General features: G+C 27.8%; 220 protein-coding genes and 1 tRNA gene (2 of these 221 only partly in view). 131 read left to right on the top strand and 90 right to left on the bottom strand.

The window, feature by feature from the left end; genetic code table 11:
• The 6 genes in view from ACNI3D_RS02700 to mgtE are tightly spaced (at most 1 nt apart) and all read left to right on the top strand, a layout consistent with a single transcriptional unit that may run on beyond the window.
• A protein-coding gene (locus ACNI3D_RS02700; protein WP_129100490.1) for an SPL family radical SAM protein crosses the window boundary here: on the top strand, window positions 1-1,035 show its 3' portion. It extends 207 nt beyond the left edge of the window; the window shows 1,035 of its 1,242 coding nt (coding positions 208-1,242); its start codon lies beyond the left edge, outside the window; its stop codon occupies window positions 1,033-1,035.
• A complete protein-coding gene (locus ACNI3D_RS02705) occupies window positions 1,036-1,794 on the top strand; it encodes a metal ABC transporter ATP-binding protein (protein WP_129100491.1) in 759 nt (252 codons plus the stop codon). It begins immediately after the preceding gene.
• A complete protein-coding gene (locus tag ACNI3D_RS02710) occupies window positions 1,788-2,597 on the top strand; it encodes a metal ABC transporter permease (protein WP_419768149.1) in 810 nt (269 codons plus the stop codon). The genes ACNI3D_RS02705 and ACNI3D_RS02710 overlap by 7 nt, the downstream gene beginning before the upstream one ends.
• On the top strand, window positions 2,597-3,205 hold the full coding sequence (locus ACNI3D_RS02715; RefSeq protein ID WP_419768150.1) for a DedA family protein: 609 nt from the start codon (window positions 2,597-2,599) through the stop codon (window positions 3,203-3,205). Before ACNI3D_RS02710 ends, ACNI3D_RS02715 begins: the two co-directional genes overlap by 1 nt.
• Window positions 3,202-3,837, top strand: coding sequence for an SDR family NAD(P)-dependent oxidoreductase (locus ACNI3D_RS02720; RefSeq protein WP_419768151.1), 636 nt, complete (start codon window positions 3,202-3,204; stop codon window positions 3,835-3,837). The genes ACNI3D_RS02715 and ACNI3D_RS02720 overlap by 4 nt, the downstream gene beginning before the upstream one ends.
• 1 nt (window position 3,838) lies before the next feature.
• On the top strand, window positions 3,839-5,212 hold the full coding sequence (mgtE, locus tag ACNI3D_RS02725) for a magnesium transporter (protein ID WP_419768152.1): 1,374 nt from the start codon (window positions 3,839-3,841) through the stop codon (window positions 5,210-5,212).
• On the opposite strand, the gene ACNI3D_RS02730 is transcribed toward mgtE, so the two are convergent.
• The 3 genes from ACNI3D_RS02730 to ACNI3D_RS02740 all read right to left on the bottom strand — a co-directional run bounded on the left by ACNI3D_RS02730 (window position 5,213) and on the right by ACNI3D_RS02740 (window position 7,500).
• Window positions 5,213-5,683: a threonine/serine exporter family protein gene (locus ACNI3D_RS02730; RefSeq protein ID WP_419768153.1), complete on the bottom strand. Its 471-nt coding sequence runs from the start codon at window positions 5,681-5,683 to the stop codon at window positions 5,213-5,215. It lies immediately after the preceding gene.
• Between the two features lies 1 nt (window position 5,684).
• Window positions 5,685-6,452 (bottom strand): threonine/serine exporter family protein, encoded by a 768-nt coding sequence (locus ACNI3D_RS02735; RefSeq protein WP_129100497.1) that lies wholly within the window; start codon window positions 6,450-6,452, stop codon window positions 5,685-5,687.
• Window positions 6,453-6,543: 91 nt separating this feature from the next.
• On the bottom strand, window positions 6,544-7,500 hold the full coding sequence (locus tag ACNI3D_RS02740; RefSeq protein ID WP_419768154.1) for a helix-turn-helix domain-containing protein: 957 nt from the start codon (window positions 7,498-7,500) through the stop codon (window positions 6,544-6,546).
• A 116-nt stretch (window positions 7,501-7,616) separates the two neighbouring features.
• Between ACNI3D_RS02740 and ACNI3D_RS02745 the strand changes: the two genes are divergently transcribed.
• On the top strand, window positions 7,617-9,704 hold the full coding sequence (locus tag ACNI3D_RS02745) for a TonB-dependent receptor (protein WP_419768155.1): 2,088 nt from the start codon (window positions 7,617-7,619) through the stop codon (window positions 9,702-9,704).
• Window positions 9,705-9,789: 85 nt separating this feature from the next.
• Here ACNI3D_RS02745 and ACNI3D_RS02750 read toward each other — a convergent pair whose 3' ends face one another.
• The 3 genes from ACNI3D_RS02750 to ACNI3D_RS02760 all read right to left on the bottom strand — a co-directional run bounded on the left by ACNI3D_RS02750 (window position 9,790) and on the right by ACNI3D_RS02760 (window position 12,168).
• Window positions 9,790-10,770, bottom strand: a complete 981-nt coding sequence (locus ACNI3D_RS02750; protein WP_419768156.1) for a cation diffusion facilitator family transporter — start codon at window positions 10,768-10,770, stop codon at window positions 9,790-9,792.
• A gap of 11 nt (window positions 10,771-10,781) precedes the next feature.
• Window positions 10,782-11,081: a metal/formaldehyde-sensitive transcriptional repressor gene (locus ACNI3D_RS02755; RefSeq protein ID WP_013134343.1), complete on the bottom strand. Its 300-nt coding sequence runs from the start codon at window positions 11,079-11,081 to the stop codon at window positions 10,782-10,784.
• A gap of 109 nt (window positions 11,082-11,190) precedes the next feature.
• Window positions 11,191-12,168, bottom strand: coding sequence for a helix-turn-helix domain-containing protein (locus ACNI3D_RS02760; RefSeq protein WP_013134344.1), 978 nt, complete (start codon window positions 12,166-12,168; stop codon window positions 11,191-11,193).
• Window positions 12,169-12,283: 115 nt separating this feature from the next.
• Between ACNI3D_RS02760 and ACNI3D_RS02765 the strand changes: the two genes are divergently transcribed.
• The 13 genes from ACNI3D_RS02765 to ACNI3D_RS02825 all read left to right on the top strand — a co-directional run bounded on the left by ACNI3D_RS02765 (window position 12,284) and on the right by ACNI3D_RS02825 (window position 25,396).
• Window positions 12,284-14,377: a TonB-dependent receptor gene (locus ACNI3D_RS02765; protein WP_419768157.1), complete on the top strand. Its 2,094-nt coding sequence runs from the start codon at window positions 12,284-12,286 to the stop codon at window positions 14,375-14,377.
• 98 nt (window positions 14,378-14,475) lie between these two features.
• Window positions 14,476-16,260, top strand: a complete 1,785-nt coding sequence (locus ACNI3D_RS02770) for an ABC transporter ATP-binding protein (protein WP_129100501.1) — start codon at window positions 14,476-14,478, stop codon at window positions 16,258-16,260.
• On the top strand, window positions 16,257-18,026 hold the full coding sequence (locus tag ACNI3D_RS02775) for an ABC transporter ATP-binding protein (RefSeq protein ID WP_419768158.1): 1,770 nt from the start codon (window positions 16,257-16,259) through the stop codon (window positions 18,024-18,026). Before ACNI3D_RS02770 ends, ACNI3D_RS02775 begins: the two co-directional genes overlap by 4 nt.
• Window positions 18,019-19,236, top strand: a complete 1,218-nt coding sequence (locus ACNI3D_RS02780; protein WP_419768159.1) for an MFS transporter — start codon at window positions 18,019-18,021, stop codon at window positions 19,234-19,236. The genes ACNI3D_RS02775 and ACNI3D_RS02780 overlap by 8 nt, the downstream gene beginning before the upstream one ends.
• A complete protein-coding gene (locus ACNI3D_RS02785) occupies window positions 19,223-20,398 on the top strand; it encodes an MFS transporter (RefSeq protein ID WP_419768160.1) in 1,176 nt (391 codons plus the stop codon). The genes ACNI3D_RS02780 and ACNI3D_RS02785 overlap by 14 nt, the downstream gene beginning before the upstream one ends.
• Complete coding sequence (locus ACNI3D_RS02790; RefSeq protein ID WP_013134350.1) at window positions 20,392-20,943, top strand: manganese efflux pump MntP; 552 nt, start codon at window positions 20,392-20,394, stop codon at window positions 20,941-20,943. The genes ACNI3D_RS02785 and ACNI3D_RS02790 overlap by 7 nt, the downstream gene beginning before the upstream one ends.
• A gap of 79 nt (window positions 20,944-21,022) precedes the next feature.
• Window positions 21,023-21,805 (top strand): amino acid ABC transporter substrate-binding protein, encoded by a 783-nt coding sequence (locus ACNI3D_RS02795; protein ID WP_419768161.1) that lies wholly within the window; start codon window positions 21,023-21,025, stop codon window positions 21,803-21,805.
• Window positions 21,805-22,479 carry an amino acid ABC transporter permease gene (locus ACNI3D_RS02800; protein ID WP_129100507.1) on the top strand — a complete coding sequence of 225 codons (675 nt, stop codon included), beginning with the start codon at window positions 21,805-21,807 and terminating at the stop codon, window positions 22,477-22,479. The genes ACNI3D_RS02795 and ACNI3D_RS02800 overlap by 1 nt, the downstream gene beginning before the upstream one ends.
• Window positions 22,480-22,558: 79 nt before the next feature.
• The gene (locus tag ACNI3D_RS02805; RefSeq protein ID WP_129100508.1) at window positions 22,559-22,891 is read left to right on the top strand and encodes a hypothetical protein; all 333 of its coding nucleotides are present in this window, start codon (window positions 22,559-22,561) and stop codon (window positions 22,889-22,891) included.
• Window positions 22,869-23,501 carry a type III pantothenate kinase gene (locus ACNI3D_RS02810; RefSeq protein WP_419768162.1) on the top strand — a complete coding sequence of 211 codons (633 nt, stop codon included), beginning with the start codon at window positions 22,869-22,871 and terminating at the stop codon, window positions 23,499-23,501. Before ACNI3D_RS02805 ends, ACNI3D_RS02810 begins: the two co-directional genes overlap by 23 nt.
• Window positions 23,479-24,087: an ATP phosphoribosyltransferase gene (hisG, locus tag ACNI3D_RS02815; RefSeq protein ID WP_129100509.1), complete on the top strand. Its 609-nt coding sequence runs from the start codon at window positions 23,479-23,481 to the stop codon at window positions 24,085-24,087. The genes ACNI3D_RS02810 and hisG overlap by 23 nt, the downstream gene beginning before the upstream one ends.
• A complete protein-coding gene (locus ACNI3D_RS02820; RefSeq protein ID WP_419768163.1) occupies window positions 24,087-24,785 on the top strand; it encodes a class I SAM-dependent DNA methyltransferase in 699 nt (232 codons plus the stop codon). The genes hisG and ACNI3D_RS02820 overlap by 1 nt, the downstream gene beginning before the upstream one ends.
• Before the next feature lie 11 nt (window positions 24,786-24,796).
• Window positions 24,797-25,396 carry an FmdE family protein gene (locus tag ACNI3D_RS02825; protein WP_419768164.1) on the top strand — a complete coding sequence of 200 codons (600 nt, stop codon included), beginning with the start codon at window positions 24,797-24,799 and terminating at the stop codon, window positions 25,394-25,396.
• 15 nt (window positions 25,397-25,411) lie between these two features.
• Here the strand turns inward: ACNI3D_RS02825 and trpS are convergent, their stop codons facing one another.
• The 9 genes from trpS to ACNI3D_RS02870 form a co-directional block, all read right to left on the bottom strand.
• On the bottom strand, window positions 25,412-26,374 hold the full coding sequence (gene trpS, locus ACNI3D_RS02830; RefSeq protein ID WP_419768165.1) for a tryptophan--tRNA ligase: 963 nt from the start codon (window positions 26,372-26,374) through the stop codon (window positions 25,412-25,414).
• A gap of 34 nt (window positions 26,375-26,408) precedes the next feature.
• Complete coding sequence (locus ACNI3D_RS02835) at window positions 26,409-27,701, bottom strand: TAXI family TRAP transporter solute-binding subunit (protein WP_129100513.1); 1,293 nt, start codon at window positions 27,699-27,701, stop codon at window positions 26,409-26,411.
• An 86-nt stretch (window positions 27,702-27,787) separates the two neighbouring features.
• On the bottom strand, window positions 27,788-28,273 hold the full coding sequence (locus ACNI3D_RS02840; RefSeq protein ID WP_419768166.1) for a hypothetical protein: 486 nt from the start codon (window positions 28,271-28,273) through the stop codon (window positions 27,788-27,790).
• Window positions 28,270-29,844, bottom strand: coding sequence for a PepSY domain-containing protein (locus tag ACNI3D_RS02845; RefSeq protein WP_419768167.1), 1,575 nt, complete (start codon window positions 29,842-29,844; stop codon window positions 28,270-28,272). The genes ACNI3D_RS02840 and ACNI3D_RS02845 overlap by 4 nt, the downstream gene beginning before the upstream one ends.
• Before the next feature lie 9 nt (window positions 29,845-29,853).
• Complete coding sequence (locus tag ACNI3D_RS02850) at window positions 29,854-30,156, bottom strand: hypothetical protein (RefSeq protein ID WP_419768168.1); 303 nt, start codon at window positions 30,154-30,156, stop codon at window positions 29,854-29,856.
• Window positions 30,157-30,167: 11 nt separating this feature from the next.
• Entirely contained in the window at window positions 30,168-32,258 is a 2,091-nt protein-coding gene (locus tag ACNI3D_RS02855) for a TonB-dependent siderophore receptor (protein ID WP_419768169.1), read from the bottom strand.
• 105 nt (window positions 32,259-32,363) lie between these two features.
• On the bottom strand, window positions 32,364-33,326 hold the full coding sequence (locus ACNI3D_RS02860; RefSeq protein ID WP_419768170.1) for a helix-turn-helix domain-containing protein: 963 nt from the start codon (window positions 33,324-33,326) through the stop codon (window positions 32,364-32,366).
• Between the two features lie 132 nt (window positions 33,327-33,458).
• A complete protein-coding gene (locus tag ACNI3D_RS02865) occupies window positions 33,459-35,531 on the bottom strand; it encodes a TonB-dependent siderophore receptor (RefSeq protein WP_419768171.1) in 2,073 nt (690 codons plus the stop codon).
• A 105-nt stretch (window positions 35,532-35,636) separates the two neighbouring features.
• Window positions 35,637-36,620, bottom strand: a complete 984-nt coding sequence (locus tag ACNI3D_RS02870; protein ID WP_419768172.1) for a helix-turn-helix domain-containing protein — start codon at window positions 36,618-36,620, stop codon at window positions 35,637-35,639.
• A gap of 147 nt (window positions 36,621-36,767) precedes the next feature.
• Between ACNI3D_RS02870 and ACNI3D_RS02875 the strand changes: the two genes are divergently transcribed.
• Window positions 36,768-37,451, top strand: a complete 684-nt coding sequence (locus ACNI3D_RS02875) for a response regulator transcription factor (RefSeq protein ID WP_419768173.1) — start codon at window positions 36,768-36,770, stop codon at window positions 37,449-37,451.
• Window positions 37,442-39,157, top strand: a complete 1,716-nt coding sequence (locus tag ACNI3D_RS02880) for a 7TM diverse intracellular signaling domain-containing protein (protein WP_419768174.1) — start codon at window positions 37,442-37,444, stop codon at window positions 39,155-39,157. The genes ACNI3D_RS02875 and ACNI3D_RS02880 overlap by 10 nt, the downstream gene beginning before the upstream one ends.
• Here ACNI3D_RS02880 and ACNI3D_RS02885 read toward each other — a convergent pair.
• The 14 genes from ACNI3D_RS02885 to ACNI3D_RS02950 all read right to left on the bottom strand — a co-directional run bounded on the left by ACNI3D_RS02885 (window position 39,115) and on the right by ACNI3D_RS02950 (window position 52,106).
• On the bottom strand, window positions 39,115-39,786 hold the full coding sequence (locus ACNI3D_RS02885; protein WP_419768175.1) for a hypothetical protein: 672 nt from the start codon (window positions 39,784-39,786) through the stop codon (window positions 39,115-39,117). The two genes, ACNI3D_RS02880 and ACNI3D_RS02885, sit on opposite strands and share 43 nt — an antisense overlap.
• A gap of 53 nt (window positions 39,787-39,839) precedes the next feature.
• Entirely contained in the window at window positions 39,840-39,995 is a 156-nt protein-coding gene (locus ACNI3D_RS02890; protein ID WP_375722767.1) for a hypothetical protein, read from the bottom strand.
• Window positions 39,992-40,294 (bottom strand): hypothetical protein, encoded by a 303-nt coding sequence (locus ACNI3D_RS02895; protein WP_419768176.1) that lies wholly within the window; start codon window positions 40,292-40,294, stop codon window positions 39,992-39,994. The genes ACNI3D_RS02890 and ACNI3D_RS02895 overlap by 4 nt, the downstream gene beginning before the upstream one ends.
• The gene (gene feoB, locus ACNI3D_RS02900) at window positions 40,287-42,728 is read right to left on the bottom strand and encodes a ferrous iron transport protein B (RefSeq protein WP_419768177.1); all 2,442 of its coding nucleotides are present in this window, start codon (window positions 42,726-42,728) and stop codon (window positions 40,287-40,289) included. Before feoB ends, ACNI3D_RS02895 begins: the two co-directional genes overlap by 8 nt.
• A complete protein-coding gene (locus ACNI3D_RS02905) occupies window positions 42,721-42,945 on the bottom strand; it encodes a FeoA family protein (protein WP_164969746.1) in 225 nt (74 codons plus the stop codon). The genes feoB and ACNI3D_RS02905 overlap by 8 nt, the downstream gene beginning before the upstream one ends.
• Window positions 42,946-43,031: 86 nt before the next feature.
• On the bottom strand, window positions 43,032-44,258 hold the full coding sequence (locus ACNI3D_RS02910; RefSeq protein WP_419768178.1) for a tetratricopeptide repeat protein: 1,227 nt from the start codon (window positions 44,256-44,258) through the stop codon (window positions 43,032-43,034).
• Window positions 44,255-44,779 carry an energy transducer TonB gene (locus ACNI3D_RS02915; protein WP_419768179.1) on the bottom strand — a complete coding sequence of 175 codons (525 nt, stop codon included), beginning with the start codon at window positions 44,777-44,779 and terminating at the stop codon, window positions 44,255-44,257. The genes ACNI3D_RS02910 and ACNI3D_RS02915 overlap by 4 nt, the downstream gene beginning before the upstream one ends.
• 70 nt (window positions 44,780-44,849) lie before the next feature.
• Window positions 44,850-45,257, bottom strand: a complete 408-nt coding sequence (locus ACNI3D_RS02920; protein ID WP_419768180.1) for an ExbD/TolR family protein — start codon at window positions 45,255-45,257, stop codon at window positions 44,850-44,852.
• A 1-nt stretch (window position 45,258) separates the two neighbouring features.
• A complete protein-coding gene (locus ACNI3D_RS02925; RefSeq protein WP_129100531.1) occupies window positions 45,259-45,777 on the bottom strand; it encodes a MotA/TolQ/ExbB proton channel family protein in 519 nt (172 codons plus the stop codon).
• A gap of 1 nt (window position 45,778) precedes the next feature.
• Window positions 45,779-47,092 (bottom strand): MotA/TolQ/ExbB proton channel family protein, encoded by a 1,314-nt coding sequence (locus ACNI3D_RS02930; RefSeq protein WP_419768181.1) that lies wholly within the window; start codon window positions 47,090-47,092, stop codon window positions 45,779-45,781.
• Entirely contained in the window at window positions 47,089-47,838 is a 750-nt protein-coding gene (locus tag ACNI3D_RS02935) for a DUF3450 domain-containing protein (RefSeq protein ID WP_419768182.1), read from the bottom strand. The genes ACNI3D_RS02930 and ACNI3D_RS02935 overlap by 4 nt, the downstream gene beginning before the upstream one ends.
• A gap of 84 nt (window positions 47,839-47,922) precedes the next feature.
• Window positions 47,923-49,482 carry a PepSY domain-containing protein gene (locus tag ACNI3D_RS02940; protein ID WP_419768183.1) on the bottom strand — a complete coding sequence of 520 codons (1,560 nt, stop codon included), beginning with the start codon at window positions 49,480-49,482 and terminating at the stop codon, window positions 47,923-47,925.
• 1 nt (window position 49,483) lies between these two features.
• The gene (locus tag ACNI3D_RS02945) at window positions 49,484-49,777 is read right to left on the bottom strand and encodes a hypothetical protein (protein ID WP_129100535.1); all 294 of its coding nucleotides are present in this window, start codon (window positions 49,775-49,777) and stop codon (window positions 49,484-49,486) included.
• Window positions 49,778-49,814: 37 nt separating this feature from the next.
• Window positions 49,815-52,106, bottom strand: coding sequence for a TonB-dependent siderophore receptor (locus tag ACNI3D_RS02950; protein ID WP_419768184.1), 2,292 nt, complete (start codon window positions 52,104-52,106; stop codon window positions 49,815-49,817).
• A 178-nt stretch (window positions 52,107-52,284) separates the two neighbouring features.
• On the opposite strand from ACNI3D_RS02950, the gene serS reads away from it, so the two are divergent.
• On the top strand, window positions 52,285-53,529 hold the full coding sequence (gene serS / locus ACNI3D_RS02955) for a serine--tRNA ligase (RefSeq protein ID WP_419768185.1): 1,245 nt from the start codon (window positions 52,285-52,287) through the stop codon (window positions 53,527-53,529).
• Window positions 53,530-53,554: 25 nt separating this feature from the next.
• Here the strand turns inward: serS and ACNI3D_RS02960 are convergent, their stop codons facing one another.
• Window positions 53,555-54,184 carry a helix-turn-helix domain-containing protein gene (locus tag ACNI3D_RS02960; RefSeq protein WP_419768186.1) on the bottom strand — a complete coding sequence of 210 codons (630 nt, stop codon included), beginning with the start codon at window positions 54,182-54,184 and terminating at the stop codon, window positions 53,555-53,557.
• A gap of 182 nt (window positions 54,185-54,366) precedes the next feature.
• On the opposite strand from ACNI3D_RS02960, the gene ACNI3D_RS02965 reads away from it, so the two are divergent.
• From ACNI3D_RS02965 to ACNI3D_RS02975, 3 genes are all read left to right on the top strand, one after another.
• Window positions 54,367-55,503, top strand: a complete 1,137-nt coding sequence (locus ACNI3D_RS02965; RefSeq protein WP_419768187.1) for an NAD(P)/FAD-dependent oxidoreductase — start codon at window positions 54,367-54,369, stop codon at window positions 55,501-55,503.
• A 12-nt stretch (window positions 55,504-55,515) separates the two neighbouring features.
• Window positions 55,516-56,622 (top strand): alanine dehydrogenase, encoded by a 1,107-nt coding sequence (ald, locus tag ACNI3D_RS02970; RefSeq protein ID WP_419768188.1) that lies wholly within the window; start codon window positions 55,516-55,518, stop codon window positions 56,620-56,622.
• Window positions 56,623-56,711: 89 nt separating this feature from the next.
• Window positions 56,712-57,341: a LysE family translocator gene (locus tag ACNI3D_RS02975; RefSeq protein WP_129100541.1), complete on the top strand. Its 630-nt coding sequence runs from the start codon at window positions 56,712-56,714 to the stop codon at window positions 57,339-57,341.
• Window positions 57,342-57,353: 12 nt separating this feature from the next.
• On the opposite strand, the gene ACNI3D_RS02980 is transcribed toward ACNI3D_RS02975, so the two are convergent.
• The 13 genes from ACNI3D_RS02980 to napA form a co-directional block, all read right to left on the bottom strand.
• Window positions 57,354-59,594, bottom strand: coding sequence for a methyl-accepting chemotaxis protein (locus ACNI3D_RS02980; protein ID WP_419768189.1), 2,241 nt, complete (start codon window positions 59,592-59,594; stop codon window positions 57,354-57,356).
• Between the two features lie 139 nt (window positions 59,595-59,733).
• Window positions 59,734-59,973 (bottom strand): hypothetical protein, encoded by a 240-nt coding sequence (locus tag ACNI3D_RS02985; RefSeq protein ID WP_419768190.1) that lies wholly within the window; start codon window positions 59,971-59,973, stop codon window positions 59,734-59,736.
• Window positions 59,974-59,989: 16 nt separating this feature from the next.
• Window positions 59,990-60,736 carry an amino acid ABC transporter ATP-binding protein gene (locus ACNI3D_RS02990; protein ID WP_129100544.1) on the bottom strand — a complete coding sequence of 249 codons (747 nt, stop codon included), beginning with the start codon at window positions 60,734-60,736 and terminating at the stop codon, window positions 59,990-59,992.
• A 15-nt stretch (window positions 60,737-60,751) separates the two neighbouring features.
• A complete protein-coding gene (locus ACNI3D_RS02995) occupies window positions 60,752-61,831 on the bottom strand; it encodes an amino acid ABC transporter permease (RefSeq protein WP_419768191.1) in 1,080 nt (359 codons plus the stop codon).
• The gene (locus tag ACNI3D_RS03000; RefSeq protein WP_419768192.1) at window positions 61,831-63,012 is read right to left on the bottom strand and encodes an amino acid ABC transporter permease; all 1,182 of its coding nucleotides are present in this window, start codon (window positions 63,010-63,012) and stop codon (window positions 61,831-61,833) included. The genes ACNI3D_RS02995 and ACNI3D_RS03000 overlap by 1 nt, the downstream gene beginning before the upstream one ends.
• A gap of 83 nt (window positions 63,013-63,095) precedes the next feature.
• Window positions 63,096-64,112 (bottom strand): amino acid ABC transporter substrate-binding protein, encoded by a 1,017-nt coding sequence (locus ACNI3D_RS03005; RefSeq protein WP_129100547.1) that lies wholly within the window; start codon window positions 64,110-64,112, stop codon window positions 63,096-63,098.
• A 208-nt stretch (window positions 64,113-64,320) separates the two neighbouring features.
• The gene (locus ACNI3D_RS03010) at window positions 64,321-64,704 is read right to left on the bottom strand and encodes a chaperone NapD (RefSeq protein ID WP_129100548.1); all 384 of its coding nucleotides are present in this window, start codon (window positions 64,702-64,704) and stop codon (window positions 64,321-64,323) included.
• Between the two features lies 1 nt (window position 64,705).
• On the bottom strand, window positions 64,706-65,656 hold the full coding sequence (locus ACNI3D_RS03015; RefSeq protein WP_419768193.1) for a WD40 repeat domain-containing protein: 951 nt from the start codon (window positions 65,654-65,656) through the stop codon (window positions 64,706-64,708).
• A 2-nt stretch (window positions 65,657-65,658) separates the two neighbouring features.
• On the bottom strand, window positions 65,659-66,135 hold the full coding sequence (locus ACNI3D_RS03020) for a ferredoxin-type protein NapF (protein WP_419768194.1): 477 nt from the start codon (window positions 66,133-66,135) through the stop codon (window positions 65,659-65,661).
• Window positions 66,136-66,138: 3 nt separating this feature from the next.
• On the bottom strand, window positions 66,139-66,747 hold the full coding sequence (locus ACNI3D_RS03025; RefSeq protein ID WP_129100551.1) for a nitrate reductase cytochrome c-type subunit: 609 nt from the start codon (window positions 66,745-66,747) through the stop codon (window positions 66,139-66,141).
• A gap of 9 nt (window positions 66,748-66,756) precedes the next feature.
• Window positions 66,757-67,572, bottom strand: a complete 816-nt coding sequence (gene napH / locus ACNI3D_RS03030) for a quinol dehydrogenase ferredoxin subunit NapH (RefSeq protein WP_419768195.1) — start codon at window positions 67,570-67,572, stop codon at window positions 66,757-66,759.
• Entirely contained in the window at window positions 67,565-68,347 is a 783-nt protein-coding gene (napG, locus tag ACNI3D_RS03035) for a ferredoxin-type protein NapG (RefSeq protein ID WP_419768196.1), read from the bottom strand. Before napG ends, napH begins: the two co-directional genes overlap by 8 nt.
• A gap of 11 nt (window positions 68,348-68,358) precedes the next feature.
• A complete protein-coding gene (gene napA, locus ACNI3D_RS03040; RefSeq protein ID WP_419768197.1) occupies window positions 68,359-71,181 on the bottom strand; it encodes a nitrate reductase catalytic subunit NapA in 2,823 nt (940 codons plus the stop codon).
• A gap of 187 nt (window positions 71,182-71,368) precedes the next feature.
• Between napA and ACNI3D_RS03045 the strand changes: the two genes are divergently transcribed.
• Window positions 71,369-72,262, top strand: a complete 894-nt coding sequence (locus tag ACNI3D_RS03045; protein ID WP_129100555.1) for a glycosyl transferase — start codon at window positions 71,369-71,371, stop codon at window positions 72,260-72,262.
• On the top strand, window positions 72,262-72,813 hold the full coding sequence (locus ACNI3D_RS03050) for a precorrin-2 dehydrogenase/sirohydrochlorin ferrochelatase family protein (protein ID WP_419768198.1): 552 nt from the start codon (window positions 72,262-72,264) through the stop codon (window positions 72,811-72,813). The genes ACNI3D_RS03045 and ACNI3D_RS03050 overlap by 1 nt, the downstream gene beginning before the upstream one ends.
• A 2-nt stretch (window positions 72,814-72,815) precedes the next feature.
• On the opposite strand, the gene cobA is transcribed toward ACNI3D_RS03050, so the two are convergent.
• The 3 genes from cobA to ACNI3D_RS03065 are packed head-to-tail and all read right to left on the bottom strand — an operon-like array spanning window position 72,816 to window position 75,230.
• Window positions 72,816-73,547 (bottom strand): uroporphyrinogen-III C-methyltransferase, encoded by a 732-nt coding sequence (gene cobA / locus ACNI3D_RS03055; RefSeq protein ID WP_419768199.1) that lies wholly within the window; start codon window positions 73,545-73,547, stop codon window positions 72,816-72,818.
• Between the two features lie 19 nt (window positions 73,548-73,566).
• A complete protein-coding gene (locus ACNI3D_RS03060; protein ID WP_419768200.1) occupies window positions 73,567-74,568 on the bottom strand; it encodes a type IV pili methyl-accepting chemotaxis transducer N-terminal domain-containing protein in 1,002 nt (333 codons plus the stop codon).
• On the bottom strand, window positions 74,565-75,230 hold the full coding sequence (locus ACNI3D_RS03065) for a Crp/Fnr family transcriptional regulator (protein WP_419768201.1): 666 nt from the start codon (window positions 75,228-75,230) through the stop codon (window positions 74,565-74,567). The genes ACNI3D_RS03060 and ACNI3D_RS03065 overlap by 4 nt, the downstream gene beginning before the upstream one ends.
• Window positions 75,231-75,326: 96 nt before the next feature.
• Between ACNI3D_RS03065 and moaA the strand changes: the two genes are divergently transcribed.
• Together moaA and ACNI3D_RS03075 are read left to right on the top strand one after the other, a co-directional pair.
• Entirely contained in the window at window positions 75,327-76,289 is a 963-nt protein-coding gene (gene moaA / locus ACNI3D_RS03070) for a GTP 3',8-cyclase MoaA (protein ID WP_419768202.1), read from the top strand.
• Window positions 76,290-76,432: 143 nt separating this feature from the next.
• Window positions 76,433-77,458 (top strand): SPM autocatalytic domain-containing protein, encoded by a 1,026-nt coding sequence (locus ACNI3D_RS03075; RefSeq protein ID WP_419768203.1) that lies wholly within the window; start codon window positions 76,433-76,435, stop codon window positions 77,456-77,458.
• A gap of 18 nt (window positions 77,459-77,476) precedes the next feature.
• Here the strand turns inward: ACNI3D_RS03075 and ACNI3D_RS03080 are convergent, their stop codons facing one another.
• Window positions 77,477-78,262: an ABC transporter ATP-binding protein gene (locus tag ACNI3D_RS03080; RefSeq protein WP_419768204.1), complete on the bottom strand. Its 786-nt coding sequence runs from the start codon at window positions 78,260-78,262 to the stop codon at window positions 77,477-77,479.
• A 120-nt stretch (window positions 78,263-78,382) separates the two neighbouring features.
• Here ACNI3D_RS03080 and ACNI3D_RS03085 point away from each other — a divergent pair, with 120 nt between their 5' ends.
• From ACNI3D_RS03085 to ACNI3D_RS03160, 16 genes are all read left to right on the top strand, one after another.
• Window positions 78,383-79,162 carry an ABC transporter permease gene (locus tag ACNI3D_RS03085; protein WP_419768205.1) on the top strand — a complete coding sequence of 260 codons (780 nt, stop codon included), beginning with the start codon at window positions 78,383-78,385 and terminating at the stop codon, window positions 79,160-79,162.
• Window positions 79,153-79,902 carry an ABC transporter ATP-binding protein gene (locus tag ACNI3D_RS03090; RefSeq protein ID WP_419768206.1) on the top strand — a complete coding sequence of 250 codons (750 nt, stop codon included), beginning with the start codon at window positions 79,153-79,155 and terminating at the stop codon, window positions 79,900-79,902. Before ACNI3D_RS03085 ends, ACNI3D_RS03090 begins: the two co-directional genes overlap by 10 nt.
• Window positions 79,899-81,140 carry an NnrS family protein gene (locus ACNI3D_RS03095; protein WP_419768207.1) on the top strand — a complete coding sequence of 414 codons (1,242 nt, stop codon included), beginning with the start codon at window positions 79,899-79,901 and terminating at the stop codon, window positions 81,138-81,140. Before ACNI3D_RS03090 ends, ACNI3D_RS03095 begins: the two co-directional genes overlap by 4 nt.
• A 30-nt stretch (window positions 81,141-81,170) precedes the next feature.
• The gene (locus ACNI3D_RS03100) at window positions 81,171-82,148 is read left to right on the top strand and encodes an ABC transporter substrate-binding protein (protein WP_419768208.1); all 978 of its coding nucleotides are present in this window, start codon (window positions 81,171-81,173) and stop codon (window positions 82,146-82,148) included.
• 10 nt (window positions 82,149-82,158) lie between these two features.
• Complete coding sequence (locus ACNI3D_RS03105) at window positions 82,159-84,213, top strand: TonB-dependent receptor plug domain-containing protein (RefSeq protein WP_419768209.1); 2,055 nt, start codon at window positions 82,159-82,161, stop codon at window positions 84,211-84,213.
• A gap of 105 nt (window positions 84,214-84,318) precedes the next feature.
• The gene (gene rpsO, locus ACNI3D_RS03110) at window positions 84,319-84,591 is read left to right on the top strand and encodes a 30S ribosomal protein S15 (RefSeq protein WP_013134407.1); all 273 of its coding nucleotides are present in this window, start codon (window positions 84,319-84,321) and stop codon (window positions 84,589-84,591) included.
• A gap of 145 nt (window positions 84,592-84,736) precedes the next feature.
• Window positions 84,737-85,138 carry an Rrf2 family transcriptional regulator gene (locus ACNI3D_RS03115; protein WP_129100568.1) on the top strand — a complete coding sequence of 134 codons (402 nt, stop codon included), beginning with the start codon at window positions 84,737-84,739 and terminating at the stop codon, window positions 85,136-85,138.
• Window positions 85,135-86,190, top strand: a complete 1,056-nt coding sequence (locus tag ACNI3D_RS03120) for a DHH family phosphoesterase (protein WP_129100569.1) — start codon at window positions 85,135-85,137, stop codon at window positions 86,188-86,190. The genes ACNI3D_RS03115 and ACNI3D_RS03120 overlap by 4 nt, the downstream gene beginning before the upstream one ends.
• 107 nt (window positions 86,191-86,297) lie before the next feature.
• The gene (locus tag ACNI3D_RS03125) at window positions 86,298-87,566 is read left to right on the top strand and encodes a response regulator (protein WP_419768210.1); all 1,269 of its coding nucleotides are present in this window, start codon (window positions 86,298-86,300) and stop codon (window positions 87,564-87,566) included.
• Window positions 87,563-88,729, top strand: coding sequence for a murein transglycosylase domain-containing protein (locus ACNI3D_RS03130; RefSeq protein WP_129100571.1), 1,167 nt, complete (start codon window positions 87,563-87,565; stop codon window positions 88,727-88,729). Before ACNI3D_RS03125 ends, ACNI3D_RS03130 begins: the two co-directional genes overlap by 4 nt.
• A gap of 128 nt (window positions 88,730-88,857) precedes the next feature.
• A complete protein-coding gene (locus ACNI3D_RS03135; RefSeq protein WP_419768211.1) occupies window positions 88,858-90,987 on the top strand; it encodes a methyl-accepting chemotaxis protein in 2,130 nt (709 codons plus the stop codon).
• A gap of 112 nt (window positions 90,988-91,099) precedes the next feature.
• On the top strand, window positions 91,100-91,408 hold the full coding sequence (locus ACNI3D_RS03140; protein WP_013134413.1) for an ArsR/SmtB family transcription factor: 309 nt from the start codon (window positions 91,100-91,102) through the stop codon (window positions 91,406-91,408).
• Window positions 91,405-92,658 carry an arsenic transporter gene (locus tag ACNI3D_RS03145; RefSeq protein ID WP_419768212.1) on the top strand — a complete coding sequence of 418 codons (1,254 nt, stop codon included), beginning with the start codon at window positions 91,405-91,407 and terminating at the stop codon, window positions 92,656-92,658. Before ACNI3D_RS03140 ends, ACNI3D_RS03145 begins: the two co-directional genes overlap by 4 nt.
• Window positions 92,659-92,669: 11 nt before the next feature.
• Window positions 92,670-93,071 carry an arsenate reductase ArsC gene (locus ACNI3D_RS03150; RefSeq protein WP_419768213.1) on the top strand — a complete coding sequence of 134 codons (402 nt, stop codon included), beginning with the start codon at window positions 92,670-92,672 and terminating at the stop codon, window positions 93,069-93,071.
• Complete coding sequence (locus tag ACNI3D_RS03155) at window positions 93,072-94,031, top strand: permease (RefSeq protein ID WP_419768214.1); 960 nt, start codon at window positions 93,072-93,074, stop codon at window positions 94,029-94,031.
• Between the two features lie 64 nt (window positions 94,032-94,095).
• Window positions 94,096-94,524: a CoA-binding protein gene (locus ACNI3D_RS03160; protein WP_129100601.1), complete on the top strand. Its 429-nt coding sequence runs from the start codon at window positions 94,096-94,098 to the stop codon at window positions 94,522-94,524.
• On the opposite strand, the gene ACNI3D_RS03165 is transcribed toward ACNI3D_RS03160, so the two are convergent.
• Together ACNI3D_RS03165 and hsrA are read right to left on the bottom strand one after the other, a co-directional pair.
• The gene (locus ACNI3D_RS03165; RefSeq protein ID WP_129100577.1) at window positions 94,496-95,821 is read right to left on the bottom strand and encodes a sensor histidine kinase; all 1,326 of its coding nucleotides are present in this window, start codon (window positions 95,819-95,821) and stop codon (window positions 94,496-94,498) included. The two genes, ACNI3D_RS03160 and ACNI3D_RS03165, sit on opposite strands and share 29 nt — an antisense overlap.
• A gap of 17 nt (window positions 95,822-95,838) precedes the next feature.
• Window positions 95,839-96,525: a homeostatic response regulator transcription factor HsrA gene (gene hsrA / locus ACNI3D_RS03170; protein WP_013134419.1), complete on the bottom strand. Its 687-nt coding sequence runs from the start codon at window positions 96,523-96,525 to the stop codon at window positions 95,839-95,841.
• Between the two features lie 199 nt (window positions 96,526-96,724).
• On the opposite strand from hsrA, the gene ACNI3D_RS03175 reads away from it, so the two are divergent.
• The 3 genes from ACNI3D_RS03175 (at window position 96,725) to ACNI3D_RS03185 (ending at window position 98,747) form a co-directional block, all read left to right on the top strand.
• A complete protein-coding gene (locus tag ACNI3D_RS03175) occupies window positions 96,725-97,534 on the top strand; it encodes a peptidylprolyl isomerase (protein WP_129100578.1) in 810 nt (269 codons plus the stop codon).
• A gap of 13 nt (window positions 97,535-97,547) precedes the next feature.
• Window positions 97,548-98,615 (top strand): class II fructose-bisphosphate aldolase, encoded by a 1,068-nt coding sequence (gene fbaA, locus ACNI3D_RS03180; protein WP_129100579.1) that lies wholly within the window; start codon window positions 97,548-97,550, stop codon window positions 98,613-98,615.
• 47 nt (window positions 98,616-98,662) lie between these two features.
• Window positions 98,663-98,747, top strand: a tRNA-Leu gene (locus tag ACNI3D_RS03185).
• A 151-nt stretch (window positions 98,748-98,898) separates the two neighbouring features.
• Here the strand turns inward: ACNI3D_RS03185 and ACNI3D_RS03190 are convergent.
• The 17 genes from ACNI3D_RS03190 to ACNI3D_RS03270 form a co-directional block, all read right to left on the bottom strand.
• Window positions 98,899-100,098, bottom strand: a complete 1,200-nt coding sequence (locus tag ACNI3D_RS03190; RefSeq protein WP_419768215.1) for a DNA cytosine methyltransferase — start codon at window positions 100,096-100,098, stop codon at window positions 98,899-98,901.
• The gene (locus ACNI3D_RS03195) at window positions 100,095-100,988 is read right to left on the bottom strand and encodes a type II toxin-antitoxin system RelE/ParE family toxin (RefSeq protein WP_419768216.1); all 894 of its coding nucleotides are present in this window, start codon (window positions 100,986-100,988) and stop codon (window positions 100,095-100,097) included. Before ACNI3D_RS03195 ends, ACNI3D_RS03190 begins: the two co-directional genes overlap by 4 nt.
• On the bottom strand, window positions 100,985-102,028 hold the full coding sequence (locus ACNI3D_RS03200) for an AAA family ATPase (RefSeq protein ID WP_419768217.1): 1,044 nt from the start codon (window positions 102,026-102,028) through the stop codon (window positions 100,985-100,987). Before ACNI3D_RS03200 ends, ACNI3D_RS03195 begins: the two co-directional genes overlap by 4 nt.
• Before the next feature lie 10 nt (window positions 102,029-102,038).
• Entirely contained in the window at window positions 102,039-104,132 is a 2,094-nt protein-coding gene (locus ACNI3D_RS03205; RefSeq protein ID WP_419768218.1) for a GmrSD restriction endonuclease domain-containing protein, read from the bottom strand.
• Entirely contained in the window at window positions 104,125-105,342 is a 1,218-nt protein-coding gene (locus ACNI3D_RS03210) for a DNA cytosine methyltransferase (protein ID WP_419768219.1), read from the bottom strand. Before ACNI3D_RS03210 ends, ACNI3D_RS03205 begins: the two co-directional genes overlap by 8 nt.
• Window positions 105,332-105,565, bottom strand: a complete 234-nt coding sequence (locus ACNI3D_RS03215) for a helix-turn-helix domain-containing protein (RefSeq protein ID WP_419768220.1) — start codon at window positions 105,563-105,565, stop codon at window positions 105,332-105,334. The genes ACNI3D_RS03210 and ACNI3D_RS03215 overlap by 11 nt, the downstream gene beginning before the upstream one ends.
• 711 nt (window positions 105,566-106,276) lie before the next feature.
• Window positions 106,277-106,588 (bottom strand): hypothetical protein, encoded by a 312-nt coding sequence (locus ACNI3D_RS03220; RefSeq protein ID WP_419768221.1) that lies wholly within the window; start codon window positions 106,586-106,588, stop codon window positions 106,277-106,279.
• Window positions 106,589-106,642: 54 nt separating this feature from the next.
• Window positions 106,643-107,935, bottom strand: coding sequence for a hypothetical protein (locus tag ACNI3D_RS03225; protein ID WP_419768222.1), 1,293 nt, complete (start codon window positions 107,933-107,935; stop codon window positions 106,643-106,645).
• Window positions 107,936-108,105: 170 nt separating this feature from the next.
• Entirely contained in the window at window positions 108,106-108,312 is a 207-nt protein-coding gene (locus tag ACNI3D_RS03230; RefSeq protein WP_419768223.1) for a hypothetical protein, read from the bottom strand.
• Window positions 108,290-108,571: a hypothetical protein gene (locus tag ACNI3D_RS03235; RefSeq protein WP_419768224.1), complete on the bottom strand. Its 282-nt coding sequence runs from the start codon at window positions 108,569-108,571 to the stop codon at window positions 108,290-108,292. Before ACNI3D_RS03235 ends, ACNI3D_RS03230 begins: the two co-directional genes overlap by 23 nt.
• An 11-nt stretch (window positions 108,572-108,582) precedes the next feature.
• Window positions 108,583-111,207: a hypothetical protein gene (locus ACNI3D_RS03240; RefSeq protein WP_419768225.1), complete on the bottom strand. Its 2,625-nt coding sequence runs from the start codon at window positions 111,205-111,207 to the stop codon at window positions 108,583-108,585.
• Window positions 111,197-111,835 (bottom strand): hypothetical protein, encoded by a 639-nt coding sequence (locus tag ACNI3D_RS03245; protein WP_419768226.1) that lies wholly within the window; start codon window positions 111,833-111,835, stop codon window positions 111,197-111,199. Before ACNI3D_RS03245 ends, ACNI3D_RS03240 begins: the two co-directional genes overlap by 11 nt.
• Window positions 111,836-111,985: 150 nt before the next feature.
• On the bottom strand, window positions 111,986-112,531 hold the full coding sequence (locus tag ACNI3D_RS03250) for a helix-turn-helix domain-containing protein (protein WP_419768227.1): 546 nt from the start codon (window positions 112,529-112,531) through the stop codon (window positions 111,986-111,988).
• A gap of 135 nt (window positions 112,532-112,666) precedes the next feature.
• A complete protein-coding gene (locus ACNI3D_RS03255) occupies window positions 112,667-113,038 on the bottom strand; it encodes a hypothetical protein (protein ID WP_419768228.1) in 372 nt (123 codons plus the stop codon).
• 10 nt (window positions 113,039-113,048) lie between these two features.
• Window positions 113,049-113,330: an excisionase family DNA-binding protein gene (locus tag ACNI3D_RS03260; RefSeq protein WP_419768229.1), complete on the bottom strand. Its 282-nt coding sequence runs from the start codon at window positions 113,328-113,330 to the stop codon at window positions 113,049-113,051.
• Between the two features lie 367 nt (window positions 113,331-113,697).
• On the bottom strand, window positions 113,698-115,011 hold the full coding sequence (locus ACNI3D_RS03265) for a tyrosine-type recombinase/integrase (protein WP_419768230.1): 1,314 nt from the start codon (window positions 115,009-115,011) through the stop codon (window positions 113,698-113,700).
• Window positions 115,012-115,394: 383 nt separating this feature from the next.
• Window positions 115,395-115,736, bottom strand: a complete 342-nt coding sequence (locus ACNI3D_RS03270; RefSeq protein ID WP_013134442.1) for a winged helix-turn-helix transcriptional regulator — start codon at window positions 115,734-115,736, stop codon at window positions 115,395-115,397.
• Window positions 115,737-115,856: 120 nt separating this feature from the next.
• On the opposite strand from ACNI3D_RS03270, the gene ACNI3D_RS03275 reads away from it, so the two are divergent.
• Genes ACNI3D_RS03275 through ACNI3D_RS03285 form a run of 3 tightly spaced genes read left to right on the top strand, consistent with a single transcriptional unit; the run spans window position 115,857 to window position 121,565 of the window.
• Window positions 115,857-117,020, top strand: a complete 1,164-nt coding sequence (locus tag ACNI3D_RS03275) for an efflux RND transporter periplasmic adaptor subunit (RefSeq protein ID WP_129100580.1) — start codon at window positions 115,857-115,859, stop codon at window positions 117,018-117,020.
• A 2-nt stretch (window positions 117,021-117,022) separates the two neighbouring features.
• Window positions 117,023-120,154, top strand: a complete 3,132-nt coding sequence (locus ACNI3D_RS03280; RefSeq protein ID WP_419768231.1) for an efflux RND transporter permease subunit — start codon at window positions 117,023-117,025, stop codon at window positions 120,152-120,154.
• Window positions 120,141-121,565 carry an efflux transporter outer membrane subunit gene (locus tag ACNI3D_RS03285; protein WP_419768232.1) on the top strand — a complete coding sequence of 475 codons (1,425 nt, stop codon included), beginning with the start codon at window positions 120,141-120,143 and terminating at the stop codon, window positions 121,563-121,565. The genes ACNI3D_RS03280 and ACNI3D_RS03285 overlap by 14 nt, the downstream gene beginning before the upstream one ends.
• A gap of 101 nt (window positions 121,566-121,666) precedes the next feature.
• Here the strand turns inward: ACNI3D_RS03285 and ACNI3D_RS03290 are convergent, their stop codons facing one another.
• From ACNI3D_RS03290 to ACNI3D_RS03305, 4 genes are all read right to left on the bottom strand, one after another.
• Entirely contained in the window at window positions 121,667-122,194 is a 528-nt protein-coding gene (locus ACNI3D_RS03290) for a DUF3124 domain-containing protein (RefSeq protein ID WP_419768233.1), read from the bottom strand.
• A gap of 104 nt (window positions 122,195-122,298) precedes the next feature.
• Window positions 122,299-123,726 (bottom strand): EAL domain-containing protein, encoded by a 1,428-nt coding sequence (locus tag ACNI3D_RS03295; protein WP_419768234.1) that lies wholly within the window; start codon window positions 123,724-123,726, stop codon window positions 122,299-122,301.
• A 96-nt stretch (window positions 123,727-123,822) separates the two neighbouring features.
• Complete coding sequence (locus ACNI3D_RS03300) at window positions 123,823-124,218, bottom strand: ExbD/TolR family protein (protein WP_129100584.1); 396 nt, start codon at window positions 124,216-124,218, stop codon at window positions 123,823-123,825.
• Window positions 124,215-124,691, bottom strand: a complete 477-nt coding sequence (locus ACNI3D_RS03305; protein ID WP_419768235.1) for a MotA/TolQ/ExbB proton channel family protein — start codon at window positions 124,689-124,691, stop codon at window positions 124,215-124,217. Before ACNI3D_RS03305 ends, ACNI3D_RS03300 begins: the two co-directional genes overlap by 4 nt.
• A gap of 43 nt (window positions 124,692-124,734) precedes the next feature.
• On the opposite strand from ACNI3D_RS03305, the gene ACNI3D_RS03310 reads away from it, so the two are divergent.
• Genes ACNI3D_RS03310 through ACNI3D_RS03355 form a run of 10 tightly spaced genes read left to right on the top strand, consistent with a single transcriptional unit; the run spans window position 124,735 to window position 136,811 of the window.
• Window positions 124,735-125,622 (top strand): 1-aminocyclopropane-1-carboxylate deaminase/D-cysteine desulfhydrase, encoded by an 888-nt coding sequence (locus ACNI3D_RS03310; protein ID WP_419768236.1) that lies wholly within the window; start codon window positions 124,735-124,737, stop codon window positions 125,620-125,622.
• Window positions 125,623-125,648: 26 nt separating this feature from the next.
• Window positions 125,649-128,561, top strand: a complete 2,913-nt coding sequence (locus ACNI3D_RS03315) for an ABC transporter substrate-binding protein (RefSeq protein WP_419768237.1) — start codon at window positions 125,649-125,651, stop codon at window positions 128,559-128,561.
• 33 nt (window positions 128,562-128,594) lie between these two features.
• On the top strand, window positions 128,595-129,107 hold the full coding sequence (locus ACNI3D_RS03320) for a shikimate kinase (RefSeq protein ID WP_258238659.1): 513 nt from the start codon (window positions 128,595-128,597) through the stop codon (window positions 129,105-129,107).
• A gap of 7 nt (window positions 129,108-129,114) precedes the next feature.
• Window positions 129,115-130,407: a histidinol dehydrogenase gene (gene hisD, locus ACNI3D_RS03325; RefSeq protein WP_129100588.1), complete on the top strand. Its 1,293-nt coding sequence runs from the start codon at window positions 129,115-129,117 to the stop codon at window positions 130,405-130,407.
• A gap of 1 nt (window position 130,408) precedes the next feature.
• Window positions 130,409-130,678 (top strand): DUF2018 family protein, encoded by a 270-nt coding sequence (locus ACNI3D_RS03330; RefSeq protein ID WP_129100589.1) that lies wholly within the window; start codon window positions 130,409-130,411, stop codon window positions 130,676-130,678.
• Between the two features lie 8 nt (window positions 130,679-130,686).
• A complete protein-coding gene (locus ACNI3D_RS03335; protein ID WP_419768238.1) occupies window positions 130,687-131,583 on the top strand; it encodes a polyprenyl synthetase family protein in 897 nt (298 codons plus the stop codon).
• Between the two features lie 3 nt (window positions 131,584-131,586).
• A complete protein-coding gene (hemA, locus tag ACNI3D_RS03340; protein ID WP_129100591.1) occupies window positions 131,587-132,882 on the top strand; it encodes a glutamyl-tRNA reductase in 1,296 nt (431 codons plus the stop codon).
• 10 nt (window positions 132,883-132,892) lie between these two features.
• The gene (locus tag ACNI3D_RS03345; protein ID WP_419768239.1) at window positions 132,893-134,611 is read left to right on the top strand and encodes a proline--tRNA ligase; all 1,719 of its coding nucleotides are present in this window, start codon (window positions 132,893-132,895) and stop codon (window positions 134,609-134,611) included.
• Window positions 134,612-134,620: 9 nt separating this feature from the next.
• A complete protein-coding gene (locus ACNI3D_RS03350; protein ID WP_419768240.1) occupies window positions 134,621-135,436 on the top strand; it encodes a mechanosensitive ion channel family protein in 816 nt (271 codons plus the stop codon).
• Window positions 135,408-136,811, top strand: a complete 1,404-nt coding sequence (locus ACNI3D_RS03355) for a CCA tRNA nucleotidyltransferase (protein WP_419768241.1) — start codon at window positions 135,408-135,410, stop codon at window positions 136,809-136,811. The genes ACNI3D_RS03350 and ACNI3D_RS03355 overlap by 29 nt, the downstream gene beginning before the upstream one ends.
• On the opposite strand, the gene ACNI3D_RS03360 is transcribed toward ACNI3D_RS03355, so the two are convergent.
• Window positions 136,801-138,030, bottom strand: coding sequence for an apolipoprotein N-acyltransferase (locus tag ACNI3D_RS03360; protein WP_419768242.1), 1,230 nt, complete (start codon window positions 138,028-138,030; stop codon window positions 136,801-136,803). The two genes, ACNI3D_RS03355 and ACNI3D_RS03360, sit on opposite strands and share 11 nt — an antisense overlap.
• 25 nt (window positions 138,031-138,055) lie before the next feature.
• Between ACNI3D_RS03360 and yajC the strand changes: the two genes are divergently transcribed.
• From yajC to ACNI3D_RS03435, 15 genes are all read left to right on the top strand, one after another.
• Window positions 138,056-138,325: a preprotein translocase subunit YajC gene (yajC, locus tag ACNI3D_RS03365; protein WP_129100596.1), complete on the top strand. Its 270-nt coding sequence runs from the start codon at window positions 138,056-138,058 to the stop codon at window positions 138,323-138,325.
• A gap of 74 nt (window positions 138,326-138,399) precedes the next feature.
• The gene (secD, locus tag ACNI3D_RS03370) at window positions 138,400-139,968 is read left to right on the top strand and encodes a protein translocase subunit SecD (RefSeq protein ID WP_129100597.1); all 1,569 of its coding nucleotides are present in this window, start codon (window positions 138,400-138,402) and stop codon (window positions 139,966-139,968) included.
• Window positions 139,968-140,939 carry a protein translocase subunit SecF gene (secF, locus tag ACNI3D_RS03375; protein ID WP_419768243.1) on the top strand — a complete coding sequence of 324 codons (972 nt, stop codon included), beginning with the start codon at window positions 139,968-139,970 and terminating at the stop codon, window positions 140,937-140,939. The genes secD and secF overlap by 1 nt, the downstream gene beginning before the upstream one ends.
• A 454-nt stretch (window positions 140,940-141,393) precedes the next feature.
• Complete coding sequence (locus tag ACNI3D_RS03380) at window positions 141,394-141,831, top strand: hypothetical protein (protein ID WP_419768244.1); 438 nt, start codon at window positions 141,394-141,396, stop codon at window positions 141,829-141,831.
• Between the two features lie 62 nt (window positions 141,832-141,893).
• Entirely contained in the window at window positions 141,894-142,145 is a 252-nt protein-coding gene (locus ACNI3D_RS03385; protein ID WP_419768977.1) for a pentapeptide repeat-containing protein, read from the top strand.
• A 2-nt stretch (window positions 142,146-142,147) separates the two neighbouring features.
• Window positions 142,148-142,627, top strand: coding sequence for a hypothetical protein (locus ACNI3D_RS03390; RefSeq protein WP_419768245.1), 480 nt, complete (start codon window positions 142,148-142,150; stop codon window positions 142,625-142,627).
• A gap of 119 nt (window positions 142,628-142,746) precedes the next feature.
• The gene (locus ACNI3D_RS03395) at window positions 142,747-143,205 is read left to right on the top strand and encodes a hypothetical protein (protein WP_419768246.1); all 459 of its coding nucleotides are present in this window, start codon (window positions 142,747-142,749) and stop codon (window positions 143,203-143,205) included.
• Window positions 143,206-143,297: 92 nt separating this feature from the next.
• A complete protein-coding gene (locus ACNI3D_RS03400) occupies window positions 143,298-143,642 on the top strand; it encodes a DUF6394 family protein (protein WP_013134466.1) in 345 nt (114 codons plus the stop codon).
• Window positions 143,642-146,107, top strand: coding sequence for a leucine--tRNA ligase (gene leuS / locus ACNI3D_RS03405; protein ID WP_419768247.1), 2,466 nt, complete (start codon window positions 143,642-143,644; stop codon window positions 146,105-146,107). The genes ACNI3D_RS03400 and leuS overlap by 1 nt, the downstream gene beginning before the upstream one ends.
• Window positions 146,108-146,109: 2 nt before the next feature.
• A complete protein-coding gene (lptE, locus tag ACNI3D_RS03410; RefSeq protein WP_419768248.1) occupies window positions 146,110-146,640 on the top strand; it encodes an LPS assembly lipoprotein LptE in 531 nt (176 codons plus the stop codon).
• Window positions 146,630-147,799, top strand: a complete 1,170-nt coding sequence (locus ACNI3D_RS03415; protein WP_419768249.1) for a bifunctional folylpolyglutamate synthase/dihydrofolate synthase — start codon at window positions 146,630-146,632, stop codon at window positions 147,797-147,799. The genes lptE and ACNI3D_RS03415 overlap by 11 nt, the downstream gene beginning before the upstream one ends.
• On the top strand, window positions 147,783-148,697 hold the full coding sequence (locus ACNI3D_RS03420) for a M23 family metallopeptidase (RefSeq protein WP_129101974.1): 915 nt from the start codon (window positions 147,783-147,785) through the stop codon (window positions 148,695-148,697). The genes ACNI3D_RS03415 and ACNI3D_RS03420 overlap by 17 nt, the downstream gene beginning before the upstream one ends.
• Window positions 148,643-149,101: a bactofilin family protein gene (locus tag ACNI3D_RS03425; protein ID WP_419768250.1), complete on the top strand. Its 459-nt coding sequence runs from the start codon at window positions 148,643-148,645 to the stop codon at window positions 149,099-149,101. Before ACNI3D_RS03420 ends, ACNI3D_RS03425 begins: the two co-directional genes overlap by 55 nt.
• Window positions 149,070-151,190: a TOTE conflict system archaeo-eukaryotic primase domain-containing protein gene (locus tag ACNI3D_RS03430; protein ID WP_419768251.1), complete on the top strand. Its 2,121-nt coding sequence runs from the start codon at window positions 149,070-149,072 to the stop codon at window positions 151,188-151,190. The genes ACNI3D_RS03425 and ACNI3D_RS03430 overlap by 32 nt, the downstream gene beginning before the upstream one ends.
• Before the next feature lie 7 nt (window positions 151,191-151,197).
• Window positions 151,198-152,826 (top strand): cation:proton antiporter, encoded by a 1,629-nt coding sequence (locus ACNI3D_RS03435; RefSeq protein ID WP_419768252.1) that lies wholly within the window; start codon window positions 151,198-151,200, stop codon window positions 152,824-152,826.
• A 17-nt stretch (window positions 152,827-152,843) separates the two neighbouring features.
• On the opposite strand, the gene olsF is transcribed toward ACNI3D_RS03435, so the two are convergent.
• Window positions 152,844-154,550: a bifunctional ornithine lipid synthase OlsF gene (gene olsF / locus ACNI3D_RS03440; protein WP_419768253.1), complete on the bottom strand. Its 1,707-nt coding sequence runs from the start codon at window positions 154,548-154,550 to the stop codon at window positions 152,844-152,846.
• A 120-nt stretch (window positions 154,551-154,670) separates the two neighbouring features.
• On the opposite strand from olsF, the gene ACNI3D_RS03445 reads away from it, so the two are divergent.
• Window positions 154,671-155,378 (top strand): DUF445 domain-containing protein, encoded by a 708-nt coding sequence (locus tag ACNI3D_RS03445; RefSeq protein ID WP_419768254.1) that lies wholly within the window; start codon window positions 154,671-154,673, stop codon window positions 155,376-155,378.
• Window positions 155,379-155,454: 76 nt separating this feature from the next.
• Here the strand turns inward: ACNI3D_RS03445 and ACNI3D_RS03450 are convergent, their stop codons facing one another.
• Entirely contained in the window at window positions 155,455-157,722 is a 2,268-nt protein-coding gene (locus ACNI3D_RS03450) for a methyl-accepting chemotaxis protein (RefSeq protein WP_419768255.1), read from the bottom strand.
• Between the two features lie 191 nt (window positions 157,723-157,913).
• Here ACNI3D_RS03450 and ACNI3D_RS03455 point away from each other — a divergent pair, with 191 nt between their 5' ends.
• On the top strand, window positions 157,914-158,210 hold the full coding sequence (locus ACNI3D_RS03455) for a hypothetical protein (RefSeq protein ID WP_129101967.1): 297 nt from the start codon (window positions 157,914-157,916) through the stop codon (window positions 158,208-158,210).
• A 2-nt stretch (window positions 158,211-158,212) separates the two neighbouring features.
• Window positions 158,213-161,182, top strand: coding sequence for a transcription-repair coupling factor (gene mfd / locus ACNI3D_RS03460; protein WP_419768256.1), 2,970 nt, complete (start codon window positions 158,213-158,215; stop codon window positions 161,180-161,182).
• A gap of 3 nt (window positions 161,183-161,185) precedes the next feature.
• Here mfd and ACNI3D_RS03465 read toward each other — a convergent pair whose 3' ends face one another.
• Window positions 161,186-163,300, bottom strand: a complete 2,115-nt coding sequence (locus ACNI3D_RS03465) for a cache domain-containing protein (RefSeq protein WP_419768257.1) — start codon at window positions 163,298-163,300, stop codon at window positions 161,186-161,188.
• Between the two features lie 208 nt (window positions 163,301-163,508).
• On the opposite strand from ACNI3D_RS03465, the gene ACNI3D_RS03470 reads away from it, so the two are divergent.
• From ACNI3D_RS03470 to ACNI3D_RS03485, 4 genes are all read left to right on the top strand, one after another.
• Window positions 163,509-163,718, top strand: coding sequence for a DUF4492 domain-containing protein (locus tag ACNI3D_RS03470; RefSeq protein ID WP_129101964.1), 210 nt, complete (start codon window positions 163,509-163,511; stop codon window positions 163,716-163,718).
• Window positions 163,719-163,720: 2 nt separating this feature from the next.
• On the top strand, window positions 163,721-165,247 hold the full coding sequence (locus ACNI3D_RS03475) for a cytochrome ubiquinol oxidase subunit I (protein WP_419768258.1): 1,527 nt from the start codon (window positions 163,721-163,723) through the stop codon (window positions 165,245-165,247).
• A gap of 1 nt (window position 165,248) precedes the next feature.
• Window positions 165,249-166,382, top strand: coding sequence for a cytochrome d ubiquinol oxidase subunit II (gene cydB, locus ACNI3D_RS03480; RefSeq protein ID WP_419768259.1), 1,134 nt, complete (start codon window positions 165,249-165,251; stop codon window positions 166,380-166,382).
• A gap of 140 nt (window positions 166,383-166,522) precedes the next feature.
• Window positions 166,523-166,978 carry a NifB/NifX family molybdenum-iron cluster-binding protein gene (locus ACNI3D_RS03485; RefSeq protein ID WP_419768260.1) on the top strand — a complete coding sequence of 152 codons (456 nt, stop codon included), beginning with the start codon at window positions 166,523-166,525 and terminating at the stop codon, window positions 166,976-166,978.
• A gap of 29 nt (window positions 166,979-167,007) precedes the next feature.
• Here the strand turns inward: ACNI3D_RS03485 and ACNI3D_RS03490 are convergent, their stop codons facing one another.
• Window positions 167,008-168,498, bottom strand: coding sequence for a fumarate hydratase (locus ACNI3D_RS03490; RefSeq protein ID WP_419768106.1), 1,491 nt, complete (start codon window positions 168,496-168,498; stop codon window positions 167,008-167,010).
• A gap of 196 nt (window positions 168,499-168,694) precedes the next feature.
• On the opposite strand from ACNI3D_RS03490, the gene ACNI3D_RS03495 reads away from it, so the two are divergent.
• The 4 genes from ACNI3D_RS03495 to ACNI3D_RS03510 are packed head-to-tail and all read left to right on the top strand — an operon-like array spanning window position 168,695 to window position 172,054.
• Window positions 168,695-168,985, top strand: a complete 291-nt coding sequence (locus tag ACNI3D_RS03495) for a hypothetical protein (protein ID WP_419768261.1) — start codon at window positions 168,695-168,697, stop codon at window positions 168,983-168,985.
• Window positions 168,986-168,996: 11 nt separating this feature from the next.
• Window positions 168,997-169,674 (top strand): response regulator transcription factor, encoded by a 678-nt coding sequence (locus tag ACNI3D_RS03500; protein WP_419768262.1) that lies wholly within the window; start codon window positions 168,997-168,999, stop codon window positions 169,672-169,674.
• Window positions 169,671-170,918, top strand: a complete 1,248-nt coding sequence (locus tag ACNI3D_RS03505) for an ArsS family sensor histidine kinase (RefSeq protein WP_419768263.1) — start codon at window positions 169,671-169,673, stop codon at window positions 170,916-170,918. The genes ACNI3D_RS03500 and ACNI3D_RS03505 overlap by 4 nt, the downstream gene beginning before the upstream one ends.
• A gap of 17 nt (window positions 170,919-170,935) precedes the next feature.
• Complete coding sequence (locus ACNI3D_RS03510; RefSeq protein ID WP_419768978.1) at window positions 170,936-172,054, top strand: BaiN/RdsA family NAD(P)/FAD-dependent oxidoreductase; 1,119 nt, start codon at window positions 170,936-170,938, stop codon at window positions 172,052-172,054.
• A 2-nt stretch (window positions 172,055-172,056) separates the two neighbouring features.
• Here the strand turns inward: ACNI3D_RS03510 and ACNI3D_RS03515 are convergent, their stop codons facing one another.
• Genes ACNI3D_RS03515 through ACNI3D_RS03525 form a run of 3 tightly spaced genes read right to left on the bottom strand, consistent with a single transcriptional unit; the run spans window position 172,057 to window position 174,484 of the window.
• On the bottom strand, window positions 172,057-172,866 hold the full coding sequence (locus tag ACNI3D_RS03515) for a metal ABC transporter permease (protein WP_419768264.1): 810 nt from the start codon (window positions 172,864-172,866) through the stop codon (window positions 172,057-172,059).
• 8 nt (window positions 172,867-172,874) lie between these two features.
• Window positions 172,875-173,624 carry a metal ABC transporter ATP-binding protein gene (locus ACNI3D_RS03520; RefSeq protein WP_419768265.1) on the bottom strand — a complete coding sequence of 250 codons (750 nt, stop codon included), beginning with the start codon at window positions 173,622-173,624 and terminating at the stop codon, window positions 172,875-172,877.
• On the bottom strand, window positions 173,615-174,484 hold the full coding sequence (locus ACNI3D_RS03525) for a metal ABC transporter substrate-binding protein (RefSeq protein ID WP_419768266.1): 870 nt from the start codon (window positions 174,482-174,484) through the stop codon (window positions 173,615-173,617). The genes ACNI3D_RS03520 and ACNI3D_RS03525 overlap by 10 nt, the downstream gene beginning before the upstream one ends.
• Before the next feature lie 160 nt (window positions 174,485-174,644).
• Here ACNI3D_RS03525 and ACNI3D_RS03530 point away from each other — a divergent pair, with 160 nt between their 5' ends.
• The 10 genes from ACNI3D_RS03530 to ACNI3D_RS03575 all read left to right on the top strand — a co-directional run bounded on the left by ACNI3D_RS03530 (window position 174,645) and on the right by ACNI3D_RS03575 (window position 181,608).
• Window positions 174,645-174,803: a hypothetical protein gene (locus ACNI3D_RS03530; protein ID WP_419768267.1), complete on the top strand. Its 159-nt coding sequence runs from the start codon at window positions 174,645-174,647 to the stop codon at window positions 174,801-174,803.
• A 46-nt stretch (window positions 174,804-174,849) separates the two neighbouring features.
• Window positions 174,850-175,662 (top strand): TIGR00282 family metallophosphoesterase, encoded by an 813-nt coding sequence (locus tag ACNI3D_RS03535; protein ID WP_419768268.1) that lies wholly within the window; start codon window positions 174,850-174,852, stop codon window positions 175,660-175,662.
• The gene (locus tag ACNI3D_RS03540) at window positions 175,655-176,296 is read left to right on the top strand and encodes a 3-methyladenine DNA glycosylase (protein WP_419768269.1); all 642 of its coding nucleotides are present in this window, start codon (window positions 175,655-175,657) and stop codon (window positions 176,294-176,296) included. The genes ACNI3D_RS03535 and ACNI3D_RS03540 overlap by 8 nt, the downstream gene beginning before the upstream one ends.
• A gap of 13 nt (window positions 176,297-176,309) precedes the next feature.
• Window positions 176,310-177,098, top strand: a complete 789-nt coding sequence (locus ACNI3D_RS03545; RefSeq protein WP_013134495.1) for an AAA family ATPase — start codon at window positions 176,310-176,312, stop codon at window positions 177,096-177,098.
• 10 nt (window positions 177,099-177,108) lie between these two features.
• On the top strand, window positions 177,109-177,351 hold the full coding sequence (locus ACNI3D_RS03550; protein WP_419768270.1) for a hypothetical protein: 243 nt from the start codon (window positions 177,109-177,111) through the stop codon (window positions 177,349-177,351).
• Between the two features lie 14 nt (window positions 177,352-177,365).
• The gene (gene ubiE, locus ACNI3D_RS03555) at window positions 177,366-178,076 is read left to right on the top strand and encodes a bifunctional demethylmenaquinone methyltransferase/2-methoxy-6-polyprenyl-1,4-benzoquinol methylase UbiE (protein WP_375722876.1); all 711 of its coding nucleotides are present in this window, start codon (window positions 177,366-177,368) and stop codon (window positions 178,074-178,076) included.
• Window positions 178,077-178,084: 8 nt separating this feature from the next.
• Window positions 178,085-179,272 (top strand): exodeoxyribonuclease VII large subunit, encoded by a 1,188-nt coding sequence (gene xseA / locus ACNI3D_RS03560; protein WP_419768271.1) that lies wholly within the window; start codon window positions 178,085-178,087, stop codon window positions 179,270-179,272.
• Between the two features lie 68 nt (window positions 179,273-179,340).
• Entirely contained in the window at window positions 179,341-179,823 is a 483-nt protein-coding gene (locus ACNI3D_RS03565) for a chemotaxis protein CheW (RefSeq protein ID WP_129100010.1), read from the top strand.
• Between the two features lie 12 nt (window positions 179,824-179,835).
• Window positions 179,836-180,240, top strand: coding sequence for a response regulator (locus ACNI3D_RS03570; RefSeq protein ID WP_129100011.1), 405 nt, complete (start codon window positions 179,836-179,838; stop codon window positions 180,238-180,240).
• Window positions 180,241-181,608: a response regulator gene (locus ACNI3D_RS03575; protein ID WP_419768272.1), complete on the top strand. Its 1,368-nt coding sequence runs from the start codon at window positions 180,241-180,243 to the stop codon at window positions 181,606-181,608.
• A gap of 4 nt (window positions 181,609-181,612) precedes the next feature.
• Here ACNI3D_RS03575 and ACNI3D_RS03580 read toward each other — a convergent pair whose 3' ends face one another.
• Window positions 181,613-182,140, bottom strand: a complete 528-nt coding sequence (locus ACNI3D_RS03580; RefSeq protein ID WP_419768273.1) for a peptidylprolyl isomerase — start codon at window positions 182,138-182,140, stop codon at window positions 181,613-181,615.
• A gap of 131 nt (window positions 182,141-182,271) precedes the next feature.
• Between ACNI3D_RS03580 and ACNI3D_RS03585 the strand changes: the two genes are divergently transcribed.
• The 6 genes from ACNI3D_RS03585 (at window position 182,272) to groL (ending at window position 186,241) form a co-directional block, all read left to right on the top strand.
• On the top strand, window positions 182,272-182,634 hold the full coding sequence (locus ACNI3D_RS03585; protein WP_419768274.1) for a (2Fe-2S) ferredoxin domain-containing protein: 363 nt from the start codon (window positions 182,272-182,274) through the stop codon (window positions 182,632-182,634).
• A 10-nt stretch (window positions 182,635-182,644) separates the two neighbouring features.
• Window positions 182,645-183,028 carry an aspartate 1-decarboxylase gene (gene panD / locus ACNI3D_RS03590; RefSeq protein WP_419768275.1) on the top strand — a complete coding sequence of 128 codons (384 nt, stop codon included), beginning with the start codon at window positions 182,645-182,647 and terminating at the stop codon, window positions 183,026-183,028.
• Window positions 183,021-183,344: a YbaB/EbfC family nucleoid-associated protein gene (locus ACNI3D_RS03595; protein WP_013134505.1), complete on the top strand. Its 324-nt coding sequence runs from the start codon at window positions 183,021-183,023 to the stop codon at window positions 183,342-183,344. The genes panD and ACNI3D_RS03595 overlap by 8 nt, the downstream gene beginning before the upstream one ends.
• On the top strand, window positions 183,344-184,204 hold the full coding sequence (locus tag ACNI3D_RS03600; protein ID WP_419768276.1) for a polyprenyl synthetase family protein: 861 nt from the start codon (window positions 183,344-183,346) through the stop codon (window positions 184,202-184,204). The genes ACNI3D_RS03595 and ACNI3D_RS03600 overlap by 1 nt, the downstream gene beginning before the upstream one ends.
• Before the next feature lie 136 nt (window positions 184,205-184,340).
• Complete coding sequence (gene groES / locus ACNI3D_RS03605) at window positions 184,341-184,598, top strand: co-chaperone GroES (RefSeq protein ID WP_419768277.1); 258 nt, start codon at window positions 184,341-184,343, stop codon at window positions 184,596-184,598.
• Window positions 184,598-186,241 carry a chaperonin GroEL gene (groL, locus tag ACNI3D_RS03610; protein ID WP_419768278.1) on the top strand — a complete coding sequence of 548 codons (1,644 nt, stop codon included), beginning with the start codon at window positions 184,598-184,600 and terminating at the stop codon, window positions 186,239-186,241. Before groES ends, groL begins: the two co-directional genes overlap by 1 nt.
• Before the next feature lie 299 nt (window positions 186,242-186,540).
• Here the strand turns inward: groL and ACNI3D_RS03615 are convergent, their stop codons facing one another.
• Complete coding sequence (locus ACNI3D_RS03615) at window positions 186,541-187,002, bottom strand: YkgJ family cysteine cluster protein (protein WP_419768279.1); 462 nt, start codon at window positions 187,000-187,002, stop codon at window positions 186,541-186,543.
• A 229-nt stretch (window positions 187,003-187,231) separates the two neighbouring features.
• Between ACNI3D_RS03615 and glmS the strand changes: the two genes are divergently transcribed.
• The 16 genes from glmS (at window position 187,232) to ACNI3D_RS03695 (ending at window position 205,933) form a co-directional block, all read left to right on the top strand.
• Window positions 187,232-189,031 (top strand): glutamine--fructose-6-phosphate transaminase (isomerizing), encoded by a 1,800-nt coding sequence (glmS, locus tag ACNI3D_RS03620; RefSeq protein ID WP_419768280.1) that lies wholly within the window; start codon window positions 187,232-187,234, stop codon window positions 189,029-189,031.
• Window positions 189,032-189,284: 253 nt separating this feature from the next.
• Window positions 189,285-190,502 carry a methionine adenosyltransferase gene (gene metK, locus ACNI3D_RS03625; protein WP_419768281.1) on the top strand — a complete coding sequence of 406 codons (1,218 nt, stop codon included), beginning with the start codon at window positions 189,285-189,287 and terminating at the stop codon, window positions 190,500-190,502.
• A gap of 19 nt (window positions 190,503-190,521) precedes the next feature.
• Window positions 190,522-191,391 (top strand): acetyl-CoA carboxylase, carboxyltransferase subunit beta, encoded by an 870-nt coding sequence (gene accD / locus ACNI3D_RS03630; RefSeq protein WP_129100020.1) that lies wholly within the window; start codon window positions 190,522-190,524, stop codon window positions 191,389-191,391.
• Window positions 191,391-192,002, top strand: coding sequence for a thiamine phosphate synthase (locus ACNI3D_RS03635; protein WP_419768282.1), 612 nt, complete (start codon window positions 191,391-191,393; stop codon window positions 192,000-192,002). Before accD ends, ACNI3D_RS03635 begins: the two co-directional genes overlap by 1 nt.
• A complete protein-coding gene (locus ACNI3D_RS03640) occupies window positions 191,998-192,456 on the top strand; it encodes a 23S rRNA (pseudouridine(1915)-N(3))-methyltransferase RlmH (protein ID WP_041660297.1) in 459 nt (152 codons plus the stop codon). The genes ACNI3D_RS03635 and ACNI3D_RS03640 overlap by 5 nt, the downstream gene beginning before the upstream one ends.
• A 50-nt stretch (window positions 192,457-192,506) precedes the next feature.
• Complete coding sequence (dksA, locus tag ACNI3D_RS03645) at window positions 192,507-192,863, top strand: RNA polymerase-binding protein DksA (RefSeq protein ID WP_129100023.1); 357 nt, start codon at window positions 192,507-192,509, stop codon at window positions 192,861-192,863.
• 16 nt (window positions 192,864-192,879) lie between these two features.
• Window positions 192,880-193,896 carry a hypothetical protein gene (locus tag ACNI3D_RS03650; protein WP_129100024.1) on the top strand — a complete coding sequence of 339 codons (1,017 nt, stop codon included), beginning with the start codon at window positions 192,880-192,882 and terminating at the stop codon, window positions 193,894-193,896.
• A gap of 1 nt (window position 193,897) precedes the next feature.
• The gene (locus tag ACNI3D_RS03655) at window positions 193,898-194,848 is read left to right on the top strand and encodes a tRNA dihydrouridine synthase (RefSeq protein ID WP_419768283.1); all 951 of its coding nucleotides are present in this window, start codon (window positions 193,898-193,900) and stop codon (window positions 194,846-194,848) included.
• Between the two features lie 24 nt (window positions 194,849-194,872).
• Window positions 194,873-195,685 (top strand): 50S ribosomal protein L11 methyltransferase, encoded by an 813-nt coding sequence (locus ACNI3D_RS03660; RefSeq protein ID WP_419768284.1) that lies wholly within the window; start codon window positions 194,873-194,875, stop codon window positions 195,683-195,685.
• Between the two features lies 1 nt (window position 195,686).
• A complete protein-coding gene (gene ftsH / locus ACNI3D_RS03665; RefSeq protein ID WP_419768285.1) occupies window positions 195,687-197,756 on the top strand; it encodes an ATP-dependent zinc metalloprotease FtsH in 2,070 nt (689 codons plus the stop codon).
• On the top strand, window positions 197,749-198,324 hold the full coding sequence (locus ACNI3D_RS03670) for a phosphatidylserine decarboxylase (protein ID WP_419768286.1): 576 nt from the start codon (window positions 197,749-197,751) through the stop codon (window positions 198,322-198,324). Before ftsH ends, ACNI3D_RS03670 begins: the two co-directional genes overlap by 8 nt.
• 230 nt (window positions 198,325-198,554) lie before the next feature.
• Entirely contained in the window at window positions 198,555-200,108 is a 1,554-nt protein-coding gene (locus ACNI3D_RS03675; RefSeq protein WP_419768287.1) for a 2-isopropylmalate synthase, read from the top strand.
• Window positions 200,109-200,224: 116 nt separating this feature from the next.
• On the top strand, window positions 200,225-202,234 hold the full coding sequence (locus ACNI3D_RS03680) for a DUF1538 family protein (protein WP_419768288.1): 2,010 nt from the start codon (window positions 200,225-200,227) through the stop codon (window positions 202,232-202,234).
• Entirely contained in the window at window positions 202,218-202,550 is a 333-nt protein-coding gene (locus tag ACNI3D_RS03685; RefSeq protein ID WP_129100031.1) for a thioredoxin family protein, read from the top strand. The genes ACNI3D_RS03680 and ACNI3D_RS03685 overlap by 17 nt, the downstream gene beginning before the upstream one ends.
• On the top strand, window positions 202,551-202,970 hold the full coding sequence (locus tag ACNI3D_RS03690) for a heme-binding domain-containing protein (protein WP_129100032.1): 420 nt from the start codon (window positions 202,551-202,553) through the stop codon (window positions 202,968-202,970).
• Window positions 202,970-205,933 carry a MutS-related protein gene (locus ACNI3D_RS03695; RefSeq protein WP_419768289.1) on the top strand — a complete coding sequence of 988 codons (2,964 nt, stop codon included), beginning with the start codon at window positions 202,970-202,972 and terminating at the stop codon, window positions 205,931-205,933. Before ACNI3D_RS03690 ends, ACNI3D_RS03695 begins: the two co-directional genes overlap by 1 nt.
• 35 nt (window positions 205,934-205,968) lie before the next feature.
• Here ACNI3D_RS03695 and eat read toward each other — a convergent pair whose 3' ends face one another.
• The 4 genes from eat to ACNI3D_RS03715 all read right to left on the bottom strand — a co-directional run bounded on the left by eat (window position 205,969) and on the right by ACNI3D_RS03715 (window position 211,763).
• Entirely contained in the window at window positions 205,969-207,390 is a 1,422-nt protein-coding gene (eat, locus tag ACNI3D_RS03700) for an ethanolamine permease (RefSeq protein WP_419768290.1), read from the bottom strand.
• 12 nt (window positions 207,391-207,402) lie between these two features.
• Entirely contained in the window at window positions 207,403-208,293 is an 891-nt protein-coding gene (eutC, locus tag ACNI3D_RS03705) for an ethanolamine ammonia-lyase subunit EutC (RefSeq protein WP_419768291.1), read from the bottom strand.
• 1 nt (window position 208,294) lies between these two features.
• Complete coding sequence (locus ACNI3D_RS03710; protein ID WP_419768292.1) at window positions 208,295-209,695, bottom strand: ethanolamine ammonia-lyase subunit EutB; 1,401 nt, start codon at window positions 209,693-209,695, stop codon at window positions 208,295-208,297.
• A 211-nt stretch (window positions 209,696-209,906) separates the two neighbouring features.
• The gene (locus ACNI3D_RS03715; RefSeq protein ID WP_419768293.1) at window positions 209,907-211,763 is read right to left on the bottom strand and encodes a GGDEF domain-containing protein; all 1,857 of its coding nucleotides are present in this window, start codon (window positions 211,761-211,763) and stop codon (window positions 209,907-209,909) included.
• Window positions 211,764-211,954: 191 nt separating this feature from the next.
• Here ACNI3D_RS03715 and ACNI3D_RS03720 point away from each other — a divergent pair, with 191 nt between their 5' ends.
• Window positions 211,955-212,341 (top strand): response regulator, encoded by a 387-nt coding sequence (locus tag ACNI3D_RS03720; protein ID WP_129100038.1) that lies wholly within the window; start codon window positions 211,955-211,957, stop codon window positions 212,339-212,341.
• Between the two features lie 23 nt (window positions 212,342-212,364).
• On the opposite strand, the gene ACNI3D_RS03725 is transcribed toward ACNI3D_RS03720, so the two are convergent.
• The 4 genes from ACNI3D_RS03725 to hisH are packed head-to-tail and all read right to left on the bottom strand — an operon-like array spanning window position 212,365 to window position 215,878.
• Window positions 212,365-213,684 carry an MFS transporter gene (locus ACNI3D_RS03725; protein ID WP_419768294.1) on the bottom strand — a complete coding sequence of 440 codons (1,320 nt, stop codon included), beginning with the start codon at window positions 213,682-213,684 and terminating at the stop codon, window positions 212,365-212,367.
• A 1-nt stretch (window position 213,685) separates the two neighbouring features.
• Complete coding sequence (hisA, locus tag ACNI3D_RS03730; RefSeq protein WP_419768295.1) at window positions 213,686-214,393, bottom strand: 1-(5-phosphoribosyl)-5-[(5-phosphoribosylamino)methylideneamino]imidazole-4-carboxamide isomerase; 708 nt, start codon at window positions 214,391-214,393, stop codon at window positions 213,686-213,688.
• 15 nt (window positions 214,394-214,408) lie between these two features.
• The gene (locus tag ACNI3D_RS03735; RefSeq protein WP_419768296.1) at window positions 214,409-215,260 is read right to left on the bottom strand and encodes a TIGR01777 family oxidoreductase; all 852 of its coding nucleotides are present in this window, start codon (window positions 215,258-215,260) and stop codon (window positions 214,409-214,411) included.
• A gap of 12 nt (window positions 215,261-215,272) precedes the next feature.
• Entirely contained in the window at window positions 215,273-215,878 is a 606-nt protein-coding gene (gene hisH, locus ACNI3D_RS03740) for an imidazole glycerol phosphate synthase subunit HisH (protein WP_419768297.1), read from the bottom strand.
• A 153-nt stretch (window positions 215,879-216,031) separates the two neighbouring features.
• Here hisH and ACNI3D_RS03745 point away from each other — a divergent pair, with 153 nt between their 5' ends.
• Entirely contained in the window at window positions 216,032-217,786 is a 1,755-nt protein-coding gene (locus tag ACNI3D_RS03745; RefSeq protein ID WP_419768298.1) for a Na/Pi cotransporter family protein, read from the top strand.
• On the top strand, window positions 217,776-218,000 hold the full coding sequence (locus ACNI3D_RS03750; protein ID WP_419768299.1) for a hypothetical protein: 225 nt from the start codon (window positions 217,776-217,778) through the stop codon (window positions 217,998-218,000). Before ACNI3D_RS03745 ends, ACNI3D_RS03750 begins: the two co-directional genes overlap by 11 nt.
• 18 nt (window positions 218,001-218,018) lie before the next feature.
• On the opposite strand, the gene ACNI3D_RS03755 is transcribed toward ACNI3D_RS03750, so the two are convergent.
• Window positions 218,019-218,567, bottom strand: a complete 549-nt coding sequence (locus ACNI3D_RS03755; RefSeq protein WP_419768300.1) for a ComF family protein — start codon at window positions 218,565-218,567, stop codon at window positions 218,019-218,021.
• Window positions 218,568-218,716: 149 nt separating this feature from the next.
• Between ACNI3D_RS03755 and ACNI3D_RS03760 the strand changes: the two genes are divergently transcribed.
• Together ACNI3D_RS03760 and ACNI3D_RS03765 are read left to right on the top strand one after the other, a co-directional pair.
• Window positions 218,717-220,978: a methyl-accepting chemotaxis protein gene (locus tag ACNI3D_RS03760; RefSeq protein ID WP_419768301.1), complete on the top strand. Its 2,262-nt coding sequence runs from the start codon at window positions 218,717-218,719 to the stop codon at window positions 220,976-220,978.
• 76 nt (window positions 220,979-221,054) lie between these two features.
• On the top strand, window positions 221,055-222,380 hold the full coding sequence (locus tag ACNI3D_RS03765) for an MATE family efflux transporter (protein ID WP_419768302.1): 1,326 nt from the start codon (window positions 221,055-221,057) through the stop codon (window positions 222,378-222,380).
• A 39-nt stretch (window positions 222,381-222,419) separates the two neighbouring features.
• On the opposite strand, the gene ACNI3D_RS03770 is transcribed toward ACNI3D_RS03765, so the two are convergent.
• Window positions 222,420-223,058 carry a Crp/Fnr family transcriptional regulator gene (locus ACNI3D_RS03770; protein ID WP_164969734.1) on the bottom strand — a complete coding sequence of 213 codons (639 nt, stop codon included), beginning with the start codon at window positions 223,056-223,058 and terminating at the stop codon, window positions 222,420-222,422.
• Window positions 223,059-223,612: 554 nt separating this feature from the next.
• On the opposite strand from ACNI3D_RS03770, the gene ACNI3D_RS03775 reads away from it, so the two are divergent.
• The 6 genes in view from ACNI3D_RS03775 to ACNI3D_RS03800 are tightly spaced (at most 11 nt apart) and all read left to right on the top strand, a layout consistent with a single transcriptional unit that may run on beyond the window.
• On the top strand, window positions 223,613-224,173 hold the full coding sequence (locus ACNI3D_RS03775; RefSeq protein WP_419768303.1) for a 4Fe-4S dicluster domain-containing protein: 561 nt from the start codon (window positions 223,613-223,615) through the stop codon (window positions 224,171-224,173).
• Window positions 224,174-224,183: 10 nt separating this feature from the next.
• On the top strand, window positions 224,184-226,145 hold the full coding sequence (locus tag ACNI3D_RS03780) for a proton-conducting transporter transmembrane domain-containing protein (RefSeq protein ID WP_419768304.1): 1,962 nt from the start codon (window positions 224,184-224,186) through the stop codon (window positions 226,143-226,145).
• A 10-nt stretch (window positions 226,146-226,155) separates the two neighbouring features.
• Window positions 226,156-227,079, top strand: a complete 924-nt coding sequence (locus tag ACNI3D_RS03785; protein ID WP_419768305.1) for a respiratory chain complex I subunit 1 family protein — start codon at window positions 226,156-226,158, stop codon at window positions 227,077-227,079.
• A gap of 1 nt (window position 227,080) precedes the next feature.
• Complete coding sequence (gene hyfE, locus ACNI3D_RS03790; RefSeq protein WP_129100050.1) at window positions 227,081-227,728, top strand: hydrogenase 4 membrane subunit; 648 nt, start codon at window positions 227,081-227,083, stop codon at window positions 227,726-227,728.
• A 3-nt stretch (window positions 227,729-227,731) separates the two neighbouring features.
• Window positions 227,732-229,216, top strand: coding sequence for a hydrogenase 4 subunit F (locus ACNI3D_RS03795; protein WP_419768306.1), 1,485 nt, complete (start codon window positions 227,732-227,734; stop codon window positions 229,214-229,216).
• Between the two features lie 11 nt (window positions 229,217-229,227).
• A protein-coding gene (locus ACNI3D_RS03800; RefSeq protein WP_419768307.1) for an NADH-quinone oxidoreductase subunit D-related protein crosses the window boundary here: on the top strand, window positions 229,228-230,686 show its 5' portion. 281 nt of this gene lie beyond the right edge of the window; 1,459 of the gene's 1,740 nt are visible here — the first part of the coding sequence; its start codon is at window positions 229,228-229,230; the stop codon falls past the right edge of the window.

Consider the following 230,686-nt stretch of genomic DNA (forward strand, 5'->3'; position numbering starts at 1 on the left):
AAAAATGCCTTTAATCATATAAGAAAGATTTGGGAAGAGTTAAAGTCATCTTCAAACTCATATAAAAGTTTTGATGAAAAAGCTTACGAAAAACCTAGAAGATTCTCTTTTAATGAGATAAAAAAAGAGAGTGTTGGTCTTGGTTCTTGTCCTGTTGCAAGTGAAAGTACTAGATGTTGTAATTTACTAACTTTAGATGCGGTTCAGTCTTGTGGTTTTGATTGCTCTTATTGTTCTATTCAATCCTTTTACAATCAAGATAAAATAGGCTTTGATGTAAATTTCAAAGATAATTTAAAAAAACTAAAACTTGATCCAAATTATACTTATCATATAGGAACAGGACAGAGTTCTGATTCTCTTATGTGGGGAAATAAAGATGGTCTTTTAGATGCACTATTTGATTTTGCAAGAAAAAACCAAAATGTTATTTTAGAGTTTAAAACAAAATCAAACAACATAAAATACTTTTTGGAAAATGATGTTCCAGCAAATATTATTTGTACTTGGTCCTTAAATACACCTACAATCATAAAAAATGAAGAACATCTAACAGCAACATTAGAGCAAAGAGTTGATGCTGCAAAAGCTTTAGCAAGTAAAGGTGTAATTGTAGGCTTTCACTTTCATCCAATTGTTCATTATGAAAACTATTTAGATGAGTATAAAGAGGTTTTTGATAAATTAATAGCTGAATTTAATCCAGATGATGTAGCTTTAGTATCCTTTGGAACACTTACCTTTATAAAACCAGTTATAAATAAAATAAAAAGTAGAGATTTTAAATCAAAAATCTTACAAATGCCCTTTGAAGAGATAAATAAAAAACAATCATATCCCTATGAAATAAAAAAAGAGATGTTTAAATTTGCCTATGACTCTTTTAAAGCATGGCACAATAAGGTATACTTCTATTTATGCATGGAAGACCACAAACTTTGGAAAGATTGTTTTGGTTATGAATATTTTTCTAACAATCAAATGGAAGATATGATGAAAATGTCGTATTTAAGCAAAATAAATAAAAGAAGATAAATGAATATACTTGAAATAGATAAATTAAGCTTTTCGTATGATAAACAAGTTATTCTTGAGGATATAAGTTTAACAATAAAAGAGAATGATTTTTTAGCAATTATTGGACCTAATGGTGGAGGAAAATCTACCTTATTAAAAGCAATTTTGGGAATAAACAAAGTTAAAAAAGGGAAAATTAAATTCCTAGGTTCTAAGGTTGAAAAAAATATTTCTACAATAGGGTATGTTCCTCAAAATACAAATGTAAATGTAAATTTTCCAATAAAAGTAATTGAAGTAGTAATGATGGGCCATGTTGGACATAAGCGACCATTACTTGGCTATAAAAAAGAAGAGATTGCTTGTGCTATGGGTGCTTTAGAACAAGTTGGTATGCAAGATTTTGCCAATGTAAAAATTGGAACACTTTCAGGAGGGCAAAGGCAAAGGGTAATGATAGCCCGTGCACTTTGTGCTCATCCTAAAATTTTACTTTTAGATGAACCAACAGCTAGTATTGATGTTGATGGACAAAAACAGATTTATGATTTATTAAAACTTTTAAATAAATCAATTACAATTGTTGTAGTTAGCCATGACATTTCGGTTATTTTGGGGTATGCTTCAAAAGTAGCTCATATAAATAAAAAATTGACTTTTCATGATATCTCAAATAGAAAAAGTGATATTCCAAATGCTGATAATCATTTTTGTGAAGTTGAAATGCTTCAATTACTTGGAACTAATGTTGGTACTAAAAAGAGTTGCAGATGTTAGAAGCATTAAATTATTCATTTATTCAAAATGCAATTATTGCAGGATTGTTAGTTAGTATTGCTGCTGGAATTATTGGCTCATTGATTGTTGTAAATAGAATGGTATTTTTAGCAGGTGGGATGGCACACACTTCTTATGGTGGAATTGGTATTGCTATTTATTTTGGACTTCCTATTTTTTTAGGAGCTACTGTATTTTCAATTGGGGCTGCACTTTTAATGTCATATTTGACTCTTTATCAAAGGGAAAGAATAGATACATTTATTGGTCTTATTTGGGCTTGTGGTATGGCTATTGGAATTATTTTAGTTGATTTAACACCTGGTTATAATGTGGATTTGATGAGTTATTTGTTTGGATCAATCTTAGCAGTGGGAAGTGATGATTTAGTTTTTATGTCAATATTAGTAGTTTTTATAATTGCAATAGTAAGTCTTTTTTATAGGGATATTTTAGCTGTTTCATATGATAGTGAATATGCCTCTTTAAGAGGAATAAATGTAAAAGTATTTTATACCTTGATTTTAGTTTTATCAGCACTAACAGTTGTAATTGCTATAAAAGTTGTGGGATTGATTTTGGTAATTGCTCTTTTGACGATTCCAATATATATTGCTGAAAAACTATCGAATTCATTATATGGTATGATGGCAATATCAGCTCTTTTATCTTCACTTTTTACGCTAGTTGGACTCTATTTATCTTATACATATAATTTAACTTCAGGGGCAACTATAATAATTGTAAGCGCAATGTCACTATTTATGTTTATAATATATAAAAAAATTAGAGTTGGTGTTTAATGTTACATGAAATAGTTGACTTCATCGTTCAAACAGTTGGAAGTTTAGGTTATATAGGAATATTTATTATGATGTTTTTAGAAAGCTCTTTTTTCCCTTTTCCTAGTGAAGTAGTTATGGTACCAGCTGGATATTTAGCCTTTCAAGGTGAGATGAATATGGGTATTGCAATTATTTGTGGAATATTGGGAAGTTTATCAGGTGCTTTATTTAACTATTACTTAGCTGTAAAATTTGGAAGAAAGTTTTTAATTAAATATGGAAAATATTTTTTTATAAATGAAGAGACTATAAACAAAATGGAAAAGTTTTTTAAAGATCATGGGCATATTTCAACTTTTTCAGGGAGATTGATTCCAGCTGTTAGACAATATATCTCGTTTCCAGCAGGTTTAGCGAAAATGAATATCTTTTTATTTTCCTTATATACTAGCTTAGGAGCTGCTGTTTGGGTTATAATCTTGGTTTTAGTTGGGTACTTTATAGGAGATAATCAACTTTTAATCAAAGAATATTTAAGATATATTGTTATTGCTCTTTTAATAATTCTAAGCATAGTTGCATATTTATATTATAAAAATTATAAAAGAAAAAATGTAAGCTTATGAAAGTAATAGTTACAGGATACAGTTCAGGAATTGGAAAAGCGATTTCTGATATTTTAAGTAGTAACGGTTTTGAAGTAATAAAATTATATAGTAGGTTAAATGATTTTGATTCTTTAGAAAAAGAGATAAAATCTTTACTTAAAGAAAACGATATCAATATTTTGGTAAATTGTGCAGGTATTGGTATTTTTAAACCTCATGAAGAGATATCATTAGCTAAAATAAAAGAGTTGATTGATGTTAATTTAACAGCACCAATTATTTTATCAAATTTACTCCTTAGAAGTTTGAAAAAAACAAAGGGACATATTATAAATATAGCTTCAATAGAAGCTACAAGACATTCTAAGTTTTCAGCACTTTATACTGCAACAAAATCAGGACTTAGGGATTTTGGTTTAGCACTATTTGAAGAGCTTAGACGAAGTGATGTAAAAGTTACAACAATAAATCCAGACCTTACAAAAACAAATTTTTTCGATGATTTTAATTTTGAACCAGGAGATAGTAAGAATTCATATCTAATAGCAGAAGATATTGCAAAAAGCGTATTAGAAATTATTAATTATAATGGTGTTATTACTGATATAACAATTAGGCCTCAAAAACTAGAGATAAAAAAGAAGATTTAATATGAGTGAAAAGAATATAGAACAAATTGAACAGTTAGTTCAAATACTTAATAGTGAAATATTAGAGTTTAAAACAGATAATAATAATAGTGTTCACCCTTATGATATCTCTGAACAACTTTTAAAACTTAGAGATATTGATGAAGATGAATACTCTAAAATGCTTAAAAAAATCCCAAGTGTTCTTCTTGCTGAAGTTTTATCTGAGATGCCAGATATTGTCCAAGAAGAGATTAGTGATCATATCAGTACTAAAAAAATTGTTGCAATTACATCAAGTATGGATACCGATGATGCAGCTGACTTTATCCAAAATATTTCTGAAGAAAATGAAGAATTAGCACAAGAGATTTTAGAAAGTTTTGATGATGAAGATAAAGAGTTACTTGAACAACTTATCTCTTATAATGATGATGAAGCCGGTGCTTATATGCAAACAGAGCTTTTTAGTGCAAGAGAAGATGAAAAAATCGGTGATGCAATAAAAAGGTTAAAAGAGTTAAAAGAGATTGGAGAAGTTGATAATATTTGGCATTGTCATATTACAGATAAGCGTGGCGTTTATTTAGGAAGTGTTGGATTAGAAGAGCTTATTATTTTTGAACATGATATGAAGTTTTCTGATGTTCCAAGCGATAAACTAAGAAATTATAATGTATCCCATAAAGCTGACCTAAAAGAAGTGGTAGATATGGTTACAAACTATAACTTATCTAGTTTACCTGTTGTGGATAATAAAAATAGACTTATTGGTAGAATTACATCAGATGACGTTTATGACATTATCCAAGATAGTGCAACTGAGCAAATCTATAACATGGCAGGGGTTAATGATGAAGCTGAGCAAGAAGAGAGCATGTATCAAATTGGAAAGAGTAGAGCAATTTGGTTAGGTGTAAACTTGCTTACTGCTATTGCTGCTTCTATTGTAATTGGTATGTTTGATGCAACTATTCAATCTCTTGTTGCCTTGGCAGTACTTATGCCTATAGTAGCTTCTATGGGTGGAAATGCGGGAACACAAACATTAACCGTAACTGTAAGACAGATGGCTTTAGGTGATATTGAAAATGAAGATGCAAAAAAAACTATAATAAAAGAAGTAATAATATCTTTGGTAAATGGTTTGCTTTTTGCAGGAGTAATAGGAGTAATAGCATATTTATGGTTTAAATTGCCACTCTTAGGTCTTGTTATTGCAATGTCTATGGTTATCAATCTAATTAGTGCAGGTTTTTTTGGTGCAGTTATACCTTTAACTTTACAAAAATTAAAAATAGACCCAGCAATTGGAAGTACAGTATTACTTACAACTGTTACTGATGTTGTTGGCTTTTTTAGTTTCTTAGGACTTGCAACTTTAATACTTCTATAATTAGATTATTGGTCTTTTGTACCTCATGAAATATAGTGATGGGAGTGCAAGACCAAAACTAATCGCTCCAATAATAGAGACTGATTTTAATCCATTGTCAATGAATATGGCGATTAATTCAATACTTACTCCATGGGAATTCATGTCAACTAAACTTATCATTGCTGTAAAAGCATAAGTTCCTGGAATCATAGGAATAATAGAAGCAACAGTATAAATAGGTCTTGGAACTAAGTTCTTTTTAGACCAATAAAGTGCAATTATACCAATAATAACAGAAGCTAAAAATGTTGATAATTCTATTGTCAAATGTAAAGTTATAAAAAATTCTCTACAAGTATAAACAATAGCTCCACCCATAGCACAATATTTTAGTGCTGACTTTGGTACATTAAAAAGCATTGCAAATCCAACAGCTGGAATAGCTGCAAAAATAGCATGCAAAAGAATATTTTCTAAAGTATCAATCATCTCACCATCCTTTTATATTAAAAACTGACATGGCAATAATTATTCCAATAGAAGTTGCAAGTGTCAAAAGTGAAGCCTGCATCCAACGCCCCCAAGCCATTGATAAATACCCTTTAGTTGCATCAAGCATTGAGTTTATAAAGGGAAATCCGGGAACTAAAAGTAAAACAGAAGCTGATAAAACAATATTTGAAGTGGAACTAATATTAAAATATGATGCTAAGTGTGCAATTGCTGTTGCAAAAAAAGCAGTAATTCCAAAAGTTAAAATCAATACAAATTTCTTTTTTGCTAATTCTTGTCTTATTATCATAGCAATAGAAGAAGCGAAAAAAGTTACAAAAAAGCCATTAAAATCTATACCTCTTAAGTATCCAAAAGAAGCACAAGACAAGCCCACCATAAAAACCACAAGCCATCTATTGTAATAGTTTGGTTTTATATTTTTTAAAGTAGTAGTTATATAATCAGCAGTCAAATTAGGATTTTTCTCAGCATCTATTGTCATTTTTTGTACATCATAAACAATTGACATATTAATTGGTTTGTGATGTGAACGCCTTGTTGTAGTTACTGATTGGGAGTCTTTTAAAGTAGTTAAAACAATAGCAGAAGGTATTAAAGATATCTCTACAGAATCAACACCTAAAGCACGACCAAGTCTTTGTGCAGTTTGTTCTATTAGAATACTTTCAGCTCCAAATTCTAACATTAATACAGCTGATTTTATAACAGCTCTTGTAATTTCAGTTTGTTCTTCATAATTCATTAGTTTTTTCCATAAAAGTATTTTATCACTTTTATTAAAAAACTAATGAATATAATTGTATAAAAAATAATATATTTTAAATTAAAGACTTTTAATAGTAATATTTTCTTCTTTTCATAATATCTTTAGGACGGATATTGAAGTACCGAATAAATGCATTTGTAAAGCTCTGTTGATATTTATACCCTACAAAGTTCGAAATTTCAGAAATAGAAAATTCACTTTTTTCAATAAGTTCTTTTGCATGAATCATTTTTTGCTCAAGTATCATATTTCCAGGAGTAGTATTAAATAGTTTTTTAAATCCATATTTGAGTTTAAACTCATTAATAGCTACTTTTTTAGATAAGTTAAGTACAGTTAAAAAGTCTTTATTTTGTAAAATTATTTCCCTTGCTTTATATAAAGCTTCTATATCTTCTTTTGTTATTTTGACTTTCTTATCTTTTGTACTTTGTTTATGAAAAGTTAATTCATTAAATTCATTGTAAATAATTTCTAAGATTTTACTTTGCATATAAACATCATGTAATCCACCATGAAAAGGTGAAGTAAATAATTCTTTAGCTAAATGAATATTATTTGAATTTTTGCATTTTAAAGTTGTACTTGATTCTTTTTGAATATTTTTGGAGTTTAAATCAAGAATTTCCGAGAAGTTTTTTTCAATAAAGTTTTTTTCAATAAATAAACCAATTCCATTAGAAGAATGATTAAATATAGTTGTGATATCAAATTCATTTATATATGAAATTTTTGTTTCATTTTTTTTTAATATTATACTTTTATTTAAAATATTATCATTATAGGTTACTGTGCCATCTAATAATATTCCCACATAAATACCATTCATTTTTTGATTTGATTGAATTTTAATATTATTACTAGTTAAAACTTTTGATTTAAAAAATAAAATATCATCATTAATAATTTTTTTTTGTGAACTTATTGAACCAATATTGTCAGGAAAAGTTAATGTATAGTTATTTTCTGATGAAAATCTACTAAGTAACTTACCTATATCATCTTGCGTAAAATTATAAGACATTTAATCCCTTATTAATAAAAAATAAACCGAAATCAGTAAATTTTTACTTGAATTTGATAATTAATATCATTATAATCTGAATTGATTTAAAAAATGTTTAATAGAAGGAAAAAATGATGAAAAGGTTTAAAATAAAAAAGCTTTTTTTAATATTTTGTGTATCTAATACTATCTTAGTAGGTTCAGAAGTAGCAACAAATTTGGGAGATGTTTTAGTTAGTGCAAATAAAATTGAAGAAAATATACAAGATGTCCCTCAGAGTATTACTGTAATAAGTGAAGAGGAGATAGAAGAAAAAGGAATTAAAAACATTGCAGATGTGATAACTGAAATCCCCAATATGTATATTTCTCCAAGTCATGGTGGGGCATTAAATTTTAGAGGGTTAAATACTTCTATGTTTACAAATAATAATTCTGTTGTAATTTATATAGATGGAATACCTACTACAGATAGAAATTCATTTGATGTTTCATTGGAGAATGTGGAAAGTATAGAAGTTTTAAGAGGACCACAAGGGACACTTTATGGTAAAGATGCAATTGGTGGTGTAATTAATATTATAACAAAGAAGCCTAGTAATTTTTTATCTGGAAGTATCGGTATGGAATATGGGAGTAATAATTATTTACTAAATACTTTTAATTTAAATATTCCTTTTATAGATAATAAACTTTTTTTTAATATTAATGGAACAATCAATTCAGATGATGGTTGGGTAACTAATACTTATAATGGAGATGACAAAGCAGCCAAAGAAAAAGAAAAAAGGTTTAGTACTTCTCTTTTATATAATTTAAATGATGAACTTTCTACAAAATTAGTTTTAAAAAAGGAAAAATATGAAAATTATTGGGGGAATGATGAAGGTATTTTAAGTGCTGTAATTCTAAGTGAGTTTAATAGAAATTCAGCAAAGAATACAAGTTTTGACATGCCATCAGTCGAAAAAGGAAATATTAACTCACAGAGTTTAAATGTCAAATATGAGAGAGAAGAGTATTTAGTTGATGCTATTGCTACTCATAAAAAAGTAGACTTTGATAGTTTATTTGATGCAGATTTTACAAGTGGAACTATTTATGATGGATCATATATGCAACGTGATTCTATTACAGATACGTATACAGGAGAAATACGAATATCTAATAACAATAATAGTAAAGGTATCAAATGGATAGGGGGAATTTATACAGATACAGAAGAGAAAAAATATAATCCATATAGTCTGAATTATCATATAAATAATATACCATATATGAGTGGAAATGCTGTCTCTACATCTAATAGTGATACTCAAGCTTTATTTGCTCAAACAATTATTCCAATAAATAATAAAATGGATCTTACGATTGGGGGAAGATATCAAAGAATTAAAAAATCAATAGATATGACTGTTTCTAGTTATACTATGGGAAGTGGCTCATCAAGTTTTGATTTTGATGCAGAGAAAACATGGAATACTTTTATTCCTAAACTTGCTTTATCTTATAAATTAAATGACAATTTTACTACATATGCCTCTTTTTCAAAAGGATATATGACTGGAGGATTTAATAATTATGCTTCTTCTACAAATGTAGAACAAAATAGCTTTGAACCTCAAGAATCAGTAAATTATGAGATTGGAATCAAAGGATATTTAGATAATTTTATCTTTACAGCTTCAATATTTAAAATGGACATAAAAAATATACATGTATATAGACAAGTACTTGGAAATTATTATACTGATAATGCAGATAAAGGGTCTTCGCAAGGAATAGAGTTTGATTTTACTTATTACCCTTATGAGAGTATAGAGTTAAGTGGTGCTTTTGGTTTTATAAGCACTAAGTATGATTCTTTTAATGCAGGAGATTATGATTTTAGTGGTGAAAAAATAGAAAATACTCCATCTCATACTGCAAATTTAAGTATTGCTTATTATCACCCAAAAGGGTTTTATGCAAGAGGAGATATAAGAAATAAAGGTTCTATGTACTTTTATGATGATAGACAAAAGAATTTTCTAAAAAATGATGGATATACAACAGTAGATGTTAAATTGGGTTATAAATTCTCAGATTTTGACATTTATGGATATGTTAAAAATTTGACAGATAAAGAGTATATTACATATTATAACTCAAATTCAATAGTATCTCTTGCCTCTTATGGTGATAGAAGAATGTTTGGTGTTGGGGTAAAATATAAATTCTAATAACTTATTTTATAGGTTTTTTTTAATTTTCCATAAAAGTAAGTTTACTTTTATGGAAAATGATAGTAATTTATTAGATTAAAAATTACCACTCAAACTGAAATGTTGTATGTACGATTTTAAATTTCTTTTTTAAATCATGATTTATGTTATGTAAGATATCTTCATAATTATCAATATATTTTGAATCAATTTTGACATGTGCCGTCATATTGTACATATCTTGGGTAATTTCCCAAATATGCACATCATGTAATTCTATAACTTTATTATTTTTTTCTATAAAAGCTTTTACTTTTTCTATTTCCACTGGAGAAGTTTCCATTAAGATATTTGTAGAACTTTTTAATATACCTATTGCCCATTTCCCAATAACTAAAGCAACTAATATTGCTAAGATAATATCAATAAAATACCAATGAGTAAAATATATTACTATATATCCAATAATAATTGCTACAGAAGATAGAGCATCACTTAGCATATGGATAAAAGATGATTTTAAATTAATATTATTTTTATCTCCTTGCATTAAAATTACACCAGTAATAATATTCACAACAAGTCCAATAGTCGCAACAATCATAGCAATTTTTATATCAATAACTTCAGGATTTAAAAATCGTTCAATGGCTTCATAAATAATCCACAAAATAGATAAAACTATTGTTATACCATTTATAAATGCAGCTAAAACTTCAGCTCTATAATATCCAAAAGTTTTTTCAAGTGGGGCTTGTTTACTTGCAATTATAATTGCTAAAAGTGAAATTATAAGTGCAAAGGAGTGCGTAAACATATGTATAGCATCAGAAACAAGAGCTAATGAATTTGATAAAAAGCCATAAAAAAATTCTGCAAACATTGTAATAAGTGTAATACCTAATGCCCACTTTAATACCTTTTTATCTGTTCCTCTATGGTCATGTGAGTGATCATGTGAATGTTCTTTTTCATGACTATGTGAGCAATTATGCCCATGATGATGTTCGTGTTTATGATCATGATGGTTTTTATCATCAAGAAAAGGCTTATGATCATTTAACCCAAATTTACAAGTTCCCATATTTATTTCCTTTATTTTCCATATACTTTGATTATTTCTAATAGATTATCAATTTGTGCTTCAGCTTCTGAGCTTGTGCCTTTTTTTATATTTTCTATTAAGTGACCTTTTGCATAATGTTCTATATAAGAACTTATCATACCGCTTACAGCACCTTTTATAGCAGTCAATTGTCTAATGGTTTCATAAGGGTCATTATCTAAATTGAACTTTTCGTCATTAAATTTATTTTTTAAAGAATGAACTTGCCCATGAATTCTGCTAATCCTATTTTGTAACTTTTTTCTCTCCACATCACAACAATATGCCATTTTTATTCCTTAGTATAGTATACCCCTCTATAGTATATAATTTTAACTTAAATTCAATTGATAATCAATATTAAATTATTATAAAAGATAATTATCGTTCTTTTGAAAATTAATAATAATAGTTTCTTGTTTTAATTACATCTATAGGACGAAGGCCAAAAAAATGAATAAATGCATTACTGAAACTTTGTTGATATTTGTATCCAACAAAGTTTGCAATTTCTGCAATAGAGTATTCGCTTGTTTCTAAAAGTTGTTTTGCATGTAACATTTTCTGTTCAAGTATCATATTCCCAGGACTAGTACTAAAAAGTTTTTTAAATCCATATTTTAGTTTAAATTCATTAATAGCTACTTTCTTTGCTAAAGTACTTAAATCCGGGAATTCATGGGTCAAAAGTATAATATCTCGAGCTTTATATAAAGCTTCTATATCTTCATTTGAGAGTTTTATTTTTTCTTTTGTATTACATTTAGGACAAGATAATATTTCATTAAATTCATTATAAATTATTTCTAAACATTTACTTTGTAAATAAATATTGTGTAATCCTCCATGAAAAGGAGAATTATATAATTCTTTAGCAAGGTGGAGATTTTTTGAAATATCTTTTCTATAAATAGATAATGATGGAAGTTTATTTGAATTTTTTTCTTTTATATCGTTTATGTGACTAAAGTGATTTAAAAAGTTTTTCTCTAAAAAATCATTTCTTAGAATTATTCCTATTCCTTTTGATGAAGAATTTTGATCTATTATAGTAGTGGAATCATATTCATTTATATATTTTATATAAAGATTATTTTTCTTAAAAGTTTCAACTTGATTGTTCATATTATCTTTATAGTGTATTTTACCATCTAATATGATACTAATTACTAAACCCTTTACTTCAGAGATAGCTTGTAAAGCAAGAGTTTTATTTGCAAGTGCATGTGTTTTAAAAAGAAAAATATCTTCAGTAACAATTTCTTTTTTGCATGACATAAAACCCAGATTATCTGGGAAATTGATTTTGTAATCTTCTTTTAAAGTTGATGAACACATAAATTCACTCATATTGTTTAATGTAAAATTATAAGACATTTTATCCCTTAATATTAAAAAAAAATACTGATTTCTTAAAAACATACTTGAAGTTGAGAATTATTATCATTATAATCCAGAATTATTTAATATATCATTAATCTAGGGAGAGAAAATGAAAAAAGTAAATTTAGTGAAATATATTACTTGTTCCTTAATTGTGAGTTCTACTTTATATGCTAATCAAAACGTTACACTTGATGAGGTAATGGTAAGTGCAAATAAAGTTGAAGAAAGTATATCTGATGTACCTCAAAGTATTACGGTGATTACAAATGAAGAATTAGAAGAAAAAGGAATAAAAAAAGTTTTTGATGTTGTAAAAGAAGTACCTAATATGAATATAAGAGGAAATACAGGGATGGGGACTAATTTGTCATTTAGAGGATTGAATAGTTCTATGTTTACAAATAATAATCCTGTTGTCATTTATGTAGATGGTGTTCCTTATTATGATAGATATGATTTTGATCCCTCATTGGTTAATGTAGAACAAATAGAAATATTAAGAGGACCTCAAGGTACACTTTATGGGAAAGATGCCATAGGTGCAGTTATAAATATTATTACTAAAACACCTGAAAATGAATGGAGAGGAGCAATAGGTGCTGAATATGGCAATTATAACTATATGAGAACAACTCTAAATGCTAGTGGAGCTTTAATCAAAGATAAATTATTTGCTGGAATAAATGGATCATTTAAAAGTGATGATGGTTGGATTACTAATCATCATGAAGGCATGAATAAAAATGCTAATAAAAAGCAAGATAGAAAAACAAGTGGGTTTTTTTTATATAAAGCAAGTGATGAATTTTTGACTAAATTAACATTAACTGATAATTACAAGAAAAATTACTTTATTGATGGGTTTGGCTCAGATCCGAGTTTAGATATAAATAGCTTAAAACGTAAAACAGCGAAGAATGTAAATTTTGATGTGCCGACATTTGAAAAAACAAAAGTAAAATCTCAAGCAATAAATTTATCATATGAAGTGGAAAAATTTAAGATTGATTCAACAACTACACATAAAAAGTTTGATTTAGATGGACAGTATGATACTGATAACCAAGCAAATAATACTAATGATGGCTTAACACAATTCAATTATACAAACACAGATACTTGGACACAAGAAATTAAACTTACAAGTAAAAATCAAGATATAAAGTGGATTAGTGGTGTTTATTTTGATAAAGAAAAAAGAGAACAAGGTCCTTATGGAGCAGAACAACTTTATATGGGGGCTATTTATGTAGGAGATGCATATTCTACAAGTAATAGTAAAACTCAAGCAATTTTTGGGCAAACAATGATTCCTTTGGGAGAAAAATTTGAATTAACCTTAGGTGCTAGGTATCAAAAAATAAAAAAAGAGATAGATGCTATTGCTAAATCAAGTTGGGGAGGTGTATCAAATTCTGATATAAATTATAATGATGAAAAGACTTGGAATAGTTTTTTACCTAAAGTTGCTATTTCATATAAAGTTAATGATAATTTAAAAACTTTTGCTTCTATTACAAAAGGTTATATGCCAGGTGGCTTTAACTACTACCCCTCAAATTCAAGTAGTGAAGACAATACTTTTGAGCCACAAGAATCAATTAATTATGAAATTGGTATGAAATACTTGGGCGAAAATTATTCTATTAATGCTTCAATTTTTAGAATGAATATTGAAGATATTCATGTTTATAAACAATTAAGTGGAAGCACTATTTTTCAAACATCAAATGCAAAGAAAGCTCACTCTCAAGGAATAGAAGTTGATGGAAGGTATTATTTAACTAATAATATAGAATTATCAGGAGCAGTAGGTTTTATACAAGCTAAATATGATGACTATGATAATGGAACTAAAAAATTTGATGGGAATAAAATAGAATATACTCCAAATTATACGGCTAGTTTAGGGATCGCTTATATACAAGAAAAAGGTTTATATGGGAGATTAGATATTTATTCAAGAGGAGAAACAACTTTTATTGATGGGGCAAATAGTGACAGAATGATTGAATCAAACGGAGGAATTACATCAAATATAAAAGTTGGTTATAAAGTTGGTGATTGGGATATATATAGTTATATTACTAATATTACTAATGAAGATTATGTTAATTCATATATGTCAAAAAGTGGTGGATCTTGGGTTGGGTTTAATGAACCTAGACGTTTTGGTGTAGGTGCAATTTATAAATTTTAATACCAACTTAACAAAAAATAATCCCTTTAACCTAAAATAGATATTGATATAAGTTATCAATATCTATATACTCTTTATTTAAACTTTAGGACAAATATATGAAAAAATATGAAAAACAAAAACAAGGACTTTGGAGTATTATTGCTCCAGTTAATATTTATATAAAATTTGCGATGTTCTTATCAGCTATTGGCGCAATTACTTCAGTTATGGGATTCGTCCTTTTAGCATACGTTATAGGGTTGACATCAGGTGGGTCTATTAGTTTATTTGGAATAAACTTTGAATTAAAAGAATCTTTGATTCTTTTATCTGTAATTACAATTTTTTCATTTCTGGCTAAGTATTATTCTTTTGTAATATCTCATCTTGGAGCTTTTAGGTTAGAACAAATTTTAAGAGTAAAGATTACTACTCATATGTCACAAGTTCCATTAGGTCATATAATAACTATAGGTACTGGTGCGATAAAAAAAGTTTTACTTGATGATGTGAAAAACTTGCATGCTTTTGTGGCAGATAATACACCTTTTATGGCAAAAGCAATTATTTCTCCTATTGCTTCAATGATAGCACTATTTTTTATTGATTATCGATTAGCTTTTGTTGCTTTTGGTGTATTATTAATTGGTGGCATTCTTATGAGTCTTGTGATGAAGGATTCGGTGAATTATAGGAATAATTATGAACAAAGCCAATCCGAAATCAATAAAGCAGTTGTTGAATTTATTCAAGCAATGCCAGTTGTTAGAACATTTGATGATGGTACAACTTCTTTTAAACGATATAATAATTCACTTGATCGATACCGTATGCATTTAAAAGAGTGGATAGCAACAACAAGTAATCCAGCTAGAATATCTATGACTATACTAAGTCCTATGCCAACGCTTTTAGCTATAAGTATTGCTGGATTATTTTTTATGATAAATGGCACTCTTTTATTTGCTCCTTTTATTGCTGCTTTACTTGTAAGTACAGGAATGGCAGATGCAATGATACCTTTAATGTGGATGAGTAATTTTGTCAAAAAATCAACTGCAGCTGCTATAAGAATACAAGAAATTATGGCAATTCCTACTCTAAAAATAAGTGATAAAAAAGAAAAAATCGAAAATACCAATATTGTATTTGAAAATGTTTCATTTAAATATAAGGAAGAAGATAATTACGCACTTAAAGGAGTCTCTTTTGAAGTACCTAAAAATACAGTAACGGCACTTGTAGGAGCAAGTGGAGCAGGGAAAAGTACTGTAGCAAAACTTATTCCTAGATTTTGGGATGTAACAAGTGGAACTATTAAAATAGGTGATGTAAATATCAAAAATATTGATTCAGAAACTTTAATGAATACAGTTTCCTTTGTGTTTCAAGATACCTTTTTATTTAATGATACCCTTGGAAATAATATAAAAATAGCCAATAATAATGCTAGTGACGAAGATATGATACAAGCTGCAAAAGCAGCTCAAATTCATGAATTTATCCAAAGTTTACCCAATGGCTATGAAACAATGGCAGGAGATAGAGGAACAAATCTTTCAGGTGGTCAAAAACAAAGAATTACGATTGCTCGATCGATTTTAAGGAATGCTCCTATTGTAGTGCTTGATGAAGCAACTGCTTTTGCTGATCCTGAAAATGAAGAAGAAATTATCAAAGCTTTAGCAAATCTGATGAAAAATAAAACAGTTATTGTAATTGCACATAGACTCTCAACCATAAAAGATGTTAATCAAATCATAGTATTTGATAATGGTGAAATAAAAGAAAAAGGAAAGCATGAAGAACTCTTACAGATGCAAGGGATTTATGCAAATCTTTGGAGCAATTATGAAAAAGCTCAAAATTGGGATATGCAACATATAGGAGCTGAAAAATGAAAAAGAATCAATTTACCTCTATTTTTACTATTTATAAACTCACTTTAGAATTAGCAGGTGATAAAGAAAATGAGTTTAAAAAAAGTTTGATATATTTTACCTTGGCTTTTGTATCACAAGGTCTTGCTTTTGGTATGTTTTATCCTATGTTAAAATCAATGTTTGCAGAGACATTTATTTTATCAAATACTTTTTTATATTTAGGAGTAATGGCTTTGTTTAGTGTCATATCATTTTGGGCAAAATGGAAAGGGCATGATTTTGATTATACGGGTAATATAGTAGAAATAAGTCATGATATAAGAACAAAACTCGGCGTTGCACTTAGAAAAATGCCTTTAGAAAAACTTTCAAGGTATAAAACTGGAGAATTAAATTCAATCTTTTCAAGTAATGTGGATGAGTCTGTTTTACACATGGGGATGATTGCTTCTATGTTTTTACAAATCATAATTGTACCAATAACCATTGTTATTTTTACTTTCTTCGTTGACTATCGATTGGCTTTATTGATTTTATTAATTTTGCCATTTGCTATTCCTCTTTATAATTGGAAAAGAAATGATTCAAATAAAGAAAAAGTTGAATTTAATAAAGCAAATGCAATTTTAGAAGCTGATTTTATAGAATACATTCAAGGTTTACCTGTATTAAGAGCTGTGAATAAGGTTGGAGTGAATGCTCAAAATTTACATGATTCTATAGCCCATGTAAAAGAAGTACAAAAAGAAGGATTAAATAAAGGACAAATTCCCTTTGTACTTATGGGTATCTTGATTGAAATAACTTTATTGGCATTGGTTTTTATATGCTCATATTTTATATTAGATAATAGCTTATCTATTATAACTTTAGCTGCTGCTGTAATTGTTGTATCTAGATTATCAGAACCCTTATCTATTTTTTTAGGAGTAGTTTCAGTATTTGATATCATGGATTCAGCATTTAATCGAATAAAAGCTATTTTCGCTATTAATCCATTAATTATAGAAAAACCATATCAAGAGGCAGAAACTTTTGATATTACTTTTGATAATGTAAGTTTTGCTTATGAAAATCAGAAAACAAATGCACTTAAAAAAGTAAGTTTTTCTATGCCAAATAAAACAATGACAGCTATAGTTGGACATTCAGGTTGTGGTAAAACAACACTTACAAAAATGATTATGAGATATTCAGATCCCCAAACTGGAAGTATTAAAATTGGTGGAATAAATATAAAAAATATGAGTTCAATAGATTTGATGAAAAATATCTCAGTGGTATTTCAAGATGTATATTTATTTGATGATACTATTATGAATAATATTCGTATGGCAAATCAAAATGCTACGGATAAAGAAGTAGAAATTGCAGCCCAAAGTGCATTTTGTCATGAGTTTATTTCTAGGTTACCTGCTGGCTATAATACAACAATAGGAGATATTGGTGGAAGCTTAAGTGGAGGAGAAAAGCAAAGAATAAGTATAGCAAGAGCTATATTAAAAAATGCACCCATAGTAATTCTTGATGAACCCACTGCTGCTCTTGATACTCAAAGTGAAGTCGCTGTACAAAAAGCTATTGATAAACTTCTTGAAGATAAAACAGTAATAGTAATTGCTCATAGACTTTCTACTATTTCAAGTGCAGATAATATCCTTGTATTAGATAATGGAGAAGTAATTGAGATGGGTACTCATAATGAATTAGTAAATAACAAAGACAAATATTTTGATATGTGGTCTGCTCAACAAAGAGTAAAAGAATGGAGTCTGGATGCATAAATGTTCTGCTTTGAATATCCAAGCTATTTTTCTATTAGCTAGTTTATATATTACTCAATATGTGGGATTTTCTTTTTTTTCAGTTGCAATTATTGCAATCTGGCGAAAAAGTGGCATGCCATTGGAACAATTAGGCTTTTTTTCTTTAATTAGTTTAGTTTGGGTTGTAAAGTTTTTATGGGCTCCTTGGGTAGATAGATATGTTACAAAACACGAGGGATATTACTCTAGTTTTCTTAAAATAGTTCAGCTTTTATTGATTATAGCAATCTCTTTTTCTTCTTTTTTTGATGTTATTGAAGATAAATTAATCATAATTATATCTTTGGTTTTAGTGGGACTTTTAGCAGCTAGTCAAGACATAGCAACAGAGGGATTAGCTTTTAAACTTTTAAATATAAATGAAAGAGGATTGGGAGGTACTCTTAAAACAACAGGAGGAATTATTGGAAATATTGTAGGTGTTGGGGGAGCTTTAGCCATTTATGAGTATTTTGGTTGGAGTGCTACTATATTACTTTTAGCTTTTATTACAACTATTACTCTTATTCAATTATTTTTTTATAAAGAATCTAAGTGTGAAGTTGAACATACAATCCATGATATTTCATGGAGACTTTTTTATCAATTTTGGAATAAAAAGGGGCGTTTGTTATTACTTATTTTATTAATAATTTATCCAATAGGAATGAGTATGTCCTATGCTTTACTAACTCCAATATTGGTAGATGCTGGTTATTCTTTAGATAAAATTGGGTTTATAAATGGTGTAGTTGGAAGTGTTATAGGTGTTATTGCAGCCGTTATTAGTGGTTTTTTATTAAGAATATTTTCAAGGAAAACGATGCTTATTAGTATTAGTATTTTTGAAGGTTTTGGTTTTTTAACACTATTATTACTTGTTAATGGTCACTCAAATATTTTATTTGCTTCCTTATCTATGGGAATTATTTTTATAAGTTATAGTGCTTCTATGCCAATTATTCATGCGCTTATGATGGATCAATTATCAACAAAATCACCTACAACTGAATATGCTTTACAGTTTACACCTTTAATGTTAACAGGTGTTATTGCTAGTGTATTTGGTATTTCTTTATCTGGAATTTTTGGATATAACACGATGATTATTGTTTCCTCATTATTTTCATTTATCTCAATGATATATGTAGTATTATTTTTTAAAGGAATTGTAAATGAAAGAGATTAAACCATTAATAGGGATTACTATTTTATGTGTTTCTTCAATGATGGCATTTTTAGCCGTAGTAGGTCCAATTATTAGAAAACTAAATTTGCAAGAGTGGCATGCCGGTGTTATGGTAGCACTTGCTGGTATTGCTTGGATATTTTTGTCAAGATTTTGGGGTAAAAAAAGTGATATTTTTGGAAGAAAGAATATTTTATTATTAAGTATTTTTGGATTTTTCATATCTTATTTACTCTTAGCAATATTTGTAAATTATGCTGTTATTACTCCACCTTTGGTAATTATTTCTTTTATAGTTCTAATAATAACTAGACTACTTATAGGAGTCTTTTATTCAGCAATTCCGCCAGTTTGTAATGCTTTAATAGCTGATAAAGTAAAATCTGGAAAAAGAACTTCATATATGGCTAGTTTAGGTGCATCAAATGGCTTAGGAATGATTTTAGGTCCAATTATTGGCGGTGCACTGGCAACTTATGGTTTAGCTATTCCTTTATATGCTGCTGCGATTTTGCCTTTATTTGCTGTTTTTATTGCCCTTTTCTTTTTAGAAAAAGATAGAAAGATAGAAAAAATAAAAGACACACCTTTGCATTTTTTAGATAAAAGATTAAGACTTCCAATGATTGCATCATTTATTACAATGTTTAGTATAGTCACATCACAAATTTGTTTAGGATTTTTTATTCTAGATAGATTTCAAACGAATGAGATTGAAACAGCAAAAATCACAGGTTATATATTAGCCATTATTGGAGTCGTTTTTATCTTAACTCAAATTGTTGTTTCAAAATTAAAATCTGTAAAACCTATAAATTGGTTAACTTTAGGTGCAACATTTAGTGCTATTGGTTATTTATTAATAGGAATAATTACCACAAAAGAAGAATTAACGATGGCTTTTTGTATAGGAATTATTGGGCTAGGAATGATAATGCCTGCATTTTTAGCAATTACAGCAAATAGTGTAGAGGCTCATGAACAAGGAATTGCAGCTGGGACAGTATCTTCAGCACAAGGTCTTGGAATAATAGTTGGACCACTTTTAAGTACTATTTTGTATTCAATAAATCCTAATTTCCCATTTGTTTTTGCGGGAATTACATTTATAATATTGTTTGCAGTTAGCTTGTTATACAAAAAGACAAAAGTGATATGTTAGAGGTTTTGGTTTTAGCATTTGCACTTAGTATGGATGCCTTTGCTGTATCTATTGGACTTGGAATAAAAAGTAATGAAAACTTAAAAGTATTAGCATTAAAAGCTGGATTATATTTTGGTTTTTTCCAAGCTCTAATGCCATTTATTGGATATTTAGGTGGAGTTGGATTAAAAGATTATATTGGTAGTTTTGATTATATCATTGCATTTTTATTATTGCTTATAATTGCTATTAAAATGATTATGGAAGCGCTAGGAGAAAATGTTGAAGAAGAGATAACAAAAGTCTCAACAAAAATATTATTTACTTTAGCTATAGCAACAAGTATTGATGCTATGGCTGCAGGTTTTTCACTTCACTTATTTAATTTAAATATATATTTATCACTATTTATTATTGGAATTATAACATTTATATTTAGTTTTATTGGTGTTATGATTGGCTCAAAAGGAACTAAAAAGTATGAAAGTAAAGCTGAAATATTTGGTGGAATAATCTTAATAATTATTGCATTTAAAATTCTTATTCAAAATATTAACTTATAAATTACAATATACAAATAAAAAGTAAGTAAGGATTAACCAAAAGTGTGTAAAATTCCAAAAAAGAAATAAAAGGCTATTAATGAAAAAATTAACATTAATTTTTCTTACTTTATCAACTCTATTATTTATAGGTTGTTCAGATGAGAAAAAAGGTGCAGATACAACAGCAAATGAAAAAGTCATTAAAGTTGGAACTTCAGGTGCATATTTTCCATTTACATTTTATAAAGATGATAAACTACAAGGGTTTGAAATTGATGTTTGGAATGCCATTGGTAAAAAATTAAATGCAAAAATTGAGTTTAAAACTGCTAAGTTTTCAGGACTATTTGGAATGTTAGAAACTAGTAAAATTGATACTATTTCAAACCAAGTAACAATGACAGATAAAAGAATAGAAAAATATGACTTCACAACTCCTTATGTATACGATGGTGCGCAAATTATCATAAATAAAGATAATAATGATATAAAATCTTTTGATGACTTAAAAGGTAAAAAAGTTGGTGTAACTTTAGGTACAAATTATGCACAAATTGTAAGAAGTCTAGATAAAAACAATGAAATTGAACTTGTAACATATGAAGGAAATGGATTTGAACAAGATGTAAAATTAAATAGAATAGCAGCTTTTGTTCAAGATAGAACTTCTGCGGTTGAACTTATTAAAAAAACTAAATTGCCTTTAAAAATAGTGGGGGAACCTCTTGAAATATTGACAAACTCTTTTCCTTTTGTAAAAAATGAAAAAAATAAGACATTGATCAAAGAAGTAAATGAAGCTATTGAAGAACTTAGAAAAGATGGAACATTAAAAAAGATCTCTATATATTGGTTTGATACTAATATTACAGATAAATAATGAAAACATTTGATGTAGATTACGCATTGGGAATTTTCCCAATACTATTTAAATATATTGATATTACAGTATCTATGGCACTCATAGGAACTGTAATAGCACTATTTATTGCAATATTAATTGCTATAATGAAAACATATAAAGTAAAAGTTATTTCTCAATTTTGTGATTTGTATATCTCATTTTTAAGGGGAACTCCTTTATTAGTTCAACTATTTTTACTATATTATGGACTTCCTCAAATATTTCCAGTTTTTGCAAATTTAGATGCATATTCTGCATCAATTGCTGGTCTATCTTTACACTTTTCTGCATACATGGCAGAATCAATTAGAGGAGCTATTTCATCAATTGACAAAGGTCAATTTGAGGCTTCTTCTTCATTAGGTTTGTCAAACACACAAACTTTCATATATATTATATTACCTCAAGCAATTAGAGTTGCAGTGCCAAGTTTGATGAATAACTTCATTGATTTAATAAAAAGTACATCTCTTGCATTTACACTAGGTGTACCTGAAATAATGGCAAAAGCTCAACTTGAAGCTTCTAGTAGTTATAAATATTTTGAGTCATTTCTTGCAGTTGCATTAGTTTATTGGGTTATTGTTTTAGTATTTACATATATTCAAAAGAAATTAGAAAAGAAACTTAATAAAGCCTATGCTGTTTAGTTATTCATTCTTATAATTTACCCTTAACACTTTTAAACGATTTTTTTGATACAATATTTTTTTTATAAGGAAATCATATTTGAAAGATTTAACCAACTATTTTAACAAAAAAGATATTATTTTTAAATCAATAGAAAAGATAGACCCAAAAACTATTGGGAGTCGAAAAAAAGTTGAAATTTATTGTGCAACTGGAATTGATAAAAACTACTATGCTATTATATTACATAACTCAAAAAGTCGATTTATACGAAAGACTGCGGAAGAATTGATGGAACTTCTTGAAAAACTAAGTGCTTATAAAGAACATAATTTTAAGAAAAAGATTTTGCTCATTGGTTCACCTTTATGCTCAAAAGCTAAAAAATTACTTGTGGATAATAAATGGAGTGTTGATATTGATTTTATGTGATATAGGAAATAGTACATACCATTTTTTGATAAATGGTAAAGATAAAAGATATTTATTAGACGAAGAATTACCAAAATTTGATGATGAAATATATTTTGTCTCAGTAAATGATAAGGGTTCTAAAAAACTTATAAAATCAAATCCACAAGCAAAAAATATAGAAAAGCTAATGAAGTTTGAGACAGAATATAAAGGCTTGGGAATAGATAGAGCACTTGCTTGTTATTTTGAAAAACATTGTGTAGTTGTAGATGCAGGAAGTGCCATAACAGTTGATATTATGGATGAGAAACATTCTGGTGGTTTTATATTACCAGGTTGTAGAGCATATATGAATACTTATCCTAAAATCTCCAAAAAACTAAATTTTGATTTTGATATAAATATAAATTTGGATAAAATACCGCTTCAAACAAAAGATGCTATATCATATGCCATGATGAAATCTATTATTTTACCAATCAAAGAAGTAAGCAAAAACAGAAAAATCATTTTTACAGGTGGTGATGGTGAGCTATTTAGTAAATATTTTGAACATAGTATATATAAAAAAGATTTGATATTTAAGAACATGAAAAGGATTATTGATGCTAACAATTGCATTGCCTAAGGGAAGAATCGCAGAAGAGACTTTAGACAAATTTGAGAAAGCTTTTGGTGAAAAGTTTATATTTGAAAAAAGAAAATTGATTTTAGAGAAAAGTGGATTTAAATTTTTAAATGTAAGAAACCAAGATGTACCAACTTATGTAATGCATGGAGCGGCTGATTTAGGTGTTGTTGGCTTAGATGTTTTAGAAGAAAAAGAGTATGACTTAATCAAACTTCTTGATTTGCAACTTGGAAAGTGTAAAGTTGCTTTTGGTCTTAGAAAGGGCGAAGAGTTAGACTTCACAAAAAGTAAAATTACAGTTGCAACAAAACATGAAAAAATAGCAAAAAGATATTTTGAAGAAAAAGCAATGGCTGTTGAGATTATCAAACTTTATGGTTCAATAGAACTTGCACCTTTAGTTAATCTAAGTGATTGTATTGTGGATATTGTAGAAACAGGTGAAACAATGAAACAAAATGGCTTAGAAGTAGGTCCAACTATTATGTTAAGTAGTGCACACTTAATAGCAAACAAAAATTCATATTATGCAAAAAAAGATAAAATCTTAGAATTAAGAGAAAGAATCAAAGCAGTTTTATAATGGGCTTGAATTTATATGCAAAAATAGAAGAGTATTTAGATTTTGAAGATGAAGTTTTTAGACTTCATAGTGAGTTTATGTCTATAATAATAGAAAAGAAACTTGATAATATCTTAGATGTAGGTTGTGGACAGGGGTCTTTTTTAAATCAATTAGCTACTTTAAAATTAAACTCTTATGGTATAGATTTAAGTAGTGAACAAATAAAAATATGCAAAAAAAATGGCATCAAAAATGTAGCAAGTTTGCCTTTAAATGAAGTAAAAGAAAAATATGATTGCACAACTGCAATTTTTGATGTTATAAATTATATACCAAAAAAAGAGATAAAAACATTTTTTGATGAGATGAATCTTGTTTTAAATCAAGGCGGATATTTTATTTTTGATGTAAACTCACTTTTTGGATTTGAAGATGTGGCACAAGGAACTTTGAGTATAGATTTAGGTGATAAATTTATAGTTATAGATGCCCTCTTTGAAGAAGAGAAATTATTTACAGATATTACCCTTTTTACACAAGATAAAAACAATCTTTTTAAAAAAGAAAATGATGCTATTATTCAATATTACTATGAAAGAAATGAATTAAAAGAACTTCTAAAAGAGTCTGGTTTTGAAGTTGAAAGAGTACTTGATTTTAATCTGCATGATTACGGTCAAAGTGATAAGGAAATATATATCTGTAAAAAATCTTAAAAGGATTTTTTATGAACTACCCAGAATTTTTTGACAAAATTCCCAAAATAAAATTAAAAGACAATCTTTCTAGTTTCTTAGGTGCCTTTAGTGATGGCGAGGTTGTTTTCTCATATAAAGATATAGTAAAAAGTGCAGGGCACTCTTGTCCTACAGTTTTAGGTGCATATCTTATGACTTATAAGGCTTTAGAAGAGTTGTATGTAAATGAAATACCACTTCGAGGCGAAATTAAAATAGAGTTTTCAAATAAACAAAGTGATGGTGTCACAGGAGTTATCTCAAATGTTATGTCTAATATAACTGGTGCTACTTATGATACTGGATTTAAAGGTTTAGCTGGTAATTTTGATAGAAGACATTTAATGTTTTTTGAAAAAGATATTATTTCAAATGTTAGATTTACAAGAGTTAATAATCAAAATAGTGTAGATGTTTTTTATGATACAAGTTCTATAAAGATGAGCGAAGAACTTCAATTTTTGATGCAAAAATGCCTATCAAAAAAAGCAAATGAAGAAGAGATAAAAGAGTTTGGAAAACTTTGGCAAAAAAGAGTTGAAGAGATATTTAATAAAATTGATGAGGTAATAAGTGTAGTTAAAGTTTAACTACACTTTTTTGTTTTATAGTCCTACTATATCTCTGATTTTTTCCATTTTGGCTTTTGCTATTTTGCCAGCTTTTTGGGCTCCAAATGCAAGTATTTCATGTACTTCTTTTGGATTATTTAAAAGCTCTTGTCTTCTTTGTGCATATGGTTCAAAATGCTCATTGATTTTATCTAATAGGGTCATTTTAAAGTGTCCATATCCTTCACCAGGAGTTGCATATCTTTGTCTTAGCTCTGCTAATTCTTCTTCATTCATAAATAGTTCACTAAGTTTATAAATATTACAAGTTGTAGGATCTTTTACATCATCTAATCCTTTAGAGTCAGTTACTACTCCCATAACTTGTTTTTTGATTGTTTTTGCATCTCCAAACATGTCAATTGTATTTCCATAAGATTTTGACATCTTAGCTCCATCAGTTCCAGGAACTGTTGCAACTATTTCATCGACTTTTGCTTCTGGTAATACTAAGATATCAGTTTTATAGTGATTATTAAAGCTATTTGCAATATCTCTTGTCATCTCCACATGTTGAATTTGATCTTTTCCAACTGGTACAATATTTGAGTCATATACTAAAATATCAGCAGCCATAAGTACAGGATAAGAAAATAGTCCATGGTTTGTTTGAAAACCACGAGCTACTTTATCTTTATAGGAATGTGCTCGTTCAAGTAAACCCATAGATGTATGATTTGATAAAAGCCAGTATAACTCTAGTACTTCTTTTACATGATGTTGTACCCAAAAAGTTGATTTTTCTGGATCCATTCCAAGTGCTAAAAAGTTTACTGCTACTTCAAAGATATTTTTTTCTAAAAGCTCTTTTTCTTTTACAGTTGTCAATGCATGATATGAAGCAATAAAGGCAAAAAGTTCACCATCATCTTGTGATTCAATCATTTTTTTAATCATTCCAAAGTAGTTACCTATATGAATAATTCCTGAGGGTTGTATTCCTGAAAGTATTCTCAAATCTTAGTCCTTATAAAAAATTTCAGAATTATATCTAATTGTTGATTTGTGTTAGATTTAGTCTCTCTTTGATTTTATTTTGGATTAGTTCTAGGTGAACCATCAAATTATAATATTCACCCATAAAAGATAAGGGAACTTTTGTCTCTTTTTGTATTTCAATACTTAATTCATCAAGTTCTTCATTAAATTTTTCCAACTCTTCATTACTTGCTGTAGCTATTTTTTTGTCAATTTTATTTAATATTTTATACCATCTATATATTTTTGAACGCATACTCCATTGATATAAAGGAAAAATGCCTTTAAAAAGTGGGAACATTAAAGTTAATAATGGAATTAAAAGAAGCTTTAATCTATCAATATTAGAGGCAATCCAATATGGAAAAATCTTTTCTAACCAAGTATCTCCATTAGTAAAGTATTGTTTTGCCTCTTTGTTTATTTCAAGGTTTGTATTTAATAAATTTGGAAATTGATTCTCTTTTGCAAATAAAGACTCTTTTGAATGTATTAGTTTAACTTGTTTTAAAAAAAGTCGAGTAAGTTCTGCTGGAACATTTTTATTAACTAATAAACTAGCACTTGTAGATAATAAATTTATATTTTCTTCTGGAATATTTTTATATAAATCAAGTGTCCCTTCATAAAGAGTTAAAGCTGCCAAAAATCCATACTTTTGTCCATAAGCTTTTGCTCTTTTTATACTTAATACATTTATTTTTGGATCTTCAAGTAACTCTTTTACTACAGGTGATTTATGGGAAGTTACCATAAACATAGCATCAATTTTACCATCAAGAAGCATTTTCTTTGAAGTTTGAGTATCAAGAGATAAAATTGTGCTATTGCTATTGTCTATTCCATTATCTTTTAGAAGTTTCATTGATAAATCTTTAGTGCCACTTCCATCTTCACCAATTGATATTTTTTTAGTGATTAGTTGAATGAGATAATCAATTTTGTATTGGTCATTTTTATAAAATATCCATAAGGGTTCATAGTAAATATTCCCTAAAAATTCTATATTTGGTTCAGAAATATTTAATATTCCATTTTGTGCAAAGGCAATATCTACTTTTCCCTCTTTTATAAGTTTTATATTATCAACTGAACCTTTTGTAGTAAGTAAAGTTACATCTATTTTATTCTCTTCTAAAAGCTTCTTATATTCAGTTGCTATTTTATAATAATTGCCATCTTTTAAACCAGTTGCAATAACCAGTTTTTTAATAGGAGCTGGTTGAATAAACTTTGATGTTATAGCAAACATAGCAATAATAACAATTAAAATGGGAATAGATATTTTCAAAAAACTATATTTCATAACAATCACTTTTATTTTATATTAAATACTTTATAATAAAACAAATTATAGTTAACTAAATGAAATATAAAAGATAGAAATAGCTTCTATCTTTTGTTTTGGAGCTCTTTTATTAATTTATTAGTATTTTTCATACTTACAAATATTGTTGCAAAGAGTAATAAGAAAGCAATAAATATAGATACTGTTATTGCTTTACTTGTAGAGAGTTGAGTATCAAGTCTGCTCTTTTGTTTTTTTACTTTTTTCTGTTCTTGAAATCCTTCTTTTGGAGGAATTCCTTCTTTAATTGTTAAGTCATTATCTCCTTCATCAAGAATTATTAAATAAGCAAATTTAGGAATATCAACTGTTAATTTGTTGTCAGGTGGAAGTCTTTTTTCATAAAGTACTTCTTTTGTTTTTTTATCTTCTAATCTAAGTAATACTCCAGCAGCACTTTCACCTGTATTAAACAATGCTATTATTGTCATTGTATTATCTTTATTATCTTTTATTGTTATATCTAATTCATGGGCATAAAGATTTATGGCTAGAAGTATAAGTATAATTATTTTTAAGTAAATTTTCATGTGTTAACCTTTTTTTTTAGTGTCCAAAATTGTTTTGCTTCGTTTCTGTTTTTAGGTAGTTTTTCTGCAACATAAATTAAACTTGCACCAAATAAAAATAAACCTATATCTACTGCAAGTATATTCTTCAGACTAAATAGTTCTGATATTGTAATATTTAAAAAAGCTATATGAAGGATTACTGATAGTATAAATAAAAATCCTCCAATAAAAAAGAAGTTTTTAGCTGCTTCATAAGAATTTATTTTGTAAAAAGACCAAAAGAGAGTAAATAACCATACATTATAAAAAATCCCTTTTTGCCATAATACTCTATCTTGTAAATCAAAAGGAAAAATCCATTGCAAAACAAACAACATCCCTGTAGCTGGAATAACTCCTACCATACTAGCAAGGGAGAATTTTCCTATCCAATGATAAAATACAATTTTATTTTGAAACTTTTTTGCTTTTTTCTCAAGAAATAACATTGTTCCAAATCCAATTGCTATAGCGCATAAAGCCATTAATAAAGCCATAATAATTCTAGAAAATATATCAATACCAAATAAAAAGTGCAAGAAGAATAGTCCCTCTGCAACAAATACTGGCCACTGTTTATCCATTACTTTTTGATTTTTTATCAAATCTCCTGTAACAGCACTTAATATGATAGTTGGTTTGTTAAAAATACCTCCATTAAAAAATGGTTTGTATGGGTTATATCCTATGATTTCAACTTGTGCTTTTTTATCATTCCAGTTGATTAATTTTATTTGTTTGAAGCTAAGTTGAGGATTTATCTTTTCTGCTTTTATTAATAAATCACTAAGCTTTTTCATTTGTGCTTTTTCATTTGATTTCTTTGGTGGTTTATTTTGTGCAAATAATACTTTCCCTACAACTGCATCAATACTTTTTGCTTCACCTTTTGTAAGCAATTGTGACATTGGACCAGCAGTGATTAATCCTATGTTCATAACTGCACCAGTAATGGTAATCAAGGTTAAGGGTAAAAATATCCATGAGAAAATCTTCACATGAATTTTTGAAAATAAGGCTTGTTGATTTTGACCTTTATTTTTAAATTTTACAATAATAATCAAAATAAGTCCTGTGATTATTAATACAAGCGTTCCAACTGCTACAAATCCTAAAAAGATCATTCCAATAGTTTTTAAGGGCCACCCATAATGTAATTGATTTAAAAAATCAGCAAGATTAGATTCTTCTTTTGTTTCATTGTTTATTTCTTTATTAGTATGAGGATTAAAGGCATGTTCTTTTGCAAATCTATGAGTTATAGTAACTGCTGGATCGCCCATATTTCCAGGTAGATTAATAAGTATATTATCTTTTGGGAAGTCTGGATTCTCCAAAACTTTATTTATCATAGAATTATAATCAATTTTTTTAATATCAATTTTTTCTATAAGTCTTGATGGCTTTTCCCATGTTTTTATATATGGTAATAGTATTGTAAAAACTCCAAAAAAAATAGAAATGTACATAAAAGAAGAAAAAAGTATTCCTATTGCTATGTGCATCCTAAAAAGTCTTTGTTTAAACAGTTTTGCTTTTGTTTCTTTCATTTATAACCTTTAATAAAAAATATAAAGTGCAAGTGAAAATACGATTGTAGGCACTAAAAATCTAAGTAATGCACTTAATTTTGTAAAGGATAATGCAATATATACTGTTGCTATTGCCCAAGCAAAAGTATTTAACATTATAGATATAATTGCAGACTTTTGTACTTCAATTGGAATTAAAAAAGCTAGTAGGGTCATACCTAAGTAAGCCACAACTAAACCTCCAAAGATGGAGGTTATTGTTCTAAATAGGCCTATTCTTTTGCCACTTTTTTCTGGTGTTGATAAATATTTATATAATTTTTGTATCATTATTGCTTTCTTTAAAATTTATAACTTATAGTTGCAAGGAAAGTTCTTGGTTTACCAAGATATACCCTTGTTCCAGCTGCTGAACTAGATAGCGCACCATCAACATACTCTTCATCTGTTAGATTTTGAACACTAATATTTGCTTTCCAGTTTCCTTTTTTATAACCAAGTGTTGCATTATAAATAATTGCAGAATCTAGTTTTATACTATTTGCATCATCTGCATATTTACTTCCTAAATATCTAGATCCCGCACCAACATAAAAATCTGGTAAATCAAAAGTAGATAATTTATATGTCGTAAAAATACTTGCTGTGTGTTTTGGAATATTGCTTAAATAGTTATTGTCATTATCTTTGTTTTTTGTTTTAGTATATCCATATGAAGCAATCACAGACCAGTTTGATGTTATTGCTCCATTTACATCTAACTCAAAACCTTGGCTTTCTTGTTTACCACTTGATTTATATTTTGTATTGGTAACATCAGCTGGATCAAGTTGAGCAATATTTTCTTTTTCTATTTTAAATATGGCAGCAGTTAAATTCAATCTATCATCAAATAGTTTTTGTTTGACTCCTATTTCATATCCTTTTCCCGTTTCTGGGTCTAAAATATTTCCACTAATATCTATCTGTGTATTTGGAGTAAAAGATTCAGAATAATTTGTATATATACTTGTTTGGTCTGTCACATGATAAACTAATCCAAAAGATGGAGTGATTGCATCAGTTTTTTTTCCATTTTTTGGTTTAGATTCACTATATCTTACTCCTGCGCTAAATATTAAATCATCAGTTAGATTTATACTGTCTTGTAAAAATGTTCCCCATGATTGTACATTTGTTTTAGCTTGCGAAAAAGTTGAAGCTCTTGAATCATTATATAAACTTGTAAGTTGTGCATAAGAGGGATTTGATAAATTTAAATTATAAGCAATACTTCTATCTAAATCCATATCAAGTTTTGAGTAAGCTTTATTGTAATCAGCACCTAAGCTAATATTATTTTTTAGATTTAATATATTGGCTTCTTTGTTTATTGTATATTGAAGTGCATGTTCTTGAAATTCTTGTTTTTGATATGCATAATATCTTGTAACTGTATTTGTTTGTTCATTATATGTAAAAGGCATATGTACATCACCATTATCTCCAACATAATCAATGTATCTATATTTAAAGTTTGAATTCCAAGTATCAAAAGTGCTATTTAAATCAAATCCAACAATTTTTTGAGTTTTTCTGAATTCTTCATCGGGATTAGAAATAACAGTATCAAGAGGAGCTACAATTTTACCTCTACTGTTTACATATGTTCCAAAAGATGAAGGAGTAGTCTCTTTTGTATATTCAGAAACAAAAGTTAAAGTGTGATTGTCATTTATATCATAAGCTAAGCTTGGAGCTATAAATATACTGTCTGTATCTGTATTATTATCAAAATATCCCTCGTCATGTTTCATTGTAGAAATAAGTCTAAAATAAAGTGATTTATCGTCATTTAAACTACCACCAATATCAAGTTTTGGACTATAAGATGGATTGTCATTTATCTCTAATTCAATATTTGCAATAGTCTCTTTTGAAGGTTTCTTTTTAACTAGGTTTACTATTCCTCCGGGACTTGATTGCCCATATTGTAATGAATCTGGTCCTTTTTGTACTTCTACTGCTTCATAATTATATATTTCAGGATGAGCCATTTTATTTGTAACTTTTAATCCATCAAATAAAATTGGAACTCCCGAGAATCCTCTCATAGAAATTTGATTAGTTCGTCCATGACTATCACCTGTATAAACTGTATTTGATGAATATTTTATAATATCTTCAATATTTTGAAGATTAGCATCTTGAATAAAGTTTTCATTAAAAACCTGAATAGATTTTGCAGTATCTTCTAATTTTATGTTTGTTCTATTAAAGTGTGCTTTTTCATTAGATAAATAATCTGCTGCAACATCTTCACCAATAATATCAATGCTTTGTAATGTTGTACTTTCACTTTCTTTTTTATTATCTGCAAGTAATACAGAACTTGTTATTATCAATGCACTAAGAGAGATTGATAAATGCTTATGTAAATGATTGTAATTCATTTTTGCTCCTGAAAAATTTATGGCATAATACATTAAATGATTATTGTTATCAATATCTAGTAGTCAAAAAAAGGAATATTTTATACACAATGGGGAAAAATAAGATTATTCTTGCTGTTTTTTGTATAAACTAGGGCTGATACCATATTGCATAGAGAAAAGTTTGCTAAAATTGCCTGTGTGTTTGTATCCAACTTGGAAACAAGCTTCTTTTACACTGTAATTTTTATTCAATAGTTCTTTTGCTATTTTTAATCTTTGTTTTTGAATCATTTCATAAACTGTCATTCCATAATACAATTTAAAATCTTTTTTTAAATAACATTCATTGATTGCAGATTTATATGCAATCTCTTTTATACTTAATGGAGAGTTATAATATTTAGTAATTATCTCTTTTGCTCTTTCTAATGGTTTGATTTTTTCAATATTTATATTTTCACTGGAAAAGTCTTTTTTAATAATTTTGTTAATTGTATAATGTGCTAAATTTAATGCCATAGATTCAAGATGAAGATTAGAAAGACTATTGTGATCAATTGTTTCATTCTCAAAATGAGACAATATTTCAAGTTGGTATGAATCAATATATCCACCTTCAATGATGGAGTGATTATGAACTTTTGTCTCATTCATTCTTTCTTCTAGTCTTTCTAGTTTTTGTGCAAGTTGTAAAAAAAGTACTTCTTTTATTCCAATTGTTATTGCTTTGCATTGTTTATTCTTTTTTAAGTGCATATCAACGGAAAAATCATCTGAGGAAAGACCAATAAAGAATGAATTCTTTTTTAATATAAATTCATGATTATCTTTAAAAAGATATTTAATATTAGTTGATAAATTAAAGATTAGTACAGCACCTGCTATATTTGAAGAAAGATAAATATTATAATCATTATTTAAAATATGATTACATGAAGAACTAGCTATTCCATTACCAAAATCATGCCATATAAAAATGCCATTTCCATAATCTTGTTTTACATTTGTTAATAAAGTTTCTCTTGAAAAAGGATTATTAATTTTTTTGCTAATTTCTATTAAATCTGTGTGATTTATTTTTTCCATTATTTTAAATATCCTTAGAGTTAAATACTTATGATAGTAAAAAATATTTAAAATAACTTTAATTAATGATAGTGATTATTATAATTAAACAGTTTTCACTAATTATATAGTGAAAACTGTTAATATTATATTTTAAAATCTGTAACTGATTGTTGCAAGAACAGTTCTTGGATCTCCTACATATACTCTGGTATCACTTGTCTTACCTGAAGCTGATCCATCAACATACTCTTCATCTGTTAGATTTTGAACACTAATATTTGCTTTCCAATTTCCTTTTTTATAACCAATTGTTGCATTATAAATAATTGCAGAATCTAGTTTTATACTATTTGCATCATCTGCATATTTACTTCCTAAATATCTAGCTCCCGCACCAACATAAAAATCTGGTAAATCAAAAGTAGATAATTTATATGTTGTGAAAATATTTGCTGTATGTTTTGGAATATTTCTTAAGTTTTTATCATCATTATTTTTATTTTTTGTTTTAGTATATCCATACGAAGCAATCATAGACCAGTTTGATGTAATATCACCTGCTAAGTCTAATTCAAAGCCTTGACTCTCTTGTTTACCACTTGGAACTGACCAACCACTTAAAGATGGAGCATCAGGATCTGCCAATGCAATATTCTCTTTTTCTATTTTAAATATTGCAGCTGTTAAATTTAATCTATCATCAAATAGTTTTTGTTTGATTCCAATTTCATATCCTTTTCCTATTTCAGGGTCTAAAATATTTCCACTTTTATCTGTAGCACTATTTGGTGTGAAAGATTTAGAGTAATTTGTATATAGGCTTGTTTTATCTGTGACATGATAAACTATTCCAAATGAAGGGCTAATTGCATCAGTTTTTTTACCATCTTTAGGTTTAGATTCACTATATCTTACTCCTGCACTAAATATCAAATCATCTGTAATATTTATACTATCTTGTAAAAATGTCCCCCATGATTTAACATATGAATCTGGTATTAGTCTACCAGAACTATTGTCAGAGGTTACAGAAATTATGCTTGGCTCATAAACAGGATGTGCAAGATTAATATTATAAGCTTGCCTTATACTACGAGATTTTCCTTCTGAATAGGCTTTATTGTAATCAGCACCCATACTAAGATTGTTTTTCATATCAAGTATTTTAAACTCTTTATTAAGTGTATATTGTAAGGCATGTTCTTTATACTTATTACTTTGAGTAGCTGGGAATCTTGTAACTGTATTTGTAGCTTCGGTATAAGTAAGTGGTAAATAAACATTTCCATAATCTCTTACATGTTTTATATACCTATATTTAAAGTTAGAATTCCAAGTATCATAAATAGTATCAAAATTAAATCCAATAACTTTTTGTGTTCTTTTATATTCTTCATCAGGATGAGAAGCGACATTTTCTATAGGTGCTACAAGTTCTCCCTTGCTATTAACATTACTTCCAAATCTTGTAGGAGTCGTTTCTTTAGTGTATTCACTAACAAAAGTAAAAGTGTTGTTATCATTTACATCATAAGCTAAACTTGGAGCTATAAATATTTTATTTATGTTTGTATTACTATTTGTGTATCCCTCATCATATTCGTAAGTGGAAATAAGTCTAAAATATAATGATTTATCTTCATTTAAACTACCACCAATATCCACTTTAGGATTAAATCCTGGATTATCATTCATCTCTAATTCAATGTTTGCAATAGTTTCTTTTGAAGGTTTCTTTTTAACTAAGTTTACTATTCCACCAGGACTTGATTGTCCATATTGTAATGAATCTGGACCTTTTTGTATCTCAACTGCTTCTAAAGCAAAAACTTCTGGATTTGAGATTTTATTTGTAACTTTTAATCCATCAATTAAAATAGGAACTCCTGAAAATCCTCTCATAGATATATTAGTTGATTTTCCATCTGTATCACCAGTGTAAACAGTATTTGATGATAACTCTATAATATCATCAATATTTCTAAGACTTGCATCTTGAATAAGAGTTTGATTAAATACTTGAATTGATTTAGCTGTATCTTCTATATCTATACCTGTACGATTTAATTTTACTTTTTCTTCACTTTGATAATTTGAAATGCTATTCTCTATAATATTAACTTCATCTAATTTTGTACTTTCTTGGGCAAGAAGTAGCTCACTTGTTAATAAAAGAGAAGAAAGGCCTATTGATAAATTTCTTTTAAGAAATTTTTTTTTCATATAATACTCCTGAAATTTTTATTTAGGGATAATATATAAATTGATACTAATTATCAATATGTTAAAAGACACTATGAGGAAAAGTTTATGGGATAAAGGGAAAAATTAAAAGTTATTGAGTTCTTTTCTATAATCATTTGGAGTTATATTAAAATAATCAAAGAATAATTTGCTAAAATAGCTAGCATTGTTATATCCTATTTTTACTGCAACTTCTTTAATGCTATGATTTTCTTTTAATAGTTTTTTTGCTACTTCTAATCGTCTTTTTTGAATCATTTCTAAAATGGTCATGCCATAATACTCTTTAAAGTCTTTTTTTAAATAACATTCATTTATTGCAGATTTATAAGCTATAGTTTTTATAGATAATTTTGAATTGTAGTTATTCATAATAATCTCTTTTGCTCTTTCTAAAGATGAAATTCTATCTTTTTTATGACTTATAGAAGAGGAATTACTCAAAGATTTGGAAACCTTTTCAAGAGTATAGTGAAGTAAGTTTGTAATTTTTGATTCTAGATAAATGCTTTTTAAAATATCTTCAAAAGAATTTTCATCCTTAAAATCATTTGATAACTCTAATTGCAATGCATCAATTTGTAAATCTTTTAAAATATAGTAGCTTTGTTTAAATGCTAATTGCATATATCTTTTAATATCTACAATTGAATATGCAAGTTTTAAAAATAAATCATTTTTTATACCTACAAAAATACAGAAAAAAGGTTCATCTTTTTTTAATGGGATTTCACAATAAAATTTATTGGATGCTAGTTCAATAAAAAAGTAATTATTTTTTAAAATATGTTCTTTTTTGTCTTTATATGTAAAATTGATATTATCACCAAAGTTAAAAATCAAACATGCACCAGGAACTTGAGATTCTTCGTATAATATTAAGTCTTTTTTGGGAATGACTTTCCTAACAAAAAGACCAATACCATTTCCCATATCATAAAAAATAGTAAAGCCTTCACCATACTCTTTTTTTATTTTAGCAATAAAAGTTTGTCTAGAAAAAGGGTTTTGTGTTGTTTTAACAATATCAATTAAATCTGTGTAATTTACTTTAAATGCGTCATTCATTTTGTATTTAAAAAAGTATTTAATAATCTATATAGCATCTGTTGATTTTCCTTACAATTAAATTCTTATAATAGTAAAATATATTTAAAATAGCTTTAACTATGATAGTGATTATTATAATTAAACAATATTATGTTAGAATTGTTTATGTCAATGAATGAATTTAAGAATTTAAAATTATTATATGTTGAAGATGAAAATAACATACGCAAAGTTGCTATGTCTTACTTTAGTCGTTTATTTGAAACGGTATATGAAGCAAAAGATGCCTTAGATGCATTTGATATATTTAAAGAGATTAAACCCCATATTATAGTCACTGATATCAAAATGGCAAAAATGTCAGGTATAGATTTAGTTAGAAAAGTTAGAGAATTAGATAAAAGATGTCAAATAGTAATTCTAACGGCATATACTGATACGAATTTTCTACTTGAAGCTGTAGAATTGAATCTAGTAAAATATCTAGTTAAACCAATACGACATGACAAGATGCACTCTGTTTTAAAACAATGTGCTTTAAATATTAAAGAAAATAGATTAAATCTTATTCATATTCGTCAAAATTGTATTTATGATATTTTTAATAAAACACTAATCTTTGATAAACAAATAGTGAAATTATCTAAAACAGAATTAGAGTTTTTAGAATTATTATGCATGAATCTAACTCGTGTAGTAACATATGAAGAAATAGAGAATATAATTTGGTATGACTCTTATATGAGTGAAGATGCTCTTCGTTCAATGGTTCGAAAACTAAGAAAAAAATTACCAGAAGATTGTATTGAAAATATAGCAAAAATGGGTTATAAACTTCAATGCCATTAGCTAAAATTATTATTTGTATTTGCATAATAAATATTTTTGCTTATGCTAATGGAGAAGATAGTCTAATAACTGCCGCTTATATTGCTACTGATAAAGGAAACTATAAAAATTATAAACAATATGATTTAAAAAATGATTATTTTAAAAAATTCAATATAAAACTAGAAATAAATAAAAAAGCATTAAAAGGTAAAACATACTATTTATTTATAACTACTGAGGTAAAAAGTTTAATTAGTTCAAATGTAGATTATAATAAAAGCTTAGATAAGATAATAGTAAAACTTGATAAAAATACTCCTTCTAATATATATTTTTTATATGAAAATAAACAACAGAAACTATTAAATTTTAAGATATTGGTATTTAGTGAATTTGAATATCAATATATTTTAGAAAATAAAAGCATATTATATGGAATAGCATATGGAATAATCTTTTCAGCCTTTTTATATAATCTTGTAATATTTTTAAATACTCGAAAAAAAGCCTTCTTTTATTACTCTTTGATGCAGGTCTTTTTGTTAGGTATTTTAGTTGACCTTGTTAGGTTTTCTACTATGACATATAGAAGCTCTTTTGAAATTATGGTCCTTGATATAATTGAGACTTTGTGCCTTATTGTGATTATTTTATTTTCTAAAGAGATATTAAATACAAAAAAAAATATACCTATTATGGATAAGTTTTTGTATGGATTGATTATGATAAATGTGTTAGATTTATTTTGTATACCTTTTATTGGGTATTCAATTTTGTATGAATATATATCTAGAACATTAATTATCTTATTTTTAATGATGGCTGGAATTATTACTTTATACAAAGGAGAAAAAGTAGCAATCTTCTATATTTTGGGTTGGAGTGTTCTTTTTATAAGTTTAGTAGTTAGTGAATATAATTTAATAAATATACATGAACTCTTTATTTTTCATATTGGATTTCCTATTGAATCTATGATTTTAAGTTTTGCACTTGGTTATAAATTAAAACAAAGTATTCATGAAAATAAAGAAAAAGAGCAACTTTTAGTACACCAAAGTAAATTGGCTTCTATGGGTGAAATGATTAATAATATCGCCCATCAATGGCGACAACCCTTAACTCACCTATCATTTATAAATATGGATATACAAACGGCTCAAGACAGTAAAGAATTAGATAAAAAATACTTAGATGAAAAAATAAATGAATCCTATGAGCAAATTGAATTTATGTCACAAACTATTGATAATTTTAAAGATTTTTATCAACCAGTTAAAAATAAAGAACTGTTTTTTATAAGTGAAGCTGTTAATAAAGCAATTAATATAATCAAACCCTCTTTAGATAATTTGAATATAAATCTAAGTTTTACAATCCAGCAAGATAGTGAAGTAGAAGCATTTGAAAATGAATATTCTCAAGTAGTATTAAATTTTATTAGTAATGCTAAAGAGGTATTACATTTAAGAAAAATTAAAAACCCTAAAATAGATATTTATTTAGAATTTACAAATAATAAAAGCATTTTAACAGTTAAAGATAATGCAAAAGGAATTTCTGAAGATATTATAAACAAGATTTTTAATCCTTATTTTAGTACGAAAAATAATAGTAGTGGAATAGGGCTTTATATGTCAAAGATAATTGTAGAATCACACTTTGAAGGTACAATTAGTGCTTATAATACCAAAGAAGGAGCTTGTTTTAAAGTTGAAGTATAAGATAAGTTAGATTTCTTTAAAAGTAATAAAGAAAGAAGAGTTTCATATAAAACATCTTGTGAATGGTTATATCGAAATTGAGACTCTTTTAAATGCAAAAATAAGTTATTTTTGTTTAGTCCTCTAAATTTCTTTAATCTATTTTGAATAAAATCTTGAATGCTCTCATCACTTTTTGTAAGATACAATAAGGTATATTTATTCTTTTTTTTATCAAATGAAACTTTTGCAGAATTGGTTTTTTTACTATTTTGTAATTGTAAATGAATATTTTCATTTATAAACTCTTGAAGATTTGGAAAAATATTTTCACTATTTTCAAAAATAAAAGCTTTCTTTTGGTATTCAATAAAATAGTTAATGTATGGTCCATTTTTTACATATTTTATTAAAAAGCTATTATTAGATAAATGATTATTTTTCAATAAATAAAATATTTCATCTTCTTTTGAAAGTAATAATGATCTAATAATTTTATAATAATTATTTATAGTTTGTCTACTTAGATTTAATTTTTGAGCCGTTTGTATTGCTGTATAATCTTCTGTAAAATATTTACAAATCTTTTTTAAAACAGTAGTATCGATTTTGGCATTTTTTAAATAATTTAATATTTCATTGTTACTCATACTTGAATTGTATGAAAAAACAATGGCTAAAGAATGTCTAAAAAAACAAATTCTTAATTTATAGGAAATTTCTTTTTCTCTTTAGAATTATTTTGTGAACCACAACCACAAGAACCACCACAACTCTTCTTTTTAAATAGTGATTTATATATGTAAGAAAGTGCAAGAACAAAAATAATTACAGTAAAAAGTAGTTCATATAGACTCATTCTATAATCTCCTTACCTTTTATAGAGACAACATGCCCCTCTCCTGCATCAAAAACAACTTCATAAGACTCTTTTGGTTTATTAAAAGTAAATTCACTATTCTCATTCATAATACCCTCAATAATCTTTTCGTCATCATGCTTTACATACATTCTTACACCACTTCCACTACTTCCATTTGAAAACCCACCTTCGCAAGTGATACTATCATCACCATTGTCAAAGCATGTCATGATGGCCGTATGTGCATCTAAACTACTTATTAAAAGTATACTTGCTAGTAAAATTTTTTTAAACATATGTTTCCTTTTTTGTTGGTATTAATCCTAAAGCAAGAGTTATTAATATAATAAAGATATAAAAATAACCCATAGCTTCAATTTCTGATAAACTAAAAATTGTGCCCATTTGAAAAATAAAAATAGCACATATTAGTCCTAAAGTTATTGGATAAAATAGGGCAAATAACATCCATTTTAGAGAGTTTGTTTGGATTTTTATCATAATCATTGTGGCTATGCATGGAGGTGTCAATGCCATAAATATTATAATCGCCACAGCACTTAGTGGAGAGTATGTATGATTATCTCCTAAAGAGTTATTTTGATTACTCTCATATAATGCACCAAGAGTTGAAACCGAACTTTCTCTTGCTGCAAAAGAGCTTAAAAATGCCACATTGATTTTCCAATCAAAGCCTGCATATTGGGTAACTGGAACAAAGAATTTTCCAATAGAACCTAAAAAAGAATTCTCAATTTTATTGTTTTTTAATTCTCTTAGTAATTTTTTTCTTGTATTTAAAAGTATTTTTAACGCTTTATTTATTTTTCTAGCTTCTTTATTTTTATTAGGTTTAGCAAAAAGAAAAAACAGTTGATTTTTATCTTGAAATTTTTCATCAATAGCTTTTGAAACAGTTACATCTTTTGTATTCATTTTTTCATATTTATATTGAGTATAAAAATTAATTAACTCTTTTAGTTCTTTTTTCTCATTTACATAAGTAAAATATGTGCTATGTTTTGTTTGCTTATAAAAAGTATCTTGCATTGCTTTACTTTGAATATCATATTGATTTTTTTCTTTTTGCGAGAGACCAGGAAATTGTATTAGTACAAATAAAACTATAGCAACAGCTGCTACAATTGTAACAATCTTTTTTAAATATAACCAAACCCTATCAAAAACTTTAACTAATAAGCCTCTTAATGTAGGTATATGATAAGAGGGTAATTCCATGATAAAAGGAGTATTTGGATAAGCCTTTAAAACACTTATACTTAATAGCTTAGAAATAATCAATGCAATAAATAGGGTAATAGTTGAAATCATAAACATCATCAAAGACATATGTACTTTAAAAAAAGTTACTATAATCAATATAAAAAAAGGAATCTTTGCTAAACAGTTCATAAGAGGAATAGTTAAAATTGTAGCTATTTTTGCTCTTTTGTCATTCATTCCTTTTGTTGCCATTACTCCAGGAACTGCACAACCACCTGCAAAAATCCCACTTAAAACTAAGGGCAGGGTAGACTCTCCATGCAAGCCAAATTTTGAGAAAACTCTATCTAAAATAAAGGCCATTCGTGGCATATATCCTACATCTTCTAGTATAGCAATTAAGAAAAAAAGTATTAAAAATATTGGAATATAATTAAGTAAAGCAATAATACTATTCATCATCCAAATAGCAAGTTGAGTCAAATATGGAATGGAACTAATATCTTCACTTGGAAATAGTGAAACTACGGTATATTTAACCCAAGCTAGTATGGGCCAAGTTATATTAGTGAGGTCATATCCGTATACTATTGAAAACTTATATAAAGTAAAAATAATTAGACCTAAAATAGGAAGGGCAAGAAATTTATTTAATATTATTGTATCAATTTTTTCACTTATTGTTTTATTTTGTGTTTTACTTTTTGTTGTACATGATTTTACTAATTCATCTGCTTTTTCATATCTAATTTTTACAATATATTGTCCAACACTTATTTTATGTATATCTTTAAATTCTTCTTTATACTTCTGAACAATATCAAATATCTCATCATAATTGTAATCATTGTTTTTTACAAAAGATTTAATTCCTTCATCATTTTCAAAAAGTTTTATGCAAATAAAATGTTTTGATAATTCAAAAGAATCCACATTTAGTTGAGGTTTCAATCTATCAATATATGGCTGCAACTTTTCATAAAACAAGGCAGTGGATACATGAGATATTAAGTCATTATTTACTTCTATAATTGAATCTTTTAGTTCATTCAATCCTTGTTTTTTTGTAGCTACTGTTTGCACAACTTTTGCATTGACTAATTTTTCTAATTTTTCAAAGTTAATTTCTTGACCATTTTGTTTTGCAATATCCAACATATTAAATGCAATAATCATAGGTTTTTGCATATCAAAAAGTTGCATAGTTAAATACAAATTTCTTCTTAAATTTGAAGCATCAATTGTATTTATGATTATGTTAGTTTCTTTATTTAAGATATAACTTCTTGTGATTTTTTCTTCTTCTGAATATGAAGAAAAAGAGTAAGTTCCTGGTAAATCAATTACATTGTATCTTGAATCTTTATAAGTATATGAGCCCTCTTTTTTATCAACTGTTACTCCTGGATAATTTGCAATGTGTTGTTTGATGTTTGTTAACATATTGAAAATAGTAGACTTACCACAATTAGGTTGTCCCACTAAGGCTAAATTGATGCTATTCATAGCTTACTCTAACTGCTTTAGCTTCATTTACTCGTAGTGTAATATGATAAGATAATAGTTCTACTTCCAAAGGGTCTTTTAAAGGAGAGTATCTAATAAGTTTTATGGAAGTTCCTTCTATAAATCCCATATCATAAAGTTTTTGCAATAATATACCTGTTGCATTAATCTCTTTGATTATTGCAGGTTTAAATGGGATTATTTCATTTAGGGTCATTAGCCACCTTTTCATAAATTATATTAATAGTAAGTATTAATATTATAATGAAAAAATATGGCTAAAATATGTCCGTTTGTGATTAATCATATTTTGTAACCTAATTGTTTGATGATTTTTTTGGCCCTTGCATGTTCAAACTTATTTAATAGAGCTTCTTTTAGGTATTTTTTTGAAAAATCTTCTTTTTCTAATTCATAATAAGAAAGGGCAAGTAAGATGTTTTTTTGCCCATCATTTTTTGAATTTTTTTTGAAATTTGTATTTTCTAAAGTTGAAATTACTTTTTTATAATTTGACTCATTGTAATAAATATTTGCTAATAAAATTTCGTAATATTCACTTTTTGCATTTGCGTTGGTATTTAAAAGTTTTATGGCATGTTTTATATTTTTTGCATTTAAATGTGAATTAATTAAAGTTTTAAAATTTGATTTATTATCTTCTAAAATTCCTTTTTTTATACCATCTTCGATTAAAAGTGCTGCTTTATTATATAAGTCATTTTGTAATAATAAATTTATAAAATATTGAATATTGTTTTTATGGTTAATTAGTCCTCTGTCATATGCTAATTCTAAGGTAGAGAGCATCTGTTTTTGATCATTTGTATTTTGATAAATCAAAACTAATTGCATCCAATACTCTTCTTTTGATTCAAAATTATTAATCATATATTTAATAATTTCAATAGCCTTAGGATATTGTTTTAATTCAAAATAAGATGAATACAAAATTTTATACCAAGTTTCCAAATTTGGTTTACTTTTACTTTTTTGATTTTCTTTTGAATCTTTTAAATACTCTTCTAATAGTTCCTTCTTGTATTCAATTACTTTCTCGTCATATACAATACTTTGTTTATATTCTTGTGCATAGTAGTATGCTAAAGCTAAATTCTGATAAATGAGTTGCTTATTAATATCATTTGATTTTAATAATTCCAATGAATATTTTATGCTTTCTTTATATAGAGTTTCAGATAAATATAATTGAGATAAAACATATTTAACTCTATTTATTTCATTTGGTTTAAAAACATTTAATTTAAGTATTTTTTCATAATTTGAAATCGCCTCTTTATATTTATTCTGTTCTAAATATATACTTGAATAGCTTTGTAAAGCATAAGATATTGTAATATCATTTGTATCTTTTAATAATGGTTTTAAAAGATTAGATGCTTGTTTATAATCTTTTGTTTCAATAAGTTTTTCTGCTTCTTGAAGCTTTTTAAAGTTTGTACTTGAAAGAGACTCTTTTGCAAAAGATGATAAAATTAAAAGCGTTAAAATTAAGATTATTTTTTTCATATTGCTAACCTAAAATTAAATTTTATAGTGGCAGTTTTTGAGTATTCACTTCTATTGAACTTCCATCTTTTAATTGCACTTATTGAACTATGTTCAAAAATACCTTCCGGATTGGATTCTAAAACTTTTACATTAGAAACATAACCATCTTTACCAATATCAAAAATTAATTTGACATAACCTTCTTGTTTTCTAGATTTTGCTTGTCTTGGGTACTTTGGATTTACTTTTTTTAAGGGTGCTAAAGTATTTGCATCTAAAATAACTTTTGCACCAGATAGTGATGATATTTTTGATATCTCGATTTTTTGCTGAATTTTAAAAGGAACAATTTTCACATTTTTTTCAGGTTCTGTAGAATATTTTTTAAGAAATTTTGGTTTTTGCTCTAGTTTTTTTACTTTTGGTTTTTCTTTAATTCTTTTTTTTCTTTCAATATTTGTATCATCTTTTTCTCTTAAATATACTAAGTGTCGCAATTGGGTAGGTTCTTCAAATTTTTTATTATTGCTATTTGTCATTATAAACATACCAAAAAATAAACCAAGACAAATAATGATAGACAAACTTAAAGCTAAAAGAAATCGCATTTTAGTTATCTCTTAGTGTAGAAATTGAGATATTAAATATACCCGCAAGTCTTATTTGATCCATTACTTTTACTAAAGTACCAGTTTTAGAATCCAAGTCTGATTGTATTACCACAGAATTTTGAGAATTTAAGGCTTTTAATCTCTCAATATTTGCTCTTACTGAACGAATATCTACCATTCTTTTATCAATCCAGATTTCATTATTATTTTTTATAGCTATTAAGATATTTGCTTTGCCTTTTTGTTCTGATGATTTTGCACTTGGACGATTTACTTCAATACCTGTTTCTTTAACAAAAGAAGTTGTAACAATAAAAAATATTAACATAATAAAAACAACATCAAGCATTGGAGTTAGATTGATTTCTGTTTCTTCTTTATATTTATGTTGTGAAAATCTTCTCATATTATATTACCTTAGAAAGTTCTAGTTCGAATTTTTGTATTTTATATCTGATTGAAAGTTCTAATTTCTTTTCAAATAAAATACCACTAAGTGCTACAGCCATTCCTGCCATTGTTGGAATAGTAGCCATTGATACACCATTTGCCATAGATTTCACATCACTACTTCCTGTAATTGCCATAACATCAAATACTTCTATCATCCCAGTAACTGTTCCTAATAGACCAATTAAGGGACAAACCATAATCATAGTTTTGATTAAATCAAGACCTGATTTAAGTTTAAAAGATGAACTATGAAGAAAATATCTTTTAATCTCATCTTTAAATTTAGTTTGAGAAGGAATATCCTCTAGTTCTTTTATAATCGCTTTTTTCTCTTTTTTATATGTAAAACTAACATAAACATATCTTTCAATTAATAATGTCCATAAAATAATTGCAAGAAAAAAAACAAAATATAAAACTAAACCTCCCTTATCAAAGAAAGAGAATAAATCATCTATATATAAATCAATCATATTACTTCAATGTTTTTGCTAATAATCCAATACTTTGTTCTTCTAATATAGATACAAGTTCTTCTGATTTTGAAGAGATGTATGTATATGCAAAAAGAAGTGGTATTGCTGTAACTAATCCTAAAACAGTAGTAATCAATGCAGTTGAAATACCACCTGCCATAAGTTTTGGATCACCTGTACCAAATAAAGTTATGGCTTGGAAAGTTGCAATCATCCCAGTAACTGTTCCTAATAATCCCAATAAAGGAGTAACAGCTGCTAGAAGTTTTACAAAACTTTGGCCTTTTTTTATTTGTGTTGTTTCTTTTAAAATAGCTTGACCGATTTTAATTTCTAAGTCATTAATAGAATTATTTGAATTTTCATAAAAAATATTTGCAATCTTTCCTAATGAATTATCTTGATTTATTTCAGATATATTTTTCATCTGTTTTTTGATTTTTATTGAACTAATATTTAAAATAATCATTTTAAATAAAGCAAAAAGTAAACCTAAGGCTCCTAATATCAAGATAATATATCCTACAATTCCACCTTGTGTTAGTCTGTCCATTATGGTTGGATTATTTGCAATCATTTCAAAAAGTGTACCTCTTGTTGGATCAATAATGATATTTGAAATTTCATTTGATGATTCAAAATCTTTTGCTAATTGAACAGCAGAACCACTTGGTTGAACAGTTAACTCTACTAATGATTTCATGTCATTTGAATAAGTTAAATATTTGCCATTTGAAGTTGCAGCAAATAAACCAACTCTAGTAACTTTTTCTTTTGTTTTTTCTCCTGATGCTAAAATCACATCAGCATCGTATTGTGCAATATTTCCACTTTTGATAATTTCATCTAACATAGAGTGCCAAAACTCTTTTAATTCTTGGATATTTGCAAGTTTCTTAGAATTTGATAGTTTTAAAAATTGTTCTTCTTTATTTGAATCTTCAGATGCTGTTAGTGAACTTTGAAAGTTAATTAAAAAATCAGAAGAAGTCTGTCTAACACTTCCAAATATTTCACCTAAATTAGCTGCTTTTATTTTAAGCTCTTCTTCTTTTTTAGCTAATACTTTTTCTTTTTCTTCAATTAATTTTTTTAATTGTTCAGTTCGTAAGTCTTCTTTTTTAAGTTCTTCTTCTGTTTGAATAAGTAATTCTTTTTGTTTTTCTTTATTATCAATAAATGTTTGCAATCTGTCTTTTTCAGCTTGCATTTCTTTTTTTGAATCATTTTGAACACTTTGTAAAAGTGAAGATAAGTCCATTGAAAATGATAAAGTACTAAAAAGTGTTAGAGTAAGTATATATCGTATCATTTTGCTTCCTTTTTAGCTAAGAAGGGTAAATTTAATAAAGTAACATTCCCTTGTTTTTTTGCAATTTTTATAGCTGTTCTTATATTTGATTTTGAAGTGCTATCTATGATTTCTTCCCATTTATTTGTTTCTTTATTAAAGTAACCATAGTTTTTCAAATCCAAACTTTGATAATATAAGGCAACTCTTCCAAGACGCAAAATGTTGTAGCTAGTATTGCCTATTTTTTCTTGATATGCTTCTATTGTTTTTGCATAATCATATTCAATTTTAAAAGCTTCAAGAATAATTCTAAATTTTTCATTTGTTTTTATATCTGCTTTTGTAAGACTTTCTTCAAGTCTTTTTACCCTATCTTCTCTTTCTTGTAGTAAAAAGGGTGTATCAGACTTAATTAATACTTTTAAAGAACTAATCATCTCTAACATTAAAGGATAGATATTCTTTTTTGTTTGTTCAATATCTATGAGCTGTTGGTCCATACTTTGTAGCTCTTCTTTTTGAGATACAATGATTTTTTCTAACTGTTCATTATATTTTTGGGTATTTTTTAATTGTGCAGTTTTTTGTTTATATTGATCAAAAAGAGTTTCTCGTATATCCTCATTTTTATCAATTTTTTTCTGATAAGACTTTAGTGTATTATTGCTTTTTTGTATAACATCAAGAGATTTATCTAAATCTGAAGCAAAAAGCCCTGATGATATAAAAGCAAAGAGTATAAGATAATTCAGTGGTTTAAACATTATTTTCCTTTTTGTTTAAATAATGAGAATAGTAATCAAAATTAATTTAAATCTTGATTAAACTATTCTTATTCATGGTAATTACTATTTTTTTATTTCTTCTGTTTCAATAAAAAACTTTACGGGAAGTTTATACGAAAAATAAATTAGTAATATTCCTAAAAAGAATAAAACTAAATCAGTGAAGAAAATCTCATTTAATCCTAATGAAAAAGATTTAAATAGATTAAATCCACTTGTAAAGTTATGGGAAAGTGTTGCAATTATAAGTAACAAACCACTAAAAAATAGGCTATGCTTAGTTACTTTATATAAAGATGAGATTATTTTTATATAAATAAATATAAGAATAAACACGCTATAAAATAAAACTTCTTGTACATTGTAAAGAGTATTTAACAAATTAAAATACATATATTGTTTTGGAATTAACCAAGTTGTTGCAAATAATAAACTAGCACTTATTAATGATCCTAAAACAACTGTGTAACTCAATGGTTGTAATACCTTGTATGTAAATTTGTCTTTTTTTGCTCTTTGCATCCACAACAATAATCCTACAGTAACACCAAATAAAATTGTAAAACAAATAATTGCAAAGATAATTCTTGGAATATCACTAAAAGTTCTTATAAAATGCAAATAAAATACCGAATCTAAAGTTTTTTCAGTAAATGTTCCATCACTGGCACTTTTTTTAAAGATAACTTCTGCGTTGGTGCCGTTTAAGACAACATAGCTTTCATTGTATACAGAACTTATAAAAAATGATTTAGGCTCATATCCTATAAATTTAATCCTTGCATTTATATCATCAAGGTTATATATCTGTATGGCATAAAAAGAGATATGTGAAAATGAGTCCTTTGCTTTTTTATATAAAGTATTAATATCTAATGTTTTAACTTTTTGCGATGGTTCATACAGTTTTAAATCTTTATCTATTAAAATATTTTTATCTACAGTTAAAAGATTTGATGTTTTTGACTCAGTCAAATAATTAGTCATAAGAGGAGTACTATAAATTCCTAGATTAAAAAGTGCACCAGTTAATCCAAACATAAAAACTAAGGGTAGGGTATATAATAATAAAAGTCTGTGGTATTTAGCAAAAAAACCTTTTAGATTTTTAGTCTTTTTGTTTTTATAATTATTTTTTATGATTAAAAATACACCACTAAGGCATAAAAAGACAACAGCAACTGCTGCAAAACCAAAAATCATTTGAGCAACTAAAGATTTGAAAATACGACCATAATGTATTAGTTCAAAAAACTTTGAAATAGTAAAATTTTTTGGTTTGATTTTTTTACAGGTATTTGGATTTAGGTAAAAGTTTGGTCTATTATTTACTTGAATTAAGTTATTTGATCTAAATTCTTTTGCTGGTAATATTAGTTTTATAAAGTCATTTCTCATAACTTTACCATCTTCACCAACATATTTTCTTTTTGTTATCTCTTTTATGCATTTTTCGAAATTTATATTTTGAACTTCTATATTAGAAATGTGTTTTTGACTATCCTCCCAAAAACTAACATAGGGTCTAAATATAGTTAAAATACCAAAAAATATAGAAATAAAGAAAAATAGTAAAACATTTATACCTATTAGTTTATGTATGTTAAATAATCTTTTATTCATTTTAATCCAATCCGTAAATAATGAAAAAGAGCAATATAAAAGGAATAAAAACTTTTAATAATGCTTCAATTTTAGTTTTTGATAAAACAACCCATAATCCAATAGAAGACCAAAGTATTGGTAATAATATAATTGCAAGTACAATGTTTTCAAATATTGAGAAGTTTAATAATTGTGCAAATTTTATTAATAACAAGTAAGCAACAGCAAGGGAACCAAGTATAGAACAAAGTAGTCTTATTGCCCCTAATGAAGCATTAGTATCTTTTTTAAATAAGTTTTTAATTATAGTCATAATAGTCTCTTTTCAATAGAAGAATTAAATTCTTCCATTAAAATTTATATTTCGTAGTGAACATAAATGATCTACCAGCTGTTTGGGCACTTTGTACTGAATTATTATTTACTTTAACTTCTTTATCAAATACATTGTAGATATTTAAAGAGATATCCCAGTTATTATATTTTGTTGCAATTAGGGCATCAACAACTGTATAATCATCCACATCATAAAGTTTTTGAGGTCTGCTTGGCAAGTTAAATTGATCAGCACTTAAGGCTTTTGATTTTCCTGTATATTTAACTCCTGCACCTATTTTAAAATCACCTATTGGAGTTTTAGGGAAAGTATAATCTGTCCATAATCTTATAGAAAAGTCAGGGATATCAGCTAAATCTCTTCCCTCATAAGCATGATTTGCCATATTTACTTCTTTTCCTGTCATTTTTGAAAATGAGAAAACTGTATTTAGATTTTCTGTAGGACTTGCAAGAATATTAAACTCTAAACCTTTTACTTCAGCATCTCCTTGTTGTATTTTTGATCCTGTATGCTCAGGGTCATTTTGAACTATGTCTTTTTCTTTTAAACTGAATATTGAAAGTGTAAATAAAGCATCTAAATTATTTGGTTTATATTTAATACCAGCTTCAACTTGCTCACCAATAGATGGATCAAATGTTTTTCCATCAAATCCTGATCCAATATTACTCTGAAAAGAAGTAGAATAAGAAACATAAGGGGTAATACCATTGTCAAATAGATAACTCAATCCCAATCTTCCTGAAAGATTGTCATCTCTTTGTGAACTTTGTGTATCTGTAAGATGATCTGTTTTTTTCTGTCTTAATTTATCATATCTTAGAGAAGATGAGATAATAAAATTATTATATGTTTTTATTTGACTTTGCGCATATAAACCTGTTTGGAAAGACTCTTGCTTAAAATTGTTGAAATATGTATTTGCAGCATTTGGATTACTTGTGGCTTGTTTTTTTGTTAAATCATAAGTATATTGTGTAGCATTAGTTGTTTTTCTATCATAGTCTGAGTATTGAAAGTCTAATCCAATCAATGAGGTAAATTCTGCATTTTCTGTTTTTGCCGTATATTGTAAATTATTGTCTGTAGTAAAAGACTTTAGTTTAGAATCAATTTCAAAATATTCTAAAGGAAATTTAGTTAAATCAGGTGTCATTGTTGCTAAAAGTGGCTTTAATCCGTCTGCTGAAGGTTGAGAGTAATAATATTTCCCATCCATCTTCATAAATCTAATATTTGAACGAAATTTCAAATCATCATTGATATTATTTTTATATACAGTTGAAATAGATTGATGACTCTTTTCAAATATTTCCTTATCTTTTAATCCAATAAGTAAATCACTAGGTAGATTTAAAGCATTTACAGGGTTTGCTGCATTTTTTAAGTTATTAATATACAAAGAATCTGTAGCTGTAAAGAAACCAATACCTAAACTATTTAAATATGATTTAATAGTTGCTGCTTTATCTGCAATACTATTTTGATAATTTAGTATACTTTTAGAACCACTAAAACTCATTCCCAAACCTTTGATTTGGTCTTTTGCCACTGAAGCAATAATATCTATTGAACTATTATCATCAATATAATATGTCAATGAAGGATTAAAAAAGTATGATTTATTTGTTGAATCTTGTAACTCATTATCACCTTCTTTATATTTTCCTGTCAATCTAAATAGAGTTTTTTCATTGATAGCATCACTTATATCTGCAAAAACAGTTTTATTATTATTTGAAGCATATGAGATACCTATTTCTTTTAAAGGTTCTATTGTAGGAGTTTTACTTTGCATATTTATAAGACCACCTGGAGCACTTGCTCCATAAAGTACAGATGCTGGACCTTTTAATACTTCAACTCTTTCTAATGCATAAGGGTCAATTTTAGGAATTAAATGACCAGCATGAAGTAGTTTCATTCCATCTAAGAATGTTGATTTATATAAATAGCCAATACCTCTTAGTTTCCCATAGTTTGTTCTTTGATCACCATTTTCACCATATGGTTGTATAACTGATGATACATAAGAAGTGACATTTTGAATGCTTTGTGCACCAATAGTATTCATCATATCATTTGTAATGACAGATACTGATTGTGGTATTTCTGTAATATCAATATCCATTTTAGAACCTGTTGAACTTTTAGTTGCAACGATACCTTTTAATTGTCCATAAGCACTCTCTTGATATCCAATAACATCTTGTGTAATATCTGAAGATGTATCTTCTGCCTGTAAAAAAGAGCTAGTACAAACACTAATTAAACTTGCACATAATATATTACTTAACTTCATCTTTCACCTTTTAATGATCTATTTTATGATTTTGAGAATAATAATCAAAATTTAGTTAATGTAAACTAAATTTTTTACTTAACATGACAAGCAGGGTTATAATTAGAATTAACATTTTATTAGTTTAATTTGGTATTGGATATAATTTCGAAAATTAGAAAATTAAAAGTAGAGACCAATGATTGATATTAAACTATTACAAAAAGATTTTGATGAAGTTGCAACAGCTTTAAATAGAAAAGGTGTTAGCCAAGATATTTTAGATAATTTAAAAGCCCTTTCAGTTGATGCAAAAGCTAAAAGACAAGAGATGGAAAATGTAACTGCCGAACAAAATTCTTTATCAAAAGAGTTTGGTAGATATAAAAAAGAGGGTCTAGATATTGCACCTTTACAAGAAAATATTAATAAACTTAAAAATCAAAAACAAGAGTTAGAAGAGCAAGTTAGAGTTTTAGAAGAAGAACTTTCATTTATAATTCTAGGTGTTCCAAATATGCCAGATAGTGATGTTCCAAATGGTGCAGATGAGAATGAAAATGTAGTATTAGAAATTATTGGAGAAAAACCAAGTTTTTCTTTTGAGCCAAAAGAGCATTGGGATTTAGGTGAGAGTAATGGAACACTTGATTTCACAAGAGGTGTAAAACTTGCAAAATCAAGATTTACAGCTATGAGAGGTCAAGCCGCTAAATTAGAGCGAGCACTTATTAATTATATGCTTAAGTTTAACGCAGAACGAGGTTTTGAAGAGTGGTATGTTCCATTTATGGCAAATACAAATGCACTTCAAGGAACGGGACAATTACCAAAATTTGGTGATGATTTATTTAAAATAGAGGGTGAAGATTTATATTTGATTCCAACTGCTGAGGTTGCTTTAACAAATCTATATAATGATGAAATCATACCAGTAGAAGAGTTACCTTATCTTATGACTTCTTATACTCCATGTTTTAGAAAAGAAGCTGGAAGTGCAGGAAGAGATACAAGAGGTCTTATAAGACAACATCAGTTTGATAAAGTAGAAATGGTAGCTATTACAACACAAGAACAAAGTGAAGAAGTATTTGAAAAAATGGTTTCTTGTGCAAGTGATTTATTGACTTCACTTGGACTTGCTCATCAAAAAGTTATGCTTTGTACTGGGGATTTAGGATTTAGTGCTACAAGAACTATTGATTTAGAAGTTTGGTTACCCGGACAAGGAAAATATAGAGAAATCTCTTCTATATCTAATACTAGAGATTTTCAAGCAAGACGAGCGAAAATAAGATATAAAGATGACAAAAAGAATATTTTAGCTCACACATTAAATGGTTCTTCTTTAGCAGTTGGGCGAACACTTGTGGCTATTATGGAAAACTATCAACAAGAAGATGGAACTATTACTATTCCAGAAGTTTTAAAAAAATATATGTAAAAAGTAGAAATTTATTTTCTACTTTTTAAAAAGAAACAGGAGTAATTACAGATAAATAAGAGGCTTTTTTTGAACTTCTATTTTCTATTTTATGTGGAATTTCAGGATTGAATCTTATACAATCACCCTGAGATAAAGCAAACTCTTTTTCATTTAAAGTGACAACAATCTCACCTTCTAATACATAATCACACTCTTCACCACCTTTAGTGTGGGGAATCAAGTGTTCCGTTATTCTATTTGGTTCCATATTTACTTGTAAGAATTCAATGTCACCTTGTAAATCAGGAACAAGCAATTCACAAGTATATTGGGGATCGGGAAAAGATATTTTTTTCCTTTGGTTTTTTCTTACAACATAAGAAGTTTCATTGTCCAAATCTTTTGGTCTTGTGGCTAAATCACTATCTTCACTGTTTGTAAATAAATGAGCAATAGTTACACCAAGAACCTTTGCAATCTTTCTTAAAGTCTCAACTGAACCTTGAGTTGAGCCACTTTCTAAAAGTGAAAGCATCCCATATGAGATACCAGCATCTTTTGCTAGTTCTTTTGCATTCATCTTTTTTTCTTTTCTAAGAAATTTTATTTTTTTACCAACATTGAATTCTTCAGTCAAAATCTGCCCTTTAAGTAATAATTTCAATTCTAACATAAATTTTCTTAACCAAATAAAATAAAATATTTAACTAAATTAAACTATTTAATAAAAATTTGTATAATATTTATACAAAAAGTTAATAAAAATCTTAAAATATATGTTATTATTTAATTATATTAAAATATATTATATTAAAATGATTTATTTTAATATAATTAACATATCATGGATTTAAAATGTTTAATAGTATTAAAAAGAATGTTGTGATTATAGGTGCAGGTTATAGTGGTATTTCCTTGGTTGAGAAAATCAGTAACAATAAAAATCTTGAAGTAACTTTAATAAATAAAAATTTATATCATTTACATCAAACTGATATTCATAAATACATAAGTGGACAATGTGAATTGGAAGATATATCTTTTAATTTAGAGACATATTGTATGAATAAAAAGATTAACTTTATTGAAGCTTTTGTAGAAGATATTGAATTTAAAACTAAAAGAGTAATTTTAAATAATAACAAAAATCTAAAATATGATTATTTAGTTATTGCAACTGGAAGTAAATCATTTTTTCCAAACCAAATAAAAAATATTCAAGAATATAAAGCTGATATAAAAGAGATAGATATACTAAAAGAACAAAGAGCAAAATTTTTAGATTTATTGAACTCAAAAAAGAAAGAGAAAAATATTGCAATTGTAGGCGGTGGACTATCTGGTGTTGAGATTGCTTTAGAATTTGCAAGTGTAATAAGAAAAAGAGCTTTGACAAAAGAAGATTGTCAAATTTCTTTAATCGAACAATTTCCAGATGTGTTACCAAATATGGACTCTTTTTTAGTGAATCAGGCAAGAAAAGCTTGTGATAAATTAAATATCAAAAGGTATCATGGAGCTTTTGTCAATGAGGTAAAAGAGAATGTAATTTATTTGAGTGATTCAAATGGGATTCCATTTGATATGGTACTTTTTTTGATAGGAGTTTCAAGTGAAAAATTATCAAATGATGAAAGTGTACAAACCAATATTAAAAATCAATTTTTGGTTGATGAATATTTACGACTACTAAATTATGAAGAGGTTTTTGTTATGGGAGATGTAGCAGAAACAAAAGATAAAAATGGAAACTATGTTTTACCAACAGCACAAATAGCAAAATTACATGCAAATATAGTTGCACAGAATTTATTAAATTCTATAGAAGGAAACTTATTAATTAAAAATAAATCACAGACAAAAGGAGTTATGGTAGATTTGGCAAATAAAAATACAGTAGGAATAGTTTTAGGTATAAAAGTAAAGGGCTTCATAGCTTACTTTTTAAAAAGATATATAAGTAAAACACACACAAAAATATTTAATTATTAAAAGGATAAAAAGATGAAAATCGGATTAGTAAAAGAGATTAAAGTACATGAGTATAGAGTTGGTTTAACACCTGATGATGTTGCAGCATATGTAAATAATGGGCATACTGTTTTTGTTGAAATTGATGCGGGTATTGGGGCTGGATTTGAAAATGAAGAGTATGTAAAAGCTGGGGGAACAATTGTTGAAGATAAACAAAAGCTTTTTGATGATTCTGAAATGATTGTAAAAGTAAAAGAACCATTACCTGAGGAGTATAATTTTTTCCATGAAGGTCAGATTTTATATACATATTTACATATAGCAGCTGATAAACCACAAGCTGAAATGTTACTGTCTAAAAAAGTAAAAGCAGTAGCATATGAAACAATTACATCTGCTGAGGGTGGATTACCTTGTCTAACTCCTATGAGTGAGATTGCAGGAAGATTAGCAGCTCAAGAGGGTGCAAAATATTTAGAAAAACCATTTGGTGGAAGAGGTGTTTTATTAGGTGGAGTTCCAGGTGTTCAAAAGGGTAATGTTGTAATTATTGGTGGTGGAATTGTTGGACTTAATGCTTGTAAGATGTGTGTTGGACTTGGTGCAAATGTAACTGTTATGGATATTTCAGCTTCAAGATTGGCATATTACGATGATTTATTTGGTTCAAAAGTAAATACTTTATTTTCAAATAGATCAAATATCTTAAAATCAATTAAAGAAGCAGATTTAGTAATAGGTGCTGTTTTAATTCCAGGTGCTGCTGCTCCTAAACTTATCTCTAGAGATGATTTAAAACTTATGAAAAAAAATGCAGTTGTAGTTGATGTTGCAATTGATCAAGGTGGTTGTTTTGAAACATCAAAAGCTACATATCATGATAATCCAACTTATGTGGTAAATGATGTATTACATTATTGTGTTGCAAATATGCCAGGAGCTGTCTCTTTAACTTCTACTTTGGCATTAACAGCAACTACATTAAGATATGGTTTAGCAATTGCTAATAAAGGGTTAGAAAAAGCATTGGCTGATGATAAACACTTATTAAATGGACTTAATACCTATGATCGAAAATTGACAAATGAAGCAGTTGCAAAAAGTTTAAATATTGCATATGAACCTGTAAATTTCTAACAATCTCTTTTTTAAAGCCAATAATTTATATTATTGGCTTTAATTTAATATTACTTTTGTATAATTTTCCCTTTTTAAAAGGGACTTTTATGTTTGATTATATAAATATATCAATTTTAGCAATTTTTATACCAACTTTCTTTTTTGTTTCAATTACTCCAGGAATGTGCATGACTTTGTCTTTGAGTATGGGGATGAGCATTGGTTTGAAAAAAACAATGTATATGATGATAGGAGAACTTTTGGGAGTAGGGTTAGTTGCTACTTCTTCAGTTATTGGTGTTGCTGCTATTATGCTAAATCATCCAACTATTTTTTTAGTTTTAAAATATTGTGGAGGAGCTTATTTAATATATTTAGGTGTAACTATGTGGTTATCAAGAGGAAAAATGGCTTTAAATTTAGAAGAGTGTAGTTTCAATGTTTCTAAAAAAAATCTTGCAATTCAAGGTTTTGTAACTGCAATTGCAAATCCAAAAGGGTGGGCTTTTTTTATTGCTTTATTGCCACCATTTATTGATGAAAACTTAGCTTATGTACCTCAATTAGCTGTTTTGATATTTCTTATACTTTTATTAGAATTCTCATGTTTAATTATATATGCATCGGGTGGTACTACTTTAAGAAAACTACTACAAAACTCATCAAATGTAAAACTATTAAATAAGATAGCTGGTTCTATGATGATAGGAATAGGAATTTGGTTAGCTTTAACCTAAATTCCTATAAAACTATTTTTTCCCTTTAAATTCACTCTCATTTACATTCTCTACAACTTTATTTGCAATTTCATTTGTGTTATTTGAAATCTTATTTGTCTCTTCAGCTACTTGGGCATTTTGTTGAGTAAATTTATCCAAATTATTTATTGTTTCGCTAATACTAATCATTGCTTCAGTTTGCTCTTTTGCTCCACTTGCAACATCATTAATGATTATATTCGTTTCATTTATTTTTTCTTCTAATTTTTCAAATCCAGCAATCATACTAGTACTAATCTCTTTACCCTCTAAGGTTTGTTGACTAGCTGATTCAACTAAATCTTTTATTTCCTTAGCTGCTTCTGCACTTCTTGAAGCTAGATTTCTCACTTCTTGTGCAACAACGGCAAATCCTTTTCCTGCTTCTCCTGCTGTTGCTGCTTCAACAGCAGCATTAAGTGATAGAATATTTGTTTGGAAAGCAATTTGATCAATTAATGCAATTGATTCATTGATAGTTTGAACTTTTTCATTTATTTGATCCATGGCTAAAACAGTTTTATTAGCAAGGTCTTTACCTAAATTTGATGATTTTTGTGTTTCTGAAGAGATTGTAAACATATTTTGTGCTTTTTGACTGGTTTGATCAACATTTGCAGTAACTTCTGTAACTGAAGCTGCTACTTCTTCTAATGAAGCTGCTTGATTGGTAGCATTTTTACTTAATACACTAACATTATTTGATAACTCATTTGCTGTGTCTCTTAATTTTATTCCATCTTCTTGATTATCTAATAACATGTCTGTAATAATATTGTTCATTATTGCAATTTCATGACCTATTTTGCCATTATCTTTTTTATTGAGATTTTTTGTAAAATCTTTTTTTGCATATTGTTCTAATACAGAACTTAGTTCATTTATATCTTTCCCTACAAACTCTTCTAAATTGTGCAACATATTATTTATAAGGTCTTTTAATTCATTTAATGATGGAGTATTACTTGTAGCTTGAATTCTATTAGATAAAGCCCCTTTACTTATATCATTTACTACTTCTTTTACATTTACAATTAGATTTTTGTCTTCTGTTAAGTTAGCTTTTGTTGCTTCGATATTTTCATTAATAACTTTTGCCATATTACCAATTTCATCATTACTGTTAATATCGATTTTTGAGACATCATCTTTTGTTTGATTTAAATATGCAAAGAAATCTAATAGTCCATTTTGAAATTTTATAAGAGGTTTAGAAACCATTTTATTCATTAAAATAAAAATAACACCTTGTAAAAGTACAGTTAAAATAATTGTTGCTATTATAAACATTATTTGAACTTGTTCTGATATTTCAAGAAATTCACTTTCATTGGAACCAACTACAATGGTCCAATTCCATTTATCATAAGTAGTAAATGCAGCAATTTTTTTAGTTGATTTATTATTTTCAAGATAATTGTAGTGTATTACACCCTTTTTCTTTTTTAGTATTTCTTGAATAAAACTTTTATTATCGGTATCCTTTAAACCAAATACATTTTTACCTTCTAAATTTTTATGAAGAATCAACTTACCTTTATCATCAAGAATATAAATATAGCCAGTATCTCCAATAACTACTTTTTTTAACTCTTTTTTTAATGTTTCTAATCCTTTTGTAAAATCATAGCCAACATATAATGCTCCTATAATTTTATCATTTTTAACAATTGGTGAATAAATAGACATATATGTTTTCCCTGCAATTTCTTCCAATCCTACATATTTCTCTTTATTTTCAATTTTTTTATAAATTTTTCCATTTGGATCAATTTTATTGACTAAAATTCTTTCCCCTTTTTCATCTAATATTGATGAAGAAATATTTGTATATTCATTTTTATCTTTAACATATACTGCTGAAATTTCACCTGTAAGTTCTTTAAAACGATCAACTCTCTCATATGTTTTATTTAATCTTGCAAATCCATCATAAAGTATTAATGTCTCAACTCCATTTATTTTAACTGTATCTGTATTTCTTATTCTTAAATTTAAAAAAGATTTTTTAAATACATCAAAAAGAACTAATGCATTTTCTTCTAATGTGTCATTATATATTTTTGCAGTTTGCAGATAATCACCTGCTTGAGATTGTAAGTTTATTTCTAAATCTTCTATAATCTTTGTTTTAATACTATTTATCATGATAACAGTAAATATAATCATTACTGTTATAAGAGTGATTCCAATTAAAATTGAAAATTTCTTATTTATTGAATTACTAATCATTATAGTCCTTAATTTGTATATTAAATTTTATAGTTAAAAAAGTTCATATAAGAATATTTAGTTATAGTTAAACTAATATTAAAATATTTTTTACTTATTATAAATAGTCATCACCTTGATTCTAATATTGAAACATAAATTATTTTTTAATAAATAAAACACCACCCGCTGTAAGCATTAATCCACCAGCTATGATATTGACTTTTCTTTTTTCTTTTTTTTCAGGAGTGCTTTTATCTTTTGAAGTTAATATTTTATAAGCTAAAAAAAGAAGAAATATTCCACATGCAATAAAAACTATAACAACTACTCCCAAAATTGGAGTAGTTATTAATAAAAATATTCCACTTAGAAGTGCAATTATCTTTAATAAGTTCATTTTTGTCCTTATTTTATTAGTGGTCTAAAATTTGCTCTAAAAATTGTTTTAATCTATCAGACTGAGGATTATCAAAAAATTCAGTTGGAGTATTCTCTTCAACTATTTGTCCTGCATCCATAAATATAACTCTATCTGCAACTTTTTTTGCAAATCCCATTTCATGAGTTACACAAACCATAGTGATCCCATCTCCTGCAAGCTCTGTCATTACATCTAGAACTTCACCAATCATTTCAGGATCTAGGGCTGATGTTGGCTCATCAAATAGCATGATTTCTGGATTAATACATAAACATCTTGCTATTGCAACTCTTTGTTGTTGACCACCTGATAATTGATTTGGAAATTTATGTGCTTGTTCTGCAATTTTTACTCTCTCTAAATAATGCATTGCTGTTTCTATAGCTTGTTTTCTTGGAGTTTTTGTTACCCAAGTTGGAGCTAAGATTAAGTTTTCCAAAATTGAAAGATGAGGGAAAAGATTAAAATGTTGAAATACCATTCCAACATGAGTTCTTATCTCTCTAATCCTTTTAACATCCTCTGTTAACTCTAACCCTGCAACATACATTTCACCTTCTTGAAAGGCTTCAAGTCTATTCATACATCTAATTGTTGTTGATTTACCAGAACCTGAAGGTCCACAAATAACAATTCTTTCACCTTTTTTAACTCTTAAATTAATATCTTTTAGTACATGGAAATCTCCATACCACTTATTAACATTAGTCATCTCTATCATATAATCTAAATTACTCATAATCTTTTCCTATTCTTATTTATGATCTGTATTAAATCTGTTTTCTACTGATTGTGCATATTTCGACATACTAAAACAAATTATCCAATAAATCATGGTTACAAAAACATAACCTTCTGTTTCAAATCCTAACCAATGTGGATCTGTTGTTGTTAAAGTTACCATTGCTAAAACATCAAATAATCCAATAATCAATACAAGCGTTGTGTCTTTAAATAAAGCAACGAATGATCCAACAATATTAGGAATTGATATTTTTAATGCTTGTGGCAAGATAACTAATCCCATTGCCTGCCAATATGAAAGTCCAATTGAATCAGCAGCTTCATATTGACCTTTTGGAATGGCTTGTAATCCACCTCTTACAACTTCTGCAATATAGGCAGCTTGGAAAAGAGTAACACCTATTAATGCTCTTAATAATTTATCAAAAGTTACACCTTCTGGGAAAAATAAAGGAAGAATTACCGATGACATAAATAACAAAGTAATTAAAGGAATACCTCTAATAAATTCTATGTATAAAACACTTATTGTTTTTATTATTGGCATGTTAGATTGTCTTCCTAATGCAAATATAATCCCAATAGGAAAAGATACAACAATACCAACAGATGCAACAACTAAAGTAAGCAATAGTCCACCCCATTTTGTTGTTGGAACAACTTCTAAACCTAATCCCCCGTGAATTAATATGTATGAAATAATAGGAAATAAAATAAGTATACTTGCTCTTACTTTTATGTGTTTTATTTTTTTGAATAATACTATTGAAGCTACAAATAAAGCTAAAATAAGATTTGGTCTCCAATATAAGTTTTCTGGATAAAAACCATAAATAAACTGATTGAATTTTTCATAAATAAAAATCCATCTTGCCCCATGTTTTGTTATCTCTTCTTTTGTTCCTGTCCATGTTGCATCAAAAATCATCCAATTTAACAATGGTGGAATAATATAATAAAGTAAAACAAGAGATAAAATAGTTAGAATCGAACTAATTGGTGATGGAAAAAGATTCTCTTTTATCCATTTTACTGGTCCACTAACACCTAAAGGAGCCGGTCTTGTTTCTAGTTTTTCATAAATTGCCATTATCTCTCCTTTATTTGTATTTTTGCATTAATAAAATTCATAATAATAGATATGAATATACTAATTGATAAATATACAGCCATCGTCATTAAGATTATTTCTATAGCTTGACCAACTTGATTTAATGCAGTTCCTGCAAATAATGTTACAAGTTCTGGGTATCCAATTGCAGTTGCAAGAGATGAATTTTTCATTAAATTTAAATATTGATTAATAACAGGAGGAATAATAACTCTTAGTGCTTGAGGAAGAATAACTCTTCTTAAAATAATATGGTTTTTTAATCCTAATGCATTTGCAGCTTCTTTTTGTCCTTTTGGTACAGCTTCTATACCTGCTCTTACAGCTTCCGCTATATAAGTTGCTGGATAAATACTTAATGCAAAAGATAAAGCTAAAAGTTCAGGAGTCATTGTCCAACCACCTACAAAGTTAAAGCCTTTAAGTTGTGAATATTCAAGTGATGCAGGTGAACCACTAATAAAGTAAACTAAAATAGGTCCTGCAATTAAGATAATTAAAGAAGTCCAAAAAACTGGAAATTCTTCTCCTGTTTCATCATGTTTCTTTTTTGCCCATTTTGCAAGATAAACAACACCTGCAATAGCAATAAAAAATGCAATAATAACAGAAATAAAGCCACTTTCTAAAATAGGTCTAGGGATATATAATCCTCTATTGTTTAAGAAAAATGCATCCATATAAGACATTGATTGTCGAGGACCTGGGAGTGCGGCTAATACAACATTATACCAAAATAGTATTTGTAAGAGTATTGGAATATTTCTAAATGTCTCTACATATACTAAACAAAGTTTAGAAATCATAAAGTTCTTTGATAATCTACCAATTCCAACTAATAGTCCAATTACTGAAGAAAAGAATATACCAATACCTGATACTAAGAGTGTATTTAATATTCCAATTACAAATACTCTTGCATAAGTATCTGATTCTGTATAAGAAATTAGTGTTGATATGATACCAAATCCAGCTTCATTACCTAAAAAGTCAAATCCTGTATTAATCCCACGTTTTTCGATGTTAACAAACATATTGTGTAAAACATAATATGTAAATAAAAATATCATTGTTAAAGCTAATATTTGATAAATAATTGCTCTAATCTTTGGATTATTGTAAAAAGCGACGCCTTTTACTATTTTTTTGTGTTCTTTCATTCTTTCACCTTATAATTAAAAAAGGGGAAGTTATTCTTCCCCTCTTTTTTTATTAAATAATTTTTGTAAATAGTTTACTTAGATTATCTAATAGGTGCTCCATATTGAAGACCACCATCTTTCCAAAGTTTATTTAATCCTCTTTCAATTTTTAAAGGAGAATCTTTACCAACATTTCTATCAAATGATTCACCATAATTTCCAACTTGTTTGATTACATTGTATGCCCATTTTGGATCTAACCCAAGATTTTTACCAATATCACCAGTTACTCCAAGAAGTCTTTGGATATTTGGATTTGGACTTTTTAACATTTCATCTACATTTTTAGAATTAACACCTAAATCTTCTGCATTTAACATTGCAATTTCAGTCCATTTTACGATGTTAAACCATTTGTCATCACCTTGTCTTACAACAGGGCCTAAAGGCTCTTTTGAAATAATTTCAGGAAGTACAATTGCTGAATTTGGGTCTTTTAATTGAGTTCTTAATGAATATAATTGAGAAGCATCAGAAGTTAAAGCATCACATCTTCCTTCTTCAAAACCTTGAATTGATTGTGCTGATGTATCATATGTAATTGGAGTATAATCCATTTTATTTGCTTTAAAGTAATCTGTTAAGTTAAGCTCAGTTGTAGTTCCAGCTTGGATACAAAAAGTTGCTCCACTTAATTCTTTTGCAGATTTAACACCCAATTTTTTTGATACTAAGAAACCTTGACCATCATAGTAATTTACACCTGTAAAGTTTAAACCTAATGAAGTATCTCTTGTAGCTGTCCAAGTTGTATTTCTAGCTAGTACATCAATTTCACCACTTTGTAATGCAGTAAATCTCTCTTTTGCATTTAAATGAGCATATTTAACTTTTGATGCATCCCCTAAAACAGCAGCAGCAACCGCTCTACAAACATCAACATCAATACCTTTCCAAACCCCATCTGAATCAGGAGCAGCAAAACCTGGAAGCCCTGTGTTTAGTCCACAACTTAATTTTCCATTTTTCATAGTTGTATCTAATGTATCAGCAGATGATACAGTCGATGCAATCGCTAGCGCAGCTATACTTAAAGATAGTGTCTTTAATAGTTTCATTTCTAATCCTTTTGTTTAGTGTAAATTGAAATTTAATTCATAGAAAATTCTACTAGAATTGCATAGCAAAAGAGTAGCAGAGCTGTATATTTTTTAACCACTTTTAATAAATTGATAACTTTTTTAATTTTATTTAAAAATAAATTTGTGTGTGAGATAGTTTTTTCAGTAATTTTGATAGAGGAATAAAAGATAAAAAGTAGTAAATTTACTTTTTATCTTCTAGATGTTTTGAGAAACTATATAAGTCTTTTTTCTTTAGATCTCCATTATAAACAATTTTTCTTGGATCAACATTATCATCTTTTAACATACTTGGAACAGCATCTGAGTTATTTAATACTTTTATATTTTCATCAAGTTCATCTTCACTATAAGCCATTTGCATATCAGCACTCATAACATTAGGAATTGCCTCTATTATTCTTAACTTTTCTAATTCTTCTTTAACGCTACTTCCTTCAATAGTGATGATAACTCTTCCTTTTTCATCATTCATATGGTAATCACAAGCTTTGCAATTTTTTAAATCCTCTATAACTTGGTCTAAGTGTTTTGGTAGTGTTTGAACTACTATACTTGAAATGTTCATATTATTCCTTTATTTTGTAATAGTTTATTTTGTCATTGTCACTGGCAACTAAAATTTCATTGTTATTTATAAATAAAATTTTAGTAAGTGTCATTTTATTCTCTTTTAATTGATATAAATCTTTTTTTGATGAAGTATCAAAAATAGTTACATCATTGTTTTCGTTTGATGAATAAGCGGCTAGGGTTGCTTTTGAATTTAAAGCACAAGAATAAATTAAAAAACTTGATTCTTTATAAAATGCATCATTTTTTGAGTAAAATACAACTCTTCTATCTTGTCCAGCAGTTAAAATTTCCCCATTTTTGAAATCAACTTGAAAGACATTGTCCAAATTTTTACCTTTGTATGTTTTTAGTAAATTCCCTGTTTGAACATCACATAATTTTAAATTTCCGCTTTCATCTGCAATTATAATCTTTTTTTTATTTTGATTTAGTGCAAAATAAGAAAATTTTGATTGGCTCATTTGTTTATTGTATATAATTTTTTTTTCATTTATATTATATAAGAGTAATTCATTACTTAAAAGTGAAAATATAATTTCATTTTCATTTATAAATTTAGCTTGTGCAATAAATAAATGTTTTGTATCCGGAACAATAGTACTTAAATTTCCATTTTCATAAATATCAATTTTTCTTGCCCCTTTTTCTCCTTGAGATAAAATTAAAATTTTATTTTTTAATACATCAATTGAGTATATTTTACTGTCATTAGTTTCTCCTAAAAAATCTTTTACTTGAGGAATTGTAATGTTTGAAATTAATTTGAAATCTTTTAAGTTAAAGATGTTTATTCTTCCAGCACTTGTTGAAACAAATAACTTATTATCATTTATAACTAAATCAGTTGCTCCCGCACTTATATTCACTATTTTTGTTGGCATTATTTCATTTGCATTTAAAAAAGATATCATAAAAAGTATAAGTAAAATTCTTACAGTATTCATTCTTATCCTATCTTTATCGCATTTGTTGGGCAAACTTTTAAACAAAATCCACAAGAGGTACAATTTTCACTTATCTGTGGTCGAAACATTCCTAAAAATTTTATAGCATCATCAAGGCAAGGGTCTTTGCAAGAAAAACACATGGTTTGATTCCAACTTAGACATTCTAAAATATTTATTTCTATTTTTGAAGATATATTTTTTTTATATTCAAGTTTTAAAACTTCGCTTGGGCAAACTTTTACACACTCATCACAAAAAGTACAGCCACTATTTGTAAAATCTAGTTTTGGAGTTTTGTCTTTTTGTATTACTATTATATTTACTTCACAAGAGTTAGCACACAATCCTTCACATTTGACACACTCACTTAAAAAGAGTGCTTCATTATTATAATATGGTGGACGAATTACTTTCTCTTGCTTTTCATTATTTTTAAATGATGAAGCAAGAGAGCTAAATAGCTCTCTTCTTTTCATAATTTATTTTACACCTTCATCTATATTTTTGATTAAATTTGATGAGTTTTTTTCACCGCTTTCTCTAAAATCAGCTTTGAAATTATTCCCTACAATTAATTTTGTCTCTGATTGAGGTGCATGACATTGACTACAGTTAAATCTTGCCCCTGCCAAATGTCCTAAACTCTTTTGTTCTGGAAGTTTTAAGTCACTTGTATTTACAATCATTTTACCATCTTTTACAATTCTACCATTTTCAGATAAAGAAGTTTTCGGTCTAAAATCTGTAAGGTGTGTTTTTGGTACAGGAACTGCTCCCATTGATTCTGCAATTGCTGGGTCATGACACATAATACATTGATTATTATCTATAGTTATTGGTAACATTCCTTCAACATCATGGGGAATCATTGGTGGAGCATTTTCAAATGCTCTATCAATTTTTGTTGATGTTCCAGCTGCTGCTTTAGCATAATCTGTTTTATCTGGAACAATACTCTTTTCAGTATAAATATCTACTTTTCTTAAGCCTAAAGACTCTTCTGAATAAGTTTTTTGAGCAATAGCACAACCTGTAACAAATATTGCAGTTATTGTTGCTAATCCTAAAGTTATTTTAGTAATTTTCATTTTTTTCTCCTATTTTTTTGCTAATCTATTAATTATTGAAAAATTTAAAGCATCATCTTCACAAACTTCAATACATCTAGCACAATTAGTACACTCTCCTGAAAGAACAGGGATTGACTCTTTTCCTATCATTGACAAAACTTGGTTCTCATGACATACTTCTTTGCACTTCATACATTCAGTACATTTAACATGATTATGAGTAACTCTTAAAAAGCTATATTTCCCTACAAGTGAATAAAATCCACCTAAAGGACAAATATGACCACACCATCCATTTTTTAAAACAAAAAGATCAAAAAGGAAAATGATAAGCATTGCAGCCCAGCCAAATCCAAGACCAAAAACTAAACCTCTATGAACCATAGATATAGGTGAAATGAATTCAAAAGCACTTACACCTAAGATAGTTGATAGTATTAAACTTAGAGCTAAAACCCAATATCTCATATTTCTACTAGCTGGTTGTTTTTTTTGTACAGTGTCAAATCTTAATTTTCTTCTAATAAATGAACTTAAATCAGTTATTATATTAACAGGGCATACCCATGAACAAAAAACTCTTCCTCCAATAAAAAAATAAAATAGTGTTATTATTGATGCACCTACAATTATATTTATTGATACTAACGCACCTGCAAAGAGCATTTGTAAAACAGCAAATGGATCACTTAAAGGAATTGTTTCAAATAATATTGATGAACTTAAATTCCCTTGTAAAATTGTTATTCCATAAATATTTGCAAAGATATACAAAGTCATAATTGATATTTGACTTACTCTTCTTAAAATAAGATATCGGTTTTTTAAAAGTAAATTAGTCATCTAATAAATCTCCCATATCATTTAAAGAATCAATTGCTTTATCTTTACTTATCTTTGTTGTTGTTTTAATCTCTTTTGCATTTTTAACTCTTTTTTGGTCTTTTTCATCCCAACCTTTTACATAATAATCGCCGGCTTTTCCTAAGGCAATTTCTTTAGGTAAGACAAAAATTGAAGCTTTTTGTGTAACACATGCTCTTTCACACAATCCACATCCAGTACAAATATCTGTATGAACAACAGGTTTCATAAAAGAGTGTTTTCCTGTTCTTTGATTTTTTTCATATTCAATAGTAATAGCTTGACCTAATATTGGACAAGCTCTATAACATGCATCACATTGTATACCCCAAAAAGCAATACAACTTTGGTTATCAATAACAGCAACTCCCATATTTGCACTGTTGATATCAAGTTTTCCATTTGTACTAACTAACTTTTCATCTAAGGCATTAGTTGGACAAACAGGAACACATGGAATATCAATACACATATAACATGGTATTTCCCTTGGAGTAAAAAATGGTGTTCCAAGGGGCTTATTATCACCTGGTTTTGCTAATTTTAAAGTATCAAAAGGACAGGCTTCAACACACAAACCACATTTAATACAGGTTGATAAAAAATCTTTTTCATTTAAAGCACCAGGTGGTCTAAGTATTAATTTAGAGGCAGTTACTTCATCAACATAAGCACTCCAAATAAGACCACTAAGAGCTACAAGACCTACTGTTCTTGCACTTTTTAAAAGAAATTCTCTTCTATCATTATTCATTTTTTCTTCTTTTATGCTTTATAAATTTTTACAGCACATTTTTTATAATCTGTTTGTTTTGACATTGGACAAGTTGCATCCAAACAAACTTTATTAATAAATACTTTTTCATCAAACCATGGAACAAAAACCAAACCTCTTGAAGGTCTATTTCTACCTCTTGTCTCAATTCTAGCTTTTACTTTTCCTCTTCTTGATTCAACCCAAGCTAATTCACCTTGTTTTACATCATATTTTTTAGCATCAACAGGATGCATATAACATAAGGCTTCTGGTACTGCTCTAAATAATTCTGGAACTCTCATAGTCATTGTTCCTGAGTGCCAATGTTCTAAAACTCTTCCTGTACACATCCATACTGGATACTCTTCATTTGGTATTTCTGGTGCATCCATATAAGGTCTTGCAAATATTTTTGCTTTATTAATTAAAGGTTTTTTCTCTTTATTTGTAATACCTTGTAAATCTCCAAATGGAAGTGCTTTTGCAAGTTTTCCATAAAAAGCGTGAGAGTTATTTGTACCTGCTTCTTTTACTGCATGTGCTGCATATGGGTCATATTTAACATTAAATCTCCATTGTGTCTCTTTCCCATCTACAACTGGCCATTTAAGTCCTCTTACTTTGTGATAAGTATCAAAATCAGCTAAATCATGTCCATGACCTCTACCAAAACTAGCATACTCTTCAAATAAATATTTTTGAATAAAGAATCCATATCCTTCAAATACTTTTCCATCACTTCCTACAACATTTCTCTTATCTCCAAATACTTCAGAGTTATCAAATCCTGCTTGGACTGGGTCTTCTAAATCAGCTTTATAAGATTTTGCTTTTTCATTGGCAAATAAAATTTCATACATAGTTGTATTTTCATCATAACCCATTTTTTTAGCTTCATTTATTACATCTGGAAGTTTTTTCTTACCACCAGTACTTAGTAGTGATTGTTCACCCCATAAGTCTTTTACCGTAAATCTTTTTGATAATTCAAGCCATTGCCAAGTATCACTCATAGCATCACCTACTGGTAATACTTGTTGTCTCCAATGTTGAGTTCTTCTTTCAGCATTTCCATATGCTCCCCATTTTTCATAAATCATAGCTGATGGTAAAATCAAATCAGACACTTTTGCAGAAATCCCAGGATATCCATCACTTGTAACAATAAAGTTATCCATTTGTCTTGCGGCTTTTATCCAATGAGATGCACTAGCACTATCTTGATAAGGGTTACAAACATTAACCCAAGCAAATTTCATAGAACCATCTTCTAAGTCCCTATGAATTTTCATAATGTCTTGATGACCTTTTGGATTTAAAGTACCTTGAGGAATTCCCCAAACTTTTTCAGCAATACTTCTATGTTTTGGATTTGCTACCATCATATCAGCTGGTAATCTATGTGCAAATGTTCCAACTTCTCTAGCTGTTCCACAAGCACTTGGTTGTCCTGTAAGTGAAAATGCTCCCGAACCTGGTTTTGCTTGTTTATTTAATAAAAAGTGTACATTATAAGCTAGAGTATTTACCCATGAACCTCTTGTATGTTGATTCATTCCCATAGTCCAAAAAGAAACAACTTTTCTATTTTTTTCAATATAAAGATCAGCTAATTCTTTGATTTTCTTTTTAAAATCTTCATCTGATTCATCAGGATTACCTTTTGAAACTTGTGTAACATAATCAGCAGTATATGGTTCTAAGAATTTTTTATATTCTTCAAAAGATATTTCCCAATGTTTTAATCCGGCATTTTTGTTAACCATCATATCACCTTCTTTATATCCATAAGGAGCTAAGGCTGGTGCTTCATCTTTTGATACAACTTTTTGCATCTCTTTTGAGATAGTTTCCATCTCTTTTTGCGTATATTTACCTTCAACAATTGATTTTTCATCAGATCTTCTCATTCCATAACCCATATTTACAGGACTTGCTGCAAATACAATATTATTTTTAACAAAATCCCAATCTATAGATTCTGGATTATTATAAACAATTTCTCTTGCTATATAATTCCATAATGCTAAGTCTGAATTTGGTTTAAATATAATTTCAGTATCAGCTAAATCTGAGGTTCTATGTCTATAAGTTGATAAATTTATAACTTTTACTTTATCAGGATTTGATAATTTTCTATCTGTAACTCTTGACCACAAAATAGGGTGCATTTCTGCCATATTTGAACCCCAAGATACAACTGTATCAGTTAGTTCTATATCATCATAACAACCACTTGGCTCATCAATACCAAATGTTTGGTAAAAACCAACAACAGCACTTGCCATACAGTGTCTAGCATTTGGATCAATTGCATTTGATCTAAAACCAGCTTTCATCATTTTTTGAGCTGCATAACCTTCCATAACTGTATATTGTCCACTTGCAAATATACCAATTCCTTCTGGACCTTTTTCTTTTAGAGCTTTTTTCATGTGAACTTCCATCTCATCAAATGCTCGTTCCCAAGAAATAGGTGTAAACTCACCATTTTTATCAAATTCACCTTTTTGGTTAACTCTTAATAATGGTTGTTTTAATCTATCTGCTCCATACATAATTTTTGCATTGAAGTAACCTTTTATACAATTAAGTCCTCTGTTTACTGGTGCTGCTGGGTCACCTTTTACTGCAACTATTTTTCCGCCTTTAGTTGCAAGCATAATCCCACAACCCGTACCACAAAATCTACATGCAGCTTTGTCCCATCTCCAGCCACCTTCAGCTTCATTTGCCTTAGCTTGAAGGGCAGTTGGTACATTCATACCAATAGCTGCTGCTGCACTTGCTGCTGCAGAGCTTTTTAAGAATTCTCTTCTTGATAATGTCATTTTATCTCCTTTGAAAAGTTTAAGTCAATTTCTAACTTCCTAATTCTAACCGTTAAAATTAACATAATCCTTGACTCTAATCAATTTTTATAAGTTTTAATTAAGGAGTATTTTTGTCCTATTACTTTTGTGTTATATTTTGTTATAATAAATTAAAAATTTTGATAGATAATATTTTGGAGTTTATATGGATTTTCATACATTTATAAGAGCAGTTGGAACAGGACCTAAATCAAATAGAGAATTAACACAAGAAGAGATGAAAGATTGTATTAGGCAAATTTTAAATAAAGAAGTATCAAATGAAATCATAGTTGCTTTTTTATTAGGATGGAGAGTAAGACTTGAAACAAATGCAGAACTAAAAGCTACTTTAGATGTGTGTAATGAATATATCAAAAAAGTAAATATTCCTAATTCTATAGAGTTAGGATTTCCTTATGATGGTAAAACAGATGCAACATATCTTTTCCCACTTGTTGGAAAGTATTTAAAAAAGTTTGATTTGGACATTGTTATAAGTGGTGATATTATGCAACCAGCTAAAAGTGGTATTACAATAAAAGATATTGCTACAAATGTAAAACTTGATGATAATATTCATTATTTTGATAGAGCTGAATTCTTACCAAAACTAAGTGCAATTACTGATTTAAGAAGAATATTAAAATTAAGAAGTGCTTTTAATACTGTGGAAAAACTACTTAATCCTGCAAATTCAAGATTTGCATTAACTTCTGCGTATCATAAACCTTATGTAGAAAAGTATAGTGAAATATTTGCTTCAAACTATGAAAAATTTATTGTAGTAAAAGCAGCAGAGGGAAGACCAGAGATTTTCAATAAATCAAAAGCTTGGTTAAAAACCCAAAATGGACTTGAAGAGTTTATTATAGACCCAGAGTATTATGGAATAAATTACAATAAAACTTTTGAAAAGATTACTTTAGAAGAAGCAATAGAAGAAATCAATAATCCAAGTGCAGATTTAGAAAAATTAGCAAAACTAAATGCAGCATTACACTTATTTTGTGCAAATAAAGCTGATGATATAAATAGTGCTTATGAGATGTTAGATTAATGAGTAATTTTCCTATCTCTTTAAATTTAGAAAATAAAAAAATTTTAGTTATAGGTGCAGGGAAAATTGCTACAAGCAAAATAAAGAAATTGTTAGATTTTACAAAAAATATAGTTGTACTTGCACCCAATATAAGTGATGAGTTGGAAAAACTTAATATAAAAACTTTAAAAAAGAGATATGAAAAGAGTGATATTGAAAATTTTCACATTGTAATTGCTTGTATTGATGATATAAATCTTCAAAGGGAGATTTACAAACATACAAGAGAAAAAAATATTCTATATAATTGTGTAGATATTTATGAATTGTGTGATTTTACTTTCTCATCAATAATAAAAAAAGATGATTTAGTAATTACTATTTCCACAAGTGGAGCTTCTCCTTCTTTTTCAAAAGAATTAAAAAAATATTTAGAAAAGATTATTCCAAATAATGTAGGAAGCTTTTTAAAAAATATGAAAAACTTAAGAGCTACTATGCCAAAAGGAGAAGAGAGAATGGAAATACTAAGAAAAAAAAGTAAAGAGTTTATCTCTTCTATAAAATAAATTTAATCAAACCATCTTAACTGTTCTCTTAAGTTCACAACTTTTCCTACTATTATTATTGCAGGAGATTTTAAACCTTTTGATTTTTCAACAATATTCTCTAAAGTTCCAGTTACTACTTTTTGTTCTTTTGTTGTTCCTTTTGAAATAACAGCACAGGGATAATTTTTGTCTTTTCCAAGACCTATTAATTTTGAACTAATTAAGTTAATATTATGTAGTCCCATTAAAAAGACAATTGTTTCATCATTTAAAAAAGTTTGCCACTCTATTTGTGAGATTTTTTTGTTTGGAGTTTCATGTCCTGTTACTACTCTAAAAGAAGTAGTTATTCCCCTATGCGTTACAGGGATTCCAGCATATGAAGCAACAGCTACAGATGAGCTGATTCCTGGAATTATTTCAAATTTAACATCTCTTTCATTCAAATAGATTGCTTCTTCTCCTCCTCTACCAAAAACAAAAGGATCTCCACCTTTTAATCTAACGACATTTTCATATTTTTGTGAAGCTTGAAAAAGTATTTCATTTATTTCATCTTGAGGTACAGTGTGTTTTTTGTTCTCTTTTCCGACATATTTAAAAATGACATCTTTTTTTGCATAATTTAATATCTCTTTATTTACTAATCTATCATAAACTATGATATCTGCATTTTTTATTGCATTTATAGCTTTTAATGTTAATAATTCAGGGTCGCCAGGACCTGCACCTGTTAAATAAACTTTACCCACATATTGCCTTTTTTTATATCTATATTTTTGTTTTTCGCCCAATAACTAAACTATTTAGTTCATTTCTTAGTTCTTGAAGTTTTTTTGTTGAATTAATTAAATCTTCTGTAGATTGAATAATTATATCTTCACTTTTATTTATTGCTCTATTTACATCTGAAGAGTTTTCAAGGTCATCTAGTATTTTGTCAAATTCATCTGTTATCTCTTCAAGCTTAGAACTTGCATTTTGTGAATGTTGTATAGCAACAGCTGAGTCATTCATAGCAGAATTTATTTTATTTATAAAACAATTAAAAGTATCAGTTACATCTAAAATCTCTTTTTCATTTACATCAATAGAAATAGGTGTTAGTTGTTCATTATTTTCATTAGCTATTTTTTTTGAAAATTCTAAAAACTTATTAGCATTTTCTTCAATATTTTTTAATTGAACAAAACTATATACAATTAATAGTATTATCAAAAAAGCAGCTATATATTGGAAGTTTTTGATTAGTATAGTTTTATTTTCTGTATAAACTGTGTACATACTAACTAAGTTATCAACTTCTTGAAGTAAATTATTATTGGTATTATAAACTGTTTCAACTATAGAAGCTAAAAGTTTTAAACTAGATTCATCATTTTTTAATTGTAGTTTCTTAAACTCTTCTATATTGTGAAAGAACTCTTTCCATAAAATCTCCACTTTATATACTTGTTGTCCAATCTTATCATTGGGAACAGGTGAAATACCTATTAACTTATTTCCATTTTTTAATGAATCTAGATTTTTAATAAATTCATCACTCGCACTGTTTAATTCAGAAAAGTTTGTTTTTTTCGTGTAATAAAGATAAAAAATATTTTTTGATATCTTTTGTGTAAGCATCCTTTCTTTTCCTACAATATTCATAATCAATGCATCTTTTTTATTTCTATCATTTAAATATACGGTAGTAAAAATTATCATAGCCATTAATACTATAAATAAAGCACCTAATAATTTTATCTTTGTACTTATTTTATTTGTTTTCAAATCCCAACTCCTCTAAAGGTTGATTCTAATTGTTCTTTATTTAAAACTATAACATCACTTTTTTCAATACTAATAGAACCATTTCTAGTAAGCTTTTTTAAAACTCTTGAAAGTGTTTCTGGCTGAATATGTAACATAAAAGATACCTCTTGCCTTTTTAATTTATTGAACAGTTCAAGATCATTGTAAATCATAAAAGCAACTTTTGCTGTTGAGTCAAAAACTAATTCTCTATTTACTATACATTGCAATTGGTGAGTTTTTTCTAAAAGTGTTTCAATTAGTTTTATTGATAAAATATTTTTAGATAAAAACATTTCTTTAAACTTTTCAAAATTTATTGATAAAACAATAGAATCCTCTGAAAATTCTGCATTTGAAAAACAATAAATATTGCTATTATTTACAGAAGTTAATTCAGAAATCATTGAGTTTTTGTAAATATGATATAAGAATATCTCATTCCCAAATTTATCAAATTTGTATATTTTTATAAGGCCATTAACTAAAAAAAGAATATTTTCTTTTATTTCATCTTCATAATAAAGTATTGAGTCTTTAGGATAAGTAATTAAGTTAGATATTGTCGCTAATTCTTTAATTTCCTCTTCTTTTAATTGCGCAAAAAAGTCTAATTGAGTAATAGTCTTTATTTTGTCCACTAAATTCCTTGTGTACTTTTTATTTAAGGAATTTTATAATAAGCTAACGAAATTTTATATTAAGTGCCATTTTTTTTGGTGCGTTGAGGTGTGTAAATGTTAAAAGATGGACATGGAAGAGTAGTTGACTATTTAAGGGTATCAGTAACTGAAAGATGTAACTTTAGATGTCAATACTGTATGCCAGAAAAACCATTTTCTTGGGTTCCTAAAGAAGAACTTTTATCATATGAAGAATTATTTAAATTTATTAAAGTATGTATTGATAGTGGAGTTAAAAAAGTAAGAATTACAGGTGGTGAACCACTTTTAAGAGAAGGTTTAGATAACTTTATAAGAATGATAGCCGAATATAAAGATGATATTGATTTAGCTTTAACTACAAATGGTTATTTGCTTCCTAAAACTGCACAAAAATTAGCAGATGCTGGATTAAAAAGATTAAATATCTCTTTAGATAGTTTAAAACCAGAAATCGCCCATAAAGTTGCTCAAAAAGATGTCTTAGCAACAGTACTAAAAGGTATTGAAGCTGCCGATAAAGCTGGCTTAAAAATTAAAATAAATTGCGTTCCTATGCAAGGAATAAATGACAATGAACTTTGTGATATAGTAGATTTTTGTAAAGCAAGAGGTTATACTGTGCGATTTATTGAATTTATGGAAAATAATCATGCAAAAGATGGAGCTAAAGGATATGACTCTACTCAAATTCAAAATATCTTAAAAACTAAATATAAGTTTGAGAAGCAAGAGAGAAGTGGTACTTCTCCATCTCAAGATTATATTATGGATGATGGTTATGTATTTGGAATCATTGAGCCACATAAAGATGATTTTTGTGCAAACTGTAATCGTATAAGACTTACTGCAAGTGGTATTTTAATTCCATGTTTATATTTTGAAGATTCTCAAAGTATAAAAGAGGCAGTTAAAAATAATGATATAGATAAAGCAGCAGCAATATTAAAAGATGTATTGTTAAATAAGCCTGAAAAAAACAAATGGTCAGAAAATTCAGAAATATCAACACGAGCTTTTTATGAAACTGGTGGGTGATAAACTTAACTATTCAATTCTTTATATTAAATAAAAATACAAATAATAAATAATATTATTTATTATTTGTATCTCTTTTCTCTTCTTTTTATATTCAAATAATACTATCATTGATAATAACTATATTTGAAAAAGGAGTTATTATGATAATAGAGTCTTCAAAAGTTGAAATGAGTTCAGAAACTATGAGTTCATATGAAATGGTAAGTCAGTCAAAAGTAGATTTTAGAAATGAGTTATTAGGTTTATTAGATGTAAATGAAAAAAACCAAAGTCTTGAATCAGATGGTTTCGAAGAAGTTGATAAAATAGAAGAAGTAAAAGATAGTGAAGCATATGCAGCTTCTAGATCTGAGGAATTTACTAGATTAATATTAGAAATGATTCTTCAAGCATTTTTAGGTAGAAATAAAAAAGTTGATTTTAAAAGTTTAAATGACTTAAAATGCAAAGATACTGATTCTACTGAAGAGGTAAAAAAAATGTTGATGAAAAGAACTGTATCAATAGAAACTACACATGAGTATTATAGAAGTGATTCTATATCTTTTAGTTCACAAGCTACAATTAAAACTAAAGATAAAGATATAAATATCGATTTAGATTTATCTTATTCACGAGAGTTTTATGAAAAACATAGTGAAACACTAAAATTTGAAGAGACACACTTTATGGATCCCTTAGTTATTCAATATGATTGTGCATCTACTGTTTTTGATAGCATAAGTGACAAAATGTGTTTCAATTTTGATATTAATAGTGATGGAGATGAAAAAGAACTACCACTTTTAAAAGATGGAAATGGATTTTTAGTTTTTGATAAAGATGGAAATGGAACAATAGATAATGGAACTGAACTATTTGGACCTTCTTCAAATGATGGTTTTGGAGAGTTAAGTGAATATGATAGTGATGGAAATAATTGGATTGATGAAAATGACCCAATATTTGATAAACTTCAAATCTGGACTAAAAATGAAAGTGGAGAAGATAAACTTATTGCCTTAGGACAAACAGGAATAGGGGCTTTATATTTAAATGATGCAAAAGCTGGAATGGCTTATAACAAATCAGTAAATGAAAGTCTAGCGTACTTAAAATCTAACTCAATATTTTTAAGAGAAGATGGAACAGCTGGAATTATATCTTCAATGGATTTCAAATCATAAAAAGAGCTTTTGCTCTTTTTATACTTCTTGAATAAAATATCTACTATTTGATGAATTGATTTTTAATTTTAATCCAAAAGTATTAGAGATATTTTCTGAAGTTAAAATATCTTCTTTTTTACCTTGTTTAAATATTGTTTCATCTTTTATTAATGCCACATGGGTAATTTCTTCAAAAATCTCTTCAAGATGATGTGTTACTAAAATAATATTTGCTTTTTGGCTTAGTTTTCTTAATAGTTTTATAAAGTTTAATTGGGCTTTTATATCAAGTCCAACTGTTGGTTCATCTAAAATAAAAGCTTTTGGATCATGTATTAAAGCTCGTCCAATGATACATTTTCTAAGTTGTCCTGTACTCATTTTTGCTACAATTTTATCTTTTAAGTCAGTGATTTCAAGGTATTCCAAAATCTCATTTGCTTTGTCATGTTGTTCTTGGGTGAAATCTTGATGTTCAAATACTCCAATTGAACTATAATATCCACTAAGTACAACTTCATATCCTGTCAAAAAATTTCCTTGGTCATAAAAATGATTGTGTAAATCATTTGTGATTATTCCCATAGCTTTTCTTAAATCAAATAGGGAGTATCTTTCTTTTCCTAAGATTAACTTTTTATGTGGATAATTTTGTCTTGGATGAATTTGAGAAGAGATTAATTTTATAAGGGTAGATTTACCACTTCCATTTGCCCCCAAAATAGCCCAATGCTGATTATCTTCTATTTTCAAATTGAGTTCTTTTAATATAAGTTTATCGTCATAACTCACATGTATATTTTCAAAATCTATAATATTCATAATTAAAACCTTTCTAAATTTTTATTTTATCAAAAATAATTAAAAGTATTGATTTATATCAATGATAATTATTATTGATATTAGTATAGTTAGGAAATTAAATAAAAATTGGATTAAAAAATGAACTTTTTCATAAAGATTATAAAAGATTTCCCCTCTTATTTGTGGAGTGGTTGGGGTGCTATTTCATCTATATTTTTGTTTCTTGTCTTTTGGGATATGGGAAATCAAATATACGGAAATTTAATATTACCAAGTCCAAAAGAGACATTTTTGACTCTTTCTGAGATGTTAAAAAATGAAAGTATGTTAAATGAGATATTAATTACTACAAAAAGAGCTGTTATCGGGTTTTCTATATCTTTATTTTTTGGAACACTTTTAGGGTTACTTTCCGGGCTTTTTATAACAACTTCAATGATGAGCAGACCAATAGTTACTATTCTTATGGGGATGCCACCAATAGCTTGGATAGTTTTAGCAATGATTTGGTTTGGAATGGGAGATATGACTATTATTTTTACTGTAATTGTAGCTTCTTTTCCTATTATTTTTATAGGTGCTTTACAAGGAACAAGAACTCTTGAAGGAGATTTAAAACAGATGGCTGATAGTTTTCATCTTCCTTTTAAAATGAAACTGTTTGATTTATATTTCCCTCATATATTTTCTTATATTTTTCCAGCATGGATTGGAGCTTTAGGTATGGCTTGGAAAATTGTTGTTATGGCTGAATTATTATCTGCAAATGATGGAATAGGTTCTGCTTTAGCAATTGCAAGAAGTCAACTTGATACGCCAACTGCTTTAGCTTTAGTTGTAATTATGATTGGAACTTTACTCTTCATTGAATATCTTATTTTAGAGCCTATAAAAAGAGAGGTTGAGTCATGGAGATAATAGAAGAGTTAAAAGTTCAAAATGTTTCACACTCTTTTGGTTTCAGTGATATTTTAAAAGATATAAGTTTTACTTTAAAAAAAGGAAAAGTTATATCATTAGTAGGACCCAGTGGTGGTGGAAAAACAACTTTACTGCATCTTTGTGCAAAATTATTGACACTTGAAACGGGAAAGATAAAAAACAGTTTTAACAGTTCTTCTTTTGCTTTTCAAGAAGCAAGACTTCTTCCTTGGAAAAATGTCATTGATAATATTGCTCTAGGATTAAAAGCACAAGGTATGGCAAAAGATAAAAGAGAAAAAGAGGCAAAAGAAATTGCTTTAAAATTTGGTTTAGAAAAAGATGATTTTTATAAATTTCCAAAAGATTTAAGTGGAGGGATGAAACAAAGAGTCTCATTTGCAAGAGCACTTGTGACAAATCCAACTTTACTTTTTTTAGATGAACCTTTTTCTGCTTTAGATATTGGATTAAAAAAAGAGTTACAATCCTTATTGCTTCAAATAATAGAAGAGAAAGAGTTAAGCATTCTTTTTATAACACATGATTTGATGGAAGCGATAAAACTAAGTGATGAGGTGCTTGTTTTAAAAGCTGAACCTGTAGGTCATATCATTAAAAGTTTCATGTTTAATTATCCTAAAAATCTAAGAGACAATACTTTTGTGTATGAACAAACAGCAAAACTTTTAAGTGATGAAACTATTATAAATACATTTGAATTGGAATTAAAATGACAGAAGAAACAAAAAAACAATACGCAACAAATCATTATACGCACTATCCAAAAGGAGAATATCCTTCTTATTTGGCATATGCCTTTAGACCTATGTTTTTAGTTCTTGCTCCTTATATTGTAGTTTCAATCATATTATGGTCTTTTGTGTTTGCTGGGTATATTTCTCTTCCTTTTATAAGTGACCTTCTTGGATGGCACATGTATGAAATGATATTTGGAATAGGAAGTGCTGGAATTGTAGCTTTTTTTCTAACGGGTGCTCCTGAATTATTTCCTGGAACCATTCCTATTGTTGGGAAAAAATTAGCATTTATTATTCTTTTATGGATAGTAGGGAGAATCAGTTTTTGGTGTATGGATTATTTGGGTATTTATTTTGTCGGTTTTATAAATATATCTTTACTTATTTATATTACTGCACTTGTGATAAAACCTCTTTTTGCTGATATTACAAAAAGGCATATTTCCCTTGGTTTTTCACTTGTCTCTTTGATTGTAACTCAAACTTTATTTTTTGCAAGTTCTGCAGGCTTCATCTCTTTTGATACCCATTCAATTATGCTTTTATCTCTTGGATTATTTATGGTTTTAATCTTATTGGCTCTTCGTAGAGTTAATATGGAGGCTATCAATGAGTTATTAGAACAAGAAGGAATTGATGAAACCTTTTATGCCAGATCACCAAGATACAATCTTGCTATTTTTTGTGTAATTCTGTACAGCTTTGTAGAATTTTTTTATCCTCACAATAATATTTTAGGTTATTTTGCCTTTGCAAGTGCAGCAGCTATTTTGAATATTTTAAATGATTTTATTTTAAAAGATAACAATATTTTATTTAAACCTTTTGTTGTTTATTTGATGAGTATTTTAGTTTTGATGGCGATTGGTTATGGGCTTTTGGGATTTGATTATCTCAATGAAGGCATATATGCTTTAAATCATTTTCGACATTTTTTGACAACTGGAGTTTTTGGAATAGTCTTTTTCATAGTGATGGTTGTTATTTCAACAGTGCATACTGGAAGAGAACTGTTTACTAACTTTTGGTTAAATCTTGGAGTTTTTTTAATAATTCTATCAACAATAATCAGAAGTTTTATACCTTTTTATGAAGAGTTCTCAATGATGATATACATCAGTTCTTCTATTCTTTGGGCCATTCCTTTTATGATTTATATGAAAATGTTTTTTCCTTTTTTAGTCAATAAAAGAGCTGATGGCATACCCGGTTAAAATAAAATTTACGTATTCAAAGGAGTATATATGAAACAATTATTAAGTGTGTTAGTTATGGCTGTTTCTTTATTTTCAAGTGAAATAAATAAACAAATAATAATAAAAGTGGCTGGTCCATTTGCAAGTGTATCTCACCCCATAATACATATGGCAAATAACCAATCACTAAAAGATATGGGAATAAATATCAAGTTTGTTCTTTGGAAAAATCCAGATGAACTTAGAGCTTTGATTTTAAGTAAAGATATAAATTTTATAGCAATTCCTACAAATGTTGCTGCAAATTTATACAACAAAGGTGTAGATATAAAACTTTTAAATGTCTCTATTTGGGGAATATTAGGAATGATAAGTAGAAATCCTGATTTAAAAACATTAAAAGATTTTAAAGGAAAGGAGATTGCGGTTCCTTTTCGAGCCGATATGCCGGATATTGTTTTAAAAGAATTGATAAAAAAATCTGGTTTAGACCCTCAAAAAGATTTTAAACTAAGATATGTGTCAAGTCCAATTGATGCAATGCAAATGCTAATTTTAAGAAGAGTTGATCATGCCTTATTAGCTGAACCTGCCATTTCAATAGCTTTGAGAAAAACAAAATCTTTTCCTATAAGTGTTGTTGCACCTGATTTGTATAGGAGTGTTGATTTGCAAGAAGAGTGGGGAAAACTATTTGCGACAAAAGCTAAATTACCACAAGCAGGAATTGCTTACATAGGAGATACAAAAGGAAAAGAAAAATTAATAAATAGATTCTTAGAAGAGTACTCAAAATCACTTGAATGGTACAAACAAAATTCCATTGAAGCTTCAAAGTTAATAGTAAAAGAACTTCCTATGTTAGAAGAAAAAGGCTTAGCAGACTCCATTGCTCATATTTCATTTGAAAGCATAAAAGCAATTGATGCAAAAGAGGAGTTAGACTTTTTCTTTAATATCTTAAAAAAAAGTGAGCCAAAATCAATAGGTGGAGAAATTCCTAATTCAAATTTATATTATCAATAAAAGGACAAAAATGAAAAAAATAATTTTAATCTCAGCAATAACAAGTTTGGCTTTATTTCAAAATAGTTTTGCTGGTACTATTTTAGAGGATGTAACTGTAACTACAGCTACAAAAACTGAAAAAAACATTGAAGGTGTCAGTGCTTCTGTTATAGTAGTTACTCAAAAAGATATTGAACGAATAGCAGCTTCGACATTAAAAGATGTATTTGAAAAAATACCTTCAATAAATGCACAATTTGGAAGATTTCCTCATCCTAGTTCAGCTTCAAAAGCTTCTATATCAATTAGAGGGGCAGGAGCAAATGGAACGTTGATTTTAGTTGATGGAAAAAGGTTATCTGGTGAAACTGAAGGACCTTATGAGTTGAATAGAATACCAGCTTCAATGATTGAGAGAATTGAAATCGTCAAAGGTTCTATGTCTACCCTTTATGGTTCGGATGCCATTGGAGGAGTAATCAATATCATTACAAAAAAAATTGAAACAAACGGTTCAACGATTGATATGAAATATGGACAAAGTGCAGAAGGAGAGTCTAAAGAAAAAAATGTAAATTTTACAACACGTGGAGTAACAAATGAAGTTAGATATAAACTTTTTGGGTCAATAATAGATACAACACCTTACAGTAAAAATAAATCATACTCACAAGTTGCAACAAATCCATCAACTGGTGCAATTTTAGTTGGAAATCCACAAAATGGAGTCAGTGGTTCTAACAAGGTGACCTATATAGATGAAGCAACGGTAAAAAATATTGGAGGAAGAGTAGAAAAAGATTTAAATGATCAAGTAACATTAGGGGTAGATGTAAATTATTTAGATGAAAACAGAAAAGGAACATACCTAGGAAGTGCTCAATTTTCTGGTGGTGGCTTGATTAAAAATACTCCTGTTAATTCTGAAGATAATAATAAAAGAATCGATGTATCATCTGATCTTAAATATCAAATATCAAATAATTTATCTGGACAAACAACGGTATATAGATCGTATTATAAAAAAAGAAATGAAACCACGCCTATTAATTTCACTGGACCTGTTAATAAGAAATTTAGTGCAAATGTTACCATTGATACTTTAGAATCAAATTTGACTTATCTTTTGAATGATTCTAATATTATAACAACTGGCCTAGAATATAGAAAAGAAACAAGAGATTCAAGTGCAATAAATATAGATGCAAGTTCAAGTGAATTTGTCACAAAAGTTGTAAAATATAAGTCACTATTTATTCAAGACGAAATGGTAATCACAGATAGCTTAAATGCAACTATGGGTGCAAGATATGACAATATATCAAATGCAGAAAATAAAGTTACTTTTCAAGCAGGATTAGTACAGAAACTAAATGATAAAACAAATCTTAGAGTAAATTATGCACAAGGATACAGGGCACCTGATATTGCAGAGTTATATGTGGTTTCGCCTTCATATAAAGATGGGAAAAGATTTGGATCAGATGTAATTTTTGGACCAAAAACAAAAGCTTATGATTTAAAACCTGAACGATCACAAACTTTTGAAATAGCATTATCAAATAAATTAGAAAATCTTTTCTCAGAAATTGTTTTATTTAATACAAAAATAGACGATAAAATAGAACTTGCTTCATATGGAACAGGTAATGCAAAATATTACACTTCAGAAAATTTAGAGAAAGTTGATATAAAAGGGGCTGAATTAAATATTGCCTACATTATTAATGAAAATAGTGACTTAAACTTTAATTTAACTTATTTAAATACAGAAGATAAAAATACAAATAAAGAACTCTTATTTACACCTGATTTATCAGCTTCTTTAGGGTTAAATTATCAAATAATACCAAACTTAACAACGAATTTATCTCTTAGGTATATTGGTGAGCAATATACAAATATCCAAAATACAACTAAGGCAGAAGATTATTCATTAGTTGATATTGGAATAAATTATGATATAAATAAAACTTTAGCTATTTATGGTGGAGTAGATAATATTTTTGATAAACAATTGGAAGAAGATATTGGTGTAAATGTTGGAGTGTTTTTTTATACAGGAGTAAGAATTAAGTTTTAATTTTGTATAAATGTATAATCTTAAACAAGGTTTAAATATAAGTTCACTATAATTCGCGTCCATTTCAATAGAAGTGAGATTAGTATACCTATTAGGAGGTCTTCTATGGCTTTAGATCAGGAAGTAAAAAACAGTATTATCGAAAAATACAGAAGAGATGAAAAAGATACAGGTTCTTGTGAAGTTCAAGTTGCAATTTTAACTGAGCAAATCAGAGTTTTAACTGAACATTTAAAAATCAATAAAAAAGATCACTCATCAAGATTAGGTCTTTTAAAAATGGTTGGAAAAAGAAAAAGATTATTAAAATATCTTAGAAATACTGAGTATGCTAGATTTGTTGAATTAGTTGCAGATTTAGGAATCAGAGCTAAGTAATTTAGTTTACTTAACTTTAAAAAGGGTTGTAACTTTTTAGTTACAACCCTTTTTTTTTAAATAAAAAAATTAATTTTACTGTATAATGATTATTAATACTCTTTCTTGTAAAATAAAAAAATTTTAAAAAAGGAATCAATCAAAGATGTTATTGACTAAAAAAAGTGAGTACGCACTTCTTTCTCTAATCTCTATTGCTAAAAGCGATAAAGCAAAAAATGTGGATGAATTATCAAGAGAATTAAGAATCCCAAAATCTTTTTTAGCCAAAATTATGCAAAATTTAGCCAAAAATGAAATAGTAATATCACAAAGAGGTGTAAATGGTGGATTTATTCTTGCCAAACCTTATGATCAACTTACTATATTTTCAATAACGGCTGCAGCTGAAGAAAAAATTCCTTCAGTCTTTGAATGTGCCCCATCAATGGAATCATGCCCTAGTGACTCTGGAAGCTTGTGCTCTATTTGGCCTTTATTAAATAATCTCCAAGGTAAGATAAATGAATTTTTAGAAGAATTAACCCTGAAGGACATTGCTCAATGATATTATTTCATATCTCTCATACGGATTTAGATGGATATGGTTGCCAACTTTTAACCAAAGAGATATTTTCCCAAAGTTACTACTTAAATGCAAATTATGGACTAGAAGTAAAACAAAGTATTATTCATTTTATAGAACACATTAAAAATGAAGAGATAAAAGATGAAATACTATTTTTAATAACTGATGTTAATCTAACAAATGCTGAATCAAAATATTTAAACAATGAAGTAATAAAATTAAATGAAGATGGTTATAAAATTAAACTTCAACTTTTAGATCATCATGCTACAGGTCAAAGTTGTGCTGACAAGTATGATTGGTACTTTTTAGATATTTCAAGATGTGCTACAAAAATCACATATGACTATTTTGTAAAAAATTATAATGCATTTGAAAATGAATCCCAAACTTGGATAGAGCCTCTTGTAAATGCAATAAATGCAATTGATATTTGGATAGAAGACAATAAAAAAGATTTTGAGTTTGGAAAAGTATTACTTAGTATGGTTTCTCATGTAAGAGAAATCAATAATGTTCTTTTTGCAAATAAAAATAGAGACTTTAGAATTCATTTACTAAAAAAAGCATCTATGTATTTAAATGAAGTTGATGGAAATATAAAGTTAGATAGTGCAATCCATAGTTTAAAAAAAGAGTTTTTAAATCTTGATGGACAGGATGATACAATAGATAATCTTAGTGCAAAATATTTAGTAAATTCTATTACAAGTATAAAAGATGAACTTACAATTAACTTCCAAGATAAAAAAGGCGTTTTAACTTATACTCTAGGTGGTATTTCAATTCCCGCAAATGCATTTTTGAAAGCTAATAAAGACTATGACTTTTTTATTGATGTTTCTAAAAGAGGAAATGCAAGCTTTAGAGCAGATGGGAATTTAGATGTTGGATTACTTGCACAAAAATTAGCAAATGGTGGGGGACATCCTAATGCATCAGGTTGTAAATTCGATGATTTCAAAGAAGTTATAAATTATAGTGATGTTAAAAAATATATTCAAAATAAATTAGACAATATTAAAATATAAGATTATTTATATCTAAATTTAGTTATTTACATTCTTAAATTTATGAAATTATCTTTTTTAACATATAAATCTGATATTATATAATAATTATTTTTTAAGGTAAAATTATGAATGATGATATTAATTGGACTTCTGAACAAATATATAATATTATTTATGTTGAAGATGATGAACAAGTTCGAATAAACTTTGAAGAAATATTTAAAGATTTTTTTAAAGAGGTATATGTTGCAAATGATGGTGTAGAAGCTTTAAAAATCTTTAATAAATTAACTTTAGAAAATAAAAGAGTAGATGCAATAATAAGTGATCTTAATATGCCAAATATGAATGGCATATCCTTATTAAAAAATATTAGAGCTGTCAATGAAGATATTCCTTTTTATTTTACAACTGCTTACTCAGATGAAAATAACCTTTTAGAAGTAATTAAATTAAATGTTACTGCATATTTTATAAAACCAATCGATATATCAATAATGGTAAAAAAAGTTATAAAAGATGCTCATAAATATAATCAAAATCAAATAATTGAAAAACAAAAAGAAGAATTAGAAAGATATTTAGCCGCAATAGATAATGTTGCTATTATTTCAAAAACCGATTTAAAAGGTAATATTACCTTTGCAAATGATTTTTTCTGTGATATATCAAAATATAAAAGAGAAGAACTTATTGGAAAACCTCATAATATAGTAAGACATCCAGATTCGTCTAAAGAAATTTTTAAAAATCTTTGGGAAACAATTAAAAAAGGTGAAACCTGGAATGGAAAAATTAAGAATTTAGCAAAAGATGGTTCTGTCTATTATGTAAATAGTACTGTTATACCTCTTTTTGATGAATTGGGAAATGAGATAGTAGAGTATGTTGGAATAAGATTTTTAACCACAGAAGAAGAAAATTCAAAAAGAGAATTTAGAAAAAAAGTAATTGAAAATATGCAACAATCAAAGAAAAAAGAGATTGAGTATATAAATAAAATAAGAGAATTAGAACAAGAAATAAGAACAAGTGTAAAACCTGATTTGTCTATGTACTTAGAACAAATGGATAATATGAAAAAGAAAAATGGACAATTAAAAGCTCAAATAAACCAATATGACAAAGAAATAGTTGTAATTAGAAAAAAAAATGAAGAGCTAATTGATAGTGCAAATAATAAAGTTTCTAAATCTATTTTTGCCTTAAGAAAAATAAAATCAGAAAATGATAAACTTATCAAAGATTTTAAAGAGCTTGAAATTGAAATTGAATTAAAAAAAGATGTAATTTTTGATTTACAAAATAGGTTAGAAGAACGAAATAAAAGAATTGAAGATTTATTAGATGTAATAAGCCTAAGAGACAAAGAGCTTAAAGAACAGAAAAAATGATTAAATTTGTTTTGATTTTCATAGTGTTTTTTTTTAGTTCATGTAGTGTTTCGGATGTTCAAAATATAGCACAAGCTGCAATTAGTAAAGACCCTTCTTATGCTTTAAAAAGTATAGCAAAATCAAAATCTATTCAATATACAACAAATCCCAAAAGGCTATCAAAAGACATAGCTAGTTTAGATAAATTCTTATCAAATTTTGTAAAAGAGATTACAAATATTTGGGGTGAAAAAAATGTCAAAATACCAAAACAAAAAGAGTATGTAAAATATTTACAAAATTATAAAAGTAGGGCATTGGTTGATTTTGACAATGGAATAGTGACTGTTGAAACAGTAGATGATAAGAACTTTGAAAAAAGTTTAAAAAATGCAATAGTAACAACTTTGTTATTACCAGATGATCCAAGAGCTGCTGATTTATTTGAAGCAAAAAGCGTAAAACTTGGCTCTACTCCTTATTTACTTGGTGAAATTAAAGACGACCAGAATAAAGATATAAGATATGAATGGAGAGCAAATAGATTTGCAAATATTTTAGTAAAAAATGATTTAAACACTAAAACAATAAAAAAAGATGGGAAAGATGTAAAAGTCTATTTTGTAAAAATACCTATGGTAAAAGATCATGCAAATATTAGAGTGTCAAAATTCAAACCCTTTGTTGAAAAATTTGCTAAAAAATATAATATTAGTAAAAATTTAATTTATTCAATTATTCAAACTGAAAGTAATTTTAACCAATTTGCAATAAGTAGTGCCAATGCCTATGGACTTATGCAAATAGTTCCTACAAGCGCTGGAAAAGATGCTTATAAATATGTTAAAGGTAAAACTTGGGAACCTAGCAAATCATATTTATTTGATGCGCAAAATAATATTGAGTTAGGTAGTGCATATTTAAAAATATTAGGAAGTAAGTATTTAACAGGAATAGAAAATCCAATATCAAAAGAATATTGTATCATAAGTGCATATAACACAGGAAGTGGGAATGTTTTAAAAACTTTTTCAAAAGATAAAGACGAAGCTAAAAATAAAATTAACAGTAAAAAACCTTCTGAAGTTTATAAGGTACTTATAAATAATTTACCCTATGAAGAAACACGAAATTATTTAAAAAAAGTCCTAAAATATAAGAAAGATTTTATAAGTATTTAATTGATTAAAATGTTTCATAAAGTAACTATATTTTTACTAATAATTATTATAATTAGTACAAATATTTTATAAGTTATAATTAAATATCTATACTATATTATTTAAAAAATTAGTATAAGGATATTATTATGATTGGAAGAAAGATATTTGGGAACTTAAGTGTTTTCAAAAAGTTATTATCGATAGGTATATTGACATTTTTTGCAATTGCTTCCTTAAGTGCTTATTTTATAGTTAATCAAAAAAATGTAATGTTAATGGAGAAAAAAGCAAAATTAACTAATCTTGTAGAGATGTCATATAGTTTAGTTGACAATGAGTATCAGCAATTCAAAGATGGTAAAATCGATGAAAAGACTGCAAAAGAAAATGCAAAAGAATTATTAAAAAAGTTAAGATTTGACAAAACGAATTATGTTTTTATAAATAATGATTCAGAAGAAACACCAAAAATTATAATGCATCCAATAGATGAGTCCTTAGTTAATACTACGCTTGAGGATAAAAAATATGACAATGCCTTTAGTATAGAGTATGGAAATAAAGTTGACAAACTTGATAACATGAATATGTTTAAAGCTTTTGCAAAAGTTGCCAATGAAAATGGAAATGGTTTTATAAAATATACTTGGCCAAAAGCGTCTGGTAACGAACTTGTGCCTAAACTATCTTATTTACAAAAATTTGATCAATGGGGTTGGGTTATTGGAACTGGAATTTATATTGATGATATTGATGCAGACTTTAATGATAATATAATTAAAGCAGCTGGAATTATTCTAATTATTTTAATTATCTTATTTAGTACATTTTCTATGGTTAGTAAAGATATTGTTTCAAAAGTAAAGTTATTAAATGAAAATGTCGAAAACTTTTTTGCCTTTTTAAATAGAGAGAAAGATGAAATAAACTTTACACCTATTACTTGTAAAGATGAATTTGGTCATATGTCTAGAATTGTAAGTAGAAATATTGAAAAAACTAAAATTGGAATTGAAGAAGATCGAAAATTAATTGATGAAACCATATTAGTATTAAGTGAATTTGAACAAGGTGATCTATGTCAAAGACTAAATTCTAATGTTAAAAATCCATCACTTTCACAGTTAAAAAATGTATTAAATAGTATGGCACAAAATCTTGAAAATAATATAGATAAAGTTCTTAATGTACTTGAAGAGTATACTCATTATAACTATTTAAATAAAGTAAGTACAAATGATATTAAAAAAGATTTATTAAAACTTGCCAATGGAGTAAATGATTTAGGGACTTCAATTACAAATATTTTATCTGAAAATAAAGTAAATGGATTAACTCTAGATAGTGGTTCGGATATATTATTATCTAATATGAATAAATTAAATCTAAGTTCTAACGAAGCAGCAGCCTCATTAGAAGAAACAGCAGCTGCATTAGAAGAAGTAACAGGTAATGTACGAAGTAATACAGATAATATTGCAAAAATGGCTCAATTATCAAATGCTGTTACAAAATCAGTAAATGAGGGTGAAGAATTAGCAAATAAAACTACTATTGCAATGGAAGAGATTAATACACAAGTTACTTCAATACATGAAGCGATAACAGTAATTGATCAAATTGCTTTTCAAACAAATATCTTATCACTTAATGCAGCAGTAGAAGCAGCAACTGCTGGAGAAGCTGGAAAAGGATTTGCTGTAGTTGCAGGGGAAGTTCGAAATCTAGCAACAAGAAGTGCAGAAGCAGCAAAAGAGATAAAAAATATAGTTGAAAGGGCAACCAACAAAGCAAATGAAGGTAAAGATATCGCTACGAATATGATTAATGGATATGAAAACCTTAATGGAAATATTACTCATACAATTAACTTAATATCAGATATAGAAATGGCAAGTAAAGAGCAATTAGATGGAGTAGAACAAATAAATGCTGCTATTAATAATCTAGATAGACAAACACAAGAAAATGCTTCAATAGCATCGGAAACAAATAATATTGCTATGGCTACCCATGAAATTTCTAAATTAATTGTAAGTAATGCAAATGCTAAAGAATTTGCTGGCAAAGATACTCTAAAAGGAAAAGATATAAATAGTATCTTGTTAAATAAAAGTGCATCAAAAGAGCAAAAAGTTAATAATCAGAAAAAATCAGTTAACACATTAAATAATAAGAGTGAAACAAAAACTGAAAAAGTTGAAAAGAAAGAAACAACATCAAATAAAATTATAACTCCAGCTAAATCAAATGATGATGAATGGGAGAGTTTTTAAGAAGTTTGAGTAAAACTCAAACTTCTAATACTCTTTTTTTATATTTATATATCAATATATCTTGATATATAAATATAAATATGATACAATTTCAAAATGACAAAGGACTAGCTTGGAATATTTTTTAAATACAATAGGTTCAATAAATGATGAAACACGAATTAAGATTTTAAGATTCATAGATATAAATGGTGAAGTTTGTGTATGTGACATTGAAAATTCATTTGATATGATTCAATCAAGGGTTTCACGACATCTAAAAATTTTGAAAGATGGTGGATTTTTAAGTTTGAGAAGAGAAGGGCGCTGGGCATACTATAGTATTAGAACTCCAATAGATATCTTTAGACAAGCAATCATAAAAGAGATAAGCTACTTAGAATTGGATATCCCAAAATTAGAAAAAGGGTGTGAAGTATGATTTTATCTGTATCTATTTTCTTAGTAACCTTGATATTTGTAATTTGGCAACCAAAGGGATTACAAATAGGAACAACAGCTGTAATTGGGGCAATAGTTGCATTAGTTTTACAAGTGGTTAGTTTAGATGATGTTTTAATAGTGACAGGAATTGTTTGGGATGCAACTTTAGCTTTTATAGGAATCATAATATTGTCTATGGTTCTTGATGAGATAGGGTTTTTTGAGTGGTGTGCAATCAAGATGGCAAAACTTTCAAAGGGAAATGGACATTTGATGTTTGTTTATGCCTTAGTTCTTGGTTCTTTTGTATCAGCATTATTTGCAAATGATGGAGCCGCACTTATTTTAACTCCTATTTTATTAGCAAAAATGAGAATTTTAAAGTTAAATGCAAAAACAATTTTAGCCTTTTTATTAGCTGGTGGTTTTATAAGTGATAGTGCTTCTTTACCTTTTGTATTTTCAAATCTTACAAATATAGTAACAGCAAACTATTTTAATATAGGTTTTATGCAATACCTATCAAATATGCTTATTCCATATCTTGTGAGTACTTTTGTTTCTATTATCGTTTTATGGTTAGTCTTACGAAATGATATTCCAAAAACAATAGATACAAGTTTACTTAAAAATCCAGATGAGGTATTAAAAAATAAGATGTTATTTAAATTTTCTTGGTTTTTCTTAGCTTTACTTTTAGTTGGATATTTTATTGGTGATAGATATGATTTACCAATTTCACTTTTTGCCTTAGGAGGAGCATTGATATTTTTAGCAATTGCAAGTTATACAAAATCAGCAAAGGCTTGGCTTACAATAAAAACTGCACCTTGGCAGGTTGTCTGGTTTAGTATTGGACTATATATAGTTGTTTATGGTTTAAAAAATGCAGGACTTACTGATTATTTAACTTTAGTTTTAAAAGATTTAAGTACTCATAGTGATTTTGTAGCAGTGATGGGAACAGGATTTATTAGTGCCTTTTTAAGTGCAATTATGAATAATATGCCTACAGTTATGATAATGGATATTGCACTACATGATGTAGGAAATCAAACTTTAGCTTATGCGAATATTATAGGATGTAACTTAGGACCAAAGATGACACCATTTGGTTCCCTAGCAACTTTACTTTGGCTTCATGTTTTAAGTCAAAAGGGAGTTAAAATTGGATTTTGGCAATATAGTAAATTTGGGCTTATAGTAACGCCACCTGTACTATTTATAGTTTTATTAACACTAATATAAAGGAAAAAATAATGAATAAAAAAGTATTAATTTTGTGCACAGGAAATTCTTGTAGAAGTATAATCGCTGAAGCTTTGGTAAATAGTAAACTTGAAGGAATCAGTGCTGATAGTTCTGGTGTAAAAGCTAGTGGAAAAGTTAATGTAAATGCAAAAAGACTATTAGAAGAAAAGGGAATTTGGAAAGATGAGTATCATTCAAAAACTTTAGATACAGTTATTGATAATGAGTATGATTTGATAGTTACTGTTTGTGATCATGCAAATGAAACTTGTCCTATGTTTCCAAAACCTATTAAAAAAATACATGTGGGTTTTGAAGATCCAGATGGAAAAGGTTTTGAAGCTTTTGAAAGTACTTTTAAAGAAATAGATGAGGTTTTATTACCTAAGATTATTGAGGCCTTGAAATAGATGTTTTATTATTGGGAAAAATTAGTTGATTTTTTTGTTTACAATTTTTTAGGTTTAGATAAAAATGAACATTTAGCAAATTCTCTACACTTTTTTATATTTGATACAATCAAAATATTTATATTATTAATAGTAATTATATTTGTAGTTTCATATTTAAGAACTTGGTTTAATGTAGAAAAAGTAAGAGCTTATCTGCAAGGTAAGTCAGAATTTTCAGGAAATATTTTAGCAAGTCTTTTTGGAATCATAACTCCCTTTTGTTCATGTAGTGCTATTCCACTTTTTTTAGGATTTATACAAGCAAGAATTCCTTTAGGTGTTACATTCTCTTTTTTAATATCAGCTCCATTAAATAATGAAGTTGCTATTGCTATGTTATTTGGCTTATTTGGTTGGAAAATAACAGCTATATATATTGGTTTTGGTTTAGTTGTCGCTATAGTTGGAGGTTTTGTAATAGGAAAACTAAATATGGAAAAATATATTTTGCTTGATATAAAACCTATGGATGGATGTTGCGAAAATCTAACTATAAGTTTTGAAGCAAAACAGAGAGTAAAAGAGGCTTGGGATTATACTGTTGACATATTTAAAAAGATATATCTTTATGTGATAATAGGTGTTGGAATTGGAGCATTTATTCATGGATATATTCCAACTGATTTTATTGCAAAATATACAGGCGGAGATGCTTGGTATACTGTACCGCTAGCTGTAATTTTGGGAATCCCGATGTACTCAAGCGCAGCTGGGGTAATGCCTTTAGTTGAAGTTCTAACTTCAAAAGGTATGCTTTTAGGAAGTGCTTTAGCTTTTATGATGGCTGTTACTTCACTATCTTTACCAGAAGCTATGATACTAAAAAGAGTCTTACACACTAAATTGATACTACTTTTTTTTAGTATTGTTGGTTTTGGGATAATTTTAGTTGGGTATGTTTTTAACAGTATCATCTAAAAAGTTTAGTGATAAATAAGGCTAATTATTGTTTAATATAACAATAATTACAAAAGGAACTAATATGGAGTGTGAATTTCCAACGGTTAATTCAAATAATGAAGAGATAAAAGAGATATTTAGTAATACTAAAACAATAGCAATTGCAGGACTTTCTCCTGATACTAGTAAAGCTAGTAATATGGTTGCTAGGTATTTACAAAATGCTGGTTTTAAAATAGTACCAATTTATCCAAAAGAAGAGACTATATTAGGTGAAAAGGTTTATAGAAGTTTAGAAGAGATACCTTTTAAAATAGACATGGTTGATATATTTAGAAAACCAGTTGCAATAGCTTCTGTTGTAGATGCTTGCATAAAAAGAGGAGATATTGATACTGTATGGACCCAGTTGGGGCTTGTAAATAATGAAGCTGCTAAAAAAGCAGAAGAATCAGGTATGAAAGTAGTACAAAATAAATGTACTAAAATAGAGCACGCGGCTCTGTTTTAAGTTTACTTAGATGTTTTAAGTGTGGATTGTTTAGCAATTCTATTATTGCAACAGTTCCACTTTTATCATCTGTTCTATTTTTTAATGTAATATTAGCACCTAAAGCATCAGCTGCATTTTTTGCTAAAAATAATCCAAGTCCTGCACCACTTTCTTCCCCAAATCTCTTAAATGGAGCAAATAAATCCATAGATTCATCAATACCAATACCTTCATCAGTTATTGTTAATACGGCTTTATCATTTATTCTATCTAGTACTATTGCTATACTTTTATCTACGGGTGTAAATTTAATAGCATTTTGCATAAAGTTTTGTAGTATTTGATTAAATAGTGTAGGTTGAATAGAAGTATAAAAGTTATTTACACTTGCATAATATGTTATTGTTATTTTTTTCTCAGCACTTAACATTCTAAAGTCATTTGCTTTTCTTTTCATATATTGAACTAAATCTAACTCTTCTGCTTTTTCAAATTGAGCACCTTCTTGTCTACCTATATCTAAAATAGATGAAATCATTTTATTCATATCATTTATTTGTTGTATATTTAGTTTTAAAGTTTCTTGATATTTTTCTGGTTCTCTTTGTTTCATAAGAGTTACTTCATTTTTTAATTTCATAACAGCAAGAGGAGTTTTGAGCTCATGGGCAGCACCAACAAAAAGTTCTTTTTTAAACATAACAAAAGTCTGTATTCTATTTGTAAGTTTATTAATAGAGTTTGCCAATGGATGAAATTCTATTGGTAGTCCATTTTTATCTATTTTTGTTAAATAGTTTTCATTCATATTTGATAATTTATCAGTTATTTGAATAATTGGTCTTAAAAGGGTCTTAGATACTGTAAATGCATATAAAACAACCATAATCAATCCACCAATAGAGAGTAATATTACATTATTAAATATCTTATTAAGCATTGAGATTGCATAGTCAACATTTTTTATTATTTTGATAAATTTGTGATTTTTAAGATCAAATGGATATAAGATTTCAATATAATATTTATCATCTTGTCGATAATCTTTGTATTTAACTTCTGTAAGATCTTCTATCGTAACAATATCTACAATAATTCCAGAGTTTGTAATAATATTAAAGTTATCTTCTGTTTGTTCGTTATTGACACTTATTTGGTAGATGATTTTGGCATCATTGAAAAGACTTTCTTTGATGCCTTCATAAATTGTAGCTTTTGTATAACCGTAAAATAAAAATGAAAGGGTGATTATAAAAAGTGAAGTAGCAATTATAAGTTTTTGATAAAATTGCTTATAAATGCTTTTGAAATTCACTTTTTAATTCTCTTTAATTAAGCTGTAGGTTCGTCATCAGTATTTGGATAACAGAATCTATAACCTCTTCTTCTTATTGTTTCAATTGTAGAGATATTTAATGGTTTGTCCATTTTTTGTCTAATTTGATTGATTGCAACTTCAATAACATTTGGAGTAACTAATTCTGGTTCTTCCCAAATAGCATCAAGTAATTGTTCTTTTGAAACAATTTGATCTCTATGTCTTGCTAAGTGAGTTAATACTTCAAAAGGTTTACCTTTTAATTCAATCTCTTCACCAGCATAAAGAATTTTTTCTTCATCAGGATTGATTGATAATTCATCAATTTCAATTATATTTGTTCCACCAAATCTTAATCTTGCTTCAATTCTTGCAAGTAAGATATCAAAATCAAATGGTTTTTTAATATAATCATCAGCACCTGCTTTTAATGCTTCGATTTCACTATCTTTATCATCTCTTGCTGAGATAATAACAACTGCTGTTCTGCTACTTCTGTTTTTAACAATTTTACATAACTCAATTCCATCACCATCTGGTAACATCCAGTCTGTTAATATTAAGTCATAATTTCTGATATCTATAAAATATTCTGCATCTTTATAGTTTTCTGCTGAGTCAACTTGATAACCAAAATCAGTCAAGCCCTCTTGCAGTGTTCTGTTAAGCGTAATTTCATCTTCGATAATTAAAATTCTCATTTATGTCCCTTACTTTCTTATGTTAAACTTAAGTTTAATTTAATTTTCGCGAATTATATCATAAATAATTTCAAATTTAAAGGGTTTTTAAGGAAAATTACTAAATTTCTTTTTAGGGCACATATATATGATGGGTCATTAACTATATATTAATAAAAAATTGGTAAAATATCTTTTATAACTAATTTAAGGATTTTATATGAGAAAAACGATTTTAAGTATTGTTACAGCTTTCGCATTGACAGCTACAACATTAAGTGCAGCTGAAACTTTCGCATCTGTTAATGGTGAAGATGTAACAACACAAGATGTTGCGCAACTTTTAAGAGGACAAAATGTTCAATTTGAAAATCTTCCAAAAGAGACAAAAGATAAAGTTATTAGTCAATTAATTGAAAAAAAACTATTAACACAAAAAGCTGTTAAAAGTGGTATAGAAAAAGATGAAAAATATAAAGATGCATTGTCAAAAATTAAAGAAGACTTAGCATTAGAATTATGGATGCAAAAAGAGTATTCAAAAGTAAAAGCAACTGATGCAGAAGAAAAAAGTTTTTATGATAAGAACAAAGAGAAGTTCAAAACACCTGATACTTTAGAAGCTAGTCATATTTTAGTTAAAACTGAAAAAGAAGCTAATGATGTTATTGCAAAACTAAATATTGCAAAAAATAAAAAAGGTTCGTTTGAAGAGTTAGCAAAAAAATTCTCAATAGGACCAACAAAAACAAAAGGTGGATATTTAGGAAAATTCCAAGCTAAACAAATGGTACCTGAGTTTTCAGAAGCTGCTTTAAAGTTAAAAAAAGGAGAATACACTAAAAAACCAGTTAAAACTCAATTTGGTTATCATGTAATTTATTTAGAGAACAAAGAAATCTCAAAAGTGTTACCTTTTGATAAAGTAAAAGATAACATAGAAAAATTAATTGTTCAAGAAAAATATGCCAAAATTATAAAAGAAGAAGTTGCAAAACTTAAAAAAGATGCAAAAATAATTATTAAGTAATAGGAGAAAAAATTTGTCAGTTTTAGATATTGTTAAGCCTGGTGTTTTAAGTGGTAGTGAAGCACATAAACTTTTTGAATATGCAAAAGAGAACTCTTTTGCAATACCTGCTGTTAATGTTGTAGGTACAGATTCAGTAAATGCTGTTTTAGAAGCTGCTGCAAAAGTTAATTCACCAATTATTATTCAGTTCTCAAATGGTGGAGCTGAATTTTTTGCTGGTAAAGGTTTAAAAGATAATAATGCAGGAATATATGGTGCTATTTCAGGAGCTATGCATGTTCATGCTCTAGCAGAAGCATATAAAGTACCTGTTATTTTGCATACAGATCATGCTGCTAGAAAACTTTTGCCTTGGATTGATGGTTTAATTGAGGCTGGCGAGTCATTTTATTCAAAACATGGAAGACCTCTTTTTACTTCCCATATGCTAGATCTTTCTGAAGAGAGCTTAGAAGAAAACATTAACACTTGTGTTAAATATTTTAAAAGAATGAAAACTATTGATATGATGATTGAAATAGAACTTGGAATTACTGGTGGTGAAGAAGATGGTGTTGATAATAGTGATGTTGATAATGCTCTACTTTATACGCAACCAGAAGAAGTGTGTTATGCCTATGAGCAATTAAAAGAGGTATCACCTCATTTTACTATTGCTGCATCTTTTGGCAATGTTCATGGTGTTTATAAACCAGGGAATGTTATGTTAAGTCCTAAAATCTTAGATAACTCTCAAAAATACATTTCTGAAAAATTTAATCTTCCTGCTAAATCTGTAAACTTTGTATTTCATGGTGGATCTGGTTCTTCTTTAGAGGAAATAAGAGAAGCTATTGAATATGGTGTAATTAAAATGAATATTGATACAGATACTCAATGGGCTTTTTGGAATGGTGTACGAGCATTTGAAGCTAAAAACCATGACTATCTACAAGGACAAATTGGTAACCCAGATGGGGAAGATAAACCAAACAAATCTTATTATGATCCAAGAAAATGGTTAAGAGCTGGAATGGAATCAATGATAGCAAGATTAGAAATTGCATACACAGATTTGAAAGCTTTAAACAAAAACTAATGTATAAAAATATATAATCCCAAGCTAGTTTACAGACTAGCTTGTGTGCCGCTATGGTGAAACTGGTAAACACGCCGGATTCAAAATCCGGTGACCTCGGTCTTGTCGGTTCAAGTCCGACTAGCGGTACCACCACACTTTGAAAAACTTCAATAAACTTTATTTCTATCCTTAGGACACAATTTAAGGACACAAATTACAAAAAACTTATTATTCTTTATTTATATAAACTATATTTCTTATAATTATTCATAATATGTCAATTTATTTTAAACTTAATCAATCAACTTAATGTTTTTTTTACACTTTTTGCTAATGCGAATGATAACAAAGGAGGAACAGCATTTCCTACTTGAACATACGTCTGTTGTTGATTCCCAATAAATACAAAATCATCTGGAAAAGACTGAAGTCGAGCTGCTTCACGAACGGAAAGAGTTCGTAATTCTTCTGGATGAATATACATATATCCATCCATACCTATGTGTGCAATAACAGTCCATGATGGATTTGTATTAACTAGTTTTTTTAATCTATCCTTGAAAATATCTTCCCTAAATGGTAATATTTGCCTAACTTCTCTAGGTAAATCCATATATATGTCACCTTCTTTCATATATGAAAAAACTTTTTTAGCCCTTTCATTAGACATTCTACAAATATTATTTTTAACTGTTTTTTTAGTATTCTTTCTCATCAACTTTTGATAAGAATTTAAATTATCATGATATGCGTATTCACATTCATCTATACGCCAATTATCAGTTATTTTTGGTAAATCGGATAGAGCAGTTTTAATGTTTGTATATAATGGTAAACTTGTATGATTAAGTTCTTTTGCTTTTTCAAAAGTACTAATACTTCTCGTGCTTAAAGATTCGTCATAAAAATGCGTAGCTTCTGGATATTTAAAATCAAACCCTTTTTTCACTGCTACCAACATCATTCTCTTTCTTATTTGAGGTACACCATAAAATACAGAATTTAATACTTGTGTTGGTTCAACTATTTCATATTCAGGTAAATCATTTGCTATTATTTCCTTAACTCTTTTAAAAGTTTCACCTTTATATTTAGTCATAAAAGTTGGAACATTTTCTATTATAAATACTTTAGGTTGAAAATATTTAACAAATTTTAAATAATCCATAAAAAGTTCATTTCTTGGGTCATCAGTAATATCTCTATCATGTATTCTATTAATTGATTGAATTTTCGCATGACCAATAGTAGAAAATGTAGGACATGGTGGCCCGCCAATTATTACATCTACTTTTTGATTATTTATAATTTCATGAAACTCTTCAGGCTCTATAGTTCTTATATCACGACAAATTGAAGTTGAATTAGGAAAATTAAAAGAGTGAGTATCAACCGCTGCCTGTACATTATCTATACCACCTACACATTGAAATCCTGCCATTTCAAAACCTTTAGCAAAACCTCCTGCTCCACAAAATAAATCTATGAAATTATATTTCACAATAAACCCTTATCTATATTTGCATAGTTATTTTCTGCAACACTAATTTCAGGAGTATAATTATATGTAGTTCCCCCTTGCTTTGTAAACATATGAAGAATATATGCCCTATCACCATCTTTTTTAAATAAAACTCTAATAGCTGACTGTTGAAGTCCACCCATCGTACCAATTTTTATTTGCCAAATATCATTAGTAATTGTTTTTATTAAAAACCCGTCAATATTAAATTGGCTTTTTATAGCTTCGGTTATTTTATCAATAATCTTTTCTCTTGAACTTGCATAATAATCAGATAGATATAGTTTCTTAAACTCAATTGTATAAAAAATATTTCTTTGAGGTAGTTGTGCAAGTAGTTTATCATTATAATGAGATACTACATGCTCCTTATTTGCAATATTATTTAGAATAACTTTTTCTGATAAACCATCTTTTTGTGTTTTATTAGCAATAACCTTATAATTTAACCATCTATTCTTTCCAAAACTTAGTAAAAAAGTCTTTTTTTCTAAACAATAAGACAATATCATATATTTTTGACCATGAAATGGCTCATCATCAAAATATAAATCTCCATCTAAAATATTTTCCATTTCATTATCTGTCATTTTATTCAAACAATCAGTATTACATTTTCTTGATAGAAAAAGAAAAAAAGGTTCAAGGACTTCTCTTTTTAAAGACTTTATTGCATCCTTAAACTTATAGTTCTCAATAATCTCAAATTCAAGTATATCTTTTTCCTCAGTATAAAAACGACTCAATTTATAATCATCAAAGCTTAAAAATTTTTTTATACTCAATGCCATTTCAAAAAGCAACTGATTAACTTCTTCATTAGTTTCAATGTTCTCATTGCTCAAAGTATTCAGGGTTAATAAATTCACATTAATCTCATTTTATTATTTAAAGATGTATCAAAGAAATTCTCTGGCCATTCATCTAAATGACCTTCTTCTCCTATTTTTGGAGAAAGTACTTTTGTATTTAAATTTTTGTCAAGTTCAAAATAATGTAATTGTGCTTTATCTTTTTCAATCTCTTTATCTTTGACAGATATCCGTAAACCATCTAAAATATAATCACTATGTGTTTCAATTATAATTTGAATACCAAAATTAGTAATTTTTGATATAAATTCTGCTAATTTTGTTTGTCCTTTTGGATGAAGGTGTGCCTCAGGGTTTTCTATTAGAATCACAGACTTTATATTATGTTGTTCAAATAAATATAAAGAATATATTAATTGAACAAGAATAGACAAAGTATAACTTATTCCAAAACCTACGTTATACGGGGTATAACTATTAATTGAGAAAGAAGCTACATTCATATTTTTATTTAACTCTGTTTCAAGTTTAACATTGGGAGAGATTTCTTGAAGCCATTTCTCAACATGATTGATTATTGTATTTTGTTTTTCAACATCTTTTTTAAATGCATCGGGTAATACTTCCTCCCCAAATTTTGACAAAATATCCAAGGTGAATTCGCCATTAATTCCTACATTATTATATAAAGAAGTTGTACTATTTCTTAATTTTTGAAACTCTGTTGGTCCTAATCTATTAGCACTAAGATATATTAAGTGAATATTTTCTTTTTTTAATGATCCCAAAGAACCACTATATTCGATAGTATTGTTTTCTAAATTTATAGTTAGTTTTAATTGTTTTTCTTTAGAAAAAAGTAATTCTAAACTAAAAGATTTTTGTTTACTATTTGTATTTTTTAATGTTGATAATTCACCATATTCATTTAATACTAAGTCTCCTTCATGTAAAAGTCTCCAAATCATTCTTAATGACTGAAATATACTACTTTTTCCTGCACCATTCAATCCTGTCAATAAAGTAATATTTTTAAACTTAACTTCATTATCCTCATGAGACTTAAAATCTTTTAAGTTTAACTGACTTAAATACATATTTTTTCCTTTAAATATAATTATTTATAAGTGATGACAACTCACTATAACGTTTTTTTACAGAAGATGCTCTATGAGAATCTCGTCCTATCATATGTGAAAACTCTGTTGTTAATAGAAACTCTTCTTTATATTCTTCTAAAAATTCATTTTTATTCTTTAATAATATTTCAAATTCATTTTCACTTAATTGTAATAATAAATTCCCAAATACTTCAAAAAGTGTCTTATTAATTGGAGTTCTTCTTTTCCCTGGAAAAGATTTTCTAAACGTATGTATCCCAAATATTTTTCTTGCTCTTTTCATTGTTAATTCAAAATCATTAATTAACTGTTCAATATTCTTTTTATTTATGGACATATATATATCATTAAAATCAATGTTTTTTTCATTTTTAAATTCTTCTTTGCATGAATCAAAAGAAATATCTTCCAAAATATTAATAATTCTCATTGTATTACTCAAATAGCTATCCATACTCGAATCTTTTGTATAGTGTACATAATCTCTAATATAAAAACTTAAAAACCTTAATATTAACTCTCTTCCTGCCATTCTACTGTCATCTATGAAATCAACAGCATTTATAAAATACTTATTTTCAACTAAATATTCTAAAAGTAATGTAGATTTACCTTGATATAAAGCATGTCTAATTTCCTGGGATGTTAAAGGCATTCCCCCCGTATTAATCCTTTTAAAAATATTTCTTTTAACCTCTTCTGGAGTATCAGGATTAATAACTGTAAAACTTAATTCAGTTTCCATTATATTATTAAAAAGTTTTCCAGGAAACTTCTGATCATTTAAATTAAGTCCATTAAGGCTACCCCAAAATTCTAAATTTTTTAATTTAAAACCTTTTTCATCATATTTTTCATTTTTTTTATCATATTTTCCTAAAATAAATTCTTTTATTGTTGTAATTCTCTGAAGTCCATCAACAACATCCCAATTATTTTTTTTATCACTAGATACGTAAAACATTGGCAAAGGTATTTTCAACATCATAGACTCTATTAATCTACTTTTTCTTGTATCATCCCATACACTTTTTCTTTGAAAAGGTGGCGTTAATCTAATACTATTTTGTTTCATTCTTCTAAGTACACTATCTAATGATACTGTTTTTGAGTCAATTGAAATTTCTTCTGGATTAAAAGGGGTAACGAATTCATCTTCTTCAATAGAATCACTTTCAATTCCACTATCTAAACCAGATTCTCCTATCTCACTTTTCTCATTTGAATAATAAACATTTCTTTTCCAATTTTCAAATCTTTCTTGATTATTTATAAAATTAGCCCATTTACTAATAACACTTTTATCTGTAGCAGTAACATTGCTATCAAATTCAAATACGTCATTTATTACTTCTTCAGATATGAGCCATTCTAATTTTGAAAGAGTATTGTATTCTTTAGAAAGCCCAAATTCAAAACTATCTATGTCTTCATAATCTGAACTATTAAATGTTAAAATTGAAGAATTTTTAAACAATGCAAGGTCATAGGATACAGCTCTAAGACTTATATCAATTTGAGTTTTACCAAATTCCCGATTATTTTTTAGTATTTTGTCAATTAATTCATCATTTATATCATTATAATTTTTATATGGTTTATCATTATTATTAAATAAATAATAAAATTCATTTCTAGTTAAATATGCATAATCAGGGTTTCTATCATATAGCTTTTTCAATAATATAAGAATCAAAATATATGGTTTTCTTATCTCAATTTTACCTCTATCATCATTAACGTTGTGTCTTGGATATTGAAAGTACGATAAAAAATATTCTAAATAAACCTCTATAAATTTATGCTCATTTATATTTTTTACAATAAATTCATTTTCTTCAACAATAAAGTCATTTCCATTTATTTTATATTGTAATAAGCCTAATAAATTTATTGGGGTTAGAATTTGTCCAAAATAATCCTGATTTGCCTCTTTATCAAATTTTTCTATACAAATTTTTTTCAAATCTTTATATTCTATTCCATATACTTTGCATATAAATTTATTATACCAAGTATCAACATTTTCAACTGTAATATTTTGAACATTGGGCGTATTCCAATACAATTTTTCAGCCATTAATTTTCTCCAATACTTTTTTTATTGCTCTTGCTATTTGATATGACATCAGTGGCGGAACAGCATTTCCAACTTGTTTATATTGATGAGTTCTTGCTCCAATAAATTTAAAATCATCAGGGAAAGACTGTACACGTGCTGCTTCTCTTACTGTAAATGTTCTTTGTTGTTTTGAATCAGGATGGATAAATAAATTTCCATCTTTATATAAATGTGCAACTACTGTTCTTCCAGGTTTATCAAAGTCTTGAACGGTATATCTATTTACAAAATGCTTTGGGTCATAATGAATTAATTCTGGCCGAACTTTTTCTAAATCTTTTAATTGCCATTTATTTTCACTTAATAATTTATATCTTTCTCTATCTAAATCATTATGATTTCTTGCAACATGGTTATATAGTTTATCACAATTATTTTTCCTCATTATCTTAACATAATCATTTTTACTATTAGATTTAAACTCTATTTCTTCATTACCTTCTCCAGGTAAAAAAGAAGGTAAATCTGAAATTGCATCCTTTATTACTCTATATTTTTTTAAACCTTCCTTTATAATATCATCAGGAGCATAATGAGTTTTTTCAATTAGATTATAAATGTTTTCTACATTAATCTTTAATTCTTTCTTTATCCCTATTAATATAACTCTTTTTCTTATTTGAGGAACTCCATAATGAATAGAATTTAACACTATTACTTCAGGTTTTTCACAAACTTCATATCCTAAATTTTGGAATTCTTTTATTATTAAAGGAAATATTTTTTCCCCTTCAGGTTTAGAAGATAATAAACCAACAACATTTTCAAAAAGAAAAATTTTAGGTTGAGTCTTTTTTAAAACTTCAAGATAGTGTTTATACAAATAATTTCGAGGGTCATTCTTCATAGAGTTTGGGTCTTGAGCCCTTCCAACTGTAGAAAATGCTTGGCATGGTGGCCCACCAATTACTACATCTACATCATTTTTATCAATACAATTAATTATATCTTCTACACTTTTGTGCTTTGTTAAATCTCTATGTAATACTGTCTTTTTTATCTCATCATTTGGTATATTATAATCTTTCAATCTATTTGCCAAGGTATTACATGCATTGATATCAAAATCTACATGGCATAACCCATTAAAGTTTTCTCGTAAAAATCCTTCACTAAGACCTCCACATCCTGCAAATAAATCTACAAATGTATACTTTTCATTTTTCATTTTTTAATTCTTTAATTAATTTATTTATATATATTTTATTTTCTTTATTTTGAATAAATAAGTCTAAGTATGATTCAACCCATTTTGCACAATTACTTTCTTTACCATTTCTTTTAGTTGTCCAATTTCTAATTGTTGATATAGGAATATTAGTAAGTTTCGCAAATTTTTCTTTTGAAATCCCAGCAAGGAGTAGTTTTTCTTCAAATTCAAGATTATTCATAATTTTATTGTATCTAAAATATGTTAATAACACTTTAAAATTGTTAATTAATATTTAAATGTATGATTAACAATTTTAAATTGTTAATCACAAAGCTTTGCTATATAGTTCTTTTACTATATTTATCAAAAAATTATAAAGAATATTTTAGATAAAAAGTATTTTTAATTATGTATAGTATAACTTATTTGGATAGGTAATTCAAACAATCATATAGGCTATCTAATATCCCTTGAATGTACATTTTTTCTTTATGATATTTTCCTAATAAATTATTCTTTTGAATTTTAATAAAGTTATATAACTCTTTGTGCTTAATTTTAATTCTATTTTGGATTATAAAGTGGATTATCTTACTTATATAGATATACCCTTTGTACTGTCCCCTAGCATAATAAATATCATTTCTATTTAAGTTAAATAGTATATTCTGGCATCTATTTTTTGAATAGTTCGAGAAGTCAATTAGTATTTTATTAGTTAAATAAATCATTTCATATTGTAATATAATATATATTAATATAACAATATGAAATAAAGAGTATTTACTTAAAATAGTATATTGTTACCCGTATATAGTATATAAAGTTAATTGTTACCGCAATATAGTATATTATTATCTCAATATATGATAAAAGAATAGAATGTTACCCGTATATAATATATATTCACTATGAAATACATCAAAAAATATATTGCGGTAACATTTATCTAAATTCTATTTCCATATTTATCTAAATATTTACCACTTTCTTTAATATAATTTTCTGCTCCATTTTCAGATAAAAGCATAGTAACTATATCTTCATTTTCAAATAGTTCATTATAACTATCCGTAAAATCTACTTCATAATCTACTCTTGAATCATTTGAGATATTTAAGATTTTAAATCCATTATTATTCCAAACGTAGTCCATCATTCTAACATGACAAATAATCTTTTTTGCTTCTTCAAAACTTTGTTCATTTGATGTACCAACTATAAATGTATCTAAGGGTAGGGTGATTTTAATTGTTCTCAAATTTAATTCCTTGTGACAAATTAAATTTATAAATTCAATTTGTTAGTGATTAATTTAATTATACTTATTTGAATTTAAATTTCCTCTTTTTTTAGCCTCTTTTTTTAAGTGTGAAGTGTCTGGAATTTTTTCTAATTTAATTTCTTCAATTTCTTTTTTAAAATTATTAGAAATTTTGAAAGTTTCAAGCTCACTTTTTAATGTTTTAATTAACAAATTCAAATTATCATTTTGGTTTAAAAACATAGCATTTTTATTTCTTAATTCTTGAATTTCTTTTTCATATTTTTTTACTACTTTTTCATAAATTTTATTTTCTTCAAGTGTTATATTTAAGTCGTTTCTAACCTCTTCAGTAATATAAATTAAATCTTCTACTTTTGTATTTAAATTAATGTTTTCTGCTTTTAATTTTGTTTCATTTTTTGTTTTATTTAATAGTTCGTTTTTCAGTGATCTAATTTCATGATTTAATTCTTCAATTGATAAATTTTTTTCTTTTACCAGTGATAAAAGTTCTTTATTTTTATCCTCAATTTTTTTGAAATCTTCTCTTTCTAGCCCTTTATTTTTTAGCTCTTCTCTTAGAGATTTAATTTCATCTTTTAAATCTTTTACTTTAACTTTTTCACTTTCTAATTCTTTTACATGTTTTTTATAGGGTTTATGTTCTAATCTTTCAGCTTTTCCATCATTTAACTCTTTAAAATATTTTTTTAGAGTTGATTGATAAAGTTGTTTGAAATCATTTAAATTATCTGTTTCATTTAAAGCTTTTTTATAAACTTCTTCAAATTTTTTAGGACTCATAATTGATTTATGTCCTCTCTCCATTCCTAAAATCTCAGCAGTTTTATCTTGCAAAAAACTTAGCCTTTTTTTCGTCAAAAATTCTCTTCTGAACATTTGTCTTGCAGTACTTAAATCAAGTGTGAAAAATAATATGTGAGCATGATGATTTTTTCTAATTAAATTACCATCTTCTTCTTGTCCTTCGTCTTTGTGAATTGCAATTTGAAGTCCTTTAAATCCAAATTCTTCTTCTATGAAATTTTGTAATTTTTGTAAATCTTCCATCTTTGTTGTTGGTCTAATATTTACTAATGCTTCCCATAAACAATTTTTCTTATTTGCTTTTCTTGTTCTCCCAACAACTTTTTTTATAGTATTTTTATATAAATTATTAAATAGATTTTTACCTCTTGTGGCATTTATACTAAATTGATTTAGGTGTGAATATTCTTTGAACACTGTATTTGCCATTTTTTCTTCACTTCTATCATTGTGTTCAAAATTGTGTAAATTTGCTTTTTTAAAATTGATAGATGATTTTGCTTCCTTTTGCATATTTGTTTCCTTTTAATTATTTGCGTATCCCCTTGCGGGTAGTAAATCGCTACTATTTTGTCATTGACAAAGGATAGTGCGCACTATCCTTTGTAAACAAAGATAAGTGGCGAAAATTTACCCACAAGGGGATACAATTTTTTTATGCGGGAACTCCCCGCCACAATCTACTACAATCCGCTGTCATATAATCTTTCAATTTCTTCACTTGATAATGTATTCACTAATTCATCAAATGAAAGGCCTTTGATATACCATGCTGTAATTTCTTCATCAGTATTAGTAATAAGTACAGATTTATTAGTGAGTACAGCTATTACTCCATAGGCTTTTTTAATTGCTTCAATTCTTTTTTTATTTGAGGTTATTATTGTCATTTTCTTTATCTTCTTTCTTGCTATATTTTTTTAATATTTTTTGGTTATCTTTAACAAATATATACCAAAACAAAATCCATGACATTACAAAAATATGTAAATAATTCATGCCTAAATTTTTAATAAAATTATCCCAACTATCGAATAATTCTCTATTTTCATTTATACTTGGTTGTATATAAAAGTGGTCAAAAAAGATCCATATAATAAATACTAAAAAAAATGATTGTGTAAATTCTTTTATTCTTATTTTTATCATTTTGATTCCTTTTAAATTGGGTTATGCCATTGACTAGTTCTGCCCTCAACATTTGCTCCAATACTAGTTTGCGTATCAAACCCATCTCTTATGCCAAACATATCAAGTATCATATTCGCGCCGTTTAAAACTAAATAAAATACAACTATAACGCCAATTATTGAATTTGATAGAATTAAGAAGCCTTTAAAAAAAACAAGTCCAAAATCTGCAAAAGCATATGTTGCTCCGTTTTTTAATATTCCGTCAAGGGTGCTAATATCTACACCATTAGTAAGTGCAAACATAGGCTCAAATTGCCAATTAACTAATACAAAATTCATGTTTTCAAAGAACTCTTTTGCAAATAAAGCCATGACTACAGATACAACAATTAAAATAGGTTTAAATGCTAATATAAGCCCATTTTTCATGAATCCTTTAATCAATTCTGCTTGATTTGAAGCAAATGCAAAAGCCACTAAAAATGGAATTACCAAATAATAGAGTTCAATACTCAAATAATAAAAAAATATTACAGAAAAGGAAGCTGTTGCAATCGCAATTATTGGCAAATAACTTACAACATACATCATAATTAGAATAGTTAAAAAAACCGCAATCACAGTAACAATTTTTTCATTACTTAACAGCTTTCCTCCCACTGCCCCTATTAGCTCTTTTCCAATACCAAAAATACCGGTCTTAAGCCCTGAAAAACTTTCAACTGCATTTGAAATAATCCCTTTAAAACTATTGTGAGAATCTTCATTTTTCAACAATTTAGTGATTGTATTTTCTATGCCCGCGGCCATTGGTAGCATCATGTAGCTCATGTTTGACACTATCCATTTAATTGGATAGGTCAATAGTCCTTCTCCTTCTGCTATCTTTCCAATTTCATAGCCACCACTTTGTCGATAATCTTTTAATAATTCTTCTTGGTTTAGTTTGTCACCTTTGGGGTTTTTGAAAATTCCAATGTTGTCAATTATTATTGAAGTTGTTGCAAGTAAAGGCAACGCTGTAAATCCTAACTCTACATCATTTCTAAACTGCATATTTGCTAACATTTCTATTTGTTTTTTTAATGTATTATCTTTACTAGCTAGATTATATCCCTCAATTAGATACTCATAACTTTTCAATTGTTCTTTATTTTCTAATATTTTACGTTCTAAATTATAACAACCGCTAAGGCTCATTATTCCATTTCTTTTATAATCACTTGGATTCTTCATAAAATTAGAATTGTAAAAATTTTTAGTAATCTCTTTACCAATTATACTGCTATATCTTGATACATTTTCACTAGGGGGATAAGTTTGATTTAGTCCAATTGCACTTCCTACAATTTGTTTTAAATTATCAGTCTTGTATGTAGCTTCACATAATGGAAAAGCTTTATTGATTAAAAAATTTTGTTCGTTTTTTAATCTTTCATTTGCAATTCTAGTTGAATTAATTATATCAAGTGGAGCTAGTCCTACTTCTCTTAATTTGTATTTTAAATACGCTTTTGTAGCACTTTGTCCAACTAAATACCCAACTTCTGCTCCTTTGTAAAAAATTGGTCGAATCATTTGGTGAAAACTTGTTTGTGATATTTTCATTTTAGAATTTTCATCATCTGTTTTTATATTTGTTGTTGAAAAAAAGAATAAAAAGAATATGCCAATTCCAAGTAAAATTCTTTCTGAAATATCTTCAAAATCTGCTACTTGAGATATTTGTTTAGTAACTTTATTTAGTACTGCCATAGCTATTGTAATGGGTAAGACAGTGAAGAGAATAAATGTTTTACCAATAAGCATAACTTCATTATATTCATTCAAAAAATTCATAATAAAAATAACCGAATTAGTTAAAATAGCTTTAACAGAACTAACCAAATTAGAACTAGCAACTCTTTGTATTTCACTTGGAATTGGTAATTCATAAAGTCCTACAAGTTCTTTTACTCCCAACCATTTATTATATAGCCACGTATTGTTTTTTTGTATTTCTTTTCTAAATTTATCTTCACTAAAAGCATTTGAATTAGGATATAAAGTATATTTGGGATTTAATCTTATTTCATTAAATTTAAGAGTATTTGGTACATCAATAATTTCATTATCAACTGTAAGCCCCGCTATCATATACTTTGGTACATTTATGAACTCACGTCCCGCTCCAACATCTGTGTAATTTTTATAATATTTATCTTCAATCTTTTTTAAATCTTCATAAGAATCTAAACTCATTTGACTTTTTGATTTTTGTGCCATAATTGGAATAACATTCTTTTCTAAATCTTTAAAACTTTTTAAACATGGTTTAGAAATATTTGTCACTATTGCCAAAATAGAATCTGACGTTTGTTTATCATACACATAACATTGAGTTTTTCCATTTTGTACATCAATGTTAGCAATTCGTCCAAAATAATCATCTTTAAATTCAGGACACGCAAGAACACATTTATCTTGCCCTACCATATTTTTTATATATTGATTTGTTTGTACTATTAAGTTTGTTTTATCATTTGCTTTTTTAGTAGCTTCATTAACTGTTTTTTCAACATCATTTATAACATCATTTATAACATCATTTGGAGTTACATCACCAAATAGTACAATTGAACTTAATATTAATAATAATAATTTATTTTTCATTTTCAATCCTAAAATAAAACCCACCAATAGAAAAGTTAAAACCTAAATTAAACCCTCTCTGAATTCGGAAAAGTCCTTTATTTTTCCAAAATGGAATTAGTGGTCTGTTATGTTTTTTTGCTATATTCACTTTATTTTTCTTCTTAATATCTTTTAAATAATAGTAATTTTGATATTTTTTTAAAATAATATCTCGAATCAAAATCGCTGTAATTACTATTTCAGTTGTATAGACGCTAAATAGGTCAACTAATTGAATATGTTCAGCGTAATTGAAAATAATTAAATATCCAGTCAATGTAATTAAAATTAGATATTTTATAAAGTATTTTGTAAATTTAATTAACACAAAATAACTTATACTTGTAACGAAAATTGAACCTATAAATATCCCAAATTCAATTAAATTAATTGGATAAATTCCAAATGATAAAATCAAAAAAATAAAGATGAAATATTTCAGAATAAAAATTTTCCAATTTGATACTTTTTCAATTTTTGATACTGCAATGTCGCTTTTAACTTTTTTGTTTAAAAAATCAATTTCTAATTCTTTTTCATAACATAACCACAACAAAAAAGGATATTTATTTACCCTAATTTTTGTTTCTTTATAATTTTCTTCCATTTGTTCTTCCTTAGGTCTTTAACTTGCTCTGACGCGTGCGCATAATCCAATATACTGATTTGTCAACCGTAGGGCTACTGACGCCCTACGGTTGTCTCCTATACTTGATTTTTTTCTTTTACTATTTGTGATTCAATATTTTTTTAAATATTAGATTTCAATTTCTTTTTTAATCTTCGCCTTGTCTTTTGCTATTTGTTTATTTAACATTGATTTTTGAAGTTTTTCGAGATTTTCGAGATAATCGTCAGCATAGTAAGCATAGTAAAAGTTAATCTCTTTACTATGGTGGTTCTGGGTGACATCTGGTGGCACTGGGTTGGTGACATCTGATGACACTAGTGCCAATTTGTCACCACTATTTCTTTTATTTTGATTTATAAGTTTTTTTTTGAATATTGGCGTCTCTTCGATATATCTTTTTTGATTAAATTTATAAAATGTAAGTTTATAAATATTACTTCTTTGCCTATTATCTTTAAAACGTGGTAATTTTTCAATCAGTTCACATTTGACAAATTTTTCAATTGTTCTGATTGCTGTTCTTTTGCTTACACAAGCTCGCTTTGCAATTCGACCATAGCTTGGAAAGCATTGAAATGTGTCATCTGCATTGTCAGCTAAAACGATAAGTTGCATTTTATCTGATGGCTCAATTTCTATTTCAAATGCCATATTTAATGCTTTTGTACTCATAAGTTATCCTAATTTAATTAATAAATAATTGAATAATCGGCTAAATTAATGTACAATTAGACGATTAAAACCTGTCGCGGGTATTAATTACTCTCTCTCTTAATCCATGACCAAATTTTTTAAGGGAGTTGAGTTTTACATTGGTATATAATTTCTTACATTTAATTTTGCTTCTTCTGTTAATTCAATTCTGCTTATCCTTGACCCAACTTTTGCCCGAAAGCACTCGATGATAATCCATTGACTTTTCACATATTTTATTTTTACATATGTTGCAATGTACGAATATTTGCCTTTTGTCATCCCATCACCATAATTAATGATAATCCCATCCCAATATTTTTTTGCAATATGCAGTTCCTCTTTTAGTTTTGTTTCTGCTTCATTTGTTAGATAATCAATATATTTCAAATCAATAGTTCTTTCATATGATTGTTTTTGTACTTCTGCCAATAATTCTTCAACTTTCTTTGTATCTTTTATTTTTATATTAATTTTTTTATTCATCTTGTTTTCCTTATATTGTTGTTTTCAGCTTATCAAGCTGTGATTTTTCAATTCTAATAATTCGAGTACCAATTCGCTCTGCTGTTAAGGTACCATCCTTTATTCTATCCCTGATGAATTGTTCGCTCATCGCCAAATATTTTGCACCTTTAGATATTGACATTTTATTTGCTAATTTATATTCATCTTTATCAATATAAATTTTCTTATCTTGGAATAAGTTGATTAAAATATTAATTTTTTCATTGATTTCATTAATCTTTTTATCATCAATTGCAATTAATGTACTCATGTTTTTTCTCCTTTTTGAACTAAGACTTTTAAGTTTATGTTATATTTAAAAATTATTTTTATAACATTTCTTAAGACTTGTAATGAAATTGTAGTCATATTTTTTTGTTTGTCAAGTAATTATAACTCCTATTTTATGGTAGCTACATTAAATAATCGTAAAAATAATATTAACTTAATATTGTTTTACGATTAACTTAATATTAAAATTATTTTTTGTAAAAAAAGAGTATAAAATCATATGATTTTTTATTTATTATTCCATTTTATAATTTTAATTGATGTAAGTATTTTAAGTGCATTTTGAAGAGAAACTTATATAAGTTTATATAAGTTTCATTATAAAATAAGTGGATTGATTTTTTAATTTAAATGAGAGTTTTTATAATATTTTCTAATTCTTTTTTGGATTTCTCCGGAAAAATAGCTTTTAATTTTTCAATTTTTTCTTCATAGTTTTTTTCAATTTTTTTTGAAAATTCGTCATCAAAAATTTCATCTAACATTAAATTTAATGTATTTGATAAAATTTGCTCTTGATAATTTCCATATCGGTCACCTACATTTACGGACTGTTTATGTCCAATGATACTGTCAACTATATCCCGTGAAATTGCATGTTCATTTTTCAAATATACTTGGATACAATTTCTAATTTGATGTTTTACTATCGTTAAATTTAGCTTTTCCCAGTGTACTCTTACTGTGTCATCACTTAATGGTTTAGATTGGTCTGTCAATGCAGTAAAAACATAGCCTTTATTTTTTATTCCTAATGTAATTAGTGTATTTTTTAAACGAGGTGTTAAAATATAACTCATGTCAACCCTAGCTTTATTGTTTGTTTTTTTTATAGTATAGATGTCTTTTTTCAAATCAATATTTTCCCATTTTAATGTTAGTACTTCATTCGTTCTTCTGCCGTGCATTAGCCAAATAAATACTTCTCGAAAAGGTGAATATTCATAGTTCTTTAACTTTAAAAATAAATCTTTTATTTCATCAATTGATAAATCGATTTTACGTGTATTGTCAAGTGGTGGTAGCCCATCCATAGTCGCGGGAGAATCAATATGTATTCTTCTCATTTTTAAAAATTTATATACGGGATTAATAAATTGATAAACTTTTCTTTTTGTTCTTTCAGACAATGGCTTACCAGTTCTTTTATTCTTCATCTTTGAAATTATTTTGATTAAATCTTCATGCGTAACTTGATTTACGGGCTTATTCGCTAGTGAATTTTCTAAATAGTTAGTATAAAATCCCTCTTTTTCTTTTCTATCAAATTTGGTTTTGTCATCTCTACCTTTATATTGTTCTACCTTATAATTAAGATACTGAGCCCAAACAGATGAAAAAAGAGAATTCTCAGTTAGTTCATTTTTCTTATGTTTTTGTATATTAATCTCTGCCATTAGTTTGTTATAAATTAATGAGGATTCTTTAATAGCTTCAAGTAATGTTTTTGTTGGTGAATATTCTAGTATCCTTTTGATATTAGTTCTTTTACCATTTACCATTTTAGATGCTCTTACTTGAATTTTATATGGTGCAATAAATGGAATAGAGTTAGTGTTTATTATTTTACCATTTTGGATTTTTTGTGTAGGTATTTGCCCATCATCTTTATATGATAAGCCACTTGTATTGTATTTTTTTAAATTAAATGGTATGAACATCGAAAAACCTTAAGGACACAATTTAGGACACAAAATGAAACATAATGTGTAATAATATAATATCATAAGATTCTTAACAATATTGCTATAAATACCTTAAAATAGATATTTTTTAAGATGAAACATTAAATCTACTTATAAAACAAGGAGGATTCAAAATCCGGTGACCTCGGTCTTGTCGGTTCAAGTCCGACTAGCGGTACCACCACACAATCTAAAAAGCTCTAATAAACCTTGAAATCCAACTTTAAAGAGAATAATAAAAATACAATAGAAGTAATTGTTCCCAAATATCTAAAAATAAAAATTATAAGTAAACTATTTGAAAAGAGGCAGAAAATACTAGTTTTAGTAGTATTTTATTGGAAGTAAGAAAAAACTATTTATTCTATTTTCCCTCCCATATTTTCAGCATATTGGTCTCCCCATTTTCTCATTGTTTCAAATATCTCAACAAGTCTTTCTCCATGAATTGTAAGTGAATATTCAACTTTAGGTGGAACTTCTGGAAATACAACTCTTTTTATTAGGGATACTTCTTCTAGAGATTTTAGCTTTCTATTGATTGTTCTTTGTGAAGTATCTGGAATTCTTTCGGATAATTCACTAATTCTCAATGGTTTAATTGATAAATTCCAAAGTATTAGAAATTTCCATTTATCATCAACTATCTCCATAGGAATATTGCATGAACATTTATATTGTTTTCCATTTAGTTCAATCATGTTTATCCTTTTTTATATTTTAACTAATAATTTAAAAAAAGTCAATTACGACATAAAAGTCATTACTTGACAATAATGTCACAATTGGATAATATTCCAGAATTAAAAAAAGGAATGAGAATGAATAAAAAAAATAGTTATTTTAAATTTTTAAAATATTCACTAGTATCTATTATTTTTAGTAGCGTATTAACTGGTTGTTTTGCAGGAAATGATGAAAAACAAGTAATGGAAAAACAAGTAGTAGCTCCAATGCTTGTTTCAGTGTATAAAGTGCTTTTACAAGATATACCAATTAACTTGGAATATCCTGCAAAAATTAGAAGTGTTAAACAAGTTAATATTGTAGCAAGAGTTAGTGGAATTTTAGAAAATAAACACTTTAAAGAGGGAAGTTTTGTTAAAGAAGGTAAGTTGTTATATCAAATTGATTCTTCTCGTTATGGAGCTTTGCTTAAAGAAGCTCAAGCTCAAAAAGAGGTTGAAGAGGCAAATTTAAAAGTAGCTACTAGAAACTGGAATCGAATTAGCAAGTTATTTGTACAAAATGCAATAAGTCAAAAAGATAGAGATGAAGCCTTATCAAGTTATGAAATAGCAGAAGCTAAGTTAAAGTTATCACAAGCAACTTTAAAAAAAGCGCAAATTGATTTTAATTATACAAACGTAAAAGCAACAATTAGTGGTATGACAAGTTTTAATGCACAAGATATTGGTAGTTATGTTGGGAATAATAGCGAAACTATGACATTAACAACAATTACACAGATGGATCCTATTTATGCTGAGTTTTCTTTACCTGATATTGATTTACTTAAAAAAAGATATGGCTTAAATAATGGTACTTGGAATGATATTGCTCAAGCGAAATTGGCTGTTCACATAATAATGCCAGATAATAGCGAATATAAAGATATTGGTAGTTTAGATTTTCTTGATAGTTTTGTTGACAATGAAACATCTACAATAAAAGCAAGAGCAACATTTTCTAATAAAAGTAATACTTTAATTCCAGGATTATTTGTAAGAGTAGATATAAAAGGTTTGATTTATAAAGGTGCTATCGCTATTCCACAAAAAGCACTACTTCAAGATGCTTTAGGCTCTTATGTATTAGTTGCAAAAGATGGGAAAGTTGTTAAAGTTGATGTCAAAGTTGGTAGTACATATAAAGATAAATATATTATTGATAGTGGTTTAGAAAATCAAGATTTAGTAATTACTAATAATCTTACAAAGTTACGTCCAGGTGTACTAGTAAGTGCATCGACAATTAAGGAATAAAAATGTTTTCTAAATTTTTTATTAATCGTCCAATCTTTGCTACGGTTTTATCTTTGGTGATTATTATTGCAGGTTTAATGGGTATAAGAGGTTTACCAATTGAAGAATATCCCCAAGTAATACCTCCACAAGTTACAGTTCAAGCTACTTATAATGGAGCAAGTGCAGAAACTATTTCTAAAACAGTAGCTGCTCCAATAGAACAACAAATTAATGGTGTTGAAGATATGATTTATATGTCTTCTACTGCTTCATCAGCTGGTACATTACAAATTAATGTTTATTTTAAAATTGGTACAGATCCAGATCAAGCTGCTGTTAATGTAAATAATAGAGTACAAGCTGCTTTGGCTAATTTACCAAGTGAAGTACAAACTCAAGGGGTAACTGTTCGTAAAAAGTCTGAATCTATTATAGAATTTATTGCTTTGCAATCTCCAAATAATTCTTTTGATCAAATTTATATGGCTAATTATGCTTTAGTTAATATTCTTGATGAATTAAAAAGAGTTGAAGGTGTTGGTGATGCAGCGCTATTTGGTAATTATGATTATTCAATGCGTATTTGGATGAAACCTGATCAATTATCTAAATTTAATCTTACACCAAATGATGTGATTTCAGCTATATCAGAACAAAATTCACAATTTGCAACAGGAAGATTTAATCAAACACCTTCTAAATCAACTCAAGCATTTACTTACACTGTTACTACTCAAGGTAGATTTGATAAGGTAAAAGAGTTTGAAAATATTATTTTAAAATCAAATAAAGATGGTTCAACTCTTCGAATTAAAGATGTAGCAAGAGTAGAACTAGGTGCTAAATCTTATGACGTTACAGCAACACTTAATGGTAAACCAATGGTACCTATTGGAATATTTTTACAATCAGGAGCAAATGCTTTAGGTACTGCACAAAGAGTTGATGCCGTTATGAAAAAATTATCAAAAACTTTTCCTAAAGGTTTAGAATACAAAGTGCCTTATGATACTACAAAATTTATTAAAATATCTGTCCAAGAAGTGGTTAAAACGCTTTTAGAGGCATTATTATTAGTTGTATTAATTGTTTATCTTTTTTTACAAAATATTAGAGCAACTATTATTCCTGTTATTGCTATTCCTATTTCTATTATTGGTACATTTGCAGGAATGTATGTACTTGGGTATTCAATCAATCTTTTAACACTTTTTGGATTGGTTCTGGCTATTGGTATTGTTGTGGATGATGCTATTATTGTTATTGAAAATGTTGAACGAATTTTGCACACAAGACGTGATATCTCAGTTAAAGATGCCACTATTCAAGCAATGAAAGAGGTAACTGGACCGGTTATTGCTATTGTACTTGTTCTTTGTGCTGTATTTATTCCAGTTACATTTATGGGTGGATTTACAGGGTCAATGTATCAACAATTTGCAGTTACAATTGTAATTTCAGTTGTAATTTCAGGTATGGTAGCCTTAACATTAACTCCTGCTTTATGTGCAATTTTTTTAAGAAAACATGAACCCAAACCATTTTGGTTTATGAGAAAGTTCAATGAATTTTTTGATCGTCTTACTAATATGTTTACAAAAGGTGTGAGTAATGTAATTCGTCATGGAGTTATAAGTATTATTATATTTGCTGCCTTGATGGGAATTACATATCAACTTTTCCAAAAAGTGCCATCAAGTCTTGTACCAATGGAAGATAAGGGTTATTTAATTTCTTTTGTTAATTTACCACCAGCTTCTACTTTAAGTCGTACACGTGATGTTATGAGTGAGGTTGACAATATAGCTTTAAAAAATAAAAACTTGATTGATTCAGTTGTTATTTCAGGATATGATTTTATTAGTGGAGCAAGAAAAACGAGTTCAGCAACAGACTTTCTTATATTAAAAGATTGGGATGAAAGAAAAGATTCTGCTCAACACTCCATAGAGTTAAGTAAAGTATACAATGGTGCTTTTTCACAAATTGCAGCTGCGAGTATCTTTACGGTAAATCCACCTCCAATTTTTGGACTAAGTCTTACAGGTGGATTTGAAATGTATTTACAAGATAGAACAGGTGGTTCGTTAAATGACTTAAATGGTGTTGTTCAAAAAGTAATCGATGCTGCAAGAAAACGACCAGAATTAACTATGGTAAGAAGTACACTAAACACAGCTGTTCCACAATATGAAATGACACTTGATCGTGAAAAAGCAAAATCATTAGGAATTTCTATTAATGATGTATTTAGAACACTTCAATCAACTTTTGGTACATATTATGTAAATGATTTTAATTTATTTGGTAGAACATATCAAGTAAATGTTCAATCAGATACAGATTTTAGAGAAAAACCTGAAGATATGAAAGATGTATTTGTTAGATCAAATTCTGGGAAATTGATTCCTATTAGCTCTTTAGTTAAATATAAACGTAGCATTGGACCTGATGTTGTTGATAGATTTAATGTATTCAGCGCAGCAAAAATTGTAGGAGAACCTGCGCCTGGATATACATCAGGAGATGCTTTAAAAGCTATAGAGGAAGTTGTTAAACAAATAGCACCACAGGGTTATGTTCCTGCTTGGGCTGGAACATCATTTCAAGAAAAGGCGATGAATGGAAGTGGAACGCAAGCCTTCATTTTTGGTATTGTATTTATTTTCCTGATTCTTGCAGCTCAATATGAAAGATGGTTAATGCCACTTGCAGTTGTAACTTCTGTGCCATTCGCAGTTTTTGGTGCAATCTTGGCTGTTTATATGAGAGGGTTAAGTAATGATATTTACTTTCAAATTGGACTATTAGTATTGATTGGATTATCAGCTAAAAATGCCATATTAATTATTGAATTTGCAATGCAAGCTCAAAAAAGTGGTAAATCAGTTTTTGATGCAACCCTAGAGGCAGCACGTTTAAGATTTAGACCCATTGTTATGACTTCACTTGCTTTTACTATTGGAGTTGTTCCTTTGGTAATTAGTTCAGGTGCAGGAGCGGGGAGTAGACATGCTATTGGTACAGGTGTTCTTGGAGGAATGATTGCAGCAACTTGCATTGCAATATTTTTTATTCCACTTTTCTATAATTGGTTAGCTCGATTAAATACAAAATTTACAAAAAAAGGAAAAAAACATGATGAAGAATAATCTTATACTTTTATCTTTAGTGTCAGTGCTTCTTGCCGGGTGTTCTTTATCTCCTAAACTTGAAGTTCCAAAAATGGATTTTCCACAAGAATCTAGTTTAAATTCAAATGAAAATAAAACTTTAATTGATAATACTTGGTGGGAAAAGTATAAGGACAAAAGACTTTCGTTATTAATAGATGAAGCTTTTAAAAATAACTATAATCTACAAGAGACAATGTTAAATATCTCTTTAGCAAGAGCAATTTTAACAAGTAGTACTTCAGATAGATATCCAAGTCTTAATCTTGGAGCGGATGGGGAAAAAACAAAAACTAGTGCAAATACATTTCAAAATAGTAAACATAATACTTATAATAACTTTTCCTTAAGTGGTGTTTTAAATTATGAAGTTGATTTATGGGGAAAAGTTAGAGAAGCCCAAAAAGCTTCAAAAGCTTTATTGATTTCTTCTTATGCTCAAAAAGATACAGTAAAATTAGCACTAGCTTCAAATGTAGCAGATAGTTATTTTATTTTAATCAGTTTGTATGAAAAACTTGATGTGATACAAAAGGCAGTAAATGCAAAAGAGGAGAGTTTAAAAATTTCTAATAGACAATACTCTTCTGGTATAATTATTCAAAATATTTTATTTCAGAAAAAAGCAGAGCTTAATCGAGTTAAATTATTAAAAAATGAGATTAAACAATCAATTAATTTGCAAGAGAGTGCTCTTGCAACATTGATTGGTAAATCTCCAAAAGAGATTATAAATTTTAAAAATGAAAATTTTGCAAAAAAATTGCCTAATGATATTGTTGTACCTTCTAATTTATCATCTGATATTTTAAATAAACGACCAGATATTCAAGAAGCCGAACAAAAATTGATAGCAACTAATTCTCAAGTTGGTGTTGCAAAAGCTGAATATTTTCCTTCAATCTCATTATCTGGAATTTTAGGATATGAAAGCCTTCAATTAACTAGTTTAGTAGGATCCAAATCTGGAACTAATAGTTATGGTGGAAATATTTCTATGCCATTTTTAAATTGGGGGAAAGTTAATGCTAATGTACGAACAGCTAAAACAAATAAAGAATTAGCAATATTAGCTTATAGACAAACAGTTCAATTAGCATTTCAAGAGGTTTATGATGCTTTAAATATAAGACATTCATTATCAGAACGATTAGTGCAACAAATTAGTTATGAAAAAAACTTAGAGGAGATTTATAAAATTTCACAAAAACAGTATGAGAATGGTTATTCTGATTATATAAATCTTAAAGATGCGGAATATGATTTTCTTATAGCTCAGATTGATACTATAACAACTAAACAAGCACTCTTAAGTTCAGGATTAACTGTTTATAAAAGTTTAGGTGGAGGATGGAATAAAAATTCTTTTTTTAAAGAAGTAAAAGAATAGGATATTTAAAAAGAATATTATCCTTTAAAAAAATAAAATTGATATAAAATTAAGAAGCTATTATCTTCTTAATTTATATCAAATTTAAGTACTTTTACAATTTATTTTAAATTTTCTCCATTAGTGATAAAAGAAAATGCTTTATTTCCAGAATTATTTACCATAACAGCTTGGATAATTGGATTAGATAAAGTTTTTGAACCTTCCCATTCCACAATGAAGTTTGCTCCTGAACCACCTCTTATATCATTTAAATCAACAACAAAATCAATTGAAGCCATAGGGTTTAATTCATGAGATTTTGAAACATATGATTCTAGAAGTTCACCTTGTGTACTATAATAAGATATTTTTTTTATCCACATATTTTGTTTAAAATCTGTATTTCTAACACTAAGTGTAATACCCATTAGTTCATACTTTTCATCAGATGTATAAACATGAGAATATACAGGAACATATACAGTTTCATGTCTATCTATGTCTGATGTAATTCTTTCAGAAGGATAGTAGTGTGTGTATTCTTTTAGTTTCTTTTTATTGTTTTCATTTTCTGTGCAGCCAGTTGCAAAAAAAGTATATAAAAGTATAATTGAAATTATTTTTAATAAATTAAGTCTATTTTTCAAGTTTAAACTCCTTGGAATAATTTAAAACTATTTAATTCTAGCAAGAATATGATTAACATATATACTAATAGTAAGCATAAATTAAAAATAAGAAGTTTAGTGTATTAATTTCCCCAAATTAAGTGTTTTTCTTTTGGTTGAGCATAAAGGTAACCTTGTGAATAATCTATACCTAAATCAATAATTAATTGAGCAAGTTTTTCATTATCAACAAATTCTGCAACAGTTTTAATACCATTAATTTTAGAAAACTCTACAATTAGTTTGATAATATTTATATTATTTTGGTTATTTACAAGGTTTTGAATAAGACTACCATCTATTTTTAAATAATCAGGTTTTAGTTTTAATATATTGTTCCAATTAGAGTATCCTGAACCAAAATCATCTAATGCAACTTTTGTACCATATTTTCTTAATTGATTTGTAAATTGAATCAAAAATTCATAATCCATTATATTTTCTGTTTCTAAAAATTCTATTGTTAGTCGATTTGCAACATTTGGGTGTGATTCAAGCATTTTAAATATAAATTCATTTGTGTGTTGATTTATAACATCAATATAAGATAAATTTATTGAAAATTCATCTGTAAGATCCTTAAAGTCATTGAATGTATGCTCAAAAATATTTCTTGTAATTTTATGATAAAGTTTAAACTTCTTTGCCACATCTATAAACAAATAAGGACTTAATAAAGTCCCTTTTTCTTTTATTCTAACTAAAGCTTCATATTTATATGTTAATTTGTTCTTATTATCATAAATTGCTTGGTAAACAGGAATTACTCTTTTGTCCTTAAATCCATTTTCTAAAGTAGTTAACATTTCTAATGAATCTGATTTCATATCAATATTTTCAGTATAATGATAAATGCTTTTATGAATACTATTTCGGGCATATCTTAACGCAGAAAGAGCAGTGAGATATTTAGGTGTTTTATCTGAATAGGCAAAATTTAAGTGAATAGTGAATTCATTTTTATCAAGAAGGAAAGACTTTTTTTCAAATAGAAGTTTTATTCTTTTTATAGAATGTTCAATATCATTTTCATTACAGTAAAATGCAAATTCATCTCCATAAATTCTATAAAGATTTACTTCTAAATTTTCTTTTACTATGGAGTTTAATTCATTTGAAATCATTACTAAAAGTTTATCAGCTTTTTTAAATCCAAGATACTTATTAAAAACACCAAAATCAATAACATTTAAAAGTACTACATAATTATATTCTCTGTCATCAACATTTAAAAATGCATTTCTATTTTTTAATTTAGTAAGAGAATCAATTTCATTTACTGCAATAAGTTCTTTTCTAATTTTCTTTAAATCTTTAAGTTTTTTAAGTGCGTAAAGTGAAGATGCAATTAATATAGAAATAAAAACTAAAAAGAATTCATCTACACTATATTTTTCATAATCACGAGTGAATTTGTATATATTTTCAAATAAATTAAGTTCAATTAAAATGGGAGAAATTATTAAAATTAATAAAATAAGAATTATTTCATCAGAATATTTTTTTATCATATGGTGCCTTGATTCGATATTATCGAAGTTTTTTGTTTATAATAGCAAAAAAAAAATAATTTCTTTATAAATAAACTAAAAAAATAATTATTTTATCTATTCATTTGAAGTTTGTTTTTCCGTTATTAATGCTAAATTATTTAAGTTATATTTTTGCAATAAGTCCAAAACTTTTACTACTCTTTTATATTGAACTTTTTCATCAATCCGAATTATTAGTGGCTTTGTTTTATCTTTTATTTGTTTGAGATTGTCTTCTAATGATTCAAATGACACTTCTATTCCTTTTATAGCAAGTTTTGTAGGTGAAAGTTCTATAAATATCTCATCCTTTGAGACTTCAGTCTCTTTAGCATTTGATTTTGGTAAATCTAAAACTAAAGCTAATTCTTCTTTTTTAAATACAGAAGTAACTATAAAAAATATGAGCAAAATAAACACCACATCAATAATGGGTGTTAAATCCATACCTAAAGACTCTCTTCTTTTCATGATTTAACAATCTCTTTTTTTGCTTTTAATTCTATAGAATCTATTTGTGAAATAAAATGATTATAAGCAATATGATGTGGTATAGCAACAATAAGTCCAGCAATTGTAGTAATCAAGGCAATAGAGATACCATTAGAAAAAATACTTGGATCTCCTAGTCCATTTTTTGTAATTGCTTCAAAAGATTTAAATACTCCATAAACTGTACCAAGAAGCCCTAAAAGTGGAGCTATAGAAGCTATGTTTTTTACATAAGTTAAACCAGCCTCTAATTTTTTTACTTCATATTCTATTTGGGCATATATTGTAAGACCATTTTGAGTATTTACTTTATCTCTTATTTTTTTAACCATGGCATTTTTTCTTGGAAGTGTAAAGAATTTCCAAATAATAATAGTAAATCCTATTATGTTTAAAAAAATAAGAATATAAACAATAATACCACCCTTATCAACATATTGCATTAAATCCATTACTTACTCCAAATTTTTTAGTTATTTTAGTATAATAAGTTTAATGGAATATATAAACTCAAGAATTGATTCAATAAATTTTCAAAATCATCAAGTTTTTATTAAAAGAGATGATTTATTAAGTAAAGAGTTCTCAGGTAATAAAGCAAGAAAATTTTACTATTTTTTAAACAAAGACTTTAATGGTATTAAAAAAATCATCTCTTTTGGTTCACCCCAAGCGAACTCTTTGTACTCTTTGTCTGTTTTAGCAAAAATAAAAAATGTAAAACTAGATTTTTATGTCTCTCACATAGCTTCTTTTTTAAAAAAGAATCCTCAAGGAAATTATAAAGAGGCATTAAAAAATGGTGCAAATATAATAGAAATACAAAAAGATGATTTGACAAGTCAAGAGTATGTAGAAAAAGAAATTTTAAAAGATGAAAAAGATTTTGTATATATAGAAGAGGGGGGAAGAGTAAAAGAAGCTGAATATGGAATAAAGATATTAGCCCATGAAATAAACACTTGGATAAAAGAAAATAAAAAAGAAAATCTAAAAATTTATTTACCAAGTGGTACTGGAACAACAGCACTTTTTTTACAAAAACATTTAGATGTAGAAGTATTAACTTCTCCTTGTGTAGGTGATGAAAACTATCTTAAAAAGCAGTTTTTGCAATTAAACAGTGATGAAACCAAACATCCTACAATAATAAAAACTAAAAAGAAATATCACTTTGGAAAGCTTTATAAAGAGTTTTATGAAATGCATTTAAATCTTTTAAGTCAAACAAATATAGAGTTTGATTTACTTTATGATAGTTTAGGTTGGCTCACTTTGGTATCATCAAAATATTTTAATGAAAGTGAAATTTTGTATATACATCAAGGCGGAATTTTAGGTAATGAAAGTATGGTAAGTAGATATAAAAACAAATATCTTTAAGTTTAAATCTACTAAAATAGTGAATAATGAAAATAAATAAATTACTATTAATATTATTATTCTTTTATTCTGCTCTTTTTTCTAAAGAATTAGAGAAAGTATCCCTTCAATTAAATTGGAAATATCAGTTTGAATTTGCAGGTTTTATAACAGCATATGAAAAAGGTTATTATAAAGATATCGGACTTGATGTAGATATAAGAGAATTTACAAAAGATACAAATATAATAGATGATGTGACAAATGAAAAAGCTGATTTTGGTATTTTTGATTTATCATTATTTGAATATTACAATGATAAAAAACCTCTAATACTTTTAGCAAATTATATGAAAAAGTCTGGTTTAGTATTTGTATCAAAACAAGATATTATTACTCCATATGATTTTAAAAATAAAGTTATAATGGCAAGTAAAAACGAATTAGAGAAATCTGTTTTATCAGAATTGCTAAAAAAATTCTCAATCAAAAAAAGTGATTTTAAAAAGATTGAGCCACATCATTTTTCATCAGAAGATTTTTTAAATGGCAAAGTAGATATTATAACTGCATATTTATCAAATGAACTATACGAAATCAAAAAGTCAAAAATACCATATAATATAATCGATCCTTCAAATTATGACTTAGCTACTTTTAGTCTTAATTTATTTTCACTAAAAAGTACAGTAGATAAGAACCCTGAACAAATAAGAAAATTTATTGATGCTACAAATAAAGGTTGGGAATATGCCTTTAGTCATAAAAAAGAGATTGTAAATATCATTTATTACAAATACTCAAAACTAAAATCAAAAGATGCATTATTATTTGAAGCTGATGAAATTGAAAAACTAATCATGCCAGATATATATGACATAGGTAGTATTAGAAGTGAATTTGTTGGAAGCATACTTGAAAAAATAGAAAGTTCTAATTTAAGTAAAAATATTACGAATAAAGATATTGTATTTAAAAATAACTATTACAAAAAGAATGATCTTTTTAACACTAAAAATAAAGAATATTTACAAAATAAAAAGAAAATCAATGTTTGTATTGATCCTAATTGGATGCCTTTAGAAAAAATACAAAATGGTAGATATATTGGTATAAGTAAAGAGTATATGGATTATTTCCAAAGTATATTACATGTACCAATTATTTTAGTACCCACAAATAGTTGGAGTGATAGTTTAGAAAAATTAAAAGAAAAAAAGTGTGATATTCTTTCCCTTGCCATGGATACGAAAGAGAGAGAAAAGTATATTAATTTTACAAAACCATATATCTCTTCAAATTTTGTTGTTGTTACAAAAAATGATGAATTATTTGTTCCTGATGTAAAAAAAATCATAGGAAAAAGAAAATTAGCAGTAGTAAAAAATTATGGAATTGTTGATATTTTAAAAGAAAAATATAATTACAATAATATTGTTGAAGTAAATTCAATTGAAGAGGGATTGCATAAAGTACTCTCAGGTGAGGTTTTTGGATATATCGATTGTTTATCTGTTGTTGGATATAAAATTCAAAAAGAGTATACAACTGAACTAAAAATAGTAGGAAAATTTGATGAAGCTTTAGATTTAAGTATTGGGGTTCAAAAAGATGATTTGGAGTTATTGGAGATTTTTAATAAAGTTATAGAAAATATTCCTGAAGATAAAAAGCAAGAAATTCTAAATAAATGGATAAATATAAAGTTTGATAAGGGTATTGATTACTCTTTATTATGGAAAGTTACTATTGGATTTTTAATAGTAATACTTCTGATTAGTTATAGACAAAAAGAATTGATTAATAAAAATAAGAAAATTCAAGAACAAAGAAATAAATTAAAAGAGAGTAATAATCAATTTAAAAGAATGCAAAAAGAGTTAGAACATACTTTAAAAAGTTTTGAAATGCTTCTTAGTTCAACTATGGATTCTATTTTTGTGATTGAAAAGAATATTTGTATAGATACAAATGAAAATGCTTTAAAACTCTTAGGATATAAAGAAAAAAAAGAATTAATAGGAAAAAATATTTTAAACTTTCTTGAGAGTGGTTCAAGACGAGAGATTATAAAAAACTTATACATAAAAGACGAACCTTTTGAAATAAATATAAAAGATAAAGATAATAATATAATTCCTTCTTTAATAAAAGTAAAAACAACTGCTTTTGAGGGGAAAGCTGTTTATGTTATAAGTTTAATTGACTTAAGAGATATAAAAGAAAAAGAGATGTTATTTTTCAAACAATCAAAAATGGCAGCAATGGGTGAGATGATTGGAAATATTGCACACCAATGGAGACAACCATTAAGTGTTATTAGTGCAGTATCTACGGGCTTAAAACTAAAACTTATGGTAGGTAAATATGATGAAGAAAATATTATTTCTTCATTGGATAGTATGAATGAATCAGCACAATACTTGTCTCAAACTATAGATGATTTTAGAAATTTTTATAAATCAGATAAAGAAAAGACTCGGGTTACATCAACTTTTATCATTGATAAAAATAAAAATCTGATAAATAGTACTTTAAAAGATAATGGAATTACAATTTTTACAAATAATAAGTGTGAAAATTTAGAGATAAATACTTATCTTAATGAATTAATTCAAGCAACTGTTAATATATTTAATAACGCAAAAGATGCCTTAAATTTAAATAATGTGAATGAAAATAAATTTATATTTTTTGATGTTTTTAAAGAAGACAAATATTTAGTTTTATCAATAAAAGATAATGCAGGCGGAGTTCCAAAGGATATAATCGATAAAGTTTTTGAACCATACTTTACTACAAAACATAAAAGTAATGGTACTGGTATTGGTTTATACATGACTCATCAAATTATTGAAAACCACATTAATGGAAAAATTGAAGTGAGAAATGAAGAGTTTGAGTGGGAAAATAAAAAATATAAAGGTGCTAATTTCCTCATTTATTTGCCTATTCTTTAAAGTTTTAATTTTATTTAGCTATAATCGCAAGTTATGAATAAAAACAATATTATACTAATCGGTTTTATGGGTGTAGGTAAGGGTACCATTGCACGAGCTTTGTTTAAATCTAGTGGTAGATTTTCTATTGATACAGATGACTTAATAGAGAGTATCACAAAAAAGAAAATTAAAACAATTTTCAAAGATGAAGGTGAATCTTATTTTAGAGACTTGGAAAAACAATGTGCTTTGTGGTTAGAAAAATCAATTACAAACACCGTTATATCAACAGGTGGTGGATTTTATAGGCAAGAAAATATTAAAAATATTGGTAAAGTTGTTTATTTGAAATCCTCTTTTGAAGGTATCTTAAAAAGAATTAATGATGCTCCAAATGCCAAACAAAAACTAGATAAAAGACCACTTCTTAAAAATCTTGATGAAGCAAAAAAACTTTATGAAACAAGAATTAAAGAGTATGAAAAAGTATCTGATGTAATAGTTGATGTGGAAGCTAGAGATATGGAAGATATTATTAAAGAATTAATAAGCAAGTGTGAATGAGGACTAAATGAAAATAATAAATACTACAGATTCAAATTTTAAAGAAGAGTTTGAAAATATACAAGCAAGAGCAAAAACTGATATCAAAGGTGTTTCTGCAATAGTTACAAATATTATTGATGAGATTGTTGAAAAAGGAAATGGTGCAATAAAAGAGCATATTTCAAAATTTGACAAATGGGAAGTAAAAGAAGATAGTGATTTAGAAATATCAATTGATGATATGAAAAAAGCTTATGAGAATATTGATGAAAAATTAAAAAAATCACTTCATATAGCATATGATAGAATTAAAGCTTACCATGAAAAACAACTACCAAAATCTTGGATTGATTTTGAAAAAAATGGAACAATTTTAGGACAAAAAGTAAGTGCGGTTGATAGAGCAGGACTTTATATCCCTGGTGGAAAAGCTGCATACCCAAGTAGCTTACTTATGAATGCAATTCCAGCAATAGTTGCAGGTGTTGAAGAGATAGTTGTATGCACTCCAACTCCAAATGATGAGATTAATGAACTTCTTCTTGCAGCATGTCATATTTGTGGAATTAAAAAAGCATTTAAAGTAGGTGGTGCAAGTGCTATTGCTGCTATGGCTTATGGGACTGAGACTATTCCTAAAGTAGATGTTATAACAGGACCTGGAAATATATTTGTTGCAACTGCTAAAAAGTTAGTTTTTGGGGAAGTAAATATTGACATGATTGCAGGTCCAAGTGAGATTGGAATCTTAAGTGATGCAAGTGCAAACCCTAGGTTTTTAGCTATTGATTTACTTTCTCAAGCAGAACATGATGAAATGGCAAGTTCTATTATGATAACAACTTGTGACAAAGTGGCAGAACTTACTTCAATAGAAGTTGATAGATTTTTACAAGAGTTAAGCAGACGTGAAATAGCTAAAAAATCTATTGATGAAAGAGGTGTTATAATCATTGCAAAAGATATGGATGAAGCTATAAAATATATGAATGAAATAGCACCAGAACATCTAGAAATAATGACTAACAATGCTTTTGAATTATTGCCAAAAATAAAACATGCAGGTGCTATTTTCTTAGGTAAAAATACTCCTGAGCCAATAGGTGATTATATAGCAGGACCAAATCATACACTTCCAACTGGAAGTACAGCCAAGTTTTATAGTCCATTAAATGTGGAAAACTTTTTGAAAAAATCTTCAATCATAAGTTTCTCACAAGAAGCGATTGATGAACTTGGCGAAGCTTGTGCATTATTGGCAGATACAGAAGGTCTAACAGCCCATGCAAAATCTGTAAGAGTGAGATTAGAAAAATAATATGGATGATATTTTATTTGGAACACCTAAATCAAAATTTTTAGATGTCGTCAAACACGCTTCAAGTGAAATTGTAAGTGATGAATTAGATAAAATATTTGAAAAATACGCAGCGATGGAATTACTTTTATCAAAAGATAAAGGTGAATCTTATGATGTAAATGAAGATATAAACTCTTTTGTTTTAGAAAATCTAGATGAAGTCTCTAAAGTAAAAGATGATTTATATATAGAGTTTACTGGTGAAATTATTTGTAGATTAGATTCATAAGGTATTTTGTGGAAGAATTAAAAATAGTAAAAGAAAAAATTTTAGAGTTTGTAAAAGAGTGTGAAGATGAAAAAAGTGTAGAACTTTTTGGATATTTGGCAACGGGAAAGATGCTAAGGTCAAAACTAATACTTAAAATTGCAGGAGTAAATGAAGAATCAATAAAACTATGTGCAATAGTAGAGATGATTCATGCCGCATCACTTTTACATGATGATGTTATAGATGAAGCAACTACTAGAAGAGGAAGTCCTTCTGTTAATGCTTTATATGATGCTAAAACTGCTATTATGTTTGGAGATGTTTTATACTCTAAAGCCTTTACTGAACTTTCACAAATGAATAGAAAAGTAGCATATAATATCTCAAGTGCCGTTACAAAACTAAGTATTGGTGAGATGATGGATATTGATTTAACTAAGAATTTTAATACCGATTATAGTTTGTACCTTGATATGATTTATAAAAAAACTGCTTCATTAATAGAAGCAAGTGCTGCAAGTGCTGCAATACTAGCAAATAAAGATGAAGAAAAATATGCACTATATGGAAAAAATCTTGGTCTTGCTTTTCAAATGATTGATGATATTTTAGATATTACGCAAGATGCACAAACTTTAGGAAAACCTGCAATGTTTGATTTTGTGGAAGGAAAGGCTACTATTCCATATTTGTTGTTACATCAAAGATTAGATGATAAAACAAAATTAGAATCGCTTTTCAAAAAAGAGTTAAACGAAGTTGATGCTCTTTGGATAAAACAACAAATGGAGCGAACAGATTCCTTAAATGATGCAATTTCTCAAGCAAAAGCTTTAGGAAGAGAGGCGATTATGATTTTAGAAGATGAAAATTCTGAAGGACTAATTAAAATAATGAAAGAAATGATAGAAAGAGAGTTTTAGGATATGAGTTATTTAAGTATCTCTTTTACACACAAAAATACAGATATACAAACAAGAGAAAAGATTGCTTTTTCAAATGAAAGTTCAGTAGAAACTTTTTTAAAAAATGTAAAAGCAGATGACTCAATTGATGAGGTTGTACTATTATCTACATGTAATAGAGTAGAAATTATGACTACCTCTTCAAATATAAAACAATCTACAAATAAGATTTTTGATACTTTAGCAAAATATTCTGGTTTAGATTTTGATAATTTAATAGAAATAGCAGATATATATGATAATACAGGTGCTATTCATCATCTTTTTTCTGTGGCATCTGCTTTGGATTCACTTGTAATTGGTGAAACACAAATTGTAGGACAATTAAAAGACTCTTTTAGATTAGCTTTATCTAAAGGGTATTGTGGAAAAGATATATCAAAAGCTATGAATTATGCTTTTAAATGTGCTGCTAATGTTAGAAATGAAACAAGCTTAGGTACAGGTTCTGTATCGGTGGCTTCTACTGCTGTTTCAAAAGCAAAAGATATTATTAAAGACACACAAGGTGTGAAAGCTTTAGTTATTGGTGCAGGTGAGATGAGTGAGCTTACTATGAAACATTTAAATAAAGCTGGATTTGATATTATTTTAATTAGTAGAGATATTAAAAAAGCTAAGATGTTAGTGGATACTTTTGATTTTGAAGTTGATGTTCAAGCTTATGAAAATCTAGAAAAATACTTAAATGAAGTTCCTGTTATGGTTACAGCAACTTCAGCTCCATATCCAATCATAAAAGAAGATATGGTAAAACCATGTACTTTCAATAGATATTGGTTTGATATAGCATTGCCTAGAGATATAGAAGAGTTTGAAAGTCCAAATTTACAAATTTATGCGGTAGATGATTTACAAGATATTGTAAATTCTAATATGATACTTCGAGCAGAACAAGCAAAAAGAGCATATATGATTGTAAATCAAGAATCTGAGAAATTCTTCAAATGGCTAAAATCACTAGAAGTAGAACCAGTGGTAAAACATCTATATAAAAAAGCTGACAATGTAATTGAAAAGAAATTAGAAAATGCTATAAAAAAAGGATTTATAAAAGCTGAAGATGAAGAAAATATAAAAAAACTTTGTCAAACAGTTTTAAATGAGTTTTTACATGAACCAACAACACAATTAAAAAAGATATCAAAAGATGTGGAATGTGATATTATTTTGGGAACAGTACAATCTGTTTTTGGGTTAGAAGGTGGTTCAAACTCTATTAAAAAATGTGACCACGCAATAAAATTTAATTATTAGGAATATGTTAATGAAATTTTCTCAAATGTTTATGCCAACTACAAAAGAGACACCAAATGATGCAACTTTGGCATCTCACCAATATTTAATAAGAGGTGGTTTTATAACTCAAACAGGTTCTGGTTTATATAATTTTTTACCCCTTGGAAAAATCGTACTAGATAAAATAAGAGCTGTTGTAAAAGAAGAGATGGATAATACAGGTGCAAATGAACTTTTGATGAGTTTTGTTACACCCTTAGAACTTTGGGAACAATCAGGTCGAGCAAGTGTTATGGGACCTGAATTACTAAAATTTAAAGACAGAAAAGGTGCAGGATTTGTACTAAGTCCAACAAATGAAGAGACTGTAGTTGATATTGTAAAAAATAGAATTACATCATATAAAGATTTACCAGTAAATTTATATCACATAAATACAAAATTTAGAGATGAAGCAAGACCTAGATTTGGACTTATGAGAGGTAGAGAATTTTTGATGAAAGATGCTTACTCTTTCCATGCTACACATGAAGATTTAGTAAGAGAATTTCATGTAATGGAAGATGCATACAAAAAGATTTATGAAAGACTAGGTTTAAAGTTTAGAGTTGTTGCTGCTGATAGTGGTGCTATTGGTGGAAGTGGTTCTAAAGAGTTTATGGTATTAGCAAACTCGGGAGAAGATACTATTGTTGTATGTGAAGATTGTGAGTATGGAGCAAATATTGAAGCTGCTGTAAGAGCAAAAAAAGAGACTAAAGATTGGTATGATGTAAGTTCTGAAAATGTAAAAATGCAAAAAGTACTAACAGAAGGTATGAAAACAATCGAAGATGTTTCTAACTTCTTAAGTTCACCAAAAGCACAATCAATAAAGGCAGTTATTAAAAAAGCAATTTATAAAGACAAAGAAGAAATAGTAGTTTTCTTTGTAAGAGGAAATGATGAACTTGAAGAGACAAAAGCAGCAAATGCAGTTGATGCTTTAGAGTTAATTGAAGCAAATGAAGAAGATATTTTAAGTGCAAGATTAGTTGCAGGATTTTGCGGACCATTTAATTTACCTGAAAATGTAACTTATGTAATTGATAGTGAATTAAAAGATGAAGTTGGTTTAGTTTGTGGTGCTAATGAAGTTGATTATCACTTTACAGGAACAGACTTAACAATTTTAAAAGATGCAAAATATTTTGATTTGATTGTTGTTCAAGAGGGAGATACTTGTTCTTGTTGTGGTGGAAAACTAATTCACACAAAAGGAATAGAAGCTGGACATATTTTTCAACTTGGAACAAAATATTCAAGTGCTATGGATGCTACATTTTTAGATAACAATGGAAAAGCACAACCATTTGTAATGGGTTGTTATGGTATTGGAGTTTCAAGATTAGTAGCAGCTGTTATTGAACAAAATCATGATGATAAAGGGTGTATTTGGACAAAAGAGACTGCACCTTTTATGGTTGATGTTATTGTTTCAAATGCAAAAAAAGAAGAAGAATTAAATGCTGGTAAAAAGATTTATAATGATCTTAAAATAGCAGGTGTTTCTACAATTTTGGATGATAGATTAAATGCTAGATTTGGATTTAAAATGAGTGATTTTGAACTTATTGGTTTTCCTTATGCTGTAGTTGTTGGTAAAAAACTACCAGAAGGTATAGTTGAAATTGTAAATAGAAAAACTTTAGAAAAAGAAGAAGTATCGTTAGACGAAGTTGTAAATAAATTAAAAAAACTAATATAAGGGGCAGAAATGGGAAATAGTATTCAAACAGTTTCAGATATGATTGGCTTATACTCATTAAATATTGCTATGGCAATTTTAATATTTGTAATTGGTAAATGGTTAGCAAAAAAAATAACAGAAGTTGTTGCAAAGATATTAAGAAGAAATCCAAAACTTGATGCGACATTAATAAACTTTTTTGATGATATTATTTATTATGTATTGCTTGTAGTTGTTGTATTAACAGCATTAGAACAAATTGGAGTTGAGTCAACATCATTTTTAGCTATTATCGGAGCAGCAGGTCTTGCTGTTGGTTTAGCACTTAAAGATTCATTATCAAATTTTGCTTCTGGTGTTATGATTATATTTTTCAAACCTTTTAGAATAGGTGATTATGTAACTGCTGGTGGAGTAAGTGGAACTATTACCGAAGTTCATCTGTTTAATACAGAGTTTACAACACCTGATAATCAAAGAGTTTTAGTGCCAAATGGTGCAATTACTGCTGGAAGTATCACAAATGTTAATGCTCATGCTAAAAGAAGAGTTGATTTAGTTATTGGTGTTGGTTATGGTGATAATTTAAAAATAGTAAAAGATATTATTACAAAAATAATTGAATCAAATGATAAAGTTCTAAAAGATGAAGCAATCACAGTCGCTGTTTCAGAACTAGGTGATTCATCAGTAAATTTTGTAGTTAGAGTTTGGGTTAGTACACCTGATTTCTGGGCTGTAAAATGGGCTTTAATTGAAGAGATTAAAAATACATTTGATAAAGAAGGAATTTCTATTCCTTTCCCTCAAAGAGATGTGCATATTATCAACGAAAAAAACTAGTATCAAGTTACCTAATACTCTAACAGGGATACTAAAACTTTTACAAGAAAAGGGTGCCAAACCTATTCTTGTAGGAGGATGTGTTAGAGACCACTTTTTAAACTTACAAATAAAAGATTATGACATAGAAGTTTTTCATATAGAAAACTTTGAAATACTCTCAAAATATTTAGAACAATTTGGAAAAGTAAAACTTGTTGGTAAATCATATGGAGTGCTAAAACTCTCAGTTGATGGTGACGAGTATGATTTTGCCCTGCCAAGAGTTGAAAAAAAAATTGCAAAAGGACATAAAGGTTTTGAAGTCATAAGTAATAGTTATTTAAGCTTTAAAGAAGCAGCTATTAGACGAGATTTTACAATCAATGCACTTGGATATGATTTTACAAATGAAGAGATTTTAGATCCATTTGATGGATTAAAAGATTTAGAAAATAAAACTTTAAGACATATAGATGATAATAGTTTTATTGAAGATCCTTTAAGAGTTTATCGAGCAGTACAATTTGCATCAAGATTTGAATTTACCTTAGATAATAAGACATTAGAATTATGTAAAAAAATAGTTTCAAATAAAGATTTAGAAGAGTTGCCAAAAGAGCGAATTTTTGAGGAGTTAAAAAAAGTCTTTTTAAAATCATCTAAGCCCTCAATTGGATTTGAACTTTTAAAAGAGTTGGGAGTATTAGAATATTTTTCAGAATTAAAGGTACTAATTGGCTGTGAACAAGAGCCCCAATACCATCCAGAAGGTGATGTTTGGATTCATACTTTAATGTGTTTAGATGAAATGGCAAAAATAAAAACAAATGATGAGTATAAAGATTTAGTTTTGTTTTTAGCAATACTTTGTCATGATTTTGGAAAACCTTTATGTACAAAAGTAATAGATGGGAAAATAACTTCACATAAACATGAGTCTTTGGGCATAAAACCCACAGTATCATTTTTAGAAAAACTAACAAATGACAAAAAACTCATAGCAGATGTTCTTCCCTTAGTTAAATATCACCTTTCTCCTTTTCAATTATATTTGCACAATAGTAGTGATAAGGCAGTAAAAAGATTAGCCTTAAAAGTTGATATTGAGATGTTATGTTTAGTTTGTCTAGCTGATTGTTTAGGAAGAACGATTGAAGATAAGTGCAAATGCCATGAAGCTATCTCTTGGTTAAAAAACAGAGCCTCTCAATTGGAAGTCACAAATAGTGGACCAAAGGCTATTGTTATGGGAAAAGATTTGATAGCCTTAGGATTTACTCCTGGAGTTCTATTTAAAGAGATTTTGGAGTATGCTTTTGATTTACAACTTGATGAAGATTTACCAAAAGAGTTAATAATAGAAAAAATAAAAGAGAAATATATCAAGGGGTGATGATATAATTTTCACTTCCATTTATCTCATGATAGATATTAACCCCATATTTTTTTGAATAAAGCCTTAGTAAAAGTTTTTGTAAAGTTGGTTCAATAGATGGGGTAAACCAAGCATTATTTGATATGGCAATTATATTTTTAGTGTTACCAAGGTTTTTATATAACTCTTCACTTGTAGCTTCATAACAAATAGCATTTCTAAAAGAGATATTTTTTATTCTATAATCTGTTGGAGTACTATCTTTTGTATAGTCTTTTGCACCATTATAAAATATTTTATTTATGAAATCCCTAAATATTTTAGGTAAAGGAATCTCTTCTCCAAAGGGTACTAATATGACTTTTGAAGCAACTTGTAAATTACCAGCCTTGAAAATATAAGTTGAGTTTTTATATTCATTATCTTTGTAATACAAAGCACCAGCTATGATTGTGATTTTATGTGACTTTTCTAATAAACTTTGTAGTACAAATTCTTGTTTATTTAATATAAAAGGAAAGGTAGTTTCTGGTAGTACAACTACATCTTTATTTTCTTTTATTGCTTCATTAATTTGTTTGAAGTTTGTATCAATAATGGCTGCAAGGTTTTTTCTATCCCATTTATAATCTTGATTGAAATAAAAATTTGGTAAAGATATATCTACATTACTAAGAGGTGTTGGCTTTGGATTTATGTGTATAAAAGAAATAGTAATTATACATATTGTATAAATAAAGACTCTTTTTTTAACTAAAAATATTGTAGATAAAATAACAAGAACAAGAACTATTTTATTTGCTTCAAAATAGCTATCTAAAAGTAAAATATCAGGTTTGAACCAGTTAAACCCAAAGGGATTTAAATATGTTAAAGTAAAAAAGAGCATGGCTCTTAAATAAATATTATCTTTTATGGAAATAAATAAGAAAAGAAAAGCATAAATAAGGCCAAAAAATAAAATCACAAGAGGAATTAAATAACTCAAATCATAATATCTAAAAGAAAAACTTACCCAATAAAACCATAAAATTCCAACAAAAAAACCACTATAAAAAAGCGAAATTCTATCTATTCTTAAAATAAAATATAAAGAAAGAAGTAAACAAATTGTATTGATAATTTTGATTTCAAATCCAAAATATGCTAAATATATAGGAGTTGAGAACAATAAAGCAGTAATCAAGCCTTTTATTATATTGATTTTGTTAAAATACACGCGTTTTAGGAAAAACATATCAAACCATTATAAAGGAAGTACCATGGGTCAAAGCGGTGACTTAATAAGTTCATTATTACCTCTTGTTGCATTATTTGCAATATTCTACTTTTTAATTATTAGACCACAACAAAAGCAAGCTAAACAGCATAAGCAAATGATTGCGGATTTGAAAAAAGGTGACAAGATTGTAACAAATGGTGGCTTAATCGTTGAAATTTCAAAAGTTGAAGAGACTTCTTTAACTGTAAAAAATGTAGATGGTTCAGAAATGAAATTAGCAAGAGAGTTTGTAGCTAAACTTGCTGAATAAAAATTAGACATGTAAAACTTTTTACATGTCTTACCACTTACCTTTATAAACAACTTACTATTTAAGGATAAAGATTGAAAATCTTAAATTATAGACTTATAATATTTATATTAAGCATTATTTTTGGTGTCGCATTTTCTATGCCATCATTTCTTCAAACCAATACAGGTAAAAAAATCTCTTTAGGACTTGACTTACAAGGTGGACTTCATCTTTTATTAGGTGTAAAAACACAAGAAGCAGTAGTTTCTAAAATCAAATCAATAGCAGCAACAGTAAAATATTATACTGATGATGAAGATATATTGATTGAAGATTTATCAATAAACCCAGATAGTGTAAGCTTTATTATACTAGACCCAGATGAAGTTAAAAGAGTTGATGAGATGCTTAAAAAAATCAAGGGCTTAGTTATTTCAAAGAGTGAAGATAATAATTATGAATTAACTTTAACTCCTGAAGAGATTGCACTTACAAAAGATCAAGCTGTTTCACAAGCTGTTGAGACTATTAGAAATAGGCTTGACCAATTTGGTTTAGCTGAACCTACTGTTGTTAGACAAGGGACAACTGATATTGTTGTTGAACTTCCAGGAATAAAAACTCAAGCAGATGAACAAGCAGCAAGAGAACTTATCTCAAAACCTGCAAACTTAGAACTTATGGCAGTAGATGAAGATAGAGCTGATCAAGTTTATACTATGAGTGGTTCTGAAGCTTCACAATATGGAGATATTATTTTAGAAGATGCAAATGAACCTGCTAAAAAATATCTTGTAAAAGAAATACCAATCTTAAATGGAAGTCAAGTAACAGATGCACAAGTTTCTTTTGACCAGTCAAATCAAGCAATTATTAATTTTACACTAAATTCTATTGGTGCAAAAGTTTTTGGTGACTTTACCGCAAAAAGTGTTGGGAAAAGACTTGCTATTGTTTTAGATGGAAAAGTTTATTCTGCACCAAATATTAGAGAGAGAATTGGTGGAGGAAGCGGACAAATTTCTGGTGGATTTACTGTTGTAGAAGCTGGAAATGTAGCAATTGCACTTAGAAGTGGTGCTTTACCTGCTTCTGTTGAATTGTTAGAAAAAAGAAGTGTTGGTCCATCTTTGGGAGCTGATTCTATTAAATCTTCAATGATAGCATTAATTGCTGGTTTTGCTTTAGTTGTTGTGTTTATGATTGCTTATTATGGTATGGCAGGTGTTGTTGCAAATGTAGCACTTGTAACAAATATATTTATTATAATAGCTATAATGGCTATGTTTGGAGCAACCTTAACTTTACCAGGAATGGCGGGTATTGTATTAACAGTAGGTATGGCTGTTGATGCCAATGTTATTATCACAGAGAGAATAAAAGAACTACTTAAAAATGGAGTATCTATTACAAAAGCTATAGAAGATGGTTATTCAAATGCAATGAGAGCAATCTTAGATGCAAATATTACAACTTTACTTGTGGCAGTTATTCTTTATGTATATGGAACAGGACCTATTAAAGGGTTTGCTATTACTATTTCTATTGGTATATTAGCATCTATGTTAACTGCAATACTTGGTACACATGGTATCTATGAGTCTTTATTACCTAAGATGAATAGAGAGAAAAATTTAAGAAAATGGTTTGGGATGAAATAATGGAATTTTTTAAAGGCGATAAAATATATAATTTTATGGGTAAGAGATTACCATTTTTAGGTTTTTCTACTATTTTAGTTGTGGCATCAATTGTATTACTTTTTACAAAAGGTGTTAACTTTGGTATTGATTTTGCTGGTGGAACTTTAGTTCAAGTAAAATATGACAAAGCTGCTCCAATTGATAAGATTAGAGATATTTTAAATAACACAAAAGAGTACAAAAATTCTTCAATCACAAAGTTTGGTAGTGATGATGAGATAATTATTAGAGTAACAACATCAACAAATAGTGTATCAAGTGACTTAAGTGATGAGATTAGAAATGTATTAGCAGATACTGGAAAATTTGAAATAAGAAGAGTTGATATAGTAGGACCAAAAGTTGGTGGTGAGTTAAGAGAAAAAGGTTTGATGGCATTTGTTTTATCACTAATCGTGATTATGATTTATGTATCTTTTAGATTTGAGTGGAGATTTGCCCTGGCTTCTATTTTAGCTTTAGTACATGATGTTACTATTGCTTTAGGGGCAGTGAGTCTGTTTGGTATAGAGGTAAACTTAGATATCTTAGCAGCTATTCTTACACTTTTAGGATACTCATTAAATGATACGATTATTGTATTTGATAGAATTAGAGAGGGTGTTCAAACTTCAAAAGAGAGTGACCTTTCAACAGTAGTTAATGATTCTGTTTCAAGAACACTATCAAGAACTACTCTTACATCATTGACAACTTTCTTCGTTGTTGCTACTTTATATTTCTTTGGTGGAGAGATTATCAATGGTTTTGCCTTTACTTTATTAGTGGGTATTATTGTAGGTACTTATTCATCTATCTTTATCGCAGCTTCATTTTTAGTTCAATTAAAATTCTCTATTGAGGATTTTAGAGCTAAAGAAGTTGAGAAGATTAAGAAACAAAAAGAGAAGGAAAAGATGAGGGCGATGTTTGAGCAGGGAACTGTCTGATAAGAGTTATCTTTACATCATCTTTTAAATTTATTGAGCGTTGGAAATTTATTTTCAATGCTCATGTACTAATTGTACACTCCGCTTGAAAATAAACTTCCTCCTCCACTAAATTCAAAATCTAATATAAATATAACTCTTATAAGAAAATAAAACCAAAAAATGAGAAGATACAAATAAAGAAGTTTTAGTTTGAAGTGTCTAGCTTTTAAAGATGTGAGCATTTTCAAAATCGCGTGAAGAAAAATCTATATAAATTCGTAAAGAAATTACAACTGTTTGAGACGGAGGTACGGAGTCGAGTTTTGTAATTTTAGAATTTCTATATATTTTTTAGCTATTTTGGAACTTGTGAACGCTTTTCTTTTGCGAACTTTTCTTTATAAAAAGAAAAGTGGAAAGTATCAAGAATAGAAATGTATAATATAACTCAAAAATAACTAAAGAAATAATTATGTCTGAAATTAAAAAATATACATGTAAATGTGAAAATTGTAGAAGAGAGTTTTCTGAAGAAGAATTTAGTTTTACGAATGATGAGAATAAATGTATTTTACATTGTGAAAAAGATATGTATTCTCATAACAATGAAAATTATGATGAATTAAATAAATATTCAAAGAAACTAGAATATTTCTCTGATTCCTTAAAAAAACTAGCAATAGAATATAAAAAAAGTAGTGAATATGAAAATGGCTATTTTCTTGAATTAAAAAAATTAATTTACCCATTGCATAGTTTTGGATATTTTGAAGATATAAATGTTCATTTTGAAGATTGTAAATTTATAAATGATATTGTATTAAGCTCAAAAGATGGGGCATTATACAATTTTTTAATTGTGATTTTTATTCTAATTTTATACTTTCTGGTGATTTTGATAAAGAATTAATAATTAGAGACTGTAGTTTTCACAAATCAGAAAATAATAATGTTAAATTTAATTTTGCTGGAATTCATTTTAGAAAGTATGTAGATTTAAGAGAATGCAAATTTTTTAGAAAAACGGACTTTTATAATTCTACTTTTGAAGATAATGTATATTTTAATGATTGTTTTTTTGAAAGTAAAATAGATTTACAAAATACAATTTTTTATAAGAATGTTAATTATCTTAATATAAAAGTAAATGATGGCGTTGAAAATAGAGAAACAGCAAGAATAATAAAAGACTCTTTCGAGCAACAAAATAATATTATGCTTTAGAAATGAAAGAAAGAGAGAATGAATTAGAAGAAGATAGAAATAAAGGTAAAAACTTTTTTGAATGGTTGATTTTTAAAGTTCATGGATTATCTTCAAATCACTCACAAGATAGCCTATTATCACTTTTTTGGATATTTTCATTCACTTTTTCATTTTTGACAATGCAATTTCTTAATTATAATTATTTATCCAATATTTTAGAATACATTTTAGTTGATATATTTATATTTGGTATCTTTTTTTATGTTAGTTATTTAATTATTGAATATGAAAGAATAAATAAATTTTGGTATGTAGGAATCTTTTATTTTATTTATGGATTATTTTCAAAAGATTGGTTATTAAAGAAATTTTCGAATCAAATTAATCTATTATCTATTAAAGAACATTTAACTTTTGGTACATTAATTTACAAAATAATAATCGCATATCTAATCTACCAACTTATTATTTCAATAAGACAAAACACAAGGCGGAAGTGATTTATAATGTTGTTTATTAATACAAACTAAAAATTTGATTACTATTTTAATATAATTTTAAAAATAAGAGTATAGAATATAACATAACATAAAAAATTTATACTATATGGGAAAAGTACATGAGCATTAGAACTACTTTTGATAAAATAACTTCGAACAACTCTGAGAGTTGGAGTTTAGCCCTATTTTGGATAGTTATATTTGAAATACTTGCAACTATGATTGAATACTCTTTTGTACATCAAACACCAGATATTATGATGCATATTCCTGATGGAATTTATTCTGAGATAATTATTGGATTAATAGTTACTGTATATATTTGGTTGTGTATGTATAATCTTGTATTTTGGGATAAGACTTCTATTTTATATCTTATTTTATTTGGATTTATTGGAATTTATTTGATTACTACCCATGATTTTGTTTTTGATTTATTTATAAAAAACATAAATATATTTAGATTGATTCAAAGTGATACGGGAATAAATTTGATTATTCAATTATTTTTCAAAATCATAATTTTCTATTTGATATACCAACTAATCAAATCTCTTCGAACTACAAAAACTTTATAAATTATAGTTCTAATTTTTAGAACTATAAAAGAGCTTTTTTATCATACTTTAGCTATTATAATTGCTTTTAGAAATACTTTAAAAGGATAATCATGGATTGGGGTAAAGTAACCTATATATTCTTTTCACTAATGTCTTTAACTACAACGGCAGGGTTTTTATATGAACCAAACTCTTTAGCACTATTTTTAGCAGCTGGGGTTAATGTAATATCTACTATTTTAAAATTAGGTGTTAGAAACTTATTATCTGCAGAATTACTTGCAAGTTCTTTAGTTGCTGATTTACACTTGATACCTGCGTTTATGGTTCTTACTTTTATGGGTGATGAAAGATTGGCTATAGCTCTTGCTATTGGAGCAATTGTTGCAAATATATTCTCAATAGCCTTAGCACTAATAGAAAGTGCAAAAAGTCAGGAAAAGGATGAGTTTTAATGGAGTATAATCCACAAGAGATAGAAAAAAAATGGCAAAACTACTGGTTAGAAAACAATAGTTTTGAACCAAGTGATGATACAAAAAAAGATAAAAAATATATTTTAAGTATGTTTCCATACCCAAGTGGTAGGATACATATGGGACATGTTAGAAATTATTGTTTAGGTGATGCATTTGCTAGATTTTTTAGAAAATCAAATTTCAATGTATTACATCCAATTGGTTGGGATAGTTTTGGAATGCCAGCTGAAAATGCTGCTATAAAACACAAACTTCATCCTAAAAAATGGACTTATGAAAATATAGATTACATGAGAAAAGAGCTTCATGGTTTAGGTTTAAGTTTCTCAAAAAACAGAGAATTTGCCACTAGTGATGAACTTTATACAAGATGGGAACAAGAGTTTATTATCAAGATGTATGAAGATGGACTTTTATATAAAAAATCAACTACAGTAAATTGGTGTGAGCCTTGTCATACAGTTTTAGCAAATGAGCAAGTAGAAGATGGTGGTTGTTGGAGATGTGGTACTCCTGTAGAGCAAAAAGAGATGCCAGGTTATTATGTGGCAATTACAAAATTTGCTCAAGAATTACTTGATGATTTAAAAGATCTTGAAGGTTCATGGCCATCACAAGTTCTTACTATGCAAGAGAATTGGATAGGAAGAAGTGAAGGTTTAGAGTTTTCATTTGAACTTACAAAAGATGCAAGATACAAGTTAAATAAAAATTTTGCTTCATTTGATGTATTTACAACAAGACCCGATACTATTTATGGGGTTTCATATACAGCTCTTTCACCAGAACATCCAATAGTAAAATATTTAGTAGAAAATGAATTATTAGATGAAAATAAACTAAATAAAATAAAAGCTATGCAAAAAGTAAGTGAAAGAGATAGATCAATTATGCCTAAAGAAGGTGTTTCTTTAGAATTAGATGTTCTTCATCCACTAACTGGAAAAACAATTCCAGTATGGGTTGCAAATTTTGTATTAGTATCTTATGGAAGTGGTGCAGTTATGGCTGTACCTGCCCATGATCAAAGAGATTTTGAATTTGCACAAGAGTATGACTTGCCAATTAATCAAGTAATTGTAGGGAAAGAGGGTATTATCTCAAATATGAGAGAAGCTTATACTGAACCTGGAACTCTTATTAATTCAGAAGGTTTTACAAATTTAGATAATAAAAAAGCACAAAAAGCAATAATTTATCATTTTGAACAAAACTCTTTTGGAACAAAAAAAGTTAATTATAAACTAAGAGATTGGGGAGTTTCTAGACAAAGATATTGGGGAGCACCGATTCCATTTATTCATTGCGATTCTTGTGGTTTAGTTCCTGAAAAACTTGAAAACCTTCCAGTTGCCTTACCAGAAGATGTTGAGATTACAGGTGAGGGGAATCCTCTTGATAATCACCCAATATGGAAACACACATCTTGTCCAAAATGTGGTAAACCAGCATTAAGGGAAACAGATACTCTTGATACTTTTGTTCAATCATCTTGGTATTTTTTAAGATATGCAACAAATAATAAAAAATGGAATAGTGTAGGTATTGCAAAAGAAGATAGTGATTATTGGATGGATGTTGATCAATATATTGGTGGAATTGAACATGCAATTTTACATCTTCTTTATTCAAGATTTTTCACAAAAGCTTTAAATAAACTAGGATATACAAACTCAAAAGAGCCATTTAAAAGACTTCTTACTCAAGGTATGGTTTTAAAAGATGGAGCAAAAATGTCAAAATCTAAAGGCAATGTTGTAGACCCTGATAAAATTGTTGAAAAATATGGAGCTGATACAGCTAGATTGTTTATGCTTTTTGCTGCGCCTCCTACTAAAGAACTTGATTGGAATGATAGCGCCGTTGATGGAGCATTTAAATTTATCAAAAGATTTACAGCAAAAGTTGAAATGGCTGAAGGTATTTCAATAGATGAAATAAATTCAATTGACCATGATTCTTTGAGCAAAGAAGAAAAAGAAGCTAGAAAAAAAGTTTATGAAGCCTTACAAAAATCAAATGAAGTATTTTCTAAGACTTATGCTTTCAATACTTTAATTGCAGCCTCAATGGAAGCACTGAATGCTTTAAATGCACAAGATAACAAAACTATTTGGGCAGAGGGATATTATATTTTAACAAATATTTTAGAACCTATTATTCCTCATCTTTGTTGGGAATTATCAAATGAGTTATTTGAATTAAAAAATTTCAATAATGATGTAAAAGTAAAAGAAGAGGTTTTTGTATCTGATACTATATCAATAGCTATCACTATAAATGGTAAAAAAAGAGCAGAGATAGAAGTTGCCCCAAATGCTTCAAAAGAAGAAATTTTAGAAATAGCTAAAGAAGCATCTTCTAAATGGATTGATGGTAAAGAAATTATAAAAGAAATAGTTGTTCCAAATAAATTGGTAAACTTAGTAATTAAGGGATAATTATGAGATTAAAATCAGTTGTATTAGCAGTTTTGATTGGGTTTGTATTTGTATCTTGCGGTTATAAACCAGGTTCATATTATGCAAAAAAAGAGATTCAAGGAAATGTATTTGTTGACTTAAAAGTTAATATAGAAGATCCAAAGAACTCAGTATTGATAAAAGATGCTATGAATGAACTATTGGTTCATAAATTAGATGCAAAATTAGTGAATAAGAAAGAACTAGCTGATACAATTGTTGTAATAAGATTAAACTCTACTGGTTTTTCTACTTTACAGTACGATACTGATGGTTACTCAAAACTATATAAAGCAACATCAACTATAAATGTTCAATATAACAATATAAAAGAAAAGTTAAAAAGAAATTTTAATGTTTCTGGTACTTATGATTTTTCTATTGATAGTGGTGGAACAATTTCTGATAGTAAAAGATTTGAAGCAATTAAGGCTGCAAGTTCAAAAGCTTTGGATGAAGTTATTTCGAAAATAGCAATATTATCATTTAAAAAACCTGACCTTGAAGATTAATTTTAAAGAAATACCTTTAAAAGAGTTTTTACAATATAAAACTATGTACTATGATAAAATAGATTTTACCATAGTACAAAACTCTTTTGAAGTTTTAAGAAAAAGCATAAAATTGCCCTTTCTTGTACATATTGTTGGAACAAATGGAAAAGGAAGCACTGGAAGATTTTTAGCTAAATACTTAACAAGTATTGGTAAAGATGTTCTACATTATAGCTCTCCCCATATAACAAACTTTAATGAAAGAATTTGGATAAATGATTTTGATGTAAATTATTCACTACTTGATGAAGCTCATCTTTTTTTACAAAATATTTTAGATGTCCATTTACTAGAAAAATTAACATATTTTGAGTACACAACACTTTTAGCTTTTTATTTAAGTTCTAACCGAGATTATCTTATTTTAGAAGCTGGACTTGGAGGAGAATTTGATGCTACAAATGTTGCTATAAATGATTTGTCACTTATAACTACCATTGACTTAGATCATCAATCATTTCTTGGAAATAGTATAAAAGAAATTTCTTTAACAAAAATGCGTGCTTGTGATAAAGTAATGATTGTCGGCTCTCAAATACATGATGAAGTCTATTTACATGCAAAAACTATTGAACAAGAAAGAAACATAAAGTTACTATACCTTGATGATTTTAAAATTGATGTAAGTAGTTTAAAAAACTTTTTCCCAAAATATTTATTAAAAAATATCTCTTTAGTAATAAGTGCACTAAAATATTTAAATTTTGATTTAGATGTCAAAAAATTTGAAACTATGAAATTAAATGGTAGATGTGAAAAGTATAAAAATAATATTACTTTAGATGTGGGACATAATCCTCTTGCCGCAAGAAGCATTTTAGAAGAATTTAAAAATAAGAAAATTAATTTAGTTTATAATAGTTATGCAGATAAAGATTATAAAAAAGTTTTACAAATATTAAATCCTATAATAAAAAAGTTGTATATACTACCTTTAGATGATAAAAGAGTAGTAAAAAAGAGTGATTTAATGAATGTTTGTGCTAAATTGAATATAATAACAGATGTATTTAAAAATGAAATAAATGAAGATGAAGAGTATTTAATCTTTGGTTCATTTTTGGTAATTGAAAAATTTTTGAAAATTGAGAAAAGTTTAGATGAAGATATTAAATAATAGATTAGTAATTACAGTTTCTGATGTAAATAGTACTAAATCCTACAATATTCATCAACTTTTTAAAAAAATAATTTTTATAGCAATTATAGTTGCCTTTATTGTAATTGCAGGTTCTTTTTGGTTTATTTCTTTTTTATCAAATGAAATTAGTGATTTTAAAAGTAAAAAAGAGAAAGAAATATCACTTCTGACAGAAAAAGAAAAGAAACTACAAGCTCAAAATCTTTTTTATTCAATGAAAATCAAGGGTAAAGTTAAAGACATCGAAGAACTTAGTAGTAAATTAGATAGTATTGAAGAAATAGTTGGTTTAAATAGAGATGCAAATGAACAAATAGCAATTACAAAGGCAACTTTAACTAAAATAACACCAGCTCAAAAAATGTATATGTTATCAACTATTCCAAATGGTGCTCCTTTACAAAGAATTAGTGTATCAGCTAATTTTGGATATCGTATTCATCCAATAACCCATGAAAAGAAATTTCATAGGGGAATTGATTTAAGAGCACACATTAAAACTTCAGTTTTTGCAACAGCAGATGGAGTTGTTAGGTATGTTCAACCACAGAATACAGGAGATTATGGAAGAGTTATAATTCTTTCACATAATTTTGGATTTGAAACAGTATATGCACATTTAAGTGCTACTAAAGTTAAACTTGGTGATGTAATTAAAAAAAATCAGGTCATAGGTATGACTGGAAATTCTGGAAGAAGTACAGGTCCACATTTGCACTATGAAGTAAGATATGCAAGTATGGTCTTAAATCCTAGGGATTTCATAGATTGGAATTTGAAAAAATATGAATCAATATTTAGTAAACAAAGGAGAGTACAGTGGGAGTATTTGGTAAATCTGATAAAAGAACAACAGAAGCTGGAGCAACTATAATCGCTAAAGGAACTTGCATCATTGGTGGGATTTCTACTCAAGGTACAGTTCATATAGATGGAAAATTTGAAGGTGTAATACTTGAAGCTGATGCAATTTCAATTGGGAAAACAGGTGAAGTAATCGGTGATATTAAAGCAAATCATGTAGTTGTAAGTGGTTTTTTTGATGGTAAGATTGATTGTAATGTTATGCAAGTATTAGCAGCAGGAAAAGTTATTGGTGATTTTACTTATAATGATTTGATTATCGAAGAAGATGCTAAATTTGAGGGAAGAGTTATTCGAAAAAATTCTGAACTGAAAAGTAGATATAATGAAATAGAGAATAGAATTGGTGGTTTTGTATCAACAAAAGAAGAAGATATTTCATATGAAAAACCAACTACAGAAAAGATTAAGTAAGCTCTACGAAGACAAACTAAATATTGAAAAAGAGATAGCTCTATTAGAAAAAGAACTAAATAAAAAAGAGTTAAATAAAGATGAAAAGATTGATTTATTTAGAGCTTTGTTTATTTCTAGAGCAGATGTATACTTAAAAAAATGGGTTAGTAAAGACTCTTCAAAAGAGTCTTATTTCCCAGTTACTAAAACTTTCCAAGGAAGTGATTATTTACCTCTTTTAAATGAAGATATTGAACAACATTTAAGGGGTAAAGTACAACTTTCAACTTATAATATTTCTATAAGCAACCAATGTAAATATGGTGTTTTAAAAATCTCAAAAAATGATATTTCAAAATTAGAAGCAACTTTACTACAATTAAATTTAATTGGCAATTATCAGTTTGACTCATATAATGATATTTTGGTTTGGTTTTTTTATGAAGAGAATATTCAAGCTCGTGATACAAAAGAGTTTTTGCAAAATATAATCAAAAATGCGAATATAAGTGCAAAAATATATCCAAATGTAGATTTTGTCAATAGTTCAAAATTTGGTTCATATATTGAATTACCTTTGCATTTAAAATTAAGACAGAGTAATAAAACTGTCTTTTTTGATTGTAATAGTTTACTGCCCTTTGAAGATCAATGGAATTATTTGGAAAATGTACAAAAAATACCTAAAAATTTAGTATTAAAAATAGCAAAATCAAATGAACAAAAATCTCTTCAAAGTTGGGAAAAGCAAAGTGTAAATAGTGTTGAATATCCAACTTTTCCATTAGAGATTACCATTTATGATTATGTATATATAAAAAGCAAAAACTTATCAAAATCATTTTTAAATGAATTGAAAAATTTAGCCGTTTTTGATAATCCTCAAATAAAGATTCTTTTGAGTTTAAGAAAACCACTTTTTAATACTCCAAAACAGATAAAAAACTATGAAGAAGATGAAATCTATTTAAAACTTCCAAGGGGAGTTTTAGGTTTTGTTTTAAGAATTCTAAAACAAAATGGTGTTAAATACACAATTGATGATAAAAGAGTAGAAAATAAACAAGAATATCCAAAAGTAAAATATGAACTAAGAGATGATCAAAATTTAGCTATATCAAAAGTAATTAAAAAAGATTTTTCTATTTGTGTTGCACCTCCTGGTTTTGGTAAAACTTTAATTGGTGCCAAGATGATAGAGTTAAGAGGTGTAAATACTTTAATTATAGTAAATAAAAATATGCTTTTAGATCAATGGATTCAAAGATTTGTTGATTATTTTGGAATGAATAAAAAGGATATAGGTTTTTTAGGTAAAAGTAAAAATAAATTAACTGGGAAACTTGATATTGCTACCATGCAAAGTTTGAAAAACCAACCAGAACTTATAAATAACTACTCCTTTGTAATAGTTGATGAGTGTCATCATATCCCAGCTGTTACTTTTGAGTTAATAATAAAACTTTTTTGTGGTAAATATGTCTTAGGGCTTAGTGCAACACCCAACCGCAAAGATGGTTTAGAGCCAATACTTTTTCAACAATTAGGTCAAATATCATATGAATATAAGAAAAAAAGAACACTTACTCATAGAATAAAAGTTATAAATACTGATTTTAAAAGTCAAGCAGATAATTATGCTCAATTAATCAATGAAATTACAATAGATAAAAATAGAAATGAATTGATTATAAATGAAGTAAAACAGTACACTAATAGAAAGATATTGATTTTAACAGATAGAATTGAACACATAAATATTTTAGAAGAATTATTAATAAAAAATAATTTAAAATATGTTAGTATACATGGAAGTTTGAGTAAAAAAGAGCAACAAGAGAATTTAGAACAAATAGAAAACAGCAATTTAATTCTTGCCACAACTTCTTATTTTGGAGAGGGAATAGATTTTCCTCATCTAAATACAATAATTTTTGCAACACCAATTTCTTATTATGGAAGATTGGTTCAATACTTAGGTAGAGTAGGGAGAGATGGACAGGAGTGTTTAGCAATTGACTTGCTTGACTCAAAAAATGCAATGTTAAATTCAACCTTTAAAAAAAGGCTTGAAGGGTATAAACAAATGCATTATAAAATTTATTAGGATTTATATGTTAGGAATAATTGTAGCTACAATTTTTATTGCAATATTTGTGAACTTATTATTGAAGAAATTCCAATTACCAACTATTATTGGTTATATATTCACAGGTACAATCATAGCTTATTTATTTGGCTTACATGAAACAGCAGTTAATAATCATGATTTAAAAGAGATTGCGGAATTTGGTGTAGTATTTTTAATGTTTACAATTGGATTAGAATTTTCAGTAAATGCTCTAATACGAATGAAAAGAGAAGTATTTTTCACAGGAACTTTACAAATTATTGTTACAACATTAATTGTTGTTCTTATCTCTTTTTACATTTTAAATTTTGATTTTCAAACTTCTATGATAATAGGAACAGCCTTATCTTTATCTTCAACTGCTATTGTTTTAAAAACATACAATGAAACTAGAGATATTAAAAAAAGACATGGACAAAGGGTTTTGGGAATTTTGATTATGCAAGATATTGCAGTAATCCCAATACTTTTAATGATATCGATTTTTACAACAAACTCTGAAAATAGTGTTTTATACATAGTTTTACAAACAACTATTGCAGCGGTTATTTTGATTGGAATATTATATTTAAGTGGAAAATATTTACTTGAGCCATTTTTAACTCATGTTAGTGAAACAAACTCAGAAGAACTTTTTGTGGGATCTGTTTTATTAATAGCAATAGGAGCTTCATATATGGCTCACTATTTTGGATTTTCTTATTCACTTGGAGCTTTTATTGCTGGTATGATGATTTCAGAGACAAAGTTTAAACATCAAGTAGAATCAGATCTTATCCCATTTAGAAATTTGTTATTAGGGGTATTCTTTGTAACTGTTGGTATGCAAATAAATTTTGAAATAATTTATTTACATTTATTTACAATATTACTTTTATTACCTATTTTGATGGTTTTAAAATATTGCATAATTTATTTAATAGTTAGACTTGATGATACAAAAAGAGTAGCTTTTAAAACTGCTTTTTCATTGATTCAAATAGGTGAATTTTCCCTAGCAATATTAGAGTTAGCAAGAAGTGCAAACTTGTTAAATGCAACTCATACACAAATTTTAATTGTAACTATTGTTTTATCAATGATTTTAACTCCCCTTGCACTTAAAAACTTATCAAAGATTGCAAGTTCTTTATTACCAGATGATATTATGGATACTACTAACACTCTAGCTGTTGATAAAGATTTAAAAGGGCATGTAGTAGTTCTTGGGTATGGGCACTTGGGACAAGAGATTGTACGGGAGCTAAAAGAGCTTAATAATGATTATATTATTATAGAAAACAAAATTTTATTCTATAAAATGGGAAAAGATGATAATGAACCTATTATTTTTGGAAATGCAGCACACAAACATATTTTAGAATCTGTAAATATTAGAAGCTCTTGTGCCATTATAGTAGCCATTGATAATCCAGCACAATTAAGAATTGTTTGTGAAAGTATTAATGAATTGACAAAAAATACTAAAACAATAGTAAAAATTACAAAAACAGAAGATATGAAAAATCTAGAAGGTTTACACTTAGAACATATAATTGTTGATGACCAAGTAGTCGCAAAAGCTCTTGTTGACGAAACTAGAGTTTGCAGTATTGATTTTTCACATAAATAAGATACTTTTTAAGTATCTTATTTCATATATCTAGATTTTTGTTTATCTTTTACTTTATTAATTTCAACTACAATCAGACCATCTACGCAGTTTGAAAAATCAGGGTCTACATTAAAACCTTGAAAGTTTACTCCCCCTTCTTCACAAAGTTCAGAATATTGTTTATATAGTGTTGGTACTGCAATTCCCATATTTGAAAGGGCTGTTTTTAATATTTTAAAATCATTTTTTTTATCATTTAATTCAAACATCATTTTTAGTGATTTTAAATCAATAGAGTATTGATATGGAATTTTTGATTCTAATAGAACTTTTTCACTTGAATAATAGTGTGAATAATAAAATACAAGCATATCTTTTGCAATCTTAGGTAATGAGGCTGAAATAGATACAGGGCCATACATGTATTTTATTTGCGGATAAGTTTTTAAATATGCACCAATCCCATACCAAAGATAATCTAAGGCACGACTACCCCAATATTTTGGTTGAACAAAACTTCTTCCTAGTTCAATTGAATCATCTAAATAAGTAAGAAATTCATCTTTATACTCAAATAAGGTACTTGAATAAAATCCAGAAACTCCTAAATTGCTATTTATAAATTTACCATTTCCAATTCTATAAGAACCTACAATTTCTAAAGCTTCTCTATCCCATAAAATAATATGTTCATAATAAATATCATATTTATCAGTATCTCTTTTTTTATTTATTCCTTCACCCACACTTCTAAAAGACAATTCTCTTAGTCTTCCAAGCTCTTTTAAGACAATTGAATCATCAGTATAGTTATATAAATATATAACCTTACCATCTGAAGTTTCCCCAATAATCTTTGAATTTTTTAATTCATTCATGATGTCTTGTCTACTCTCAGGGTGAGCAATTGCCTTTTGAGTTACAAAAAAAGATCTTTTACCTTTTCTTAGTGCATATAAGTGTTTTTTGTATAAAGTTAAAAGATATTTTTTATCTATTCCTTTTGGCATAATATTTTCTGTTGGAATAATCTCACCAATTTTTATACTTATTCTTTTTGATTTTTTTTTAAACATTTCATGGGATAAAAGCAGAGTTGAAAATGTCTTATTCAAGATAGAAATTGTATAAAATATTTTAGAGTTTTTACCATCAACTAATATTGGTAAAATCGGTGCATTACAATGTTGTGCAAAACTTAAAAAACCTTTACTCCATACTGGATCTTTTATTCCTTTTGGTGTTGCTCGGCTAACTTCACCTGCTGGAAAGATTATGATAGCTTCATCATTATTTAGTGCATCATAGATAGCTTTGATATCTTTTTTACTTTGTCTTCTTTTATAATTATCAATTGGTACAAATAAAGAACTAAGTGCTTCAATTCCCGCTAAAAAATCATTTGCAACAATCTTTACATCTTTTCTAACTTTTCCTACAAGTTTCAATAAACATAAAGCATCCAATCCCCCTAAAGGATGATTTGCTATGATTACCACTTTTCCAGAACTTGGTATATTTTGTATATCATTACTAGAAACAGTATAGTCAAAATCAAAATTATCTAAAACAGCATCTACAAATTCAAAACCTTTTTTATGTGCATTTGTTTGTAAAAACTCATTAATAGAGTCTTCATGTACTACTTTTTTTGCAAGTGTAATTAAAGATTTATTTATAAAAGATGATTCTAAATCAAGTTTTGGAAATTTTTTCTTTATCTCTTTTTCTACATTAACCATTTGTGTCCTTTTGTTATTTGATATTTTATATTTAAATGATTACATGATGGTTACTCTTTTTTTTCTTTTTTCTTTTGTTTGTTTATGGTAAACTCCACAAAAAAGTTAAAGGAGAAGTTTTTGAACAAATCATTAGTTACAAATTTATTATCTTTATTGGTAGTTATTTTAGGTTTTGTTTTAAAACAAGATATGCTTTTTATGGTGGGACTTTTTGCTTTAAGTGGAGCTATAACAAATGCTCTAGCAATTCATATGCTTTTTGAAAAAGTTCCTTTTTTATATGGTTCTGGTGTCGTTGAAAATAGATTTGAAGAGTTCAAAAAAGGAATTCATTCTTTAATAATGGAACAATTCTTTACAAAAGAAAATTTGCAAAAATTCTTTGAAGAAGAGCTTACTTCAAAAAAATCAAATTTTGACTTATCTCCAATATTAGAAAAAACAGATTTTACACCAGCTTTTGACTCACTAAAACAAGCAGTTTTAGAATCTCCATTTGGAAATATGTTAGGAATGTTTGGAGGAGAGTCTGCTTTAGAGCCTTTAAAAGAGCCTTTTGTAGGGAAACTAAAAGGTGCCATTGTTACTATTTCAAAGAATGAATCTTTTCAAAACTCTTTACATGAGAGCTTAGGTTCATCAAATATAAGTGATGATATTTATGAAAAGGTTAGTTTAATAGTAAATAGTAGACTTGAAGAACTAACTCCTGTGATGGTTAAAGAGATTGTTCAAAAGATGATTAAAGAGCACCTTGGCTGGTTAGTTGTTTGGGGTGGAGTTTTTGGTGGACTTATTGGTTTCTTTTCAACTTTAGTAAGGTAGTTTTTATATAAATGTGAATAACACTTTTTTATAAGTGTTTTTCACATAAGCTTACTGTAAAAATTTAGAATAAATATTAACCTAAATCTTTACCATTAAAATTATTTTTATTTACTCCTATAACAACATTATCAGATATCTCTTTAGTTCTCTTTGCAATTTCATTTGTTTCTTCTGCAATAGCCGCATTTTCTTGAGTAACTTTATCAAGCATATTAACTGCATCTGCAATTTGTTGTATTCCTAAGTTTTGTTCATTTGCTGCTGTTGCAACATCATTAATTAATTTACTAGTTTCTATAATTCTATTTTCTAAAGCAGTAAATCCTTCAATCATATTAGAACTAATATTTTTACCATTATTAGCTTTTTCTGTAGCAGTTTCAACTAAACTTTTTATATCTTTTGCAACTTCTGCACTTCTTGAGGCTAAGTTTCTCACTTCTTGTGCAACAACAGCAAACCCTTTTCCAGCTTCACCAGCAGTTGCAGCTTCAACTGCTGCATTTAGAGATAAAATATTTGTTTGAAATGCTATTTGATCAATCATAGTTATAGCTTCACTTATATTTAACACTGTATTATTTATATCATCCATAGAAGTAGCTGTATCTGTTGCTAATTGTTTACCTGTAGTAGCTGAATCTTTTGTCTCATTTGATATTGAATGCATCTGTTGTGCTTTAATATTTGTTTGTTCAATATTACTTGTAATTTCTTCAATTGAAGCAGCTGTTTCTTCTAATGACGCAGCTTGTTTAGTTGCATTGCTACTAATTGTTCTAACACTATTTGATAGATTATCAGCACTTTGTTTTAAAGAAACACCATCTTCTTGACTATCTTGTAACATTTTTGTAATCATTTCATTCATGTGAATGATTTCTTTACCTATCTTACCAGAATCAGTTCCAAGTTTTATAGTAAAATCTCTATTTGAATAACTCTCTAAGGTATGAATAATTTTATTTATATCTTTACCAACTTGGTGTTCTAATTGTTCTAACATATGATTTAATATCTCTTTTAATTCATTTAATGAATCAGTAGAAGTTATTTTTGTTACTCTACTATCAAATTTCCCTTCAGTAATGGTATTTGCAATACCTTTAACATCTTCAATTAGAGCCATATCTTGTTGTGTAGCTGTTTTTATATTTTCTACATTTTCGTTAATAGAATGAGCCATTCTTCCAAATTCACACGTCGTATTTATATCAATCTCTCTTGTTGCAGATTTCTTTGTATTTAAGAATTCAAAAAAACTTTCCAAGCCAGATGATATTTTTTTAAGATAAATATTTAATTGTTTAACTGAAAGTAGAATAATTATTGCAATTACAATTAGACTTATTATCGAAGATATAATAGATACATTCCTGATAAAATTAGCATTTGCAAGGTACTCTGCTTTTGGTGCAGATATAATAAAAGTCCAATTTGTATCCGTATCTTTTAAACTAAATGGTTGAGAATAATAAATTGATGATTGTCCAGTAATAAGTGAATCTTTAAAGAAAAAATAAGATTCTCCTTTTTTACTTTTCTCAAGTAACTCTACATAATCTTTATCATTTTTTATAATATCAAGCATTTTCTTATTTTGAAGTTCTTTTTTTGGATGGCCTATTATTATTCCATTATTGTCAATAATAAATCCATATCCATTTTCATATAGTTTGACACGAGAAGCTAAGTTAGATAAACCCTTTAAAAGAAAATCAATTCCAGCAGCACCAATAAATTCACCATCTTTATACATAGGAATAGAAACTGTTACGACTAATTGGTCAACACCATCAATTTTCCAAAAGTATGGTTTTGTTAAGAAAGGCTTACCAACTATTTTAGCACCCTGAATCCAACCTATTTTTTCATCATAAGGAGTACCTGGAGCAATAACTATTCCATGTTCAGATTTTGAAGTAAAGGGATGAAAAATTCCAAGTTTATTATAAAAACTTCCTTCTTGTGGATTTTCTACTTTTGCTGTTAATTTTTCACCATATTTAGGACTATACCAAATACTATTAATGGTATCATTTTGATTTAAAATAGATTTTTGCAAAGAAATCATTCCTTCTGGATCTATTTGTGCATTATTAACTGCTGCTGCTTGTATTCTTGCGGCAAATACTTGTGCAACAGAAATTGCTTTATCCATTTCTCCTTTAATTTCAATTGCATTTTTTGAAGCAAATGTTTCTCTAAATGTTTCTGCATCATTTTGTGCAGCTTTGTAAGAATAATTTACAATAACTAATGAAAAAAGAGTTACAACAATAAAAACGGTTCCCAGTATTTTTAGTAGAAGTTTTTTCCCAAAACTAGATTTTTTTTCCAAAGTAATTCCTTTTGATAAATAATATTATAATTTTATCTAAAAAATTATTAATAGGTCTAGTAAATTATTAAAAAGAATTCGACACTTTTATATTTCCAACATTTAAACCTCAAATTAATGCTTATTTAAATACAATACTTTTTAAAAAAAATAGTATGAATTATTTTAAAGTAGTACCTTTAGGAGATAAATTGGAAAATATTGAGTTAGTAGTTATATTAGAAGTAGAAAATTTAAAAGATAAAGAGAAGTTTGAAAAGCACTTAAAAAAAGAGGGATTTAAAATAGTTCCAGAGGAAGAGTTTGTTTATACGGGGATTTCAAGTACAACAACATTTTCTACAAAAGCATATATTTTAGAAGTATTTAAAAAAGGTTTACAAAAAACCGAGTTTGACTCTTGTAATATGGTTTTTTTACTTAATGAAACACCATACCCTCCATATACTTATGACAAAACTACAAATGATTTTGAAGAGGTTAAATAGTATTGAACGGCTTATTTGAATTTTTTAAAGAGAAAAATGAATGTAAACTTTTAATAGTAAGTGATGATAAAGAGGCACAAGAAGCCTCTGATGTATTATCTTATAATCAAAAAAAACCTTTTGTATTAGCTGATTTTAGAGCAAATTTTGGAGATGACTTACTCTCTTTTTCAGAAGAATTACAAAATATCACAAAAACTTTAAATGAGTTTTATTCTTACAAAAAAGAGAATAAAGTCTTAGTTGTACCTTTACGAACAGCTTCATATAAAATGCCAGTTGAGAAGTGTTTTGACTCTTTTAAAATAGAGTTTGCTTCAACTATTGATTTGGATAAATTAAAAGATAAACTTTACAATTGGGGATATTATTTTGTAGATATTGTTACAAGTGGGGGAGAAGTCTCTCTTCGAGGTGATATACTTGATATTTGTCCTTTAGGAGCAAATAAAGGTTTTAGAGTAAGTTTGTTTGATGATGAGGTTGAAAGTATCAGAGAGTTTGATATTGAAGATCAAAAATCATCAAAAGAAGAGATAGACTCTTTTAATATTACTCCTGCATTTTTAGCTTTAAATGAAGAAGAGATAAATAGGATAAATGAAGAGCTTGAAACTGTACAAAGTGATGCTTTTATAAAAGATATTCACTCTTTAGGGTTTTGGTATTTGGATGATTTGGGAGAGTATTTGCCTTCTAAGTTTACTTCATATATTACTTATACTGCCCTTGATGAACTTGATGAAGCATATATCTTTGAAGCAAAAAGAATCGATAAAGAGAAGTTTTTAACTCTACCGAAAATACCAAAAGCTAAAAAATATCAAAAAATAGAACCTGCAAATATAAAAGAGTTTTTGAGTTTTCATGAAGGTAAAAAACATATAATCATTTCAAGTACTGAAGCTAAGGTAAAAAGCTTTGATTTAGAACTAAGTGATAAAAATATCAAGTATGTTTTTGAACCATATATTATAAATTTAGTAAGTGATGATGAGGTCATTATATCACTTAACAAAGAGATAAAGAAAAAAAGAAAAAAGAAAATTAAGCTTGTACTTGATGAACTTCTTGTAAATGACTATGTAGTTCATGAACAACATGGTATTGGACAGTATAAAGGAATAGAACCTGTTGTTGTAATGGGTGCAAAAAGAGATTTTGTAATAGTTGCATATGCAAATGAAGATAAACTTTTAATACCAGTTGAAAATATAGATTTAATAGATAGGTATGTGGCAGATGGTAGTTCTTATGCTGTTGTTGATACACTTGGTAAGGGAAGTTTTGCAAAACTAAAAGATAAAGTAAAAGATAGACTTTTTGCAATTGCAAATGATATTATAAAATTAGCAGCTGCAAGAGAACTTGTAAATGGCATAAAAATAAATTGTGATAAAAAGATATTAAAAGATTTTAGCACTAGTGCCGGTTTTGATTATACTAAAGATCAAAAAAGAAGTATAAATGAGCTATTTGATGATTTAAGTAGTGGAAAAGTGATGGATAGATTGCTTTCTGGTGATGTTGGTTTTGGTAAAACAGAAGTTGCTATGAATGCACTTTTAGCAGTTATTTTAGATGGACATCAAGCTCTTTTTGTATGTCCTACTACTTTGTTGGCTTCTCAACATTTTCATAGTATGAAAAAAAGGTTTGATGAGTATGGCATAAAAATGGCTCAACTTGATGGAAAAACAACTGCAAAAGAAAAAACTTATGTTAAAAAAGCACTAGAAAGTGGAGATATAGATTTAGTAGTAGGAACTCACTCTTTACTTGATATTAAAACAAAAGATTTAGCTTTGGTAGTTATTGATGAAGAGCATAAATTTGGAGTAAAACAAAAAGAGAAATTAAAAGAACTAAGAGAAGATGTTCATATTTTCTCAATGAGTGCAACTCCAATTCCAAGAACCCTAAATTTAGCCCTATCGAAACTAAAAGGTATGAGTTCTCTTTTGACTCCTCCAACTGAGAGATTAGGGGTAAGAACTTATGTTAAAGAGTTTGAAGAAAAACTAATCAAAGAGATAGTTTTAAGGGAAAAAAGAAGAGGTGGACAACTTTTTTATGTGCATAATAACATCGCTTCTATGGAAGCAAAAAAAGCAGATATAGAAGAGCTTATTCCAAATATAAAAATTGAGATGATTCACTCAAAAATCACCCAAGTAAAAGCTGAGAAATTAATCGAAGATTTTAATGATGGTAAATTTGATATTTTACTTGCTACTTCAATAGTAGAATCAGGACTTCATCTACCAAATGCAAACTCAATGATAATTGATGGTGCAGATAGATTTGGAATAGCAGATTTACATCAACTTCGAGGAAGAGTAGGGCGAGGTCATAAAGAAGGTTTTTGTTATTTTATAGTTGAAGATAAGAAAAAAATTACAAGTGATGCCATAAAAAGATTATTGGCTTTAGAGTCGAATTCTTACCTTGGAAGTGGAACAGCCTTAGCCCACCAAGACTTAGAAATAAGAGGTGGTGGAAATATTATAGGTGAAGCTCAAAGTGGACATATCAAACAAATAGGTTATGGGCTATATCTTAAGATGTTAGAAGATACCTTAGCAACACTTAGTGGAGAATCAAAAGAAGAGAGTCAAATAGTAGATATAAAACTTGCTATTTCTGCGTTTATTTCAAGTGATTACATAGTAGAAGATAGAGTAAGACTTGAACTTTATAGACGACTTGGAAAAGCAAAATCAAAAGAAGCTATTTATGAAATTGAAGAAGAGATGGAAGATAGATTTGGGAAACCAGATACTCCAACAAAACAGTTTTTAGAATTAATTATGATAAAAGTTTTAGCTTTACAAAAAGAGATAAAAACGGTATCAAGTTACGAGATGAATGTAACTTTCACTAAAAATGATGATACAAAAGAGACAATCAAATCTCCAAGTAAAGATGATGATGATATTATTGCCACGGCTTTAAAGTATTTAAGAAAATAATTCTTAAATACTTATACATACCTTATTTCTACCAGTTTCTTTTGCTTTATAAAGTGCTTCATCGACTAATTTATAAACACTATCAGCACTTTGAAGTTTTTCTCCTTTTGTAACAACTAATCCAATTGAAATAGTTAAGTAAGGACTTATTTTATTCGCTTTATGTTCAATTCTTAAAGCTTCAATTTCATTTTTAATTGAATTTGCATATGCTAAGGATTCTTCTTCATTTTTATATGAGAAAAGAATCCCAAACTCTTCTCCTCCTAATCTAAATGCAAAATCACTTGCTCTTGCAGTATTTTTAATTAATATTTCAGAAACTTTTACAAGCGCTTCATCTCCTTTTTGATGTCCATACGTGTCATTATAAAGTTTAAAGTAATCAATATCTAACATAATAAAAGCAAGAAAATAGTTATTTCTTTTTGCTCTGTTTATTTCTTCTTCAATTTTTGTATTAAAGTATCTTCTGTTGTATGTTTGTGTTAGCTCATCTGTTATTGATAGATATTCAACTCTCTTTTTATCTGTTATATTTTGTTTTATTCCTGTATAACCTTTTATTTTACCTTTATGATAAGTTGGATAAATAGTTATTTTTACCCAATATATTCCACCATTTTTATTTTTATTTTTTAATTCACCTTCCCAAATATTACCATTTAATAAAGCTTTCCACATCTGTTTATAAGTCTCTTTTGGAATATCAGGGTGACGAACTATATTATGTGATTTACCTATTAACTCTTCTTCTTCATACCCAGATATTTTACAAAATGAATCATTAGCACTTGTTATTTTACCTTTAGCATCTGTAGTTGATATGATTACATTTTTATTAACAATTTCTAAAAGGTCTCGAACTCTTTTTTCTGCTTTATTTCTAAGTTTCAATGTTTTGTTTAGTTTTTTTGCAATAGTTCTAAACTCTGTAAAAGAAAATTTATCTAAATTTATTTTTTTCAGATTTGAAGAAGCTGAATTAAAAAGCGAAATTAAATTTATTATATTTGATTCAATAAAAGAGGTTATTCTTTTAGATACAAAGTAAATAAGAATAAATAAAAAAACAAATATTAAAAGAATAATACTCGATTTTGTAAAAATTGCATTTTTCAATTGATTTTGTTTTTTTAATAATTCATTATCAAGTTCATCCATATATGAACCTGTACCAATAATCCATCTCCATTTTGCATACTCTTTTACAAATGCTAGTTTTTCATACTTTTCATCATCAGAGTTTAATTTTTTAAATTTATAAAAGAAAAATCCACCATCAGGATTCTTTAATGCCTCTAGTTGTTTTTTAAACAGGGATTCATTTGGATATTCTATAGGTGGAATGGCTTCTTTTCCATCGTGAATTAGTGCTTTTTTATCTAAAGTGTTAATGAAAAAATATCCATCTTTACCATATCTAATTGAAGCAATATATTTTAATACTTCATTTTTACTCTCCCTAGTAAGGTCATCGATATAAAACCCCATTCCTATATGCCAATTATATGGTTCAAATAGTTTAATAAAGGACAATTTATCATATGATTTATTATCATCAGTATTGGGTTTGATAAAATAGTTATCAACAAAACCCTCTTTTTTATTTAAAGCGATATTACTTTGTTTTTGGATAAAATAATTTCCTTTTTCATCTTTTAAATTCCAAATATCTTTATTATCTTCTAAATAAGATTTTTTATTAAAAAGTATTGCTCGGCCTTGATTTGAATTAATAAAAAAGTATGTATCTGATTCATAAGTAATATTCTCAAGTGAAGTTATTATAAGATATTGAATCTCTTTTTCATTTTTTGTATTTTTGTATTTATTATATATCTTGTAAGCAATTAAATAAGCATCATTAACTCTATTTCTTAATTTCTCTTTTGTTTTTATTTTAATATTTTTTTCATTATATGATATATAGTCATACATCTTATTTACTTCACGCTTTATTTCATTTTTCTTTTGATTAATAAAATCACTTCTAATTTGTTCACTTTCTTTTAAGAAATTTTTGTATTCAAAAAATGTACTAATTGAAAATGCAAGAAATGTAGATATTATAGCTGTGTAAAAAATGGCTTTTAAGATTAAGTTAGATAATTTCATTTCAAGACTTTTATAATTTTATATATTATATTATAAAATAGGTATTAAAGGTATAAAAATAGTAATTTGACATGTGAATAAATAAAATTTTATAGCATATTTTCTCTTTTATTATAAGCTTAGATAATAATATTATTTATAATAAATTAATATTTAAGTTGTATACTTACAAAAAAATAATAAGTTTAAATTATTAAAGAATCAAGAAATGTACAATTATTTAAGAATCTTCAAATTTTATATTGATGGCTTTAAAAGTCTAACTATAGGTAAAACTTTATGGAAAATCATAATTATAAAATTAATTGTAATTATAACTCTTCTAAATTTTTATATTTATGACAAATCATTAAATAGTGAATATAAAACCACTAAAGAAAAAATAAATTTTGTATATAAAAATATCACAAAGGACTAAATATGGAAGCACATTTAGTAGATTGGTCTAGGGCTCAATTTGCATTAACCGCTATTTATCATTGGCTTTTTGTTCCATTAACTTTAGGATTAGGATTTATCATAGCTTTTATGGAAACTATTTATGTAAAAACTGGCGATGAATTTTGGAAAAAAACAACAAAATTCTGGATGGGATTATTTGCTATAAACTTTGCTATAGGGGTTGCAACTGGTCTTATTATGGAGTTTGAATTTGGAACTAATTGGGCAAATTATTCGTGGTTTGTTGGAGATATTTTTGGCGCTCCTTTAGCAATAGAAGGACTTTTGGCATTTTTTATGGAGTCAACTTTTTTTGCTGTTATGTTTTTTGGTTGGGATAAGGTAAGTAAAAAATTTCATCTTCTTTCAACTTGGCTTGTAGCCATTGGTTCAAATTTAAGTGCTTTGTGGATTTTAGTAGCAAATGGTTGGATGCAATATCCAGTTGGAGAGAAATTCAATCCAGATACAGTTAGAAATGAGATGAATAATTTTTGGGATGTTATTTTATCTCCAGTTGCTGTAACAAAATTCTTGCACACAATTTCAAGTGGTTATATTATGGCTTCTTTATTTGTAGTAGGAGTTTCTGCTTGGTTTTTATTAAAAAAAAGAGAAACCAAATTTGCAAAAAAATCAATGATAGTTGGTGCTACTTTTGGACTAATCACTTCAATATTTATTTTATTAACAGGAGATGAATCTGCCCATCAGGTTGCACTGAAACAACCTGTAAAACTAGCTGCCATGGAAGGTTTATATGAAGGTAAAGAGAAAGCTGGAATAACTGGTATTGGTATTTTAAATCCTAATAAGAATTTAACTAATGATGAAGAGAGTTATTTATTTGAAATCAATGCACCTTATGCCCTTTCTTTTTTGGCATTTCATGACATAAATTCTTTTGTTCCTGGTTTAAAAGATTTGGTTTATGGAAATGAAAAGTACGGTATTGAATCTGTTGAATCAAAAATGATAAAAGGGAAAATTGCAATTGATGCACTAAAAGAATATAAAGACGCAAAAAAGAATGATGATTTAGTAAGTCAATTAATAAGTAGATCTATTTTAGAAAAAAATATGAAATATTTTGGATATGGGCATTTGAAAAAACCAGAAGATGTTGTTCCTCCTGTTGCCCTTACTTTTTACTCTTTTCATACAATGGTAGCACTTGGAACATGGTTTTTTCTTCTTTTTGTTTTAATCTTATTTTTTAGTATAAAAAAAGATATCTTGAAATATAAAACTCTTTTAATAGCTTCCATAGTATCTATTCCTTTAGGATATATTGCAAGTGAAGCTGGCTGGATAGTAGCAGAAGTTGGAAGACAACCTTGGGCTATACAAGATTTGATGCCAGTTGGGATTGCAGTTACTGATATCTCATCTTCAAGTGTACAAGTAAGCTTTTTCTTGTTTGCAGTTTTGTTTACACTGCTTCTTATAGCTGAGATAAAAATAATGCTTAAACAAATATCTCTTGGTTTTGAAGGAGGACATTAATATGTTTGAAAATCTTACTTTACTTCAATTACAACAGTATTGGTGGATAATAATTTCACTTTTAGGTGGATTATTTGCATTTATTATGTTTGTTCAAGGTGGACAAACCCTATTGGGAAGATTATCAAAAGGCGATGAAACTTTAAAAACTATGCTTATAAATTCACTTGGTAGAAAATGGGAACTAGGTTTTACTACACTTGTTTTATTTGGAGGTGCTTTATTCGCAGCTTTTCCTTTATTTTATTCTACAAGTTTTGGTGGAGCTTATTGGGTTTGGATGGCAATTTTATTTTGTTTTATTATTCAAGCGGTAAGTTATGAATTTAGAAAAAAAGCTAATAATTTTTTAGGCCAAAAAGTTTATGAGTTGTTCCTTTTTATAAATGGAAGTGTAGGTGTGATTTTATTAGGAATTGCAATAGCTACTTTTTTTTCTGGTTCAAGCTTTAGTGTGGATACAAATAATTTCTCACATTGGCATGGCTCATATAGAGGATTAGAAGCTGCAAGTAATATATTTAATCTATCTTTAGGTTTTGCACTATTTTTTCTAGTGAGAATTTCAGGAGCCTTATATTTTATAAATAATATTGATAATGAAACGATAAAGCAAAGAGCAATAAGAAGTATAAAAATTGATATGCTTATTTTTTTATTTTTCTTTTTGATTTTCTTATATTTACTTTTGAGTAAAAGTGGTTTTGCTTATGATATTAATGGATTGGTATATTATCAAGAATATAAATATTTATATAACTTTTTAGAGATGCCAATAGTCTTAGGAATGTTTTTAATTGGTTTGTTGATGGTTATAATTGCAGTTTTTATGACCATTCATTTTAACAAAACTTGTTGTATTAAAACAGCTGGTGTTGGTATTGTATTAACTGTAATGGCTTTGTTTTTAAATGTTGGATTAAATGGAACTTCATATTATCCTTCTCTTTATGATATGCAAAGTTCATTGACTATTCAAAATAGTTCAGGGAGTCATTATACTTTGACTACTATGTCTTATGTTTCATTAATTGTTCCTTTTGTTTTGGCATATATAACTTATGCTTGGTATCAAATGGATAAAGTGAAAATAACTAAAGAAGAGATGGAAGATTCTCATACTCATAAATATTAGGAGTTAAAATGGAGTATTTAAGTTCAATTGTTTGGCTTGTTTCCTGGCCTCTGGTGATTTATATTTCTTTTAAATTGATAGAACATAATATAAATAAAATATAGATTTAATACAAAATAATATATAAAAAGGACAATAAAATGATTACATTCCCTCTAAAAACAAATAAAGAAAATGCAGCGGTATCACCACTGTTTGGTAAAGCAAAATATTTTGCTTTTTATGATGGTGAAAATTTAAGTGTTGAAGAAAATCCATATGGAAAAGGTTCAAAACTTATTAATTGGTTCAATGAAAAAGGCGTAGATACAATAGTAATAAAAGAGATGGGTTCTAAACCTTTTGAAGCTATTTCTAAAACGGCTATAAAAGTATTGTATGCAGGTAATGATAGAGTTACTACAAATGAAGTATTAGAAAACTATACAACTAATAGTTTAAAAGAGTTATCAATAGATGAACTTCAAAAAATAGTTAAAGAGCACAAAGGAGATAAAAGTTCTTCTTGTCATTCACATTCACATGAAGGTGAAACTAAAAAGAGTTGTCATAAGAAAATGGTAGCGCAAAATCCATATGTTTTTTTAAATAAATAGTACAAAGCTAGAAGCTTTGTACTAAATTTTTAAATAGTTCTCCACTTAGCAGGACCAGTAGTGTGAATAGAAACACCCTCAGTATCAACAGCTACAGTAACAGGCATGTCTTTAACTTCAAACTCATATATAGCTTCCATACCAAGTTCTTCAAAGGCTAATACTTTTGCTGATTTAATTGATTGTGAAATCAAATAAGCAGCTCCACCAGTAGCTATTAAATACATTGATTTATACTCTTTGATTAAATCAATTGTTGGTTGTTTTCTCTCAGCTTTTCCAATCATTCCCATGATTCCTATTTCCATCATATCTTTTGTAAATTTATCCATTCTTGTTGAAGTTGTTGGTCCCGCAGGTCCTACTGCTTCATCTCTTACAGGATCAACTGGTCCAACGTAATAAATAAATCTATCTTCTAATTTAACTCCATTAGGAAGATCTTTACCTGCATTTTTATATTCAACTATTTTTTTATGTGCTGCATCTCTAGCTGTTAAGATTTTTCCAGATAATAAAAGTGTATCTCCTGATTTAAATTGAGATAAATTCTCTTTTGTTAAATCTTCTATATTTACTCTTTTAATTGTATCCATTGGTAATTCAATATCTGGCCATAAATCTAAATCTGGTTTATTAAATACAGCTGGTCCATCACCTTTTAGTTTAAAGTGAATATGTCTTGTTGCTGCACAGTTTGGAATCATAGCAACAGGAAGTGATGCTGCATGACATGGATAATCTAATATCTTAACATCAAGTACAGTTGTAACTCCACCAAGACCTTGAGCTCCAATTCCTACTTTATTAATATCTTCATATAATTTAAGTCTTAATTCTTCTAGTGCATTTTGAGGACCTCTTGCTTTAAGTTCATGAATATCAACATGACTCATTAAAGACTCTTTTGCTAAAAGCATAGCTTTCTCAGGATTTCCACCAATTCCAATTCCTAATATTCCAGGAGGACACCATCCAGCTCCCATATTTCTAACATTTTCCATAACCCAATCATAAATACTATCACTTGGATTTAATACAGCAAATTTAGATTTATTTTCACTTCCTCCACCTTTTGCTGCAACTGTAATATCTATCTCATCTGAATTATCTACACTTACATGAATAACTGCTGGTGTATTATTTTTTGTATTTACTCTTTTTCCAGCAGGATCAGAAACTACTGAGTATCTTAAAGTGTTATCAGGATCTGTATACCCTTTTGCAACACCTTCATTTAATAAATCAACTAACTCTTTTTTAATATCTAAAGGAGCATTTAATCCAACCTTTACAAAGATATTAACACTTCCTGTATCTTGACATAAAGGTCTATGACCCATTGCACACATTTTTGAATTAATTAATATTTGTCCAATTGCATTTTTTGCAGCTTCACCTTTTTCTACATTATAAGCTTCTACCATCCCTTTTACAAAATCTTCTGGATGATAAAATGATATGTATTGACATGCGTCTGCTATACTCTCGATTATATCTTGTTCGGTTATTTTTTTCATAATTTAGATACCTTTATAATTAAATTATCTAAGTATAACTAATAAATGTTTATGAAGTTTAGTTTTTTATAATATAAAATCATATGAAATTTATGTGAATATTTTAGTAACACATATTAACTTTGAGTTAACATTTTATTTAGAAATGGTTATATGTCTCTGTCACAATTACTAAAAGATAATGAAGGAGGAATAGATGAAAAAAGTTCTTATAACGGTATTGTTATTAAGTAGTTTAGTCTCAACATTTCTATTTGCAGTAGATTTGAAAAAAAGTAATAGTGAATTTAAAAATAATCCAAAAGTAAAAATAAACTCTTATACTAAAGTGTTTAAAGATGGAAAGTTTGATAAAGAAAAATATATGGATATCTCTTTGAATAACAATAAAAATATGGTAGAATACGAAGCTTCTTTAACAAAAAAGATTTATAATATTTTAACAGATAAACAAAAAAAACAACTAAAAAAAATGCTTGACTCATAAAGGTTTTTAAAATGATAAATATAGCAATGGTGGAAGATGATGCTGAATTAGCAGAAGTTTTAACTGAATACTTAAGTAAATTTAGTATAAAAGTAACAAATTACGAAGAGCCTTTTTTAGCCCTTAGTAGTTTAAAAATAAATAAATTTGATTTGATAATTTTAGACTTAACACTTCCAGGTATGGATGGCTTAGATGTTTGCAAACAAATAATTACAAATCATGATATTCCAATTATTATCTCAAGTGCTAGAAGTGATATCACTGATAAGGTTACTGCTTTACAATTAGGAGCTGATGATTATTTACCAAAGCCATATGACCCAAGAGAGCTAGAAGTAAGAATTAAAACTATTTTACGAAGATATAATATTAGCTCTAAAATAGAAGAAAAGCCAAGAAAACCTTTCATTTTTGACGAAGAAAAAAAAGAGATAAGAAAAAATGGAAAGTTTATTAGGCTAACAGCTGCTGAATATGAAGTTTTATCTCTTTTGATAAAAAGAGAAGGATTTATTGTTTCAAGGGATGATATCTTTGAAAATAGTGATTTATTAAATAGTGATTATGATAATATTGGTTCACTTGCAGTAATTATAAATAGAATTAGACATAAAATAGAATCCAATCCTAAAACACCCAATTTCTTACACACAATAAGAGGAATGGGATACAAATTTTTACAATGAAAAAAGAATCAATATTTTTTACTATAACAATTAGTTTTTTCATATCTATATTTTTAGTTATAGCTAGTTTCATTATACTTGTACTTCATACTCAAGATGATAAAGAAAAGCATCTTTCTAAAAAATATTTACCAGTTGCAAAGATGGTATTAGAACAACAAAGAACAAATGGATTGACAAAGTTTTTTGTAGAGTCTTTATCAAATATGGATATGGAATTTATAAATGATATTGGAAAAATGAATGCAGTTTTATATAATCCCCAAACAAGAGTTGCCCTAGAGAGAAAATACAGAACAATTTTAGTTAGAGTTTTAGATTTACATGGTGATAGTTTTTTATTTATAAAAAGTGATGGTTTAGAAATAATGTTTAAAGACAGTGATTATAAACATGTGAATCCTTTAATCTCTTTAATAGTAGTTTTTACAGTATTGTTTATTACAATTATTCTATCTTTTATTACTACTTGGAAAAAACTATATCCAATCAAACTTTTAAAGGATAAAGTTAAAACCCTTGGTGAAGAAGATTTTGATTTTGAATACCATACCAATGATTTAGATGAAGTTTCTCAATTAGCAATAGAGTTTAAAAATACAGCAAAGAAATTAAAAGACATAAAAGAATCAAGAAATGTCTTTATTAGAAATATAATGCATGAACTAAAAACTCCTATTACTAAAGGTAAATTTTTAAGTGAGTTAGAAAATAGTGATGAAAATGCTGAAAAGATGAGAAGAGTATTTACAAGATTGGAATCGCTTATTAAAGAATTTACACAAATTGAAGAACTAATTTCTTCTACAAAAAATATCGTAAAAAACAACTATTTTTTAGATGATATTATAGATAATGCTACAGATATGCTTATGCTAGAAGATGATGTTATTATCTCAGAATATGAAAATAAAAAATTAAATGTTAATTTCAAACTTTTTTGTTTGGCAGTTAAAAATTTAATTGATAATGCAATAAAATACTCAGATGATAAAAAAGTGACTGTAAAAACGAATGAGAAAGATGAAATAATATTTGAAAATAAAGGAAAAGGCCTGAAATATTCCCTTGATAAATATTTCGAACCATTTTTTGCAAATGAGAGCAAAAGTAAAAATAGTTTTGGACTTGGTTTATACATAGTAAACTCTATTCTTAAAGCAAATAATTGCATACTTAAATACGAATATAAAGATGGAATAAATATTTTTATAATAGCTAAAAGTGAACAAAAGGATAAATAATATTTGATATTGCAATTATAGGGGCAGGAGCAAGTGGCTTGATGCTTGCAACACACTTAAAAAATGATAATGTTTGTTTAATAGACACTAATGCAAAGGTTGGTGCAAAAATTAAAGTATCAGGTGGAGCAAAGTGTAATATTACTAATAACAAAGTTTCGTCTAATAATTACCTAGGTGAAAATGATTTTGTATCTTCAGTTTTAAAAGAGTTTTCAAATGAAGACTTAATTAGATTTTTAAAAAAACAAAATTTAGATTTCAACCTTAATGAAAAAATTGTAAAAGGAACTTTTTTTTGTAATACTTCTCAAGATGTTATTGATATGTTTTCAAAACTTATAAAAAATAAAAGAGTTTTTTTTAATACAACAGTAACAGATGTAAAGTATGAAGATTTCTATAAAATAAAAACAAACAATAAAACGATAGAAGCAAAAAAATTAGTAATAGCAAGTGGAGGTTTAAGTTATCAAAGTTTGGGTGCTAGTTCTATTGCTTTTGATATCGCAAAATCTTTTAATCATAAAATAAGTCCTTTAAATCCAGCCCTTGTAGGTTTTACTGTTCAAAAAGAACAGTTTTGGTTCAAAGAATTAAGTGGAATTTCTATGTTTGTAAAAGCAAGTGTGGAAAATAAGAGTTTTGAAGGAGGTCTTCTTTTTGCCCATAAAGGAATAACTGGACCTGTGATTTTAAATAGTTCTTTATATTGGAAAAAAGGAAAGATGAGTATAGACTTTTTGCCAAATAAAACTTTTAAATCCTTTTTAAAAGGTAATAAAAATATCTCTTCAAGTTTTAATCTGCCCAAAAGATTTATGCAAGAGTTTTTAAAATCAGTTCAAATAGATGATAAAGCAATTAGTAGTTTGACAAAAGAAGAACTAGATAAATTGGAAGTTTTAAAAAACTATGAATTCGCACCTGCTGGAAACTTTGGATATACAAAAGCAGAAGTTACAAAAGGTGGAGTAGAAGTTGAGCAAATAGATGTAAAAACTATGGAAAGCAAAATCAAAAAAGATTTATACTTTATAGGTGAAGCTTTGGATGTAACAGGCGAACTTGGGGGATTTAACTTTCAGTTTGCTTTTTCTTCTGCTTATGTATGTGCAAAAGAGCTAAATAAATAGATTTATAAAGCTCTTTTTTTGTTTATTTTTAGCGTTAAACTTAGTATAAATAAAACCAATGAAGTTACCACAATAGTAGCACCACTTGGTAAAGATATATAAAATGAGACAAAAAGCCCAATTACAACAGCTAAAACTGCAAAAAGTACTGCCAATAAGCAAGTTATAAAAAAGCTTTTTTCAAATTGCATTGCAGAAATTACTGGCATAATCATTAAGGCACCTATTAATAGTACACCAATAATTTTTATGGATAATCCAACAGTAATTGCCACAAGTGAAACTAACATATAATTTAAAAAACTTACATTTATTCCAGAAGCTTTTGCAACTTCTTCATCAAATGCTACAAAAAGTAATTTTTGATAATTATTGATAATAAAAAAAGCTGATAAAATTCCAAATATACAAATTGTCCAAATATCTTCTTTTGAAACAGCAACAATTGAACCAAAGAGATAACTAAATAAAGCTACATTAAAAGAGTTTGAAAGTGAAACTATAATAATTGCAAGTGCAAGGGCTGAAGATAAAAATATTGATAAAATAGAATCAGAATATATATTATGGTTTTTTCTTAGGTATTCTATAAAAAGTGAAGCTAAAATGGCTATTAAAATTGCACTATATGTTGTTGAGATTGAGAATAAAAAACCAAGGGCAACACCAAGTAGGGAAATATGAGCTAAAGCATCAGATAACATAGAATACCTTCTTACAACTACAAAAGTACCTAAAGTAGGTGCTAAAATTGCTATAAAAATACCTGCTATAAAAGCTCTTATCATAAAAGAGTATTCAAAGATTTCCATATATTTCCTTAGTGATGATGACAAACAATATTAGTGTCAATGCCATATAATTTACTCATTTGTTTATTATTTAGTATTTCATGTGGAGTATGGCAGGATAGAAGAGTTTGGTTAATACATAAAACTCTTTTTATATCATTTACAATCACTCCTAAATCGTGTGTAACAAAAAGTATTGTGATATTATCTTCTTTATTTAATTTTTTTAATATTTCATAGAATTTTGCTTGAGAATTGGTATCTACGCCTGTATTTGGCTCGTCAAGTATTAATAATTCTGGATTACTTATAAGTGCTCTAGCTATCATTACTCTTTGTCTTTGACCACCTGAAAGTTCAGAAATTCTTCTATTTTTCAAATCAGTAATTTCAATTTTTTCCATAATAGATTCAATTTTTTTATGATCTTCTTTTGATATTTTTGAAAACAAAGAAGTTTTATAGGCTAATCCAAGATTAATCACTTCTTGCACAGTAATAGGGAAACTACTGTCAATTAAAGTTGCTCGTTGTGGTACATATCCAATTTTATAATATTGTTTGAATAAAGATTGTTTGGTATTAAATAGTTTAATATCTGAAATATTAGGATTTATTAATCCCAATATTATTTTCATTAAGGTACTTTTACCACCACCATTGGGACCAATGATGGCAGCATATTCACCCCTTAATATTTCAAAAGATATATCCAGAAGAATATCTTTATAGCATAGATTTTTTATATCAATTATGATGTCAGAGAATTTTATTGACAATTCATTGCATCTTTTAATTTAGTTAAATTTTCTGTCATAATAGAAACAAAACCAACATTTTCTTCATTTTGTTTTTTAGTTATATTTTCAACTGGACTTAGTTCATCTGTTTTAACATTTGCTTCATCAGCAATAGTTTTTGCTATTTTGTCACTTGCAAACTCTTCAAAAAATATTGTATGTATATTTTCTTTTTTTACTATTTTAATAAGTTCTGCAATTTGTTTAGCTGATGGTTCTTCATCAGGAGACATACCAGAAATAGAGTATTGTGTTATTCCATAATCATTTGCTAAATATCCAAATGCATCATGATTTACTACAACTTTTCTGTTTTTACAAGTTTTTAAAGTCTGATATTTTGCTTGCAAAGTAGTTATTTCTTTTAGATATGTACTTGCATTTTTTTGATAACTTTTTTTGTTCGCAGGGTCTTTTTTGATTAAAAGAGATTCAATATTTTTTATCATCTTAATATAGTTATCAAAACTTAACCAATAATGAGGGTCATAAACTTTACCATCTTCAAACTCTTTGTGCGTAGCTAGTTTTACATGTTTGCTCATATCAAATGTTTTATCAGCTATTTCCATTGATTTTATAACTTTTGTACTCCAAGGTTCCATAACTTTACCACTAGTTATAAATAAATCACTTTTTGATAAAAGTGCCATACTTTTTGGATTTGGTTCAAAATCATGGGGTTCTGTTCCAAATGGAATTAAATTATTTAGAACAACATTTTTCCCACCAACTTCTTTAACTACACTATATAGTGGATATATAGTTGTTGTAACTGTTAATTTAGCAAACAAAACTGATGATGCTAATATACTTAATACTAAAATTTTCTTAAACATTATTTTCCTTTATGATGCAACTGAGTTGCATTTGATTTTGGAATCATACATCCGAATTTCTTAAATGCAACTTAGTTGCAAAAGAAAATTAAATTTTATTTTTAACCATTTATATTAGAATAATTAGATACTTTTATAGATATAATATTAAGGAATAAAGATGTGTTTAGTAATATCATTACTATCTTTTGCCATTGCATATAATTTTTATGATCCGACAAATTTAATACCAACAATTATAAGTTTTACAATTGGTATATTTTTTCTTTTGACTATGCTTCGAAATATAAAAAATGAAAGAAGTAAAAGAAAAAACTAACTCTTTTATTGATACAATCCAAATTAGATAAATTAAGGGAAATAATTTGAAAATAGCATTTATTGGTGATATAGTTGGTAGACCAGGAAGAAAAATAATAGAACAATATTTAAAAAAATTAAGAGCAAAATATGAAATAGATTTTGTAATTGCAAATGGTGAAAATGCAAGTCATGGTTTTGGACTAACAGTTAAAAATGCCAATGAACTATTTAAAGTGGGAGTTGATTTAATTACAGGAGGGAATCACTCTTTTGATAAAAAACAAGAGATGATAAATCTAGTAACAACTCAAAATGTACTTAGACCAGCAAACTTTCCTGAAGCAATGCCAGGAGTTGGACATATGGTATTTGATGTTGCTGGTGAAAAACTTGCAGTTATAAATTTAATGGGAAATTTTGCGATGCCAATTTGTGATAATCCTTTTAATAAAGCAACCCAAATTATGAAAGAACTCGAAGAACAAAATATCAAAAATATTTTTATAGATTTTCATGGTGAGGCTACAAGTGAAAAAAGAGTCATGGCCATGATGCTTAATGGAAAAGTGAGTGGTATTTGTGGAACTCACACTCATGTGGGAACTGATGATTTACAAATAGTTGATGGAACTACATATTTAAGTGATATTGGATTAACTGGTTGCAGAGACAATGTCATAGGAATGGATGCAAAAAATCCAATAGATAAAGCAACAACTGGTTTAGGTGGGCATTTTACTATTTCAAGCTCATGTAAGTCTATTTTACAAGTTCTTGTGATGGATTTAGAAGATGGTAAATCAAAAGATGCCTTTAAAATAAAAATATTATGTGATAAAGAAGAAGAGATAATTACAAAGGCAATCTTTGAATAGTATTTTAAACTCATTTGATTTATATATTTTTTTAAATGCAAAAAATTTAATAGATTCAAAGTATAAATATTGGTGGCCAACAAACAGTGATTTTGAGGTCTTTATAGGCGCAATATTAACCCAAAATACAAAATGGACAAATGTAGAAAAATCTTTAGAAAACCTAACAAAACTAAAACTTTTTGATTTAGAAAAACTTTCAACAGTTGATACAGATGTTTTAATATCTGCAATTACTCCAAGTGGTTTTAAAAATCAAAAGTCAGTAAGAATCAAAAAAATATGCGAAAATATACTTGAAGAGTTTGGAGATTTTGAAACTTTTAAACAAAATGTCTCTAGGGAGTGGTTACTTTCTCAAAAAGGAATTGGGGCAGAAACTTGCGATGCAATTTTGTGTTATGCTTGTCATAAAGAAGAGATGGTCGTTGATTCTTACACAAATAGATTACTCAAAACTTTTGGATATGAGTTTGAAAGTTATGATGAACTCAAAGCTTGGTTAGAATATGGAATTAATGAAAATTTCGATAAAATTGAATCGCTTTATGATTATGATATTTCACTAAACATGATATATTGTAGATTTCATGGCAAAATTGTAGAATTCATGAAAAATCAAAAAAAGTCTTAAAGGATTTATAAAAATGATTATTATTCCTCAAACTAAAGGTGGCGTTGGAAAATCAACAGTTGCTATGCAAGTAATAGCTCCATATTTATATAAAAAGCATGGAAAAAAGATTACTTACATAGAAATTGATGATGAGAATAATGATAGTCAATCATTTACAACAACTCAAATAGTAAATAAAAGAATGTTAAGAACAAACAAAGTAAGTGATTTGGATGAGCTTATTTTAATGGATGATAATCATGAAATAATTATAGATGTTGGTGGAAATAAGACTTCATCATTGGTTTTAGAAGAGATTAAAAAAGTGGGTTCTTTTGGGAACTTGAAATGGATTATTCCTTTAGGTGATGGTGAACTTGATGGAAAAAATGCAATTGCAACTATGAAAAAAATAAGAAAAATAGAACAAAGCCCTGATGAAAATATTATATTTGCATTAAACCGTGCAATATCTATGGAAAAAGATTATGTGGAAGAACAATTTATAAATTTCTTTGGACATAAATATTTAGCTTCAAATACAGTAATGTATGATTTTATGAAAGATCCAAAATACTTTACAGTTAAAAATGATAAAGTAATTACAATGAGCAGATACCTAGGTAGTACAGTTTGGGAAATGGCACATAATAATACTGATTTTAGGGAAAAAGCTTTAAAGGCTAAAGAAGCTGGTGATGTTGCAAGTGCAAAAAAATATATATTTTTTAGAAGAGTACAATCTGAAGCACAAGATTATGTGTTAAATGTATTAAATCCAATCTTTAAAGATTTGGATAAATGGTTAGAAAAAAAATAACATGAGTGATATGAGTTTCAAACAAGCAAAAGAGCTTGTTGAAAAATTAGAGTTAACAGAATTAACACTTAAAAAATCAACTGATGATATAGATAAATCAAGTAAAAAATTTAATGAAGCTTTAAAAATGCAAGAGCATTTATTGAAACTTATGCAAGAAAAAGACAAAAAACTAGATATTTTAAAACTATTAGTGGTTTTAAATATTGGGTTTATAGGTGGCTTACTTGCTGGAGTTTTTTTATTTAAATAATAGGGATATTTATAATGGGTAAACAAGAAAAAATAGTATCAATGTTCAATGACATAGCAGGAACTTATGATGTTGCAAATCGAGTTATGAGTATGGGGATTGATAAAAGTTGGAGAAATAAAGCTTGTAATTTAGCTTTTTCTTTTTATGGTAAAAACAAAATAGAAAAAATAATTGATGTGGCTTGTGGTACAGGTGATATGCTTACTACTTGGCAAAAAGTAGCAGATAAAAATGCCATAGAGATTCAAAATAGAGTTGGAGTTGATCCAAGTGTTGGAATGATGGATGTAGCAAAAGTAAAACTACCAGAGGTTGAATTTATAGAAGCTGGTGCAGAATTACTTCCTTTTGATAGTGAAGTAGCTGATATAATTTCTATATCTTATGGAATTAGAAATGTTGTTAAAAGACAAGAGGCTTTCCATGAGTTTGCAAGGACTCTAAAAAAAGATGGACTTTTAGTTATTTTAGAGTTTACAAAAAATGAAAAAAACTCTCCACTTGATTATCTTACGGATTTTTATTTAAATAAAATTTTACCAACTGTAGGTGGACTTATTTCAAAAAATAAAGAAGCATACACATATTTACCAACTTCAATTGATGAATTTTTAACCCAAGACAATTTATGTTTAGAACTAAAAGAAGCAGGATTGGAACCTATTTATGTAAAAGGTTTTTCAATGAATATCTCAACACTATTTATTGCAAGAAAGGTTTGATTTAACATATGAATCAAGCCATTAGTGTCTCAACACTAAATAATCAAATTAAGTCTTTACTTGAAACTACTTTTATAGGTGTATATGTTCAAGGGGAAATTTCTAACTTGACATATCACTCTTCAGGACATATATATTTCTCTGTAAAAGATGAAAACTCTACAATCTCTTGTGTAATGTTTAGGGGAAATGCTCAATATCTAAAGTTTAGATTAGAAGTAGGCATGAAAATTATAATCTCTGGAAGTATCACAGCATACATTCCAAGGGGAAATTATCAATTAATGTGTACAAAAATTGATCCAGATGGACAAGGCTCACTTGCCCTTGCTTTTGAGCAATTAAAAGAGAAACTTCAAAAAGAGGGACTTTTTGGTTCAAATATTAAAAAAGCTCTTCCTAAATATCCTAAAAATATTGTAATGGTTACATCTCCAACGGGTGCTGCTATTGAAGATATGAAAAAAGTTGCACAAAATAGATGGCCTTTGGCAAATCTTATTTTAATTCCTACTTTAGTTCAAGGTGAAGCTTCAAAATTTGATATAGTAAACTCAATAAAAAAAGCTGATAGTTTAAACTGTGATGTGATGATTGTAGGACGAGGTGGAGGAAGTATTGAAGACCTTTGGGCTTTCAATGAAGAAGTTGTAGCAAGGGCTATTTATGAAGCAAAAACACCTGTAATATCAGCAGTAGGACATGAAGTTGATTTTTTAATCTCTGACTTTGTAGCAGATGTTAGAGCTGCAACTCCTTCAAATGCCATGGAAATCGCACTTCCTGATAAAAATGAACATCTTCAATATTTGGATAATTTACAAGTAGAATTTGAAAATAGATTTAAAAGAGTTCTTTATAATAAAGAACAAGTATTATTAAATTACAGAAAATATTTTGAGCAACACTCATTAGACAAGAAATTTTCATTTATTAAAAAAGAGATAGATTATTTGAAATCAAACTTTTCTAATGCTTTATCTCAAATATTAAGACAAAAGCAAAATGAATTGACTTATCTAAAAACTGCTTATGAATCAGCTCATCCAGACAAGAAAATAAAAGATGGATATGTTCAAATTTCAAAAAACAATCAAGTCATTAGTTTAGAGAAAGTACAAGTTAATGAAGAAATAATATTAGAAAGTTCTAAATTGAAAGTTAGATGTAATATTTTAGATATTAAAAATATATAAAATTTAAGCTAAATATAGTAAAATATAACAAAAAATGGTAACACACTATTAATAGGAGTTCAGTTCATATGGAAAATAAAAATAAAGACAATGCCGTAATTGATTACGCTAACACAAGTGAGTATATGAAGTTCGTATTAGGTTCTATGCAATACGCAATTGAGCTACCTAAAATTAGGGAAATTTTGACTTATCCAGAGATGATAACTGTTTTGCCAAATGTTCCTACATATATAAAAGGGCTTATTAATTTAAGAGGTGAAGTTGTTCCTGTTGTGGATTTAAGAATTAAATTTAAAACAGGTGAGATTGTAAATAATCAAAATACAGCTGTAATTGCTGTTGTAACAGAAGATAAAAGAATGATTGGTATTGTTGTTGATAAAGTTGATGATGTACAAAGACTTGACTTAACATCTTTATCTCCAGTATCTGAAATAGGTTCATCAATTCCTGCAAAATATCTAAAAGGCTTTGTAAGACTGCATAATAATGAAATGTTAGTAATAATGGACATTGAAACTGTTGTTAGCAAAGCAGAATTAGAATAAAAAAGGTGACTGATGTCAGAAAGTTTACAAGAAAGTATTAATAAGCTAAAAAAACTAAGATTTCTTTTTGTAGAAGATGAAAAAGATTTGTTGGATATTATTGCTGAAACACTAAAAAAATTAGAAGTAAACTTTCTTCTAGCCAAAAATGGACAAGAAGGACTAGAGGTTTTAAAAGAACACTCTAGTGAAATAGATATAGTGGTAACTGACATAAGCATGCCAGTGATGAATGGTTTAGAGATGATTAAAGAAGCCAAAGTTTTATATCCCCACTTGGAAATTATTATTATGACAGCTCATACTGAAGCTAAATATAAAATAGAAGCTGAAAGTTATGGTGTAAAGGATTATTTACTTAAACCATTTGATTTTATAAAATTTATTGAGTTAATTAATCAAAAAAAGATAAATTAAATGTCTTTAGATAAGACTTTATTAAAAGAGATCACTATTTTATATGTAGAAGATGATGATCTGATGAGAACAGAATTAGCTTCTTTACTTACAAATTTTTTTTCCCAAGTTTTTTGTGCTAGTAATGGTGTTATGGGTTTAGAAGTATTTAAAAAAAATCATAAAAAAATTGATCTTATAATTAGTGATATTAATATGCCCAAAATGTCTGGTATTGATATGATAAAAGAAATTAGAAATTTTGATAAAGAGGTGGGAGTAATATTCTCAACTGCATACTCAGATAAAGAATTTTTGATTGATTCTATAAAATTAAAAGTAGTTAATTATATTGTAAAACCAATTGATATAAGAGCCTTATTGGAATCTATTAGTGAGTTTGCAGAACACTTATCCTCTAAAAAAATCATTAAAACTAAAAATAAAGAGCTCTCTTTATACAAAGAAGCAATTGATGTAAACAGTATAGTAATAAAAACGGATATTCAAATGAATATAACTTATGTAAACTCTCATTTTTGTAAAATATCAGGTTTTTCAAAAACTGAACTTATAGGAAAAGAGTTTTCAAGTTTAAAGTATCATGATATGAATATAAAAATCTATAATAATATGTTTGCAAAGATTTTAGATAATAAAATGTGGAAAGGAAAGCTAAAACAAATTACAAAAGATAATAATATCTTGATTTTGGATTCTTCTATAATCCCTTCCCATGATGAAGATGGTAATATCAATGGCTCAATGATTATTCAAAGTGATATAACACAAGACATTAAAAAACAAAAGGAAGTAGAAGTAGCTTTAATGAAAGAAAAAAGTGATATTTTTATTCGAACAAAGGAGACTTTTGCTAAAAACAATGTACAAATAAATGAACTTGAAAATCAAGTTAAGCAACTTTTTGATGAGCTTAGAAAAACAGAATTAGATAACGAAAAATATTTAAAACTATTAGATAAATATAAAGATGACATTAAAATCTTGACATCAAAGGTTAATAAATATGAGAAGAGTGAGATAAGTGATATAAAAGGTATTGATGTCTTAAAAATTCAAAAAGATAATGCGAATTTGAAAATTGAAATTAAAAGATTAAGAGATAATATGGAAAAGCTTATTCTTAATTCTCAGAAAAAAGTAAGTCAATTAAGAACTGCTTCAAGTTTAGAAGTTGAACATTTAGAAAAAGAGTTAAAAAAAGTTAAATCTACACATACTTCAGTAGATAAAAAAGTACTACTAGAAAAAGTCAAATATTGGGAAGAAAAAGCAAAAGAAGAAAGAGACAGAATTGAGGATTTAGAAAAAAGAGTTATGAGTCTTGTTGACTCAAAAACCCTTTCAAAAATTTATAATGGAAAGTAAGATTTTATTTTATCTCTAAAGAAATAATTTTTTGCTCTGTTAAAGGTTTATTACCTTGATATTGACCAGTTGTCGGGACATTTTCTAATTTTTTCACTACATCCATACCTTTTTTTACATATCCAAAAATTGTGTGTCTACCATTTAACCAATAAGTTGGAACAGTAGTTATAAAAAATTGACTTCCATTTGTATTTGGCCCTGAATTTGCCATGGCTAAAATACCTGGTTTATCAAACACTGCATTTGGTGAAAATTCATCTTTAAATGGTTTCCCCCAAATTGATTCTCCACCTCTACCTGTACCTGTTGGATCTCCACCTTGAATCATAAAATCTTTTATAATTCTGTGAAAAATTAGATTATTGTAATAAGCATTCTTTGCATGTGTTGTAAAGTTTTCAACTGCAAGTGGAGCCATATCAGGTCTTAACTCAATTTCAATTGTACCTTGAGTTGTTTTTAAAATTGCTACAGGATTTGCAGCAAAAACTGAAATAGCTAAAATTGCTAAGATAAAGATTTTTTTCATTTTACACCTTTGTTTTTTTAGAAATAAAGTATATTATCTTAGCTTTTAAGAGTTTATTAAAAAAATAGTTTTTAGAAGTCTTTAATATTTATTGGATAAAATTATCGAAAATATGACAATAAGGAAGAAAAATGGAAATGCCAGTTATCCCCCAACCAACATTCTATATGTTCAAATGCGAACAAAGCGCACCTCCTGGGATGCCAAAACCTAGCTGTTTAACAGAAGATAATAGAAATTTATTTAATTATTTAGCTCAAAAAATGATGGAAAAAGGTTTAATGGGACCTGTGCAAGCAATTAGAACTTCATGTCTTGGAAGATGTCAAATGGGTCCTGTTCTTTTAGTAGAACCAGGACATACAATGTACTGCAAATTATCTAAGGAAAAAATAGATAAAATTGTGCAAGAACATATAATAGATGGAACCCCTGTTCAAGAATTTGTTATTCCAGAACAGTTTTGGGGTGAACCTATTAATTTAACAAAATAAAAGAGGAATTATGACAATTGATATGCTTTATAGCAAAATTCATAGAGCAACAGTAACTGATGCAAATTTGAATTATGTAGGCTCAATTACAATTGATGAAGAACTTATGGATGCATCAAGTTTAAGAGTTGGACAAAAAGTAGAAATAGTAAATGTAAATAATGGCGAAAGATTTGCCACTTATGTTATAAAAGGAAAAGCTGGAAGTAAAGACATGTGTCTAAATGGAGCCGCAGCTAGAAAAGTAGAAGTTGGTGATAAAATAATTGTTATTGCTTATGCTTCTTATAGTGAAAAAGAATTAGAAAACTATAAGCCAACAGTTGTGCTTGTAGATGAAAAAAATAATGTAACTACTGTAACAAATGAATTAATTGGGAGTGATCATGTTTGATGGAATAGATTTAAGTAAACTTAATCTAAATGATATTATGGGTCAAGTTCAAAATATGAGCGAAAAAGCAAAAGAAGATAATGCTTCAAAAATCTTTACCTCAAAAGCAGGTGGAGGGATGGTTGAATTATCAATAAATGGAAATTCTGAAGTTATTGATTTACAAATTGATGACTCTTTACTTGAAGATAAAGACTCTTTACAAATTTTACTAATTTCTGCTATGAATGATGTAATAAAACAATCAGATGAAAATAAAAAAATGATGGCTATGAACATGATGAGTGGTATGGGATCATTTGGTCAAAATAAATAATGAACAGACTTTTAGAAACTTTTGAAAACTATTTAAAATCTAACCTTCCCGTATCAAAAACTTTTCATCCTCATTTTGAAGAGGCCTTGAGTTTGATGATGGATGCTGGAGGTAAAAGATTTCGACCTATGCTTTTATTAGGAATTGTAAATTCAAAAAATTCCCTTCTTGTTAAAAGTGCTCTTCCTGTAGCTTTAGGGTTAGAAATGCTTCATACTTACTCTTTAGTGCATGATGACTTACCTGCAATGGATGATGCCGATTTACGAAGAGGATTTGAAACTTTACATAAAAAGTTTGATGAGGTAACAGCTATTCTTGTAGGTGATGCTTTAAATACTGAAGCTTTTAATAAAATTGCAAATGCGCCATTAGATAGTGATGTTAAAATTGAGTGTATAAAAGTATTGGCAAGTGATGGTGGAATTGATGGAATGATTATTGGTCAAGCTATTGATTGCTTTTTTGAGAACCAAAAACTTGAGCTTGCTCAACTTGAATTTTTGCATATACATAAAACTGCAAAATTAATAGCAGCTAGTTTAAAAATGGGTGCGATTATTGCTAACTATGATTTAACTATTCAAGAAAAGCTTTACAATTTTGGAATTGATATTGGACTTCTGTTTCAAATTCAAGATGATATTTTAGATGAAACACAAAGTTCTTTAGAAGCTGGTAAAACTACTCATAATGATGAAGCAAAAAATTCTTTTGTAAATTTACTTGGACTTGATGGTGCAATAAATGCTGCAAATGAACTTGCTTTGAAATGTGAAGAAAGTTTAAATTCTTTAGATGAAAATTTGTATGATTCACTGAATAATCTATTAATAAAATATATAAATCGGCATAAATAAATTACTTCTTAAACTCTTAGTCATCTTTACTCAATTTACTTGACAAAAATCAAAAATTTTATTACAATTTAGCACTCAAAAAAATAGAGTGCTAAAACTTACAAAATTTATAAAAAACTTGATAGGAGAGTATATAATGACATTTAAACCACTAGGGAAAAGGGTTCTTGTAGAAAGAACTGAAGTAGAATCAAAAACTGCTAGCGGAATCATTTTAGTTGATTCAGCAAAAGAAAAACCAAATACTGCTGTTGTAAAAGCAATTGGTTCTGAGGTAACAGAATTAAAAGTAGGTGATACTATTGTATTTGAACAATATAGAGGTACAGAGTTCACTTTAGATGGACAAGATTATTTAGTATTAGAAATTGAAAATATTATAGGAGTTATGTAATGGCAAAAGAAGTATTATTTAGTGATTCAGCAAGAAATAGATTATATGCAGGTGTTGAGAAATTAGCAGATGCTGTAAAAGTTACAATGGGGCCTAGAGGAAGAAATGTACTATTACAAAAATCTTTTGGTGCTCCTTCAATCACAAAAGATGGTGTTTCAGTTGCAAGAGAGATTGAATTAGCAGATACATTAGAAAATATGGGAGCACAACTTGTAAAAGAAGTTGCTTCAAAAACTGCTGATGAAGCAGGAGATGGAACTACAACAGCTACTGTTTTAGCTCATTCAATTTTTAAAGAGGGATTGAGAAATGTAACAGCAGGAGCTAACCCTATTATTTTAAAAAGAGGTATGGACAAAGCTACTGAAGCTATTTTAGCTAATTTAAAAGCATCTTCAAGAGTTGTTGCAAATAAAACTGAAATAGAACAAGTTGCTACAATCTCTGCAAACTCTGACCATGCAATTGGTTCAATGATTGCAGAAGCTATGGAAAAAGTTGGGAAAGATGGTGTTATTACTGTTGAAGAAGCAAAAGGTATCTCTGATGAATTAGAAGTAGTTGAAGGTATGCAATTTGATAGAGGATATTTATCTCCATATTTTGTAACTAATTCTGAAAAAATGATTACAGAGTTAGCTAATCCATATATTTTATTATACGATAAAAAAATCTCTAACTTAAAAGAGATGTTACCAATCCTAGAAGCTGTTAATCAAGCTGGAAGACCACTTTTAATTATTGCAGAAGATGTTGATGGTGAAGCGTTAGCAACTTTAGTTGTAAATAGATTAAGAGGTTCATTAAATATTGCAGCTGTAAAAGCTCCAGGTTTTGGTGATAGAAGAAAAGCAATGTTACAAGATATCGCTGTTCTTACAAATGGTACAGTTGTATCAGAAGAATTAGGTATGAAACTTGATACTTGCGGAATTGATGTACTTGGAACTGCTGCAAAAGTTGTGATTGATAAAGATAACACAACTATCGTAGATGGTGAAGGAAGTACTGAAGCAGTAACTGGTAGAGTAGCTCAAATAAAATCAGAAATTGAAAATACAACTAGTGATTATGACAAAGAAAAACTACAAGAAAGACTTGCAAAACTAAGTGGCGGAGTTGCAGTTATCAAAGTTGGAGCTGCTAGTGAAACTGAAATGAAAGAGAAAAAAGATAGAGTTGATGATGCTTTAAGTGCAACAAGAGCTGCTGTTGAAGAAGGTATTGTAATAGGTGGTGGAGCTGCATTAATCAGAGCTGCTGCAAAAGTTAAACTTGACCTTACAGGTGATGAAGCTATTGGAGCTGCTATTGTTTTAAGAGCTATTAAAGCACCTATGAAACAAATTGCAATTAATGCTGGATTTGATGCTGGTGTTGTTGTAAATGAAGTAGAAAGATCAGAAAATGAAAATATTGGATTCAATGCTGCAACTGGTGAATATGTAGATATGTTTGAAGCTGGAATCGTAGATCCTGCAAAAGTTGGAAGAATTGCAATGCAAAATGCTGTTTCAGTTGCTTCATTATTATTAACTACAGAAGCTACAGTAACAGATATAAAAGAAGAAAAATCTGCTCCTGCTATGCCAGATATGGGTGGTATGGGCGGAATGGGAGGTATGGGTGGAATGATGTAAAAATAGATTAAATCTATTTTTATATTTCACTTTATATCAAAAGAGGTTATTTTTAATAATCTCTTCTTTTTCATCATATAAATAAAAAAAGGCTCTTCCTAGGAAGAGCCTTTTTAATTCTGATAGCTTACAAACTTTGTAAACTCAAGCTTTGGTAAAATAAAGCTTTTTAATTCTTAAAGATTAACAATAAATTTTGGTATAAATTCTACCACTGTAGAAGTCCTATCATCTAAACCTCCATATTGTTTTGGATAATGTAATTATACCCAAATGTAAACTTAAAGTAAAACTAAAATCTATATATTATACTTTTTTAAATGAATTAAAGAGTCTAAATGCATTGTAATATAGGGATTAGATTCTTTTCCAATATATTTATAAAATTTTATATTATTGATTGTAGTTACTAATTCAAAATCATCAAAATTGTTAAAATCTTCAAGTTTTCTATGGGTATTTATATATCTTGTTTGATAATCATCAAAAATATATGAGTCAAAAGAGGGTGAAACTTTTCCATTTTTTACAAGATCACTTCCAACTTCAGAAATTCCTGGACAATTAATATCATAATAAACTACATTATCAATATTTGTACTAAGAGGATAGGCTTTACAAACTGTTGGTCGATTTTCATAAATTGTACATTTAAAGTCTTCAATATAAGGGCATAAACTTTTTCCATCACTTAATAATATAGTAGCTTTTAAATATCCCATATCACCAAAGATAAATAAAATGGGAAAGTTTTTATACACACTCTCAAAATCTTCAAGAATTATTTGACAGTAAATACTTCCTTTTCTTCCATCACAGCATCTAGCTTCACAATTTTCACAAGTAGAGAAAAAAATATCTTTGTCAATTTTTAAAAATGATTTGATAGTAACTCCTTGAAATAAAAAAGAATTGTATCAAAAAATGCTAAAAGTAATATATCATGTATATTTTTGTACAATATCACTTTAAAATAAAAAAGGCTAATTTATGTGTGGAATTGTTGGTTACATTGGAAATAAAAAAACAGAAAATATTTTATTAGATGGCTTAAAAGAGCTTGAATACAGAGGTTATGATAGTGCAGGAATTGCCCTATTAAATAATGATAAGATAGAAGTATTTAAGGCCTTAGGAAAGTTAAAAAACTTAGAGCAAAAAGTAAAAACAAATCATACTTATCATTTAGGAATTGGACATACTAGATGGGCAACACATGGGAAACCAACAGAATTAAATGCTCACCCACATTTAGGTGAATATTCATATGTTGTACATAATGGAATTATTGAAAATTATAAAGAGTTAAAAGAAGAGTTACAAGCAGCTGGTCATAAGTTTGTATCACAAACAGATACTGAAGTTATCGTTCATTTGTTTGAATTTTATAATAACAAATTAAATGATTGCAAGACTTCTTTTCAAAATACAATAAAAAGATTAGAAGGTGCTTTCTCTATACTTTTGATTTCAAAATCTTGCCCAAATGATATATACTTTTTTAAACATGGTTCACCATTAATTATAGCGCGGGGAAATGAGAAAGAGGAAGTTTTATTCGCTTCTTCAGATGCACCATTAATAGGACTTGCAAATGAAGTTGTATATTTAGAAGATGGTTGTGGAGGAGTAGCAAGTACAAAACGAATAGAATTTTTTGATGAAAAAAGAATTTTTTGGGGAGTCTTGCCAACTTCTAAACAATTTGCACAAAAAGATGGATATAGATTTTTTATGGAAAAAGAGATTCATGAACAATGTGTAGTTACAAGTGATACTATGCTTGGAAGAATGTGTGATGAAAAGGTAGATTTTGAAGAGTTTGATTCTTCTATAATTGAAGGAATTGAAGAGATTAAAATCTGTGCTTGTGGTACATCTTTTCATGCAGGACTTACAGCTTCGTACCTTTTCGAAAGATTAGCAAAGGTTAGATGTAGTGTTGAAATTGCAAGCGAATTTAGATATAAAGAGCCTCTATTAAACAAAAATACACTTTTTATAGTTATCTCACAAAGTGGTGAAACAGCTGATACTTTAGAAGCTTTAAAAATGGCAAATAAAGAGGGCCTTAAATCAATTGTAGTTTGTAATGTAGATAACTCATCTATGACAAGAGTTGCTAATTATTCAGTTTTAACAAGAGCTGGTATTGAAAAGGGAGTTGCTTCAACAAAAGCATTTTCTACTCAAACAGTAGTTTTATGGATGATGGCACTTTATTTTGCACAATATAAAAATTCAATTAGTATTGAAGAAATGAATAGTGAATTAAAAGCCTTAAGAGAAGTTCCAAAGTCACTTAAAGTTTATGATTATACACATGAAAAAACAAAAAGATTATCAAAAAGATATCTTCACGGTCATGGGTTCTTTTTTATTGGAAGAGATGTATTTTTTCCTCTTGCTTTAGAAGGGGCACTTAAATTAAAAGAGATATCTTATTTACATGCAGAAGGTTATCCAGCAGGTGAGATGAAACATGGACCAATAGCTTTAGCCGATCCAGAACTTTTTACAATAGCTTTAATGCCTCAAAATTTGCTATATGACAAAATCAAATCAAATGTAGAAGAATTGAGTGCAAGAGATAGTACAATTTGTGCTATCTCACCCCTTGATTTTGAATTAGCAGATGATTATATAAAAACAAATAAGTATGACCATTATATGCTGGAATTTTTTGAGATGTTAGTTGTATTACAACTATTTTCAATGGAGATATCAGTAAGACTTGGAAATGATGTAGACATGCCAAGAAACTTAGCAAAGTCAGTAACGGTCGAGTAAAAGGTTTTCTTAAAAATACTAATTACAATATAGTTTAAAGTTATAAAAGTAAATTTTGGATAAAATTCGTAACTTTTTATAAAAGTGTTCAAGCTTTTAATTTTATTTTTTATTTTAACTTTAATTAGTTGGAAAACGAAAATGGAAAACAAAAGAATGGAAAACGATACAAAGTGAAGTTTCGTTTACAATTGCGTAGCAATGCTAAACAAAACTTTCTCTTGGTTGGAAAACAAAGGAATGGAAAACAAAGATGGAAAACAAAACAGAATATTTATTTACTAGTGAAGTAGTAAGCCCAGGTCACCCTGATAAGTGTGCAGATATTATAGCAGATAGTATAGTTGATAAGTTAATTATCGGAGATAGCAAAAGTAGAGTTGCCTCAGAGGTTTTTGTTGCAGGTAAACATGTTGTTATTGGTGGAGAAGTTACTTCAGCTACAAATTTATCTGAACAAGATTATAAAGATTTAGTAATTGAAGCATTAGCAAAAATTGGATATAATGGTCATCCTCATTTTACAAAAGAGGAGTGTTTACACCCTGATGATGTAAATGTACAAGTTTTATTAAATAGACAATCTCCTGATATTAATCAAGGTGTTGATCAAGTTGATGGTGAAACTGGTGCTGGTGATCAAGGAATTATGTTTGGTTATGCAAATAGTGAAACATCAAACTTTATGCCAAGTGCAATTACATATGCAAGAATGCTTATGGAAAAGGTTTATACTTATGCCTTATCTAATCCAGATGTTTTAGGTGTAGATATTAAAACACAAGTTACAGTTGATTATGAAACAAAAGAGAATTTTGAAAATTGTTTACCAAAACATATTCATACAATAGTTGTTTCAGCTCCTTGTGTATCTTCTATGAATATAGATACAGTAAGAAAATTAATTTTAGGATTAATTAAAGAGACAGATTTACCAAAAGAGTTATTTGATTTAGAAAAAACTATTATTCATATTAACCCAACAGGAAAATATGTATCACACTCTTCTTTACATGATTCAGGATTAACAGGAAGAAAACTTATTGTTGATTCTTTTGGAGGATATGCACCAATTGGTGGTGGAGCTCAGTCAAGTAAAGATTATACAAAAGTCGATAGAAGTGGATTATATGCAGGACGTTGGATAGCAAAACATATTGTTGCTTCTGGAATTGCTAAAAAAGCAATTGTTCAATTATCTTATGCAATTGGTGTTGCTAAACCAACTTCAATTTCAGTTGATACTTGTGGGACTTGTATTGATGGATTAAATGATGATATTTTATCTACTTTTGTACATGATAGTTTTTCGTTAACTCCAAACTGGATTACAAAAAAATTCAATTTAGATAAACCAAGTGCAGATACTTTTCTTTATGCAGATGTAGCAGCACGAGGTCAAGTTGGACAAGAGGATTATCCTTGGGAACAACTTGATGAATTAGACAAGTTTATAAGTTTGAAAAAATAGTTTTTAAGAAGGATATATAATGGATTTGAAGAATTTATTTAATAAAATAAAATTTGATAGTAAAAAAGAACAACCGACAAAAAAAGATGCACCAAGTCATTGGATAAAGTGTCCTGAATGTAGTTCTTTGATGTTTTTTAAGGAAGTAGAGTCTCAAAACAATATATGTCCTAAATGTAACTTTCACATGAGAATTGGTGCTAAAAGAAGAATCGAAATTATATGTGATGAAAATAGTTTTGTTGAATATGATAATGACTTAATTCCAAATGATCCATTAAACTTTGTTGATAGTAAATCTTATAAAAAAAGAGTTGATGAAGCTGTTAAAAAAACAGGAAGAGACTCTTCTGTTGTAAGTGGTGAATGTACTATCAATGGTGTTGGTGTTCAAATGGCAATTTTTGATTTTGCTTTTATGGGTGGAAGTTTAGGTTCTGTTGAGGGTGAAAAGATTGTTAGATGTGTAAATCGTGCACTAGAAAAGAAACAAGGTGTTATTATTGTTTCTGCTTCTGGAGGAGCTAGAATGCAAGAATCAACATTTGCCCTAATGCAAATGGCTAAAACTTCTGCTGCACTAAAAAAACTTGATTCTGCGGGACTTCCTTATATTTCAGTTTTAACTGATCCTACTATGGGTGGAGTTTCTGCTTCATTTGCTTTTTTAGGTGATATTATTATGGCAGAACCAGGTGCATTAGTTGGATTCGCAGGTCAAAGAGTTATTAAACAAACTATTGGAGCAGATTTACCTGAAGGTTTCCAAAGAGCTGAATTCTTACTTGAAAAAGGTTCTATTGATATGGTTGTTAATAGAGCAGATATGAAAAAAACACTTTCTGATTTATTAACAATGTTTTCAAGTAATACTATTCAAGTTAGTTAATGAATAAAAATCGTTTTGAAGAACTTTTGGGATTTGATCCTAAAAGTTCTTCAAATGAGTTATATGCTTTATGTGACTTTCAAACTCTACAAAATAAAAATATCTCCCTTGAAAGATTTTTAGAACTTTGTTCGAAATTTGATGCAAAAATTATTCAATACAGAGATAAATTTTCTAATATTGAAACAAAAAAAGAAAATCTTTTTTATTTAAAAAGTAAAGCAAATATTCCAATTATTATTAATGATGAGATAGCTTTAGTACAATATTGTGATGGTTTACATTTAGGACAAGAAGATTTTCAAAAAATTAATTCAAATAAACAATTAGTTGTAAAATTAATAAGAAAAAAAATTGGAAATAAGCTTTTGGGTCTTTCCACACACAATGAAAAAGAGATATTAGAAGCAAATAATTTGGATTTGGATATGATAGGACTTGGAGCTTACAGAACAACCACAACAAAAGATGTGAGTGTAATGTTAGGAAATAAGATATCTTATCTTGCAAAGATTTCAAAGCATCCAGTTTGTGCTATAGGTGGAGTAAAAATTGCTGAACCCATAGCAAACATTTCTTTTAATGTAGTAGGATCAAGTTTATATGATTAAAATAAATATCTATCAAATAGCAAAATCTTCAAATGATGAATTTAACAAAATTGTAGAAGATTTTATAAAAATGTCTTCAAAGTACGCAAAAGTTGAAATATATAATTTATTTAATAAAAAAATTGGAAAAGCACAAACCATTTCAGATATAGAAGCAAAAAAATCTTACACTGAAGTTTTTGAACCTTTTTTAAATAATGGGTATAATATTGCATTAGATGTTCTTGGTAAAAAAGCTGATAGTTATGAATTTGCAAAACTATTAGAAAATAGTGCAGTAATTAACTTTTTTATTGGTGGTGCTTTTGGATTTGAAACATCTTTTTTACACAAATGTGATAAAAAAATTAGTTTAAGTGAACTTACATTTGCTCATAAAATAGCGAATATAGTGTTGCTAGAACAAATTTTTAGAGCTTTGTGTATAAATAATAACCATCCCTATCATAAATAATTTAGATAATTTTGAGTATAATGTCGAAATTTTTAGATTAAGGGTTAAAAGTGGCGAATACAAAACAAATAGATGAGTTAAAAATTATTTTAGCAGAAAGAAAAGAATTAATAGAAAAAAATATTCAGGGGAGTAGAGACAGTCTAGATTCTTTAAAAAATTCAGAGTGTAATGATGATTATGATTATGCTGAGGTTTCAAGTGATTCGTTCAAAGAGGGGATTATTGCGAATCAACAATCTAAAGAGTTAAGTGAGATCGAAGATGCACTTAAAAGAATAGATAACAAGACTTATGGTATTTGTGAAATGTGTGATGAATCTATTGCAATTGGAAGATTAAGAGCAAAACCATTTGCAAAATTTTGTACACCTTGTAGAGAGATTTATGAGAGTGAGAATAATTAAATCTAAAGGATAATTTATGGGACTTAAAAAATATATAGCTTTTTCATTGTTGTTAATAATCGCAGTTTATATATTTGTTTTTAGTATACAAACAGGTAATTTTACAGTAAGTATTTTAGATTATTCACTTGCTTTACCAATAGCAGTTTGGGTTATATTACCTCTTGTTGTACTTTTTTTAGTAACTATCTTACATATAGTTTTTTATGGTTTTAAAAACTATTTACAAGCAAGTGCTATAAAAAAAGATGAAGAGAATATAATTGAGTTTTTTAAAGATTTATTATTAGGAAATAATTCTAATAAAAAATTTAAACAAAAAGCATTAAAGGAATTAGCAGATATTTTAGCACAAATGAAATTATCTCCGAAAGTTGAAAATTTTGAATCTTCAAATAATGATATTAAAACTATTGTAAATAATATGATTAAAATCAATTCAGGAGAGTATGTAAGTGATAAGTCTTTTAAATTTAACAAAAATGGACAAATTGCACAAAAAAATATTTTAAATAAAGTAAATGAAGATGTTGATTATGCAATTGATGTTTTGAAAAAATCAAAAGATTTTTCAGATAAAATTGTAAAAGCTGCATTTTTCAATGTAGTAGAAAATAAGACTATGACAACAATTAAAAAACTTCTAGATGGTTTAAAACTTGATAAAGAGATGTTGATAGAACTTATGAAAAAAGATTCTGAGAATTCTGATTTTGCATTAGAACATGACACAATAATTAAATATATAAAAGATGTTGAGTTTGATAAAGAAGATTATTTAACATTTGCTAAACTGTATAAAAAATCTGTTCAACCAGATGAACTTATAAAAATGTTCGAAACAATTTCAAATGATAATGAATTAGCAATGGATGCATATTTAGTTGTTTTATTTGAATACGAAATGATTGACAAGGTTAGAGAGACTTTAAATGGTTATAAAAAAGAAGAATACCAATCTTTTAGAGCTCTTTTAGATTTAAAAGATTCAGGTAAATATTATACTTTAGAGAATCTTTGTTATAACAAATAATATGAAAAAACTTGATTTTAGCCAACCCTTAATGGTGTTGGCTCCCCTTGCTGGATATACTGATTTACCTTTTCGTGCAGTTGTAAAAAAATTTGGTGCGGATTTAACTATTTCTGAAATGATTTCATCAAATGCACTTGTTTATAGTTCTCAAAAAACTTTTAAAATGATAGAAAAATCTCCTTCAGAAGATCCATATTTTGTACAAATTGCAGGTAATAAAGCAGAACTAGTTCGTGATGCAGTTGAAATACTCAATGACATGGAAGGTATTGACGGTATTGATTTAAATTGTGGTTGTCCAGCACCAAAAGTTTTTAATCATGGAAGTGGTTCTAATTTATTAGGTGATTTGAAAAAATTAGAAGAGATTTTAGGAACAGTTAAAAAATATAATAAAAAACTTTACACAAGTGCGAAAGTGCGAATTGGAGTAAATGAAAAGATTCCAGTTGATATTGCAAAAGCAGTTGAATCTTGTGGGGTTGATTTTATTTCTGTTCATGGAAGAACAAGAGCAGGGAAATATAAAGCACCAGTTGATTATGATGCAATTAAAGCAATAAAAGATGCTGTTTCAATTCCAGTAATTGCAAATGGTGATATAAAAGATTATAAAAAAGCTAAAGAAGTTCTTGCTCATACAAATGCGGATGGATTAATGATTGGAAGAGGTGCTATTGGTAAACCTTGGATTTTCTATCAATTAAAAAATGAAGTAGAAGATATAAGTGAAGATATAAAAAAAGCTATTATCTTAGAACATTATGATGCAGTATTAAAGTTCCATGGTGAGCATGGTGCAATAATGTTTAGAAAACTACTTCATTCTTATTCTAAAGGCTACAATGGTGCCTCAGAGTTTAGAGATATAATTAATACAATAAAAGAACCAGATATTATGAGAGATACAATTGAAAGTTTTTTTACAGAAAATGAGTTACAAAATTAGATTAAACTTTATAAAGGGCAATATGTGAAAGAAAATTATTATGAGTTAGTTACAAATGTTAAAAGTTCACAAGAGTTGTTCATAGATTTATTGACTCAATTAACTCAAGGTGCAGTTGAGATAGAAGAAAACAGACTTATTGCAAGAAGTGAAGAGAATTTAGAAGATATTGAATTTGGAATAAAAGAGTTTGCAAGAGCATTAGGAGTTGAGTGTACTACTTCTTTAAAAGTGAAAAAAAATGAAGATTGGATAAAAAAGTATCAAGAATCTGTAAAAGCAGTAGAAGTTGGTAAATTTTTTGTAAGACCATCTTGGATTGAAGCTAAAGATGATAAAATTGATATTATCATAAATCCAGCACTATCATTTGGTTCAGGTCATCATGAGACAACAAATAGTTGTTTAGAAGCTATTTCAAAATATATGAAAAGTGAATATGAAGTTCTTGATGTGGGGTGTGGAAGTGGTATTTTATCAATTGCAGCTAGTAAATTAGGTGCAAAAGTTGATATTTGTGATACAGATGAAGTCTGTATTGAAAGTTCAAAGTCTAATTTTTTGTTAAATAATGCACATTTCTCTCAAGCATGGACAGGAAGTGCAATGGCTTCTAATAAGAAGTATGATTTCGTTATTGCAAATATCGTTGCAGATGTTTTAGTAATGATTTCTAAAGAGTTGAAAAAATGCTTAAAAGAGGGTTCTACCTTAGTATTATCAGGGATATTAGATAATCATTTAAATAAAGTATTGAAAAAATTTGAAGATTTAGAACAAATTGAGGTAATTCAAAAAAATGAATGGGTTACCCTTGTATTAAAAAAAGGAGTTTAGTTTGAGAAATAAGAAAAACAATAAACAAGACAAAAACAACAATAATAACAATAATAATAACTTTTTTAGTAATAATCCGTTGTTAGTTTTTGTTTTATTTTCACTTGTAACAATTATGGCTTTTAAAGCCTTGTTTCCAGAAGAACAAGGAGGAACTGCAACAAATCAAAATATCCAAGCATTTGGACAAACAAAACATAAGACTATTGCATATTCTGATTTAAAAAATTTAATTAGCAGTGGAAAAATCCAATATGTTGGAATTGGAAATACTAATATTAAAGCTGTATCTAAACAAAATGGTTCGGATATTACAACTTATACGGCTAGAAGAGTTGTTCCAGATAGCACACTAATTCCTATGTTAGAAAAGAATGGAATAGATTATGGTGGAGTTAATGAGGAAAATGTTTTAGCTGATATTTTATTTGGTTGGGTTTTACCTATATTTATATTCTTTGCAATTTGGATGTTCCTAGCTAAAAGAATGTCAAAATCTATGGGTGGTGGAAGTGGAGGAATCCTAGGAATTGGATCTTCTAAAAAAATGATAAACTCAGAAAAACCAAATGTAAAATTTGAAGATATGGCTGGAAATAAAGAGGCTAAAGAAGAAGTTCAAGAAGTTGTTGATTTCTTAAAAGATCCAGATAGATATGTAAAACTTGGAGCTCAAATTCCAAAAGGTGTTTTACTAGTAGGACCTCCAGGTACAGGTAAAACTCTACTTGCAAAAGCAGTTGCAGGTGAAGCAGATGTTGAATTTTTATCAGTATCTGGTTCTGCATTTATTGAAATGTTTGTTGGGGTTGGAGCTTCAAGAGTTAGAGACCTATTCGAACAAGCAAAAAAAGTAGCACCTGCAATTATTTTCATTGATGAAATTGATGCTATTGGAAAGAGTAGAGCATCAGGTGGACCAATGGGTGGAAATGATGAAAGAGAACAAACTCTAAATCAACTTTTAGCAGAAATGGATGGATTTGCAACAGAATCTGCACCTGTTATTGTACTTGCTGCAACAAATAGACCTGAAGTTCTTGATCCTGCACTTTTAAGACCAGGAAGATTTGATAGACAAGTTTTAGTTGATAAACCTGACTTTGAAGGTAGAAAAGAGATTTTAAATGTACACATCAAAGGTGTAAAAGTTGGAAAAGATGTTGACTTAGTTGAAGTAGCTCGTATGACTGCTGGATTAGCAGGGGCTGATTTAGCAAATATTATTAATGAAGCAGCACTATTAGCAGGACGAGCAAAAAAAGAAGAAGTTACATACTCTGATTTTAAAGAAGCAGTAGAGAGACAAATTGCTGGATTAGAAAAAAAATCAAGAAGAATATCTCCAAAAGAGAGAAAAATTGTAGCTTACCATGAATCTGGACATGCATTAATTGCAGAGATTACAAAAGGGGCTAAAAAAGTAAATAAAGTTTCTATTGTTCCAAGAGGACTTGCAGCTTTAGGATATACACTTAACAATCCTGAAGAGAATAAATATTTAATGCAAAAACATGAACTAATAGCTGAAGTTGACGTGTTATTAGGTGGACGAGCTGCAGAAGAAGTATTTATCAAAGAGATTAGTACAGGTGCTGGAAATGACCTAGAAAGAGCAACAGATATTGTTAAATCTATGGCTTCTATTTATGGTATGAGTGATATTGCTGGATTAATGGTTTTAGAAAAAAGGTCAAATCAATTTTTAGGTGGTCAAACACAAAAAGATTTCTCTGATAATATGGCGAAAGACCTTGATACTCATATTAAAACTGTATTAAACGAAAGATATGAAATCGTTCTTCAATCGTTAAGAGACAATAGTAATGCAATTGAAGAGATGACTAAAGAACTACTTGAAGTAGAAGTTATTTCAGGTGAAAGAGTAAGAGAAATTATTAAAGCTAATGGCGGAGTTGTTTTTGAAGATGAAGATTTACACTCAGGAAAAATAGAAAACAATGTTGAATTAGATATAGATAGTACAGAATCATCTGAAGACAAAAAAGAAGATAACTCTTCAAATAATGATGATGAATCTAAAGATAAAGAAGATAAAAAAGATGATTAACAACTTTGTAGCAAGAGAGGGAAGAGTTTTTATTTATATCTCTTTTGCTATTTTTGTATTTTCATATTTGTTTATATGTGATACATTTGCTTTTATTTGCTTTTTAATAACTTTATTTTTAATATTTATTTATAGAAATAATCTAAAAGCAAAAGTAAAAGTTGATTCATTAGTCTCTCCTGTAAGTGGAGAAATTATTGCAATTGATAAAGTTAATTCTCAAAATATAATTTATATAAGCGTAGGAGTATTAAATTCACATATTTTAATTGCTCCAAAAGACTCATTATTTAAAGAAGAGTTACATAAAAATGGACTTAACTTTTGCACAAATAGTTATAAAGCAAAAGAATTAAATGAAAAAAGAATATTAAGTTTTGATGATATTAAATTAGAATTGATATCTGGAAGATTTAATATTTCACATGAATTTGTGAGTAAATCAAATGTAAACCAATATGATAAAATAGGTATTTTTGTAAATGGTATTGTAAAAGTTTATATTCCTTCTTCATACTATTTAAATTTAAAACTTGGACAAAAAGTAAAAGTAGGAGAAGTTTTATAAACTTTTCCTTGACAAATCTCATTTAATAAAATATAATTGTCTTCTAAATTTAATAGGAGAGCGTAATGAAAAATATCAATTTTTTCAAAAATCATTTTACCAAAAGTACAAACTCTCAACTTCTCCTCAAAAACTTCCTCTAATATTTATTATATAAATACAATTTAATTTCCGCACAAGTTTTTCTTTTTTTTAAAGATATAATATACCCAATATACAAAGGTTACAAGATGGATAAAAATAGAATTATAGTATTTGATACTACATTAAGAGATGGGGAACAAAGTCCTGGTTGTTCTATGAATACTGACGAAAAAATTAAAGTTGCTTTACAATTAGAAAAGTTAGGTGTTGATGTTATTGAAGCTGGTTTTGCAGCTGCAAGTCCTGGGGATTTTGATGCTGTTTCAAGAATAGCAGAAGTTGTTAAAAACTCAAGTATTTGTTCTTTAAGTAGAGCAATTGAAAATGATATTAAACAATCAGGTTTAGCTGTACAAAAAGCTGCAATGCACAGAATTCACACTTTTATTGCAACTTCACCAATACACATGAAATATAAATTAAAAATGAGTGAAGATGAAGTTATTAAAAGAGCAGTTCGTGCGGTTGAATATGCAAGAACATTTGTTGATGATGTAGAGTTTTCTTTAGAAGATGCAGGAAGAAGTGAAATCTCTTTTATGAAAGAGGTTATGGATGCAGTTATTGCAGCAGGGGCAAGTACAATTAATTTACCAGATACTGTAGGATATAGATTACCAACAGAATTAGGTGCAATGGTAAAAGAATTAAGTGATTTTGCAGGAGATAGAGCAATAATCTCAGTTCACAATCACAATGACTTAGGATTGGCAACAGCGAATACTTTATCTGCTGTTTTAAATGGTGCTAGACAAATAGAAGTTACAGTTAATGGTTTGGGTGAGAGAGCAGGGAATTCTGCTTTAGAAGAGGCTGTAATGGCTATTAAAACGAGAAAAGATGCCTTTGGTGATTTATATACAAATATAAATACAAAAGAGATATATCCATCATCTAGATTAGTAGCAACAATTACAGGTGTTGAACCACAACAAAACAAAGCTATTGTTGGTAAAAATGCATTTGCCCATGAAAGTGGAATTCATCAAGATGGTATGTTAAAAAATCAAGAAACATATGAAATCATGAAACCTGAAGATATTGGTGTTTACAAAGAATCTAATTTGATTTTAGGAAAACATAGTGGTCGTGCAGCATTTAGAGATAAAATAGAGCACTTAGGATTTGATAAAATACCTGAGGAAGAGTTAAATACTGCATTTGAAAAATTTAAAGCCTTAGCTGATAAGAAAAAAGATGTTACTGATGATGATATTAGAATGTTAGTTACAGATGAGTCTTTAAATCATGATAAAACTTATGAATTAGTTGGATTACAAATTTCTGACTGTTCATCAGGAACTCCAATGGCATCTGTGTCAATTAAACATAAAGATGAAGTTATGATTGAAGCAAATATTGGTAATGGTACAATGGATGCAATTTTCAAAACTATTGATAGACTTACAGGTTATAGTGGAGAATTACAAAGTTATAATGTAACTTCAGTAACTGAAGGTAAAGATGCCTTAGCAAAAGTAACAACAAGAGTTATTTTTGATAAATCTTCACCATCATTTGTGGGACATGGTTTAAGTATTGACACTATGCTTGCAACTGCAAAGGCGTATTTAGGTGCACTTAATTCATATCTTTCTCAAAAAGAGAGATTAGCTAAAAACAGTGAACATCAAATTTAATATAAGAGATTAATCTCTTATATTATTTCTTCTTTAAAATTATCCTTTTAAAACTTTTATTTTATTTTATTTCGCTAATATATTATAAATTTAACAAAAAAGGTGCGCTTTAAAATATGATGCAGTTTAACTTTTTCTTAAAATTATTAAAAGATTCATTTAGAGATCTTCTTCCAATAATTTTAGTAATCTTATTCTTTCAATTAGCAATTTTACAAACAGTACCACCTGGGTGGATATCTACAACTATTGGTTTAATTATTGTAGCTGTTGGGCTTGCAATTTTTTTACAAGGTTTGGAAATAGGTATATTTCCAGTTGGGGAAAGCCTTGCTCGTGATTTTGCAAAATCTGGATGGACAATTTGGATTTTAATATTTGGTTTTATGATAGGTTTTGGTACAACTATTGCAGAACCAGCTCTTGCTGTAATTGCAGACAAGGCAGCTTCAATTTCTAGTGGTAGAATTGATGCTTCGGTTCTACGATTTGTTGTTGCAGGTTCTGTTGGTTTTGCAATTTTACTTGGTGTTTACAGAATAATAAAAGGTCATCCAATTCACTATTATATAATAGTAGGATATCTTTTTGTTGTAAGTATTACCTTTTTTGCTCCAAAAGAGATTATTGGACTTGCGTATGACTTAGGAGGAGTTACAACCTCTACTGTAACCGTTCCTTTAGTTGCAGCCCTTGGTATTGGATTAGCTTCAAATATAAAAGGACGAAATCCTGTAATTGATGGATTTGGACTTATTGCTTTTGCTTCACTTACTCCTATGATTTTTGTACAAATTTATGGAATAGCTGTTTATTCTTTGGTTGATGCAAAAGATGTTGCAGAAATCGCAATTAATCCAATTATCTCTTCACCAAAAGACATAACAATAAGTTCTGTGATAATGGGGATAATTGCAGTTATAAAAGATGTAACACCAATATTACTTATTATATTGTTTTTCCAATATGGTGTATTGAAAAAAAGCATTCAAAATATAAAAACTGTATTTTTAGGATTTGTTCTTGTTATTATTGGTTTATATGCATTTATATTAGGCTTAGAACTAGGGCTATTTACCCTTGGTGAAACAATGGCTTATGAATTAACAAAAAGTAAGTCAGTATTAGTAATCTATGCCTTTGCCTTTGCCATTGGATTTTCTACAACTATGGCAGAACCTGCACTTATGGCCATTGCAAAAAAAGCAAAAGAGATTAGTGATGGTAGAATAAATGACTTTGCACTAAGACTGTTTGTTGCACTTGGCGTTGCCATTGGTATTGCCCTTGGTGCCTTTAGAATAGTTGATGGTGGACATATCCATTATTATATTATTGTAGGATATATTGTTGTTATAATCTTAACTTTTATAGCACCAAAGTATATTATTCCAATAGCTTATGATAGTGGAGGAGTTACAACTTCAACAGTAACTGTTCCACTAGTTGCAGCACTTGGAATTGGTCTTGCTACAAATATTCCAGGAAGAAGCCCACTTATTGATGGTTTTGGACTTATTGCCTTTGCTTCACTATTTCCTATGATTACAGTTATGTTGTATGGGATACTAACTGAAAAACTTGGAGTTAAGTCAGATACACAAATTGAAGCTGAAAATATCTTACGAGATAATTTAGTCGATGCAGAAAATATGGATTTAGCAACTGTAAATATTGATGGAAGTAATAGAAGACACTCTTTGCCTATGGATTTTTATGCTGTTGCAATAATAGTACCAAAAGATAAAAAAATAGATGCAATACAAGCAGCTAGTAAAGCTGGCGCAAATGGAGTTACAGTTTTAAGAGCAGATGGTATGGGCCTTGGGAAAATGCACAATTTCTATCGAACATCTTTTGAAGCAAATGATTCTTTACTTCTATTTTTATTACCAAAAGCTAGGGTAAATCCTGTGATAAAATCAATTATTCACTCACTTCATATTACAACAGAAGGAAAAGGTATCGCTTTTGCTTTTCCTTTAACTCACATGAAAGGGATTAGTTTAAGTAGACATGATATTTTTCAAAATAGAAAAGATAGAAAAGATGGAAATGAAGAAAATGAAGAAAATGAAGAAAGTAATGAAAAAGAATTAACAAAAGAAGATGGAAGTAATAAATAATTTAGAACAGATAAAAGAGAAGATAGCCTCGAAAGAGGCTTTGATTATATACTTTTCTTCTAAAAATTGTTCAGTATGCAAAGTATTAAAACCAAAGATAGAAAAAGAAATTTCAACTTATTTCGATAAAATTAGTTTTTTCGAAATAAGAATTGATGAGAGCTTAGAAATAAGTTCTTATTTTTCAGTATTTCAAGCTCCTACAATTTTATTTTACCTTGATGGGAAAGAGTTTTTAAGAGAAGGAAAAAATATAAGCATAAGTGTTTTTATTGATGCAATAAAAAGGCCTTATGAGATGTTTTATGGAGAATAAATGAAAATTACTATTTTAATATTTTTTATAGTGTTGCTTTTAATGCAAGCAATACAAATAGACAAAACAAACCCCGTTACTGACAAGTCTTTAGAGATACAAGCACCAAAAGAGGTTAAAGTTTTATTAAAAAATGCTTGTTATGATTGCCACTCAAGTGAAACTATTTGGCCATGGTATAGTTCAATTGCACCTGGATCTTGGATAATAGAAGGGCATGTGGTTGATGGAAGAAAAGCATTAGATTTTAGTACTTGGGCAAATTATACTAAAGAAGAAAAAGAAAAAAAACTTAAAAAAATACATAGAACAGTTTATGCTGCTATGCCTTTGGCTAGTTATATTTGGATACATAAAGAAGCCAATTTAACAAAAGAACAAAGAGCCTTGATAAGAGAATGGACAGGAGTTAGAAAATAGTGGTAAATGCTGAGCTTAATGACCTTTTACAAAATAAAAAAGAACTTCTAACAATAACTTATTTTAAACTTCAAAAAAAGTTTGAAGAAAAATATGGATCAAATACTGTAGTTCTTATGGAAATAGGAACCTTTTTTGAAGTTTATGAAGTAAATAATGAAGAAGAACAAATAGGTAAAGCTAAAGAGATTGCTGAGCTTTTAAATATACAATTGACAAGAAAAAACAAGGCAATTTTAGAAAACTCTAAAGAGAATCCAATTATGGCAGGAGTTCCTGCAATTTCATTAGAAAAACATCTTGCTAGAATAATTGGTGAACAAAAGTACACAGTTGTATTAATAAGACAAAAAGGTCTTCCTCCTAAAGTTAGCAGATATATTGATACAGTTGTAAGTCCTGGGACAAACTTTGATTTTGTAATTGACCAAGACGAAAATAATATTACTTCACTTACAATAGATTGTAATAAAGGAATCTTTTCTGTTGGTTATAGTGCCATTGATGTTACAACTGGAAAGTGTTATTACAATGAAGTTCATGGAACAAGCGAAGATAAAAATTTTGCCCTTGATGAGTGCTTCAATTATATGAATATGCACAAAACAAATGAGGTAGTTATCTCCTTTTGTGATAAAGCAATAAATCAAAAAGAGATAATAGAATATCTTGAATTATCTCATAAAACTTTTCATATAAGTTCATTTAGACCAAAAATTGTTTATCAAAATGAGTTATTTAAAAATGTATTCAATATAGAATCACTTCTAACCTCAATAGAACATCTTGATATGGAAAGAGTTCCTTTAGCTACTGAATCATTAGCAGTATTAATTGATTTTGTAATTGGGCATGATGCTAAAATTATTCAAAAATTATCTTTCCCTCAAAAGCTAGATATTAGCAGATATATTTATCTTGGAAATAATGCCTTAGAACAATTAAATATAATAGAAACTTCTCATAATCCATCTTTAATAAAAATCATAAATAATACTTCAACTGCTATGGGGAAAAGACTTTTAAAAGAGAGACTCACTCATCCAGTAAAAGATGAAAAAGAGTTACTTAGACGATATGCTTTATCAAAAGAGTTATATGATTATCATACTCCAATTGAAAGTGAATTAGCAAATATTTATGATATAGAAAGATTAACTAGAAGAATTAAACTCTCAAGACTTCATCCCTTTGAATTAAATTATTTATATGATTCACTTATTAGTATCAAAGAAGTAGTGGCTTTTATGGAAAACTATAAGTTTTTTACAGCACCTTGTACATCTGCTGAGTTACAGATGTTTATTGACTCTATTGATTCTACTTTTGATTTATCTATTAGTGGCAAGTATATGCTAAAAGATGTGGAAGCAAATATGATTTGTGAAGGAATCAATACAAAAATTGATGAGCTTACAAATGAAAATAAAAAACTAGTAGAAAAATTAGAGATATTGAGAGTTCATATTTTGGGATTTTTAAAATCAAATGACCAAAACTTTGTTAGTATTCAAAGACTTGACAAAGAGGGATTTTATTTAGGACTTACAAAAAGTAGATTTAATCTTATGAGAGAAGAGCTTTTAAATTCACATTTGATTATTGATGATGAATTACTTTTATTTAAAGATTTTAAAATAAAAGTTCAAACAAATTCTGTAAAAATAACTTGTAAACTAACAGAAGATATCTCAGATAAATATGTTCATAATTTAAGAAAAATTATTGAGTTAAATAAACTTGTTTTTAAAGAAAAACTTCTGGAATTTGAGAAAAAGTTTGCAGTATTATTGGAAGAGTTAGTTCAATTTATTGCTGAAATCGATTTAACAGTTTCAAATATAAAAACAGCAAAAAAACATAACTACTCACCTCCAAAAATAGTAAAAACAAAAGATGATGAGAGTTTTATTGAACTTATAGATTTAAGACATCCTATAATTGAACATGGAGAAGAGCAGGGTATTTATGTGCCTAATGATATTATTTTAGGAGAACTTAGTCTTGCAAGTGATGAATATAAAAATAATGTTATCATTAAAAACTCAAATCCAATAAATATGTTTAATAACAAAATGCATGGTGTTTTACTTTATGGAATAAATTCAAGTGGAAAATCTTCTCTTATGAAATCAATAGGAATAGCAGTAATTTTAGCTCAAGCTGGATTTTATGTACCGTGTAAATCAATGAGATTCTCTATTTTTGATGCAGTATTTACAAGAATTTCAGGAGCTGATAATATTGCAAAAGGATTATCTTCTTTTGCAGTTGAGATGTTAGAACTTAAAAATATATTTAATAGAGCTACTAAGAATTCACTTGTACTTGGTGATGAGATAAGTCATAGTACTGAAACTATGAGTGGAGTTAGTATTGTGGCAAGTGCTATATTAAAACTAGCAAAATTAGAATCAATTTTTATGTTTGCTACACACTTACATCAACTACCTGAACTTCCAGAAATAGAAAAACTAAAAAATATAATATGTCTACACTTATCTGTTATGTATGAAGATAGTGAAGATAAACTTATATTTAATAGAAAACTTCAATATGGAAGTGGAAGTAGTATGTATGGTTTAGAGTATGCTAAATCACTTCATATGGATAAAGAGTTCCTTAAAATGGCAAATGATATAAGAAAAAAACTAACAGATGATTATGAACCAATTGAGAGAATTTCACAAAGAAAAACTTCAAAATACAATAAAGACCTTATTGTTTCTACTTGTGTAATATGTGGAAAAAATGTTGATGATGTACATCACATAAAAGAGCAAGCTAAGGCAAATAAAGATGGCTTCATAGGTCATGTAAATGCAAATCACAAATATAATCTAATACCACTATGTAAAGAACATCATAAAATGGTTCATGAAGGCAAAATAAATGTAAATGGATTTATTGCTACTTCAAAAGGTTTGGAATTACATTATACGATGCTGGATGAAGAAAAATAACATAGACATTATATTCTATGTTATTTAATTATATTTTAATTTTCACTTAACTCATGAATTAAGTCAGCTTCCGCAGCTTCAAGCATAGCAAACTCTTCTTCAGCCGTTTTTGCAACTAAATGATTTTTACTATAGAAGAAGTAATATAAAGCACCAATTGCATATAAAACAAGAGTATAATTAAATGCTCTTGGGTCAAAAGCATAAACACCTGTTAGGGCAATGATAGATAATACAAAAGCAATACCAGAAGTTAGAACTCCACCAGGAGTTTTATAAGGTCTTGGCATATCTGGATTTTTAACTCTTAATAAGATATGACTAAATGCCATTAGTGCATATGAAATCGTAGCCCCTACAACTGCCATAGCTAACATTAAATCACCTTCACCAGTTAGTGAAGCTAAGAATCCTAAAACACCTGGAACAATTAAAGCCCAAGTAGGAGTTTTCTTTTTGCTTGTTAAAGATAAAAATTGTGGTAGGTAACCAGCTCTTGATAAGGCAAATACTAATCTACTATATCCGTAAATGATAGAGAAAAATGATGCAATTAAACCAGCTAATCCTAATACATTAACAATAGTTGCTAAAGTAGTATTCCCATTTACATTTAAAGCATCTACTAAAGGAACAGCACTTTTACCCATTGCATCAGCACCTGCAACACCTGCAAGTAAAAATACAACTAAAACAGCAGAGATAAGTAAGAAAATCATTGCTGCAATAATACCTTTTGGTACATCTTTTTCAGGATTTTTTGCTTCTTCGGCAGCTAATGGTACACCTTCAACTGCTAGGAATAACCACATACCAAATGGCAATGCAGCCCAAACACCATGCCAACCAAATGGTAAAAAACTAGTAGCTCCAGCAACATCAGCAGAAGCTTTAATATCAAATAGATTTGACACATCAAAATTACCAATTAAAGCAAGAGCAGTAGCAATAATAGCAAATACAGCTAAAGCACTAATTACCATCATAGTTTTTAAAGCTTCCTCTGCACCAAATAAGTGAATAGCAATAAATACTGCATAAAATAGTGCATAAACTAATGGTCCATTAATACCAAGTAAAGCCTCAACAGCAGAACCAATAAAAATAACAATAGCAGCAGGTGCAATAGCATACTCTATTAAAATAGCAAGTCCAGTTAAATATCCACCAGCTGGTCCCATAACCTGTCTTGCAAAGCTATATCCACCACCAGCAGCTGGTATTGCAGCTGACATTTCAGCTAATGCTAAAACTAAACAAAAATACATTACAGCCATTAAAGCAGCAGCAATGGCAAATCCACCCCAACCAGCTTCTGCAATACCAAAGTTCCATCCAGCAAAATCACCTGAAATAACATATGAAATACCAAGTCCAGCAAGTAACATCCAACCAGCTGTTCCCCTTTTTAACTGTCTTTTTGCAAGATAGTCTTGATCAATTTTAGTTTTTCCCATTTCTCTTATCCTTTAGTTTAGAAGAAAGTTTTCTTCACTGTTAGTTAGTTCGATTTCATCATTTGTCGTTCTATCTTTTAAATTTACTCCTGATAATTCCAATCTTCGAGATTCTTTTAATAGATAAATTGTTTTTTTTACAGCCTCGGCATAAGATAATCCATCTAATCGAACATTTGAAATACAATTTCTATTTGCATCTGTAAGGCCAACCTGTGCGTCCCAGGTAAGATATAAACCAAGACTATCAGGGGAGCTTAACCCTGGTCTTTCTCCAATTAATACTAAAGTTGCTTTTGCATTTAATAACATGCCAACTTCATCGCCAATAGCTACTCTTCCTTGTTGAACAACTGTAAAAGGGGCTATGCTCCATTCTTGTTTATCTTGTGATAGTGCTTGGCATAATTTATCTATAAAATTAATGGCATTTTCTTTTATTGCCAAAGATGAAAGCCCATCTACAATTACAATTGCTAAATCATAAGGTCTAGTTTCAACTGAAACTGTATCTTTTAATATGTTGTGTGATTTTTGATTTAGTTTTCTTCCTAAATCAGGTCTTTGCAGATATTCAATTCTATCTTTTGCTTCAGAGTGTAGAAGAATAGCTTTATGTCCTTTTTGTAAGAGCTCCTTATTAGTTCTATTTGAAGTTACAATATTTACATTAAATGAGGTATTATTTATTTGTTCAAAAATGTAATCTACATCTAGGGGTAAATGAACAGCATCTTGTGCTTGAGCATGGGCTAGTTGAAACTCTAGTAAGTGAGAAGTTGGAAGGCTAACTCCACTTCTTCCTAATCCAATTCTTGCATCTGTATAGTCTCTTAGGACTGACCATGGATTTTTTATAACATTTGATTTATTTGATGTTTCATTTATGATTTTATTTTCCATATTAGGCTCCAATTACTTTTTTAAGTGATTTTGAAAAGCCAGAAGGGATATCATTATTTAAAGAGAATGTATCTGTATTTGTAAATATTTCCATCTTTTTTAACCAAGTTTCAAATTCAGGAGCAGGGTGTAAGTCTAAAACTCTTCTTGCATAAAGAGCATCATGGAAAGAGGTGGTTTGATAATTAAGCATGATATCATCAGAACCTGGAATTCCCATAATAAAATTACATCCAGCAACTCCAAGTAGAGTTAATAAGTTATCCATATCATTTTGATCTGCATCTGCATGGTTTGTATAACAAATATCACAACCCATTGGTAGTCCTAATAGTTTTCCACAAAAGTGATCTTCTAATCCTGCCCTTGTAATCTCTTTCCCATCAAATAAATATTCAGGTCCAATAAAACCAACAACAGTATTTACTAATAGTGGATCAAATTTTTTAGCAACAGCATAAGCTCTTGCTTCACAAGTTTGTTGGTCAACTCCAAAGTTTGCATTTGCTGATAGGGAACTTCCTTGTCCTGTCTCAAAATACATAACATTATTTCCAACGGTTCCTCTATTTAAAGAGAGTGCTGCTTCCCTTGCTTCTTTTAAAATAGATAAATTTACCCCAAAGCTTGTATTTGTAGCTTCCGTTCCTCCAATAGATTGGAAAACCAAATCAACGGGTGCTTTTTTTTCAATAGCTTCAATAGTATTTGTAACATGGGTTAAAACGCATGATTGTGTGGGGATTTCATATTTTGTAATTATTTCATCCATTATTTTTAGAAGTTTTATAGTCTGTTCAACATTATCAGTAGCTGGATTGATACCAATTACTGCATCTCCATTTCCATATAATAATCCATCTAAAATACTTGCTGTTATTCCTCTAACATCATCTGTTGGATGATTTGGTTGTAATCTTGTTGAAAGATGGTTTTTTAATCCTATTGTATCTCTAAAAGCGGTACGTATTGGGCATTTTTTTGCTACTAATATTAAGTCTTGGTTTCTCATGATTTTACTAACAGCTGCTACCATTTCAGGTGTCATACCAGCTCTTGCTTGTTTTATTAATTCAGGTGTTGTAGTATCGCTTAAGAGCCAATCTCTAAAATCCCCAACCGTAAGATGAGAAATGATTTTAAAAGCTTCACTATCATGATCATCTATAATAAGTCTGGTGATTTCATCTTTTTCATATGAGATAAGATGTTCTTCTAAAAAAGTTTTTAGTGGGACTTCTGCTAAGCGCATTTGAGCTATAACTCTTTCTTGGGATGAACTTGCAGCAACTCCTGCTAAAACATCTCCAGATCTTTTTGGGGTGGATTTTGCCATTAAATCAACTAAGTTTTTAAACGTATAAGTCTTTTGTCCAAGTGTATATTTATAAGTGTTCTTCATATTTAATCCTAATGTAAAAGATCAAAGAATTTTGATTATTAATTTCTTTAGAATAATTTTACAGTAGAATTGTAGCTTGAATGTAGGTGTAAAGATATCTATAAATGTATAAAAAATATACAGATTTTATATAATTAAAATAATTAATAAAGTTGATTGTTTTTGGAAGATTATTTAATAATATTAAAATAAAAGGATGATAAAGACAATTTTAATAATTGTCTTTATCTTTATTTATGAGAAGATCTTTAGTAAATCTTATAACTCTATTTCTACCTGTCTCTTTTGCTTTATATAAACATAAATCAGCAAATTTGATACATTTCCACATCTGATCAGTATCACTAGGTAAGAAAGAATAACCAATACTTACAGTTTTACTAAATGATTCATTATTAAAAGTATATACTAATTTTGAAAATTCACTATTTATTCTTGTAGCTAGATCTTTTGCACTCTCTTCAGTTGGGTTTTCCATAATTATTAGGAATTCTTCCCCTCCAAATCTAATAATGAAATCATTATCAGAAATTTCTGCTTTCATTGTTTTTGAAAGTTTTTGTAAAATGGTATCACCTGCATCATGTCCATAAGTATCATTAACCATTTTAAAATAATCAATATCTAAGAACATAACAGCATAAGTTGAACCAAGAGTTAATTCTTGAGGCATTTTTTTCTCTATAAACTCATCTAAATATTTTCTATTATAAAGTCCTGTCAATCCATCAACAAGATTTCGCTCTCTTAAAACATCCATTAGAATTTTACTTTCTAAAATAGGTTTTGTCTCTTCTAAATATTTTTTAATAATTCCTATTTTGTATTTAGTCTCTTCTAAATGGTTTTTACTATCACACAGAACATGAACAGTTATACTTTTGTGTTTATTTATTGTAAATGGAATACAAATATAATCTGAACAATCATCACAAGTAGCAATTCTACAAATTTCTGGGAAGTTTTCTGATAAAACTACTGTATCTGTTCGCTCCGCTCTACATTGCTCTTTTATATTTTTAAGTAGACTACAACATGGTCTTGTATTTTCTGTAGAGAATATTACTTTTCTGTTATCTCTTTTTAAATCATTTTCATAAATACAAAAGCTTTCTATTTTTAACTTATCTTTAAAAACTTGTACTAATCTATAATAAATATCATCTTTAGTTAAATCAGTTTCTATAGTTTTTTTATAGTTATATATTTCTGTAATATCTTCTATTATCTTTTGTGCAGTTAAAAGTTTGTCACTACTTGTACTACTAGCTCTATTATGCACAAATGATGTTAAGTTTTTCTCAATACCCGTTAGTACGGTTTCAAGTTTTTCAATGATTTCATTTAGCCATTGAAAGGCTTCTTTATCTTCTTTTAGAACACCTTCTTTTGCTCTAACTGAATAGTCACCTTCATGTACTTTTTTTAACACTTCTGTAATTGAATCAAATGATGAAGTATAAGGTTTGATTTTTCTACTTATATAAATAAGTATAAGTATTAAAAATACTGTAATAATTGCAATTATATTTAACAATACAGTAATACTTGAAATTCTATCATCTTGAATATCAAATTCTAAAGATATAGCACCTAAAACCTCTCCTTCTTTTGCATTATGACAGCTTAAGCAATTTGGTTTATCAACTGATGAAGCAGTATAAGGAATAGTGATTCTTAAAGTAGCACTTTTTAAAGACTCACTAGGAAGAGTAATTACTTTTCCTGTTCTTAAAACTTTTTCATCAATCGCATCTTTTGGTTTTTCATTTCTATTTGCAGATTTACCAAATTGTTTTGAAACATTATCTCCTCTTATTATCCATAAATCTTTTATCTCTTTTATTTGACTAATGCTAGTTAAAAAAGTTTCTCTCTTATCCATTGTTCCATTAATCATATGGGAAGTTAATGTCTCTTTTACAATGTCTGCAGCTAAATAAGCTCTTTTTATAGCTCCGTTATATCCACTTTCTCTTGAACCAATTGCAACTAATGCTACGATTACTATAGTTAATAAAGTAACCATTGAAAAGATTATTATCGTAATTTTTTTATTTGAATCCATCTTTTAACCTAAATTAGAGTTTAAATAATTTTATCATAATTAGAATTTAATTTTAATATAACTATTTGTAATTTTAGAAAAAAATTGTTATTTTATGTTGATTTAATATAAATTATTTATAATTAAAGCAAAAGTAAGAAGTAGTTTTAAGTATATTCTTAATATAATTTATTTTTAGTTAAAGGAAAATAATGAATTTAAGAGTTTTGGTTGTAGATGATAGCTCAACTATGAGAAGAATCATTGTTAATGTTTTAACACAACTAGGCATCTCTACTGATTATATTCATGAAGCAGAAGATGGATTAGTTGCCTTAGGAAAAGTAAAAACAAATAGCTATGATGTGATTTTAACAGATTGGAATATGCCAAGGATGAATGGATTACAGTTTGTTCAAAATGTTAGAAAATTACCTAAATACGCACATACACCAATTTTAATGATAACAACTGAAGGTGGGAAAACAGAAGTTATAGAAGCTTTAAAAAGTGGAGTTAATAATTATATAGTAAAACCATTTAACGCAGATACACTAAAATCAAAATTAGAACCTATATTAAATAAAAGTAAGAAATAAAACTTATTAAATTTTAATTGTAATTAATCTTCTTGAACCTCAGGAAGTTTTTTTGCTAAAAATATTGCGACTACACCTACTAAAGATAAAAATAAAATAATCCCACCAACTCCAATTAGGGAACTAAGAGTTCCAATTGAACCACTTAAAAGTAATATTATTCCAATTAAGGTATTACTAACAGCTACATAATCTGTCCTTTTATTTCCCTCTGCTAAATCAACTATATATGTTTTTCTTCCAATTCTTATACCTTGATACCCAATACTTAAAACAAAATAGATAATAGGCATAATCCATATATATGAAAAAAGCTGAGAATAAAAATAATAAATTAAAGATACAATAAAACCTACAGTTGTAGCAATTGTTGCTCCCCAAAGCATGACTCTTTTACTAGATACATCTGAAAACTTACCCCAAAAGTTAGCAGACAATAAATCTGCTAATCCACTTGAAAGAATAAAAAGACCTAATAAATAAGTATCATCATTTGAGTGTTCTTTAGCTATGATTACAAAAAAGGGTGCGCTTAAAACTGAACATAAAAATAGTGCTCTTGTTATCACAAAAAGTCTAAATGGTTTATCAGTTTTTAAAATAGATAGTTTTTTAATAGCTACAGTAAAGGCATTTCCTCCACCGTGTGTTTCCCCTGCGAACTCGTTTATTTGTGAATATATAATTGCTGCTAAAATCCAAAAAACTCCAGCGATAAAAAGTAGTACTCCAAAGTTTTGGGAAGAAAAAGGTTTTTCTCCATTTAATAAAAAATAGACTCCAAGGACAACAACAAGCAGACCTGAAAGCATTGCAGAAAGTCCATTTAAGGCACCTCTTCTGGTCTTAGGAATTGTTTTACCTATTACATCTTTTGCTGCAACTGAACACAATCCTCTTGCTAAACTCATAAGTACAAGTAATGCAATAATTGCTAAACCAGCATTTATTCCTTTTAAATTCCAAGCTATAAGACCAATTCCAAAGATACATAAGGCTTGTAAGATTGAGCCAATTACCCAAGTCCATTTTCTAAGAGGAAGTTTCCTAATATAAGCTGCTATAAAAAGTTGAGGAAGAAGTGAGCCTGATTCTCTAATTGGAACTAAAAAACTGATCAAAAATACAGGAACATTTAAGCTATGCATTATCCAAGGTAAAATTATTTTTGTATTAGAAATTGCATCTGCAAGTTTAGTAAAGAAGTAACTAATAAGAGTTAGAAAAAAATTACCAGGTACCACTTTACAAGCTTTTTCATCTATAGCTTTGCAAACTCTTGCATCTTCTTCATTTACAAGTTTATTGTAAATACTATCTGTATTGAATTTTTTTAAAGGCATATTATAAAGCTTTGAATCCTTCTTCTAAGTCAAGTGACCCTTCGTAAAAAGCTTTTCCAACTATAACACCAGCAATATTTCCATTTGCTTTACAGTTTGTTATATCATTTATATCTTTTACTCCACCACTAGCAATTGTATCTATTCCACTAGCAAGGGCAATTGATTCTGTGAATTCTACATTTACACCACAAAGCATCCCATCTTTACTTATATCTGTACAAATAATAGCTTGAACACCTGCATTTGCAAACTCTTTAGCCAAAGTTGTAGCTTCCATAGTAGATACTTCTGCCCAACCTTCAACTGCTACCATTCCATTCATCGCATCAATTCCAACAGCAATTGGATAACGAGAAGCCATATCTTTTACAAATTGTGGATTTTTTACTGCAATTGAACCTAAAATTAATCTATCAACTCCTAGTTCAAGATACATTTTGATAGTCTCTTCATCACGAATACCTCCACCAAGTTCAATTTTAAGATTACAGTTTTCTCTTATTTTTCTGATTTGTTCTAAGTTTGCTGGTTTTCCTTCAAATGCTCCATTTAAATCAACTATATGAACCCATTTACTTCCAAGTTCTTCAAATCTTTTTGCGACCATCCAAGGTTCATCTGAATAGATTTTTGCACTATCCATTAAACCTTTGCTTAGTCTTACTGCTTTTCCATCTTTTAAATCAATCGCTGGTAATATATCCATAATAAATGCTATCCTTTATTTACATAAGTTTTCTATAGTCTCTTGTATTGTTTTATACTTAAATTCAAAACCTAAATCCAATAATTTTTTAGGAAAGGCACTTTGTCCATCTGTTAAGACTTTTGCACCTTCACTAAAAATTATATTTAAAACAAATTCTGGTACTGGAAGTATAGTAGGTCTTTTTAGTGTTTTTCCTAAAGCCTGAGTTAGCCCTTTATTTGTAGTTGGTGTTGGTGCACTTAAATTAAATGTATCTTCATAAGAGTTCTCAATTACAAATTTATAAGCTTCAAGTAAATCTTCTATGTGGATATATGAAAATGCTTGTTCTCCACTTCCTATTACTCCACCTAGTCCTAATTTAAAGGGAAGTATCATTTTTTGTAAAGCTCCACCATCTTTTCCTAAAATTATTCCAAATCTAAAAATAGAGACTTTTGTCTTTTCACTTTTTGCCTTTAAAGCCTCTTTTTCCCACTCTTGACAAATTGATGATAGAAAATCATTTGAATAAGTTCCATTTTCATCATAAGTTGCTTTATTGTCATATATACCAACGGCAGAAGTTGAAATCAATAATTTTGGTGGATTATCTATGTTTTTTATTGCAGATACTAATTTTTGTGTAGTATTTATTCTACTTGAGTAAAGAAGTTTTTTATAACTCTCACTCCATCTATTTATTATATTTGCACCAGCAAGGTTTATTAATATATCACTTTTATTAAGTAACTCTTCCAATTTAGTTTTATCATTTAAAATTTCTCTTTTTATAGGAAGAATTTTATAGTCTAAATTACTAAAGAATTTAGTTAAACTACTACCTACAAATCCACTAGCTCCAGATATTGCTATTGTTCTCATGATATATCCTTTTTATAGTTTTGTAAAGTTCCTTAAAATCTGAATTCCATTATCATGTGATTTTTCTGGATGAGGTTGAAAACCATAAATATTATCTTTTTTTACAGCACTTACAAACTCATATCCATAAACTGTTTTTCCAATAATATTTTCTTCACTAGTAACTGCATGGAAAGAGTGAACAAAATATAAATATGGATTTTTCAGTCCATCAAATAAAGGGTCATTATTATTTATAATTGTATTCCAACCCATATGTGGTACTTTAAAATCTTCATGCATCTTAGTTTTATCAAATTTTACAACTTCACCATTTATAAGACCCAATCCATCACTATGACCAAACTCTTGTGAACTTTCAAAAAGAAGTTGCATACCTAAGCAAATCCCAATCATAGGTTTACCAGTTTTTGAATACTCTAATATTGCTTCTTTCATACCTGTAGTATTTAAGTTACTCATTGCATCTGCAAAAGCACCAACACCTGGTAAAATTATTCTATCAAAGTTTTTTAGTTCACTTGGGTCTTTTACAATTGATGCTTTTGCATCTAACAAATGACAAGCATTGTAAACGCTTGCTAAATTTCCCATATTATAATCAATTATTCCAATCACGTATTATCCTACATTTGTAATATAAATATTATATCTAATTAAAATTATTAAGTAGTTAATAGCTTTAATTTTAAAAAATATATAAAGACTATATAATATATATAAGTTATATATTATGTGATATAATTTAAAATATGAAGAGAGGAGGAGGAAATGGTAAAAAAAATATCTTTTCCAATACTTTTTTTAGTGTTAGCTTATTTCATACTTACTTATGAAAGTGCAAAAATAATTGTTGCAGGAGTAGCAGTATTTTTAGTAGGTGTATTTTTTATGGAGGAGGGCTTTAAACTCTTTTCTGGTAGTTTTTTTGAAAGGATTTTAGAAAAATTTACAAATACCTTACCTAAATCATTAGGAAGTGGTTTTCTTATAACTTCTATAATACAAAGTTCTTCATTGACAAGTGTGATATTGATATCATTCCTAGGAACAGGCTTGATAGGTTTAGGTGAAGCAATAGGAGTGGTTTTAGGTTCTAGTTTAGGATCTACAACAACTGCATGGCTTATATCTGTGCTTGGACTTAAAATAAAAATTTCTCATTATGCTATGCCAATACTTATTTTTGGTATTTTTTTTAGATTTTCAAAAAATGAGAAATATAAGGGATTTGGAAATATATTACTTGGTTTAGGTTTTATATTTCTTGGAATATCTTATTTGATTAATGGATTTTCTTCTTTAAAAAACTTTATAGACTTATCTACTTTCGTTACTGATGGATATTTGGGGATTGGAATTTATTTTTTAATTGGTGCAGTTATGACATTTATTATTCAATCTAGTTCTGCAAGTATGGCTATTATTTTAACTGCTTTAGCAAGTACTCAAATTACTTATATGACTGCTTTAGCAATAATGATTGGTGGAAAAGTTGGGAGTACTACTACAACGATACTTGGTTCTTTAAGTTCTAATGAAAATGGTAAACGCTTGGCAATTGCTCAACTTATATTTAATCTGGTTTCTGCTAGTTTTGCCATAATTTTTATTTATCAAATTATTTATTTAATAGATTTTGTTGCTCATTATTTTGGATTAAATTTTGATAATTATGTAATAAAACTTACCATGTTTCATACAATTTTTAATGTAGCAGCAATAATTATTGTAGCACCTTTTATACCTAAATTAGTTGTTTATTTACAAAAATTATTTGTGCCAAAAACTAAATCTTGGGCAAGTCCAAAATATTTGAATAAAGAAGTTATTAAGATTCCCAAAACGGCATTAATAAGTCTTAGAAAAGAGAGTCAAAATCTTTATTTTAATTTTTTAAAAGCAATTATGCATTTGATGAATATCAAACATGAGGATGTTTTTTTAAATAGATATAAAGAAAAATCAAAAATAAATAATAATGTTAAAATAGATAAAGTCTATAAAGAAAATTTAAAATCATTATATGTTGAAATACTCAAATATGGAATAGAATCACAAAAAAATATGAAAAATGAAGATATCAAAATTGTGAATATGTTTAAGTTAATAGCTGGACAGATGATTAAGTTATTGAATAATATAAAAACATTGCAAAAAAATATTGATATTCACAAAAACTGCATTAACAAGTATATAAAAAAAGAGTATGATTTTTTAGAAGATATGATTATAATGGTTCTTATAGAACTAAAAGATATCAGGCAAAATCATAATTTAGATGATATTGATAAAATGTTTAAATCTAAATCATTAAAACAAAAGTTAAATTCTTTGGATTTAATGTCTAGTAAGAGAATTGATAATATTATAAAAGCAAAAACAACAAGTAGTGAAATGATAACAAACCTTATAAATGATTTATCTTTTACTCTTAATATATGTAAAAAACTTATAGATATTACCACTATACTTTGGGTTGAAGATAAAATTTTGTTAGAATTAGGAGAAGAACATGAAAGTTAAAAAACTAATTGCTGAAATAAACAGTTTTTTTGAATCAAAAAAGGATAAGAAGTTTGAAAAGGCTTTAATTAAACTCGAAAATAAAAAAGAGAAGATTGAAAAAAAGATTGAAAAAAAAGAGTTTGAAAATAATTCAAAAGAGCTTTTTGAAAATGAAATATTAATGATAGAAGATATGATAAAAAAAGTAAAAAGAAAAATAAAAGATAAATAAATCTTTTATTTTATGGTATTAAAGTTTTGCATCAGCTAGGGTTAAAGAAAATAATACTTTATTGTTTTTTTTCTCTAAAGCTTTTTTGGCTTCTCTAATTGTAGCACCAGTTGTAATTATATCATCACACAAAATTGTTGTTTTATCATAAATATTTGTTAATTTAAAACGCCTTGGATTTTTTTCTCTATATTCTTTATCTTTTCCTGCATATTTGACAATATTTGTTGCCCTTAAGGCATTGTATTGGGGTTTGATATTTTTCGAATTTAATGCACGAGCTAAAATTGCTGTATGGGAAAACTCATGTCTTGAATGATCATCAATAGGTATAGCTATTATTTTTCCATTATTATTAAAAGTAGAAGCAAATTTTTTAAAAGAGAGTTCTGCAAGTATATTAAAAATCTTATCTCCAAAAAAATAATATTTTGAAGAGAGTAAGTCTTCAAGTTCACTAAGAGAGTAAAAAGAGTAATTATAAAATCCTTCTTCAACTTCTCTTTTATAAAAAGAAGGAGTAAGTAATGTTGTCTCACAGGACTTGCATATTATTTTAAAAGACAAATTTTCACATAGTAAACATTTCATGATCAATTTTAACTAAAAATTTATTAATTAATTTAATTTAAGTTTTTTTAAGAAAAATAAAAATGGTAAATTTTCTTTTACTAAAATTATGATATTATTTCAAAAAATAATAATAAGGAATTACAGTGATTAAATTTAAATCTCTAAAATCAAAATTTTTAGCTTATATAATATCTACTCTTTTTGTAGTATTTGTTATTGTTACAATCATATTATCAAATATTATTGCAAATAAATCTATACAAGAATCAGAAAATCAATTTCAAGGTAGTGCAGAGCATATTGCAATTGCATTTAATACATTAGATAATAACTTACATGAAGTTATGAAAGGGTATTTAAATGTTATAAAAACATATTTACCTGATTCTTACAATATAGATAAAGAAAAAATAGTAAAAGTAGGAAAAATAGATGCTCCAGCTTTTTATAATGGCAATACATTATTAAATAATAATTTTGAGCCTTTAGAAAAATATACTCAGACAACAAGTGTAATTGCTACAGTTTTTGCAAGAATGGGTGATGATTTTGTAAGAGTAACAACTACATTAAAAAAAGAGAATGGAACTCGAGCTTTTGGAACAATGTTAGGACAAAAGTCACCTGCAATGAAATCTATGCTAGAAGGTAAAACTTTTTATGGGAAAGTAAAGCTTTTTGGGAAAGATTATTATGTGGTATATGAACCAATTTTAAGGGATAATAAAGTTATTGGAATCCTTTTCATTGGATATGATTTTACATCTGCTTTAAGTTCTCTAAAAAAAGATATTAGAGATATAAAAATCAATAATGATGGATATGCTTTTATGATGGATAAAAAAGGTAATTTAATTATTCATCCAAAAAATGAAGGTAAAAATCTTTTAGATGTAAAAGATAACAAAGGAAATTTCACTTTTAAAGATATGATAAAAGGTGAAGATAGACTTATAAAATATACAAATACTGATAATATTGAAAAAATTGCATATGTAAAGCATCTAAAAGGATTTAATGCGGTTTTAATAGTAAGTGATACAATTGATGATGTTTATTCTTTCAGTAAAAAAGCAACTACTTATATTTCAATTGCCTTTATTATTACTTTAATTATTATTTCAATTTTATTACTTATTGTTACTTCAAAAGTTGTGGGAAGTCCTCTTGAGAAACTAAATACTGGTCTTTTAGACTTTTTTAAATATATAAATAAAGAAAGTACAAATGTAAAACTTTTAGAGGTAAAAGGCGAAGATGAATTTGCTCAAATGTCTGAAGTAATTAATAAAAACATAAAAAGAACAGAAATTTTAATAAAAGAAGATTTAAGACTTATTGAAGAAGTTAAAGCTGTAGTTAATAGTGCAAAAAATGGTGATTTGAATAAACGAGTGAAAGTAAGTACAAATAATGGTAGTCTTGAAGAATTAAAAGAGATTTTCAATGAGATGCTTAATGTAACAAGTACAAATGTATGCCAAAATGTAAATCAATTAAAAGATGTACTTTTACAATTTAAAAATCTTAATTTTACTCAAAGAATAAAAAATGACTCTGGATTGGTTGCAGTTGGATTAAATGAATTAGCAGAGATAATAAATAAAATGCTTATTGAAAATAAATCAATAGGGCTTAAATTAGATGATAGCTCAAGACAATTACTTGATAATATGAGCAAGCTAAATAATTCTACAAACGAAGCAGCGGCAAGTTTAGAAGAGACTTCTGCTGCATTAGAAGAGATAACTGGAAATATAAGAAATAATTCTGAAAATATATCAAAAATGTCATCATTAACTCAAAATGTATTAAACTCTGCAAGTGATGGAGAAAAACTTGCAAATGAGACAACTGTATCTATGGATGAAATTAATGAGCAAGTAAAAGCAATCAGTGAAGCAATAGTTTCTATTGATAATATTGCTTTTCAGACAAATATTCTTTCACTAAATGCAGCAGTAGAAGCAGCAACGGCAGGTGAAGCTGGAAAAGGTTTTGCTGTAGTTGCACAAGAAGTAAGAAACTTAGCAAATAGAAGTAGTGAAGTTGCAAAAGAGATTAAAGATATAGTTGAAAATGCAAGTCATAAAGCTGATAATGGAAAAGAAATAGCTGGAAAAATGATAGAAGGGTATATTCAGCTAAATGAAAATATTTCTCAAACTATTCATCTTATTTCTGATATTGAGATGGCATCAAAAGAGCAGTTACAAGGAATAGAACAAATTAATGATGCAGTTAATAGTTTAGATAAACAAACACAACAAAATGCATCTATTGCAACTCAAACAAATACTATAGCAGTAGAAACTGACCATATTTCAAAAGCTGTATTGAAAAGTGCAGATGATAAAGAGTTTGTAGGGAAAAAAGAAGTGACTTCTAGTACTTATGAGATGTAATTTTTACATCTCATATTAAAGCTTACTTCTAAAATATTAGAGTATCATTTCTAAAAAAATCTACAAAAGAAAATTTATGCTTGTATCGAAACCTTTTATTCTATTTTTCAAATATGTTATTCCTTCTATGTTGGGCTTTTTAGCAGTTTCATCTGCTAGTATTATTGATGGATATTTCGTAGGAAATTATGTGGGTTCTGTAAGTTTAGCAGCAATCAATGTATCTTTCCCACTGTTTAATATCTTGTTTGGATTTGCTTTGATGTTTGCAGTTGGAAGTTCAGTAATAACTGGTAAATTAATGGGAGAGGGCAATAAAGTAGAAGCTTCAAATGTCTTTTCAAAAGCTATTTATGTAATAGTAATACTCTCAATTTCTTTGAATTTGTTACTTTATTTAAATATAGAGAAGGTCTTAGATTTAATAAATGTAAAAGATGAATTAAGAGTTGAAACCCTAAATTATCTTCCTACTATTTTAAAATTTTTACCATTTCTGATGGTAGGGATTACTGTTGATTATTTTGTAAAAGTAGATGAAAACCCAAATTTATCTTTTTTGGCTTTAGTTATAAGTTCACTTGTAAATATTGTTCTAGATTATATTTTTATAGTAAAACTTGATTGGGGCATAAATGGTGCTGCATATGCTACTGGTATTTCACAAGTTGTTATTTTATTTGTTTTACTTCCACATTTTTTTATGAAAAAGACAACACTTAGATTAATAAAACCAAAGGGGAGTTTTTTAAGTATATTTAATGCTTTAAAAAATGGTTCTTCTGAGTTTGTAAATGAATCATCAGTAGGTATTACCATCTTAATTTTTAATTATATTTTGCTAAAAAACTTTGGTCCTTTGGGTATTGCTTCATTTACTATTGTTGGTTATTTTATAACAATTAGCATTATGACTAGTTATGCTGTTTCAGATTCTTTGCAAGCTATTATTAGTAAGAATTATGGTGCACAATATTTCAATAGAATGAAAAGTTTTTTAAAATTAGGATTAGTAAGTATTTTATGTGTAGAAATAGTTTTAACTCTATTTGTGATAATTACCCCAGAGTCATTGATAGATATCTTTATCAATGATAATGATATAAAAACAAAAGAGATAACATTAAAATTCATCTCATATGTATGGCCAGCTTTTATTTTTTCAGGCTTAAACATGTTAGCAAGTGCATATTTAACATCAATACAAAAACCACTTTATTCTGGACTAATAGCTATTATGAGAAGTTTTATTTTTCCTATGATATTTATTTTTACTTTACCTTTTGTTTTTGGGAATATAGGAATATTTATAGCCTTGTCTTGCGCAGAGATAGTTACTTTTATTTTCGCTTTTAGATTTTTTATGAAAAATAGACCAAGTGTTTTAGCTAAATTTGTTTAGCCTACATGTTGATAATGGAATATTTTAAAATTGATAAAACTAATCATAGTTTTCAAGTTTATTAAATTGATGAATTATAAGTCTATTTTTATCAATTTTTCCTATAATATTTTTCTTTATTAAATCATTCATAATAGTTGATACTGTTTGACGCTTTGATCCAATAAAACTTGAAAGATCTTTAATAGATAAATTTAAATCTATGCAATATTTGCCATCTATTAATGTATCTTGTGTTGTAGCAATTTCCATTAGAAATAATGCAACTTTTCTTTTACAAGATTTAAAAACAAGATTTTTAATTATATTTCTTTCTAGTTCTGCTCTGTGTTTAAGAGATCTAATAACAGAGGTAGAAAACTCTTTATTAGCAAACAAATAAGTAAATTTCTCTGCATCAATTAAATAAACTTCACTATCTTCTAAAAATTCAATACTACATGAAGTCTCAGGAATAATTATATTGTTCTGTTTTAAAAAATATAAAACAAACTCTTCTCCATCTTCATAAATCATGGCTTTTGCTTTTCCACTTTTAAATACATAAAGTGTCAAAGTTCCATCTTCATACTCTAAAGCTCCTTTTTTAAACTTCTTTGTTTTTAATGAAGAAAAATCCTCTTCAGACAAAATCTCTGTTAAATTAATTGAATCAATTCTTAATCTATTGGAATCCATTTTCATCCTTAAAGTAAAAGTATCTTTTAAGCTTAACTTCAAAAATACTAGCAATATTATTCTTTTGTTATCATAAAGCTAAATAAATTTATCAAAATCTACTTATTAAAAATAATTATTATTAAATAATTATATATCTAATAAAATAATTTTATGTAAAAAATTATGGGAAAAGTGTCAGCGATGTGACAGAAATAAAAATAATTTACTCTATATAGCCTCATGAATTCGACATTATTGATAAAAAATCATATCTTAAAGTTATTTTAAATTTTAAAACTTTTTTTATTTTGTCATATCCCTGACAGAAAAAAAATTATTAATATATTAAAATTTTGGAAGTTTTTAAATTATATTTAAGTATTTATACTACTTATAATTTTTAAAGTATTAAGACAGAAGTGAAGAATAAGAAAAAAATTGGTGCAGTTAGTGTGATTATATATTTATCAACTAGTTGCTTAAATGAAAAAAATTATACTTTTCAAAATTCGTGATTAAACAGATGTGCAAATGCATCTATCTGAATTAAATCAAACATTAAGGAGATAGTTATGAGCTTAGCGTTGAATAATAAATTTGTTGTTGCAAATCCAAATACTTGCATAGGGTGTGCTACATGTATGGCGGCATGTTATGAGTCTGCATACGAAAGAGGTAAATTAGCAGTTCCAAGATTAGTTGTGACTAGAACATTTAGTGGAACGGTACCTAATATATGTAGACAATGTGATGATGCCCCTTGTGCAAATGTTTGTCCCGTTGGGGCATTGGAGTTTGGTAAAGATTCTATTTTAGTGCACGAAGAGTTATGTATAGGTTGCAAAATGTGTACTTTAGTTTGTCCTTTTGGTGCAATTAGACCAGAAGCAGAGCTAATGCCTTCTGTTGACTATATTACTGAACCTAAATATAACTTAGGTATTGAATCAGAAGTTGGTGCAAAAAGTATTGCGGTTAAATGTGATTTATGTATAGGAAGAGAAGATGGCCCAGCCTGTGTTGAAGTTTGTCCAACAGAAGCTTTATCTTTTGCAAATAATAATAATGCCATTGATGATACTGCAAAAAGAAGTATTGAAGTTTATATAAAAGAAAGAGCAAAATTTTTGTAAAGGATAATTTATGACACAAGTATATTTTTTATATCTTATTGGATGTGTTATTTCATTATTATTATATAAACAAAATAGAATTGCTGGAAAAATAGGATTTAGTATATCTGCAATCGCCTCTGCTTATGCAGTATTTTATTTTTTGATGAATTTAGGACAAACAAGTAGTTTTAGTATGTTTGAGAGTTTACTTTATAGTCCAAAATTTATATTAAATCCATTGGGAAACTTTTTTTCATTTGTGGTTTCTCTTATTTCACTAGCTTCATCTGTGTATGCAATACAATATTCACAAGAGTATGAAAATAAAGGAAGTCTTGCTGTTATGGCAAGCATGTTTAATGCCTTTATTTTATCAATGCTTTTATTAATTTCATCATCAGATGTATTTTGGTTTATAATTTTTTGGGAATGTATGACAATAATTTCTGCTTATTTAATTTGTTTTAATGATTCGAAAGCTTCATTAAAAGCAATTATGATTTATTTAGGAATTGCACACATCGGAGCTATGTGTATCACAGCAGCATTTTTATTGCTAGCTTCACAAAGTGGTTCATTAGAATTTAGTTCTTTTGAAAATGTAACTTTATCTCCAATTATGGCAAGTATTATTTTTATTCTTGCATTTATTGGGTTTGGTTCAAAAGCAGGGATGTTCCCTATGCATGTTTGGTTGCCAAAAGCTCACCCAGCAGCTCCAACTAATGTTTCAGCACTAATGAGTGGGGTTATGATAAAAATTGCAATATTTGGAATTATCAAATTTTGTTTATGGCTTCCAGTGATGCAATGGTGGGGCTTATTAATTATTGTTGTTGGTGCAATATCTGCAATATTAGGTGTACTTTATGCTTTAGTGCAACATGATTACAAAGCACTTTTAGCATATCACTCTGTTGAAAATATAGGAATTATTTTATTAGGTATTGGAACAGGAGTATATGGAATCGCTGCAAATATGCCAACCTTAGCAGCTGTAGGTTTTTTAGCTGGTTTATATCATGTCTTAAACCATGCGACTTTCAAAGGTTTATTATTTTTAGGTGCGGGAAGTGTTTTATATAGTACACACACAAAAGATATGGATGCCTTAGGTGGATTAGCTAGAAAAATGCCTTTAACAGCATTTGCATTTTTAATTGGTTCTTTATCAATTACAGCAATTCCTCCATTAAATGGTTTTATTAGTGAATGGTTTACTTATCAAGGAATGATTCAAGGTGCCTTATCTGAATATGTAAGCAGTAGAGTTGTTTTTACAATCTCCATAATAGCACTAGCCCTAACAGGCGCATTAGCAATTATGTGTTTTGTAAAAGTTTATAGTGTTATTTTTGGTGGTGTACCAAGAGATCAAAAAATCTTTCAAAAAGCAAAAGAAGTCCCTATGACTATGGTTATTGGAATGTTTATTTTAGTTGCTGGATGTGTCGCTTTTGGATTAGGAGCAAATGTAGTAGTTGAAAATATTATGCTTGTAATTTCATCTTTTTCAAAAACATATAATGCAACAAATGGGATTATCGTAACTTCACCAATTGGCTCAATTGTATCACCAGTTTTAATAGCTGCAGTTATAGCAGTTAGTTTATTACTTCCTTTACTAATAGTCAAATTATCAAAAGCAAATAAATCAAAACCTAGATTAACAGATCCATGGGCTTGTGGTTTTAAATATGATAGTCGAATGCAAATGACAGCTTCACCTTTTACAGGTGATTTAAGAAGACTTCTTAATTGGTTATACAAAAGTGAAACAAAAGTTATAGACCAAGGTTATTTTAAACCAGTTGTATATGAAACACATGCAAAAGATGTTTGGTGGAGTTATTTATATGAACCAGTAATTAAATTAACTCTTAATACAGCAAAATTTGTTGCAAAAATGCAAAATGGAAATGTAAATGCGTACTCATTATATATCTTACTTGCTTTATGCCTTTTTGTTGGTATTAGCTACATTATTTAAAGGACAAGTTATGAGTAGTATATTTTTTATGATTATTCAAGTTATTGCAATTGTTCTTGTTGCTCCTTTATTTGATGGAATGGCTAGAAAATTAAGAGCAAAACTTCAATCAAGAGAAGGTATCCCTGATTTTTTCCAAACATATAGGGATATTTATAAATTGATGAAAAGAGCAAGAACCGGACCAAATTGTGCCCATTGGGTTTTTAAAACAGGACCTTATACTCTGTTTGCAACAGGTGCAGCATTGTTAGCAGCTATTCCAATTACATATAGCACTAATACTTTTGCAGGTGCTTACTCAGATATTCTAGTATTTATTTATTTAGGTGCCTTATTAAGATTTATATTTGGTGCAACATCAATTGACTCTGGAAATCCATTTGCAGGTGTTGGTGGAGGAAGAGAACAAATAATTGGTATTTTTGTTGAGCCAGTTATGATGATTAGTTTGTTAGTTGTTATTTTATTAGCAAGCACTACTAATTTAGTTGAAATTCAACATATGGTGAGAACAGGACAAATTGGTTACCAAACACCAGCCTTTGCCGTTGCGTCAATATCATTTTTATGGGCAATGTATGTGGAAGCTGGAAGAAATCCATACGATTTAGCAGAAGCAGAACAAGAGTTACAAGAGGGTGTATTAGGTGAATATTCTGGTTCAGATTTTTCCCTTGCACATGCAGCTTTAATTTTAAAACAATTTGCAATGATAGGATTATTCCTTAGTATTTTTGAACCTTGGAATTTTGAGAATCCATTTTTAGCACTTATTGGTTTTATTTTTAAAGCAGGAGTTTTTTATGTTGCCGCTGTTTTTATTGACAACTTTGGCCCAAGATTTAAAATATTGACAAGTTTTAAAAATAGTGCAATTCCTCCATTGATTGTTTCATTTATTGCACTTATTTTATATGTTGTAGGAGTTTAAGATGATTGATATACTAAGTATTTTATCAATAGTTTTAATTATTAGTTCACTTTGTGTATTTGGAATCAGAAATTATAAAACAGCCATATATGCATATTCATTTCAAACATTTATATTAGTATTGATATTTTTATATCTTTATGCAACATACTCAGCAAATGAATTAGGTGGATGGGCAATTATTGCATTTTTTACAAAAGTTATGTTTGTTCCATTTATATTATTAAGATTAATAAAAAAAATAAATGTTGTTCATGAAGATGAACCAGTACTTGGATTCTTTGTTAGTCCAATTGTTGCTATTGCTTTTTCTTTAGCTATTGCAATGGCTTTATATCCAATTTATTTAGAATTTTCTTTGATAAAAGAGCATATTCCATTAATTGCATCTATTACAATTTTTATGATAGGTATATTTGGATTTGTTTTAAGAAACTCTGCAATTAAACAAATACTTGCGTATTGTACTTTTGAAAATGGTATTCATTTATCACTTGCTCTAATGGCATACAATTCACCAGAAATTGTTGAACTTGGAATCTTAACTGATGCACTGTTTGCTGTAATTATTTTAGCAATCTTTGCACAAAGATTTTATAAATATTTTGGTTCTTTAGATGTTTCTAAAGCAACTGAATTGAAAGGATAAGTTATGGATATGCAACAATTATTAATTCTATTAATGCTTATTCCCTTAGTTTCATCAGTTGTTATTTGGTTTTGTGTAAATAATTATAAACTTTTGAGTACTTTACATGTGATTGCTTCAATACTTACAACAGTCGTAGGTTTAATGGCAGTTTCAAATGTAGTAAATGGAACAACATATTTTCTTTTTGATGATATGTTTTTTCTTGATTCTTTAGGCGCAGTATTTATCTCTCTAATAGCAGTAACAGGCTTATTAGTAAATTTATATTCTGTTAAATATATGCAATGGGAAATTAACAATAAGCATTTAGTTGTAAAAGATACGAAATTGTTTTTTTCATTATTCCACTTGTTTGTTTTTACAATGACTTTCTCAGTGCTTTCAAATAATATTGCATTGATGTGGGTAGGAATTGAAGCTACAACTTTATCTTCTGTATTTATGGTTGCTTTACATAAAAGTAGCAAATCAACTGAAACTGGATGGAAATATATAGTTATTTGTAGTATTGGTTTGGCTTTTGCTTTATATGCAACTGTATTGCTTTATAGTGCAGGGTTTAATGTAATCAATGACAGCCACAGCGCGATGCTTTGGACAACTATAATGACACATGCTAAAGATATAGATCAAGATGCATTAAAACTTATATTTGTTTTTGCTTTGATTGGTTTTGGAACAAAAGCTGGGCTTGCACCAATGCATACTTGGTTACCAGATGTTCACGCAGAAGGTCCAGCACCATCATCAGCAATGCTTTCAGGAATACTTTTAAAATGTGCAATATTAGGACTTATTAGATATTACGCAATTGTAGGGAACTCATTTGCAGGATTTGAATATGTTCAAACAATGATGATTTTTAGTGGATTGATTACTATATTTATAGCATCATTTTTTCTTCTTGTTCAACATGATGTAAAAAGAATGTTTGCTTATCACTCTATTGCACATATGGGTGTTATCGCTTTTGGTTTAGGAATTGGTGGACCAATAGGATTATTTGCTGCACTATTTCATGCTTTAGCACACTCAGTTACAAAAGCCTTAGCTTTTTGTGTAACAGGAAATATGATTCAAATATATGGAACAAGAGATATGAGAAAAATGGGTGGATTAATAAGAATAGCTCCTATTACAGCGATTTTATTTGGAATTGCTGTTTGTTCTTTAGTAGGTGTTCCTGGTTTTGCAATATTTGTAAGTGAATTCTTGATGATAAAACAAGCAATTATTAACAATATGAATGTCGAAGTGATTTTATTTATCATAGGACTTATAATTATTTTTATTGCTGACTTTTCACACTTTAATCTTGCTACATTTGGAGAAAGTAATTCAAGAGTATTAAGAAAAGAATTACCAATGAGTGCTAACTTACCTTTAATAGGATTAGGAGCATTAATTATGGTATTTGGATTATTTACTATTGAACCTTGGTTTACACTGCTTAAAAATGCAGCAAATATTATCATGGGAATTTAAGGAGCTATGTTATGAAAATAGGTGATAAATTAATAAATAAAGTGAAAGAAAAAATAACAATTCACGAAATATATAGACAACCAGAAGATCAAATTACAATAACTGTTGATAGAAATGATTTACCAGAAACTGTGAGAATTTTATATTATGATTTAGGTGGTTGGTTATCAAGCATGATTCCAAATGATGAAAGACAAATAAATGGTAATTTTGCTCTTTATTATGTTTTATCAATGGAAGGTGGAAAAATGACTCTTGAAGATGAGTTACCACAAAATGAAAAATGTTGGATTACAGTTAAAACTTTTATTCCAGCAAATGACCCAACTTTTCCATCCGTAACTTTAAAAGTTCCTGCTGCTGTTTGGTATGAAAGAGAAGCATATGATATGTTTGGTTTAACCGCAATTGGTTTACCAGATCCTAGAAGATTGGTTGTATCTGATGATTGGCCAGAGGGTTTATTTCCATTAAGAAAAGATGCTATGGATTATAGACATAGACCAGATCCCGTTGATCATAAAGATGAACCTGAAGCAAAATTTCTAAAACCAGAAGGTGCAGGAGTACTTGATGTTCCCTTAGGACCTTTACATATTACAAGTGATGAACCAGGTCACTTTAGATTGTATTGTGATGGAGATACAATTATTGATGCAGATTATAGACTTTTTTATCAACACAGGGGTATGGAAAAACTAGCAGAAAATAGAATGAATTATGACCAAATGGGATACTTAGCAGAGAGAGTTTGTGGTATCTGTGGTTATGCTCATGCTATTGGTTGTATAGAAGCTGCAGAAAAAGCAATTGGTTTAGAAATACCACTAAGAGCTCAAGCTATGAGAGTAATTTGTCTAGAAATAGAGAGACTTCATTCCCATTTATTAAATATAGGTCTTGCCTGTGAAGTAACTGGAAATGTAAATGCTTTTATGCATATTTTTAGAATTAGAGAATTTTCTATGGAATTAGCTCAATTAGTAACAGGTGGTCGTAAAACATACGGAAATGTTGTTATGGGTGGATTAAGAAGAGATATGACAGGAACTGAGATTAAAAAAAGTCTTGAGTTATTAGAAACGATTGAAGAACAAACTAAAGAAGTTTGGGAAGCTGTTATGGATGATAAAAATCAAGTTGATAGATGGAAAGGTGTAGGACTTTTAGATAAACAAGTAGCAAGAGACTTTTCTCCCGTTGGTCCAAATATTAGAGGATGTGGTTTTAAAAGAGATTCAAGATATGACCATCCATATGATTTTTTAACACAATTAGATTTTGAAATACCAACTGAAAATGGATGTGATGTATTTGCAAGAGAAACTGTTAGATATAGAGAATTATTAGAATCAGTATCTATTATAAGACAGTGTTTTGAGATGATGCCAGGAGGTTTAACTGTAATTAAACCACAAACCATGATTAAACCAGGTGCATATGCAATTGGCAATGATGAAGCACCAAGAG

The sequence above is a fragment of the Arcobacter siniprincipis (SeqCode) genome, assembly GCF_048571125.1.
Lineage (GTDB): Bacteria > Campylobacterota > Campylobacteria > Campylobacterales > Arcobacteraceae > Arcobacter > Arcobacter siniprincipis.

What these genes read in the sequence shown, in the direction of transcription:
- ACNI3D_RS02705 (WP_129100491.1), top strand. Translation starts at nt 1,036, where the DNA reads ATGAATATACTTGAAATAGATAAATTAAGCTTTTCGTATGATAAACAA.
- ACNI3D_RS02710 (WP_419768149.1), top strand. Translation starts at nt 1,788, where the DNA reads ATGTTAGAAGCATTAAATTATTCATTTATTCAAAATGCAATTATTGCA.
- ACNI3D_RS02715 (WP_419768150.1), top strand. Translation starts at nt 2,597, where the DNA reads ATGTTACATGAAATAGTTGACTTCATCGTTCAAACAGTTGGAAGTTTA.
- ACNI3D_RS02720 (WP_419768151.1), top strand. Translation starts at nt 3,202, where the DNA reads ATGAAAGTAATAGTTACAGGATACAGTTCAGGAATTGGAAAAGCGATT.
- mgtE (WP_419768152.1), top strand. Translation starts at nt 3,839, where the DNA reads ATGAGTGAAAAGAATATAGAACAAATTGAACAGTTAGTTCAAATACTT.
- ACNI3D_RS02730 (WP_419768153.1), bottom strand. Translation starts at nt 5,683, where the DNA reads ATGATTGATACTTTAGAAAATATTCTTTTGCATGCTATTTTTGCAGCT.
- ACNI3D_RS02735 (WP_129100497.1), bottom strand. Translation starts at nt 6,452, where the DNA reads ATGAATTATGAAGAACAAACTGAAATTACAAGAGCTGTTATAAAATCA.
- ACNI3D_RS02740 (WP_419768154.1), bottom strand. Translation starts at nt 7,500, where the DNA reads ATGTCTTATAATTTTACGCAAGATGATATAGGTAAGTTACTTAGTAGA.
- ACNI3D_RS02745 (WP_419768155.1), top strand. Translation starts at nt 7,617, where the DNA reads ATGAAAAGGTTTAAAATAAAAAAGCTTTTTTTAATATTTTGTGTATCT.
- ACNI3D_RS02750 (WP_419768156.1), bottom strand. Translation starts at nt 10,770, where the DNA reads ATGGGAACTTGTAAATTTGGGTTAAATGATCATAAGCCTTTTCTTGAT.
- ACNI3D_RS02755 (WP_013134343.1), bottom strand. Translation starts at nt 11,081, where the DNA reads ATGGCATATTGTTGTGATGTGGAGAGAAAAAAGTTACAAAATAGGATT.
- ACNI3D_RS02760 (WP_013134344.1), bottom strand. Translation starts at nt 12,168, where the DNA reads ATGTCTTATAATTTTACATTAAACAATATGAGTGAATTTATGTGTTCA.
- ACNI3D_RS02765 (WP_419768157.1), top strand. Translation starts at nt 12,284, where the DNA reads ATGAAAAAAGTAAATTTAGTGAAATATATTACTTGTTCCTTAATTGTG.
- ACNI3D_RS02770 (WP_129100501.1), top strand. Translation starts at nt 14,476, where the DNA reads ATGAAAAAATATGAAAAACAAAAACAAGGACTTTGGAGTATTATTGCT.
- ACNI3D_RS02775 (WP_419768158.1), top strand. Translation starts at nt 16,257, where the DNA reads ATGAAAAAGAATCAATTTACCTCTATTTTTACTATTTATAAACTCACT.
- ACNI3D_RS02780 (WP_419768159.1), top strand. Translation starts at nt 18,019, where the DNA reads ATGCATAAATGTTCTGCTTTGAATATCCAAGCTATTTTTCTATTAGCT.
- ACNI3D_RS02785 (WP_419768160.1), top strand. Translation starts at nt 19,223, where the DNA reads ATGAAAGAGATTAAACCATTAATAGGGATTACTATTTTATGTGTTTCT.
- ACNI3D_RS02790 (WP_013134350.1), top strand. Translation starts at nt 20,392, where the DNA reads ATGTTAGAGGTTTTGGTTTTAGCATTTGCACTTAGTATGGATGCCTTT.
- ACNI3D_RS02795 (WP_419768161.1), top strand. Translation starts at nt 21,023, where the DNA reads ATGAAAAAATTAACATTAATTTTTCTTACTTTATCAACTCTATTATTT.
- ACNI3D_RS02800 (WP_129100507.1), top strand. Translation starts at nt 21,805, where the DNA reads ATGAAAACATTTGATGTAGATTACGCATTGGGAATTTTCCCAATACTA.
- hisG (WP_129100509.1), top strand. Translation starts at nt 23,479, where the DNA reads ATGCTAACAATTGCATTGCCTAAGGGAAGAATCGCAGAAGAGACTTTA.
- ACNI3D_RS02820 (WP_419768163.1), top strand. Translation starts at nt 24,087, where the DNA reads ATGGGCTTGAATTTATATGCAAAAATAGAAGAGTATTTAGATTTTGAA.
- ACNI3D_RS02825 (WP_419768164.1), top strand. Translation starts at nt 24,797, where the DNA reads ATGAACTACCCAGAATTTTTTGACAAAATTCCCAAAATAAAATTAAAA.
- ACNI3D_RS02835 (WP_129100513.1), bottom strand. Translation starts at nt 27,701, where the DNA reads ATGAAATATAGTTTTTTGAAAATATCTATTCCCATTTTAATTGTTATT.
- ACNI3D_RS02840 (WP_419768166.1), bottom strand. Translation starts at nt 28,273, where the DNA reads ATGAAAATTTACTTAAAAATAATTATACTTATACTTCTAGCCATAAAT.
- ACNI3D_RS02845 (WP_419768167.1), bottom strand. Translation starts at nt 29,844, where the DNA reads ATGAAAGAAACAAAAGCAAAACTGTTTAAACAAAGACTTTTTAGGATG.
- ACNI3D_RS02850 (WP_419768168.1), bottom strand. Translation starts at nt 30,156, where the DNA reads ATGATACAAAAATTATATAAATATTTATCAACACCAGAAAAAAGTGGC.
- ACNI3D_RS02855 (WP_419768169.1), bottom strand. Translation starts at nt 32,258, where the DNA reads ATGAATTACAATCATTTACATAAGCATTTATCAATCTCTCTTAGTGCA.
- ACNI3D_RS02860 (WP_419768170.1), bottom strand. Translation starts at nt 33,326, where the DNA reads ATGGAAAAAATAAATCACACAGATTTAATAGAAATTAGCAAAAAAATT.
- ACNI3D_RS02865 (WP_419768171.1), bottom strand. Translation starts at nt 35,531, where the DNA reads ATGAAAAAAAAATTTCTTAAAAGAAATTTATCAATAGGCCTTTCTTCT.
- ACNI3D_RS02870 (WP_419768172.1), bottom strand. Translation starts at nt 36,620, where the DNA reads ATGAATGACGCATTTAAAGTAAATTACACAGATTTAATTGATATTGTT.
- ACNI3D_RS02875 (WP_419768173.1), top strand. Translation starts at nt 36,768, where the DNA reads ATGTCAATGAATGAATTTAAGAATTTAAAATTATTATATGTTGAAGAT.
- ACNI3D_RS02880 (WP_419768174.1), top strand. Translation starts at nt 37,442, where the DNA reads ATGCCATTAGCTAAAATTATTATTTGTATTTGCATAATAAATATTTTT.
- ACNI3D_RS02885 (WP_419768175.1), bottom strand. Translation starts at nt 39,786, where the DNA reads ATGAGTAACAATGAAATATTAAATTATTTAAAAAATGCCAAAATCGAT.
- ACNI3D_RS02890 (WP_375722767.1), bottom strand. Translation starts at nt 39,995, where the DNA reads ATGAGTCTATATGAACTACTTTTTACTGTAATTATTTTTGTTCTTGCA.
- ACNI3D_RS02895 (WP_419768176.1), bottom strand. Translation starts at nt 40,294, where the DNA reads ATGTTTAAAAAAATTTTACTAGCAAGTATACTTTTAATAAGTAGTTTA.
- feoB (WP_419768177.1), bottom strand. Translation starts at nt 42,728, where the DNA reads ATGAATAGCATCAATTTAGCCTTAGTGGGACAACCTAATTGTGGTAAG.
- ACNI3D_RS02905 (WP_164969746.1), bottom strand. Translation starts at nt 42,945, where the DNA reads ATGACCCTAAATGAAATAATCCCATTTAAACCTGCAATAATCAAAGAG.
- ACNI3D_RS02910 (WP_419768178.1), bottom strand. Translation starts at nt 44,258, where the DNA reads ATGAAAAAAATAATCTTAATTTTAACGCTTTTAATTTTATCATCTTTT.
- ACNI3D_RS02915 (WP_419768179.1), bottom strand. Translation starts at nt 44,779, where the DNA reads ATGACAAATAGCAATAATAAAAAATTTGAAGAACCTACCCAATTGCGA.
- ACNI3D_RS02920 (WP_419768180.1), bottom strand. Translation starts at nt 45,257, where the DNA reads ATGAGAAGATTTTCACAACATAAATATAAAGAAGAAACAGAAATCAAT.
- ACNI3D_RS02925 (WP_129100531.1), bottom strand. Translation starts at nt 45,777, where the DNA reads ATGATTGATTTATATATAGATGATTTATTCTCTTTCTTTGATAAGGGA.
- ACNI3D_RS02930 (WP_419768181.1), bottom strand. Translation starts at nt 47,092, where the DNA reads ATGATACGATATATACTTACTCTAACACTTTTTAGTACTTTATCATTT.
- ACNI3D_RS02935 (WP_419768182.1), bottom strand. Translation starts at nt 47,838, where the DNA reads ATGTTTAAACCACTGAATTATCTTATACTCTTTGCTTTTATATCATCA.
- ACNI3D_RS02940 (WP_419768183.1), bottom strand. Translation starts at nt 49,482, where the DNA reads ATGAATAAAAGATTATTTAACATACATAAACTAATAGGTATAAATGTT.
- ACNI3D_RS02945 (WP_129100535.1), bottom strand. Translation starts at nt 49,777, where the DNA reads ATGACTATAATTAAAAACTTATTTAAAAAAGATACTAATGCTTCATTA.
- ACNI3D_RS02950 (WP_419768184.1), bottom strand. Translation starts at nt 52,106, where the DNA reads ATGAAGTTAAGTAATATATTATGTGCAAGTTTAATTAGTGTTTGTACT.
- serS (WP_419768185.1), top strand. Translation starts at nt 52,285, where the DNA reads ATGATTGATATTAAACTATTACAAAAAGATTTTGATGAAGTTGCAACA.
- ACNI3D_RS02960 (WP_419768186.1), bottom strand. Translation starts at nt 54,184, where the DNA reads ATGTTAGAATTGAAATTATTACTTAAAGGGCAGATTTTGACTGAAGAA.
- ACNI3D_RS02965 (WP_419768187.1), top strand. Translation starts at nt 54,367, where the DNA reads ATGTTTAATAGTATTAAAAAGAATGTTGTGATTATAGGTGCAGGTTAT.
- ald (WP_419768188.1), top strand. Translation starts at nt 55,516, where the DNA reads ATGAAAATCGGATTAGTAAAAGAGATTAAAGTACATGAGTATAGAGTT.
- ACNI3D_RS02975 (WP_129100541.1), top strand. Translation starts at nt 56,712, where the DNA reads ATGTTTGATTATATAAATATATCAATTTTAGCAATTTTTATACCAACT.
- ACNI3D_RS02980 (WP_419768189.1), bottom strand. Translation starts at nt 59,594, where the DNA reads ATGATTAGTAATTCAATAAATAAGAAATTTTCAATTTTAATTGGAATC.
- ACNI3D_RS02985 (WP_419768190.1), bottom strand. Translation starts at nt 59,973, where the DNA reads ATGAACTTATTAAAGATAATTGCACTTCTAAGTGGAATATTTTTATTA.
- ACNI3D_RS02990 (WP_129100544.1), bottom strand. Translation starts at nt 60,736, where the DNA reads ATGAGTAATTTAGATTATATGATAGAGATGACTAATGTTAATAAGTGG.
- ACNI3D_RS02995 (WP_419768191.1), bottom strand. Translation starts at nt 61,831, where the DNA reads ATGGCAATTTATGAAAAACTAGAAACAAGACCGGCTCCTTTAGGTGTT.
- ACNI3D_RS03000 (WP_419768192.1), bottom strand. Translation starts at nt 63,012, where the DNA reads ATGAAAGAACACAAAAAAATAGTAAAAGGCGTCGCTTTTTACAATAAT.
- ACNI3D_RS03005 (WP_129100547.1), bottom strand. Translation starts at nt 64,112, where the DNA reads ATGAAACTATTAAAGACACTATCTTTAAGTATAGCTGCGCTAGCGATT.
- ACNI3D_RS03010 (WP_129100548.1), bottom strand. Translation starts at nt 64,704, where the DNA reads ATGAACATTTCAAGTATAGTAGTTCAAACACTACCAAAACACTTAGAC.
- ACNI3D_RS03015 (WP_419768193.1), bottom strand. Translation starts at nt 65,656, where the DNA reads ATGAATACTGTAAGAATTTTACTTATACTTTTTATGATATCTTTTTTA.
- ACNI3D_RS03020 (WP_419768194.1), bottom strand. Translation starts at nt 66,135, where the DNA reads ATGAAAAGAAGAGAGCTATTTAGCTCTCTTGCTTCATCATTTAAAAAT.
- ACNI3D_RS03025 (WP_129100551.1), bottom strand. Translation starts at nt 66,747, where the DNA reads ATGAAAATTACTAAAATAACTTTAGGATTAGCAACAATAACTGCAATA.
- napH (WP_419768195.1), bottom strand. Translation starts at nt 67,572, where the DNA reads ATGACTAATTTACTTTTAAAAAACCGATATCTTATTTTAAGAAGAGTA.
- napG (WP_419768196.1), bottom strand. Translation starts at nt 68,347, where the DNA reads ATGAATAATGATAGAAGAGAATTTCTTTTAAAAAGTGCAAGAACAGTA.
- napA (WP_419768197.1), bottom strand. Translation starts at nt 71,181, where the DNA reads ATGACATTATCAAGAAGAGAATTCTTAAAAAGCTCTGCAGCAGCAAGT.
- ACNI3D_RS03045 (WP_129100555.1), top strand. Translation starts at nt 71,369, where the DNA reads ATGGATTTTCATACATTTATAAGAGCAGTTGGAACAGGACCTAAATCA.
- ACNI3D_RS03050 (WP_419768198.1), top strand. Translation starts at nt 72,262, where the DNA reads ATGAGTAATTTTCCTATCTCTTTAAATTTAGAAAATAAAAAAATTTTA.
- moaA (WP_419768202.1), top strand. Translation starts at nt 75,327, where the DNA reads ATGTTAAAAGATGGACATGGAAGAGTAGTTGACTATTTAAGGGTATCA.
- ACNI3D_RS03075 (WP_419768203.1), top strand. Translation starts at nt 76,433, where the DNA reads ATGATAATAGAGTCTTCAAAAGTTGAAATGAGTTCAGAAACTATGAGT.
- ACNI3D_RS03080 (WP_419768204.1), bottom strand. Translation starts at nt 78,262, where the DNA reads ATGAATATTATAGATTTTGAAAATATACATGTGAGTTATGACGATAAA.
- ACNI3D_RS03085 (WP_419768205.1), top strand. Translation starts at nt 78,383, where the DNA reads ATGAACTTTTTCATAAAGATTATAAAAGATTTCCCCTCTTATTTGTGG.
- ACNI3D_RS03090 (WP_419768206.1), top strand. Translation starts at nt 79,153, where the DNA reads ATGGAGATAATAGAAGAGTTAAAAGTTCAAAATGTTTCACACTCTTTT.
- ACNI3D_RS03095 (WP_419768207.1), top strand. Translation starts at nt 79,899, where the DNA reads ATGACAGAAGAAACAAAAAAACAATACGCAACAAATCATTATACGCAC.
- ACNI3D_RS03100 (WP_419768208.1), top strand. Translation starts at nt 81,171, where the DNA reads ATGAAACAATTATTAAGTGTGTTAGTTATGGCTGTTTCTTTATTTTCA.
- ACNI3D_RS03105 (WP_419768209.1), top strand. Translation starts at nt 82,159, where the DNA reads ATGAAAAAAATAATTTTAATCTCAGCAATAACAAGTTTGGCTTTATTT.
- rpsO (WP_013134407.1), top strand. Translation starts at nt 84,319, where the DNA reads ATGGCTTTAGATCAGGAAGTAAAAAACAGTATTATCGAAAAATACAGA.
- ACNI3D_RS03115 (WP_129100568.1), top strand. Translation starts at nt 84,737, where the DNA reads ATGTTATTGACTAAAAAAAGTGAGTACGCACTTCTTTCTCTAATCTCT.
- ACNI3D_RS03120 (WP_129100569.1), top strand. Translation starts at nt 85,135, where the DNA reads ATGATATTATTTCATATCTCTCATACGGATTTAGATGGATATGGTTGC.
- ACNI3D_RS03125 (WP_419768210.1), top strand. Translation starts at nt 86,298, where the DNA reads ATGAATGATGATATTAATTGGACTTCTGAACAAATATATAATATTATT.
- ACNI3D_RS03130 (WP_129100571.1), top strand. Translation starts at nt 87,563, where the DNA reads ATGATTAAATTTGTTTTGATTTTCATAGTGTTTTTTTTTAGTTCATGT.
- ACNI3D_RS03135 (WP_419768211.1), top strand. Translation starts at nt 88,858, where the DNA reads ATGATTGGAAGAAAGATATTTGGGAACTTAAGTGTTTTCAAAAAGTTA.
- ACNI3D_RS03145 (WP_419768212.1), top strand. Translation starts at nt 91,405, where the DNA reads ATGATTTTATCTGTATCTATTTTCTTAGTAACCTTGATATTTGTAATT.
- ACNI3D_RS03150 (WP_419768213.1), top strand. Translation starts at nt 92,670, where the DNA reads ATGAATAAAAAAGTATTAATTTTGTGCACAGGAAATTCTTGTAGAAGT.
- ACNI3D_RS03155 (WP_419768214.1), top strand. Translation starts at nt 93,072, where the DNA reads ATGTTTTATTATTGGGAAAAATTAGTTGATTTTTTTGTTTACAATTTT.
- ACNI3D_RS03160 (WP_129100601.1), top strand. Translation starts at nt 94,096, where the DNA reads ATGGAGTGTGAATTTCCAACGGTTAATTCAAATAATGAAGAGATAAAA.
- hsrA (WP_013134419.1), bottom strand. Translation starts at nt 96,525, where the DNA reads ATGAGAATTTTAATTATCGAAGATGAAATTACGCTTAACAGAACACTG.
- ACNI3D_RS03175 (WP_129100578.1), top strand. Translation starts at nt 96,725, where the DNA reads ATGAGAAAAACGATTTTAAGTATTGTTACAGCTTTCGCATTGACAGCT.
- ACNI3D_RS03200 (WP_419768217.1), bottom strand. Translation starts at nt 102,028, where the DNA reads ATGTATTTAAGTCAGTTAAACTTAAAAGATTTTAAGTCTCATGAGGAT.
- ACNI3D_RS03205 (WP_419768218.1), bottom strand. Translation starts at nt 104,132, where the DNA reads ATGGCTGAAAAATTGTATTGGAATACGCCCAATGTTCAAAATATTACA.
- ACNI3D_RS03210 (WP_419768219.1), bottom strand. Translation starts at nt 105,342, where the DNA reads ATGAAAAATGAAAAGTATACATTTGTAGATTTATTTGCAGGATGTGGA.
- ACNI3D_RS03215 (WP_419768220.1), bottom strand. Translation starts at nt 105,565, where the DNA reads ATGAATAATCTTGAATTTGAAGAAAAACTACTCCTTGCTGGGATTTCA.
- ACNI3D_RS03225 (WP_419768222.1), bottom strand. Translation starts at nt 107,935, where the DNA reads ATGCAAAAGGAAGCAAAATCATCTATCAATTTTAAAAAAGCAAATTTA.
- ACNI3D_RS03230 (WP_419768223.1), bottom strand. Translation starts at nt 108,312, where the DNA reads ATGACAATAATAACCTCAAATAAAAAAAGAATTGAAGCAATTAAAAAA.
- ACNI3D_RS03235 (WP_419768224.1), bottom strand. Translation starts at nt 108,571, where the DNA reads ATGATAAAAATAAGAATAAAAGAATTTACACAATCATTTTTTTTAGTA.
- ACNI3D_RS03240 (WP_419768225.1), bottom strand. Translation starts at nt 111,207, where the DNA reads ATGAAAAATAAATTATTATTATTAATATTAAGTTCAATTGTACTATTT.
- ACNI3D_RS03245 (WP_419768226.1), bottom strand. Translation starts at nt 111,835, where the DNA reads ATGGAAGAAAATTATAAAGAAACAAAAATTAGGGTAAATAAATATCCT.
- ACNI3D_RS03250 (WP_419768227.1), bottom strand. Translation starts at nt 112,531, where the DNA reads ATGAGTACAAAAGCATTAAATATGGCATTTGAAATAGAAATTGAGCCA.
- ACNI3D_RS03255 (WP_419768228.1), bottom strand. Translation starts at nt 113,038, where the DNA reads ATGAATAAAAAAATTAATATAAAAATAAAAGATACAAAGAAAGTTGAA.
- ACNI3D_RS03260 (WP_419768229.1), bottom strand. Translation starts at nt 113,330, where the DNA reads ATGAGTACATTAATTGCAATTGATGATAAAAAGATTAATGAAATCAAT.
- ACNI3D_RS03265 (WP_419768230.1), bottom strand. Translation starts at nt 115,011, where the DNA reads ATGTTCATACCATTTAATTTAAAAAAATACAATACAAGTGGCTTATCA.
- ACNI3D_RS03270 (WP_013134442.1), bottom strand. Translation starts at nt 115,736, where the DNA reads ATGATTGAACTAAATGGAAAACAATATAAATGTTCATGCAATATTCCT.
- ACNI3D_RS03275 (WP_129100580.1), top strand. Translation starts at nt 115,857, where the DNA reads ATGAATAAAAAAAATAGTTATTTTAAATTTTTAAAATATTCACTAGTA.
- ACNI3D_RS03280 (WP_419768231.1), top strand. Translation starts at nt 117,023, where the DNA reads ATGTTTTCTAAATTTTTTATTAATCGTCCAATCTTTGCTACGGTTTTA.
- ACNI3D_RS03285 (WP_419768232.1), top strand. Translation starts at nt 120,141, where the DNA reads ATGATGAAGAATAATCTTATACTTTTATCTTTAGTGTCAGTGCTTCTT.
- ACNI3D_RS03295 (WP_419768234.1), bottom strand. Translation starts at nt 123,726, where the DNA reads ATGATAAAAAAATATTCTGATGAAATAATTCTTATTTTATTAATTTTA.
- ACNI3D_RS03300 (WP_129100584.1), bottom strand. Translation starts at nt 124,218, where the DNA reads ATGAAAAGAAGAGAGTCTTTAGGTATGGATTTAACACCCATTATTGAT.
- ACNI3D_RS03305 (WP_419768235.1), bottom strand. Translation starts at nt 124,691, where the DNA reads ATGGATTTAATGCAATATGTTGATAAGGGTGGTATTATTGTTTATATT.
- ACNI3D_RS03310 (WP_419768236.1), top strand. Translation starts at nt 124,735, where the DNA reads ATGGAATATATAAACTCAAGAATTGATTCAATAAATTTTCAAAATCAT.
- ACNI3D_RS03315 (WP_419768237.1), top strand. Translation starts at nt 125,649, where the DNA reads ATGAAAATAAATAAATTACTATTAATATTATTATTCTTTTATTCTGCT.
- ACNI3D_RS03320 (WP_258238659.1), top strand. Translation starts at nt 128,595, where the DNA reads ATGAATAAAAACAATATTATACTAATCGGTTTTATGGGTGTAGGTAAG.
- hisD (WP_129100588.1), top strand. Translation starts at nt 129,115, where the DNA reads ATGAAAATAATAAATACTACAGATTCAAATTTTAAAGAAGAGTTTGAA.
- ACNI3D_RS03330 (WP_129100589.1), top strand. Translation starts at nt 130,409, where the DNA reads ATGGATGATATTTTATTTGGAACACCTAAATCAAAATTTTTAGATGTC.
- hemA (WP_129100591.1), top strand. Translation starts at nt 131,587, where the DNA reads ATGAGTTATTTAAGTATCTCTTTTACACACAAAAATACAGATATACAA.
- ACNI3D_RS03345 (WP_419768239.1), top strand. Translation starts at nt 132,893, where the DNA reads ATGAAATTTTCTCAAATGTTTATGCCAACTACAAAAGAGACACCAAAT.
- ACNI3D_RS03350 (WP_419768240.1), top strand. Translation starts at nt 134,621, where the DNA reads ATGGGAAATAGTATTCAAACAGTTTCAGATATGATTGGCTTATACTCA.
- ACNI3D_RS03355 (WP_419768241.1), top strand. Translation starts at nt 135,408, where the DNA reads ATGTGCATATTATCAACGAAAAAAACTAGTATCAAGTTACCTAATACT.
- ACNI3D_RS03360 (WP_419768242.1), bottom strand. Translation starts at nt 138,030, where the DNA reads ATGTTTTTCCTAAAACGCGTGTATTTTAACAAAATCAATATAATAAAA.
- yajC (WP_129100596.1), top strand. Translation starts at nt 138,056, where the DNA reads ATGGGTCAAAGCGGTGACTTAATAAGTTCATTATTACCTCTTGTTGCA.
- secF (WP_419768243.1), top strand. Translation starts at nt 139,968, where the DNA reads ATGGAATTTTTTAAAGGCGATAAAATATATAATTTTATGGGTAAGAGA.
- ACNI3D_RS03380 (WP_419768244.1), top strand. Translation starts at nt 141,394, where the DNA reads ATGTCTGAAATTAAAAAATATACATGTAAATGTGAAAATTGTAGAAGA.
- ACNI3D_RS03390 (WP_419768245.1), top strand. Translation starts at nt 142,148, where the DNA reads ATGAAAGAAAGAGAGAATGAATTAGAAGAAGATAGAAATAAAGGTAAA.
- ACNI3D_RS03395 (WP_419768246.1), top strand. Translation starts at nt 142,747, where the DNA reads ATGAGCATTAGAACTACTTTTGATAAAATAACTTCGAACAACTCTGAG.
- ACNI3D_RS03400 (WP_013134466.1), top strand. Translation starts at nt 143,298, where the DNA reads ATGGATTGGGGTAAAGTAACCTATATATTCTTTTCACTAATGTCTTTA.
- leuS (WP_419768247.1), top strand. Translation starts at nt 143,642, where the DNA reads ATGGAGTATAATCCACAAGAGATAGAAAAAAAATGGCAAAACTACTGG.
- lptE (WP_419768248.1), top strand. Translation starts at nt 146,110, where the DNA reads ATGAGATTAAAATCAGTTGTATTAGCAGTTTTGATTGGGTTTGTATTT.
- ACNI3D_RS03420 (WP_129101974.1), top strand. Translation starts at nt 147,783, where the DNA reads ATGAAGATATTAAATAATAGATTAGTAATTACAGTTTCTGATGTAAAT.
- ACNI3D_RS03430 (WP_419768251.1), top strand. Translation starts at nt 149,070, where the DNA reads ATGAAAAACCAACTACAGAAAAGATTAAGTAAGCTCTACGAAGACAAA.
- ACNI3D_RS03435 (WP_419768252.1), top strand. Translation starts at nt 151,198, where the DNA reads ATGTTAGGAATAATTGTAGCTACAATTTTTATTGCAATATTTGTGAAC.
- olsF (WP_419768253.1), bottom strand. Translation starts at nt 154,550, where the DNA reads ATGGTTAATGTAGAAAAAGAGATAAAGAAAAAATTTCCAAAACTTGAT.
- ACNI3D_RS03465 (WP_419768257.1), bottom strand. Translation starts at nt 163,300, where the DNA reads ATGAAATTATCTAACTTAATCTTAAAAGCCATTTTTTACACAGCTATA.
- ACNI3D_RS03470 (WP_129101964.1), top strand. Translation starts at nt 163,509, where the DNA reads ATGTACAATTATTTAAGAATCTTCAAATTTTATATTGATGGCTTTAAA.
- ACNI3D_RS03475 (WP_419768258.1), top strand. Translation starts at nt 163,721, where the DNA reads ATGGAAGCACATTTAGTAGATTGGTCTAGGGCTCAATTTGCATTAACC.
- cydB (WP_419768259.1), top strand. Translation starts at nt 165,249, where the DNA reads ATGTTTGAAAATCTTACTTTACTTCAATTACAACAGTATTGGTGGATA.
- ACNI3D_RS03485 (WP_419768260.1), top strand. Translation starts at nt 166,523, where the DNA reads ATGATTACATTCCCTCTAAAAACAAATAAAGAAAATGCAGCGGTATCA.
- ACNI3D_RS03490 (WP_419768106.1), bottom strand. Translation starts at nt 168,498, where the DNA reads ATGAAAAAAATAACCGAACAAGATATAATCGAGAGTATAGCAGACGCA.
- ACNI3D_RS03495 (WP_419768261.1), top strand. Translation starts at nt 168,695, where the DNA reads ATGAAAAAAGTTCTTATAACGGTATTGTTATTAAGTAGTTTAGTCTCA.
- ACNI3D_RS03500 (WP_419768262.1), top strand. Translation starts at nt 168,997, where the DNA reads ATGATAAATATAGCAATGGTGGAAGATGATGCTGAATTAGCAGAAGTT.
- ACNI3D_RS03505 (WP_419768263.1), top strand. Translation starts at nt 169,671, where the DNA reads ATGAAAAAAGAATCAATATTTTTTACTATAACAATTAGTTTTTTCATA.
- ACNI3D_RS03515 (WP_419768264.1), bottom strand. Translation starts at nt 172,866, where the DNA reads ATGGAAATCTTTGAATACTCTTTTATGATAAGAGCTTTTATAGCAGGT.
- ACNI3D_RS03525 (WP_419768266.1), bottom strand. Translation starts at nt 174,484, where the DNA reads ATGTTTAAGAAAATTTTAGTATTAAGTATATTAGCATCATCAGTTTTG.
- ACNI3D_RS03530 (WP_419768267.1), top strand. Translation starts at nt 174,645, where the DNA reads ATGTGTTTAGTAATATCATTACTATCTTTTGCCATTGCATATAATTTT.
- ACNI3D_RS03545 (WP_013134495.1), top strand. Translation starts at nt 176,310, where the DNA reads ATGATTATTATTCCTCAAACTAAAGGTGGCGTTGGAAAATCAACAGTT.
- ACNI3D_RS03550 (WP_419768270.1), top strand. Translation starts at nt 177,109, where the DNA reads ATGAGTTTCAAACAAGCAAAAGAGCTTGTTGAAAAATTAGAGTTAACA.
- ubiE (WP_375722876.1), top strand. Translation starts at nt 177,366, where the DNA reads ATGGGTAAACAAGAAAAAATAGTATCAATGTTCAATGACATAGCAGGA.
- xseA (WP_419768271.1), top strand. Translation starts at nt 178,085, where the DNA reads ATGAATCAAGCCATTAGTGTCTCAACACTAAATAATCAAATTAAGTCT.
- ACNI3D_RS03565 (WP_129100010.1), top strand. Translation starts at nt 179,341, where the DNA reads ATGGAAAATAAAAATAAAGACAATGCCGTAATTGATTACGCTAACACA.
- ACNI3D_RS03570 (WP_129100011.1), top strand. Translation starts at nt 179,836, where the DNA reads ATGTCAGAAAGTTTACAAGAAAGTATTAATAAGCTAAAAAAACTAAGA.
- ACNI3D_RS03575 (WP_419768272.1), top strand. Translation starts at nt 180,241, where the DNA reads ATGTCTTTAGATAAGACTTTATTAAAAGAGATCACTATTTTATATGTA.
- ACNI3D_RS03580 (WP_419768273.1), bottom strand. Translation starts at nt 182,140, where the DNA reads ATGAAAAAAATCTTTATCTTAGCAATTTTAGCTATTTCAGTTTTTGCT.
- ACNI3D_RS03585 (WP_419768274.1), top strand. Translation starts at nt 182,272, where the DNA reads ATGGAAATGCCAGTTATCCCCCAACCAACATTCTATATGTTCAAATGC.
- panD (WP_419768275.1), top strand. Translation starts at nt 182,645, where the DNA reads ATGACAATTGATATGCTTTATAGCAAAATTCATAGAGCAACAGTAACT.
- ACNI3D_RS03595 (WP_013134505.1), top strand. Translation starts at nt 183,021, where the DNA reads ATGTTTGATGGAATAGATTTAAGTAAACTTAATCTAAATGATATTATG.
- ACNI3D_RS03600 (WP_419768276.1), top strand. Translation starts at nt 183,344, where the DNA reads ATGAACAGACTTTTAGAAACTTTTGAAAACTATTTAAAATCTAACCTT.
- groES (WP_419768277.1), top strand. Translation starts at nt 184,341, where the DNA reads ATGACATTTAAACCACTAGGGAAAAGGGTTCTTGTAGAAAGAACTGAA.
- groL (WP_419768278.1), top strand. Translation starts at nt 184,598, where the DNA reads ATGGCAAAAGAAGTATTATTTAGTGATTCAGCAAGAAATAGATTATAT.
- glmS (WP_419768280.1), top strand. Translation starts at nt 187,232, where the DNA reads ATGTGTGGAATTGTTGGTTACATTGGAAATAAAAAAACAGAAAATATT.
- metK (WP_419768281.1), top strand. Translation starts at nt 189,285, where the DNA reads ATGGAAAACAAAACAGAATATTTATTTACTAGTGAAGTAGTAAGCCCA.
- accD (WP_129100020.1), top strand. Translation starts at nt 190,522, where the DNA reads ATGGATTTGAAGAATTTATTTAATAAAATAAAATTTGATAGTAAAAAA.
- ACNI3D_RS03635 (WP_419768282.1), top strand. Translation starts at nt 191,391, where the DNA reads ATGAATAAAAATCGTTTTGAAGAACTTTTGGGATTTGATCCTAAAAGT.
- ACNI3D_RS03650 (WP_129100024.1), top strand. Translation starts at nt 192,880, where the DNA reads ATGGGACTTAAAAAATATATAGCTTTTTCATTGTTGTTAATAATCGCA.
- ACNI3D_RS03655 (WP_419768283.1), top strand. Translation starts at nt 193,898, where the DNA reads ATGAAAAAACTTGATTTTAGCCAACCCTTAATGGTGTTGGCTCCCCTT.
- ACNI3D_RS03670 (WP_419768286.1), top strand. Translation starts at nt 197,749, where the DNA reads ATGATTAACAACTTTGTAGCAAGAGAGGGAAGAGTTTTTATTTATATC.
- ACNI3D_RS03675 (WP_419768287.1), top strand. Translation starts at nt 198,555, where the DNA reads ATGGATAAAAATAGAATTATAGTATTTGATACTACATTAAGAGATGGG.
- ACNI3D_RS03680 (WP_419768288.1), top strand. Translation starts at nt 200,225, where the DNA reads ATGATGCAGTTTAACTTTTTCTTAAAATTATTAAAAGATTCATTTAGA.
- ACNI3D_RS03685 (WP_129100031.1), top strand. Translation starts at nt 202,218, where the DNA reads ATGGAAGTAATAAATAATTTAGAACAGATAAAAGAGAAGATAGCCTCG.
- ACNI3D_RS03690 (WP_129100032.1), top strand. Translation starts at nt 202,551, where the DNA reads ATGAAAATTACTATTTTAATATTTTTTATAGTGTTGCTTTTAATGCAA.
- eat (WP_419768290.1), bottom strand. Translation starts at nt 207,390, where the DNA reads ATGGGAAAAACTAAAATTGATCAAGACTATCTTGCAAAAAGACAGTTA.
- eutC (WP_419768291.1), bottom strand. Translation starts at nt 208,293, where the DNA reads ATGGAAAATAAAATCATAAATGAAACATCAAATAAATCAAATGTTATA.
- ACNI3D_RS03710 (WP_419768292.1), bottom strand. Translation starts at nt 209,695, where the DNA reads ATGAAGAACACTTATAAATATACACTTGGACAAAAGACTTATACGTTT.
- ACNI3D_RS03715 (WP_419768293.1), bottom strand. Translation starts at nt 211,763, where the DNA reads ATGGATTCAAATAAAAAAATTACGATAATAATCTTTTCAATGGTTACT.
- ACNI3D_RS03720 (WP_129100038.1), top strand. Translation starts at nt 211,955, where the DNA reads ATGAATTTAAGAGTTTTGGTTGTAGATGATAGCTCAACTATGAGAAGA.
- ACNI3D_RS03725 (WP_419768294.1), bottom strand. Translation starts at nt 213,684, where the DNA reads ATGCCTTTAAAAAAATTCAATACAGATAGTATTTACAATAAACTTGTA.
- hisA (WP_419768295.1), bottom strand. Translation starts at nt 214,393, where the DNA reads ATGGATATATTACCAGCGATTGATTTAAAAGATGGAAAAGCAGTAAGA.
- ACNI3D_RS03735 (WP_419768296.1), bottom strand. Translation starts at nt 215,260, where the DNA reads ATGAGAACAATAGCAATATCTGGAGCTAGTGGATTTGTAGGTAGTAGT.
- ACNI3D_RS03745 (WP_419768298.1), top strand. Translation starts at nt 216,032, where the DNA reads ATGGTAAAAAAAATATCTTTTCCAATACTTTTTTTAGTGTTAGCTTAT.
- ACNI3D_RS03750 (WP_419768299.1), top strand. Translation starts at nt 217,776, where the DNA reads ATGAAAGTTAAAAAACTAATTGCTGAAATAAACAGTTTTTTTGAATCA.
- ACNI3D_RS03765 (WP_419768302.1), top strand. Translation starts at nt 221,055, where the DNA reads ATGCTTGTATCGAAACCTTTTATTCTATTTTTCAAATATGTTATTCCT.
- ACNI3D_RS03770 (WP_164969734.1), bottom strand. Translation starts at nt 223,058, where the DNA reads ATGGATTCCAATAGATTAAGAATTGATTCAATTAATTTAACAGAGATT.
- ACNI3D_RS03775 (WP_419768303.1), top strand. Translation starts at nt 223,613, where the DNA reads ATGAGCTTAGCGTTGAATAATAAATTTGTTGTTGCAAATCCAAATACT.
- ACNI3D_RS03780 (WP_419768304.1), top strand. Translation starts at nt 224,184, where the DNA reads ATGACACAAGTATATTTTTTATATCTTATTGGATGTGTTATTTCATTA.
- ACNI3D_RS03785 (WP_419768305.1), top strand. Translation starts at nt 226,156, where the DNA reads ATGAGTAGTATATTTTTTATGATTATTCAAGTTATTGCAATTGTTCTT.
- hyfE (WP_129100050.1), top strand. Translation starts at nt 227,081, where the DNA reads ATGATTGATATACTAAGTATTTTATCAATAGTTTTAATTATTAGTTCA.
- ACNI3D_RS03795 (WP_419768306.1), top strand. Translation starts at nt 227,732, where the DNA reads ATGGATATGCAACAATTATTAATTCTATTAATGCTTATTCCCTTAGTT.